The following is a 230,686-nucleotide window of genomic DNA, read 5'->3' as shown; positions in this document are numbered from 1 at the left end:
CTGGTACCCGGACTTCGGCTATCTGGTGCTGATCAGCTGGCGGCTGCTGCGGGCCGATCCCTGGCCGCCCTGGTGGGCCGCGCCGCTGGGCCTCATCAATGACCTATTCACCGGATATCCCATAGGTTTCTCAGTCGCTTTGTGGAGCGCGACAATGCTGGTGCTCGATCTCATCGATCGCCGTACCATGTGGCGTGACTATTGGGTTGAGTGGGTCCTGGCTGCGGTGCTGCTTTCGATAGATCAATGGATGCAATGGCGTTTGGCGGCGCTCAACGGCGCACGCCTGCCCTATTCCAGCATGGTGCCGCCGATCGTCATTTCCATCTGCATATTCCCCGTCAGCGCCTGGATCGTGTCCCGCATCGACGCCTGGAGACTCAGGCGATGAAGCACGTCCGGTTCACCAACGCGCACCAATCGATCACCTTCTCGCGGCGCATGATGCTGCTCGGCGGGGCGCAGGCAGCCGTAGGCGCCATGCTGATCGGGCGGATGGGCTGGCTGTCGGTCGCGCAAAATGAGAAATATCAGCTGCTGTCCGAGAGCAACCGGGTCCAGCTGATCCCCGTCCCGCCTCGGCGCGGCTGGATCATCGACCGTATCGGCAAGCCGCTCGCGATCAACCGCTCGAGCTTCCGCGTCGACATCATTCCGCAGCAGCTCGAGAAAAACCGCGACGTCGTTCCCGAGGTGGCGAAGCTGCTCTCGCTCAACGAGGACGATGTCGAGAGGATCAGGCGCGAGCTGGCGGAATCGCGCGGCTTCCGGCCCGTGTCGGTGGCCGACAGCGTTTCCTACGAGCAATATGCTTCAGTTACCGTTCGTTTGCCCGACCTGCCAGGCGTTCAGGCGACACGCGGCTTCTCGCGATACTATCCCGATGGGCCGGCCGTAGCCCACCTGCTCGGCTATGTCGGCACTGCGAACGCGAAGGAATATGAGGCCGAGGACAAGAACCCGCTGCTGATCATCCCGGGCTTCAAGATCGGTAAGCAGGGTCTCGAAAAAGTGCTTGAACCGCACCTTCGCGGCGTCCCCGGCGGCCAGCGCGTTGAGGTCACCGCGCGCGGAAAGCTCGTCAAGGAGCTCGACCCGAAACCCGATCGTAGCGGCCAGACGGTCCAGCTGACCATCGACCAGGGCCTGCAGCAATATGCAGCGCGACGCATGGGCGACCAGTCGGGCGCGCTCGTCGCGATCGACGTCGCATCAGGCGACATGCTCGCGTTCGTTTCGATGCCCGCGTTCGATCCGAACAGCTTCAGCGAAGGCATCGGCCGGACGGAGTGGAAGGCGCTTTCCGCGAACGATCACATCCCGCTGCTGAACAAGGTTTCCCAGGGGCTCTATCCATCTGGATCGACGATCAAACCGGCCATGGCCTTGGCGTTCCTGAAGCAGGGCGTCGACCCGAAGCGGCGGGTTGTCTGCAATGGCGGCTATCAAATCGGGAACCGCTACTTCCGATGCGATGCGGTCCACGGATCGATGGACATGCGCTCGGCGATCGAGCGCAGCTGCAACACCTATTTCTGGGCGACCGGGCTCATCACCGATCCTGAGCAGACGACCGACATGGTCAACTATCTCGGCTACGGGCAGGAATTCGACCTGCCGATACCGACGCAGCGCTTCGGAACGATGCCGAACCCGAAGTGGCTCATGAAGAAATATCATCGTGAGTGGCAGGGATATGACTCAGCCAACACGTCGATCGGCCAGGGTTATGTGCTGATCAATCCGATGCAGCTGGCAGTGATGCCGGCGCGAATTGGGGCCGGGAAGCTGCTTCAGCCGCGACTGCTCATGGCCGGCCAACGCAAGCCCGCTCCCAATCTCGACGTCGACCCAGCCCATCTGGCGATTGTTCGCGATGCCATGGCAGCCGTCGTCAACGAGCGCGGCACTGCAGTCGCCTCGAAGCTTCCGCTCGACGGCATCCTGATGGCCGGCAAGACCGGAACCGCCCAGGTATTCCGGCTAGGCGAGCGTGGTCACCAGGGAGCCTGGGCGCTTCGCGACCACGCCTTGTTCATCGCCTTCGCACCCGCCGACAAGCCGCGCTACGCGATCGGCTGCATCATTGAGCACGGCGGCTTCGGCGCTTCGGCGGCGGCTCCGATCGTCCGCGACACGATGACGTATTTGTTCGATCAGCAGAAGGCATACCAGGCGCTCGAGCCTCTGGAGAAGCAGTGGGGTGGAACGCTGGCCGAACGCAATGCCCGCGAGCTGGCGGCGTTCAAGGCAGCCTCCCAGGCTGCGAATCCGGCATGATCACCTCCGCGATCATTCCACGCCCACTCGCGAAGCTGCCCTGGCGCCTGATCTTCCTCATCGCGGGAATTGCTACCTTCGGGCTGATCGTCCTTTACTCTGCAGCTGGAGGCTCGGCACAGCCCTGGGCACTGAAGCAGGGCATCGTGGTCCTGTTCTTCCTCGGCGTCGCGGTCCTGATGTCGTGGATGAGCGAGGCAACGATCAAGTCGCTCGCCTTCCCCATTTATGCGGTCACGCTGGTGATGCTGATCGGCGTCGAGGTTCTTGGGTTCGTGGGCAAAGGAGCCCAGCGGTGGCTTGATCTGGGGCCGATCCGACTGCAGCCGTCCGAGTTCATGAAGCCTGCGATCGTGCTCACGCTCGCTCGCTTCTACGAACTCGTGCCCGCCGGAGAGATCCGCAAATGGCGCGCAATTTGGCCGGCAGCGCTGCTGCTCGGCGTGCCTGCCTTCCTGATCCTGGTGCAGCCGGATCTCGGCACCTGCATCATGGTGATGCTGTGCGGCGTCACCGTCATGTTCCTGGCCGGCCTGCCCTGGTGGCTCTTCGCTGCGCCGGTCGCGGCGGTCGCCGTGGCCGCGCCGATCGTCTACTCGATGATGCACGGCTATCAGCGCAAGCGGATCGACGTCTTCCTCAATCCGGAAAGCGACCCGCTCGGCGCGGGCTACCACATCGCGCAGTCCAAGATCGCGATCGGTTCAGGCGGAATCTGGGGCAAAGGCTTCCTGCACGGCAGCCAGAGCCACCTCGATTACTTGCCGGAAGGCCACACTGACTTCGTCTTCGCGACCATGGCGGAGGAATGGGGCTTGGTCGGCGGCGTGCTCCTGATCTGCGCCTTCGGTGCAGTCATCCGCTGGGGGATGAAGGTGAGCCAGAATTCCCGCACACGCTTCGGGCAGCTTGCGGCGGCGGGCCTGTCAGCGACGATCTTCTTCTACGTCTCGATCAACCTGATGATGGTGATGGGCCTGGCGCCCGTGGTTGGCGTCCCCCTCCCCCTCGTCAGCTTCGGCGGTTCTGCCGTCATGACGGTGATGCTGTGCCTCGGTCTGCTGATGGCGCTGGAGCGCCAGCAAAGGACGGTCTCGCGCCTCGCATAGCGAGTTGAAACGCAGCGGTTGCACACGATCTAACGCCATGCTACCGGCGCCGCCGCTCCAGTGCGCTTCGACGCAGGGAGCTTCCGCCTCACGGCAGTGGACGCATAGCTCAGTTGGTAGAGCAGCTGACTCTTAATCAGCGGGTCCTAGGTTCGAGCCCTAGTGCGTCCACCATTTTTCTTAGATTTGACAGCGACTTACGCTCACCTTGCTCGTGCAAGCTAATCTTGCTTGGCCCATCAAGGTAACCACCTAGGTATCGCCGCAATTTGAATCTTTGGCGTGCGGGCCAAGATGACGCCCGATTCTCCCGAGCTCGTTGGGGCGGCTATGACAGGTCTTGGCCGGGAGCGGACCATCTCCTTTTGGTCCGCTTTCGATCGAAAGCGGACGTTCGCGACTGCATTTATCACCAGTGTCGCGTCTAATGTCGCAGTCCTCGGTAAGGCCTAAAGGCCGTATCGATTAGGCGTCCACGTTCTTGGTAGTGCGCTCTCAAGGTTGCGCGACTTGTGGTATGTGACGGATGAAGCCGGACGAATGGGCACGTATCTGCCGATTACACGCGGAGATGACGACCGACCCCCAGACCAAGGCGTTCCTCAATGAGCTTGCCGAAGAATATGATAAGATCGTCGGCGCTCCACCGAAGACTGATCGCGCTACCACGCCAGCTACGCCAGATGATGCAGGTTCTCATCGGGCCTTGTAGTGGCTGACGTCGTGTCTGCGCTTTTGGGTCCGTCGCTCTTCATTTCGACCGTCTTCGCCATGGAGGCGGTCGCTTACGTCGCGCATCGCTGGATCATGCATGGGCCCGGCTGGTTCCTTCACGAAAGCCATCACCGCGAGCGCGAAGGACTCTTCGAACTGAACGATCTCTACGCGCTGATCTTCGCGATCCCCTCGATCGTCTTACTGTTCGGTGGCGTTCAGCTGCATTGGGGGAGCTGGGCAGTTTGGATCGGTGCGGGCATCGCCGCTTACGGTGCGATTTACTTCGGCTTCCACGATGTGATCGTCCATCGCAGGCTGAGCCACCATTATGCCGCGCGCTCGAACTACATGAAGCGCATCATCCAGGCGCACCGTCTCCATCACGCGGTGTCTGGCAGGCAAGGCGCAGTGAGTTTCGGCTTTCTTTGGGCGGCGCGGCCGGAGAAGCTCAAGCGACAGCTTGCCAGCAGCGCGAAGGCGACCATCCGGGCGCCCCGACCTTGACCGAGGCTCAGGCAGCCGTAGCTTCGATCTTGGCAGTCACGTTAATCGTCGCCGCCCGTTATCTCTTGGTCAGCGGTGCTTTCGCGTGGGTTACGAACCGACGCCTGCCCGATACATTTCTGGGCCGATCGGATCAGGTTCGACGGGAGATTGCGTCGTCACTGGGCAGCGCCATCATCTACGGCGTGCCGGCCGGCCTTCTTGCGTGGGGTTGGCAGGCACATGGATGGACTCGGATCTACTCAGATGTCGGGGAGAAGCCGATTTGGTGGCTGCCTCTTTCGATCCTGATCTATTTGTTCGCTCACGATAGCTGGTTCTATTGGACGCATCGGTTGATGCATCGTCCCGCTATTTTCAATCGCATGCACGCGATCCATCACGCCAGCCGGAATCCCACGGCCTGGGCGGCCATGAGCTTCCATCCTTGGGAATCCCTGACGGGAGCCATCGTGATTCCTGCTCTGGTGATGGTCGTCCCGATACATTTCGGAGCGCTTCTCGTCGTCCTGACGGTGATGACCTTGATGGGCGTCACCAATCACATGGGCTGGGAGATATTTCCGGCTCGACTGGTCCGGGGAAGTGCGGGCAGATGGCTCATCACCGCAAGCCATCACCAGCGGCACCATGAGAAGTATTTGTGTAACTTCGGTCTCTACTTCCGCTTCTGGGACCGCCTGTGCGGTACGGACGGAGGCCTCGGCGACTTCAAGAGCGTCCCATCGCAAGCGCCTCGACGAAGCTAGGAGCGACGAACATCAATTTGCGGAGCCTTCCGACTGACACTCGCTGATCCCAAGCAGCGCTTCCAAGTTGGCCCACCTTGCGGCCGATCGCACCATAGATGCGCAGCGCGGAAAGGACAGCCAGCCGCGAACGAAACGGGAGCTTGGTTACGCCACGGCGGGCACTGTCCTCATAGATCTTCACATTGTCGAGCAGCCGCTGCACCAGCTGCGTGAGCGCCGATGCATTCGAGCGATCGAACAGTGATGTCCGCTCGACCCGGAATTCCGCAAGCCATTCTGCCGGCAGATAACATCGACCGCTTGCAAGATCCTCCCGGACGTCGCGCGCAATGTTGGATAGTTGAAAAGCGATGCCGAGATCGGCTGCCCTCTCCAACGTTTCCTCGTCGTCTGCTGGCACGCCCATAAGGATTGCCATCATGCAGCCCACCGCGCCTGCCACATAATAGCAGTAGAGGATGAGGTCCTCCTCGGTCGCCGGTTGCCAGCCGATCTCGTCGAGCGCGAAGCCGCGGAGGTGATCCTCAAGGAACTGATCGGGTATTTCACACTCCGATAAGAGCAGCGTCAGCGCTTTGAATGGTAACTCATCGAGGTCGGCGCCGGCCGCCGCGGAGCGCGTCTTCCCCCTGAGTACCGAAACATTTCCACGTATCCCGGGGGCCATGCCGTAGGTTTGACCGTCACAAACGTCATCGCAGTGCCTGCACCAGCAATAAAGCAGCCAGGCACGCTCGCGCGTCGTCCGGTCGAATAGCCTGCTCGCGGCGCGGAACGACTTGGAGCCTAACTGGATCGCGTCATGAGCGCCGGAAACGATCTCTTCTCGGGTCATGCTACAAGATCCTCAAGCATGAGGCTCGCAGTTGCCTTCGCGCTTGCGACGACGCCCGGAATCCCCGCCCCGGGATGAGTGCCCGCACCGACAAAGTAGAGGTTGGGCACGGACGCATCCCGATTGTGGACACGGAAGTAGGCGCTCTGCGTCAACAGCGGTTCAAGGCTGAATGCCGAGCCTAAATGTGAGTTGAGCTGCTGATCGAACTCGACCGGGCCGAAATGGAAGACCGGACCAAGCCTATCCTTCAGCCCCGGCATCATGCGTTGTTCGAGAATATCGAGAATCCGTTGGGCGTAAGCATCGCCTTCACGGTTCCAATCAATGCCGCCATGTCCGAGATGTGGGACCGGCGCCAAGGCGTAGAACGTGGAACGACCATCCGGCGCCACCGATGGATCTGTGGCGCTTGGATGGTGAAGATAGATTGACGGATCGTCTGGGAGCCGCCCGGCGCGATAGATGTCGCGCAGCAAGCCGCGATAGCGAGGTCCGAAAAGTATGTTGTGGTGTGGAAGATCCGCCCAAGTCCCTGAAGTGCTGAAATGCACGACGAAGAGCGAAGGCGAGAAGCGCTTCCGTCTGAGCTTGGTCGAAGAAGCCGCCGCAGCGGGGTGCTTAAGGATATCGTAGGTCCGCACGATGTCGCCATTCGAAGCGACGGCGTCGAACTCTCCGTTCCACCCACTCTTGCATCGAACACCAGTTACGCGACCGCTTCTGGTCGAGATTTCCGCCACCTGCTCGCCAAGCCGGAGCTTCCCGCCCAAGCGTTCGAAGTGGCGGACCATGCCCGCCACCAATCGATTGGTGCCACCTCTGGCGAACCAGACGCCGCCGTCTCGCTCCAACTTATGGATGAGGGCATAGATCGCGCTGGTCGACATCGGATTCCCGCCCACGAGCAGTGAGTGGAAGGAGAGCGCCTGCCTCAACTTCTCGTTGCGGACGAACCGTGAGACAGTCGAGTAGACGGATCGCCAGGCTTGGTATCGGGCCAGCTTCGGCGCCGCTTGCAGCATCGATTTGAAATCGAGGAAGGGCACTGCGCCCAATTCCTCGTAGCCGGCTTCGTATACCCCTTCCGAATAGCGTAGGAAGCGCTGGTATCCGGCGACGTCGCGGGGCTCTAACGCCTCAATTTGGCGTGCCAGGTCCTTATCATCGTTGACGTAATCGAACGTGCTGCCGTCCGGCCAGGACAAGCGATAGAAAGGCGAGACCGGCACGAGCTCGACGTCGCGAGCTATATCCTCGCCGGCCAGTTCCCATAGTTCCCGAAGGCAGGCCGGGTCGGTGATTACCGTCGGTCCAGCGTCGAAAACGTGCCCATCGACCTCCCAGAAATAAGCGCGGCCACCCGGCTTGTTGCGGGCTTCTATGACCGTCGTGTCGATGCCTGCCGACTGAAGGCGAATGGCCAGGGCGAGGCCGCCGAAGCCGGACCCTATGATGGCAACCTTGCGCATTATGCGGCCTTTGACCGGAGGGCGCTTAGTGCACGTCCGATTGGAACCGGGGGACGCCCGCTCAAGATTCGGAGCTTGTCCAGGCTCCCGATCTCCGCAGCATAGAAGCGCGCTACGACCGGATCCGGCAGCCGATAGAAGTGCTCAAGGACGCGATACGCTTGGCCCGGCTCGGCCGCATGGAACAGCATCCGATTGAGGAGCTGAAAGAATGACCGCTCCTGCCAAAGCTCGGTCGAGCGGCTGCGAAAGAGGTCGTAGAGCCCTGCGGGACTGAAATCGGTTTGTTGGGCGAGGATGACGGCGTTTCGGACGGCGTCCGGCAGCGAATAGCCGGTTGTCGGATGGAAGAACCCTCCGCGGAGGCCGAGCTGGGGGATCGGCTCACCGCGCCAGAGGCTGCCCACGTTACCGCCGAGCACCACCGGCAGTACGCCGTGCTCCTCCGATTGGATCTCCCGCTCAGGTCCGACGCCTGAGGCTATTTCATGGAGCCGGGCATCAAGCGCCTGCCGGTCCAGCTCCGGTGAGATGGAATAATAAGTATCTTCGATGAGGAGGTCGGTTGCGCTGAGGGGGAGCCGGTAGACGAACCGGTAGCCGTCGAGCTGCTTCACGGTCGCGTCCATGATGACCGGTCTCTCGACGCCGTGCGGAGCTTGAAAGCGGTAAACCCGACCGACAAATTTCTGCCAGCCGAGTTCGAGGCCCGGGAAGGACCTCGGGCCGCGTGCGTCGATGACCGCATCCCCTTCGATCTGCTCGCCATCGGCGAGGGTGATCGAGGTCGGAGAGATCGAATGAACTTTCCTGCCTAGCCGCCACTGTTCTGGACGCAGCACGGCGCGAACGTGCTCATCCAAGCAGCTTGAACGGAGGCTGTTGTAACCCAGACCAAGTGTCCGGCGGCGTCCCGGGAAGCGGATGTCGTGCTTTGCCCAATGCGACAGCTCGCAATGCTGGAGTACCCAACGATCCTCGTCGGAAACATCGGTGTCGAAAAACGACCAGATGTGATTGCCGCCGAAAGCATCGCCCTGCTCGATCAACAGCAGGTCCACGTCGGGCCGTCGCTTGGCGAGGGCCACTGCTGAAAGGGATCCCGCGAGCCCGCCGCCGACGATAATTAGGCGGGTCATCGCACGCCCGCCTGCCACGCGTTGCCGAATAGCGACAATGGCCCGTATAGCTTGCCGGAATGATCGCCGCCCTGTTGTTTGCCGCAGCTCAACTGGCAGTCCACCAGCCTTCCGTTTCGCTGAGCGTCACGGTCACAGCCTTGCGCAATCAACGCGGCATCATCCGCGCCTGCATCACTCGTGATGCTCAACATTTCCCAAAGTGCGAGCGCGATCCGGCGGCCCGAACCATATCCGTCCCCGCAACGGCGCGGACGATCGAATTCCATGGCCTCCCCGCAGGACGATATGCCTTGGCCATTTTTCATGATGAGAATGCCGACGGGAAGCTGGACACCGTGTTCGGCATCCCCCGGGAGGGCTTCGGCTTTTCGCGAGACCCAGCCATTAAATTTGGGCCGCCACGCTTCGACAAGGTCAGCATCGAACTCTCGCCGGGCTTGGCCCGCACGAGCGTGCGCATGCAATATCTCCTTTAGTCCATATAGATTCGAGCAGCACCGCCACTTAGTCTTCGAACTCTGGGGGGTGTGCTGTGGGAATTCCATGCTCGAACTGCATGCCAATGCCAGCGATCCGGAGCGCCGAACGCTAACGGCTTCTTCGCCCAAGCCTGAACTCAGGGTGCTCCTTGCTGCTCCTCGCGGCTTTTGCGCAGGCGTCCGCCGGGCCATCGACGCGGTTCGAGACGCGCTCTGCAAACATGGTGCGCCGGTCTACGTGCGCCGCGCGATCGTCCACAATCTTGAAGTCGTCCGGACGCTCGAAGCGCAGGGGGCCATCTTCGTCGAAGAACTCGACGAAGTTCCTCCCGGCGCCGTCGTCATCTTTTCCGCACACGGCATCGCGCCGACGATTAAGTCCGACGCACGTCGCCGACGGCTGACTGCCTATGACGCTGTCTGCCCGCTGGTCGCCAAGGTTCACCGCGAGGTAGAAAGACATCAGGAGAATGGCCGCCAGATCGTCCTGATCGGCCACGCGGGCCATCCCGAGATCGAGGGCACGTTGAGCCATGTCACAACGGTTCAGGCTCGCGTGGTTCGAACCGTCGAAGAGGTGGACGAATTGCCATTTGGCCGGAGCGAACCCGTAGCGTATGCGATCCAGACGACCTACTCGGTCGACGAAGCGCAGGAGATTGTCGAAGCGCTGCGTGAGCGCTTTTCCGACCTCGCCGCCCCGCCATCGAGCGATATCTGCTACGCCACCACCAATCGCCAAGCCGCCGTGCGCGAGATGGCGGTTCAGTCGGATTCCGTCATCGTCGTGGGGGAGCATTTCTCGTCCAATGCGTGCCGCCTTGCCGAAGTCGCTCGAGGGTTGTGCAATCGTGTACAACTTGCGGCCGACGCGAGTCAGATCGATTGGACCGAGTTGCCGCAATCGGGGGTCGTCGGCATCACCGCGGCGGCTTCTACGCCAGAGACCAGCGTGCAAGGCGTACTGGCGGCACTACGGAAGCGCTACAGTCTCAAGCTTGACGAAGTTGTCGCCACGATCGAGCCGACCGAGTTCAAGCGCGTCGCGATCGTATGAGCAGCGTCTCTCTCGCCACAGGGCTGCAGCTGCTCGACAGGCCACTCACGCAAGTGGCGTGCGAGATCGATGCCTGCTTCCATCGTCTTCTGACACCTCCGGCCGATGCGAGCGCGCGGCTTATCGAAGGCATGCGGCACGCCGCCATCGGGGGAGGCAAGCGCCTGCGTCCTCTTCTTACGTGCGCGACGGCAGACTTATTCGACGTTCCCCGAGAACGGTCGATCCGCGTCGGGCTCGCCGTCGAATGCGTGCACGTGCATTCGCTTATCCATGACGACCTGCCCTGCATGGACGATGATGACATGCGCCGCGGCAAGCCGACGGTTCATGTCGCCTTCGATGAAGCAACGGCCGTGTTGGCCGGCGACTCGCTGCTTGCCCTGGCATTCGAGATACTATGCGATCCGGCGACGCACCCGCGCGGCAGCATCCGTTCAGAATTGGCAAGGGACCTTGCTCGAGCGGCCGGCGCTTACGGCATGGCGGGTGGTCAAATGCTCGATCTGCTTCCGATGCAGCAGCCTGTCGATCTCGAGGGCGTGGCACGTCTGCAGCGGCTTAAGACAGGCGCTATCATAGCTTGGGCAGTCGAAGCCGGCGCGGTCATAGGTGCCGCTTCAAACGAAGATAGACTAAGCCTTCGAGGATACGCGCAAAACCTCGGCCTGGCGTTTCAAATCGCGGACGACCTCCTCGATGTTTCTGGTGATCCTGCGACCGTGGGTAAAAGGCTGCGGAAAGATGAGGCTCAGGGAAAGGAGACCTTCGTCACGCTCTTGGGCGAAAATCGGGCTCGGCATCAGGCCAAGATCCTCGCCGAGCAGGCGGTCGACCATTTGCATGCGTTCGGCGAACGAGCGGAAATTTTGTCAGCGATCGCCCATTTTGCCGTCAATCGTGACCGGTAGTTCCAGGCCGGCTTCGATCGCTATCCGGATGGCATCGGCGGAGCTTTTAACGCCGAGGGCGTGGAGCAGCCGCGCCCGATGCATTTTGACGGTCTTTTCCTCAATGCCGAGCACGCCGCCAATCTGCTTGTTGCGATAGCCGCTGGCCATCAGTTCGAGCGTCTGCCGAAGCCGAGGCGACAGCGTTTCAACCAATTCCCTCGCTCGTGTGCTCCGAAGAATGCTTTGTGATCCGCCTGGCCCGGCGTCCATCTGTGAACCGATGAAGAGCGCAACATCCCCTTCCTGATCCAGGATGGGCGCGAACATCACGGCGTTACGGAAGGGAGTTCCGTCCTTCCGGTAGTTGGTCAGCTCGGCCAAAGCCGGCCGGCCCTCCGCAACCGCCGTCCGCAGTTCTTCGCGGCATTCAAGCTCAGTCCCTGGCCCAGCCAGAAACCGGCAGTTGCGCCCAATGACTTCCTCGCGGCTGTACCCGGTTAGGCTAAGAAACGCGTCGTTCACCTCTACGATCGGATTGTCATCCAGGCGGTTGTCGGTGACCAGCGTAGCGATCGGCGACAGGTGAATAGATGCTCGAAGCGCGTCGAAACTGTCCTCGCTACCGCCATCTGCCATGACTTCAACAAAGGCGAACGACGGCTCGGTTGCAAGCCTAAGGTCTGGAGCGGTCGGTCATGCATATGGACCAAAGGCCTACTCCCGGCTCCTCGTTACGGCTGTTATCCATGCGCACGATCGGAGTGCGAATGAACGGACGAGCCGGCGAGCCGAGTTCCGAACAGTGGGCTGCCGTAGTCGCGCGTGCCGATGAGATCGAGGCCATCTACGCTACCGCCCCTGTGGGACTTGCCTGGTTCGATGCGGATCTCAATTTCGTTCGCATCAACGACCGTCTCGCGCAGTTCAACGGAATCCCTGCCGCCGATCACCTTGGTCGGAACGTCAGAGACATTGTTCCGGACTTCGCTGCGCAGGCCGAAGAGATTCGTGACGGCTTTCTCGATGGCAACAGCAATTCCGCGACCAGGCTCTTCTCTGGAACGACTGTGGCCGAACCGGGTGTAACTCGTCACTGGATTGAACATTGGGCAGCCGCACGGGACGCCAGTGATCGGCTCGTGGGATTGAACGTGGCCGTGGAAGAAATCACGGCTCAAAAGAGGGAAGAGGACCTCGCCCGGCTCGTATCGTTGGAACTTCGCCACCGGCTTAGGAACACTCTGGCCATCGTTCAGTCCATCGCGCGAAATACGTTCAAGGATCTCGAGAACGCGGATCCGGCCTTGGCGCAGTTTCAAAGTCGGCTGGACACATTGTCGCGCGCTCACGATACCTTGGCAGTCGCCACTGATCAGCGCGCCCAAGTTCGCGCGTTGGTTGAAAGCGCCCTCTCTTCCATCTCCGAGCACCGTGTGGATCTCGAAGGAGACGACAGCTACGTCGATGCCGACAATGCCACCAACCTCGCATTGGCCCTGCACGAACTCGTCACGAACGCCGTTAAATACGGATCTCTATCCAACGACGCTGGCCGGGTATCGATCCGGTGGTCGCAGTTCAGGGATCGCATACGTTTCGAATGGGAAGAGCGCGGAGGTCCGAAGGTCTCCCCACCGATCAGGCATGGCTTTGGCTCCTCGATGCTGAAACGCGTTCTGGACGCGAAAAGCGAAATGATCTTCGCGCCCGAGGGATTGCGTTGCACATTCTTCGCGGCGTTGAGCTGACTTGTGCAATTCGCCGATTGCGGGATGGCACTCGGCAACGATCCGTCCGCTTCGACACGTGACCGACCTACAACCATGCGTATGTGCCTGAGCAGACTTCTCACGTTTAACTGGCAATCAGCTTCTGCCACTCGTCGAAATTTCTGGCCGTCGGCAGCAACCACGGTGGCGCTTGTCCGATTTAGTTGAGAGTTGATTATCGGAGAGGTCCCCGGAGCTTCGATCGATGAACAGCCGTCTCTTGCGCATCACCTACGCCCAGTTTGCTCACCGCGACGCCGGCCGCTCAACGCCCAAGCTCCTAGCTCTTTTGTTGCTCCTCGCTGGAACCAGCGCTGCCGCCGCGGACGTAGGCGGTTTGCCACGAGTAGGATTCCTCGGCACGCAACTCGCACCGGGCGCTGACGGGCGTCCTACTGTTCGTGCAGTGATTCCCGGATCGACGGGTGCCGCCTTGCACCTAGCCGAGGGCGACGTGATCATGGGCATCAACGGTAGCCCGATGGCCAACGTGCCCGCCGTGGTGGCTGCGGCTAGCAGGCTTAGAGCCGGATCTCCCGTGACGATCGAGGTGAGCAGAGATGCGAAGATTGTTCGCTTAAGCGGTCGGGCGATTGGACGACCACTTGAGCAGTATCCGAACACTACCGTCGCATATGGATCTTTCCCCTTCAGGGGCGGTAAGATCAGGGACATCCTGGTGGTGCCGAAATCGTCACCGCAGGCTCCGGTAGTTTTTCTGCTGCCAGGCTTTAGCTGCGTTTCCATCGAGCCAGCGGCGCCCACAGCCGCCTACCGGGAGCTCGGTGCCCGGCTGACAGCGGCGGGGATCGGTTATTACCGAGCCGAGAAGCCGGGGCTTGGGGACAGCGTCGGGGGACCGCAATGCGCGGACATTACCTTCGACACGGAGCTTGACGCCTTCAGGACCGCGTACCGGCATCTCACTGATGACCTGCACATTCCGCGCGAGCGGATCATCATGCTTGGTCATTCTCTGGGAGCGCTTGAGGCCCCGCTGCTGGCCGATGAGAAAGCTCCTCGCGGCATCATCGTATACGGCGCGGTGCTGCGGAATTGGGGTGACTACCACCAGCAAGTGGGTAGCTTTCAAAAATATCTGATCGATGGCTCCGATCCGGGGAAGGTCTATGCGGATGGCGAGCACGTCAGACCGATCTTCCACGCTTTCTATTTCGAGAAGAAGAGTCCTGGCGAAATCGTGCGTGAGCGCCCGGAACTCGCTGCATCCGTGACTGAAGTTCTCGATTGGGACGGAAAAGATCGAGCAGTAGGTCGCAACTGGCGCTTTATGCAGGCGCTCGCTGGGCTTAATCTTCCCGCTGCCTGGCGCGATTCCAAGACCAACGTACTTTCCCTCTATGGCGGCGCTGACATAGTTGCACTGTTCGACACCGATCAGATGATGATCGCCGACATCGCCGAGCATGCAAGGCCCGGTACAGGAACGTACATCGAAGTTCCCAGCGCGGACCACGGGATGATGAACGTTGGATCCAGACAACAAGCCCGTGAGAATGCGGCCGCCGGACGGCAAGGCAGTGCAGCCTTCGATGAAGGCGTTGCAACTGCGATGATAAGCTGGATTCGCTCGATCATGGCCCAACCACCGGTGAGCTGAACGGAGACGTCAACATCCCGGTTTGATGCGCGCTCTGCCCGCGGCTCTAACGTCTGCTTACGACCCAAGTGGGACATTCGGAAGGCGACGGTTGAAGGCCAAGTGGCGCAAGGTGGCAGCTGGTCTAGGTGCGCTGACGAATGTGCGAGCGGTCGCACCTCTGTTGTGTGCTCTCGCGCCTAACATAAAGAAGCTGCTATAATCGTGGCTTAAGGGGCCATCATGGCGGTATCCAGTGGCGAGGAGCCGAATGACCTAGCGAGGCGGCTGCCGCCCGGCAGCTATGTTGTGCGCGAGCCGGTTGAGCGATCCGGTTTGATTTTTGCTCGCGTTCAGCACCGCACAGATCGGCGGCCTTTCGAAGGCGGTATCACACCCGCAGCGGACATCCTGTCCCTTCATCGAACGACGTTTGAAGGGCGGGCCTGGCGGAACGGCCGACTGATCCACGACGGTCCGATCCAGGCCAACAGCCTCAGTCTGGTAAAGTCGGGCGATAAATCCAACGTGGAACTCACCGGCTCCCTGGACATCGTGCAAGTGTTCCTCCCGCTGAAGACCGTGAGTTCTCTGGCCGCTGAGATTTGGGGCGCGCCCGTGAACCTAGCGATAGACGGTTGGAAAACTGATCAAGTTGCGGAGGATCTTGTAGGGAAGACCATGGTCGCTCTCGAGCGACCAGGAACGCGCGTTGAAGCCGACATTTTGGCTCTGAAGCTCGGTGAGCATCTAGTGCGACATCACGGGCGCCTCGAAAGTGGGGTTGCGCGTCAATTGCATTTTGGCGGGCTAAGTCCGTCCCAACTGCGTCGCGTTCTGGAATACATGGATGCTAATCTGCACTTAGACGTAATGCTCGATGATATGGCGGCTCAGATCAAACTGACTCCATATCATTTCCTCCGCTCATTTCACTTGCAGACCGGCCTCACACCGCACCAGTGGCTCATCCGACGGCGCATCGCCCGAGCCAAGTCGCTCCTGAGCGGTACAACTTTCTCAATCGCGGAGATTGCGCTCGCGGTGGGCTATGCCTCGCAGAGCGCCATGACAGCAATGTTTTCACGACACGTCGGGACTTCCCCGAAGCAATGGCGAACCAAGAGGGACTGATCGAAGAAGGTCGCGTGTCGACCGATTTCAGCAATTTTGCGAAATACTTCCTTCCCCACGCGGCTTTACAACCTGAAACGGCGTGTTCGTTCGTATGAGTGGGGCCAATGAAGGCTGAACTGACGCGAGTATTTCAGCGCTTTTCTAGCAATCGCCCAACACGTTCCTACGACCGTTCGGCCGGCCCTTGGGGACGCGATGAACCCTCAGCCCCTCCCCCCGTCGCGTCCCCATCAGGGTGCCAAATCAGCACACCGCCACCACCCGATGGGCGACGTGAGCCCGCCCGAAATGCGTGCAGCCAATACCAGCAATCGACGCAATATGCAGATCACAAACCCCGAAGCGCTGATCGGGTAGCGTACCGATATACGGTTTGGGTAAGCAGCCATAGTCGCCGCGAGGATTCACAATGGAGTTCTCTGGTGAGCGGCCCGCCTTCTAATTCAAAGCATGGATCAGACGGCGCGAGCGTGGACACCCGCGGAAGGCGACGAGGCGCCGCACCGGCCCCTATCAGCGCTCCAGTGGCAGTTCATCTGGGTTTCGCCACTGCCGCCAGCCGTCAGCATGGCGTCATCGACAGAAATCTGGCCTAAATGCCGGCTGCGACCCCACAAGGACGAACCGCGAGGGACCTTAGAGGTCCAACTCCTCTCGTCCCCATCAAGAACGAGCCTGCACCACGCCTAATCGTGGATCCACCGCTGCCTGAGCCCCTCTCCGAAGGTCGCGTTTTCATCCAGTATGCGACGGAGAACCTGCGTGTCCTGCCCGTTTTTGGAGCCGGCGCCTTGCAGGTTTCGCCCCGCCTCGGGCACTTACATGTCACCGTTGACGATCTTCCCTGGCATTTCGTCGACGCGAGCGGCGAGACGATCATCCTCGTGGGGTTGGAGCCGGGACCACACAAGGTTCTGTTGGAACTGGCCGATCCAACCCACAGCGTCGTTACGCATGAAGTCGTGAGCTTCATCGTGCCTGCGCGATGAAGAGTCGTTGTCGTGATCGAATTGAGTGTCGGCTGCGATGTACTCGGTCGGCCTCCGCTCAGTGTTGGCCGCCTAGATGGAAGGAGACTTGATTATGCCAATGCATACGACAGCCGACGGGACGCAGATTTTTTATAAGGACTGGGGCGGCAGGGATGCTCAGCCGATCGTCTTTCATCATGGTTGGCCGCTGAGTTCCGACGACTGGGATAATCAGATGATGTTCTTCCTCGGAGAAGGATATCGTGTGATCGCGCATGACCGTCGCGGTCATGGTAGATCCAGCCAAACCGACGGCGGCAATGAGATGGACACCTATGCCGCGGACGTTACTGATTTGGTCGAGGCTCTGGACCTCAGGGACGCGATCCATATCGGCCATTCGACAGGCGGAGGAGAGGTCACCCGGTACGTTGCGGGCGCGAGGCCGGGACGGGTAGCAAAAGCAGTCCTGATCAGCGCGATCCCGCCAGTGATGGTGAAGAAGGCGACAAACCCTAATGGATTGCCGATCGAGGTATTCGACGGCTTCCGTAAGGCATTGGCGGACAACCGGTCGAAATTTTATCTCGAAGTGGCTTCCGGGCCATTCTACAACTTTGACCGACCTGGGGTGCAGCCAGTTGAAGCCTTGATCCGCAATTGGTGGCGGCAGGGCATGATGGGAAGCGTCAAAGCAGGCTACGAGTGCATCAAGGCCTTCTCAGAAACGGACTTCACTGAGGACCTAAAAAAGATCGAGGTTCCGGTGCTCGTGATGCACAGCGAAGACGACCAGATCGTGCCCTATGTTGCGGCGGGGCCGCTCGCCGCGAAGCTGCTGAAGAACAGCACGTTCAAAAGCTACAAGGGCCTCCCGCACGGCATGATGACGACCCACCCGGACGTGATCAACAAGGAGATCATGGAGTTTATCCGTGGAGAGTCCGTCTCTCAAGCGAAGGTCGAACAGGGCATGCAGCTCGCCTGACGAAATTGAGGCGAAGAGGGCCGGACGATTTAAGTCCGGCCCTTCGCCGATGTTTGTGGAGAACTCGATGGTGCGTTTTTGGCTAGCAGCGCTTGCGGCAACCTCCCTGCTCATTGGGACGGCAAATGCGCAGATCACCGCAACATCTTCCAAGCCCACGATTGTTCTGGTCCATGGAGCTTTCGCAGAATCTGCGAGTTGGAACGGGGTTATCAGCCGACTTGCGGCCAAAGGGTATCCTATCATCGCAGCTGCAGTCCCGTTGCGAAGTCTCAAGGGCGACGCAGCCTACGTTGGTAGCTTAGTGGCGGCCGTGAAGGGCCCTGTCATTTTGGTCGGCCATTCCTACGGAGGCGAGGTCATCTCAGTTGCGGCTGCAGACCGCCCAAATGTGAAGGGGTTGGTCTTCGTTTCCGGCGTAGCACCGGATGTCGGCGAGAGCGCCGCTTCTTTAGGTGCGAAGTTTCCCACGAGCACACTTGGGGAAACCTTAGCACCGCCTGTTGCGCTCGCTGATGGAACGGCGGACGTCTACATATCTCAGGCCAAATACTGGAAACAATTTGCCGCGGACGTCCCCGAGGCGGAAGCGCTCACGATGGCGATCACACAGCGCCCAATCGAAAAGAACGCGCTGTCGGAGCCGGCTGCTGCACAGTCCTGGAAGCGCTTACCGACGCGATTTGTGTGGGGATCGCTGGACCGTAACATACCCGCCGCTCTGCACGCTTTCATGGCCAAGCGAGCGCATGCGCTCGAGGCGGTTGAGGTTCCCGGGTCCTCTCACGTCGTGATGATCTCTCATCCCGATGTTGTCGCCGACATGATCGACCGAGCAGCAAAGCAATAGTTGTCTGTGGGAGCACCACCATTATGGCCAGGGCACTTGAAGCAAAGATCGCTGTCGTCACCGGCGGAAGCACAGGAATCGGTCTCGCGATCGCTAAGCGTTTTACCGCCGAAGGCGCGAAAGTCGTAATCACAGGGCGGCGCGAAGCGGAGCTCAACGCAGCGATAGCTGAGATCGGCCCGGCCGCGTCCGGAATTGGCGCCGACGCTTCCAAGCTATCCGACCTGGATCACCTGATGGAAGAAGTGCGAGCCTCGCACGGTCGCATCGACGTGCTTGTTGCCAACGCCGGAGGCGGCGCGATGGCGCCGCTGGGGCATATCACCGAGGGCGACTTCGACAGGACCTTCGCAACCAACGTGAAGGGGGTCTTGTTCACGGTGCAGAAGGCTCTGCCGCTTCTGAGCGCTTCGGCCTCTGTTATCCTGACCGGGTCAACGACTTCCGTCGTCGGTAATCCAGCTTTCAGCGTCTACAGTGCGAGCAAGGCGGCGGTCCGCAACCTCGTCCGCAGCTGGATACTGGACCTGAAAGGCACTGGCATACGCGTGAACGTCTTGAGCCCGGGTCCAACGCGCACGCCGGGATTGCTCGGTCTGGTGGCGCCAGAAGAGCAGGAAGCGTTCCTCGCGACAATGGCTGAGAAGGTGCCCCTCGGACGGGTCGCTGATCCAGATGAAATCGGGAAGGCGGCGGTCTTCCTCGCTTCCGATGCCTCAAGTTTTGTGAACGGAGTAGAGTTGTTCGTTGATGGCGGAGAAGCGCAAGTTTGATTGAGGGGCTCTGTCCGCAGCGCAATTCATCGACGGCTCCCGTTTCCGCCGCGATGCAGTCACGATCAAGGAGAGCCCTCATGGAAGAGTTTGACTCTACTCGGACCCGTCAGCCTTGGGTTCATCTGCTTTGTTGCACCGCAATGACGTTGACCGCTGTTGCAAAGGCCGCGCCAACCGTGGCTGCAGGTACCCCATACGACGTAATCAACCGGGCAGCGGCCAGCTCTCCTATTACAGTTCACCGGTTGCGCGGCGGCGTCAGCATGCTTGAGGGGTCCGGCGGCAACATAGGAGTGCTGGTCGGCTCTGGCGGAAAACTGATGGTCGATTGCGGCATTTCAGTTTCGCAGCAGAAGATTCGCAAGGTTCTGAATGACTTGGGTCCCGGGCGCATCCGTTACGCAATCAACACCCATTGGCACTGGGACCACACCGACGGAAATGCTTGGGTTCGGCGCATGGGCGCCAATCTCATCGCTGATCAACACACAGGTCACCACTTGCAGCAGACACTGCGAATTGATGAATGGGGTCATACGTTTGCACCGGTCTCGCCGATCGCTCGCCCGAACGTTCTACTGAGAGGGGCCAAGTCGATTAATTTTGCGCGCGAAAGAGTTCGCATCCGACCCTACCATCCTGGACACACAGACGGCGACCTCTCCGTGAAGTTCGAGAAGGCAAATGTGCTGCAAACCGGAGATACCTTCTGGAACGGCATGTACCCGTTCATCGACTACGTCGCTGGTGGTAGCATCAACGGGGCAATCGCCGAGGCCCGAGCTAATTTGGAGATGAGTGACGCTGGCACTTTGGTGATACCGGGCCATGGCCCAGTAGGCGACCGCGCCGCCCTCGTTGAGTTTCGGGACATGCTAGTGGCAATCCGTGACAGGGTCGCAGATCTGAAACGCAAAGGATTGTCTCTACGCGCAGTACAGGCTGCTCGGCCCACTGCCCCGTACGACGACCGGTGGGGCAAGTCATTGATCGACGGGCAACTTTTTACGGCATTGGTCTACCGTGGAGTTTGAACGCGCACTGCGACCGGGGGTACGCGCACTGCGAGGCGCTGCTTCGGTTTGGTTGCGAGCCTCGCGGCTACAGCGGCGAACGCTCAGAACAGCGGATGTCCGTTAGGTGCAGGCCGATTCCGCGACTTTCGCGGCTTTGCTTGGAGCCGTGATTGGTGGAACGCTCTCGGTGCTTGCTTCTTGGCTTGCCCAGAGAGTTCAGGCGCGATCACAATGGCTGGTTCAGGAGATTAAGCAGCGAGAGAGTCTGTATAGCGAATTCATTGAAGCCGCGTCTTGCTGCTTCGCGGATGCGCTTCAAGCAACTGAGCCCGAAACCGCGCCGCTTGCAAAGCTCTACGCCCAATTAGGTCGAATGAGGCTGTTGTCTTCGGAATCCGTTGTTACCGAGGCAACTACGATCGTCCGCAAGATTCTTGACACTTATGCTGGTGCCAATCGTACCCAGAGGGAAGTGCGGGACCTTCTTTCGCATGAAACGATGAACCTTTTCTCCGCGTTCGCGACTGCCTCACGGCGAGAGCTGATCGAGCTTGAACCGCAGCGGCGCTCTATGCGGTAACGTGGGCAGGTGGGTACCGCCCGGTCTTCATCGTTGAGGCGTGGGGGCGCCCAGACGACCAAATGCTCAGTCTGTGCACGCTGCAGTTCAAATCCTGAGCAATCGCATGCGTCCGCCGCTGCGGTAGCCAGCCTTCGCTAAAGTCCGCTTTTGACCGCAGGGAGACGTTCATGCACTATCGACACCGAATTCCGTTCCGGGCCTCGCAGTTGATCCTGGCGTCTCTTCTGCTTGCGGAGCCTCACAGTGTTGCAGCGGCGCCAAGTGACGACTTCGCGGAGGCCATGCGATCGGCAAGCACGCGCATGCATCACGAAATGAATGTCACGTCCTCAACTGACCCAGACCGCGACTTTGCTACGAAAATGATCGCGCATCATCGCGGTGCCGTCGAGATGGCGCGGATTCAGCTGAAGTATGGGAGGGACGAGCAGCTTCGACGACTCGCGCAAGCGATCATCGTCGAGCAGATGCAGGAGATCGGGGCGATGCAGACAGTGCTTTCGAGGCTTGCATCACCACCGCAGCATCAAGGGTCCTCGGCAACTCACGAGCATTCGGAGGTCGCCCGTGCGAACCGCTAAGGCCTTATTAGTCGCGTTCGGCCTCACAGGAGCGGCCCACGCGCAGCAAGTGCCGAACGGGCAAGCCAATATTCCGGTAAGCAGCCGTGATCGGTTTTACACCGGAGACCAATTTTCGAACACCGTTTCCGTCATCGACCCGTCCACGAACAGCTTGGTAGGGCTCATTCGGCTCGGTGATCTCACGCCCGCCAACCTCAGCCCGCTCTATCGTGGCCAGCTGCTGGTCCATGGCATGGGTTTCTCGCCCGATCGAAAGACACTTGCAGCGGTGTCAATCGGATCGAACTCGGTCACTTTCATCGACACGGCGACTAACGCGGTGAAAGCCACCACCTACGTGGGCCGATCGCCACATGAGGCTTTCTTCCGGCCGGATGGTAAGGAGGTGTGGGTCAGCGTCCGTGGCGAGGACTATGTGGCCGTGCTGGACGGCCGCAGCTACCGCGAGATTGGGCGTATCAGGGTTCCAAATGGCCCGGGCATGACGATTTTCTCGCCGGATGGTCGCTACGGCTACGTTTGCTCAAGCTTCACGCCCGAGACAGTGGTGATCTCGACGAGCAGCAAGCGGATCGTCGGGCGAGTGAAGCAGGAAAGCCCCTTCTGCCCGAACATCGCCGCGACCCCCGATGGCCGGCAGGTGTGGCTGACCCTGAAAGACATTGGCCATGTCATGGTGTTCGACGGACGGCCCCCGTTTGAGGTTCTGAAGACGATCAACACCGGCCCCGTCACCAACCACGTAAACATCGTCAACAATGCAAATGGTCAGTTCGCCTATGTGACAGTCGCGACGGAAAATGTTGTGAAAATCTTCCGCACCAGCGACTTCACCCAGGTCGGAACGATCCCAGTCGGATCGGTTCCGCATGGCCTGTGGCCTTCTGGTGATGGCACTCGACTATATGTCGGGCTCGAGAATGGCGACGGCGTCGCTGCGATCGACACGCTGCAAAACAAGGTCATTGCTACCATCCCTATTGGCCAAGGACCGCAGGGTGTCGCCTATGTGGCCGGCGCAGTGCCGCGCGGTCCCGGAACAGCGAACCTGGTGCCGAGGGACGAGGCGGTCGGCAGCGTGCGGTTGATGCTGAAAGGAACCGGCAGCACACAGGTTACGCTTTTCAACCAAGGCCCGCTGCAGATGCTCCAAGCAGTGCCGAGCGGGCTGCAGCCGGGCGGCAAATATGTGATCGCACTCTCAAACCGCCCGGATGGGAGCGGACCGATAGAACCGCTGGCCGCGTTCTCGGCTAACCCGGCTGGCGCAGCCGTCGTCAATGCCGTTGGCCCGATTAGGCAGTTGGTGCAAGGCGGAGGGCCGGTATCCCGCCGCTACCTCGTCGTCGCATCAGGAACGGCGGCCGCGCCGGGGACCGTGGTGCAGGTGCAGCAGTCGGACTGATTGCGTCAGCGCCCTGCGGTTGCGCACGCCCTGGCCGACTTCGGGCGACTTGCCAGTGATTTTGCGGCGGCTGAACGGCACACGGGAACCTAGGTCGCGCAAATGTCCGCTGTGGGCGCTTAGCCGACCTCCCCTGCCCTATGTCCACTTCTGGCCGTCAGCGGACGGTCCGCTTACGTCTGCTTTCGACCCAAAGCGGACATTCAGTCTAAGAATTTTCCAGCGCGCACAACCTCGCGCTGATTTGCCGTATCTCCGTCCGGAGAAGTCTCTCACGGCGATCAATCGCTGCACGCAGCTTTTCGCGGGCCCTCGCCGCCGCCATCGCCTTCTCCAAATAGGGCAGGATAAATCGGACGGCGTCCAGGTCTTCCCCAGCGTACAGCGTGCCGTCTGGGCGTGATCCGATGAGGAGCCACGCGCCCGCTGAAGGGTCGTTGCCGATCGGCAGGCGGATCGGGAAAAGCGGATCGCAGGGGTCACGGCGCGGACGGTCGTTCCGTCCAATAAGCCATTCATGTGCCCAACGGCGCACTTTTCGAAGGTCAACCCCCGAAGCGCCCACGACCCTTCCATCGAGCAAGACCGCCGATCGCTTAGCATGGATTGCAAGATTGACGTCCGGCAGGACGGCTCTGCATAGGCTTTGGGGCGTGCTGGATCCCTGGCGTAAGAGAAGCTCCGGCATCGTCCGCTTAAGTTTCGCGAGGTCGGGCTGAAACCGATGTTCGGCCCATTCGCTGATGCGGCCGTGCAGGGGATTTAGCAGTACGGCCGCGACTGCTGCGGCCATTGCTCCGGAAATGCTGCCTATGCCCATTCCGAGGTATGACTGGCCGATATTTTCGATCACGGCCTCCGTCCCGCCAAATGTCGCCACCAATGCAATGGTGAGCGTTGCATAGGCCGCGGAGCGGCTGATGATGCTTTCGGCATCGAACAGCCGATAGCGGAGGAGGGAGATCATGAAGCCGAGGGCGACGATGACTACGCCCAGCTGAAACATCCCCTCCCAAAGCGCGGGCATCGCCGGAAGACGCGTCAGTCCTGCAGCTGCACCGCCGCGCGCGCATAGGATCAGGCCGATACCCGCGATGAGCCCGAAGGCCACCCACTTCAGCTGCTGTTTCAGCTCATAGTCCGCCGATCTGCGAAACCGAACGATGAGCGATCCAATGGCGCTTAGGACGCAGAGGATCGCGAAAGGAAGAAAGACGTGGGTAGGCAGCACGTGCAAAACTTCGCCGAAGCCAACAAGGAACACGGCGACACTGACTGCGGCAACCCATCGGGTCCAAGCGGGCAGCCATCGACCATCGGGAAACAGAAGCAAGGCGATGGCGAATAGGAGGAACCGGAACCGATCGAGCAACAACGCGAGCTCAGTGTTGGTGCCGAAGTCGAAACTGCTGGTGATCGTCCACGTCAGGAAAGCCAGAGCCAACAGGGCGGCCACCGGGTCGCGCTGCCGACGATAGAAGAGAATGGCCGCAACGCCGATGAGGGCAGCGGCCTTCACCATTCGCAATGCGAGGATGGCGGAGTGCGGCCCGCTATGAAACGGAGCCAAGGCGGAAACCAAAACCGCGCCGACGGCAAGGCCGCACCATGCCAGTCTGTATAACCAAAGAAGCCTCCCGCTGAGTTGCGGAAGGCTCCCTGGGCCGGACTGCTCCGACGCTTTCGTCATTGCATTCCGGCAGCGGTCGCCAAGCGATCCAGGTGAACCTCGGCATTGGAGAAGCTGCCGTCGACGCACCTTTGGCTACGGCTGCTGCGATTGACGTAATTCAGGACGGTGACGAGATCCCGGCGTGCAATCGGACGCGAAAGATCGAGGCAACGTGAAATCGTCTTCATGGCTGTTTCCTTGCTGCAGAGGCGATCGAAGAGGCGACTTCGCTCGCCATCTTGATCTGGGCGTCGCGGTCACTGAGCTGGTACCGGGCCGCTACGAAGTGGAAGTCCGTCCAGCTGATCCAGACAGACCCGTCATCATCCTGAGTGACGAGCATGCGCACTGGCCAGTCGAGACCGGCAACGGGGTTTGACTGAAGGAATTGAACGCCGAGCGGCGGATTGCCGAACAGCAGCAGGGTCGAGCGATTGATCGGCAGCTTGGCGCTCTCCCCGAGCTTCGTCTGGTCGATTTCGTCGAAGAAGCGGATGCCTTTCGCTGCGATACCCGCCTTGATCCGCGTGATGGTCTCTTCGAACCCGTAGTCGCTGCGCTGCCTGATCACTCCTTCGGCTGGAGCGGAAGCGACCGGAACGGCCGAGTGCGCGGGAGCCAGGATTGGAGAGAGGATGGTCGCCGGGCCAGCAAGCAACAACACGGCCAGGAACTTGGAATCTAGTTTCTTCGATCTGCGGCGCATTGCCAGCCTCCTTTCGAGTACCAGCGGATTGTCACCTTTCGCGGGGCTCAGCGGAAATCGTGATTGGGCATGATCTTCATGCGCCAGACGTATGGTCAGTAAGGCGTTCCATCGGTTCGCGCCTCGGCAAGCGCCCCGACGTACCAAAGGAACTCATCGAGAAAGCGGTTCATTGATCGCATCGTGATCTCGGCCGCCGCACCGTCTTCGCCGATCGTTTCCGCAATGCGAGGGATTGGCAGCACACTGGGGATGCTCGGCATCCCAAGCTCGGCGAGCGTCATCCGCAACTGCATCGCCGCCCGGACGCCGCCGAAGCCGCCGGCGGAGTAGCAGACGATTCCTGACGGCCGCCAAAAATACTCCTCGAGGAAATGGTCGAGCAGGTTCTTGAGCGCCGGCGGGATGCCATGATTGTATTCCGCGCTGACGACGAGAAAGCCGTCGACGCTTCTGTAAAGTTGGGCAAGCCGCTCGAGGTTGTCGGGCGCCTCTCCCTCTGCATGCTCCTTATACATGCGGTCCAGCAGAGGAAGTTGAAGTTCCAGTGGATCGACGACATGCACGTCGTGGCCGCGGTCTTTCAGCTCACGAACGACCATCTGGGCGGCCCGTGTACCCATGCGATCGCGCCGCACGGATCCGAGCAGCACGGCGATCGACCGCTTCGAGTTAGTGCGCTGCAGCATAAGGAAGCCTTTCAGTGAGCCGCGGGCGTCTCGACCATGCGGCCGCCGCTTGCCTCGTGGAGAATGAAGCCTTCGATCTCATCGACCGGCTGACGCCAAGGCGCCTTCTCCAGCGTCTTCATCGTATCGGCGTAGCCGGCCTCGCGACGGTGGCGGATGCCGCTGGCGCTGAAGTCGATATCCTTGCTGTGGTCCTCATAGTCGAGCGCGGGAGCGAGCAAGCGCACGACATGCATCCGTGTTAGGCAACCGTAGGAAGCCATCTCGCCGAACAGGTTGTCGCGCCGCTTTTCTTCCGGAACCATCTTGCTGAGCTCGGCGATCACGTGTCGCATCCGGTGCAGCTGACGCTGCCGCTTGATGTGTGCGGCCGCGCGGCTCGAATATTGCACGTCCTTCTGGCGGTTCATCACTTCCCACATGGTTTCGGGTTCGGGCCCGTGCGGGTTCCAGATATGAACCGCGAATACGACACCGCTGCGCCGCGGATTGTCGTCGAACACGACCTCGACTGGCGTGTTGGAGAGTATTCCGCCGTCCCAATAAAGCTCGCCGTCGATCCGCACTGGCGGGAAGCCCGGCGGAAGGGCCCCGGACGCCATGATGTGGTCGACCGACAGAGGCATGTCGCGGGAGTCGAAATATTTCATCTCCGCTGTACGCACGCAGGACGCGCCAACCGTGATGCGTGTGTCCCCGCTGTTGAGTTGGCCAACGTCGATCAGGTGTTCGAGCGTCCGTCGCAGCGGCGAAACGGAGTAATATCCCGCGGATTCAGCTCCAATGTTGTAATGCGGGCTCGCAAACGCGAGCGGGTTGGGGCTGAAGAACGACGGCACGCCACTTGTGATCGCAAGCATGTTGCGAGTGGCGGTGGCCAGCCAGGCCGGAAGACCGCCGGGAACGAACATGTCGTTCGTGACGCGCGACCAGAATTCGCGAAGCTTCTCGAGCCTGTCTTCGGGTTTGCTGCCGACGATGAGCGCCGCATTGATTGCGCCGATCGAGGTGCCGATCACCCATTGTGGAGCAATGCCAGCTTCATGCAGGGCTTCGTAGACGCCCACCTGATATGCCCCGAGTGCACCCCCTCCCTGCAGGACGAGCACGATCTGACCGAGTTGGGCAACCTCGCTGGCCAACGATTTCGTAGCCATCTCAATGCGCCGTCCAGCCGCCGTCGACGGGCAATGCCGCGCCGGTAATCGACCGGCCGCCCGGGCCGCATAGGAACACCGCCAGCGCGCCGAGCTCATCGACTTCCGCGAAGCGTTTGTTCGGCTGCGCAGCCAGCAGCACGTCGCGAATGACCTGCTCTCGCGTGATCCCGCGCGCCTTAGCGGTATCGCCGATCTGGTTCTCGACGAGCGGCGTCCAGACGTAGCCAGGGCAAATCGCGTTGCAGGTGACGTTATGCTCGGCGCCTTCGAGGGCTACAGTCTTGGTGAGCCCGATCACACCATGTTTTGCCGCCACGTAGGCGCTCTTGAACGGCGAAGCGACGAGCCCGTGGGCCGACGCGACGTTGACGATGCGTCCAAACCCATTCTCCTTCATCGACACGAAGGCCGCGCGCGTGGTGTACCAAGCGGCTGACAGGTTCAGCGCGATGATCGCCTCATATTTGTCAGGCGGGAAGCTCTCGATCGGGCTGACATGCTGGATGCCCGCATTGTTGACGAGGATGTCGACGTGCCCAAAGCCGACAATCGTCTGCTCAACCAAGCCAGCGGCATCGCTGCCGACCATCAGGTTCGCGTCGTTGTAAATCACGCGGCTGTGCGGATGAGCCTGTTCCAGCTCGGCGAGAACGCGATCGATCTCGTCGGGCTTGCCCAGACCATTGATCACGACGTCCGCACCCGCGTGTGCGAGCGCTCGCGCAATTCCGAGGCCGATGCCACTCGTCGATCCGGTGACGATGGCGACCTTACCGTCAAGCGATAGCGAGGTCTGCGATTGTTCCTGGACCTGCATGTCCATCACGGCACTCCTTGTTGAATGTGCCCTTAGGATGCTGACCGGCGCCATTTTGCGGAAATGCGTTTCGTGCATGGACTCCATGCTGCCTTGCGATTTTCGCTGAGGCGCCAGCTCCTCCATTTTGATGGTGCGTCGGGAAGGCCGGCTCCTCAGCCGATGACGCACGGGAATACAGAGGAAATCCCTCGCATCCTGCAGCCCGGCCTTCCTCGGCGGTCCAATTCAGACTGTTCAAGGAGACGGCAATGTTCAATCTCAAGATCAAGCTCGCAACGGTCGCTATTGCCGTTTCGGCGGTGGCGGGCTTCGCCGTCCCAGCGAACGCCAGCCAGTGCCCGAAGGCCGGAAGTAGCGAACTCGCCAACGCACCGACGATGCCGAAGGGCGTCACGGATACCGTGATCTCCTCCGTCGACCTCGGTCCGGAAATCGGGGTGGATGGACGCCAGCTCCGCACCCGTCGCCTCGTCGTTCAGCCAGGCGGCGTCGTCCCGCTGCATAGCCACAAGGATCGGCCGGCGCTGATCTACACGCTGAGCGGATCGATCACCGAATATAGCACGGCCTGCGCGGCTCCGATCGAGCACAAGGCCGGCGACATTAGCCGGGAAGCCGACGGCCTCAGCCACTATTGGGTCAATCACGGCAAGGTGCCGACGGTCCTGCTGTCGTCGGACGTCTATCACGGCAAGTAAATAACCCCGGCCGGCGCCCCGCTCCCCTCCGCCGGCCATTCCTGGCGTCCCGCCTCGCCCCGGGCGGGACGCCAATTCAAGAGAAAATCAAATGCTAGACATCGCTCCCCGCATAGACGTCGCCCAAGCACCGGGATTGTCATTGCGGCAATCGTTCCTGATCGCGGTCATCGGTTTCCTGACGCTCGTCGATCTGTTCGCGACGCAGGCAATCCTACCAAGCCTTGCGCACGTTTACGGTGTTGCTCCGTCGAAAATCGGCCTGGCCGCCAATGCGAGCACCTTGGGCATGGCGGTATCCGGTCTCCTGATGGGCGTCATCAGCGGGGCACTGGAGCGAAAGCGCGCCATCGCGTTGAGCCTCATGTTCCTGTCAGTGCCGACAGCTCTCCTCGCTTTCGCACCCAACTTGACGGTGTTCGCAATCCTGCGTGTGACTCAGGGCCTCTTCATGGCTGCAGCATTTACGCTGACGCTGGCGCATTTGGCCGAGCGCTGCGCCGTACGCACAGCGAATGCTCTCGCGGCATACGTTACCGGTGTGGTCGCGAGCAATCTTATCGGCCGCCTGACCGCCGCATTTGTGGCCAGCTTGGTTGGAGCGGAACAGAGTTTCCTGTTCTTCGCGCTACTAAACCTGGCCGGTGCGGCTTTGGTAAGCCTGGCGCTTCACCAAAATGCACCCCAGCCAATGGCGCGTGTCGGGCGTTTCTGGGCTCCCTGGTTCGAACAGCTTGCAGATCCGGCTCTCCGCAGGACCTTTGCGATAGGCTTCCTGATCTTGTTCGGGTTCATCGGCGTCTTCACCTACGTCGGCTTTGTCCTGATGCGGCCCCCGCACGCGCTTTCGATGACAGCGCTTGGCCTAGTTTTCCTGGTGTTCTTGCCGTCCATGATCACAACGCCTCTCGCAGGCGCGGTGGTTCGCGCCACCGGACCTGGCACGGCCTCAGCCGCCAGCCTCGTAGTCGCGCTCCTCGGGCTCGCCCTGATGCTCGTGCCGAGCCTCGTCTCGATCATTCTAGGCATGACTTTCGTAGGGATAGGCACGTTCTTTGCCCAAGCCGTCGCAACGGGTCATGTCGGGCGCATCGCGCGAAATCATAAGGCGGCCGCCAGTGGCCTCTACCTCTCGGCTTACTATTGCGGAGGCCTCGCGGGGGCGGCCGTCATCGGGATCCTCTTTGACGGCTACGGTTGGTCCGCAGCCATCGGAGGTGTCTTCATTGCTTTAGCGGGTGCAGCGATTCTGGGGGTCGGGCTGCGTCAAAGGAGTTCCAATGAGTGATCGTTACCGCCGCGGCATCGACATCGCCGAGCGGCTCGCCGCGGACAAGCTCGCCCATTTCGTGAAGAGCGGCGTCGCAGAAGTCGCGCCGGACTTTGCTCGCATGGTCATCGAATTTGCGTTCGGCGACATTTATGCGCGCGACGGCCTCGACCTGCGAACCCGCGAGTTGATCGCGATAGCTGCACTTGCAGCCAGTGGGACGGCTGGCCCCCAATTACGGGTACACGTGGAGTCGGCCGGAAGCGCAGGCATCAGCAAGCCCGAAATTGTCGAGGTCTTGATGCAGATCGCACTGTACGCCGGCTTCCCCGCGGCGCTGAATGCCCTAGCCGAATGCCACGACCTTCTCACCGACGACGATTGTGTCGCCGGTGGAGCTTGCCGGTAGCCTGCTGTCCGGCCAGGGGAACCGGCGCGCTTCCTGAACGAATGCGCCGACGGCCGGCGAATGCGGCCTTCCACGGACGGTTGCCAGATAGACGGTGCGATAGAAGCTAGGATCGACCAACGGGCGAACGGCAAGGTCCGGGTAAGTGACGCTGAACTCGGGGAAGAAGCCGAGTCCAAGCCCGGCTTTGATCATCCCCTGGACCCAGTCGTCGCGAGGCGAGCTGAACACCTGGCGCAAGAAGACGCCGCGGCCGTTCAGCTCCTTGCGGACCGGTTCGAACACCTCGCAATTGGACCGGCTGACGTACGGCTCCTTGTCCAGCTCGGCCGCGGGGATTTCGTCGAACATCAGGAGCCGGTGGTCTGGCGGTAACACGATCACGAACCGTTCTTCGAAAATCGGAAGCTGATGGAGGGATCCTGGCAGTTCGTCCGGCACACCGACAACGGCGACTTCCAGCTCACCTTTCTCGAGCATCTCGATCATCTCGGGCGCGCCCGCGTCTACGACCTGCACCTCTACATCTGGGTGAGCCGCCTGAAACCGGACCAGGAGGTCGGACATCAGGGAAGGTCCGATCGTGCACATCGTTCCGATGGTCAGCGTAACGCGCTCAAGGCGCTTGGCCGCACGTGCCTGATCGCGGGCTGCGCGAGCGCTTTCCTCCACCGTCTCCAGATAGGGAAGCATCATCCGTCCAAGCTCGGACAGGTGGGTGTTGCCGCGCTCGCGGTGGAACAGCGGTCCTCCGAGCTCATGTTCAAGCTGTTGGATCGCCCGCGTCAATGCTGGCTGACTGACGTTGCACTGCTCCGCCGCGCGCGTGAAGTTGAGCGTCCCCGCAAGCGCCACAAAATACCGGACTTGCTGCATTTCCATAGGCAGTTCCCGAGCGGCCGACGGCGGCACATGCCTTACACCGCCGAAACGAACTAGACCACAAGCTCATGCGCACCGCGCATCGAACCGATGCGCTCTCGGTCTGCGACGCATGAGCCGTCATCCACGAGAATAGCCGCGGACCTGAGGCGATTCTTTTCGTCGAGGCCCAGAGAAGGAGACGAAATCCAATGAAGATTGGCACAATTGCTATCGCGAGCGCCGCCGCGGCGCTCGTTTCAACCGTAGCCGTCGCAAGCCCCGTCAAGCCGCAGCCGGGCAAGGACAAATGCTACGGCATCTCGCTTGCCGGCAAAAACGACTGCGCGGCCGGTGCGGGCACGACCTGCGCCGGTACCTCCAAGAAGAACTACGCCGGGAACGCCTGGAAATATGTCGCCAAGGGTACTTGCGCGAGCATCAAGACGCCCAAGGGCAACGGCTCCCTGACTCCGATCGGACGGTGACGCCATGACCCCCACCGCCGGAATCGGCTTCAAGCCCCAGCATTTTCACGAGGCCCTCGCCTCTCCGGCGGTGGGGCTTTGGTTCGAGGTACATGCCGAAAACTACATGGTCGCCGGCGGTCCTCGCCTGGCGATCCTCGAAGCAATCCGAAGGGTGCGTCCAGTGTCGCTGCATGGCGTCGGAATGTCCCTCGCGGGTGCCGATGATCCTGATCCCGAACATCTGGCGTCTCTGAAACAACTGGTCGACCGGTTCGAGCCAGCGCTCGTGTCGGAGCACCTCGCCTGGTCGCGTCTCGACGGCCGGTGCTTTCCCGATCTGCTTCCGGTCCCGCGCACGAATGAGGTTTTGGCGCGGTGCGCAGCCAACATCGGTCGCGTACAGGATGCGCTCCAGCGCCAGATCCTGATCGAAAATCCCACTCATTATCTCGCGCTTCGCGACCACAGCTGGAGTGAGACGAGCTTCCTTGCCGAGCTCGCTCGCCGCAGCGGCTGCGGACTGCTCATCGACGTGAACAACGTCGTGGTCGGCGCGCATAATACGGGCTTCAAAGCCTCGGAATGGCTCGACGCGATTCCCGCCAATCGTGTCGGCGAAATCCATCTCGCGGGCCATTCACTCGATGCGGAAGGCACGTTGCTCATCGACAGTCACGACGAGCCCGTGAGCGAGCCCGTCTGGACTCTCTACGAAGAGTTCGTTGAGCGCATCGGTCCGCGCCCGACACTGATCGAACGGGACGGCAATGTCCCAGCCTTTGCCGAGCTCATGAATGAGCGCCGGCGCGCGCAGGGCCTGCTCGTCGAAGACATCTCCCTTGCCGCCTGATCTCGCATCCTTTCAGCGGCAATTCGTCATTGCGCTCGATAGGCCCGCGCACGGCGCGATGGCGGTCTATCGAAACACGGTGATCCACGGCGCGGTCGAGGCCCTCCGCTCAAACTACCCCGTCGTCGAGCAGATCGTCGGCCCGGAAATGTTCGATCATATTGCCGTCGATTTCGTGTCGACCTGTCCGCCACGGTCGCCCATCCTCGCGCTTTATGGCGCCGAGTTCGCGGATTGGTTGCGCCACCAGAACTGGATTGCCGATCTTCCGTACCTCGCCGATGTCGCAAGAGTAGAGCGCCTGCACCTGACATGCCTGTTCGCTCCGGATGCGGGCGAACATCCCGTTGGTGGAGATTTCGCCCTTCGCTTGCATCCCGCCGTCCGCTTCGCCTGGCTGTCGACACCCGCAATGAGCATCTGGCTCGCGCATCAGCAGCCAAACGTTCCGGAGATTGCGCCGGAATGGAAAGGTGAAGGTACGCTCTTCACTCGGCCGGAGCCTTTCACGACTCACGCGGTCATCACGGGAAAAGCTGCGCATCGGCTCCTTGCGGGACTGCGTCTAGGCGAAAGTCTCGGCGCCAGCATCGCGGCTGCGGCCGCGCTCTTCCCGCGAGAAGATTGCACCGCCGTCTTTGCATCACTCGTCAAACTGGGCGTGTTCGCCGCCCCTCCCAAAGAAAGGTACTGAACATGGCTACTCGCAGCGAAGCGCCACTCTGGCGCGCTCCCTACGACCTATTCGCTTCGTCCGCCGCGAAGTTACTGCCGCCCTCGCTGCTTCTGCTCGTTCAGCGCCTCGGAACAGCGGCGGTGTTCTTCATGTCGGGACGAACGAAAGTGGATGGCTTTCTGACCGTCAACGATACGGCGTTTGAGCTCTTTCGAACGGATTACGCCCTGCCATTCGTAAAGCCCGAAATCGCGGCTTATGCAGCCACGTACAGCGAGCACTTCTTCCCATTACTGCTCGTAATCGGCCTGTTTACCCGCGTGGCCGCTACCGCATTGTTGGTCATGACGCTGGTTATCGAGATCTTCGTATATCCCGACGCCTGGCCGACGCACTTGAGCTGGGCGGGAGTGATGCTCCCCTTGATCGCGCTGGGCGGCGGAAATCTCTCGCTGGACAGGGCCTTGAGGATACCTTGAGGCGTCGTGGTGCTAATGTCTGCTTTCGACCCATTGCGGACATTATTGAAACGGGCGGAAGACCTGCGCTTTATGGCGGGAAAGTTCAAAACGCGTCAGGAATGAACAAGAGGGAGCCAGCACTGGCTCTGTAATTCGGGACCCTCACGAGAGGAGCCCGTAATGTCTCTCAAATTTGTGAAGCGAAGCATCCCTGTTCTGTTTGGATGTGCAGCTGTGACAGCTTTCGCCGAACCGCCCAAAGAAACGCCGCTGAGCATGGTGAACGCACTTCACACGGCCTTTGGTGAACATCACGCGCGAGCCGTCCATACCAAGGGTGTCATCTTAGAAGGGACATTCACGCCTGCGATCGAAGCCCGTTCGATTGTAAAGGCACCCGTATTTGCCGGAGGCCCCCTTCCGGTCGTTGCGAGGTTCTCACTCTTTGCAGGGGTGCCAGATCTGCCGGACAACGACGATGGTGCCTCTCCAGCTGGGTTCGCTATCAAGATCAAGGCACCCGATGGCGACGACTTCGACATCGAAGCCAACCAGCATAGGGACTTCATCGTTGCGACGTTCGACGAGTTTGCGGTTTTCCTGCGGTCATTAGCAGCGAGCCGAGCGTCCACCACGCATCCGAATCCGACTGAGCAGTTTCTCGCTACACACCCCCATGCGAAGGAGTTCCTCGAGACCCGTACGTACCCGGCGTCATACGCAACTGCCACCTACTTCGGGATCAACTCCGAGAAGTTCACAAATGCGAAGGGCCAATCGAAATTCATACGGTACCGCTTCGTGCCGCACGAGGCCGAGAAGTATCTCAGTCCGCCAGAGCGCAAATCGATGAGCGCAAACTATCTGCAAGATGAGATCACGCAGCGTGTGCGTCAAAAGGCCATCGCCTTTGACCTAATCGCTCAACTCTCGGGACCGGGCGACAAGATTGAAGACCCTTCGGTTGCCTGGCCCGACAGTCGCCCCACAGTGAAGCTCGGCACCGTTACCCTGACGAAGCTGCCCGCGGATCCAGACAAGGCGCAACGTGAGTTGCTCTTCTTGCCAGGCCAATCACATCCCGGAGTGGAGCCTGCTGACCCAATGCTGGTCATGCGCAATACGGCGTATCCAATCTCGCTAGGACAGCGCCAGTAGGGCAAAAAGCCGTATTGGCGGACTCCGGCGTGTCATAGTACCGGTGTATCCCTCACCCAATGCGGGGCGAGTGGATGCAAGACGAGCTATTTTACCCGGAAGCGGCCACTGGCAAGGCTTATGGGACGGATTTTGCGCAGCGGTTCTGGCTGGACTCCCAAAAGGCTTATGTGTCTCGGAGTCTTACTGCCGGCGTTCTTGCAGTTACGCAGATCCGAAGCCCGTTCCCCACGCCTCAGCCGAGCGCATCGATACCATATGACGAGGCTCATCTCGTCACGTTGATGGTGGAGAACTGCGCGGATCACGAGCTTTGGCAGGACGGGCGCGCCGTTGATACGCCCGGATTCCGCGGCGGATCGACGGTGCTATTCGACCTCCGAAGGGACCCCGTGAACTTCACCAGGAACGCGCATCATTCGCTTCACTTCTATATTCCGAACTCCGTCTTCACCGATCTGGCCGAACGGACTGGCACGACATTCGACGGTGAGCTCAAGTTTCGTTTCGCAAACCCCTATGATGATCCCGTTGTGCGCCACCTCGGCCGCGCGGCGCTCGCGATGCTCGACCAGGATGGCAGCCCATTTGCGCTTGACTGTCTGATGCAATCGCTGGCCGCACATACGCTACACCAATACGGTCACGGCAAGCCTGCGCTACCGCCCACGGCTCGTGGACTGCCACGTAAGCTGTTGCGCTTGGCACAGGAGGCAATGGAGGAGCGCCTTGCGGGCAATCTGACGGTGACCGAGTTGGCAGACTTATGTGGTCTGTCTCCCTCTCACTTCTCACGCGCTTTCAAGCAAGCGACTGGGTTCAGTCCTCATCGGTGGATGCAGACACGTAGGATTGAACGGGCCAAGGCTCTTTTGCTCGAGAAAACGGCCAGTCTGGCGGAGATTGCCCTAGCCTGCGGTTTTGCCGACCAAAGCCACTTCACAAGATCATTCTCTCGCGAGGTTGGCGACCCACCCATGCGGTGGCTCAACAACCTTTAGCTAAGGTCCGCTTTCGACCCATTGCGGACATTGGTTCCGAGACCTCGGCATGAACATCCGACTCATCAACAGGAACTAACTGGATTGGGCCCCGGCGCGGCGGGGCTTGTCGCGCCCAAGCTCAGTGATGAGTAGGAGCGCGTGAAATGGCCACTTTCAACGGCACGAGCTCTTCGGACCTGATTAAAGGCACCTCGCTCGCAGACACGATCTTCGGCAATGCCGGAAATGACTCCCTCTACGGTCTGGGCGGAAACGACATCATCTTTGGCGGGACGGGAAACGACTATTTGTCGGGCGGCGACGGTGACGACACGTTGACGCCCGGGAGCGGAGTCAACGACCTGCGTGGAGGGGCGGGTAACGACACATTCGTGATGAGCGCCCGAATGACAACGAGCGGTTTCAGCGACGACCTCGTCTACGACATGATGAACGGCGACAAGGTCGACGTCTCCGCCTGGGGTATCAGCGACTTCAGCCAGATCCGCGCCGTATTGGGGGTCGACTATTATGGCGCCGCCATCAATGCCTACTACAACGGGCAGGATCACTTGCTCAGTTTCTTGAATGTCGCACCATCGCAGTTCGAGGCGACCGACTTCATCTATTCCAATGCAGCAGGCGGAACGCAGAACGGGACGGCCAACGGCGACATGCTGTTTGGTTCCCGCGGAGACGACGTCCTCAACGGTGGGTTCGGGAACGACACCCTGCTTGGCGGGATCGGCAACGACACGATCAACGGCGGCGCGAACTGCGATTGCATCGTGGGCGGTGCCGGAAGGGACGTATTGGCGGGCGGCAGTGGATACGATTCCTTCGACTTTCAGGCGGAATCCGATTCCGCCTTCGGCGCCTCGCATGACGTCATCGCCGACTTCCAGCCGGGCATCGACCTGATCAATCTATGCAGCGTCGACGCCAACACGCTCATCTCCGGAAATCAGGCATTCAGCTGGAGGGGGACCAGCGCCTTCAGCGCGGCTGGCCAGCTTCGGTACGTCCAGTCAAACGGCGTGACGACGATCTACGGGAACACCGATGCAGATTCGACGCCCGAGTTCCAGATTGAGCTGACAGGAACGCTCACGCTGCATTCTTCGGACCTTGTTCTCTAAGAACGCACGGCGGTTGATGTCTTCTTTCGACCCATTGCGGACGTTACGAAACGTCGTCAGTCTAGACATGTGGAGCAGGCCAGCGAACAGAGCAAAGTGGAAGGCATAGGCTGTGCTTGGACGGTGCTGGCTGTAAACGCCGTCGTGATGGGCCTCACCGCCGCTAGTTTCGTGCGGGGTCCATATTCGAGCAGCGAACAGGAACTCTGGTATCGATACGGCTCCTTAGCCTTTCTGTTGGGTGGAGCGGCCCTACCGGCAGTCGCTTTATTAAAGGCGCGCCGCTCAAGCTGGGTCGTCATTTTCGTCACAGTGTGGATGCTCTCGCTCCTTCTTGCCTTCGCGTGGTTCGTCATGAGATCGGGCGGCGGCGTTTGACGAGACCGAGCCAACGTCCGCTTTCCACCCATTGCGACATTAAGCCGCCGGCTAAGCTGCGCAGATGATAATCGGAACTCTTGCTTCGATTAGCGCTGCATTGGTGGCGAGCTCGCCGCAGAGATTTGAGCCACCGCCACCGGTTCTCATCAACCCGACAGGTGAGTTTCCCCCGGCCTACGATCCAGAGTTTCGAAAGATGTATGAGGTCCTTTGCCGAGATGGTGACCAAAGCTACTGTTACTTTTTAGCGGGGTATCTCAGGTTTGGGATCGGCGGACCTAAGGACCCCCAACGTGCGGAAACGCTCTTCGAAGGAGCATGCCGTGCGGGCTACGCCAAGGCATACAAAGAGGTGAAGCGCTAACGGCTTTCCACCTATTGCAGAATCACGAACTCCTAGCTGAAACGGTGAAACTCGTAGTCTGCGAGTTCATGGGGACGCCACCTCTCATGATAAGCGCGCAGCTCTTGCCTGACCGCTTGGCCGCTCGCTCCAGGCAACTCAGGCAGCTTGCCGGTAAGTTCGTCCTCGTCAGCCCAGCCCCAAACCGCCATACGCTTCACATAGATTTGAGCGCCTGTCGTTCGATCGGCTTCGCTCAGGATCTGCCGTAAGCAAATGCCAGACACAAATAACAAGCCTTCGGGCTCTCGAAGTGCCTCAGTGACTTGGGAGATGCGCACGGCGCCAACGTACTGTCTTCGATCATGAGTGAGGGCCGCGTCGAGGTCGTACGACTTGCCGTGAACCAATTCCGCGAGAGTTGCTCCCAGCGTAGTCTTGCCCACGCCAGTCCAACCATCGATCCCTATGATCGCTGGCTCTTTGAAACGCTCGGCGAGCGTTTGGGCTAGGGCCTCGGGGTCTGTGAAAATGATCGCCACAGACCAACATGCGCGAAGCGCCCTAATGTCCGCAATGGGTGGAAAGCGGACAGCGTTGGCTTATAGGCTACCGCTATCCCGTGCTCGTGATTTCGAGCCGCTATTAAGTGTACAAATCTATGTCCGAAGTCTCTGCCGACATGGTCGTTCTGATTAACGTATTCACGGTTGAACCAGCCGACCAGCAGAAACTTATCGAACTTCTGACTCGTGCCACCGAAGGATCGGTCAATCGGGCACCAGGCTTCATTTCGTCGACGCTCCATCGAAGCCTCGATGGAAAGAAGGTCGTCATGTACGCGCGGTGGCGCAGCATCGAGGCGTACAATGCGATGCGCTCGGCCCAAGGCCCACGGACGTTCCTGCAAGAGGCCTTGGCTATCGCCACGTTCGAGCCCGGCATCTACGAAATCGTACGGGCGTTCGGACCCCTTCACGAAGAGATTTAGCCGCCGCTTTCGCGAGCAAGATCCGACTCTCATTCCTGTCGGGTATGTCCGCATCGACCAATACTTTCGACATCCAATACGATCCGGAAGTCTCACCGCAACAATGCAGCTAAGGTCTGCTTTGGGTGGAAAGCGGACGTTAGCCTCGACCGAGCCGTATCATGCGAATGCCAAGCACGATTGTCCAAATCGGGTAAACGACACGACCGAATAGTGTCCCAACACCCATGAAGATGTGCGCTATGAGATTGGGCGTTGTCAGGGATTGCGCGTCGATCTCGGCGTTTGTGAGGGGCCGTGTGAACACCTCAGGAGCAACGAACAAGCCGTAGATGACGAAACCAATGCCTACGAGGAGTAACCCCAGTCCCGCGACCCTGCCCGTCCAGACGATTGCGCGGGGAAATCGCTCGTCATCCTTTTTGTTGATGAGCAACAACCAGACGCCGACGAGGCCGATTGGAGCCATATACAACATGTCGGCAACGCTACCCGTCAAAAGCAGTCCAGCCGCGAGCGCGAGCGTGATTTGAGCAACGAGGCCGGTCCACAGCGCGAGGCGCTCGCCAGTGGCTGCTCCCCGATGCAAGCCAATGACGACGGGCACCATCACCAATGCCTGCAAAACTACAGCCACGTTCTGCCAAGCAAAGAGGCTCGTTTCCCGACGCATTGTGTCTGAAGCGGGCGTCGGAGCCGCAAGGGCGGCGATAAGTAAACCGACCGCTAGAACGCCGATAACGCCCGCGAGAAGCGCCAATGCGCCAGTTCGACCAGTAGCCGCTTTGTCCATGATGCCCCCCCCCGGCGCGAGGGAGCTTAGGGCTGGCTCGTTATGTCCGCAATGGGTCGAAAGCGGACATTACGGCCTCGCTGAACAGACAGCCGCTTTCGGGGCGACTGACCGAGCCACCGAACGACCGCTAAGGGCGCATTTCAGACATAGGGCTGCGCCTCGAAAGGTCCCCGCCCCTCACTGATTGGAAATCAGTGGCTCAACCAACATCTTCCATCGTTGATCTCCGGAATTATCCGAGGAAGGTACCGAACAAGGTATCACCGGCTGCGGACGCTGCCTCAACTCGGTCAGCTTGCCCGAACATCCGACTGCTAATCGGACGCCCGCCAGTTCGAATCAGACCCTGGGAGCCATCTTTTCAACGACTGAGCGACGATCCAGAACGGCCCAATTCGGGCCTGGGTAACGCTCTGGGTAACACTAAATTTTTCTGCTCCGCGCCTTTGGCAATTTGCTTGCGCGTCGCGGAAGTGGCCCGTTATTCAAAGCGAGCCGGTTGAGGCGTTCGCCTGACGGAGCAACCCGTCAGTCCACCGCTTCCGTCTCAACCGGCTAGCCAGCGTCACAGCGATTGTCGCGCCGCGCCGACCACCGTCGAAAAGTGGTAAGCCCATTTTCATCGGGCGGAATCGCCCAAACAAGAGACTGATGACGACTTATCCACCGATTATCGTTTAAGCCTTTGAATCGGTTAGACGTTTTTTCATCAAGATTATGAGGTCAGTCAAACGGGCGGCAGGACGACAATCCGGGCCTGTTTTATCCCGCATCGGAGACACGGAAAGCGGCGCGACAAGCCCCGTAAATCGACGAGGCCTAGGCCCTTTAAAGCCGCGCCAGCGCTCAAGGTTCGCGTCGATCCACAATGCGTGCGTTCGACCTGGGCACAATTGAAGCGGATCAAATCTCCGGTTGTGCGAACATGCTTGGTCAACATTCCAGCCCGATATACTTAGCGGAACAATTGGGGAACATTCTTTCCCGCCTAAACTCTTACTTGCCTCACTTCCTGATCGGGGTTGTTATCACTTCGCGCTTCGTGGCTATGCGTCCGATAAGGAGGCGCGCGCGCGGTCGCGGAACGGTTCCATCCGAGGGGTCGGCCCAAAGTTTCGTGCCGCTATCATCAATTGTTTCGCGAACCGGGGTGATCACGGTAGCGTCCGCGATCACGCCGGCGGGCCGGGTTTTGTCGCTGCCCGCCCGCCAAATGAATACCCTGTCGCCGGGTGCAATCTCATTGAAGTAGCGGCTAACCAGCCACTCCGTTTCGACCGGCTTGCCCGCTAGATACGCGTCAATGTCGAACCGCGTCGGGTTCGCCTGAAAAATCCAAGTCGACGGCAACGTTTCCCCCTAAATTGCTTCCGCCGCTAATTACTGATGAGACTGGTTCAGAAGGTTGGCTTTTTGGGTTTCGAACTCCTGTTGAGTCAGGACGCCCCGGTCCCTCAGGGCCGCAAGTTTCTCTAGTTCATCAGCTACCGAAACAGTTGAGGACGTCGCGATCGCTGAGTCATTGGCTTGCGGGTTGGCGGCGGGAAGCATTTTAGCTGCCTTAGCGCATCCCATCGCCGTAAAATCATACTCTTTGCCGTCGCCAATCTCGACATAGATCGGAACGGCCTCGTCGTTCAAAACGACGACGAAGGATGACGAGCCAGCATAACCGCCCATGCGATTGCGAGCGTTGACAAGGCCGCACGTCCAAATGCCCGTTATGCGCTTTTGAAGAACTGGCTTCCAATAGCCATTCAGGAAGCCAAATGGCCATTCGAACTGGGCGGAATCCGGATCGACTAAACGACGCCGAACCGCTGTTTCCGCCGCTTTACGAAACTGTCGTTCTTTGTCGGCTGCCGCCTTTGCGAAATCTATCGTCGCTGGGACGCCCACGTTAAGCGCGAAAGGCTTCTTAAGTTCGGCGGCCGCTTTGGCCCGAAGCTCCTGACATGCCGAGTTACAGGACGGATCGGCAGCCGTTTCCTGAGCCTGCGCAGGCGACCAAATTGCGATCCCAAAAGCGAATGACCATACGCTCGGTAAACGCATGCCGTGACACTCCCCCATCCGAGCCGCAACAGGAGAGTTATCCGGTCGTCGTGTGTCAAGTCCGTCGCTAAGTTCCGAGGTCCGTGATCGCCGCCGCGTAAGTTCCTTTCCTGAAGCGAGGCCGCATTTCACCGCAAGTCGACGCGGAGGCGGAAGGATATTCCTGCTGATTACATCCGCGCGAGAAACCGCGTCGGACGGTCCTCCAGGAGCCCCGAAAACGGCGCTACAAGGCCGCGCAGCGACAAAAACGCCCTGATCAGCCAACTACGCAGTGGCGCCTTACAGGCGGCGCAGAACGGGCTAGCGGGCACGAGCTTCCGCCGGACCTGCCTGAAATTGCATGACGAAGGAAAAAATCTGTGCGTGGCAGCGGTGTCGGTACATTGCAGGCGAGCCAGCAGACTTTTGGCTACCCCCCGTCTGAACAGAAGGAGAAACGCCTCAACGGTACCTTTTCATGCGGTCAATGTTCAGGTCGCACTCGTAGGCTAACAGAGCATCCCCGAATAGCCGCGGTGTCTCAGGCACATCAATCCAAGGCAGAATCAATCTGCAGCCCGAGTGCTGTCTACTTCGGCGTCCGACGGTTGGTCGCAAGGACGGGCAACCCAGTTTCCGGAGCGCGTTGCTGAACGAGCGGGGAGTGCCTGGCTTCACTCCTCGCGATTTCGCTGCGTCAGTCCAGTGATTCCACAATCCGCCTGCTCGTGCTGATGCACCGTCCCCGAACTCGAGGTGCTCTGCCGCCCAATACGCGAACTCAAGTGGATCAGGCTTTTCTCTCTTCAAATTCCTTGATTCCTTCCGAGATTTCAGAGTGGAACGGAGAGTTACGGCGGATTTTGACGCAACATGGCCGGCGTCCACGCGCGTGCGCCTCCGCGCCGTGCGGACCCGCGTCACATGCAGGCGCGCACACGCGAGAGAGCCAACAGAATTGGCGCTGAATCCGCCGTAACCCTCCGTTGAGCCTTCATCATTCCCGCTCCCGAGCGCCGATACGCGCATCGATCCAGTCGCTGATCTCATGCTCGACCCAGGCGACCGCCCGGAGTCCAATTTTGACTGACTTCGGAAAGCTCTCGTCGGCATAGATTGCAGACCGCGAGAGCCCGGTGCGCGCCTTCACGGTCTCTAACCGCAACAACTTCGTCATAGGTCGCCTCCAACAAATCAAGACGACACCGGAAATTAAGCAGCCTTTTTGGACGGTCGAGTAGATTAACTTTCAGGGGTTTTTCTTCGGGTCCCGTGGTGAGCCGTCTGCTAGCTTTCGACGGAGTTCACGGCGTGCCTTTTTGACCCCATTAAAAGCAATGCCTTTCGCCTCGCCCGTCTGACGTAGTTCTTCGAGTGCGCTTTCTATTGCGGCCTCTTCATTTTGACCGCGACGGATCTCGATCTCGGCATGTCGCGCTGCCCTTCGATAGAGCATTGCCTTGCGTGCATCTGTGCGCGGGCGACCTCCGCGGCGTTTGCGAGGTCCAACGGTTAGCTGAATGGCGGTCTCACCATCTTCGGCCAACGTTTGATCGAGCGTCGTGAGAACGAGGAACAATTCGAAAACCGCGTCGCCGGACTCACCCGGCCAATTCCAACTTAGGTCGTGCAAAGTTGAGGCGGCGGCCTCCAGATATTCGCGCAGGTCGTTGGCGTCCCCGTTCTCGCCGATTTCAAGCCACCTCCGAACCTGAGGACCTTGGCGCTCGCTAGCCCTTGCCATTGGGCCTCTTCGCAGTGCCCAAGATCCGGGAGATTTCCGTCGCCCACTTGCTCAAAGCATCCCGCTTTTCATCCGTGAAGTGGTGCCTCTGATACACGCCTACGATCCCTGCGCGACTCCCGCTGACGTGGTTCAAAACGGCTTCAGTAACTTCCAGCCGCACACCGAGACGCTGCATTCCAGTCGCGCCAGTTCTGCGAAGATCGTGCATCGTAAAGCGTTCAACAGGTCGCCCCAGTTCATTATGAACAAATTCTCGTACTCGCGCCCACGACTTGGAAAATCCGCTGGGTCCGTGCTCCGCGCGACCACGGGCCGGAAACAGCTTCCCATCCTTTCGCTTGCCGATGAGCGATTTGACCGCTGCGAGTGCCGCTGGCGATAGTGGAACGATGTGGGTTACGCCGTTCTTCGCCCGGTTGCCTGGAATAGCCCAAGTCGCGTTGTCGGGATCGAATTCAGTGACATCGGCGCTGAAGACTTCGTCTCGTCGTTGCAACGTGAGCATGAGCAACTTGATTCCGGAAGCGAATGGTTCGGGTTCCTGGGCCGCCGCATTCCACACCGCTATGATCTCATCGTCGGAGAGCACCCGATCGCGGGCGGGCGGCTTCGGCGGTTTCCACGCGTCACGGCACGGATTTGAGTCGAGGCGGTCGAGCCTTGGCATGGCCCACGAGTAGAATGCGCTGAGTTGCGCCCCAACTGCTCGTGCCATCGTGGGCGCCGAAATACCGTCGATTAGTCGCGTGATATCGGCTCTCGTGACGCTGTCCGCCAGTCGACCGCCGATCTCAGGAATTACGTATTTCTCAAAAATGCGCTTTACTTCACCGAGGCTGCGAAGGTTCGACTTGGCCCTCTTGTAGTCCTCGAACAGGGTTTTGATGGTGCCGGCTGTTTGCGCCCTCTTCTGTCCGCTTCCTCGCGCGTGGGGCTCCGCACCCGCTTCAATATCGCTAATCAACGCCCGGGCCTTTTTTCGGGCATCGGACAGCGTAAATCGCCTCTCGTGATAGCGGTCCAAGGTGAGGTTGCGTGCTCGGCCCCCCACCCTCTTTCGAAGAATGAAGGTCTTGGTACCACTTGAGCCTACACGCAGCCTCAGGCCCGGCACCAGCGCATCTGCATACTCAACTTGACCAGACTGAGGCGGCTTCAAGCCCTTTATTTTGGCATCGGTTAGGCCAGCAACTGCGACCACCTTAGACTCTTTCAGCGGGTTCTAGCCGCGTTACCTTAGGTAACGCCTGGGGCTGGATACCCCCGGACCTCGCGGGATCACATGACCATCAAAAACGGCTGATTCGCAAGCTTTTTCGGTCCAGTAAAATCCGAAGAAATTCGCCGAATAATTTCTCTTAATCAGCGGGTCCTAGGTTCGAGCCCTAGTGCGTCCACCACTTCCGTAGGCATGCGGCGTCCGTGAACAGCCGTCGGAACCGCAGCCCGCGTCACCGATTTCTCATAGAATGCCTACTGGCAAAATAGGTGTGCTCACCTTCCATCGGTCGATCAACTATGGCTCATACTGGCAAGCCCGGTGCCTGATCGAGGGCCTGACTACACGCGGATACGACGTCGAGTTGCTCGACCATGATTGCGCCCAGGTCCGTACGGCTGAATGGCGGTGCGCGCTGCAGCCTGAACTCCCGCGGCGGACACCGCGTCAATTCATCAAGAGCTATGCCGTCAAGGCGCGAAAGTTCGAGGGGGCGGTCAGCTCACTGCCGCTCTCTCGCCACTTCTCCCTGCACGAGCCCAGGCAATCGAGCGAATATGACGCAATCGTCGTCGGTAGCGACGAGGTCTGGAACTTCCGCCATCCCTGGTTCGGCAGCCAGGCGATCTTCTTCGGCGACGGACTGCAGGCTGGGCGGCTAGTCTCCTACGCGGCGAGCTTCGGCAGCCATGGCGCTACAGACGGTATCCACCCTGATTGGGCCCGGAAGTTGGATCGCTTTTCGACCATCGCGGTCCGCGATGAGAATAGCCGACACCTCATACGCAATGGCGTCGGCCGTGAGCCAGCACTCGTGCTCGACCCGTGCCTGCAGTTTCCTCGAGCTGCGAAAGACGAGCAGCACGAGGGATCTCCCTACGCCGTCGTTTACGGCCACAGCTTCCCGAGCTGGCTCAGGCGCCGGATTCGCCGCTGGGCGGACGATGATGGCCTGCGCCTGGTCAGCGTCGGCTATCTCAACGATTGGGCTGACGACCAGCAGGTTACCGCCGGCCCGCTGGAATTTGCGACGATGATGGCCAGCGCTCGAGCGGTCATCACGAATTTCTTCCACGGATGCGTATTTGCGATTCTCAACGGCAAGCCGTGGGTCAGCAGTCCGAGTGCATACCGCTCGATCAAGATTCCCGACCTCGCTTCCCTTCTCGGCGTTCAATCGCGGCTGATCGACGAAGGCACACCGCAAGGCGCGGTTGACGAACTCCTTCGAAGCCCGATGCAGCCGCAAGTCGGGAGGAGGATCGACGAACTGCGGGCACAATCGAACGCGTATCTCGATGCAGCGCTTCCCTGATCCGCGAGGCGAGGCGGCTCAGCCGCTGTACAGCCCGGCGCAGATCGTTCGCTCGGGTCTCTGCGTTGGTTGCGGATCTTGCGCGGCGGCGCATCGATCCGCCCGAATGATGTGGGACCGCGATGGTTTTCTCAAGCCGATGGGCCCTCGCGATTGGTACGAGGCGCCGTCAGAATATCTGACCCATCACTGCCCGATGTCGCCAGGCTCCATTGATGAGGACCGGATTGGCGAGGAGCGCCTTCCCCTCTCTGTGGCTCAGGATCCTTCGATTGGCAGGTTTGAAGCCGCTTATGTCGGCCACGCGGAAGACGGCAGCTTCCGATCGCGCGGCAGCTCTGGCGGTCTTACAGGCTGGGTCGCCGCGGAGCTTCTTCGGACAGGCGCCGTAGACGGCGTTGCACATGTGGTTCCATCGGATCCGCAGGTCAGCGGACGGTTCTTCGAATATCGCGTCTCGCGGTCGCTGGATGAAATCGGTGAAGGGGCGAAGTCGCGCTATTATCCCGTCGAGCTTTCGAGCGTGCTGCGCGAAATGCGGGCGACGCCAGGCCGATACGCCATCGTCGGCGTGCCCTGCTTTATCAAGGCGATCCAGCTTCTGCGCCGCGCGGACCCGCTGATCCGCGACCGCATCACCCACACGCTTGGCCTATTCTGCGGCCATCAGAAGAGCGCCGCGATGGTCGAAAGCTTCGCTTGGCAGCTGAAGCGCGAGATCGCCGAAGTTCGCGCACTCGACTATCGGATCAAGGACGAAACTCGCCCGGCCAATTGGTACCGCGCCCATCTCGACCTGACCGACGACAGTAGCGAGGAGCGGGATTGGTGGCACCTCGCCGACGGCGACTGGGGTGCCGGGTTCTTTCAAAATCCAGCATGCGACTGGTGTGACGATGTGGTCGGGGAAACAGCTGACATTTCGTTCGGCGATGCTTGGGTCGAACCCTATTCATCCGATGGGCGAGGCACCAACGTGGTCATCGCTCGCACACTAGAAATGAAACATCTCCTTGAGAGCGCTATTCCTGAAGGGCGCTTGGCACTCGAACTCGTCGACGCCGACTTCGTTGCGAAGACACAGGCTGCCGGGCTCCGGCACAGGAGGGAGGGCCTCGCATACCGGCTGTCGTGGCGCCGGTGGGGGATCCTTCCGTTCAAGCGTGTCGCGCCCTCGCGAGACCTGCCGGCCCGTCGGAAGATCATCTACCTCCTGCGCTACAACATCGCACAGTGGAGCATCCCCATGTTGCGCCTCGCAAGGCGCATGAAGGCTCCGATCATCTATCTTGTTTGGGCGCGTACCATCTTAGGCATTTACCAGGCCTTTGCTTGGTCGCGCGGCACACTCGGCAAGGTCGTCGATCGCCTGATCCCGCAGCCCTGATTCGTAGAGCGTGTCGATCACGCGGGCAGTTTCCCGCAGCCCGCTTGTGCTACCGCTGAACCGCTCTCCCCGGGCAAGCTTGTGGAGCCAATCCACTGCGGCCCTGCCGGCCCAGTCATCCGGCGGCGACGCAATTTGAGTGCGGGTCGTGCCTCTCATCTGAAAGGCTGAGAAGTCGAAGAATGATCCGCCCTGGTTGATCATGTTCAAGCCACTCGAGGTGCCGAAAATCTCCGCTCCGATCACTGCCTCTTGCCCTGCATTGAGGTTCCACGAGCAGGCCAGACGCACGGTCACGCCGTTCGCGAGTATCAAGTCCGCGGCCGCATAGTCTTCAACCTCGTGCGTTCGGGCGGCCCGCCCCTCACGAAGGAGGGTGGCGCGAGCGTCGAGAACCTCCGGAAAATCGAACAGCCAGAGTGCAAGGTCGATGAGGTGAACGCCGAGATCGATGAGGCAGCCACCGCCGGAAAGTTTCCGGTCCCAGAACCAGCCGGCACCTGGGCCGTACGCATTGTGGAACGTCAAATCTGCGGCGAAGGGACGCCCGAGCGCATCGAGCCGATCGCGGATCGCCTGCATGGCCGAGGTGTGGCGGTAGGAAAGATCGACCCCAAGCAGCCGCTCCGCGCGCTGAGCCGCAGCTAGGACCGCCTCGACTTCCGCCGCTGTCCGCCCCAGCGGCTTTTGGCAAAAGACCGACGCCCCCGCTTCGAAGGCAACAATGCACTGCTCGGCATGCATGGCGCTCGGCGTGGCGATCACCACCCCATCGGGTTCGCGTGCTAGCAGGTCCTCGAACGAGCCGACGATTTGAGCGTCCGGCGCAAGCTCCAGCGCTCCCGCAGCCATTTCCGGATTGGGATCACAGATCGCAATTGCCTTCGCCTCCCCGGTCCCAAGCATCGCTTCCATGCGATTGCGGCCGATCCATCCGGTCCCGAGAAAGCCAAGCGTGACCATCAGGCTGGGACGACGACGGCCTTGACGAACTTGCCAGGGCGATCCCGCGTGGCGTTCAGCGCCTCGTCGAGGCGGTCGAGTGGGTAGCGATGGGTGATCAGCAACTTTGGATCGATCAGGCCGGTCTCGATCGCCGCGACTGCTTCCCGCATTCCCTGGAGCGACACGGCCGGATCGCGCTCGTGCGCATTGACGACGTCGAAGCCGCGCCAGTTCCACAGCTGCATGTTGACCTGCCGCGGGCCGTCCTGGTGATAGCCCGCGATGACGAGCCGGCCGCCTTCCCGCGTAAGCTCGGCAGCGAGATCGAGCGGCCATTGCTTGCCGACGCATTCGATGACGCGATCGCAAAACACTCCGTCGGTCAGCTCCCGCACTCGCTCGATGATCCGCCAGTGATCGTCCATCGGAATGGCGTGGATCGGGCCAATCAGGCGCGCGAGGTCGAGCGATTCCTGCCGCCGTGAGATGGCGATCACCCGCGCGCCGGCGTTGAAGGCAAGACTGACGAGGATAGATCCGAGGAACCCAACGCCGATAATTCCGACGGTTTGGCCTGGTTGGATGTCGCTGCGGCGGAAGATGTTCATCGCGCAGCCGAAGGGCTCGAGCGGGAGATCGAGCAGTCGCATGCTCTCCGGTAGCTTCACGACGTTTACGGCGTCGGCGATGTCGTATTCCGCATAGGCCTTGCCGCTCAGCGCGCCGACCCGGTCGCCGACCTGAACGGCAGTTACTCCCGGGCCGACCGCGTCGACGACCCCCCAGCCTTCATGGCCGAGCGCACCGGGCTCCGTCGGAAACTGCATCCATTCAGGGCCTTCCCAAGGCGTAAGGTTGGACGCGCATACGCCCGAACCTTCCAGCCGGATGCGGACTTGGCCCGGCCCAGGCTCTGGCAGGGGCACATCCTCAATCTTCATCTTGCCTGCGCCCGTCAGGACTGCGGCGCGCATCGTTACTTCGGTCATCTATTCTGCCGCGGCGATAAGGTCGGCCTGAGCTGGCACCGCCGCCGCTTCCTCCATGTAATTCTCGAGCTCTGCAGCCCGGTGGCTGGAAGTGTGCTTCGCAAGCACGTTCGAACGCGCCGCACGTCCGATGGCGGACGCATCTGCAGCCGAAGACAATCGCGCAATCACCTCGTCCGGGCGGTTGGCTAGAATGATTTCGCGTTCCGGCCAGAACATTTGATCGATCCCAGGCCACACATCCGAGATTACCGGCGTTGCGCACGCCGCAGCCTCGAACAGGCGCACCGATGGCGACCAGCCCGCGGCAATCATGTCAGCACGCGTGACGTTCAGGGTGAAGCGAGACGCGTTGTAGAATTCGGAATGAGCCGCTGGTGGGAGATGGTCGATGCGTTGGACATTGGCCGGCCAATCGATGCTGTCGGGATATTGCGGACCGGCGACACAGAATCGGAGCTGCGGTAGTCGGCGCGCAGGCTCGATAAGAAGTTTCTCGACCGTCGGTTGCCGGTCGTCGCTGTAGGTGCCGAGATAGGTGAGATCCCACTCCTTCGGGACGTCGACGGGCTGGTAAGTCTCAGCGTCGACCGAACAATAAAGTGCGCGCGCCTGCGGCGAGCCATATTGACCTTCGATCCTCTCCAGCGTCGGTCCGCCGGTAAAGGACAGGTACAGGTCGTAACCCGGGATCACATCGGGCGAGAGATATTCGAAGTCCTGTCGTTCGAGCTTCGCCAGCGTAACCGGCGTGTCGATATCGTAGAATGCCGTGACCCCGCGCGCGACGCGCTGGACATAGCGGCCGACCTCGACACCATCCGGAACATAGGAACCGACGATGACCGCGTCCGCCCGGCGGATTTCGCCGCGCCAATGCTCGAGCTCGTCGACCGTCCGATAGAATTTTAGGCGGCAATAATCCGGATCGGCGATGTCACGATTGTCGCGATACCAGGGAACATCTCGCTCCAGGAACAGAATGTCGTGCCCACGTGCTGCGAACGACTTGAGCAGTGCCCGGAAAGTCGTCGCGTGGCCGTTGCCCCACGATGAGGAAAGACTGAGTCCAAGAACGACGAGCTTCACGCCGCCACCTCTTCCATTCGGCTCGCCATTTGCTGGCGAAGCAGCGCGTCGACCTGCGCGCCTCGGTGCGCATATGTGTGCTCGGCAAGCACGCGCCTCAGCGCTGCTTCGCCGATCGCGCGGGCTCGATCAGGGGTGAGATTGCGCACGTGCTCGATCACATCCTGGCCATCGCGGGCAACGAGCACCTCCTGGTCGGGTTCGAGGAATTGCTCGATCCCCTCCCACGCGTCGGTGATCAGGCAGGCCGCGGCACCGGCTGCTTCGAACACGCGCGTTGCCGGCGAGAAGCCGATATTCGCCATGCTGTCCCTGGCGATGTTGAGCACCGCGAGCGGCGTACAATTGAATGCATTGTGCTCGTGCGTGAACACGTGGCCGAGATGCCGAACATTCTTCGGAAGCGCCTTTGTTTCCCAGCCATTGCCGCCGATCAGGAATTGCCGGTTGGGCAGCGCGGCCGCGGGCTCGAGGAAGAAATGCTCGACCCGCGCTTCGCGGTCGGGGAGCCTGTTGCCCAGGAACGACAGGTCGGCCGTGAAGCGCGGATCGCGTTCGACGGGATGATGAGTTTCCGGGTCGAGCGCATTGTACACGGGCACGCATTCGGCAGCGCCGAATTCCAGATAGCGGTCCACCACTGGCGGGCCGCCGCCATAAGTCAGGACGAGATCAAGCAACGGGAGCGCGCGGCGCACGGGATGATCCGAAGACAGGCGCATCTCGTCCAACGTCGCTGCAGCATCGACATCCCAGAAGATTTTCAGCGCATGCGGCGAAGCATGCTCGATGATCCCCTCGATCAGTTCGTCGTCAAAGACCCCTACTCCGCTGGCTTTCACGACGATGTCCGCTTCCCGCGCTTTCGCAAGCACGGACCGCAATCCTTCCTGCGTGGCAGGGTAAACAACCGAGCGCGCCCAAGGCGGCGGCTCCATGTCGCGATGCTGTTGTCGCTCGTAGGCGTCGGGCTCGTAGAAGGTGATGTCGTAGCCGCGGCTCGCGAGATCCCGGAGCAGTCCGCGATAGTAAGTCGCAGCGCCGTTCCACCAGGACGACAGCAGGCTGGATCCGTAAAATGCGATATTCACGCCGCAGTCTCCAGGGCGGGCGCGCGCAGATGTTCGACGATGTTCAGCAGTTCCTCCACGCGGTGAGCACAGGTGTGGCGGTTGGCGATGGTCTCCCGACCGTTCCGGACGAGTTCGGCGCGCATGTCCGGGTCGTTGGACAGGTCCCGCAGCGCGCGACACATTTCCGCGGCGCTGTGAACCATCAGGAAATCGTCGCCGATGTGGAATAGATTCTCCGAATCCTGCCATGGCGCCGAGACCAGTGGGATGCCGCACGCCAGTGCTTCGAAGACGCGAATCGTCGGAATTCCGGGCAGCGTCTCGGTATAGAAGCGGCGTGGCACGTGGACCGTCGCCAAGTGCTTCGCGAAGACGTCCGGCGCCGAAGCATTGGCTAGCCAGCCGCGATAGGCCGCTCCATATCGCTGCAGCGTTCGTTGCGCTTCCGCGGGATAGCGCACGCCGTATATGCTGAGCGGCAACTCGGTGTCTTGCGCAGGCTTCAGCAGGTACTCGACCAGCTCCTCGCTGCGCTCGCCGTCACCCCAATTGCCAATCCAGACGAGGCCTTCGCGCTCCTGCTCCACCTGCGGTGGATGGAAGCGACGCGTGTCCGCGGCTTCGTGCCAGATGAAAACGCGATCCCCCCATCCCCATCGCTCGTACACGCGCGCCAGTGTCGCGCCGAACGCGAGTACGCCGTCGTACGCATCGAGGTCGTAAGCGCGCATTTCATGCTGGTTGGAAACCGCGCGGTGGTGCGTGTCATGGAACAACAAAGTGAAACGCCCACCGCGCTTACGCACACGACCCACCGCCGCAACCAACTCCGGATCATTCCATTCGTGAACGATGACGAGGTCCGCGCCTGCTGCATGAGCAGCACCTTCTTCCGCCCGCGAATAGCTGCGCGAGCTGAGTTCCGGATAGTTCGCATGATAGGGGGCGAGCCCAGCGTCGCCATGGTCCTTCAGCAGGTTGGATAGGCTCCAGGCGCCTTCCGGCTCGAACACACGGACGTCATGGCCGAGTGCGACCAGCTCGCTCAGGACCCCTCGCAGGAAATGAGCATTGCCGTGGTTCCAGCAAGACCGCAGCGAGTGCGTGAAATAGACGATCTTCATGCGGCACCCGCCAGTGCCGGGCGTGCAAGCTGCGGCCTCCCAACACGCGCATACATCTCGGCCATGCCGCGCGCCATGCGTTCGGGCGTGTAGAATTGCGCACGTGCTCGGGCGAGTTGGCCGAGCTGCTGCCGCTCGTCCGGATCCTCGAGAAGATCCTGGATCGCAGCAGCGAACGCCGCATCGTCTCGCGCGGCGACGAAAATGGCCGCTCCGCTCCACATTTCGCGATGGGTGGCAATGTCGGACAACACGAGCGCACACCCGGCGTGCGCTGCCTCCAGAACGGAAAGTCCGAATGGTTCGTACAGGGCCGCAGATGCGAAAATCGGCCGCGTGCCGAGCAGCCCCGCGAGGCGCGTCGCACTGACTTCGCCCAGACTGCGCATGTGGCACAGCTCGATGCTTGAGCCGTTCGGACCAAATTGTGCTCCTGCCGCCTGGAACGGGACCTTCAGTCGCGCAGCCGCGGCATCGAGCGTGGCAACATTCTTGCCCTCGTCCCACAAACGGCTTGCGGTGAGCACGAAGTCGCCTTGGGGCATTGCCGCCGCGAAGGTCGGGCGGCGTCCGTTATGTACCGCCGTCACGGGCGCATCCACGTCGTAGAGGCGTGCCGTCTCGGCCGCGAAAGCGATGCTCGGTGCGACAATCGCGGAGGCTCGATCGAGGCCGCGTTCGACGAGATCACGCCGCCAGACGAATTCGGTCGGCAAGGATCCGCCCTTCACCGCCGCCCACCAGCTCGCCACGCAACTATGCTGCACGGCGACGCACGGCTGACTGAAATCGGCCTCGGCAAGGAGTGCAGCGCTGCAGGTCTGCACGATGTCGATGGCCTCGCGGTCAGCGACGGCTGACAGCGCAATGCCTGCAGCCTTGATCTGGGCTGGGTCTGCTTCGATCCATTCCAGCGGAAGGCCGGTGTCGATCAACTTGAAGTCACTTGCCGCCTCGCGCTGTTGTTCGCTGGGGGAAGGACCCATCACGGCAAGCACTGTCTCGATCCCGAGTGGCCGGAGCGCGCCCGCCAGCTCCAGGCTGTAGACCCACACGCCTCCGACAGCATCGGTGATGAGCAGCAACCTCATTGCGCAGCACTCGCAAGACGCGGTTCGGAGTCGAGCACTAGGCCACGGTCGGCCGCGAGCCACTCGGCCAAGCGGGCAACGCCATCGCGCCACGACCGAGGCCGCGGCAGGCCGAGTGCGCTCTGCGCCGCGTTGGTATCGGAGACGAACCAGCGCTGATCGCCCTGCCGCCACTCTTCGAAGCGAAGCTCAACTTCGTGGCCTGTGACGTCGCGCATCTCATCGGTAAGTTCGAGCAGGCTGACGGCGTTCGAAGGACCTCCGCCCAGGTTGAAGGCCCGCCCCGCCACGCTGTCGATGTTTCGGAGCGCCGCGACGTAGGCGTTCACGGCGTCGTGCACGTCGAGGATGTCGCGGACCTGTCGGCCGTCGCCGTAGATGGTAATCGGCTCACCATCGAGCGCGCGAATAAGGAAGTGAGCGACCCAGCCCTGATCCTCGGTACCCATCTGCCTCTGGCCGTAGATGCAGCTCATGCGGAACACGGCGGTCGGGACATCGAAGCTGCGCGCGTAGTCGAGCACATATTGGTCGGCCGCGCCTTTCGAGCAGCCGTACGGGGTGTGGAAGTCGAGGCTGCGGCTTTCACTGATGCCACGTCGGGCAAGCAGCCCTTCGGGTTCGTAACGCTCGTCCGTCGCGACAAACGGAAGATCGCCGAGATCGCCGTAGACCTTGTTGGTGGATGCGAAGATCACCGGCACCGGCTCACGACGCGTTCGCACAGCGTCGAGCAGGTTGACGGTTCCGCGAACGTTGATGTCAAAATCCTCGCGAGGATCGCCAAGGCTGGTCGTGACCGCCACCTGCGCAGCGAAGTGGAACGCCGCCTTCACGTCCGCCGCGGCGCGGACCACCTCATCCTCGTCGCGGATATCGCCGATGATCGATGTGATCCGCTGGCCATGCCGTTCCCGCAACCAGGCCAAGTTGCGCTCAACCCCAGGCCGGGAGAGCGCATCGTAGACGATGATTTCATTGCCCTCGCCCGCCAGCCGGTCGGCGAGGTTGCTGCCGATGAATCCCGCGCCACCCGTGATCAGAATCGGGCGATCGTCCGTCCGCCGCCTCATGCCACGAGACCCTTGGCTTCGAGCTCCGCCCGCGCTTCATCGACACGGTCGGTTGCCGTCTGACCCGCGACCCATTCAGCAAGCTCGGCAAGACCCTCGTCGAAATCCTTATAGGCGCGGAAGCCGAGTCTATCTGCCGCCTTGCTGCCGTCGCAAAAGCAGTGCCGAATGTCGCCGATCCGCGCCTTCTCGACGATTTCCGGCTCGATGTCATTCCGGTTGAGCGCCCTCGCGATCGACCGTGCGACGTCGGTTACGCTGCGATCGACGCCGGATCCGATGTTGAAGACTTCGCCTGTTGCGTCGGGATGTACGAGCGCTTCGCAAAAGGCGCGAGCCACATCGCTCACATGAACGAAGTCGCGGCGCTGCTCGCCATCTTCGAAAATGAGTGGGCGCTGCCCGTTCGATAGCCGCGAAGAGAAGATGGCGAGAACGCCGGTGTACGGATTCGAAAGGGCCTGGCCCGGTCCGTAGACGTTGAACAGTCGCAGGCAGGCGCCTTCCATGCCATAGGCCTGCGTCATGATCAGCGTCTGCCGCTCCTGCACATATTTGCCGAGCGCGTAGATCGAGGCGAGGCTCGGCTGCTTCCATTCCGGCGTCGCCATGGGGACCAAGGGACGTTCGCGATCATCCACCGGATCCCAGCTTTCTGAGTCTGAAGTGCGCGGCTTCCGTTCGGCATTCTGCACGACGTTGCCATCCGCATCTTCGTAGAGCCCCTCTCCGTAGATGCTCATGGACGAAGCAGTGACGACACGGCGCACCGGATGATCGATCAACGCTTCAAAGAGGACTGCGGAGCCGGTCTCGTTAACGGACGTGTAGCGCTCCACCGCATACATCGACTGGCCGACACCGACTTCGGCAGCGAGATGGATAACGCTGTCGACGCCCTTCAAAGCGTGGGTGACAATGTCCTTGTTGCGGATGTCGCCGACAATCAGGTCGGCGTCGTCAGCCAAGTCGTCCGGCCGCTCGCGATCGCCGTGAACCTGCTCGATCAAGCTGTCGAGGACCCGGACGCGGTTGCCGCGCCGAAGAAGTTCCTTGGTCACTGCGCGCCCGATGAAGCCGGCGCCGCCTGTTACTAAGACTGTCTCCCCCAACTTCTTACCCTTTCCATGGCTGATGAGACGCTGCCGAGGACGACAACGGGTGTTGTTCGGTGACGGAGCTGAAGATCAATTGATCCTGTTTTACGAAATAACTGTTGTATTTACTTCAAACTGATCCATGTTAGTTAAGTATTGTCGATGCTTCTTCTTCATCAACCAAAGTAAAGCAGCTTTGTTCCCGACCCGGTTCGTTACATATATCAATCAACCGAGGATTCCTGCCGAGTAGAACAGCAGTAATCATTGTTCAGCAGGGGGAGTAATGCTGTTTTGTACCGAAGCACGCGACTTTCATTTGCAGCGAGCTTGGCCTCGCCAAGGCGAAAGCAGCAGTAAGCGATGCGATAGAAGTCGAGCAGTTCACGATCGATCTGGCGGCCGGCGGCATGCTCGGTTGCTTCGGCCAGCCGCTCGGTTTCCAGTGTCGTCAGCTCGAACTCGACGACGGCACCCGAGACGTCCCAAGCGATGTCCTGGCAACCGATCAGGTCGTGAGCGCAATGGTGATCGAGCGCGTCGCTCTTCAGCAACGGGCCATCGGGCAGGCGAAGCCATTCCTGGCGGTCCAGACGATTGTCGGTGCGAACGCGAACAATGCGGCGTGAGAGTGCATCAAGCTTGGGTTTCCAGGCGTCGAGCGCGGCTGATGCCTCCTCACCAAAAGCCAGCGACAGGTTACGCGCGCACATCTCTAGCAACAGGCGAAGGTCGGCCCCATCGCGAGCGCTTGCAGGAAACAACCGCGCGCGGGCGCCAAGATACGTCGATATTTCATCCATCGGCTTTGCGTCCGGCGCGAGCCCGCGCGCATCATTGCACCAGCGCTCAACGAGAAAGCCGTGAACCAGGTCGACCGGCTCGGAGACGAAGCCGGCACTGTGAAGCGCGCGCGCCATCGCAAGCTTGCGCTCGCCGATGGCTCCAAGTCCGGCGAATTCGATCAGAACGGGTTCGCCTTCGATCTTACCAAGGAATTTCGGGCGTTCGCCTGGAGATCCGGTCGAAAATTCCTCAAGTGGACTGAAGCGCTTGCGCAAGAAGCTCGCGTCGAGCTGTGCAGCAAGTCGCTGCGCCCGCCCCCAACGGCGACGATGCGCTGCGCTCGCCTTGGGGCCGAGATCGCCATCGTGGCTGGGGAGAAATGCAATCCGATCGAGCGGTACTCCCCGGGCCTCCAGCGCATCGGCCACCGCTCCGAACGAGCTTCCCGAGAGTCCCGGACCCTCGTCCACAATCACGTAATGAGCACCTGATTCGACCGCCTGAGGCAGTTCCACTTTCCGGTCGAAAGGGTCTCCGAAGGGACGAACCGTCAGTGGTAAGGGCGCATCCAACGCGGCGGCTACGATCGCTCCAAGCGTCGTTCCGATACTCCGGATTCCGATCACGCGCGGTGGACCGGACAAATGAAGCTTGCGAGCCGCTTCGATGTAGGCCTCCGGATAGACCGCGTAGAATGCGAAGCCTTCGGGCTCGCGGATGTTCACCTCACCAGGAAAGCTGTCCGAGGGCACCAGAGGCAGACTGCCGATCTCGGCATAATCGCTTTCCCATGAGCGCAGGACGGCCTCGGCGAGCGCATAAAGGAAGCCGCTCATCGCACCCGCTGGTACACCCGCATCAGCGACGCCCTGCAGCAATTGGCCGCCCTCGATGAGCGCACCGACGAGCTTTGCATGGCGAACAAGACCGGCTTGCATCGCAGCAACGCGCACCAGCTGTTCGCTTAGAGCGGCCAGCCGTTTCCCTGGATCTACCGTCTCAACACGGTCGCCATAGACGAGCACGCTCAGCCGTTCTCAAGATGGCGGTAAGCGACGCAGCCGAACGCGTGATAGTCCGGTGCCGCAACGCCACGCGCCGCCAGCCAGGCGGCCCAGCCCTCATATTGCGACCGGCTCGGCGACACAGCTTCTCTCGCATCCTTCGCTCGAAGCAATGCATCGAGCGGATCCCATCCCTGGTCAACCATCGCGCACAGCGCCAAAAGAGGTGAGCGCCCGATCCCGTGCTGGCAATGGATCAGCACCTTCTCGCCTCGGCGAACGCGCTCCGAAACAAATGCCACTCCCTCGTCGAGCATCGCCGCGCTCGCCGGCTCGAGATCGGGAGTCGGGAGGTGAAGCATCTCAATGCCGGCTTCACGCAAAGCGCGCTCTTCGTCGCGATCCTCTTCGCGAAGGTCGACGACGGCAGCAATTCCATGCTGCTGCGCCAGAGACGCGGCCTGCTCCATCGGGAAGCAGGCTCCCACGGCAATATGCTCGGTGATCCAATGAAAGTCCGGAACATCGTGGATTTCGTCGACGCTCACAGCATCTTCTTCTTCATCAACGCTATCATATGTTAGTATTACGCTCGGTTTTACTGTTGTTTTGCCGAATATTACTGTTGTTTGGGTCCTAGTTTATGGAACAACAAAGCTTCACAACTGTTCCGCGCATCATATGATCTTTCATTCCCAGCCCGAACCGATCGGCAGATGAGCGCAGCAGAAGCAAAGCTGCGGGCGGTGCCCCGTGACGACCTAGAGGGCCGCATCGCAGCGCTCGGACCGTGGTTCCACAACATCGATCTGGATGGCGTCTGGACCGCGCCGGATCATTTCCTCGGGGATTATCCTGGCGCGAAGTTCCGGCGTTTCGCACCGCACCTGCCTGCGGATCTTTCGGGCAAGAGCGTGCTCGATATCGGCTGCAACGCCGGCTTCTATTCAATCGAGATGAAGCGCCGCGGAGCCGAGCGCGTCCTCGGGATCGACAGCGACGACCGCTATCTCGCTCAGGCGCAGCTCGCGAGCGAGACCTTGGGCTTTGAGGACATCGAATTTGCGAAGCTGGACGTCTACGACGTGGGTGCGATCGGCGAGCGTTTCGACCTCGTGATCTTCATGGGGGTGCTCTACCACCTGCGTCATCCTCTCCTCGCGCTCGACCTCATTCGCGAACATGTTGCGGGCGACATGCTGCTGTTCCAATCGATGCAGCGAGGCTCGAAAAACGTCCTTCCGCTGGAGCATGATTATGAATTCAAGGAGAGCGATCTGTTCTTCGAGAGCGGCTATCCCAAGCTGCACTTTGTCGAGAATTGCTATTCAGGCGACTGGACCAACTGGTGGGTGCCGAACCGCGCCTGCACCGAGGCCATGCTTCGTTCGGCCGGCTTCGCCATCGACCAGCAGATCGAAGAGGAAGTCTACCTTTGCAGCATAGCTGATCGGCCATTTGCAAAGCACGGACCGGCGGTCGTCTATCCGGCCAGGGAGCCGCGCTCATGATCGAAGCGGCGATGATCTGGAACGAGCCCAACAACAAGTCGCACTGGGATCCGGAGATCGACCCTGAATGGTCAATGTTCGCCGACATGGCGATCCAGGCATCCGACGCCATTCATGCCGCCAATCCCGATGTGAAGCGCGTGCTTGGCGGCATGTCGCCGATCGACCCCTTTTGGGTAGAGCGGATGAAGAACAACGGCGTCATCGATGCCGTCGATGTCGTCGCGCTGCACGGCTTTCCGCTCGACTGGAACCTTTGGCCTATCAGCGAATGGCCCCAGCGCATCGCGGATATCGAAGCGGTGATCCCCGGCAAGGAGCTGTGGGTGACCGAGGTCGGCGTCGGCAGCTTCGGCGCCGAGGAAGTGCAGCAGCTCGGTGTCAACCGGACCGCTGAGTTGCTGCTCGGCCGAGTGCCGCGCGTGTTCTGGTATTCGTTGTTCGACCTGCCGCGCACGTGGGAAGCGACGACGCGGCACAAGGAGGCCGAAGGCTCTTCCTACTACCGCCACTTCTACATGGGCCTGATTAAGGAGGACGGCACGCCCAAACTCGGGCTCGAAGAATTCCGCAAATACACGCCCGAGATGGGCATCATGCAGTGGTTCCACTGGCATGATCACCGGCTCGACGACGCAGTGCGCTGGCTGAAGGACCTCGGGGTCACGCACCTGCGCACCGGCCTGTCTTGGTGGGACAGCTATCGCGAAGGCTGGGAGGATTGGTTCGACCAGCAGATGGAAGCGCTTGAGCCGTTCAATACCACCGTCACTTTCTGCTTCACGCCTGACCACCTCGGCATCCAGCCGCACCACACCAGCCCGCCGCGAGATCCGGCGATGTTCGCCGATTTCTGCGGGCGCATGATCGAGCGTTACGCGCCCCGGTCCTCACTGAGAGTCGCCGCCGAATGAGCCTTCACGATCCCAAGCGCACAGACATCAACGTTGCCATAGTCGGCGTCGGCAATTGCGCGAGTTCGCTGGTTCAGGGGATCGCACATTATTCCAACGGCGGCGCGAACGAGCAGATCGGTCTCTCGCACTGGAACCTGGGCGGGTATCGTCCCAAGGACCTCAAGATCGTTGCTGCCTGGGACATCGACCGACGCAAGGTCGGCCGTGACGTTTCGGAGGCGATCTTCGCGAAGCCGAACTGCACCGCGGTCTTCTGCGATCATGTTCAGGACACTGGCACGAAGGTGCGCATGGGCGCGGTGCTGGACGGCATCGCCGCGCATATGGTCGATTTCGACGATGATCGGACATTCCTGCTTGCGGACGGCGAGACCGAGCCGACTAAGGACGAGGTCGTCCAGGTTCTGCGCGACACGAACACCGACGTGATGGTGAACTACCTTCCCGTTGGCTCGCAGGAAGCTACGGAATTCTACGCCGAATGCGCGCTCGAAGCGCGGGTGGCGTTCGTCAATTGCATGCCCGTCTTCATCGGCAGCGACGAAACATGGGCCAGGCGGTTCGAGGAAGCAGGCGTGCCGATCATTGGCGACGACATCAAGGCCCAGCTCGGGGCGACCATCGTCCACCGGGTACTCACCGACCTTTTCAAGAAGCGCGGCGTGAAGCTCGACCGTACGTATCAGCTGAACACCGGCGGAAACACCGACTTCCTAAACATGCTCGAGCGCTCGCGACTGGCGTCGAAGAAGATCAGCAAGACCGAAGCCGTTCAATCCGTCGCCGAGCACCGGCTCGATCCCGAGAACATCCACGTCGGACCGAGCGACTATGTGGCCTGGCAGAACGACAACAAGATCTGCTTCCTGCGTATGGAGGGCCAGCTGTTCGGCGGCGTGCCGATGAACATCGAGCTGCGTCTGTCGGTGGAGGACTCGCCTAATAGCGCGGGCGTCGCGATCGACCTCATCCGCTGTGCACGGGTCGCCAAGGATCGCGGCCTAGCCGGCCCGATCCACGCCGCTGCGTCGGCGTTCTGCAAGCACCCCCCCCGACAAATGCCGGACGATCAGGCGTGGGCGCATCTGGAACGCTTCATTGATGGCGTCGCCTAGGCTCATTTTCAGGGACAGTTCCCCAAGCGGAAATCCCAACATCAGGGCTAATCCGGACGATAGGCCATGGCATAATCGTTGAAGACGTGCTGCAAATGCTCCCGAAATAGAGTTGCGAGCTATGCAGGAGGCGCACGTGGGGGGAAAGTTCAATCGGCGTGATTTTGGGAAGGCGCTGGGAAGCGCTGGTGCGATCGCCGCGGTTGCGCGGTCGAGTGCGGCCGCTGCCGTCGAGCGGAAGAACCTAGCTTTCCCGCAAGGCTTCCTGTGGGGCTGCGCGACCGCCGCATATCAGATCGAAGGCGCGGTCAAGGAAGACGGCCGCGGTCCCACGAACTGGGACGTTTTTTCACACACGCCGGGAAAGACGTTCAATGGCGATACCGGCGACGTCGCGGACGACAGCTATCACCGCTATGCCGAAGACACGCAGCTGCTGAAGAACCTTGGCGTGCGCACTTATCGGATGTCGCTCGCCTGGTCGCGGATATTTCCCGAAGGGCGCGGAAAGCCGAACCCCAAGGGTGTCGACCATTACAATCGCGTCGTCGACAACCTGCTCGAGAACGGCATCCAGCCCTACATCACGATGTTCCACTGGGACCTGCCGACCGCGCTTCCTGGGGGTTGGCAGAACCGCGATACGTCATACGCTTTCGCCGAGTACGCCGGCTACATGGCGGGGCAGCTGTCCGACCGCGTGAAGAACATCATGACGGTCAACGAGCTGCGCTGCTTCACCGATCTCGGCCACCAGGTCGGAATCCATGCGCCGGGCCTGAAGCTGCCGCCCGCGGAGGTGAACCAAGTTCGACACCACGGCACGCTCGCGCATGGCCTCGCTGTTCAGGCGATCCGCGCTCACGCGAAGCCGGGCACCAAAGTGGGTATCGCCGACAATACCACCTTCTATGTGCCGGTGATCGAAACGCCAGAGCATATCGCGGCTGCGAAGAAAGCGACGCGGGAGATGAACGCGATGTTCCTCACCGCGATCATGGAAGGCCGCTACATCGACGAATATCTGACGCAGGAAGGCGCCAACGCACCTAAGGTGAAGGCCGGCGACATGGCGGCGATCGGCAGTCCGCTCGATTTTGTGGCTCTCAATATCTACACGCCCGAGTGGGTCCGCGCCGACAATTCGCCGAAGGGCTATGCGACGATCCCTCACATCGGGTCTTCGCCGCGCATGGCCTCGCCATGGCTCATCGTCGGGCCGGAAGTCGCTTACTGGGGCATCCGGCAAGTCAGCGAATTGTGGAAGCCGAGCGTGCTCTACATCTCGGAAAATGGCGCGTCCGCCGACGACCCAGTCCAAAACGGGCGGATCGATGACGCAGATCGCGTCATGTACTTGCGGAACTACATCACGCAGCTGCAGCGCGCGACGGCGGAAGGCTATCCGCTCAAAGGCTATTTCCTCTGGAGCCTCATGGACAATTTCGAATGGGCCGACGGCTACAGCAAGCGCTTCGGCATCCACTACGTGGATTTCAAAACGCAGAAGCGCATTCCTAAGCTGAGTGCCGCTTGGTACAAAGAGGTCATCGCCAGGAACGCGGTCGTCTGACGCGAGATCGACGGCAGTACGTTACTCTGGCGTGACGACTTCCTCGACAACCCCGATTTTGCACTTGCACACAAGCTGAGAACACAGCAGTTTTGTTGCACCGCAACAAAGAATCGGGGTGCCGCTGATGACGAGCCCGGCCCGGCAGGGTCTCTACGATCCACGTCACGAACGTGACAGCTGCGGCATGGGCTTCGTCGCCCACGTTAAGGGCGCTCGGTCCAACGACATCATCGCCAAGGGCCTGCAAATCCTTTCAAACCTCGATCACCGAGGGGGAGTCGGGGCGGATCCGACGGTCGGCGATGGCGCCGGATGCCTGATCCAGATTCCAGATGCGCTAATCCGTAGCTGGGCCGACGAGCAGAGGATCACTTTACCGGCGCCTGGTAACTACGCGGTCGCAATGTGCTTCCTGCCGCGAGATGCAGAGAGCCGCGCAGCTGCCCAGGACCGGCTCGAACATTTCGTGCGCATTGAGGGACAGCAGTTCATCGGCTGGCGCGACGTTCCAGTGGACGTTTCCGGTCTCGGCGCCGCAGTCGTCGATTCAGCGCCCGTCGTCCGCCAGGCCATCGTCGGGCGCGCTCCGAATGTCCGCGATCAGGATGCGTTCGAGCGCAAGCTTCTCACCATCCGCAAGCAGACTCAAAACCCGCTCGAAAAGCTGGCGGAGAAAAAACAGCTTCCCGGCCTCACCGCCTTCTACATTCCGTCGTTTTCGAGCCGCACGCTCGTCTACAAAGGCATGCTCCTGCCGCATCAGCTGGGCAGCTTCTATTCGGATCTAACCAATCCATTGACCACTTCGGCGTTGGCGATGGTTCACCAGCGCTTTTCGACCAACACCTTCCCGAGCTGGCGGCTAGCGCACCCGTACCGATTCATCGCACATAACGGCGAGATCAACACGGTTCGCGGCAATGTGAATTGGCTGAACGCTCGCCGCCGCACGCTGGAATCGCCGCTGATCGGTGCGGATCTCGACAAGATGTGGCCGATCATTCCTTACGGTCAGTCGGACACGGCATGCCTCGACAATGCGCTCGAGCTGCTCATTGCCGGCGGGTATCCGCTGGCGCACGCGATGATGTTGCTGATCCCAGAAGCTTGGGCCGGCAACGTCGAGATGGATGCGGCGCGGCGTGCTTTCTACGAATATCACGCTGCACTGATGGAGCCTTGGGACGGGCCGGCCGCGATCGCGTTCACCGATGGACGGCAAATTGGTGCGACGCTCGATCGTAATGGGCTCAGACCAGCGCGCTACTGCATTACCGACGACGATCTTGTCGTGATGGCGTCTGAGTCAGGCGTCCTTCCCATTCCCGAAGAGAAGATCGTCAAGAAGTGGCGTCTCCAACCGGGCAAGATGCTGCTTATCGATCTAGAGCTCGGCCGCATCGTCGATGACGAGGAGGTGAAGGGTGAGCTCGCGAATGCGGAGCCATATGCCGATTGGCTTCGCGAGACGCAGTTTAATCTCAGGAACCTGCCGGCGGGCTCAGCAGATCCGCAACGTCTCGAGCCTGATGAGCTGCCGAAGCTCCAGCAAGCCTTTGGCTACACCGAAGAAGACCTGAAATTCTTCCTCTCACCGATGGCGAGCGACGGCGACGATCCGATCGGATCGATGGGAATGGACACGCCGATCGCGGTTCTCTCCGAGCGTCCGCGGCTGCTGTACGACTACTTCAAGCAGAACTTCGCGCAGGTCACGAACCCGCCGATCGATCCGATCCGCGAGAGCCTTGTGATGAGCCTTGTGTCGATGATCGGTCCAAGGCCGAATCTGCTCGATCGTCACGCGGGCACCCACAAGCGGCTGGAGGCGTCGCAGCCGATCCTCACCAACGAGGACGTCGAGAAGATCCGGTCGATCAGCGACCTGCTGGACGGAGCGTTCAAGACCGTCACGCTCGATGCCACGTGGCCGAGCGGCGGCGATGCGCAATCGCTCGAGGCTGCACTACAGCGGCTGTGCTGGGAAGCGACGGAGGCGGTGCTTGCCGACGTCAACGTCCTGATCCTGTCCGACCGAGCCGTTTCGAACGGGCGCATCCCCATTCCGGCTGCGCTTGCTGTCGGCGCGGTTCATCACCAGCTGATACGCCAAGGCCTTCGGATGCAGACCGGCCTGGTCGTGGAAACCGGTGAAGCGCGCGAGGTGCACCACATGTGCGTGCTCGCTGGTTTCGGGGCTGAGGCGATCAATCCGTGGCTCGCGTTTGACACGATCGAAGCGCTTGCTCCCGACCTTCCGGATTCGAGGACGAATTACGTAAAGGCGCTCACCAAGGGGCTGCTGAAGGTGATGTCCAAGATGGGCATCTCCACCTTCCAATCATATTGCGGGGCGCAGATCTTCGACTCGATCGGACTGTCCTCCTCTCTGGTCGACCGCTACTTCTTCGGCACGTCCAGCAGCATCGAAGGCATCGGACTCTCTGAACTGGCGGAGGAGTGCGCGAAGCGTCACCGCCTGGCCTATTCCACCGCTTCGGACCAGCTGAATGTCGGCGGTCAATGGGCGTATCGCACGGGCGGCGAATCCCACGCCTGGTCGCCCGAAAGCATTGCCAACTTGCAGCACAGCGTTCGCGGCAATCTGCCGCAAAAGTATCGGGCCTTCGCCGAGGAGATCAATTCGCGAGACCGGTTGCTGACGATCCGCGGATTGCTCGATCTGCGTGTCGCCGAGGCGCCTGTGCCGCTGGAGGACGTAGAGCCTGCGGCAGAGATCGTGCGCCGCTTCGCGACGGGCGCCATGAGCTTCGGTTCGATCAGCCGAGAAGCACACACGACCTTGGCTGCAGCGATGAACCAGATCGGAGGGCGATCGAACACTGGCGAAGGCGGCGAGGAACCCGACCGTTTTCAGCCGGGGCGCGACGGGATTTCGCTGCGCTCGGCAATCAAGCAAATCGCTTCCGGCCGTTTCGGCGTGACGACGGAATATCTCGTCAATGCGGACGAATTGCAGATCAAGATCGCGCAGGGTGCGAAGCCTGGCGAGGGTGGTCAGCTTCCTGGGCACAAGGTCGATACGGAAATCGCCGCCGTTCGTCACTCGACGCCGGGTGTCGGCCTGATCTCTCCGCCGCCGCACCACGACATCTATTCGATCGAGGACCTCGCGCAGCTCATCCACGACTTGCGGCACGTGAATCCGACTGCGCGCGTGTCGGTGAAGCTGGTGTCCGAAGTAGGCGTCGGAACCGTGGCCGCGGGGGTCGCCAAATGTACGGCCGACCACATCACGATTTCCGGCTTCGAGGGAGGCACAGGCGCCTCACCGCTGACCTCGCTCGCCCACGCCGGACTGCCATGGGAAATCGGCCTCGCAGAAACGCAGCAAACGCTCCTCCTGAACGGCCTCAGGGGCCGCGTGACCCTGCAGGCAGATGGCGGACTCAGGACAGGCCGAGACGTCGCCATTGCCGCTCTGTTGGGCGCTGACGAATTCGGTTTCGCCACAGCGCCTCTAATCGCGGCCGGATGCATCATGATGCGCAAGTGCCACCTGAACACCTGCCCAGTCGGGATTGCGACGCAGGATCCGGTGCTTCGTGCGCGCTTTACCGGTCAGCCTGAGCATGTGATCAACTACTTCTTCTATGTCGCCGAGGAATTGCGCGAGATCATGGCGCAGATCGGTGTTCGCCGCGTCGAGGAGATGATCGGCCGCGTCGACCTGCTCCGACCACGAGACGCGGCAGAACATTGGAAGACGGAGGGCGTCGACCTAGCGCGACTTCTGTATCAGCCGGAGGTCGCCGGCCCGCGCCGCGCAACCGAGCCCTGCAATAGACCTATCAGCGCCGGGGTGGACGAAGCGCTCATCGCTCAGCTCGAAAGGGGCGACGGGATCGTCGAGCAGGAAGTTACCAACGTCGACCGTTCCATAGGGACCCTCGTGTCTGGAGAGATCGCGCGCCGGTTCGGGCATGCGGGACTGCCAAACAGCAGCTTTCGCGCGCGCCTGACGGGAACGGCCGGGCAGAGCTTCGGCGCATTTCTAGCGAGGGGCGTGATGCTCGAGCTGGTCGGCGATGCCAACGACTACGTCGGCAAGGGTCTTTCCGGCGGCCGCTTGATCGTGCGCCCTCCTGAGCACGCTTTGCGCGAAGCAGCCGAGAACATCATCGCCGGCAATACGTGCCTGTACGGAGCGATCGAGGGCGAAGCCTTTTTCGGGGGTGTTGCCGGCGAACGTTTCGCAGTCAGGAACTCCGGCGCAGTTGCGGTCGTGGAAGGCGTCGGAGACCACGGCTGTGAATATATGACCGGGGGCATTGTCGTCGTTCTGGGCAGCGTCGGGCGCAATTTCGCGGCAGGCATGTCCGGCGGCATCGCTTACGTCTGGAATCCCGACGCGCTGCTGCCGAAGCAGTGCAACCTAGCGAGCGTTGCGATCGAGCAGGTGGAAGATCGAGAGCGGCTGCTCGAGCTTGTCCGGCGACATTTGGAGCTCACCAACAGCAAGCGCGCCGCGGCGCTCCTGGAAGATTGGCCGCGCGCCCTCTCGCAATTCGTTCAAGTCATGCCTCACGAATATCGGCGCGCTCTCGCCGAACTCGAGCGGGCCGAAACAAAGGCGGCCTGAACATGGTCAATCCAACGGGGTTCCTAACCATCGACCGCCGTGATCGTGGCTATCGCGACGTCTCGCAGCGAGTTCGCGATTGGCTCGATGTCGTCGAACCGCTCGGGGAAGGGGATGTCCGGATCCAGGCCGAACGGTGCATGGATTGCGGGGTGCCGTTCTGTCACTCCGGCTGTCCGGTCAACAACCTCATCCCGGACTGGAACGACCTTGCTGCGCGGGGAGAATGGAGCGCAGCGCTCGACCGTCTCCATGCCACGAACAACTTCCCTGAGTTCACCGGACGCGTCTGTCCCGCGCCATGCGAGGCTGCGTGTACCCTCAACATCGACGATGCGCCCGTCACGATCAAAACGATCGAATGCGAGATTGTTGATCGTGGTTTCCGCGAAGGCTGGGTTACGTCGCAGGTGGCGCCTCGCGGGACCGGAAAGAGGATCGCCATCGTCGGCTCGGGCCCGGCGGGCCTAGCCTGTGCGCAGCAACTGGCGCGCGCGGGCCACTCGCCGACCGTCTTCGAAAAGGCGGACAAGATCGGCGGCCTGCTCCGCTACGGCATCCCCGACTTCAAGCTCGACAAGGCACTTGTGGACCGCCGCATCGCGCAGATGGAAGCGGAAGGCGTAATCTTCCGGACCGGGATGGAGGTTGGCGTCTCGGTGCCGGTCGAGCGGCTTCTCGACGATTATCATCTGCTCGTGCTCGCAGGCGGAGCAGAGCAAGCGCGCGACCTCGATGTTCCAGGACGGGATCTTAGCGGAATTCATTTTGCAATGGATTTTCTCACCCAGGCGAACCGACGGATCGCGGGACTTCCCCAACAAGACGAGCCAATACTCGCGACAGGAAAGCACGTCATCGTGATCGGCGGAGGCGATACGGGCTCCGACTGCATTGGAACGGCCCACCGCCAGGGCGCGTCGTCCGTCACCCAGCTCGAGATCCTCCCGCAACCGCCGGTCAAGGAAGACAAGGGCTTGAGTTGGCCGCATTGGCCAATGAAGCTGCGCACTTCGTCATCGCAGGAAGAAGGCGGAGCGCGAGAATTTTCTGTCCTGACCACGGGTTTCCTAGGCGAAAATGGCCAGGTCACCGCGCTTCAGTGCCGCCGGGAGGATGCGATCCTCGAGCTCCAGGCGGATCTCGTCCTGCTCGCGATGGGCTTCACTGGCGCAGCGACGGGGGGCATCGCCGAACGAACCGGCGTCGAGCTCTCGGAACGCGGCACGGTCGAAACAGTCGAGCCGTATCGAACTTCCGATCCCCGCATCTTCACCTGCGGCGACATGCGCCGCGGGCAGTCGTTGGTAGTCTGGGCAATCCGCGAGGGTCGCGAATGCGCGAGTGCGGTAAATTTCAGCCTGAGAACCGCAGGCTGACAGAAAGGGACGGGGCCCGCTAATCGAAACGATAGCCCACATACGCCTCCCGCAGCGACTTTTTCGAGATCTTGCCCGTCGCGGTGTGGGGCAATTCGTCGACGAACTCGATCGCGTCCGGTTGCCACCACCGCGGGACGCGGGTTGCCAGATGGTCGCGGATCGACTGCTCGCAGGCGTTTGACCCGTTTGAGCGCACGATCAGCAACAGCGGCCGCTCGTCCCACTTCGGGTGCGGGATGCCGATAGCGGCTGCTTCTGCCACCCCTTCGCAGCCGACTGCTACGTTCTCCAGCTCGATCGAGCTGATCCACTCGCCGCCGGACTTGATCACATCCTTGGAGCGGTCGGTGATCTGAAGCGATCCGTCCGGATGGATGACGGCGATGTCTCCGGTGTCGAACCAGCCCTCGGCGCCAATGCAGTCTTCTTCCTGCTTGAAATAACGGCGAACTACCGAAAGGCCTCGCGTCTGCAGACGACCTGAGCTCTTGCCGTCTCGCGGAAGCTCCCTCCCCTCGTCGTCGACGATCCGAAGTTCGACGCCGAACAGCGCCCGCCCGGACCTGCAAGTGTAGGCGATCTGATCGTCATCACTCATGGAATCCCACTCTGGCGGGCGGACGCCGACCGTCCCCACTGGCGACAGCTCGGTCATGCCCCACAGATGATTGACCCGAACGCCACGATCGCGGAGCCATCGGATCGTCGCAGGCGGAGCGGCAGCGCCGCCGATGACCACCATCTCCAGGTGGCCGAGCGAAGCGCCGGTTCGTTCCACATGATCGATCATTCCGAGCCAAATAGTCGGCACGCCGGCCGAGTGCGTGACGCCCTCTTCGTTGAAGAGCCGGCAAAGGCGCTGAGGCTGGTTGTCCGCGCACAGCACCAGCTTGAACCCGGCGATTGCAGCCGCGTACGGAATGCACCAGCTGTTCGCGTGGAACATCGGGACCACCGGCAACATGACCGATCGAGCGGACGCATTGAACACGTCCGGAGCGATGACGGTCATCGCGTGAAGCACCGTTGAGCGATGCTCGTAGAGAACGCCTTTGGGGTCTCCGGTCGTGCCGCTGGTGTAGCAGAGCCCGCAGGGATCGCGCTCATCGCCTTCGGCCCAAGTGAAGTTGCCGTCCTCGCGTGAGAGCCAGACGTCGAACTCGCTGTCGAAGCAGACGTAAAGCTCGATCGTTTTCCAGGCCGGCTTCATGCGCTCGACGAGCGGCGCGAAGGCGGCGTCGTAAATCAAGACGCGGTCTTCCGCGTGGTTGACGATGTATTCCAGCTGGTCGTCGAAAAGTCGCGGATTGAGCGTATGCAGCACGGCTCCCGCGCCGACGACGCCGAACCAGGATACGAGGTGTCGATCATGGTTCATTGCCAAGGTCGCAACGCGATCGCCTGGACGAATGCCAAACCGCTGCAGCGCCTGCGCCAAGCGCCGCGCGTCATGCCCGACCTGCTTCCAGTTCGTCCGAACAGTCGTGCCATCGGCTCGGGCCGACACAATCTCACGCGTCGAATGCTCGCGCTCGGCATGATCCAGCAGCCGCGTCACACGAAGCGGCCAGTTCTGCATTGCGCCGAAGCTCATCCCCGTTCCCTCCTCAAACCCAATGTGCGCCGATCGCGACCAGTGCGATAGAAGCAACGAAGACTGTCTCGAAAACCATCAGGATGACCGGCCGCCAGCCCACCTCCGCGATGTCCCGGAGGCGTGTCTTTACTCCAAGTGCCGCGATCGCCGCGACAAGGCAGAAGCGCGAAGCCTCACTGCCTCCGTCGCGGATCAGCGCGGGAACTGGGATCAGGCTGTTGATCACGGCGAAGGCGGCGAAGAGCGCGGCGAACCAGGGCACGAGCGGCGGCCGCTCGGCGCCTTCAACCTTCGCATTGCGGGTCACCAGGCCCACCGAAAGTATGACCGGGAGCAGCATCAGAACCCGGGCTAGCTTGACGATCGTGGCTACCTGACCCGTCTCCGGAGAAACTGCGAAGCCGGCACCGACAACCTGGGCCACATCGTGAATGGTGGCGCCGAAGAAAATGCCGGCGTGAACGTGATCAAAGCCGAAGATCCGCGTGATAGCGGGGTAAGCGAGCATCGCGACGGTCGACAGGATCGAAACCCCCATCACCGTGAAGAGTGTCGCCTGCTCCTTCTTCGGATGATTGGGAAGCGCCGCGGACAGGGCCATGGCCGCGGAGGCGCCGCAGATCGCGGTTGCTCCGCCGGATAGCAATCCGAACTTCGGATCGAAGCCCATCCATTTGGCTGCTACGATCGACACGAGGATCGTAAGGCTAATCGCTGCAAGCACCAATAAGAGGGGCGGCCAACCGAGCGAGGCGATTTCGCCAAGCGTGATCTTGAGCCCCAGCAGGGCCACGCCGAGCCGAAGGACAAAGCTGCTGGTGAAGCGTATGCCCGGCTTGCAGCGGTCATTCTTGCCAATGAAGTTCAGTGCTAAGCCGAAGACCAGCGCGAACAACATGATGGGGCCGCTTGTAATCGTCGCCACCAGACCCGCGGCCGCCGCGATCAGGACGGACACAAGGGCCCCGGGGCCGACGTTTCCGAACGCCGCCCAGTTGCGCAACGTCAGGGCTTTCATGCTGCTTTGGCCGCCTCAAATTGCGTGTGCGTGCGATGCGCACCGAAGAGGAACACGGCTGCGGCGGCCATGCTTGCGAATGGGAGCCACTGCAGTGCTTCAAGGAGGCCGATTTGGTCAGCGAGCCACCCGGTCACGATCGGGCCTGGCGCGAGGCCGAGTGCATTGTTGGCTAGCGTGAGGACAGCGAATGCAGTGCCATGCAGAGCAGCGGGTGTCAGGCCTGCGACGATCGATCCGGCAGCACCGGCGGAGCTGGCGGCGAGGAACATGCCAACGCCAAGGAGCACAAGTTGGGTCGGCCCAGCACCGACACCGAAAGCGGTCGTGATTGCGAGTGCGCAGCCGAGGCAAAAGGATGCACTGAGCAAAGAGCGATGCGGCGCAGTCTTCACAAGCCGGTCGCTTAGAAAGCCGCAAATGATCATGCCCGCGCCGCCGAGGGCGAAGAACAAAGCAGCAAGGGACGTCGCCCGCTGCAGCGGCAGTTCATAATAACGAACGAAATAGGTCGGCAGCCAAGCAGGCAGGGCGCCGGCGACGAACAGCTGCAGGCCGCTTGCGACATAAGCGCATTTGAGCGTGCGCCCGGCAAACAGTGCTCCCAGGCTGGCGAAGGTTACCCTCTTTCGAGCCTCCGGAGGCTCCTCGGACAGTCTCGATTCGCGCACGATCAGCGGATAGGCCACGGCAAGAAGCAGTCCTGCGGCGCCGATCACGAGGAAGGCCATGCGCCAGCCTTGGGCCGCCGCCACTGCTCCGCCGATCGCAACGCCGAGCACCTGTCCGACGAGGCCGCCGGCCATGAACGCGCCGGTCAAGGTCGCGCGCATGCGCTCAGGGAAGACGCTGATGATGACGGCGATTCCGACGCTGCCATAAGCGGCCTCGCCGAGACCGACGAGGAGGCGTGCCGCGACCATCTGATCGTAGGTGCGGGCAAGGCCGCAGAGCACCGTCGCCAGGCTCCACAGCACCGCCATGATCGCGATGCTGCGGACTCGGCCCAAGCGATCCGCCAGGAGTGAGATTGGCACGGTGAGGACGCCGACCATCAGCGGCACCACACCGGATAGGAAGCCGAGCTGAGCGTCCGACAGCTGCCATTCCAACTTGAGCAGCGGAAAGACGGCGCTGAGCACCTGTCTCGCCATATAATCCGAGATCAGCAAGCCGAACGTGAGCGCGAACACCACCCAGGCGTAAGCGGTCACGTTCGGCCTAATGGCCGAGACCTTGTTCACGCGGCTTCACGCCTCGCGACGGCGGCAGGCTTGCGGTTAGGGAGCCAGCCGTTCTTCTCGAGCGTCTCATCGATGCTCGAGTAGAATGTGCCGATCTTGTAGATCTCGCGCGCCTGCTCAGCAGTCGCGACCGGACGCCATAGCTCGCTTGAGATCTTTACCATCTTCTCGATCTGCTGGACCGAAGTCGCACGCTCGCCCCGGCGGCCATACAGATTGTCTTCCTGGCCCACGCGCACATGGAGGCCCATGGCGATTCCCATAGTGCACAGCGGATAGACGTGGCGCATCAGGCCTTCGACCGTGAGCACGGCGTTCTGCGGAACGCGGTTGATGAACTCCATCAGGTTGCGCGGGTTGGGGCCGTCATGGCCGCCGCCGATGGAGACCCAGTTGAGGACGTAGGGACCCATATATTGACCTTGACGGACGATCCGCTCGACCGTCTCAAGATCCTTGATCGACCCGATCATGAAGTGCGGCTGGATGCCCGCAGCGACGAGACGCTTGAGGTGCTCCTTCACGAAGCCCGGGCCGCTCTCGTAATACATCTCCGTGTAGGCGTGCTTGTAATCAGGCTCGCCCATCGAGGTCCCGGCGGCATCCTCGTCGGTGATGAGTTCCATCACGTTCATCTGGTTGGTGTTGATCGCGATCGTCACCTGATCCGGCTTCGGATTGAGCTCGGCCAGCATGTGGCGCGTGTCATCGCTGAGCCACTTTGCCGCCTCACCTTCGTCCTTTGGAGCGAAGCTGATCGAGCCGCCAACCTGCAGGATCATCTTGGGCACCGCAGTGCGAAGCCGATCGAGCATCTCGTTGAACATCTCGAGGCGCTTCGAGCCCTTGCCGGTGTCCGGCTCGCGCACGTGGACATGTAGCAGGGTGGCGCCCGCGTTATAGCAATCGACGGCCTTTTGGACCTGCTCCGCCATCGTCAGCGGAATGTCGTCGGAATCTCTTGGAAAGAAGCTCGGCGCGTAAGGCGCAACCTGGATCACCAGTGGATCCTGGTTTTCGGGCAGCAGGCTATCGTCCATGAATTGCATGGCTCTTCTCCGTCAGTAAGGCTTGTCGCCGATGATGCCCGCGCGCTCCATTTTCCGGACGGCGGGCCAGTAATCCATCACCGCGTAATGCTGGGTGCAGCGGTTATCCCAGATCGCGATGCTATTCGGGCGCCAGCGCCAGCGGACCTGATATTCAGGGATGGTCGCGCGAGCGATCAGCGCATTGAGCAGCTGCGAGGCGCCAGGCGAATAATCCTCCCCGTAACGCACATTCTCGGAGGTGTGAAAGTTGGTGAAGTGGGTCGTGAAGCTGTTGACGAACAACACCTTCTCACCCGTCTCCGGGTGGGTCCTGACGACCGGGTGCTCGGCGTCGGGAAACTGGTCCTTCAGGCCGTGACGCTTCTCAACCGGCATCCGCGCGCCGAAGGTCGCTTCGATCGAATGGCGCGCATAAAGTCCGTCGACCTTCTGCTTCGTGTTCTCAGGCAGCTCTTCGTACGCCTTCACCATGTCGACCCACACGGTGTCCCCACCGACCGGCGGGCACTCAAGGCAGCGCAGAACCGCCCCCATCGGCGGCTTTTCCCGCCAGGTCGCATCGCAATGCCAGGCGTTCTCGTAATAATCCGGCGGTGAATTGAGGTCCTTGTAGATGCGGACCAGCCCCGGATGGTCGGGATCGCTTCCTGCGACCGGGTGATCCTCGAGCTGACCGAAGCGCTCCGCGAACGCTACATGGTCGGCCTTGCTGATGAGCTGATCACGCAGGAACAGCACCTTGTGCTTCAGCAGCGCGTCCTTCATCGCACCGAATAGATCATCGTTCGAAGTCGCCTCGGCGAGATCGATGCCGACCAGCTCGGCGCCGATGTTCGTTGTGAGCTTTTCGACGCGCATCAGATGACGAAGATCGAAGAGCCGGTTGTCTTGCCGGCCTCGATGTCCCTGTGCGCTTGGACGGCGTCATCCAACTCGTAGCGCTGATTGATCTCGATCTTAATCCGCCCGTCCGCGACATGCGCGAACAAGGCGTTAGCTAGCTCGGCGCGCTCGGCTGGATCGGCGATGTAGTCGGCCAGCGCCGGGCGAGTGAAATAGACCGATCCCTGAATCGCAAGCTGCAGCGCATCGATCGGCGGAAACGGTCCTGACGCCGTTCCGCATCCGACCAGCACACCCCTCCGCTTCAGCGATTTAAGCGATGCTTCGAATGTGTCCTTGCCGACCGTATCGAAGACGGTCGTGACGCCTTCGCCATCAGTCAGCTCGCGAACGCGCGTCACCACATCCTCATTGCGGTAGAGGATGACCTCATCACAGCCATGCGCCTTCGCGACCGCGGCCTTTTGTTCAGTGGAAACGGTGCCGATGACGCGCAGTCCCAGGAGCTTCGCCCACTGGACCGCGATCAATCCAACACCGCCAGCAGCTGCGTGGAGCAGGATGGTGTCGCCCGCCTTCATCCACGGGTTGGTCTTGAGCAGCCAGTAAGCCGCGCTCAGGCCCCGCATCGTCATCGCTGCTGCAGTTTGATGATCAATGTCGACCGGCAGCTTGATGAGCGAATTCGCCGGCATCAAACGTTCAGTCGAATAGGCGCCCAATGGGCTGCCGGTATAGGTGACGCGGTCTCCGACGGCCCAGCCGTTGACGTTCGGACCCACGGCTTCGATTACACCGGACGCCTCGACACCCATGCCGTTGGGAAGCGGAACCGGGTAGTAGCCTTGACGGAAGTAAGTGTCGGCAAAGTTAATGCCCACGGCGGCATGCCGAACGCGCACCTGGCCTTCGCCGGGATCCCCCACCCCGATTTGCTCGACGCGAAGGACCTCAGGTCCACCCGCCTCATAAAAACGAACGACTTTTGCCACGGACATTCCCGATTGAAATTCGGGCTGCGCACTATCATTCGGGAACCACCACGATTATCGAGATCGCGACAATCGCTGGTCGCTTGACGACATTACGGGGACGCGATGGAGCTTGTTCGAGCCGCTGCGCTGACCGGCTATTTCGAGGTCGCCGCCGAGTTGCGCCTCGACGTCGTTCCGCTGCTCAGAAAAGCCGGTCTCACGCGCTCGATGATGAGCAATGCCGAACAGATGCTTCCCGCAGTGCCCGTTTTCACCTTGCTCGAAGACAGCGCGCAAGCATCGGGTTGCTCGACGTTCGGCCTGATGATGGCGGACCGCAGAAGGCTTTCCGACATCGGATTGATGAGCCTGCTGATCGTCCACCAGCCGACGCTTCGGGACGCGGTGGGAATTGTCGCGGAATACCGCAATCGCATCAATTCGAACCTGACGCTCCAGCTCGAGGAGCATGAGCAGGTCGTCTTCCTGCGGGAGCACATAGCGCTGAACACGCCGATGATTTGTCGCCAGGTCAGCGATCTCGCGCTTGGCGTTCTCTACAAGATGTGCCGATCGATCATGCCGGAGCGCTGGCGGCCCCAATCCGTCTGTTTCAGCTACGAGAGGCCGCCGCCTTCGGACCGCGCGATTTTTGATCGATTGTTCGACTGCCCAATGCAGTTTGGATCGGACTTCGACGGCATAGTAATCGAGCGTGAAGACTTGGAGCGCCCCCTGCCCCGCGCCGATGAAGCATTAGCGTCACATGCGCGCGAGCTAATCAGCGCCGTGATAGATCCTGGCCACCGCACCATCACTGAGGAAGTGGAGCAGTCGATCCGGCTGCTTATGCCGAGTGGTCGGGCGACCGTGGGCGAAGTTGCGCATTCGCTCGGCTCGAACGTGCGCACATTGCAACGACGGCTGGAGGAGGAAGGTGCAAGCTTCAGCGATCTTCTGGATCGCATGCGAATGCAGCAGGTCGCGCAGCATTTCGGGAACCGACAGCTAAGGCTGACCGACGTCGCCCACCTCTTGGGCTATTCGGAATTGGCGTCCTTCAGCGCCTGGTATCGCTCGCGTTTCAACGAGACGCCGAGCCAGGGTCGCCGCAATTTGCGGGAAACCAAAGTTCCCTGAAAGACGAGAGCCCCGGCGCAACAGGGACCTACGTTACGCCGGGGCTCTCTACCTTCGTTACTGCCCCTAGTAACGGAAGGTTAGTGATGCTCCGACGGTACGTGGATCGCCGCGCTGACGCCGGACGGCGGTGCTGCCCGGGAAGATGCCGTTCCTGAGAAGCAGGGACGAATCCAGCGGCTGGTACAGGTTCGCGACACCGAACTGCTTATTGAGCAGGTTGTTGCCGAAGAGGGACGCCGTCCACCGGTTGTTCGGGCTGCTGACGGACAGTCGAGCACCAAGAAGCGCATATGCCGGCTCGATCGTCTGCGGGTTGGCATCCGTGATGATGCCCTCATATTGCTTCGTGAAGAAGCTTAGGTTGGAGGTCGCGTCCCAGGTCCAGCCGGTCGAGGCCAGATTGCCTTCCCAATCGAAGCCGACGCGCCCGCTCCAGCGGGGCGAGTTCGCAGCGGGCTGGCCACTCAAGTCCTGCGTTGCGCCCAGTCCAACGGCGTCGCAGACAGCCGGTATCGCACCGGCAGCATTCGGTGCACATCCGGGAAGCCCGGGCGCGTGCGGATAGTTGAGGAACTTCGAGTCCAGATAAGCGACGCTTGCGAAGACCGACAAGCCGCGCAGCGGCCGGACGACGCTGTCGAATTCAAAACCCTGCTGGCGAAGCTTTCCGGCATTGAGCACCGTGAAGCTGACGCCGTCGAAGGCCCGGTCCTGATAGCCGCTAATGTCCATCAAGTAGAAGTTCAGGTTCAAGGTTAGCTTGTGGTCAAGCCAACTCGTCTTCCAGCCAAACTCCCAGTCTTTCACGGTCTCGGGTTCGAAGACGCGCTTGGTCGAGACCAGATTGCCGGTTGCATCGAAGGTCGACAGGGGTTTGGCGCTGCCGCCGCTGTTATAACCACCAGACTTATAACCGGTGGAATAGCTTCCATAGATCAGCACGTCCTTCGTCGCTTGGTAGTTCAGGCCCAACCGGTACGTGAACTGACTCTGATCTAGGCGGGGAAATGTCAGCGCTTCCGGAGCGCGGAAAATGTTCGCGCCGATGAAAAAATTGGCTGCCTGCGAGTAAGTGCCTTGCTTCTTATCCTTGGTGTAGCGGCCGCCCAGCGTCGCGAAAAACTTGTCGTTCAGGTAGATGTTGCCCTGTGCATAACCGGCGTAGCTGTCGACCTTCTGGTAGACGTTCTGGTCGGTCGCATTCTTCAGCTGCCCCCCATTGGCGGTTAGCATTACGTTGCAGCCGTTACGAAGCGCAATGTATTGCGCCGTCAGCGGTGGGAACGCGACGTTGCAATATTGCGCGTTCATGTCGAAATTTTCGCCGAGATTATACTTCTCGCTGAAGTAATAGAGACCCGCGACCATATCGAAGTGGCCGTCGAACCAACTCCTGGTGGGCGAGATGAACTGGAGTTCGTGATTCTGGCTCTTCGAGGCGAAGTTGCCATGCCGTGATAGGACCTGCTGCGGCGAGAAGATCACGTCGCCGTCGAGCTGCGTGTTCTTCCAGTCCCGATAGGAATCGATCAGGCGAACGGTCGAACCGCCGCCGACGTCCCAAGACAGAGTACTGTTCAGGCCCCACTGCTTGTCGTGAAGGTTGGCAGTAACATACTGGTTGAAATTGCGGCCACCAAAGTTGAGTTCAGGACCGCCTGCAAGGATTCCCTGCATTCTTGTGAGCTGCGCTGCAGAGACTGAGTCCTCGTCAAACCCAAGCTTGGGAATTCCGTCTCCGGAAATCTTCGAATAATCTGCACGGAAGATCCAGTCGACCGGCCCAACTTTGGCGCGGAAGCTGCCGCGCAGGACCGTGTCGTCGGTACCGCCATAGGTCTTTCCGTCGAGTTTGTTGTGCCAGAAGCCCTGGAACGACTGATGCAGGCCGGCGAAGCGGAATGCGGCATTGTCACCGACCGGCACGTTGACGAAGCCGTCGACCTTGAAACGATTGTAATTACCAACCTCACCCGTGACGCGCGCGGCAGTGTCGTTGAGACGCGGAGCGACCGAATGGAGAGACAGTGCGCCAACGCTGGCGTTCCGTCCGAAAAGCGTACCCTGCGGGCCGCGCAAAACTTCGACGCTTTCAATATCGAGCAGCGAGCTCACGACCGCGCCCGCGCGCGGGACGTAAGCGCCGTCAACGAAGATGGCGACGCTCGGCTCGATCGTCGTATTGCCGATCGCGCCGATGCCGCGGATGTTCACACGCATGAACGAGGATTGGACGCTCTTCGTCGCCTGGTAGTTCGAAGCCAGCTTTCCGAGCTGCGCGATGTCCGTGACGTTCGACTTGGTCAACGTCGAACCGGAGAAGGCTGCAACTGAGATCGGTACCTTCTGGACATTCTCGGAGCGCTTCTGGGCGGTGATGACGATCGCAGTGTCGTTGCCGCTATTCGCCGCTGGTGCGCCTTCCTTCGATGGCGCGATGGCGGCCTTCTCGCTTTTCGCCGACGTCGACGGAGCGGCCTGCTGAGCCACCGCCGGAGCAGAAAGCAGGCACAAGGCCACGGACGCGGAACTTACGCACGCAAAATAGAGCTGACGATGAATCACCCTGAATTCCCTCCCCGGAAGCAGGGGGTGGACACTTAGGGATATTCACGTCGACATCTTGTCAGGGGGCGTCAGGAATTGTTGCATTAGCGTCAACGTTAGGAATTCTGCGATTACTCCGCGCGGGCAGTATCGGCCGCAGAGAGCTTGCACTTGCAGTCGCAGGAGCGCGCCGCACCGAACAAAGTTGCACAGGCGTCTACCGAGCCTGAACGGCTCCGGGCCAGAGCGAGCGATGCGCCCGAGCGCCGCTCGCGAACCAAGGCGACTAATCCGCTTACATGGGCAACCGAGTAGGATGTCCCGTTGACTAGGTACCATCGTCCTCCCGGCTGCGTCGTCGGGATGTCTCGCCCCGGTGCACCGTAAACGTTGGCGGGAAGGTTCGGCAAAGACTGGTCAGCGACCGCAATGACCCCGGGCATCGATGCAGGGAAGCCTCCCTTGGGCAGGGTGGGATCGAAGGCGGCGACGACCGTCGCTTTCCGGGCCAAAGCAATCGAGATCAACTTCGTCAGCAAGGGTCCCGGTGGACCGCTCAAGCTGAGGTTGATGACGCTGGCATTGTGGTCGATCGCATATTGCAGAGCTCGCGCGATGCTGAGGCTCTCGCACAAAGTCGGCGCAGTCGTCGCCGAATTGCCTTTGACCTGCCAGCAAGCGCGCAAAGCCATCAGCTGAGCGCCCGGAGCGATCCCTACGATACCGACGCCGTTATTAGGGCTCGCGCCGATAATTCCTGCCACTGCGGTGCCGTGCTGCTCAGCGCGCGCCGGAGCCGGGCTCAGGAAATTCTTGTCCGCGCTGAAGTGACCCGAAAGGTCCGGATGGTTCACCTCGACCTTGCTATCGATGATCGCAACGCTGACGCCCTTGCCGGTTGCGTAACGGTGCAAGTCCGCTAGCCGCCAGCGCACCGCTGCCGGCTCAATTGGGAATAAAGGGTCAGGGGAGCGGGCACCTCCGCCGCCCTGCGCCTGATAGACTTGCATGGGCTCCGACCAGGCAACCCGATTGTCTTTCGAGGCCCGCTGAACCGCATCATTGATCGACACACCGTCAGGCAATTGCATGACATAGCAATCGACACCGAGCAGCGGCATCGGCCAGCCATCCACCACGGTCAGGCCGTTGTTCTTCGCGACACTCTCCGCCGTCCGCCGTCGAGCCGCCAGGGACGCCGTGTCGCCGTATCGGCCACCGTAAGCTGCGCCTGGACGAAAGTGCTGTGGCGGCACTTTGAGCATGACGAGTATCTGCCGCGATGGCAGCGCTGAGGTGGACTGGTTTGCGATTACAGGCTCGAGCGCCAATGGGGCCGCGGTAACTGCCGCGGCCAACAAGTAGCGCAAGACGCGCCACGGCATCATGGGTGTGCAGCTCCGTCGATCGGCTCGGCGAGTGCGATCACCTCGTTGTCGCGCAGTTGCTTGAGCGCAAGCTCCCGCTTGGCCTGATCGACGCGGACGAGATAGGCGCCGGTGTCCGTCGGACCGTCAACAAGGCGAGCATTCACGTTCGCCAGCGCAACTTGCATCTCTTGCACTTGGGCTTTCGGCTCGAACTGCACAACGATGTTGGCTGTCTGGGCCATCCCTGCGGCACCAAGCGCGCGGTATTGCGGCTGAATTTGCTGAGTTGGATTCACGCCCACGAGAAGGAGAGCCACAGCGGCGGCCGCTGCGAATGGACTGGCGATTGCCCAGCCTACCGGCACCCTCTTTCGCCAAAGGCTCGAAGCCGGCCGAACTTGAGCAACGTCATCGCGCTCGATCCGGCGCTCCATCGCAGCCCAGCCGATGTCGGCGTTGAAAGGGAGGTTCGTTACCTCGCTTGCCAGCTGCCGCTCGGCTTCCAGTTCCACGCGGCATTCGGCGCATTCCGATAGGTGCGCCTCAACGCGCTGGACTTCGTCCGCCGCAAGGGTCCCGTTGACGAGCCAAGGCAACAGCTCCTGCACTTCATCGTGCGGACTGCCGTGCAGTCTAATGATCTCTGCCATCGAATTCTTGTCCTTAAATCCAATCCGCCAAGACACCGCCCAATTTCTTTCGGAGGTGCCGGCGCGCGTGAAACATGCGAGTCTTCACCGTGTCGACCGGACAATCGAGGATGACAGCAATCTCGCGGTATCCGAGCTCGTGGAAATACGTGAGATCCACGACTGCTCTGTGAGCCGGTGAGATCTCCGCCATCGCGTCCAGTAGCAGCCGGTGCACTCGTGCTTGCCTGGACGTCTCATCTGGACCCGCCTCCGGGCTTTCGCGCCGCTCTGCGTCCTTATCCTCGATCGCTTCGTCCTGCTTTCTCAGGCCCTTCATGGCTTTCCGGTAAGCAATCGAGAAGATCCAGGTCGAAAGCTTGCTTGCGCCATGAAAGCTGTCGGGCCTGGTCCAGACGACCATCATCGTGTCGTTCAATACTTCTTCGACAAGTGTCGGGCGCCTGATCAGTGTCTGCAGGAACCGGGTCAGGCGCGGGTGGTAAGAGCGATAGAGCTGCTCGAACGCGTCGCGATCGCCTACGCGCACCTTTGCTAGAAGCTGCACGTCGCTCTCAGCAGCAATCTTTTCGGGCTCCCTGCGGATGGGGCCCGAAGCTCTTTCTCTCAACACCTCTTGGCGCCTGCTAATCCGACACGCCCATAAGTATCGCCCTCTCCGGAGTCGGTTCAAGGACGCAACTGTTCATGCTTCTTGATGCGCTCAGGGATAGCGCTAACATCACCTCGCAACATCACGGGGGTGTGTGATCGTATGAAGTGGTGGATCGCAGCGGCGTGTGGCGCGCTCCTTTGTTCCCCTGCCCTCGCGGGCAGTTATCGCATCGTTCTGGAAAAGCCGAAGGACGGGAAGATGCTTGTCGGCCACGCCGGTGTGCAGGCCGTTGACGAACGAACGGACAAGTCTCTCGTCCGAGTCATCTCGCCCGGTGCAGCGGTGGACCAGCGGGGGACAATCCGTATCCTCGTTATGAACCTGGGCTCGACGCCTTTCGAGTTCGGACCTGATCAGGTGAAGCTCACACTCGGCGACGGTACGGTTCTCCAGCCTGCATCCGTCGATAAGTTCGAGAAAGGCCGCGTCCTGATCGAGAAAGAGAACCGGATGGCGACGGCAAACGACACGCGAGTTCGGAACAACCTCTCCGCGCTGGAATCTCAGGCTGCTGCTGGCGTTCGGCCTGCCACGCCGGCGCCCATAACCGGTACCTCTACTTCGTCAACCGCGACTCAAGATCGATCGACCGATGAAAAGCTGATCGCCGGGGGCGAGGCGCTGAACGCGATCTATCAGATCCTGGTCGTCCAGCCCGTGCTGCCAAACCAGGCATGGGGCGGCTATTACGTCTTCGACATGCCGAAGACGGCATTCGCTAGGCGTGCCAATCAGCCGATGTCCATTTGGGTGAAGACGGGGGCGGAGCAGCACCGCTTCAACGCGACATTGAAATGGAAGTGAGAGCTGCCTGCTTCGGACCTGTCGTCGCACTCGACATCGGTCCGAAATTGCCCTCCTTACGGAATCAGGACCTTCTTGATCGGCTCGATCCAGCGCTGGTTCTTCATGTCCCAAACGATGAAGTCGCCTTCGAACTGCCAATAGGCCCAGCCGAAGCCGTTGCTCTCAGCCTCTTTACGTACGGCGCCGATGTAGGCGGCGCGCAGATCGAGGGGCGTTCCGCTCTTGTCATAGGCGCCAAATTCGCCAAGCAGGATTGGACGCTGGTTCGCAGCCGCCCACGCTGAGACTTTGTCGAAATCCGCCTTCATTGCAGCTCGCTCGGCTTCAGTGCCCCACGTGATTCCATGAAGCTTCTTGACCTCCTCCCCAGCCCAAGTTGCGCCTTGGTGGGTGAAGTGAAACGGCTCGTAATAATGGAATGTCACGAGCAAGTTGGGATCGGTCGGAAGCTTGAGGAGCGGCAGGTCGTTGAGGCTGTTCCAGTGCGTCGGACCAACAACGACGATACGCGTCGGGTTCGACGCTCGCACCGTCCCGAGAAGCTGCACGAGCATCCCGTTCCAGACCTCGCCATTCAGCTTGTCGTGCGGTTCGTTGAGAAGTTCGAACGCAACGTTGCGAGGAGCTTTCGCGAAGCGCGGGGCTACCTGCTGCCAGAATGCCGTAAGCCGCGCGCGGCAGGCGTCGACATCTTCTGAGCAAACGTCGAAATCATGCTCGTCGAGGATGACTCCAAGATCCGACTTCTGCGCTTCACGGACGACGTCGTCGAGCTTCGCCAACCACTGCGGGCTTAGCTTGTTCTGGGCATCCATATGCTTGAACGCCTGAAGGTTCACACGAACAAAATCGAAGCCTGCCTTACGAATCGCGGCGAAGTGCCGCCATTCCAAGCGCCGCTCACCACTCTCCGTCCAATAAGGATCGTAGCCGAGGACGTTTACGCCGCGTTTGAAGGGCTGATCGCCAGGCTTGAGTGCCACCGTTTCAGGAGCGGCCGCCATTGAAGCGGTTGGTAGGACGCTGCTTCCGAACGTGGCGAAAACGAGCGCACAAACAATCTTCAGAAGCCGCATCTGCATTCCCCTCTACGCTGGCATGCTTGCGGGATGATAGCGTTATCATCTAGCCTCTCGTCAAGCGCGTCTTGCGAGTTACAGGGGAGAGGAATGGCAGGTTTTCGTACGGCGGCTATGCTCGCGGCCGCGCTTTTGACGACGACTGCAACGGCAGCGTCCGATCCTTCCGCTCCCGTGCATTGGCCGAATGTGCGCAGCCGGGTCGCACCCGATCCCAAGCTGGAAGCGCGGATCAACCAGATCCTCAGCCGAATGACTCTTGAGGAGAAGGTCGGCCAAGTCGTGCAGGCTGACATCTCCGCGGTCACTCCTGCCGACGTCGCGAAGTACAAACTCGGGTCGATCCTCGCCGGGGGTAACAGCTCACCGGGTGGAAATGAAAAAGCTCCCGCAGCGGAGTGGATTAAACAGGCCGATGCGTTTTGGAACGCCAACCAGTCGGCGAAATGGGCGGGCGCGAAGATCCCGTTGATCTACGGCATCGATGCGGTGCACGGACATGCCAACATCGTGGGCGCGACCATATTTCCACAAAACATCAATCTCGGCGCGGCGCGGGATCCGGATCTGGTACGACGGATCGGCGAAGTCACGGCCAAAGAGATGGTGGCAACCGGCTTCGACTGGGACTTCTCCCCTACCCTTGCCGTGGTTCGGGATGACCGTTGGGGACGTAGCTATGAAGGCTTCTCCGAAGATCCGTCCATCACCAAATTGTATGCCGGCAAGATCGTTGAAGGTCTCCAGGGCGTGCCGGGCACGAAGTCATTCCTCGGCCCGGGCCACGTCATCGCGACAGCCAAGCATTTCGTAGGCGATGGCGGCACTGCCGGCGGCAAGGACCAGGGTGACAACCAGTCGTCGCCCGCGCAGCTGCGCGACATCCACGGGGCGGGGTATCCGCCTGCAATCGAGGCTGGAGTGCAGGCGGTGATGGCCTCCTTCTCGCTCGTTCGCGGACAGAAGGTCCATGGCGACAAGGAACTGCTTACGGACGCGCTCAAGCGGGACATGCATTTCGACGGGCTGGTCGTCGGCGACTGGAACGCGCACGGCCAGGTGCCGGGCTGCACCAACACCAGCTGTCCCGCCTCAATCAATGCCGGGCTCGACATGTTCATGGCGCCCGACAGCTGGAAAGGGCTCTACGATAGCACGCTGGCGCAGGCGAAGTCGGGCGAGATTCCGATGGCGCGTCTTGACGATGCGGTGCGACGCATCCTGCGAGTGAAGCTGCGCGCTCACATGTTCGAGAAGGGCGCTCCGTCAACGCGCCCTTATGGCGGACAATTTGAATTGCTCGGTTCGCCGGAACATCGCGCCGTTGCGCGCGAGGCAGTGCGCAAATCGCTCGTGCTTCTCAAAAATTCGAACCAGCTGCTGCCGCTTTCCCCGAAAGCGAATGTGCTCGTGGCGGGTGACGGCGCCGACAATATCGGCAAGCAGTCGGGCGGCTGGACAATTACCTGGCAGGGAACGGGACTCAGCAACGCAGACTTCCCCCACGCGCAGTCGATCTGGAGCGGGATCAATCAGGCCGTGGGAGCGGCTGGCGGCAAGTCAACGCTGAGCGTCGATGGCAGCTACTCAGCCAAGCCGGACGTCGCGATCGTCGTGTTCGGCGAAGATCCTTATGCCGAATTCGTCGGTGACCGTCCGCAGTCGCTCGAGTTCAGCCCCGCGGACAAGAAGGATCTGGAACTGCTTCGCAAGCTCCGCGCAGCAGGCATCCCTACAGTTTCGGTCTTCCTTTCAGGCCGCCCGATGTGGGTGAACCCCGAGCTCAACGAGTCAGACGCTTTCGTTGCCGCCTTCCTGCCCGGGGGAGAAGGAGGCGGTGTCGCGGACGTCCTTTTCCGCAAGCCAGATGGAAGCATCGCATACGATTTCCACGGCAAGCTCAGCTACAGCTGGCCGAAGCGCGCCGACCAGACACCGCTGAATTTCGGCGATTCTAATTACGACCCACTCTTCGCGTTCGGTTTCGGCCTTCGCTACGGCCAGAAGGGCGAACTTGCGAAGCTGTCAGAGGACCGGCCGAAGGGTAGCGGAATGCCCGAAGGTGTCCTCTTCGGTCGCGGCACCGTGCCGCAAGGCTACAGCTTCGGCTTTGAGCCCTCTTCGGCCGGTCAAACCAAAGGCGTGGACCGGAAAGCCCAGGAAGATTCTCGCCAGTTCATCTGGCGTGGCGGCGCCCCTGCCACGGTGGCGCTTCGGACTTCTAACCCGCTCGACCTTTCGCGCGAGGCGACCGGGCAGCTCAGCCTTGTGATCGACTATCGTCTCGATAATCCGCCCTCGGCGCCGGTGACGCTCGCGACAGGAAGTGCATCGGTACCGATCACGGGCTTCTTGCGTTCCGCGCAGGTGGGACAATGGAGCACGATTACGGTTCCGCTAGGTTGCTTCGGGAAGGCTGGCGTGGACATGACGAAGCTGACCACGCCCGTCGCGATTACGACCGCGGGTGCATTGACGATGAGCATCTCGGACATCCGGATCCTGAGCGCGACCGTCCCGCAGGATCGCTGCGGCGCGCAGTGACATGATCCGCGTCGGCATCGTCGGATACGGCCTCGCCGGCGGCACGTTTCACGCACCGCTGATCCGCGCCTGCGCTCGGATGGAGCTCAGTGCAGTTCTCACCAGCAGGGACGTGCCGCATAAGGTGGGCTCACTGGATGAGTTGCTTGGCCGCAGCGACCTAATCATCATCGCTTCGCCAAACCAGACTCACTTCCCGATCGCTAAAGAGGCGCTCGAAGCCGGCAAGCATGTGGTGGTCGACAAGCCCTTTACGGTGACAGTCGATGAGGCCGACGAGTTGATCGCCGCTGCAGCAACGTCAGACCGAGTCCTAACGGTGTTCCACAACCGCCGCTGGGACAGCGACTTTCTGACGGTTCACAAGATCATGCCCGAGCTGGGCGAGATCTCGCTCTTCGAAGCTTGCTGGGACCGCTTTCGTCCTGAGATCAAGCAGGGCTGGCGCGAAGTCCCCGCTCCCGCCTCCGGGGTCCTGGCGGACCTAGGATCACACATGATCGATCAAGCCCTGCAGCTTTTCGGCTGGCCTTCCGAGATCTCCGCCGATCTCGTGGCCCAGCGCCACGATGCGCAAGTGGACGATTATTTCGACGTAGCTTTGCATTATGGCGCGCGACGAGTGTGCCTGCGCTGCTCGACGCTGATGGCCGAACCACGACCGCGGTTCGCAGTGCATGGCGCTGGCGGTTCTTTCATCAAGCACGGCCTTGATACGCAAGAGGCATCGTTGAAGGCCGGCGCAGACCCGCTCGATGCGAACTTTGGCGTGGATGTCCATGACGGAACGCTGAGCCTGCCGGACGGCAGCAAGACGCAAGTGCCGACCGAGCGCGGTCGGTATTTGTCATTCTACGAAGGGGTCGCGTCGGCAATCCTCGATGGCGCGGACGTCCCGGTCGATCCACGGGACGCCCGCGACGGATTGCTCCTTATCGACCTCGCCCGGCAGAGTTCGGAGCAGCGGCGGACGCTGCCGGTGTCGGCCGCCAGTTCGAAGGCAACGTCGAACCGCTGAGTGTGACCGTCGCAGTCGAGCGGATGTTGCTCGACGATTCGCCGACGAGCAGCCGGTAGGTGCCAGGCGCAATTCGCCACTGCTGTGACGCTCCGTCGAATGTCGCCAATAGCCGCGGGTCGACGTTGACGCTGACCGTCCGGCTCGCACCGGGCGCGAGGTCGACCTTCTGATATGCTGCGAGCCGCTTCGGCGCTTCCCAACCGCCATTAGCCGATGACGCATAGACTTGCGCGACATCCTTGCCGCGCCGCTGACCAGCATTGCGAACAGTGAACTGGACGTTCACCGAGCCGTCCGGGTTCGACTTCGCCGACGCAGGACCGTATTCAAACCGCGTGTACGAAAGACCGTGCCCGAACGGGAAAAGAGGCTGCAGCTTCTTGGCGTCGAACCATTTGTAACCAACCGCGGCGCCCTCCGAATAATCGATCGAGAACATCTGCTTGTCGGCAAGGCCGGTGCCCGGCCGAACCGGTCGCGGTAGCTGGCTCTCGCTCGCCGGGAAGGTGACCGGCAAATGACCCGACGGGTTCACCCGGCCAAACAGCACATTGGCGATGGCCTTCCCACCGCTCGTCCCCGGGTACCACGCCTCGACGACTGCCGCCACGCGCGACGCCCAGGGCATCAGCACCGGACCGCCGCTTTCGATCACCACGGCGGTGCGTCGGTTCGCGGCTGCGACCGCCTCGATCAGCGCGTCCTGGTTTCCGGTCAGAGCAAGCGGAGCGTCGATCGATTCTCCCGTCCATTGCGTGGCGAATACGATCGCGACATCTGCGGCACGCGCAGCCGCAGCTGCCGCAGCTGGATCTACGCCGTCGACAAACGACACTTTCGCATGTGGCGCTAACGCGCGGATCGCCTCCAGCGGTGAAGAGGGATGATACATGACGGGCCCAGGCCATTCGGTCGGCTTGACCCCCGGAACCGCGTTCCCGCCCTTCGGATAGACCAGGGACGAACCGCTGCCCGCCAACACGCCCTTGTCGGCGTGGGAGCCGATTACAACGATGCTGCGGACGTTTGAGCCAAGTGGCAGCAGATTGCCCTCGTTCTTGAGCAGTACGATTGCCTCTTCGGCATCAGCCTGCGTGACCGCCGCGTGCTTCGCGAAGTCAATCGGAGCGTTAGCGGTGACGGGGTCATCGACCAGCCCGTGAGCAAACATCGGCCTAAGGATGCGGGTTGCCATTTCGTTAAGCCGCGCTTCCGGCACTCGGCCCGCGGCGACGGCGTCACGCAGCGGCTCACGGAAGTATGGTTTTTCGTCGAATGGCCAGCCGGACTCCTGATCCAGACCCGCAAGCGCTGCCTTCTCGGTGCTGTGCGTCGCGCCCCAGTCGGACATCACGAAACCGCGGAAGCCGAATGCATCCCGCAGCACATCCGTGAGCAGCCATTTGCTCTCGCAGGCGTAGTTGCCGTTTACACGATTGTAGGCGCACATCACCGAACCCGGATCGCCACGTTCGATGGCGAACTGGAACGCCAGCAGATCTGACATGCGCGCTGCTGCAGGATCGATCCTTGCGTCATGATAATCGCGGCCCGTTTCGAGGTCGTTCAGCGCATAATGCTTGTTGGTCGAGATGATGCGGTTCGACTGGATACCAGCAATCTGAGCGCCGACCATTGTCCCAGCGAGCAATGGGTCTTCGCCGCCATATTCGAAATTGCGTCCGTTGCGCGGGTCGCGAAGCAAATTGACGCCCCCCGCAAGCATGACGTTGAAGCCAGAAGCGCGCGCTTCGGCTCCGATCATCTGGCCCCCCTTGAAGGCAAGTTCCGGGTTCCAGGTTGCGGCTGTCGCGAGACCGGAAGGGAGCGATGTGCGCTTACGCTTCTCCGGTGCGGCACCCTGCGTCGCCACGCCGATGCCGGCGTCCGTCTGCCATTGTGGAGGAATGCCGAGCCTTGGGATACCGGGAATGTAACCGGCCGATCCGTAACGGGCCTCTGGCGGGGCCTTATAGTTGTTCTTGTAGTCGGCGTTGGTCGCAAAAAGTCCGAAGACCAGCTGCAGCTTCTCGTCGCGGGTCATCTGAGCGACCGCCAGCTCCGCTCGCTTGTCGGGGCTTAGCGAACGGTCGAGCCAAGTTTTGGTGTTATTTTGCGCCTCAGCGCCCGCTGCCAATGCGACTGCCATCGCAGCGCCCAAACTCCACGCAAGCACACCCTTAGCCATATTCTCGTCTCTCCCCTGGTCGCCCGATTCCGGGCGTCGCACCCTTGACACTAACCGCGCCAAACGCCGATTGGTAGCGCTACCACAATGCCGAGTCCGAGGTATCCTTTAGCCAATGAACTTCACCGCAGACATGCTTCCCGACGACGTTGCAAATGCGACGCTCGCAGGACGCCTACTGTTGGACGAAGGCCCTACCCCGGTTGTGATCAGGAACGGCATCGTCGAGGATGTTTCGCGGTCGGCGCCAACTGTCGCTGATCTCATGGACCGACCGATTTCGAACGTGGAAGGTCGTTCACTCTTCAGCGTTGAGGAGTTGCCCGGCGAACGACTCCTCGCTCCCGTCGATCTGCAAGCGATCAAGGCTGCCGGGGTCACGTTCGCCGTATCCGCAATCGAGCGAGTGATCGAGGAGCGCGCACGCGGGGACTATCGCGCTGCCGCAAGCATTCGCGAGAAGCTGGAGGACCGCATCGGTGGAGGAATTCGTAATGTCGTTCCGGGGAGCGACGCTGCGGCGCGCCTGAAGGATGCGCTGATAGAAGAAGGTTTGTGGTCACAGTATCTCGAAGTCGCGATCGGACCTGACGCGGAGATTTTCACCAAGACCGCCCCACTCGCCAGCGTAGGGTGGGGCGCCGAGATTGGCGTTCGTTCGGACTCCAGCTGGAACAACCCGGAGCCGGAGGTGGTGCTGATCGTGAACAGCCGCGGAGAGATCCGAGGAGCGACGCTCGGCAATGACGTGAACCTGCGCGATTTCGAGGGCCGCAGTGCGCTGCTCCTGAGTAAGGCGAAGGACAATAATGCCTCATGCGCGATCGGGCCTTTCATCCGCTTGTTCGATGAGCAGTTCACGCTCGACGACGTCGCATCAGCTGATGTCGAGCTCGAGATCAACGGCGCCGACGGTTTTCGCCTTCAAGGCCAGAGCCGGATGAGCGAGATCAGCCGTGATCCGCGCGAGCTCGTTCGCCAGGCGATGAGCGAACATCATTACCCCGACGGTTTCGCCCTGTTCCTCGGCACACTGTTCGCGCCTACCGAAGACCGCGACGATCCTGGCCGAGGCTTCACGCACAAGCTCGGCGACGAAGTACGCATCGCCAGCCCGAAACTGGGCACATTGGTCAATCGTGTCACCACTTCGAAAGACGCGCCGGCGTGGACGTTCGGGACGCGTGCGCTCATGCAAAATCTATCTTCGCGAGGACTTCTCTAGTGTCTGAAACCCTGTCGCACCTGATCAACGGCGAGGCCGTAACCGGCGAGCCTTCGGGTGAAAGCATCAACCCGTCGAACCTGGACGATGTCGTTGCGCGCTATCCGAAAGGCGGAACTGCGGAAGTCGATGCTGCGGTGAAAGCTGCGCGGGCAGCCTTCCCGGCGTGGTCGGAGGCGTCTCCGGAGGTCCGCTCGGACGTTCTCGATCGCGCAGGCTCGCTCATCATGTCGCGCGCCAAGGAGCTCGGCACTTTGCTCTCTCGCGAAGAGGGTAAGACGCTCCCCGAAGGCACCGGCGAAGTCATGCGCGCGGCGCGCATCCTAAAATATTTCGCGGGTGAAGCGCTGCGGCGCCATGGACAGACGTTGGACTCGACGCGACCTTCGATCGACGTAGAGACGCACCGCGAAGCAGTGGGCGTCTTCGGGCTAATCACGCCCTGGAACTTCCCGATCGCCATCCCTGCCTGGAAGTCGGCCCCTGCCCTCGCCTTCGGCAACACGGTTGTCCTGAAGCCGGCAACGCCGACGCCGGCCATTGCTCGCGCTTTCGGGGAGATCCTCGTCGAAGCGGGCGCTCCGGCGGGCGTGTTCAATCTCGTCATCGGCGAGGGCGACGTGGGACGGGCGATCGTCAATCACGTCGACATCGACGGCATCTCTTTCACCGGCTCGCAGGCCGTGGGCGGTAGTGTTGGCGAGGCTGCAATCAAACGTCAGGCCCGTGTCCAACTGGAAATGGGTGGCAAGAACCCGCTTGTCGTGCTCGACGACGCTGATCTCGAGCGCGCAGTCACATGCGCAATCGACGGTGCCTTCTTCGGTACGGGCCAGCGTTGCACCGCCTCATCGCGGATCATCGTAACCGAAGGCATCCACGAGCGCTTCGTCACTGCACTTGCCGAGCGAGCCAAGTCGCTCCGCGTCGGTGACGCGCTCGATCCGGAGAGTCAGATCGGCCCTGCCGTCAACGAGACGCAGCTTGAGCAGAATCTGCGCTACGTCGGTATTGCTCGTGACGAAGGCGGCAAGGTTCTTACGGGCGGCGAGCCGCTGCAGCTTTCGACGCGCGGCTACTACATGGCGCCAACGGTGATCGCCGACACGGCGCCCGATCAGCGCATCAATTGCGAGGAAGTGTTCGGACCCGTCGCGAGCACCGTCAAAGTTCGCGACTATGAAGAAGCGCTCGAGATCGCCAATCGCGGCCAGTTCGGGCTTTCAGCCGGGATCGTCACCAACTCCCTGAAGCATTCCCGTCATTTCCGGCGGCACATTCGCGCGGGCATGGTCATGGTCAATCTGCCGACCGCCGGGGTCGATTATCACGTGCCGTTTGGCGGGACTCGTAAGTCCAGCTACGGCGCGCGCGAGCAGGGGTTTGCAGCGGTCGAATTCTATACGCAGACGAAGACCGTCTACATCGGGGGGTGAGCGTTTTGGCCGATAGCGAAGATTTGCGGGCGGTATATCCGAGCCTGCGCGGCAAGAGGGTGTTGATTACGGGTGGCGGCTCCGGAATTGGTGCCGGAATCGTCGAGGCATTTGCGCGACAAGGCTCCGACGTCACCTTCCTTGATATCCTGAACGGGGAATCGTCGCAGCTGGCGGAGCATTGGGGGGTTCGTTTCGAGCGCGTCGATCTGACTGACGTTCCGGCTACGACGAAATCCATCGCCGATTTGGTCGAACAGGGCGGTGCCTTCGACGTGCTGGTCAACAATGCCGCCAATGACGATCGTCACACGCTTGACGAAGTGACCGAGGAATATTGGGACAACCGTCTAAACGTGAACCTCAAGCACCAATTCTTTTGCGCTCAAGCTGTTGTGCCGGGCATGCGTGCGAAGGGCGGCGGCGCGATCGTCAACCTGGGTTCAATCAGCTGGCATCTCGGCCTGCCTGACCTGCCGCTCTATCAGACCTGCAAGGCGGCAATCGAAGGCCTGACGCGATCGCTCGCGCGCGATCTCGGCAAGGACAATATCCGTGTGACCTGCGTCGTTCCCGGCAATGTGAAGACGCCCCGCCAGGAGCAGTGGTACACGCCCGAAGCCGAAGCCGAATTGGTTGGCGCCCAGTGCATCAAGCAGCGTATCCTTCCGCAGGACGTTGCTGCGCTCGTGACATTCCTGGCTTCTGACGATGCCAGGCTCATTACCGGTCACGAGCATTTCGTGGATGCAGGGTGGAGATAATGAGCACCGAACCGAGAGTCGCTTGGGCATTGGCAGCGGAACTCGGTGAAGGACCGGTCTGGGATCAACGTGATCGAGCGCTCTGGTTCGTCGACATCAAGAAGCACCAGATCCACCGCTACGATCCGGCTGACGGAAGCAAGAAGAGCTGGGACTCTCCCGAGCAAGTCGGGTTCGTCCTGCCATCTGACGACGGCGGCTTCGTCGCTGGACTGCAGTCTGGTCTTTATCGCTTCGATCCGCAGAAAGGTGCGTTCCGGCTGATCGTAGAGGTTGAGCCTGACAAACCTAACAACCGACTGAACGACGGAGTCACCGATCCAGAGGGTCGCATCTGGTTCGGCACGATGGACAATGGCGAGAAGGACAAGAGCGGCGCCTTCTATTGTTTCGCTCACGGCAAATTGGTGCGCACCGCCATCGACAACATCACGATTACCAACGGCCCGACCGTCTCGCCGGATGGGCGGATTCTCTATTTCGTCGATACCCTCAAGGGCACGATCGAAGCTGCCGACATCATTGGTGACGGAGAGCTCAGTGGACGCCGGCCGTTTGTTAGAATCGATCCAAAGGACGGTCATCCCGATGGGCCGAACATCGACAGTGAAGGATGCGTCTGGATCAGCCTGTACGGCGGCTGGCAATCACGGCGCTATTCGCCGAAGGGCGAGCTCCTGGAAACTGTGCGCTTCCCCGTCGCAAACATCACGAAGATGGCGCTCGGCGGCCCCGACCTCCGCACCGCCTTCGCGACGACGGCCCGGCAGATGCTGAGCCCGGAGGTTATCGCCAAGCAGCCGCAGATCGGCGACCTGTTCGAGTTCCATGTCGATGTTTCAGGAGTGCCATGTCCGCTCGTTCGACTTTGATCCTTCTAGGGCTGCTCGCGTCAGGCGCATCGGCCGCTCCCACAATCGATCCGCAATTCGGCGATCATGCGGTGATTCAACGCGGCAAGCCGGTGCATCTAAGCGGTTCAGCCTCGGCGGGTGAGCGGCTGACCATCAGCTTTGCGGGACAGACTCGAACGGTCGCTGCGGATGCGGCGGGACGCTGGCAAGCCACCTTCCCTGCCCTCACCGCGAGCGGTGGATCTCATACGATTACAGTGAATGGCGCGACAGCCGCGACGGACATCGCCATCGGCGACGTCTGGCTCTGCTCGGGCCAGTCGAACATGGAATATCCGCTTCGCCGAGCGCTCAACGGCGATGGGGAAGTGCAATCGGCGGCAGACGACGACCTTCGCCTGATGAAGGTCGAGAAGCAGCTGTCAAACTCACCCGATACGGTCTTTGGCAAAGCACCAGCGTGGCAGCGTTCGACACCGGACACGGCGCGCGAATTCTCGGCTGCCTGCTACTTCATGGTGCGAGACCTGCGAAAGACGCAGAAGGTGCCGATCGGTGCGATCGACGACACTTGGGGCGGCACCCCCATCCGTGCCTGGATGAGTGAAGCTGCTGCTCGCAACAGCGGTAATGCTGCGGCGGCGGACCAGCTCGACCTGTACCGGCGCAACGAAGCCGAAGCGCTACGTCAGTTCGGGCGCCAGTGGGAAGATTGGTGGCGCGCTCGCACCGGCGACAAGGCCGGCCATGAGCCGTGGCACGCACCCGACGGCATCACATGGAAGCAAGTGCCGCGGATCGGAAATTGGAGCGATTGGGGCGGCGACTGGCCGTCCTATGACGGGTCCGTCTGGGCGCGTCGGACGGTCTCCCTGACTGCCGCGGAGGCGGCGCAGTTCGCGACGCTTTCGCTAGGCGTGATCGACGACATGGATGAGAGCTTTGTCAACGGCGTGCCCGTGGGCGGGAGCAGCGACCCGGTGTCCCCCCGCAATTACAAGTTGCCTCCGGGCGTGCTCCGCTCGGGCCCCAACGAGATCGTCGTATACGTGCGTGATCTTTGGGGGCCCGGCGGCCTGATGGGACCTGCGGATGCGCTGCAGCTCACCTTCGCCGACGGGCACAGCAAGCCGCTGAGCACCGGCTGGCAATATGCTCGCATTGCCGACGCTGTCGGCATGCCGCCCGTCCCGCCATGGGGGAACTCCTCGGGCGTCTCCACAATCTACAACGCCATGGTCGCACCCCTCGGCGCTCTCGGCCTTAAGGGCGTGGCCTGGTATCAAGGGGAGGCTGATGTCGATCACCCCGGCTACGACAAGCGCCTGGCCGCCTGGATGGCCAACTGGCGGAGCCAATTCGGCGACCCCAAACTTCCATTCCTGATCGTCGGACTTGCCGGTTGGGGATCCACATCCTCGAAGCCCACCGAGAGCAGTTGGGCCGCGCTGATCAACGAACAAAGGCTTGCGGTCGAGCGCGATCCACGCACGGCGCTCGCAAGCGCCATCGACCTCGGTGAGCCAGCCGACATTCACCCGGCGAACAAACAGGAAGTCGGCCGACGACTCGCACTGGCGGCGCGCTTGCTTGTCTACGGCGATACTAGCGGAAAAGTCGGAGCGTCTCCCATCGCGGCGACACGCAATCCAAACACCATCGTGCTTCGCTTCACCAAGCCCCTGCAAATATTGAGCGGCGCAACGGTGAATGCCATCGAACTATGCGGGTCGACGCCGGGAAGCTGCCGCTATGCGTCGGCGCACGTGCGGGGTGATTCCGTGGAAATCGCCAATGACAATCTGCCCATCCAACGTATTCGCTATGCCTGGGCCGATTATCCGATCGTGAACCTCTACGACGCCGACTTGCTACCGGTTCCGGTGTTCGAAATTCCGGTTCAGTGATTGTGCCGCGGCACCTTCGCCGAGGTGCCGCGATACTTGACCGCAAATTCTAGGACCGCTCCCGTCGACAGCTGTCCAGTTTTCTCGCGGTAGAGTTCTTCCCACGGGGTGTTGCTTGTTGGGATCGGCGGCGGCGCTTCAGTCTTCCGCCGTGCAATCTCGTCCTCGCCCACCAAGGCATCGCACCTGCCCGTGTTGAGATCGATGCGGATCATGTCGCCCGTGCGAAGCCATGAAAGGCCTCCACCCACCGCGCTCTCCGGTGATGCATTGAGGATCGAGGGACTGTCGGAGGTGCCGGACTGCCGGCCATCGCCAAGCGTCGGCAGGCTCTGAATCCCGCGCTGAAGCAAAGCATCGGGCGGCTGCATGTTCACGACCTCCGCTGAGCCCGGCCAGCCGATAGGCCCGCTGCCGCGGATCACGAGGATGCAATTCTCATCGATGTTGAGCGACGGATCGTTGATGCGGTGGTGATAGTCGTCCGAGCCATCGAACACGATTGCGCGGGCTTCGAACACCCCTTCATTCCCCGGCCGCGAGAGATAGCGTTGACGGAACTCGTCCGAGATGACGCTCGTCTTCATGATCGCGAAGTCGAACAGATTGCCGCGCAGCACGAGGAAGCCGGCAGTCTCCTTAAGCGGCGCATCGAACGGGAACACCACTTCCCGGTCCGTCGTTTCGCGATCTTCGAGATTCTCTGCCTGTGTGCGTCCCGTGCAGGTCAGCGCATTTCCATCGAGCCTGCCTGCCTGAAGCAACTCCCACATCACGGCAGGAACGCCGCCTGCGCGATGGAAGCGTTCGCTGAGGTACTTCCCTGCAGGCTGCATGTTCACGAGCAGCGGCAGGTCATAGCCTTGCTCAATCCAGTCCTGCGGCGTGATCTCAACGCCTGCGTGCCGGGCCATCGCCACGATGTGCGGCTGGGCGTTGGTTGAGCCCCCGATAGCAGCATTGACTCGGATCGCGTTGAGGAAGGCTTCGCGGGTCAGGATGTTTGACGGGCGCAAGTCTTCGTAGGCCATGTCGACGATCCGCTGGCCGGTCCGATAGGCCATCTGTCCACGCTCGCGATACGGGGCTGGTATCGCCGCATTTCCCGGCAGCGACATGCCGAGGGCCTCTGAGATGGCGTTCATCGTCGAGGCCGTACCCATCGTATTGCAATGGCCCGGCGACGGCGCCGAATCGGTCGCGCGACGCATGAATTCTTCTTCGTCGATCTCGCCCGCACCAAGCAGCCTTCGCGAACGCCAGATTACAGTCCCCGACCCGACCAGCTCGCCTTCATGCCAGCCGTCGAGCATGGGTCCGCCGTTCAGTGTGATTGCGGGGATATCGACCGTCGCCGCTGCCATGATCGAGGATGGCGTCGTCTTGTCGCAACCCGTTGTTAGGACGACCGCATCGATCGGATAGCCGTTGAGGATCTCGACTAAGCCGAGGTACGCAAGATTACGGTCGAGCGCCGCCGTCGGACGTCGGCAATTTTCGAAGATCGGATGGAGCGGGAACTCCATCGGAATCCCGCCTGCATCGCGAATGCCTTCCTTGATCCGGTGGACCAGCTCCAGGTGGATGCGGTTACACGGAGCGATGTCCGAACCCGACTGGGCGATGCCGATGATGGGCTTGCCGGAACGCAGCTCCTCGCGCGTCAGGCCGTAGTTCATGAAGCGCTCGATATAGAGCGCGGCCATGTCGCTACGGCCTGGAGCGGCGAACCACTCGCGCGATCGGAACGGACGGGCGGGAATGCGTTCGCCCACGCGTCTTAGCCTTCCATCTGCTCCAGTTCCTTGCCGCGCGTTTCGTGCACCAGCTTCTGCACCAGGAAGAAGCTGATCACCGCGCACACGGCGTAGAAGGTGTAGCTGATCGTCAGCCCCAGCTTTGCGGCCATGACCGGGAAGCTGAACGAGATCAGGAAGTTCGCGAACCACTGGACGAAGCCGGACACGGCGAGTGCCGATCCGCGGATCTGGTTCGGGAACATCTCGCCCAGCATGACCCACATCACGGGGCCCCAGCTGAAATTGAAGAAGATGACGTAGAGGTTCGCTGCAACCACCGCGATCAGACCGAGTTCACGCGACAAGACGAGGTTACCCGACGCGTCGAGCGATCCATGGCTGAAGGCGTAGACCATCGCGAACAGGGTGACGGCCATGCCTGCAGAGCCAATCAACAGCAGCGGCTTGCGGCCGATCTTATCGATGACCGCGATGGTCGCGAAACAGGCCGCGATTGAGACCGCGCCCGAGACGATGTTGATCAGCAGCGACTGGTCTTCCGTGAACCCGGCAAGCTGCCACAGGGTCGCGCCATAATAAAAGATAACGTTGATGCCGACGAACTGCTGGAACGACGCCAGCATGATTCCGGTCCAGACGATCGGACGGATTCCAAGGAGGCCGTTGCCTTTGATGTCGCTGAGCCGCGGCCGGTGATCCTCGCTGAACGTGGCGCGAATCTCGTCAAGCTTCGAGCGGGCCACGTCCGCACCGAAAAGGCTGGTCAGCACACCCGTCGCGCGATCGGTTCGCCCCTTTGAGACGAGGTAGCGGGGGCTTTCAGGAATGAGGAACAGCGCGACCAGGAAGATCGCGGCCGGGATGGCCTGCATCAGGTACATCCAGCGCCATGCTTCGATGCCGCCCCAGAAGGTCGCCGTAGAGACGCCGGCGCTGCGAGCCAGGAAGTAGTTCACGACGAACGCGGCCGTGAGACCGGTGATGATCATGATCTGCTGAACAGTCGTAAGACGTCCACGGATTTCAGCTGGAGCCACTTCCGAAATGTAGGCTGGGGAGAGCACGCTCGCCGCACCAACGGCCATACCGCCACAGATACGTGCAATGAGGAAGATCAAGTGCGACGACGCCGCACCTTGGACTAGCGCCCCGACGAGGAAGAGTGCCGCGGCGAGCATCATGGTATTCCGGCGGCCCATCAGGTCAGCGAGCCGGCCCGCGAAAAAGGCGCCGATAAAGCAGCCGATCAGCAGTGACGCGACGGTGAATCCGAGGCCATTGCTGGGTGACCAACTACCTTTGACCAGGCCGAAAGCCTGTGTCAGTCCGTCCTGCGTTCCGTTGACCGCGCCACTGTCATAACCGAACAGGAAACCGCCTATGGTGGCGACGGCAACAATGGCGCCGATGAAGCCCATGTTCGCGCGCTGCGAACTCGTGTCTAGCATTTACCTCTCCCCATGCGCCGGACTCGGCACCTGTTAGCGGTAACACGTCAAAATCACGCCGCGCAACGCCTCAAGTTGCTGCAGACTTATCAGCTGGCGGTCCCGACGATTCCCGAATGATCAAAGCGTGGCTCAGCACCCGCTCGGCGGCCTTCCGTGGACCTCCCGCCCGCCGGCGGCGAAGGTCAGCGATTAACAGCTCGAGCGCGGCTTCCGCCATTGCTGAAATGGGCTGCTTCACGGTCGTTAGTTCGGGCCAGACGCTGGTCGCCAAAGCCGTGTCGTCGAAACCAACGATGCTCAGATCATCCGGAACGTCGAGGCCGCGCCGATGCGCAACGCTGACCGTGGCAGCGGCCATGTCGTCATTACTGGCGAAAATCGCGGTCGGCGGCTTATCCAAAGACAGGATGCGATCGCCGGCAAGCAGTCCGGACCGGTAACTGAAATAACCCTGCTCCACGGCAGCCTTGGCGGGATCCAGGCCAGCCTCAGTTAGCGCGTCGCAGAAGCCACGAAACCGGTCGTGGCTCGCAACATGGTTGGGATGGCCCTTGATGAAGCCGAACTCGCGATGACCGAGCTCCAGCAGGTATCGCGTCATCTCCATCGCCGCGGCATGATCGTCGATCCGGACGTTGAGGCTCTCGTCGTTGGGGGCGCCCATAGCCACGGTGACGACGGGGATCTGCATCGCGCTCAATTCAGCGAGGATCGGCTGAGACTCGGATAGCGGCGGAGGTAGCACGACGCCCTCTACATCGCTGGTCGCGAAGCGGCGCGTGACGTCCGCTTGCTCGTCTGCATCTTCGGACTCGCAGGATTCGATCACCAAGTGCACGCCCGCGCTCCTCGCGGCGTGCAGCGCACCAATAAGGAACTGCGAGAGATAGCCAGCGCTCGGGTTGGCGTAGAGCAAGCCAATATGCGCGGCCTCACCCGCCGCCAAACTGCGAGCCGCTGTGTTGGGCGAATAGTTCAGCTTCTCGATTGCCTCGAGCACCGCCTCGCGCGTGGAATCGCGGACGTTCCGGCCGTGGTTGATCACGCGTGACACGGTCATAGCAGAGACGCCGGCAGCGCGCGCGACGTCCTCGATCGTGATTGCTCCCCGTCCTCGACGGCTCGGTCTTGCCATGCACACCCCTTGCCCGCTGGCTACGAGACGAGCGGCATCAATGCAAATGAAGTGCGTTGACCGCGGCAAAGACACGGCTACGTTAGCGCTACCATCGCATGAGGGGAGAAGGTGTGACGGTAATTCGCTGGCCGGTCGCGGCTGCAATCATCCTGGGCATCACGTCGGCGGCATATGCACAGCCGCAACAGCAGCCGGTTTACAAAGACTCACTTCAGCCGGTGAACCGGCGCGTCGAGGACCTTCTTTCGCGCATGACCCTCGATGAGAAGGTCGCGCAGCTGCTGACGATCTGGGAGCAGAAGAGCAAGGTTCAGACGGCCGCCGGACAATTCTCCCCCGAGAAAGCGTCGCAGGCGTTTCCAAGCGGCATCGGCGGCTTTGCTCGCCCCTCAGACAAACGTGGAGTTGCAGCTTCGAATAATGCCGCGGGTGCATCGGCAGGCGAAAATCGCGATGCGCGCGACACTGCAGAATATGTGAATGCTGCGCAGCATTGGGCGGTCGAGCGGACGCGGCTTGGCATCCCGATCCTGATGCATGAAGAAGCGCTGCACGGCTATGTGGCGCGAGGAGCAACGAGCTTTCCGCAAGCGATCGGTCTGGCCAGCACATGGGATCCGGAGCTTGTCACGCGCGTGTTCTCCGTTGCGTCCCGGGAGATGCGTGCGCGCGGAGCGTTCCTGGCGCTCGCGCCTGTTGTCGACGTAGCGCGCGACCCGCGCTGGGGCCGCATCGAGGAGACTTACGGCGAAGATCCATATCTGGTCAGCCAGATCGGGCTCGCTGCTATCCGCGGCTTCCAGGGAACCACCCTGCCCCTCGGGCAGGAGCGAGTGCTCGTAACGCTCAAGCATTTCACCGGACATGGGCAGCCGGAGAATGGGACCAACGTCGGACCGGCGGATCTGGGTGAGCGCCTGCTGCGAACCGATTTCTTCCCGCCGTTCGAACGCGCCATCGAGGCGTTCCCGATCCAGTCGGTGATGGCGTCCTACAACGAGATCGACGGCATCCCGTCGCATGCCAACTCGTGGCTGCTTAACGACGTTCTGCGCGGCGAATGGAAATATCAGGGCGCGGTCGTCAGCGATTACTACGGCATCCGTGAGCTGATGACGCGGCACAAGATGTTCGGGAATGCCACGGACGCAGCCGAACGCGCGATCAAGTCTGGTGTGGACGTCGAGACTCCAGATCCGGAGGGTTACGTCCATCTACCGGAGTTGGTTCGGTCCGGCCGTGTGCCGCAGGCGTTGGTAGACGAGGCGGTGCGTCGAGTGCTCCGGCTTAAGTTCGAGAGCGGACTGTTCGACAATCCCTATCCGGACCCGGCGACCGCCGAAGCGAAAACGGCCACTCCGGACGCGGTCTCGCTCGCACGCGAGGCCGCTGGCAAAGCCATCGTCCTGTTGAAGAACGAGAAACAGCTTCTTCCACTGAACGCTTCGAACATCCGGCGGATGGCGGTGATCGGGACGCATGCGCGTGACACACCGATCGGCGGCTATAGTGATGTTCCGAAGCATGTCGTCAGCGTGCTTGAAGGCATGCAGGAGACAGGAAAAGGCCGCTTCGCCGTGGACTATGCGGAGGGAGTGCGGATCACCGAAGCGCGCTGCTGGTCCTGCGACGAGGTCAAGCTCGTTCCGACGTCCGTGAATCGCAAGCTCATCGCCGAAGCCGTCCAGACCGCTCGCAAAGCCGACGTGATCGTCATGGTGCTCGGCGACAACGAGCAGACCAGTCGCGAAGCCTGGGCGGATAATCACCTTGGCGACCGTTCCTCGCTCGATTTGATTGGGCAGCAGGAAGATCTCGCCCGCGCCATTCTCGCGCTGAACAAGCCGACGATCGTGATGCTGCTGAACGGGCGGCCGCTGTCGGTGAACTATCTCGCCGCGAAATCGCCCGCCCTACTCGAGGGCTGGTACCTCGGCCAGGAGACCGGGCACGGAGTTGCCGACGTTCTGTTCGGCAAGGTCAATCCTGGCGGCAAGCTGCCGGTCACCATCCCGCGCTCGGTCGGGCAGCTGCCGGTCTATTACAACCGCAAGCCGTCGGCTCGGCGGGGCTACCTCTTCGACACCACCGCACCGCTTTATCCATTCGGCTACGGGCTCAGTTACACGAGCTTCAACGTATCCGCGCCGCGTATCGTCACGCCGAATATTGCAGCCGGTCAGCCGGCGCAAGTCGACGTGGACGTCGCCAACACCGGCGCTCGCGCGGGCGACGAGGTGGTTCAGCTCTATGTCCGCGACGACGAATCTTCAGTCACCCGGCCACTGCTAGAGCTGAAGGGATTCCGCCGCGTCACGCTCGCTCCAGGGGAGAAGCGAACGGTTCGGTTCGAGCTGAAGCCCGACGATCTTGCGCTTTGGAATGCTCAGAAAAAGCGCGTCGTCGAGCCGGGTACATTTACGATCTCAGCGGGCTCGAACTCGGTCGACCTCAAGAGCGCAACGCTGACCGTCCGCTAGATGCGGATTAGCCAGTTTTTGCGCCACAGGTAGAACATGCACGCCCAGATGAAGGCGATGCTCATGCCGACGGGAATGAAGGCAGCGAGCTCCGATCCGACCACCGGCCGGACCGCATTGTAGGGCTGGAGGAAAAGATCCCAGCCCATCATGCTCCCGCTCACCTCGTGCAGCACGTAAGCGGCGATCGCGTTTACGCCGAATGGCAGGACTAGAAGGCCAACGGCATAGCGCCAGCTGGTCAGCGGCTTGCCGTTGAACAGGAAGCTGAGGCCGACGAGCGCGAGCGTAGCGATGCCGGATGTCGCGAGCACAAATGTGCTGGACCAGATGTCCTTGATGATTGGGAACACGAGGCCCCAGGCGACACCGGCGACGAGCATCGCCGCGCCAACCAGCGCTAATCTCTTCAGCCGAGCCCGGTCGCTACCGCGCAACAGATACTCCCCGATCGCAATGCCGATGAGCCCCTGAGCAATCGCGGGGAGTGTGCCGAGCAAACCTTCGGGATCGTAACCGTCGGGCCCCTTCACATAATTGTGCCCTCCGGCGCCCAGCAGCACACGATCGACCGATCCGACGAAGTTGTGCCCCCTCAGCCAGATGTCGTTCGGCAGTCCGTCGAGCGCGGGAATTAGGGTGAGCGGCCAATAGAGCAGCAGGATCGCCGCAGCGACAATCAGACGGGTTCGCGGCTTCAGCCACAGGAACATCAGCGCGCAGGCGCAATAGACCAGGCCGATCCGCTGCAGCACCCCGAACAGCCGCCAACTCCCCGAGCTGAACTTCATGAACCACCACATGTTCGACAGCAGCCAGCCGAGCAGCAACAGCCGCGCCGTTCGCCAGAAAATGCGTCGATATTCCTCCGGCGTGGCCTCGGCGTTCCGCATCGAAAACGGGATCGAGATGCCTACCATCAAGAGAAATGAAGGAAAGACCAAGTCGGCAAGGTGCAGCCCGTCCCAGCGTTCGTGCAGCAAGGTCGGATAGACAGGGCCCTTGTATTCGATCCCCGCCATCAGATTGACGAGGATCATCCCGATCACGGTGAGACCGCGAAGAAGGTCCAGAGAAACCAGTCGATGCGTTGCCGTGGTCTCGGTCTCGGCCGCCTTACCGTGCATATTTGCGCCCCTCTGCAAGTGCCTCACGAACGCTGCGGATGGCGCGCTGGTGAGGCAGGTCCTCGTCGATCTCCCAGACCATCACGCCCGCTCCCCAAGCGCCGGCAAGGCGAGCCTTTCGTTCGAGGGTCGGCAGGCCGTTGAACGTGATGTAATCGCAGCCGGCACATCGCTGGCCGACGACGTCGGACTTCACGACATGATCGCCATGTTCCGCGGCAATTTCATGCAAGGACCAGCCGGGCCGAAATTGCCCGAAGCCGCGTCCGTAGAATGGTAGGCCGAGGGCCAAGCGCTGAGCGGGCACGCCTTTTCCCAGCCAGAAGGCCAAGTCCTTCTCCGCTTGCTCATAGCTGGCATGCTCGTCGCCCGCCTTGCCCCATGTCGGACCGATCGCGTCGTAGGACATGATGCCGATAAGATCAAAATAGGGGAGCGAAGCGTCTGGCACCCTTCCCCCTTCATATGAGCCCGTCGCGCAGGTCAGCAGCTTCGACCGTGCACGCAGCGCCTCGCTGAGCTCGCGCACGAAGGGCATATAGTTTCCTTCGCGATCCATGCGCGTCATGAGCTCGCCTTCGAGGTCCACGTCGATGCCGTCGAGACCGTAGCGGTCAACGAGCTCGATCAATCCGCTGACCAACTTCGTCCGGGTCTCCGGTTTCGCCAGCACAGCCCAATCGCCGGAACATGGCGGGATTGTTCCGCCGCCAACCGAAACCAGAACTTTGGCGTTCGCACGATGAGCCTTGGCGACCAACGCGCGAAGATCGTCGCCGGATACCATCAGGCCACCTCCAGCTGGAGAGCAAGCCAAAGCGTCTCCGTTGACGAAGTCGCCCGTTGGATCAGGGTTTGCAAAGGCCAGATCGACGTGCGTGTAATGCCGCAGGTCTGCACGTTGCAGGACATCCGCAAAGCCCTTGAAGGCGGGCAGATAGCCGATCGCAACCGGTTCAGCGCGAGCTGGTGACACGGTCAGAAGTGCAGCGGTGGCCAACATGTGCAGAGCGCGCATTGCTGCAGCCTAGCCGACCCTTTCAACGGCGCAATATGGGCACGTTGACCGGTACGTCTCTGCATGACACGAACGGTGGTTCGAGGGGGGATTTACGATGTTGTCGAGAGTGGTTGTTGCGTTGCTCGTTGCGTCTGCTGCCGTCTCACCCGCCACGGCGACAACGCAGCGTCAGCTCGACTCATTTGCAAACGGTATGGGCGTGCGGCTGAACATCGTCGACAATCGGCCGGCGACGTGTCCCAAGCAGGCGAATGGATGCTTTCTGTCGCAACTCGACCTGCGCATGCCTGACGCCTTGGCGAATGAACTCGCGGCAGGCGACTTCAAGCTTTATTTCGGGTCAGTCAGCCCGGTCATCGACATCGATAGCGATCAGTTTACCGTCCGCCTGATCAACGGCGATCTTCATGTGCTCGAGCCTCGTCCCGGTGTGCGCCTGCAGCCGGGAAAGACCTACACCATCAAGCTGTGGTCGCAGGGGCATTTCTTCTCTGCTTATTATCCGATGCCGAACATGTTTCTGGTGTCCGGCAATCTCGCGCCGCGTGTGATCGCTGCGACCAGGCCAGTGATCGATCGCGACAGCGGACTCGAGATTCTGCCATTTGTTGCTCCGATGACCGATGAAGCACGGCTCGCCACGGCGACACCCGGCGACGAGACGCGCTGGCTTACTCCCGAACGCGCGTTCGACCTCTACTCGTCGCGAGCAGCCTCAGGCGCGGCTTCGGGAGTTGCGATCATCCCGACGCCCGTTGAAGTTAAGAAGCTGCAAGGTGCATCGATCGATCTGAGCAAAGGCGCTCAACTGCAGCTGAGCGGGATTGACCGTTCCACCCTCGCCGCGCCGCTTCGCGACCTGGCCGCCAGCGGTCTGCGCGAAAGCGCCGGCGGCAATAAGATTCGCCTCAACCTCTCCTCTTCAATGCTGGCCGAGTCATACCGTCTGACCGCACAGAATGACTCGATCGAGATCACGGCCGCTGACGTCTCGGGAGCGCGCTACGCTCTACAATCGCTCGCGCAGCTGTCCGCTCAACAAGGCGGGCATTTGAAGCCGGTCATTATCGGGGACCAACCGCGCTTTGCTTTCCGAGGTTTGCACGTCGACCTGGCGCGCAACTTTCACAGCAAGGCGGAAGTGCTGAAGCTCATCGATCAGATGGGTCGCTACAAGCTCAACAAATTGCACCTTCACCTTGGCGACGATGAAGGCTGGCGGCTGCAGATCAAGCGCTTGCCGGAACTCACTGAGGTCGGTGCCTACCGCTGCTACGATCCGTCAGAGACGCAATGTCTTCTGCCGCAGCTTGGAGCCGGTCCCGACCGAAACGCGGCCGTGAACGGCTATCTCAGTCAGGCCGACTATCTAGAGATCCTCAACGCAGCGAAGGATCGCGGGATCGAAGTCATCCCCTCCTTCGACATGCCCGGACATTCGCGCGCCGCAATTCGTTCGATGGAAGCGCGATACCGTAAGCTGACGGCCGCGGGTCGACGGGCGGACGCCGAAGAGTTCCGCCTCGTCGAACCCGCCGACAAGACGGAATATCGAAGCATCCAGAACTATAACGACAACACGCTGAACGTCTGTCTCGACAGCACCTATCGCTTCATCGATGTGGTGATCGATGAGCTTAAAGCGTTGCACGCCGCCGCTGGGACGCCGCTCAAGACCTATCACATCGGCGCGGACGAAACGGCTGGTGCGTGGACCGCCTCACCGGCCTGCAAGGCGCTGATGACCAAGACTGGACGTACTGCCGCACAGCTTGGCCCCATGTTCATCGAGCGTGTATCGAAGGACCTGGCGAGCAAGGGCATCGAAGTTGCGGGCTGGAGCGACGGGATCAGCCATGTCGATCCCAAGGAGATGCCGGCGCAGGTTCAGTCGAACATTTGGAGCGACCTGTTCACTGCCGCTTCCGCGGAAGCCCACCGCCACGCAAACCGGGGCTGGCGCACAGTGCTCGGCGTCCCGAACGTCCTCTACCTCGATATCCCGTATACCCCCGACCCGCTCGAGCGCGGCTACGATTGGCCGTCGCGTGGCACCGACACCTTCAAGGTTTTCAGCTTCCTGCCGGAGAACCTTCCAGCGAATGCATCGGTGATGAAGGATATCCAGAACAAGCCGACGAAGATTGCGGACTCGGAACCGCTGAAGCCGGACGTGAGAATAGCCGGGGCCCAGGCGCAGCTGTGGAGCGAGACCGTGCGAAGCGACGATCTCGCCAACTACATGCTCTTCCCTCGCCTCCTCGCCTTTGCCGAGCGGTCTTGGCATCGCGCGGACTTCGAACCGGCATATCGCCCCGGCGCGAGCTACGCCTACGGCGACGGCCAGGTTGATCCGAAGAAACTGACCGCCAGCTGGAACGACTTCGCTGCGAAGCTGCCTCAGCACCTGCGACAACTCGATGCGGCCGGCGTCTTCTATCGCATCGCTCCTCCCGGAGCGCGCGTGGTCAACGGCAAGCTCGAAGCGAACAGCGAATTACCCGACCAGCAGATCGAGTTCCGCTCAGCTGGCGGGGCCTGGCAAACATATCGCGAACCGGTGCGTGTCAGTGGGAAAGTTGAGCTGCGGACACGATCCTATGATGGGCGTCGGTCCAGTCGCGTCGTTCAAGTTGCCGCGCCTTAAGCCCCCGCGAATGCTGAGGCGACGTAAGTTGCGGTCGGCTCATCCAGCAACAGGTGCACACGTCCACCCTCGGAGGTCGTCACCGCGCGCGCGCCGAGCTTCTTGAGCGCCGCCTCGTCGACATCGCCGCCGTCGCGCAGACGCATTACGAGCCGCGTGGAGCGCTGCTGCAGGTCCTCGATGTTCGTGCGACCGCCCAGTGCGTCGATCCAATCTCGACCGACTGCAGGTACTACCTCGCCGTGCAGGCTGGCGCGAATCTCGCCGGCGACCTGATCCGCTACCGGGCCAAGTACCACCTGAACTGAATCGCCGCCCGGCCGAACGATCCCCTTAGCTCCCAGCTGTTTGAGCCGCGCTTCGTCGATCTTGCTCGGATCGGCCAGCGTCAGCCGCAGCCGCGTCATGCAGGCGTCCACAGTACGGAGGTTGTCCCCTCCACCGAGGGCCAGGACGAAATCTCCTCCTCGACTGCCGGTTTCGATCGGTTTGACCGTCGCGGTTTGTTCGACAGCCTCGCGACCGGGTGTCTTGAGGTCGAAGCGCTCGATGCACCAGCGAAAGGCGAAGTAATAGACGGCAAAATAGACGAGGCCGACGGGGATCAGCAGCAGCGGCTTGGTCGATATCCCGTAGCCGAGCACATAGTCGAACAGGCCGGCGGAGAAGCCGAAGCCTAGCTTCACGCCCAGCAGGTTCATGACGACCATGCTGACGCCGGTCAGGACGGCGTGGACGACGTACAGGGCCGGCGCCAGAAACATGAAGCTGAACTCGATCGGTTCCGTCACGCCCGTCAGGAACGACGTGAGCGCCAGCGACGAAAGCATGCCGCCGACTGCCTTGCGCCGTTCCGGCAACGCCGAGCGATACATGGCGAGGCATGCCGCGGGCAGTCCGAACATCATGATCGGGAAGAAGCCGGCCATGAAGGCTCCGGCTGTCTTGTCGCCCGCGAAGAAACGCTTCAGGTCGCCCGTGACGCCGTTGTAGTCGCCGATGATGAACCAGGCGATGTTGTTGAGGATGTGGTGGAGCCCGGTGACGATCAGCAACCGGTTCAGCACGCCGTAGATGAAGAGGCCGAACGGCCCTGCAGCCACCACCCAGCGGCTAAGCTGGTCAATCGCACCTTCGAGGACAGGGAAGCCGAGACCGAATAGGACCGCGCCGATGAGGCCGGCGCCGCCAGCGGCAATCGGGACGAAACGCCTGCCACCGAAAAATGCGAGATATTCCGGTAGCTTGATGTCGCTGAAACGGTTGTAGAGGAAGCCGGCTGTGACACCCGACAAGATGCCGGCAGGAACGCTGAGCTTGTCGAGCTGCTTCGTCTTCCACGCCGCAACGGCGAGATCGCGAGCAGCCTGATCCGTGAAGGCTGCTGTTACATCGGGCGTGACGACCAGCAATGCTTTCGCGCCTTCGGTCAGCACGAAAAAGCAGACCGCCCCTGCAAGTCCGGCAGCACCGTGGTTCTCACGCGCCAGGCCGACTGCAACGCCGATCGCGAACAACAAGCCGAGGTGCGAGAAGATCGCGTCGCCCGCCGCCGCAATGAACGCGACGTTGAGCAGGTCTGGCTGACCCAAGCGAAGCAGCATGCCAGCAATCGGAAGCACCGCGATGGGCAGCATGAGCGCCCGGCCCAGCGGTTGCAGGCTCTCTACTTTGAGGCGACTCATTCACCTGCTCCCTGATCTCGGCCGTCCAGCATTTCAGCCACGAGCGCCCGAACCTGCGCGCCCGTTTCGAGCTGCACCGCTTGCTCGGCGAGTTGGCGACATTCTTCGGACGAGACTTGCGCGATCGCATGTCGGACTAACCGAAACGCGGCAGGCACAGCCGACAGTTCGAAGATACCGAAGCCGATCAGCAGCAACGCACCTGCAGGATCGGACGCGAGGTTTCCGCAAACGCTCACGGGTACGCCCGCTCGTTTACCTGCCTCGGCGGTCATCGCGATCAGTCGCAAGACCGCGGGGTGCAGTGCGTCGATCGACGGCGCCAGCAGCGCATTCGTCCGATCCATCGCGAGCGTATATTGAGCGAGATCGTTGGTGCCGATTGAGAGGAAGTCCGCCTCTTTCGCCAAGCCGTCTGCGATCACCGCCGCCGCCGGCGTTTCGACCATAGCGCCGAGCTTGATCGGCTTTGGCAAGCGCCCGCGAACGGACCGAAGCTCCTCGACCGATGAGACCATCGGGATCATGACCTTCAGCGCGTCACTTCGAACCCGTGCGATGGCTTCTAACTGATCGTCGAGCAGTTCGGGGCGGATCAGGTTTGTCCGAACGCCGCGGGCGCCGAGCGCCGGATTTTCCTCATGTCCAAAGTCGATGAACGGCACCGGCTTGTCCCCGCCAATGTCCAGCGTTCGGATCGTGAGAGGGCGCCCGCCAAGCGCGTCGGCAATCGACTGGTATGTTGCGGCCTGCTCTTCGCTGGACGGAGCTTCGGAGCGGTCAAGGAATAGAAACTCCGTCCGCAGCAAACCGCAGCCCTGAGCACCGGCGGCGATGGCGCCGTCGACCTCGTTTAGACCTCCGAGGTTCGCTAGTAATGTGACAGCCTGCCCATCCCGCGTGCGGCAATCGCCGGTTGCGACCTGAGCCGAGCGGAACCTGGCTATCGCGCGCTCCGCCACGTCTTCCGCTGGATCAATCACAAGCTTGCCGGCACCTGCGTCGAGCAGGAGCCGGGTGCCATTTTCGATGCGTGACAATCCCGCACCAACCGCAACCAATGTTGGTACGCCTAGCGATCCCGCGATGATCGCCATGTGCGACGTCGCGCCACCCCGTTCGACCGCAATGCCCGCGAGCCGATCACGATCGAGTGCGAGGATCTCCGACGGCAAGAGATCTTCGGCAAGAAGGATTGCGTCTTCCGGCAATCGAAGTGCCGCCGCTGCGTCGCCCCCGGTCAGCGCACGAAGCACCTGCGCGCCGACGTCTTGCAGGTCTGCAATGCGTTCCTGCATCCGTGGATTACCGGTTTTGCGCAGGCTCTCCGCCGCACTCGACGTTGCCGCAGACCAAGCGAAGCCCGCGCTCTTTCCAACATCGATTTCTGCCGAGGCTGCGCGCCGTAGATCTTCGTCGTCGAGCAGCGCGATATGGGCATTGGCTATTTCCCCTCCAGCTCCATCGATGTTCGCGGCAGTCGCTTTGAGCTCGGCTTGCACCTGAGCGATGGCATCGCTGAGAAGAGCGCTCTCCGTCTCGATGCCTTTCCCCTGCTCCGGGATCTGGTTTGTCTGGCGGGTCCAGCGAACGGCCTGTCCGACCGCCACGCCCGGAACCGCGCAAACGCCCGCGATCTCGTTATCGGCCAGCACCTTCGTTGTTATGGCAGCAGGAGCGCCCGTGAGTTGGTCGACCGGCTCGCCGGCCGCGAGAAGGTCCGCAATCTCTTGAAGCGCGGTTTCGCTGTCAGGCCCTGTCGCTGTCAGAGTCACGCGGTCGCCATGCTGCACATTCAAAGCCATCATCGCGACCGGGGATCGTGCACTGGCGGTTTTTCGGTTGGCGCTGATCGTGATCTCGCTCGAGTGACGCTTCGCCACGTCCGCAATTCGTGCCGCCGGCCTGGCGTGGAGGCCGTGCGCGAATGCAACCTCACTCTCGACGCTCCGCGCTTCGCCGCTGGTAACGTGCTCATGCGTCGCGCCGTTGAGATGCTCGATCGTTGCGATGGCCTCTCCCTCATCGATCATCCGATCAACGCTTGCGAAGGACAGCCGGAAATCACTCGCGTTCGTAAGAATGATCGGCGTTGCGAGGCTCTTGGCTTCCAGCGCGACAGCATCGAGATCGAAGGCGATCAGCAAGTCGCCCGCCGCGACCCGGTCGCCCTCGCGAACCTCTGCCCGAAATCCACGCCCGCCAAGCGCCACCGTCTCGAGCCCCACATGGATCAACAGTTCCGCCCCGCTATCAGTGCGCAACGTCACCGAGTGGTTCGTCGGTGCGACGAGCAGCACTTCGGCGGCGCAAGGCGAGGACACTCGTCCTTCGATCGGATCGATGGCGAAACCGATGCCCATCATCTCTTCGGAAAAGACTGGATCGGGAACCTCGCGAACGCTCATCAGCCACCCCGCCATCGGGGCGGCGAGTGTGACTTCATTCATCGACCGCCACTCGTCGCATGCGCGCGTGCAAACTTTGCCATTGTGCGACCATCCCACATCGTTAGCGTGCGTCAATAGTGACGCCGGTGGATCAATCGACGAACATGTTCCGCGAGGCGTCGGAGGCGCCCGATGCGGTTGCTCGGCAAGAGCAATCCGACGCCATTCTGAAGCGCATTGGAGCAGAGTTACGGAGGCGGTCGCCGCCCGTAGTCATCACCTGTGCGCGAGGTAGCTCCGACCACGCAGCGACTTATGCGAAGTATGCGATCGAAACTCGCATCGGCGTGCCGGTTGCATCGGCCGCACCCTCGGTCGCATCGGTCTACTCATCGTCGCTGCGGGCAGACGGGGCCGTCTGCATTGCCATCTCACAGTCCGGCAAAAGCCCGGACCTGCTTTCGACCGTCGCAAGCCTGCAAGAAGCGGGTGCCTGGGTGCTCGCGTTGGTCAACGACATTTCGTCGCCGCTCTGCGACATAGCCGATGAGGTTTACGGTCTGTCTGCCGGTCAGGAACGAAGCGTCGCAGCAACCAAGTCGTTCATCACCTCGCTGTCAGCAATCGCTCGGATCGTCGCCGAATGGAGTGAGGATCGTCAGTTGGCGTCGGAGCTCAATGACCTGCCCGGACATTTGCGCCGGGCCTGGTCGCTCGATTGGTCCCCTCTCGTCAAGGCGCTCACGGATGCGTCGGACCTATACGTGCTCGGCCGTGGCCTAGGCCTGGGCGTCGCACAGGAAGCGGCCCTGAAACTCAAGGAGACTTCGCAGCTTCATGCGGAGGCGTTCAGCACGGCGGAAGTGCAGCACGGCCCGATGGCGCTCGTTCGGCACGGCTTCCCCGCGCTCGTATTCAATCAGGCCGATCGCACTGCCGCTACGGTGAGCGAATCTGCTTCGGCTCTGGTCGAGCGTGGTGCTCGCGTCTTCCTCGCAGGCGGACAGGCCGCCGGAGCGACTTCGCTACCTGTCGCTGAGGGCTCGCCACTGCTCGAGCCGATCCTCCAAATCCAGAGCTTCTACCGTGCGGCCAATGCGCTGGCGTTGGCACGTGGACTGAACCCGGACAGCCCGCCCCACCTTCAGAAGGTAACGGAGACTCTGTGATGGCCGACGCGCTGGTCAATGGATGCGTGCTCATCGACAGCGAATTCGCCACCGGTCGTGCCGTCTTGATCGAGGATGGCCAGATCGCGGCGCTCGTGCCTGACGAGGACATCCCCTCCCACGCGCAGCGAATCGACCTTGGTGGGCGAAGCCTCGTTCCGGGGTTCATCGATACGCAGGTTAACGGAGGCGGCGACCGGCTCTTCAACGACGACCCGAGCGTCCAGACGATCGCCGCCATCGGCGCGGCTCACCGACGGTTCGGCACGACTGGCTTTCTCCCGACGCTGATCAGCGACGATGCCGGCAAAATCGAAGCCGCGATAAACGCAGTTCGGGAAGCGATTGAACGACGCGTGCCGGGCGTTCTTGGCGTGCATATCGAAGGCCCGTTCCTCAACGTCGAGCGCAAAGGCATTCACGACGCAGCAAAAATCCGCACGATCACCGACGCGGAAATCGCGCTCCTCAGCCGGCCGATCGACGGAAAAACAGTCGTCACCCTCGCGCCAGAGAAAGCTCCAGAGATAGCGATCCGGGAGCTGACCGAAGCGGGCGTGCTGGTCTCGGCAGGGCACACCAACGCGACGGCGAGCCAGATCGAAGAAGCGCTGCGAAACGGCCTTCGTGGCTTCACGCACCTTTTCAATGCCATGTCGCAGATCACGCCCCGAGAACCGGGAGTCGTGGGCGCCGCGCTCGGCAGCGACAGCTGGTGCGGGATTATCGTCGACGGCCATCACGTCGATCCACGTGTCCTGAAGCTCGCCATGCACGCCGCGACCTTGCAACGTTTCATGCTGGTCACCGATGCGATGCCGAGCGTCGGAGGACGCAAGAGCTTCATGCTCAACAATCAGCCGATCTCGGTCGTCGACGGCAAATGTACCAACGCCGACGGTACGATCGCGGGCTCGGACCTCGACATGGCGAGCGCCGTCCGAAATTCCGTCGATCTCCTGGGTCTCTCGCTGGCCGATGCAGTAGCGATGGCAAGCACCAATCCGGCGGCGTTCCTCGGTCTAGATCATGAACTCGGCAGGATCGCGCCCGGCTATCGTGCAAACCTCGTGCTGCTGAACGACGGAATCGAAGTTGAGGAAAGCTGGATCGACGGCATTCCTACCGGTTCGATCTAGGTGCAGATCGCGTTCAGCTCGGTCGAATAATCGGAGGGCGGTGGCAGTTTCGCCCCCTTCTGTTTTGCAAGTTCCCAAGGCGATGGCGGCGCGGGAAGCTTCAGGTCTGTATAGGCGCGGTACACCGGATGACGCTCAGCGTCGGCCAGCGAGACGAAGCGGAAGCCTGCATCGCGATATATTTGAAGCACCTGAGGCATCATGTGTGCGCTCATCGCACTGACGTGCATCAGAAGCACGTAAGGGATGTCGCGACCATAGAGCAGCTTGGCAGTTTGGCGATCGTCCGCGATGCTGCGCTTCACTGCCGCAACGTACAGCTGCTCAAGCTTGGCGACGCCGGCCGCATCATGCTTGGTCGTGCAACGCGCGTAAGCCGGGGTCCAGGCCCAGTCGGAAAAGCCCGTTGTTACCGCGGCGACACGATAGCCGTGAGCCAACAGCACCTTACGCGCTGCGGCCCGCTGTTCGGTATCCTTGCCCTCGTCGAGGAAGGGATACCGGAACCAGCGCCAATCGCTGCCCGTGCCGCGTTTCACCAATGCCGCCTCGTTCCTCACCAACTCCTGTTCGAATTCGGCAATGCTCATTTCGCTGAGGTGCCGATGCGCCCAACCGTGATTGCCGAGCACCGCTCCGGCGGAGTGCCAGCGGTCGAGCACGACTTCGCTTCCGGGCTCTTCCTCGACCCTAACGGCGTTCACGAACCCGGTCACCGGCACGTGAGCGGCCTTGAGTGCGGCAACCATCTGATCGCCGATCTGCTGCGGCGTTACTCCGGGCGGGTAAGGCGCATGGACTGGCAAGTCGTCGATCGTGAGGGCGATTTCCAGCGGCGGTTGGGCGTTAGCCGAAGTCCCGGATAGAAGCGCCGCGACAGCCCAGGCCCAGCGCTTCACTCGGTAGCCTCGATCGACGCCGAAGCCTTCCAGATATCGATGCCGGCATCCGTTGCGCAGCGGTCGATCCGGTCGAGCTCTTCGGGATTGAATGACAGGTTCTGAACCGCCGCCAGCGAATCCTCGAGCTGCTTCACGTTGCGCGCACCGATCAGTGCCGAAGTTACGCGTTCATCGCGGAGCACCCAGGCGATCGCCATCTGCGCCAGGGTTTGTCCCCTCTCCTTCGCAAGGTCGTCGAGCGCCCGGACGTGCGCCAAATTCTGCTCGTTCAGGAAATCGCGCGAGAACGAACCCGCGCGCGCCGCCCTCGCATCCTCAGGTACGCCGTTAAGATATTTGTTGGTGAGCAGGCCCTGAGCGAGTGGGGAAAAAGCAATGCAACCGACGCCCAATTCGCCGAGTGTGTCGAGAAGCGACTCCTCGATCCAGCGATTGACCAGCGAGTATGACGGCTGATGGATGAGCAATGGCACGCCCTCGGCCCTGAGAATGTCGTGTGCGCGTTGGGTGAGCTCTGCCGAATAAGACGAAATGCCGACGTAGAGCGCCTTCCCCTGCCGGTGCGCATGCGCGAGCGCGCCCATCGTCTCCTCTAGCGGGGTCGAGGGATCGACCCGGTGCGAGTAGAAGATATCGACGTAATCGAGGCCCATCCGCTTGAGGCTTTGATCAAGGCTGGCAAGCAGATACTTGCGCGATCCACCGTCGCCGTAGGGCCCCGGCCACATGTCGTAACCGGCCTTGGTCGAGATGATCAGCTCATCACGGTACTGCCGGAAATCCGCTGCGAAGACGCGGCCGAAATTTTCCTCCGCCGATCCGTATGGTGGGCCATAATTGTTCGCTAAATCGAAGTGGGTAACACCGAGATCGAACGCCCGGCGCAGCACGGCGCGGCCGGTCTCGAACACGTCGATACCTCCGAAATTGTGCCACATCCCGAGCGAGATCGCCGGCAGATCGAGGCCACTGTGCCCGCATCGCCGGTAGGGCATGCGGCCGTCATAACGCTGGGGATCAGGGAGATATTGTTCGGGGATCATTGGGCGTCTTTTCCCCCGTGCGCATACAGGCCGAACACCGATCCGACGAATCCGCCAGCTTTCGGAGGGCTCAACATCGTTCCGTCCGCTCCTTTCACCAGCGTCTGCCAATGGCGGCCGTCGGTGCTCCACAAGAAATCGTAAGCTCCACCGCGCGCATTGATGCGGAGTTGGGTGCTGGAAGCGATAGGCAAGGCAGCCTCGGCCATGATCGCTCCATCAACCGCATCATTGTTGCGCCGGCGCAGACGGACGACCGCCTTTCCGTCCTTCCGCCCAACGGCGAGGAAGTACCAATGTTCATCGTTCTGGTAAGAAACGATGCCCGCCTCCGCGGCGTCGTTGAACGGCGCGAAACGCACGACCGTAGTTGCCGTCGCATTCAGATGCTGCTGCCGGCGCGCCAAAAATGAGGGATTGCCGAGGTCGCCGAGTCCGACGCTGCGTGGTTCAAGCTGCAACGATCCCCTGTCAATCTTCCACCATTGCCCTGCCCGATTGCGGAGCATCATCCAATAAGGCGCGAGCTTGGGGGCGTTGAATTCCTCCCGCAGGGTGAAATCACCGGTTGTCGGCACGTTGGGCTTCGCTGTTTGTGCGAGCTTCGGCGCCGGCACGGTCCATGGCACGACTTCGCCCGGCTCGGTGATGCGCGGCCGGCCGTCGCTCCAATGAACCGGCATCATGAATGTCTCGCGCCCCGTGTTGAAATTACCTGCCGCATCATAAGGGCGGACACCAAGGAACACCGCCCACCACTCTCCCGTCGGCGTTTCGACGAACTTGGCATGGCCGGTCGAGGTGATCGGGCGCGGTCGGTCCTTCGGCAGATCGCGCTGCGTGAGGATCGGATGGCTGGTGAGCGGTGCATAGGGGCCAGTCACCTTGTCGCTGCGGAACACGACTTCGGAGTGGCCCTGCTCCGTGCCGCCTTCGGCGGCGATGAGGTAGTAATGGCCATCCTTCTTGAAGATGTGAGGCCCTTCGATCCAGATGGGCTTCTGCTCGGGATGAACGCCTCCGTCGACAAGCACCCGGGGCTTGCCAAAGGTCGCTAGGTTCTTGGCATCGAACTGCTCCAGCCAGATGGCCGTGTGCCCCTCATAGCGAGGTTTCCCTGCGGGCGGCCCGTTGTGAACCAGCCAGGAAGTACCATCGTCGTCGAAGTAGAGCGACGCATCGATGCCATCGACCTTCGGTAGAAAGACCGGCTTCGACCAGGGACCTTCCGGTCGCTTCGCGGTGATGACGAAATTGCCGCCGCAGCCGACGCATGTGTTGACGATGTAGAAGGTGCCGTCGTGAAAGCTGATGTCGGGCGCATAGAGCCCCTGCCACATCGTCATCTTGTCGAAGTTGAGCTGATCCGTCCGGTCGATCGCATTGCCGATTTGAGTCCAGTTTACGAGATCCCGGCTATGGAAGATCGGCATCCCGGGGAACCAGGCGAACGTCGAATTGACGAGGTAATAGTCCTCGCGGACGCGAACAATGCTCGGGTCCGGGTAGAAACCCTGCAGAATCGGGTTCGCATATTCGCCCGCCGCGGGTTTCCGCAGTCCGTCATCGCCGCGATATTCGAACCAGTCGAAATATGCAGGGGCCTGCCTGGCCTCCGCAGAAGCAGTCGCCGCAAACATCGCGAGCGCAGCGATCCACTTACGCATGACGGCTCCGCGCTTCGGAGAAGGCTTGAGCCATGGACTGGCGCAGCGGCTTCGGCTTGAAGCCAGCATCATATGGCGTTCCGCGCTTGGGCTGCTTGTCCGCTCTCGGATCAAAACCTTCGAGCCAACTGTATCGGTCGACCATTCCCCACGCCAGGATGTCGCCGAGTTGCGGGTAGCTCAGCATCACGTCGAAATAAGCTTTGCCGTAATCGGCAACCATCCGGTCGCGCGGTCCGATCGCGGTCGGTGCCATCCGATCGTTCACGTCGAACTCGGTGATCAGCAACTGGTACCCCATGCCGACCACCTCATCCATGAAGCGCCGCCACGGACCTTCCGACTCCCGAACCGTCTCGGCGACAGGCTGGTCTTTCAGCAAACGAATATGCGATTGAATGCCGAGCGCATCAACGGGCGTGCCGCGTTTGCGGAACCCTTCGAGCAGCTTAAGCACGCCGCGGATGTGCGTTTCGTCTTCCCCGTTCCGCTCCCAGCTCATGTAATCGTTGTAGACAAGCTGCGCTTGCGGAGCCTCGGTCCGGGCCGTGTGGAACATCAAATCGAGAAACGCTTCTTTACCGATCGCACGCGTGACGTTCGTATCGCGGATCTCGCCGGTCTCCGGCCGCACCGCCTCGTTCACGACGTCGTATGAATAGATCCGCTTACCGTAGCGCTGGCAGACGGTCTGCACATGCTTGGTTAGCAGCGCTTCGGCTGAAGCGCGTGGCTGCGGTCCGAAATCATAGTTCGCGAGCCACTTTGGATACCATTTCTCGGGCGTCCAAAAGAGCGTGTGACCGCGCAATCTGAAGTCGTGGCGTTCAGCATAGTCCGCGATCGCATCGAACTCGCGGAAGTTGAACTGGTCCGGCCCCGGCCGAGTCCACTGCCACTTGAGCTCGTTTTCCGGGACGAGCAGCTCGCATTCCCGCTGCAGGATCGCCGCGTAGAGCGGGTTGGCGTAGCTTCCGCGATCGGCGCCTGGCGGTCCCCACGCCACTGCGGAGCCGAACCGGCGATTGCTCCGGCGAGCCAAGGCGTCGAGCGAATTTGAGCGATCGGATGGCGCGGCAGCAACCTGCGTAGCGCCCGCTCCCACGGTTGCGGCAAGACCGCCAAGCGCCTGTCGACGCGAAAGCTCCATAACCCCTCCTATGGTAGCGCTACCAATGCTAGGCTGCGGCACGGCTTGTCAACGAGGACCGCGTGCACAGCAGTTCGATCCGTCTCATTCGCGCTCTGGTCGCTGCGCTCGTTCTGTTTGGAACGGCAGCACATGCCGAGGACGGATACAATTTATGGCTTCGGTACAAGCCAATCGAGCAGCCGTGGCGCGCCCGCTACGCACCGCACGCCACTGCGATTGTCGTCCAGGGATCGAGCGACACCTTACGCATCGCCGCAGATGAACTCGAACGAGGACTGCGAGGGATGCTCGGTCATCCCGTTCCGATACGTGGGTCAAGAGATGGCGCGATCATTCTAACCGTCGATCCGCAAATCAGCAGCGAAGATGCCTACAGGATTAGATCGGTCGGCCGAACGACCGTGATTTCCGGCAGAACCGATGTTGGTGCGCTTTATGGCGCTTTCGCGTTCCTTCGGTTGCTGCAGACACGCCGAGACATCTCGCATCTCGACATTGCCGACGCCCCGACGGTGCGACTTCGCATGCTCGAACATTGGGACAATCTCGATGGCACCGTCGAGCGCGGCTACGCGGGTTCATCGCTCTGGAATTGGAGCGAACTGCCGCGCGTCGATCAGCGCATGATCGACTACGCACGCGCCAACGCATCGATCGGTATCAACGCCGTTGTCTTGAACAACGTCAATGCAGACGCGCGCATCCTGACTGAAGCATATTTGATCAAAGTCGCGACACTCGCGAACGCGTGGAGGCCGTACGGCATTCGCGTCTTCCTGACGGCTCGCTTCTCAGCACCAATCGAAATCGGCGGCCTGAAGACCGCGGATCCGCTCGACCCAGGCGTCAGCGACTGGTGGCGCGCGAAGGCCGATGAAATCTACCGGATCATCCCAAACTTCGGCGGCTTCCTGGTGAAAGCGAATTCGGAAGGCCAGCCCGGGCCGCAAACGTATAGGAGGACGCACGCGGACGGCGCGAACACGCTTGCCGCTGCCCTCGCGCCGCACGGAGGCACAGCGATTTGGCGGGCGTTCGTCTATTCCGGGGAGAATAGCGCGGACCGCGCGCGCCAGGCCTATGACGAATTCGCTCCGCTCGATGGGAAGTTCGCGTCCAACGTCATCATTCAGGTGAAGAACGGTCCGGTCGACTTCCAGCCTCGTGAACCATTCCATCCCTTGTTCGGACGAATGGACCGGACACGTGTCGCCATGGAAGTACAGCTAACCAAGGAATATCTCGGCGAGAGTACGCACCTCGCCTTCCTCGCGCCGATGTGGTCGGAGGTGCTGCGGAGCCGAACCGGTCGCCCTGATCCGAACTCGGAAGTACACGACACGATCACCGCTATGGCCGGCGTCTCCAATGCTGGGAGCAGCCGCAACTGGGCTGGCTCGGACTTCGACCAGGCAAACTGGTTCGCCTTCGGCAGGCTTGCATGGGACCCGACGGCAGACCCCCGCAAGATTGCGGAAGATTGGACGCGCATGACCTTCAGCAATGACGCGCGTGCGGTCACCCCCATCGTGCAGATGATGATGAACTCACGCGAGGCCGTCGTGAACTATATGACCCCGCTCGGCCTCGCTCATCTGATGGCCAGTGACCATCATTATGGACCCGGTCCCTGGGTGCACGACCAGCCTGCGCCGCTCTGGAATCCCACTTACTATCATCGTGCCGACGCAAACGGCATCGGCTTCGACCGGACCGCGAGTGGCAGCAATGCCGTCGCCCAATATGCGCCATCAGTGGGAGCCTGTTTCGGAGACCTTCGCTGCGTTCCCGAAGAGTATCTTTTGTGGTTCCATCATGTGCCGTGGACTTACCGTCTTCGCACCGGCCACACCCTCTGGGCGGAGCTGATCGACCGATACGACGAGGGTGTCGGAGAAGTCAGGCGAGCGAAGCGCACTTGGAACGCAATGCGTCCTTTTATCGATCCCGAACGCCACCGGGCGGTCACCGCAAAGCTCACCCAGCAAGTCGTCGAGGCGCAATGGTGGCGAAATGCGTCCATTGCTTACTGGCAGAGCTTGTCGAAGCTTCCGCTGCCGAAGGGCCACGCCCCTCCTCCCCACCCACTTTCGTGGTATGAGGCGATTCACTTCGACACGGTTCCGGGATTTCTCACGCCACGGATCGATGCACGCTCTCGTTGCGTTCCGGCCAAAGGAGAAGCGCCATGCGTCCACTGATGCTTATCGCCATTTTGGGTGTGGCGGGCTGCACGCAGCCGTCCGAACCGCCGGGGGCCGCCTTTTCGCGCCAGCTTGCAGGAAAAGTGGCCGGACCTCCTCAGCTTTGCGTGACGTCATATTCCGCGGAGAACCTCCGCATTATCGACCGAAGCACGATCGCTTACGGTACCGGACCGACGACTTACGTGAACCGCCTCGCTTCGCCCTGTCCGGGCTTAAGCCAGTTCAATACGGTCATCGTCGATGCGGCGGACGGCAAGCAATATTGTCGCGGCAACCGCGTGCGTGGCCTGGCGCCCGGAGGCAATATCCCTGGGCCGTGGTGTACGCTCGGCGACTGGATCCCCTACAACACGCCGTAGGTGGGACTTCCCAAGCGCAGGCATGAACGCCTAGCGTGCGCCCATGAATGAAGCCTCACCGATCCGCCGGATCGTCGTCGTTGGCGGAGGCACCGCAGGCTGGATGGCGGCCGCGGCGCTTGCGAAATTCGTGGCACCAAGCGGCAAACGCGTTGTCGTCGTGGAATCGGAGGCAATCGGAACTGTAGGGGTCGGCGAAGGGACGATCCCGCCCATCCTGGAATTCAACGCGCAGCTCGGGATCGACGAAGCGGAATTCCTTCGAGAGACCTACGCTTCCTATAAGCTCGGGATCGAGTTCGTCGGGTGGACTGAGGAGGGTCAGAGCTACTTCCACCAATTCGGGCAGATCGGCCGTCCACTCAATGGAGTGCCGTTCTACCAGCTCTGGCTGAAGCATCGCGACGATCGGTCGGTCGGCGATCTCGCGCGTTATTCAATGTCCGCGGCCGCCGCCTCCCAGAACCGCTTCGGCCATCCATCCGCCGATCCGAACGACGCAATTGCGCAGCTCGCCTATGCCTTCCACTTCGACGCGGCCGCCTACGGCCGCTTCCTGCGCAGATATGCGGAAGCACATGGCGCCGAGCGGATTGAGGGGCGGATCGTCGAAGTCGATCAGGACGGCGAAACCGGGTTCGTGACCGGCCTGCGCCTCGATGACGACCGGCGTGTTCGAGGCGACTTGTTCGTCGACTGCTCCGGGTTCCGAAGCCTGCTTCTTGGGCAAACTTTGCACGTGCCGTTCGAGGACTGGAGCCACTGGCTGCCGTGCGACCGCGCCATCGCGGTACCCTCGGAACGAACCGATCCGCTGCTTCCCTTCACGCGCTCGACGGCGCATCCAGCGGGTTGGCAGTGGCGCATTCCGCTGCAACACCGCACCGGCAACGGCCACGTATACAGCAGTGCCCACATGAGCGACGACGAGGCCGAGCACATCCTCATCGACACGCTCGATGCCAAGCCGATCGCCGAACCTAATCGCCTCCGGTTCACCGCTGGGCGCCGCAGCAAGTCGTGGGAAGCCAACGTCGTAGCCATCGGGCTCTCCTCAGGCTTCCTAGAGCCGCTGGAGTCGACCAGCATCCACCTCATTCAGCATGGTATCCAGAAGCTGCTCAGCCTGTTTCCCAGCAGCGGCATCAACCCGGTTGAGCGGGATGAATACAACCGCCACTTGGTCAACGGCTACGAGCCGGTTCGCGACTTCATCATCCTCCACTATCACGCCACTCGGCGCACTGGCCCCTTCTGGGATCATGTGCGGCAGATGGAGGTGCCCGACACGCTGAAGCATAAGATCGAGCTGTTCCGTCAGAACGGCCGGGTGTTCCGCTACAATGACGAACTGTTCGATATCCCCAGTTGGGTCGCCGTCATGCTCGGTCAGGGCGTGATTCCCGCGAGCCACGATCCGCTAGTCGATGCCATGCCCGATCGGGAAGTGCTTCGCGCCATGGCGGAACTGTCGCAGGCTTACGAGCAGGCGGCACGCCGCCTCCCGCTCGCAAGCGAATTCATCGACCGGAAGCTGGCCGCCGCTTAGTGAATCGTAGCGACTGCCGGCTCGTCCCGCAGCTGTACCGGCGTACGCGACGCTGACAGCGCGAACAGGCACAGCACCGCGTAACAGATTGCCGGAATCAGCAGCGCTGCATGATAGCTGGTCAGTTCTGAGAACTTTCCGACGAGCAGGGGGACGAGGGCGCCGCCGACGATAGCCGTGCAAAGCAGACCGGACGTCGCCTCCCCACTGGCCGAGGAACGCTCGAGGGTGATGGTGAAGATCACCGGGAACATGATGGAATTGAACAGGCCGATGCAAAGCGCAACGAAGCCCGCGGTCACTCCACCGACGAGAGCGACATAGAGGCACATCGCACAAGCGATCGCGGTGAAGGTGGCAAGCAGCTTGGGCGCGGAGAAGCGGGCGAGCAGCCCTGAGCCGATGGCGCGGCCGACCATCGCTCCGCCCCAGTAAAAGGCCACGGCCTTACCCGCTTCTTCGACCGAGACGCCGTGGATGCCGTCACTGCCCATCGTTGCGCCGAGAAGTGGAACTCTGAAGGGAGCGTCGGACATCCCCCAAATAGCATTATCGTTTAGGAACGCGGTCATCTGCGTGCCGATCGACACTTCAGCGCCGACGTAGAGGAAGATCGCGAGCCCACCGAACAGGGCCCAGCCCGAGCTAACGGCGTCGCTAATTAGTCCGCCAATCGTCTGTCGTGTCCTGGGGGTATCTTGCTCACCAAGCGCCGCATTTACGGTCCCGCGCGAAAACCACATGAACAGCGTGAGCACCGCGATCATGCCGAACAGCCAGAAATAGGCCGTGTCGATGCCGCTCAACGCATGTGCCCGGACCTCCGGCGTGATGACCGTCCCTTCCTTAACCTCAACACCCTTGAGGAAGAGGTGCGCCCCAAGGATGGGCGCGATGAAGGTGCCGAGCGAATTGAAGGTTTGGCTAAACGTCAGCCGGAAGTGGCTAAGCTTCGGATCACCGAGCGCAGCGACGAGCGGATTGGCCGCAACCTGGAGGATCGTAATGCCGCTTGCCAGGACGAACAGGCCGACGAGCACCAGCGGAAAAATGGCGAGGTTTGCCGCTGCCAGGATCAGCCCGCATCCCACGATCATTGTCACGAGCGCCATGACGATTGAGGGCATGGCCCGGGTACGCGACAGCAGCGCCGCCGCGGGGAAGGAGATCAGACCGTAAGCGACGAAGAAGGCGAAAGCGATAAACTGCGCCTCGAACCGGCTCAGCGTGAAGATGCCCTTCACGGCTGCGACAAGGGGATCATTTAGCGCAGTGATGAAGCCCCACGCGAAGAACAGGCAAGTGACGATGACGAAGGCGCCGGTGACGCCCGCCGCTTGGCGTTGCTGCACGCTTGAATCCCCTCAATAGATTTGGCCGCAAACTGGCAGCGAAAAATGCGTCGCACAAGGCGAAGGGTTAGCGCTAACGTCGGCCGGACCTCAGAAGGAGCGCCGCTTGTCGAAATTGTTCTTCGTTGGATCGTTAGTGCTTGCCCTCTTCTCCTGCGCACCTGCGAAAGCTCAAGTGGTCCGCGTCGACGGCGGTGCAGTGACCGGCAAGGCGTGGAACCGCGGATATCTATTTCGAGGCATTCCGTTCGCGGCGCCGCCCCTTGATGAATTGCGGTGGAAACCACCGCAGCCGGTACGGCCTTGGAGCGGCACCCGCGCCAGTGTCGAGCAGCCCGCTTCTTGTCTGCAGAACGACTATGGCTGGAACCACGGCGACTTCCTGATCGGCAATGAAGACTGCCTCACGCTTGATGTCCGCACGCCGTCGTTGACCGGAAAGCTGCCCGTGCTCGTGTGGATCCATGGCGGCAGCAATCGCGCGGGGGGTCCGAACGACATCGTGCTTTCCGATGTCGGCAAGCAGGTCGTGATCGTGGGCGTCCGGTATCGGCTCGGGATTTTCGGCTTCCTGTCGCATCCCAAGCTCACGGCGGAACAGGGCGCTTCCGGCAATTACGGCCTGATGGACCAGATCGCCGCCTTGCGGTGGGTCCAGCGCAACATTGCGAAATTCGGCGGCGACCCCGCGAACGTAACGATCGCCGGCGAATCCGCAGGATCGCAAGACGTAAGCCTGCTGCTCACCGCTCCGGCTGCCCGGCCGCTCTTCCACAAGGCGATCATGGAAAGCGGCACGCCGGGCTTCGGCTTGCCTTTCCGTCCGCTCACTGAGGCGGAGCAAATTGGAGCTCAGGCCGACGGCTTGCTCGGTTCAGGCGGTCAGCTCGAGAAGATGAGGCACGCCTCTCCCGCGGCCCTGCTTCAGGTCGACAAGCATCTTCACGACGACGCGTTGGAAGCTGACGATTATTTGTGGCTCAGGACCACGGTCGACGGCTCAGTGTTGCCGAAGTCTCCCGCTGAGCTGTTGAAGGAGGCGCCGGCCAAGCCTGTGATCGTGGGTTCAAACCGGTTGGAGCTAAATCTCCCCGGCGACCGTCCACACCGCGACGCGTTCGTCGCTAAGGCATTCGGTGCGAACGCCGCGAAAGCCCGAGCATATTACCGCCTAGACGAACTCGATCCTCCAGAAGACACGCGGCTCGGAACGCGAGACCAGCAGATCGCCACCGATGTGACGTTCCGCTGCCCGGCATCACGCTTCGCCTCAATCATGGCTGCGAAAGGTGCGCCTGTGTGGAATTACGAGTTCGACGCCGCTCCGAACGGCGGGAAGACCTCGCACGCGCTGGAAATCCAATATGCCTTCGGTGAGGCGACTTTCGCGCCCGGGCTGTCGCTCAACCCCTATTGGATCAACTTCATTCGCTCGGGCGGCCCAAACGGAACCGGCCTGCCGCCGTGGCCCAAGTTCCAAACCGATGCTCCAACGCACGTGCTGTTCGACGCGCGCGGCGTGACTGCGTTGCCGCCCGATCGCGCTGAAATCTGCTCATTAATGGAGAGACTGTGACGAAGCTCAGCCGCCGCACCCTGATCCAGACGAGCCTCGCCGCGCCGCTCGTCTTCGCTGCTGCGCCGGCTGCAGCCGAGACGTTCGAAGAGCAGTGTAAGCGCGAGTTGATGCCGACGTTTGATTTCCCGAACTTCGCGAAATATCGCGCGGACAACGAGAAACTGATCGCGTCGAAAGAGCGCATCGACGCGGTCTTCCTCGGGGATTCCATCACCGAGGGCTGGAAGGACAAAAGGCCCTCCTTCTTCTCCGCGGGGAGAATCGATCGAGGGATTAGCGGTCAGACCACTCCACAGATGGTCCTCCGGATGATGGCCGATGTCGTGCGTCTGAAGCCCAAGGCAGTGCATATAATGGCCGGAACCAACGATATTGCAGGCAATACGGGACCGATGACCCCCGCGATGACTCACGACAATTTCCGCGTGATGAGCGACATCGCACGCAGTCATGGCATCAAGCTGCTAGTCGCCTCCATTCCGCCGGCAGCCTCGTTCCCGTGGCGGCCCGGACTAGAAACGAAGAAGCCGATTGCCGACATGAATCGCTGGCTGAACCGATTCGCCCAAAGCAGCGGCGCAACCTGGGTGAACTACGACGCGGTTCTCGATGACGGAACCGGAGCCATGCGGCCGGGCCTGGCGTATGACGGCGTTCATCCGACGGAAGCTGGCTACGACGCGATGGCGACGGTGGTCGAACCCATCCTGAAGCGCGTATTGAGCGCCACATGAAGCTCGAACGCCGTTACGTCGAAAAGCCCTGGGGCCGAACTCAGCTCCCTCCCATGTTCGATCCGCCGGCCGGTGAGCGCATCGGGGAAGTTTGGTTCACCAACGGAACCGACCTGCCTCTGCTGGCGAAATATATCTTCACAAGCGAGCGGCTCTCGATCCAGGTGCATCCGAACGACGAGCAGGCGCGTGAGCGGGGACTCGTCAGCGGCAAAAGCGAATGCTGGTACATTCTCGACTCGGAGCCTGGCGCGACGCTGGGCCTCGGGGTCAAGCGCGAGCTGTCAGCGGAGGAACTTCGGACCGCCGCCCTCGACGGCTCAATCGAAGAGCTAATGGACTGGCGCCCGGTGAGTGCGGGTGAGTTTGTCTTCGTGCCTTCCGGAACTATCCACGCGATTGGTGCAGGCATTTCCTTGCTCGAATTCCAGCAGAATTCGGACGTGACCTACCGCCTTTACGATTATGGTCGTCCGCGTGAGCTGCACTTGGACGATGGCGTGACAGTTTCGAACGCGGGACCATTTCCTGAGAGACTAATTCAACACTTGGCGGGCACCGATGAGCGAACGCTGGTCGATGGTCCGCATTTCACTCTCGTCCTAACGAGGGATGATGCGCTGGAGGACCGGCTACGGTGGGTACTTCCGATCGACGGCGAAGTGCGGTCGCGCGACATCACCGGCGGACCCGGCGATTGCCTGCTGCTCCAACCAAATGACAAGCTCCAAAGTTCGGGTGGCCGAATACTGATTGGAGCTACTTCGCAGCACTCATAGCGAGAGCGATCGCGCCGAGAGGACCGGCGTCGCTGCCGAGCATCGGCGGTCGAATATAAGCCTCACCCGCAGGCAGCTGCATGTAACCGTTCAGGCTATCGACCAGCATGCGCTCTATCCGACCTAGCAAGTGAGGCTGCTTCTCCATCACGCCGCCGCCAAGAGCGATTGCGCGCGGCGCTGCAGCGCAGACGATGGCGTGGCACATCTGCGCAACCGCCCAGGCGACGGACTCCCAGACGGGATCGCCCTCTCCGAGCTTGGCCAAGCGGCCGCCGACACGCGCAGTAAGCGATGGACCGGCCGCCAGCCCTTCCACGCAATCTCCGTGATAGGGGCATGACCCCGCGAAATTGTCGCCGTTCAACCGCGCCACACGAATATGGCCCAACTCACAGTGGGCGAAGCCGCGGGTCGGCTGGCCATTGACGATCAAGCCAACGCCTACTCCAGTGCCTACCGTGATATAGGCGAAGTCAGCCAAACCCTGGCCAACCCCCCATCGCATCTCCCCAAGGGCAGCGCCGTTGACGTCGGTGTCGAAGGCCGCCGAAACCTGTCGGACCTCGCGCAATCGTCGCAAGACAGGCGCATCTCGCCAGCCTGGCTTCGGCGTGCTCGTGATATTGCCATATCCCGACGAAGTCGGATCGAGATCCACCGGTCCAAAGCTCGCCACGCCAAGAGCTGCGTAGTCCCAGCTGGACAGGATTTGCTCAATTGCGCCGAGCGTCTCGTCGGGCGTGGTTGTGGGCAGCGTCTCGCGGGCCAAGATCTCATCCGGACCGCCTGCAAGGATGACGACGCACTTGGTGCCGCCGAGCTCGACTCCCGCAAATGGGACGGTTGAGCTCAAGCGGCGTTGCTGGCCGGCGCCGCAGCACAGCAGCGCGCAATGAACTCGCCGTGTGGCGGCAACTGATTGAGGCGCTGCTTGATCGCGGAGCGAATGCGCGCGAGCGTCAGTTCTAGATCATCCTCGGACATGGTGTCGGCAACCGGATGATAACCATGCGGCACGATCCCCTGGCCGTAGAGAATGGCGAACCAGCTCACCTCGCTGAACAGGTCTGAAAGCTTGGGCTTCACCTCACCGCGGGTACCGAACATCTCGATCTTCTCTGCAAGCGAGTCCGGGATGCTCATGTTGCGGCAATATTGCCAGAAGGGCGTGTCGTCCCGTTCGGTCACCTTGTAGTGGGCGATGATGAAGTCTCGGATGGTCTCATACTGGAACTGCATCTCGTCGTTGAAGCGATCGATCAGAACCGGATCGAAATTGCGGTCCGGGAAATAGTCGAGGACCTTTACGATCGCCGCCTGGATCAGGTGGATGCTCGTAGACTCAAGCGGCTCCAAGAACCCACTTGATAGACCTAGGGCGACGCAGTTCTTCTCCCACGACTTCTTGCGGCGCCCGGCTTTGAAGCGAAGCACTTTGGGATCTGCGAGTGCAGTCCCTTCAAGCGATTCCACCAGTTGCGTGGATGCCTGATCCTCGGACAAATATTCGCTGCAGAAGACGTAGCCATTGCCGGTGCGATGCTGCAACGGAATGCGCCATTGCCAACCTGCTTCGCGAGCCCGCGCTAGCGTGAAGGGCGTTGGCTCGGCCATGCGCTGCGCAGGAACGGCAGCAGCTCGATCATTTGGAAGCCACTGGCTCCAGTCTTCGTATCCGGTGCGATGAACGCCCTCGATCAAGAGGCCCCGAAAGCCAGTGCAGTCGATGAAAAAGTCCCCGGCGACGGACGAACCGTCGGCGAGGTCAACGGCTTCGATGAAGCCGCTTTCGGCGTTTTGTCGCACATTAACGACCTTGCCTTCCTTGCGGACCACGCCGCGACGCTCGGAATAGCGCCGGAGGTAGGCGGCGTAAGTCGCGGCGTCGAACTGGAAGGCGTAATTGACGTTCGGTTGCGGACCTGCCTGTGAGGGCTCGGCGCGTCCGAACCGACCAAGTCGCGCGGCCTCCGCTTCGACACTGAACTTCAGCTGGTCGGGATCGCCACCCGATTTCAGCCAGCGCAGCCAATACTGATTGAAGCTGATCCCGGTCTTAAGGTCGGCGCCAAGCAGCCCGAAATTATGGAAGTAGCTGTGGCCGAGCCGCCGCCAGTCGACGAATTCAATGCCCAGCTTGAACGTGGCATTTGTCTCCCTGACGAATTCATCCTCATCGATTCCGAGCAACTTATTGAAGGTTTGGATCGGCGGTATAGTGGATTCGCCGACGCCGACCGTTCCGATCTCCTCGGACTCGATCAGGGTGATGCGCCGCTGCGGCGTTCCGAGACTTTTCACAAAGGCAGCCGCGGCCATCCAGCCCGCGGTCCCGCCACCCACCACCACGATATGCTCGACCTGCTCCGCGCTCATAAATCTACCTTTGCCGGCGCAATACGGTGAAGCAGTTCGTCCACTCTTGGCATCTGCTGCGCCAACTGCGCTACGTCACGCAAACGTTGCTGCACCTTCTGGATATGCTGAACTTCGGGGACAGCGTCGATACGCGGATCGTAGCCCTTCGGGATCGCCCCACAACCGAGCATCAAGGAAGCCCAGCCGCTTTCCTGGAACGATTCCTCATCGTTTAGGGTTACCAGCGCCCGGGCATCGAACGTTTCCATCCGGCGCTCAAAGCTCGCCGGCATCACGGCGTCTCGCGCAGCATCCCAAAAAGGCTCGTCGAACCTTCGATTGAGCTTGTAGTGAGCCGCCTGAAAGTCTCGCAAATTCTCACCGAATAGGCGCACCGCAGGGTTGAATGCCTCCGCCTCCGGGAACTCCTCGGCTCTCGCGGGAAAGAGGCTGATGAGATGCGAGATGCAACCATGGGTGACATGCAGGTCGAGCGCATCGATGGGATCGCAGGCGATCGCTGCTTCACCGACGGAGACGCAGTTCCCAATCCATGGCCGAGCCTGCATACCGGGTCTCAACTGCCCGACGACGGCGTGGCCGGAAACTGGCATGCGTGAGATCACGCCGATCTGATCGGCGACAACCTCGTCCGTCGCGGCTGAGGAGTTGTAAGCCGCGACAACGGCGGTTCGGCGGCGAAGCGGGAAGAGACCTACCCAGCCTCCCCGAAATGCCGAAATCTGGCCGAATGCGGGAATGTCCGACAGCGGCGGACCGCTCGCCGCCAACAGGCGATTGCACGGAAGCCATGCACTCCACGACTCGAATTTCGAACCGTCGAGACGGTTGATCAATATTCGCTCAGGACCGGAGGCATCGATGTACAAATCGGCCGTAAGACGAGCGCCGTCTGAAAAGTCGAGCCCGGCGATGCGGTCACCTTCCACAGAAATCTTGGTCAACGGGCTGGCTACTGCTTCAACCCCGATACGCAGCGCAAACTGCTTCGCGAGCTCCGCATAAGCCAGGGCGTCGAGGTGGTAGCCGTAGCTAGCCGAGTAAGGAGCGCCGGGCACATCGGGAACAGGGACCCGTCCCAACCGCGCGCACACACTTCCGAGTGAGAAATCTTCGAAGCCCACGCGAAGGCCCTCAGCCGCTCCCTTCACCCAATACTGAACGAACGGCAGATCCCCACCGGGCGGGGGCTGGTCATCGTAGGCAACGTAATAAGGGACACCTCCCCTCGCCCAATTCGAGAAGCGCTGCCCGGCCATCGGAGTGCCCTGACAAGCGCCGAGCACGATACGCTCTTCAAGGCCAAGCAACTGGTGCAGTGAGCCGAGAGACGGCACGGCTGCATAAACGTCGACGGGCGCCCTGAGCGTCGCAAGCTCCACAACGTGGACACGCAAGCCGGTGCGTCCGAAGGAGCGCCTAAGCGCGGCTGCTGCAAGCCAAGCCGTCGCATCGCGGCCGACAACGACAACCGATTTGATGCCGGCGCTCACAGCCGCTCTTCCGCCTCGTGCAAGACCGATTGCTTAGCCTCTTGCGAATTGGCGTATTTGGCGATGAAGGACGAATGCTTCGGCATTTCGTCAACGCGTTCGCGGATCTCCAGTCTCAGCTCCTCGAGATCGCTTAACATTCGCTCAAGCGGCAGAGCGTCGGCCAGGGGATGATAGTTTTCCGGGATCATCCCCTGCCCAACCAGGACGCTAAGCCAGCTTGCTGGGGTGAATAGGCCGTCCTTGTAGGATTCAATGATTCCCGATCGACGGAACAGCTCCATCTTGCGGCGCAAGCTGTCCGGCACGTCCATCGCGCGGCAATAACGCCAGATCTCCGCGTCATCGCGATCCATCAAACGGTAATGCAGGATCAGGAAGTCGCGGATGCGCTCATATTCAATCTCCATCCTGTGATTGAATTCCTTGGGCAACCGCGGATCGCGCCCGCTCGTCGGGAACAGTGGAAGCAGGTGCATGATCGCGATCTGCACCAGATAGATGCTCGTCGATTCGAGTGGTTCGAGGAAACCGCTTGAAAGACCGAGGGCCAGGCAGTTGCGGTGCCACGACATCTTGCGTCGGCCCGCTTGGAACCGCAGCAATCGCGGATCCGCGAGAACGGGTTCGTCCAGGCTTTGCAGCAGCTCATCAACCGCTTTGTCTTCATCAACGAACTGGCTCGAAAAAACGTAACCGTTGCCCGTGCGATGCTGCAGCGGGATGCGCCAGCGCCATCCTGCCTTCATCGCCGTAGAGCGCGTGTAGGGCGTAAGCTCGCCTACGCGCTCAGTCGGTACGGGGATGGCGCGGTCGCAGGGAAGCCACTTCGACCAGTCTTCCCATTCGACGCCGAGCTTGTCGCCGAGCAACAGCGAGCGGAAGCCAGAGCAGTCGATGAAGAAGTCCCCCGCAATGCGCTCGCCTGACTCAAGAACGAGCGCGCTAATTTCGCCGCTTTCAGGGTCCTGTTCGACATTGCGGACCTTGCCTTCGATGCGCTCAAGGCCTCGCGCCTCGCATACGATACGCATGTATTGGGCGTAGAGGCTCGCGTCGAAATGATAGGCGTAGCTGAAGGTCGAATTGACCGTCGGCTTGTCCTTCGCAGGGAAATCGAACCGATTTGCCTGGGCGGCCATCACCGCGAACGAAAATTCCTGCACATCCCAATCGCGCCCCGCCTTCACGGCGCGAAGCCATTGGTGATGGAACGAGTGCCCCGAATTTGGGCCGCCGTGGGCCCCGAATGGGTGAATGTAGCGAGAACCCTTGAAGCCCCAATCGACGAACTGGATGCCCAGCTTGAACGTCGCATTGGTGGCCCGCATCATCTCGGCTTCATCGACGCCGATTGAATCGTTGAAATCCTTGATGTGCGGCAGGGTTGCTTCGCCGACGCCAACAATCCCGATCTCATCGGATTCGACGAGCCTGACGTTGCAGCGGCTTCGCGGCAGGAGGGAAATCAATGCTGCGGCAGCCATCCAGCCGGCAGTGCCCCCGCCGAGGATCACTACTTCAACAGGCCGATTCACGCTTCTTCCGTCTCCTTGCTCTTGTTGATGAAGAGCTAGTCGATGCGCGCGACCAGGTCACGCAAGAGTATCAAAGAAAAGGGGCGCTGCTCGTTGAAGCAGCGCCCCCTCTCGCTTTGACGACGACTCGTTCGCCGTCGCTGGGATCAGAGACCGCGCTCGGGCGCCGCTGGCGGCGGCGGAGGCGGCGGAGCTGGGCAAGTAGCCGTCGCCTCGATCACCGTTCCATCCGCACAAGTCTGCGTTGCGGGCGCAGGTGGCGGCGGCGGTGGTGCGGGCGGCAATGGCGCCGACGGCTTTGCCCCCGACTCGAGCTTCCAACGGGCCCCGAAGATGAAGCGGCGATCGTTCTGGAACCAGCCATTCGGAGCGAGATTGATGCCCTCGGGGCTCTCGCTATCCGTGACCTGCTGATAGAGGACCGTCTTGGTGTTGAGCAGGTTGCTTGCTTCAATACTGAGCTCAACCGTGTTCGTGGGACGATAGCGGATGGACGCGTCGAGATAACCCGCGCCCTTCTGCCAGACTGGCAGATAGACGCAGCAATCAACCACCGTAACGAGATACTTCGAGCGATAGTTATAAGCGAGGCGCGCCGAGATCTTCTTCTTCTCGTACATCGCGACAAGGTTGTAGGTCCACTTCGACAAACCCTCGAGCGCACCCGGATTCAAGGCGGTGCCATTCGTGCCCGTATTCGTCTGTTGCCCGCCGGTACTGCCGACTGGCGTCAAGCCCGAGTTCGGAACACCGCTATCGTGCACGTACGTCGCGTTGGCCTGAACGCCAATGCCGTCCCACGGAGCTGGCAAGAAGTCAAAGAAGCGCTGATATGCGGCTTCAAAGCCCCAGAGCTTTGCGCCCTTCCCGTTTGCCGGGCCGCGGACCTGGACTGTACGTGTCGCCCCATTGTTCGTGACGTCGAGGTCGAAAATGCCGTACTGGATGTAGTCCTGGAACGTCTTGTAGAAGCCGGCGAGACTGAACTGCCCAACGTTGGCGAAATAATTCTCCAGCGAAAGATCGAACTGCCAAGCCGAGGTGGGCCTCAGATACGGGTTGTAAGCCTGTGCGCTATAGGTCGGATTGACGCCAATCGGCTGCCCTGTTGCCGGGTCGATTATCCACCTGGAGTCACCCTGAAGGTCAGCTTGCGCCGTGTTGGGCAAGGTCATCCCGATCTGAGTGAAATTCTTCAGCAAGCCGAAGTCCGGCCTGGATATCGCCTTCGACGCCGCGAAGCGGATGAGCCAAGTTGGCGTCAAGTCTAAGCGCAGGTTGAAGCTGGGCAAGAAGTGATGGAACTTGTTCTTGGCAGACACCAGCGTACCGCCACCGGAAGCAAACGCTTGGTCCTCAGGCGACAGATAGCAATATGCTGGATAATAAGCCGCGCCGTTTGATGGTGGTGTGAAGCCCGGGTCACCTGGGGCTAGCGCGTTTCCTACAATCCCGCCTGGTACTGCTGGAATGTGTGGACACAGCAGTGGGTTGAGGCCCGGGATCGTCGGATACTGAACCGATCCGCTACTATCATCCTTCGTCCCGATATAGCGAAGACCGATATTTCCGGAGAGCGGTAACTGTCCACCTAACAACGCATTGGGGCCACCAAATTTGAGCATGGCGTAGAGGGCAGTTGTCTTTTCCCCCACATCGGCAATTTCATTTTGGGTGAAGCAGCTGTCGGGAAGTTCGACAGGTGTGACCCCTGGAATCTGACCGTTGCGCTGACAGATCGGAATGAATTGCCCGACGCCGGTCAGCTCGCGGCTAAATTCGTCGGCACGATGCTGGTCGAGGAAATTGAACGGCACGAAGGGGAAGCTTCCGACATTGCCGCCGAAGAACCCTGCCCCGAACGGCTCGACCGAATAAAACCCGCTAGGATAGCCGTTGAAGACTTCTCCCGTGCCTGTGCAGACAGCCGAGCTCGGCTGACTGTCCAGGTTCCAGTATGGATGCCCGTTTCCACAATTCGTCCAGGTGTTGGCGACATTCTGCCAGTTGTAGGTGCTCCAACGAACGGTTTGCTGACGATCGGCGTAACGCGCGCCGAACTTCAAGCTGTTCAGCCAGTCAGAATGGAAATCGTACTCGCCGTCGCCACGAAGTGCGAGCTCATGACCGTGGCTGTCCTCCAGGTGATCCATGACCGAACGGAGGTACCAGTTGTTGGGGTTCGACAAACCGCCGGCAGACTGATTGATGTTCGATGGGTCGAACAAGGTAAGCCGGGGATACGTCCCCGAAGCATCCAGCCCCACGTTTGCGAACGAATGCATTTCGATCGACAGGTCATAGTTGTCGATCTGGGAGTCGATATACTGCCCATCGAGATTGAACCGGAGGTCGTTCGTCGCTTCCCATTTCAGGTTTAGCGCTCCCACCTGCGTCATGTTGCGGTTCTGGTTGATACGGCTTCCGGTACCGGTCTCTGACCCGTATGGCGCCGATCCATCCGCGCCGTACTCGCATCCCGGAGAGTTCGTCGCTGCCGCCCAACCGTAGCACTGGTTGAACATCTCCTGCCCCTGGTCATTCAGACCGAAGCCGCGTTGGGTACCCTCCGCACCCCACCAGCCGGCAGCGCTGAATGGACGGACGATCACACCGGTCTGGAAGTTGCCATCGGAGTCGAAGGTGAAATCCGGCGTGCCAGGGGCCGGGATCGGGATGCGTCCACCAAGATTTCCGCCGCCGACAACTCGCGTACGCGCGTCTTGCTGCCACAAGTCGGGTCCTAGACCAAATACTCCGAACGACCTCTCTTGCCAGTTGTTCTTGTACAACGAGCGGTCGTATTGAGCGGTGAAGAGCCACTTGTGGTCGTTGCTGCGCCACTGTGCCGACGCGGAAACACCGGTACGCTTGCGGTCGTATTCGTTATCCAGGAAGTTGAGCGAGTACGGGATGTAAACCGTCGCAGGCCAGTTCGGCGCGCCATTATCGATAACGGCGGTACGTCCGTATTGGATTCCCTGCGACCTGGTTTTGACCTGCGAGTAAGCAAGCGTGCCCATGATGCCGATCTCGCCGATGCCCGTCTGCCAGCGATTGCTGTAGAAGGCGCCGACGTCTGGCGTCCATTTCTTGTCGAGGTCGCCATAGTTGGCGCGGGCGCCAACCTGAATCAGCTGACCGCTGGCATCGAACGGCAAGCGGGTGCGAAGGTTGATCAAGCCGGCGATGCCGCCCTCGATCATGTCCGCCGTCTGGTTCTTGTACGTGTCGACGCCGGCGAGGACTTCCGGCGTGATGTCGGACCAGCTGAGACCGCGGCTGCTGTTCGCGCTGAAGGTGTCGCGACCGTTCCATTCAGAACGGACCTGCGGAAGACCGCGAATGATGACGCCTGAGGGTTCGGCCGAGAAGTGCGCGGTATCGCTGGTCGCCGCGAAGCGGTTCACCGTAACACCCGGGACGCGTTGAAGGGCTTCCGCGACGGACTTGTCCGGGAATGCGCCGATGTCGGTAGCCGTGATCGAGTCTACGACCGTGTCAGCGTTCCGCTTGATCTGCTGCGAAGTGCGCAACGCGCGCTTCGTACCCGTGATGATGATCGCGCCCTTGCCGTTGTTGCCGGGCTCATTCTGCGACGCGTTGGGATTGGTCGACTGACTGATCGCCTCGCCCGCGGGAGTTTGCGGTCCGTTGTCGGGGGTCGACTGAGTGGTCGGCTGGGCCGGATCCGGCTGGTTTTGTGCGTACGCGAGCGAAGGCTGCAAAAACACCGCGCCAAGAACCAGTGTCGAAGCGCCACACTTCAATGCGCGCGACGACGAAAACCGAGCTTTCCGAACCATGCAAGTCTCCCCTCAAAGACCCAGTTGCATCAAAAGACGCGACGCAACGGCACTCCCGATTCGGTGGGTTGTGATAGCGCTACCAAACCAGTCTCAGAACTCTTCAGGCCGTTGAGATTCTTATGTTCTCGGCCTCGGTTCGAGCGGGCTTGGTTTTAAATCTCCCCCCACCCACAAACGTGAGCGACTGTCATTGGTATGTAAGAAACTGATTCAGTCAATCGCCCGATTTAACATCGCTGCAAGCAGGAACGTTTCTGTTGCTCGCGGAACACATGAAACCGGTTACACGGTCCGTTAGCGGTAACACACGAGCTTGTGACCCGTCGGACCCATCGATACGCAACGGCAAAATTGCTGCGGAATCGGGGGCTCTAAATGTTGACGCGTCGCGATGTGATGATTGCAGTTCCGGCGGTGCTCGGCGGATGCACAACCGCTGCTGCGGCACCCAGGCCAACATATGTCAAGACTTCGGGAAGGCGCTTCGACTTCGGTGGCCAGCCGAACCGGATTGCCGGCACCAATATGTGGTACGCCGCATATCTTGGTGCCGATGCACCGATCGGAAATCGTAACCGGCTCAAGCGCGAGTTCGACAAGCTCAGCTCGCTCGGGATCAACAACGTGCGAATCCTAGGAAGCTCGGAATTGTCGCCGCTAAAGAATTCGGCGCGACCCACGTTTCGAGACCAGAGTTCGAACTATAATGAAGCGCTCCTGCGCGGCCTCGATCATGCGCTCGCGGAGATGGGGAAGCGCGGACTGACTGCCGTCATCTACCTAACCAACTTCTGGGAATGGTCAGGCGGCATGATGACCTATCTCTACTGGACCAACGGCGGCCACTACATCGACATGAACGACCCGGCACATCCGTGGCCGGAGTTCGCCGATCGTTCGTCGGAGTTCTATGCCTCAGCGCCCGCGGTCGCGATGTATCACGATTACATTCGTGCAGTCGTCTCGCGCCGTAACACCATCACCGGCAAGCTCTATCGGGACGATCCGGCGATCATGGCGTGGCAGTTGGCCAACGAGCCCCGGCCCGGCGGAAGCAAGGAAGTCGGCAACAAGCACATGGCCGCTTATCTCCGCTGGATCGATGCTACGGCTCGGCTGATCAAATCGCTCGACCCGAACCACATGGTTTCAACGGGTAGCGAGGGCACCCAAGGCTGCATCGAAAGCGATCAATGCGTCGTCGACGCGCACAGCTCCCCTTCGATCGATTATGTGACCGCACATATCTGGCCGCAGAACTGGAGCTGGGCGGATCCCAAGGATCTTGCCGGAACCTGGCCAACAGTCGAGAAGAATACCCGCGACTATATTGCGAAGCAGGTCGCGGTGGCGAAGCGTCTCAACAAGCCGTTGGTGATCGAAGAGTTCGGATTCCCCCGTGAGGGTGGGAGCTTCGACGCAGGCACATCAACGACGTTCAAGGACCGCTTTTACAGCCTGATCTACGCCGCCGTCTTGGACAGTGTCCGTTCTGGCGGACCGATCCAGGGGTGCAACTTCTGGGGTTGGGGCGGCGAAGGCCGGGCGGAGCACGCCGATCATCACTTCGTACGCGGTGATACGAGCTACGTCGGCGATCCGCCGCACGAGCCGCAGGGCTGGTACAGCGTCTTCGAAACCGATGCGTCAACGCAGGCGGTGATCAAATCGTACGCGAGTGCACTGAAGACTGCCGCCTAGGGCTGCAGCCTGAGCATCACAACGCCGTGCGGCTCGACGTCCGCTTCGAAGGCACCTGACCAACTCGGCAGATCACGATGAGCCCAAAGATCGCGCACCTTGGGACGGACCGAGGCCGGCAAATCCAATTGTTCCGAGGTCGCGCGGATGCGCTCAGGCTGATCCCCGCGATTGAACAGGACGAGCGCTCGCGCTCCACCGGTCAGCGACTTCACCCACACCTCGCGATCCCCGTCCTTCCACACGCGCCTGCCCTGCCGGCCCAGCGCATCCTGGTCGACGGCGATGACTTCCTTATTCAGCAGGATCGATCGCGTGCTCTCATCCATGTTCGCAATGTCGTTGCCCGCCATCAGCGGTGCGGCCATGATGGCCCAAAGCGAGAAGTGCGAACGATACTCGGCTGGCGTCATGCCGCCATTGCCGACCTCCAACATATCAGGATCGTTCCAGTGTCCCGGACCAGCGAAAGGCCAAAGCGGCTCATTGAGATCGACGATCTGCAGCAGTGTCAGAGCCCAATCGCGCTTCGGATCCTTCTTGTTGAAGCTGTCGAAGATGTCACCCGTCGTACGCCACAGATTGCCGGTGTTCTTCGCCCACAGCCAGGGCTTGGCAGTACCCCATTCACAGATTGAGAAGACGATGTTGCGACCGCTGGTGCGCAACGCATCGGCCATCACCGCATAGCCTTCCTGCGCGTTGCGGTCGCCCGTGCTGCACCAGTCGTACTTCAAATAGTCGACGCCCCAACGCGCGTACGTCAGCGCGTCCTGATATTCATGTCCCTGGCTCCCAGGACGGCCGCCGCAGGTCAGCCGGCCCGCATCCGAATAGATGCCGAACTTGAGCCCGCGAGAATGAACGTAGTCGGAGAGCGCCTTGATGCCTGAAGGGAAGCGTTGCGTGTCGGCGGTGATGAAACCATTCGCGTCACGCGGACCCTGCCAACAATCGTCGATCACGACATATTGATAGCCCGCGTCGCGCATGCCGGAGCTCACCATCGCGTCGGCAGTCGCGCGCACGATCTTTTCGTTCACGTCGCACGCGAACTTGTTCCAGCTATTCCAACCCATCGGCGGCGTCAGCGCGAGACCGTTCGGCGCCTTGTTGACCACTTCCTGCGTGGTCTCGGCCAAAGCGGATGCAGTACACAGGTTGGCCGCAAGAGCGAACCAAAGAACCCGTTTCACAATGCGCGACATACCCCTCCCCTGTGCCGGTGCGCCTCTTGCGTTAGCGCTACCAAACGGCAATGCAAACGGCCAAGGGGAGAATCATGCGAAGTTTGCGCAACCTGCTGATCGGCGCATTGCTGACGGTCAGTCCCGTTACGCTAAGTGCACAAACTCAATCCCTGCCGCATGTGGCTACTTCCGGCAGCAAGCATGCTCTCATTGTCGACGGTCAGCCTTACCTCATCCTCGGCGCACAGGCGCATAACAGCAGCAACTATCCAGCTGCCCTGCCGAAAGTGTGGCAGGTCATCCGTCAAATCAACGCGAACACTCTGGAGATCCCCGTCGCTTGGGAACAGATCGAGCCGCGCGAGGGCCGCTTCGATTTCTCGTACGTCGACACGCTCATTTCTGAGGCCCGGCAGAACAATGTCAGGCTCGTCCTGCTCTGGTTCGGCACGTGGAAGAACACGGGTCCTAGCTACACGCCCGAATGGGTGAAGGCGGACACGAAGCGCTTTCCGCGAATGATGACCAAGGAAGGCAAGACACATTATGTCCTCTCGCCGCACTCACGATCGACACTGGATGCCGACAAGCGCGCGTTTGTCGCGCTGATGCACCACATTCGCGACGTCGATCCGCAGCACACCGTCATCATGATGCAGGTCGAGAACGAGACGGGCAGCTATCAATCTCCGCGCGACTTCTCGCCTGCGGCTCAGCGCCTCTTCGACGGAGTGATCCCCGCCGAACTCGCGCGCAAGATCGGCAAGAGCGGTACCTGGACGCAAACATTCGGCGCACGCGCCGACCAGGCATTCAACGCCTGGTACACCGCACGCTATGTCGATGAGATCGCGGCGGCGGGCCAGGCCGAGCTCAACCTTCCGATGTATGTCAACGCAGCGCTCAGCAACCCTTTCAAGGAATCGGACGCGCAATATGGCGCAAGCGGCGGTCCCAACTGGACGGTCATCGACGTATGGAAAGCCGCAGCGCCGAACATCTCTTTGCTTGCTCCCGATATCTACGACCGAGACGACAAGGTCTATCTCAAGCAGCTTGAGAATTACGCCCGTACCGACAATCCGCTGTTCGTCCCGGAAACCGGAAACGCCCTAGAATATTCGCGCTTCTTCTGGGCCGCGCTCGGCAAAGGCGCGATCGGCTGGGCTCCATTCGGGATGGATGCGACCGGCTATTCCAATTACCCGCTCGGCGCAAAGGCGCTGGATGCCGAGACCATCAAAGCATTTGCATCGAAGTACGCACTCCTCGCGCCAATCGCGCGCGACTGGGCTCGGCTGTCCTTCGAGCATCCGACCTGGGGCGCAGTTCGCGTTGCCGACGGATCGGATCGAAGCGGCGTACTCGGCCGCTGGCGCATCACTACACAATATGGCCAGTGGCAGTTCGGCGAGAAGGACGCGACCTGGATCAAGACCGATCCCAACCCGAACAACGATCGTCCGGTCGGCGGTGCCGCCTTGATCCAGCTCGGCCCCGACGAATTTCTGATTGCCGGCTCGGACGTGCGCGTCCGCCTTTCACTCGCGAACGCCGCGGTGGGCGAGAACGTGCAGTTCCTCGACGTCCAGGAAGGGACATTTGAGAACGGACAGTGGCGCATGTCGCGCCGCTGGAACGGTGACCAAATTGACTACGGACTCAATCTGACAAGCCCGACCCTGCTCAAGGTTCGGATGGGGACCTATCGATGAGACTTAGCGCGATTGCGTATACGTTGGCGGGGATCAGCTCGGCCGCTTTTTCTCAAAGCTATCAGCGCACCGAAACCGGCATTATCGTCAGCCCGGCGCAAGGACCCGAAGCCGCCATTCGCCTGCAAGTTTACGGCGACGAGATCATCCGCGTCAGTTCGGGTCCCACCAAGGATGTGAACCTGCCGACTAGCCTGATGGTCGTCGCCAAACCGCGCAACGGCGGCTTCTCCGTCACCCAAAGGCCGGGCAGCGTCACGCTGAAGACAGCCAAGGTTTCAGCAGACGTCGACCTCGCTACCGGCAACGTCAGTTTCCGCAATGCGGCCGGGCAGCCTGTCCTCGCCGAAAGCGGCCCGCCCGTCTTCACACCGACGAGTGCCGACGGCAAACCGTTCCTCTCGGTCACCCAGCAATTCAATCGTGGCACGGATGAAGGCCTCTACGGCCTTGGCCAGCACCAGTACGGCCAGATGAATTACAACGGCGAGGACGTCGAGCTCGCCCAGCACAATATGGACGTGACGATTCCAGTCGTCGTCTCGACGCGCGGTTATGGCCTCTTGTGGGACAACAATTCGATCAGCCGCTTCGGCAACCCACGCCCCTACCCGCTTGCGGGAGCGCCGAACGACGGGCTCAAGGTTTCCGGCACGAATGGAGCAAGCGGCTGGACCGCGACCTACAGCGCGAACGGCAAGGTCATTGCTACTCGGCAGGAGCCGGTCATCGACCTGCAGTTTCTCGAGAACCGCAAGGACTGGCCAGCCGGCACACGCACCGCAAACGGCGGCGACAACATCCCCGGCCTGAGGGTCACGTGGACCGGCAAGGTCACGCCTTCTTCAGGCGGCCTGCACCGCTTCCGCCTCTACTCGTCCGGCTATGCGAAGGTGTTCGTCGACGGCCGCGAAGTGCTCGACCGCTGGCGGCAGAATTGGAACCCCTGGTACCACAATTTTGATATCGAGCTGGCCGCTGGCAGGGCGCATGACGTCCGCATCGAATGGGAGCCGCAGGGCGGCTACATCGGCCTGCTGCATAGCGATCCGCAACCGGACGCCGACCGCCACTCACTGACGCTAACTTCGGACGTGGGCCGCGGCCTCGATTATTACTTCGTCGGCGGCGGCAGTATGGACCAGGTGATCGGCGGCTATCGGACGCTCACCGGCAAGGCGCCGATCATGCCGAAATGGGCATACGGCTTTTGGCAAAGCCGCCAGCGCTACGAAACGCAGGATCAACTGCTCGGCGTGCTTCGCGAGTATCGCAAGCGTGGTCTCCCACTGGATAATATCGTGCAGGATTGGAACTACTGGCCTGAAGACCAGTGGGGCTGCCAGTGCTTCGACGCGGCACGCTTTCCGAACCCGAAAGCGATGGTGGACGAGATCCACAACAGCGGCGCGCACGTGATGATTTCAGTGTGGGCCAAATACTATCCGAACACCGCCAACTACAAAGAGCTGGATGCCGTTGGCGGCATCTACCGCAACATGGTGACACCGCGGCCAGGCGAGCCGACCGACCCCGACTATATCCACGCCATGTACCGCGACTGGATCGCGGCAGGATATCCGAACGCCTTCTACGATCCGTACAATGAGCGCGCGAAGGACATTTACGCACGCCAGGTCATCGATGGCATCGGCACCAAGGGCTTCGATGCGTGGTGGCTGGATTCCGACGAGCCGGACTTCCATTCCAACCTGTCGATCCCAGAGCGCACGCGCCGCATGGGCCCGACTGCAGCCGGCCCCGCAGCGTCGGTCTTCAACTCATTCCCGCTCGAGCATGTCGAAGGCGTTTACGATCATATGATCGCCTTCAAGCCGGACGTGCGCCCGTTCATCCTGACGCGCTCAGGCTTCGGAGGAATCCAGCGCGCTGGCGCGGCGATCTGGTCGGGCGACGTCACGTCGCGCTGGGACAATTTCCGCGAGCAGATCTCGGCGGGCGTTAATGCCGGCCTGTCGGGTTTGCCGAACTGGAGCCACGACATTGGCGGCTACACAATGGAGCCGCGGTTCCTGAAACCTACCGCGGCGGATCTCGCTGAATGGCGAGAGCTCAACACGCGCTGGTTCCAGTTCGGAGCCTTCTCGCCGATCTTCCGCAGCCACGGCGAGAACATCAAGCGCGAGATCTACGAGATGTCGCCGACCGGCTCGCCGACCTATAACTCGATGGTTTGGTACGATCGGCTTCGCTATCGTTTGATGCCCTACATCTACTCCAACGGTGCCGACACCTACTTCAAGGACGGAACCGTGATGCGCGGCCTTGTCATGGACTTCGCGGGTGACAAAAAGACCTGGGATATCGGCGACGAATATATGTTTGGTCCCGCGATCCTCGTCGCACCGGTAACCGAGTACAAGGCGCGCAGCCGCAAGGTCTATTTGCCCGCCGGCGCGACCTGGTACGATTTCTATACCGGGCGCAGCATCGCCGGCGGAGAAACCATCACGGCTGACGCATCATACGAGCGCATGCCACTGTTCGTCCGCGCTGGCTCGATCATCCCGACAGGACCCGCGATCCAGTTCACGGGTAACAACTCGCGCGCGCCGCTTACGCTCAATGTGTACACCGGCGCGGACGGGAGCTTCTCGGTCTATGAAGACGATGGCGTCAGCCGACAGTACTTGCATGGCAAGTATTCGCGCATCCCCGTCGCGTGGAGCGAGGCGACGAAAACCTTGACCATCGGTCCGCGCGAAGGCTCCTACGCTGGAATGGCAGGCAGCCGCGACATCGATGTGCGTTGGATGAAAGCGGGTCAGTCTCGCCCGCTCAACCTCGACGCGAAGCCCGACGCGACGGTTACCTATGACGGCCGCGCGCAAACCTTGAAGATGCGTTAGACGAGACCTCGTCCCGAAATCCGAAGCACCGGGACGAACACCCCGCCTTCGGCCGGCGGAAGTCGGACGCGAAGCGCCTGATCGTCACGATCGAATTGGAGGCTCGGACCCCCCAGGAGTTCCACTCGCTCGATGACCGCGTCGGGAATGGCGCTGCGGCCTAGCGCCCCAATCGCACTGCCGCGCTCCGGCCAGTCGAGGACGATGGCGTAGACGGCATCGCCTTTTCGCGTGAACCGGACGTCCTCGGCAGTGAACGGCTTAGCCTGCTCCTCATTGAGCATACCTACAGGCGGCTTCGTCGGTCCCTCCCCATAGACTCGCCACGGACGCGTTCCGAAGATCGCGTCACCGTTCCTCTGCGTCCAAGTCGCGATCCGGTCGACGATCGCCTCTTCCTTATCGTCGATCGTGCCGTTCCCGCGCACCGGAATGTTGAGCAGCAAATTGCCATTCTTCGACACGACGTCCGCCAGCCGCTGGATCACCTGCTTAGCGCTCTTGTAGCCGTTGTTCTCATAGACCCGGCGGTCGTAGTGCCAATTGCCGATGCAAGTATCCGTCTGCCACGGCACCTCGCGGATCTCGTCGAGCCAGCCGCGCTCCACGTCCTCTACGATCGCCCACCGTTGGATACCCTCTAGCTTCTTGCCGAAGATGACAACTTCGCGCTGCTTCTGAGCGGCCTGGCTGTAGTAGTAAGCAGCAGCGTCGAGCCCAGCCTGCCCCAGCGGCAATCCCGTATCGTCGAAGTACATGAGATCGGGCTGATAATCGTCGACGATCTGGTTCTGCCGAAGCAGCCAACTCTTCGTGAATTTAGGATTGAACGGCGGAGCCGCCTCGATCCACTCCCCATCCCGCGCCGCATGCCACGCGTCCATCGCTTTAGCTGAGCTGATCCCCGTGGGCGGCACGTAATACGGCCCTGTGTAAAGCTCCTGGGGATCAAGGCCATCCCAGAACTTACCCCGCCCATCCTTCTGGCGAAGCCAATAAGCGTCGTAGCGGCGCCCACGCATTGGCCCCTGCGCGTCGTAGCCGTATGCGGTCTGCCACCAATGCCACGCATGGCTCGAGTGGTTGGAAACGCCGAACTTCAGCCCCGCATCACGGACCAACGGCGCCCAGGTGCCGACGATATCGCGCTTCGGACCGACGCGAACGCTGTTCCACGCGTGATGCTTGCTCCCGAACAGGTCGAGATTGTCGTGATGGCAGCCCATCGCCATGAAGTAGCGAGCGCCGGCCTTGCGATAGCGGCTCAGCAGATATTGCGGCTGCCAGGCCTCGGCCTTCCACTGGCCGATGATATCGATGAACCCCGTCCGGCTCGGGTGCCCATAGTGCTTCAGGTGATGCTCGTAAGGGCTCTCGCCCTTCATCCACTCAGGTTTGGCCTGCATGTACATCAGGCGCCCGTACCAGTCGCCGAACTCAGGCTGGCACTGCGGACCCCAATGCGCCCAGATCCCGAACTTCGCATCCCGAAACCAATCGGGCACCCGATAGTGAGCGGCGAGCGAGGCCCAGTCCGGGCGAACCGGTCCACCACCCTGCACGACCAATGGCGGAACGACTGCTGAAGCTGCCGCCGAACCCAGGAATGATCGACGGTCGAGTTCGGTCATTCAGAGGCTCTGCAAAGCCCGCATGAGGAACTGCTTGATCATCCTCCGAAGCTCGGGTGTCGAGCGCCCGAGGAGACCGCGAGCCGATGGAGGAATATGTTCGGCCGGATTGCCGTTCAGCTGGAACACGTAATGGTCGAACAGGACCCGCCAAGCCTTCCGCTTGTCTTCGGACAAATGGCTGATCGTAAGGATGCCGTGTCCCAGCGCATGCATCGGCGAGCCGGCGTCTGCCGGTCCCGGGTTCCACCAGTAATTGACCAATATATTCAGATTGCCGGTAGCCTGCACGGCATGCCACCAAAGGGCCGGGATGTAGATCGCGTCTCCTGGCTCGAGATCCGCGACGATGGCGTGCTTCAGTGCCTCCCGAAACTTGGGAAAGCGCTCGAAATCCGGATTGTCGATGTCCACCATGCTGATCGGCTGCCCGGCGACCGTCCGGTCCAGCGGCCCGACGTAAAGGTTCGCGACCTGCTCAGGCGGGAACAGGATGAAGCGCCGGGGGCCAGAGACGACGCAAGCGATGTTGTCGGACTCGTCGTAATGCGGTGCGACGCGACTGGCATTGCCGATCCAGATCCGCGGTTCGCCGCCACGATCCGTCGCGATCCTGAGCGGATTGTCGTTCGCAAAGGCTGGCAGCATCCGTGATGTCGGAGTCGAGCCCATGTAGATCGAGCGATGGGCTTCCTTCGGATCGCCTAGCGTGGTCAGAAGCGTGGAAAGCGTCGTCTCCGCCGGAGTGAAATTGAAGCTCTCGACGTCCGGCTGATAGAAATAGCGGCCGTCTATTCCCTCATGTCCGAGGAATGCATGCACTCGCGATCCGTTGTCGCGTTCCTTCAGGTACTCTGAGATTTCCTGCGAAGAACGGCGAGCCGCCTGGACCGCCGGCCAATCGGAGACCAGCCCGTGAAGCACCGCGGGTTCATAGGCGCTCTCGACTTCCTGCTTGAAGCGCACTGCGTCGAGATTTTCGAAACTGCGCACCCGCCGCGCGCTGGCGAAATTGTCGCCCGACGGCTCAATGTTGACTGAAGCGATGTCAGGCCTGCTCAATTCGAGCTGCTGTGCGCCTTGCCAACCAACTCGTTGAAGCGGGCAGCGGTAATGCCAAGCAGCAGGCCCTGATCGTCCTTGCCGAACGCATTAGCCGGCACTCTGATCTTCGTCTGGCCTGTATTGACGATCACGCCTTCCGCATCGACGCTGTCGATCGTCCCGATGCTCACGCCATCCTTGTCGCGAAGGGCAGCGCCAGCCTTGATGTCGGCCGCGCTTGCAGGAGTGGCCGCGCCGTGGGACGTCTTCTTCCTGGCTGGCTGATCGTCAGCAACCGTGGACTTCACGCCGCTGCCTACAACGTGATTGTAGGAAGAGTTATTCTCCCGGTTCGAGTTCGTCATCTGGGCAGCATTGCCACCGCCGGGCGCCGCCGCACCCGTGGCTTGAGCATGAGCGGCGCCAGCTGCGAATGCTGCCATCGCAGAGGCAAGGAGAATACGATCGGAAATCCGCATTATCTGGTCACCTTCTTTTGTCGACTGATACCGCTACCATAGAGCCAAGCCGAAAAGGAACAGGAATTCAGGACGATCCGTGTCACTAGCGCGTCGAGCCTGACTCTCAGCTGAAGTTGCGACGCGGAATGGCGCTTTGACAGAGCGCTGGCGACGAGTATCGCTCCCCCACGCGATGATCAGCACCAGCACTCTTTCCGACCGACGCGGGCTATGGGCCTTCGCTCTAGGGGTGATCGCTGTAACAGCAGGCGTCCTGCTCCACATGCCCATGTTCGTCATGGGTCGAATGACTCACTATCGGCTCTACGGAATGCCGATGGAAAGCAGCATGTACGTCGGCATGGCTACGATCATCCTTGGCGTTGCGATCGCTGCTTACGGACTGCTCCCAAAGGACGTCTCGAAGCAGCTTTCGGCGAGCAACGACATCGTCGTCACGCCGCCTGAGGACGCCCCCCTGTCGCTTGCCCACTGGACGCTGATGCTGGTGCTCATCGTGGCTCTCGCGATCGATATCATGAAGCCGGCGAGCCTCGGTTTCACCATTCCTGGAATGGTGGACGAGTATCACCAGTCCAAGGCCATCGTCTCGCTGGTCCCCTTCTTCGCCCTGATCGGCACAGTCGTCGGGTCAATCGTCTGGGGCACCCTCGCCGACATCTACGGCCGCAAGGCGACGATCCTGCTTTCCGCAGTCATGTTCGTTGGAACCTCGATCTGCGGCACGATGCCGTCGCTCTATTGGAATGTGGGCATGTGCTTCATGATGGGCGCAGCCGCCGGGGGGATGCTACCCGTCACCTACGCGCTGCTCGCGGAGATGATGCCGAGCAAGCACCGCGGCTGGAGCCTTGTGCTGGTCGGTGGCCTCGGCGCGACCGTGGGCTATTTCGCCGCAAGCGGGTTCTCCGCCTTGCTCCAGCCGATCTTCAGCTGGCGCGTTTTGTGGCTGCTGAACCTGCCCACGGGTCTGTCGCTGGTTCTTCTCGGCGCATTGATTCCAGAATCGGCCAAATTCCTGCTCGCTCGCGGACGGCGCGAAGAGGCGCAGCGCGTCATGGAGCGCTTCGGCTCACGTGCCCGTCACACCAGCCACGCCGAGCAAACCGCGTTGCAACGTGGCCCAGCCGTGGCCCTGACGGGCCGAGCTTTCTTCGGCAAATTGTTCGCGCTCAGCCTGGCGGCCATCTGCTTCGGCCTGATCAACTTCGGGCTGCTGCTTTGGCTTCCAGCCGATCTGGTTGCCAAGGGCTACAGCGTGGCTGTGTCGAGCAAGTTACTCGCGGAATCGGCCTTGATTGCTTTTCCGACCGTCTTCGTGGTCGCCTTCGCTTATGCAGCCTGGAGCAGCAAATGGTCCCTGGTCGGCTCGATCGCCGTGACGATCGCCGGTCTTCTGGGTGTCCTCCAGCTGGAATTCATCGGCAGCGGCAGCCCGGTGCTTCCAGTTGCGCTGCTCATCGTCGGTACGAACGCGCTGATCGCGATGCTTCTCCCCTATGCGGCCGAAAGCTTCCCTCTGCGCATAAGGGGACGCACGACTGGAACTGTGGCGGCTTGCAGCAAGGCTGGCGGTGTTTTCGCGCAATTCCTGGCGATCCTCGCGCTGGTGCCTCCACTCGCCATCGTTTCAGTTGTCATCATCATCCCAACCGCGGCTGCGTTGATCCTTGTCGCATGGTTTGGAAAAGAAACCCGGGGCCGCGACCTTCGTGACCTCGACCTCGACGGTCACACATTCGCAGCGACAGGAATCTGAATTCTGATGGCAGACAAGGCGTCCACCCTCTTGTTGTTTGGCGCGACCGGGGACCTGGCGCGGCGCATGTTGTTGCCCTCGCTTTACGGGCTGGATGCCGACGGTCTCCTCCCCTACGATCTCAGGATCATCGGCACCGCGCGGACGGAACTCGATGACGCAGCGTTCCGCGAGAAAGCCGTTGAAGCACTTCGGGAGCACCTTCCTAAAGGCTTCTTTCAGGCGGGGATCGCTGAGCGGTTCGTCGCCCGCCTTCACTATGTGCCACTCGACATCAAGGATCCCGCCGGATTCCAGCGCCTGGCGGAAAAAGTCGGCGATCCGTGCGACGGCGTCGCCATTTTCCTGTCGACAGCTCCGTCCTTGTTCAAACCGACCATCGATGGATTGGAAGCGGCAGGTCTCGCCTGCCCCACGGTCCGCATGGCCTTGGAGAAGCCGCTCGGGAGCGACCTCGAGTCCAGCCGCGAGATCAATGACGCAGTCGCCGCTGCCTTCCCAGAGGACCGCACCTTCCGGATCGACCATTATCTGGGCAAGGAGACGGTCCAGAACCTGCTCGCGCTCAGGTTCGCAAATTCAATGTTCGAGCCGCTGTGGAACAGCGCGCACATCGACCACGTCCAGATCACAGTCGCTGAGACCGTCGGCCTGGAGGGACGGGGTGACTATTACGACCAATCGGGCGCGCTCCGGGACATGGTTCAGAACCACATGCTCCAGCTGCTGGCGCTTGTGGCGATGGAGCCGCCGACCAATTTCGACGCGACTGCCGTCCGTGATGAAAAGGTGAAAGTGCTTCGTGCGCTGCGGCCGATCACGGGTTCGGACGCGGAAGCGCTAACGGTAACGGGGCAGTACACGCGCGGCGCGATCAACGGCGAACCGGTGCCCGGCTATGTCGAGGAACTGGGCCGGGAGAGTTCGACGGAGACATTCGTCGCCATCAAGGCGCATGTCGATAATTGGCGGTGGAAGGGCGTGCCCTTCTACCTGCGTACGGGCAAGCGCATGCCGCAGCGCGACACCGAGATCTTCATTCAATTCAGGGACGTCCCTTATTCGATCTTCGCTTCGCGCGGAGCGACGACCCGGCCGAACAAGCTCGTCATCGGCCTTCAACCCGAGGAGACGATCAGCCTCTACGTGATGGCGAAGACGCCAGGATTGGACAGGCAAGGCGTGCGGCTGCGCGAGATCCCACTCGACATCGGCCTCGCTAACGCCTTCAGCGAGTTTCGGCGTCGCATCGCCTACGAGCGGCTCCTGCTCGACCTGATCGAGGGCGACCCGACCCTCTTCGTGCGCCGCGACGAGGTCGAGGCGCAGTGGACGTGGATAGATCGGATCCGAAAGGCATGGGCGGAAAAGGGCATCACTCCTCGGCCCTATGCTGCCGGCACGTGGGGCCCCTCAGCAGCGATCGCGCTAACCGAGCGCGACGGCATTAGCTGGCACGAGTAAAGGCGAAGACCCAGATAGCAATCATGACTCTCAACTCCACCCTCGCCTCCGTCACCCACCGGATCATCGAACGGTCGAAGCCGACCCGCCGCCGCTACCTCGACCTCATGGCCGCGGAGAAAGAGCGCGGGATCAACCGCCCTCGCCTCAGCTGCGGCAATTTCGCGCATGGCTTCGCGGCGTCGGGCGAAGACAAGCCAGCCATCAGCACGATGCGCGGTCCTAACATCGGCATTGTAACCGCTTACAACGACATGCTCTCGGCCCATCAGCCGTACGGCCGCTACCCCGAACAGATGAAGATCTTCGCTCGCGAGGTCGGTGCGACCGCCCAGGTTGCGGGCGGCGTGCCAGCGATGTGCGACGGCGTGACGCAGGGTCAGCCAGGCATGGATCTGTCCTTGTTCAGCCGCGATGTGATCGCGATGAGCACGGCCGTCGCGCTTAGCCACGGCATGTTCGACGGCGCCGCCCTCCTCGGTATCTGCGACAAGATCGTTCCCGGTCTGCTGATTGGTGCCCTCCGGTTCGGTCACTTGCCGATGCTGCTGGTGCCCGGCGGACCGATGCCATCGGGACTGCCGAACAAAGAGAAGCAGCGGATCCGCCAGCTTTATGCCGAGGGCAAGGTCGGCAAGGACGAGCTGCTTAAAGCAGAGAGCCGCTCTTACCACGCGCCCGGCACCTGCACCTTTTACGGGACCGCCAACTCCAACCAAATGATGATGGAGCTCATGGGACTTCACGTACCCAATGCAGCCTTCATCAATCCAGGCACGCCGCTGCGGCAGGCGCTGACCAGGGCCGCGGTTCACCGCATCGCCGAACTCGCTACGAGCGGCGAACGTCCCCTCGGCCACGTCGTTGACGAGAAGGCGATCGTGAACGCGATGGTCGGTCTACTCGCGACCGGCGGGTCGACCAACCACACGATCCACCTCCCGGCGATCGCCCGGGCCGCGGGCATCATCATCGACTGGCAGGATTTCGAAGAGCTTTCGGGCGCCGTGCCGCTGCTGGCCCGGGTCTATCCCAACGGCGCCAAGGACGTGAACGATTTCCAGGACGCCGGCGGCATGGCCTTCGTAACCTACACCCTAGGCCGCGAGGGCCTGATCCACATGGACACGGTCACCGCAGGGGCTGACTCGATGGACGCGTGGATCGGCAATCCAGAGCTTCACGGCGACGAGCTGATCTGGAAATCCGCGGAGGAAAGCGCGGACATCGATATGCTTCGGCCAGCGACTGATCCGTTCCAGGCGGACGGCGGCATGCGTCTGGTCAAAGGCAACCTCGGCCGCGCCGTGTTCAAGACCAGTGCCGTCGATAGCGAGCGCTGGACCGTCGAAGCGCCCGCGCGCTGCTTCTCCGATCAGGACGAGGTGCTCGCCGCATTCAAGGCTGGTGAACTCGACCGCGATGTCACCGTGATCGTCCGCTTCCAGGGACCGCGCGCGAACGGGATGCCGGAGCTTCACAAGCTGACGCCAACGCTCGGCGTGTTGCAGGATCGCGGTCATCGAGTCTCGCTCGTCACAGACGGGCGCATGTCGGGTGCCAGCGGCAAGGTGCCGGCCGCAATCCACGTCTCGCCGGAAGCGCTTCCGGACGGCCCACTCGCCCGCGTGCGTGACGGCGACATCATCCGGCTCGACGCCAACACGGGCCAGCTTGAAGCCGTGGGTGTCGACCTCGCTACACGGCCGCCGGCGAACTCACCGCCCCCGCCAGTCGGTACAGGACGCGAGCTTTTCGCGCTGATGCGCACGCACGCAAATCAAGCAGAGCTTGGAGCCTCGGCCATGCTCGCAGCCATGGAGACCGAGCAGGCATGAGGCAGATTGCAGTTGCGGATGTTGGGGGAACCCACGCGCGTTTTGCCTTGGCTGAAATTGAAGGAAAGCGCGTCGTGTCACTCGGCGAGCCGATCAAGCTTCAGACCTCGGCGCACACGAGCTTCCAACTCGCGTGGCAGGAGTTCGGGCGGCGCAAGGGCATCGACCTGCCGCATGAGCTGGCGCTGTCGTTCGCCGGCCCCGTCGGCGGCGACGTTTTAAAGCTGACGAATAATCCCTGGGTAATCCGCCCGGCTCTGATGAAGGAGCGGCTCGGCGTCGACCGCTTCACCATCGTCAACGACTTCGGGGCGGTCGGTTATGCGGTGGCGACGCTTCCTGAGGAGAACTTCCGGCACATCTGCGGGCCGGAGCGGCCGCTGCCTGACCAAGGCGTCAGCTCCATCGTCGGACCGGGCACGGGCCTGGGTGTCGCTGCGCTACTCCGGAAACCGGACCATTACGAGGTGATCGAGACCGAGGGCGGGCACATCGACTTCGCACCGCTGGATAATCTCGAGGACCAAATCCTGGTTCACCTCCGCCGCAATTTCCGCCGCGTGTCGGTCGAACGGCTCGTCAGCGGCCGCGGGCTTTGGAACATCTACGACGCGCTCGCCGCGATCGAGGGCCGCGACACGATGTTCCATGACGAGAAGGAACTGTGGAGCGCAGCGCTCGAAAGTCGCGACAGCCTCGCCAACGCTGCTCTCGACCGCTTTTGCCTGACACTGGGAGCTGTAGCGGGCGATATGGCGCTCGCTCAGGGTTCGAATTCCGTGGTCATCGCCGGCGGGCTTGGACTCCGCCTCGCCGATTATTTGCCAAAGTCGGGCTTCGCCGACAGATTCATCGCCAAGGGCCGGTTCGAGCGGCGCATGGACGAAATGCCGGTGAAGCTGATCACCTATCCGGAGCCGGGCCTCTACGGCGCGGCCGCCGCCTTCGCGAGGGAACACGGATGAACATCGAAGAGATCATGCGCGCCGCTCCGGTCATCCCAGTGCTGGTCCTCGACGGCGAAGCGGACTGGGAGAAGCTGGCTTATACGTTCGTGTGCTCCGGGCTCCGCGTCCTTGAGATCACCTTGCGCACGCCGGTCGCGCTCGATGCCATCCGAGCGATGGCCCGCGTCCCCGGCGCTATCGTCGGTGCGGGCACCGTTCTGAACGAACGCCAGCTCGGCGACGCCGTGGATGCCGGAAGTCAGTTCATCGTCTCTCCCGGACTCACCGAACCGCTCGCCAAAGCCGTGGCGAAGTCGGGCGCGGCCTACCTTCCCGGCGTCGCAACGTCGGGCGACATCATGCGCGGTCTCGACTTGGGTTTGGACCGGTTCAAGTTCTTCCCGGCTGAAGCGTCCGGCGGCATTCCAGCGCTCAAGGCTCTCTCCGCCCCCTTCTTCAACGCCCGCTTTTGTCCGACGGGCGGGGTGAAGCCCGACACAGCCAAGGATTGGCTGTCTCTGCGTTCGGTCCTCTGCGTCGGAGGGACCTGGCTCTACACCGGAGCTGGCGACGATCTCGAAACTGTTGCCGAGCGTGCACGTGCGGCTGCTGCCCTGCGTCAATAAAACCGTTTCTGAAACGATACCTACCTTGGTCGGGCGACAGCGGCCGTTTGTCGAAGCAACCACGATCCCTTCAAAGAGTTAACCTAGCCGCCCGCTGACGTTCATGTTCGGCCCGCCAGTACCCCCCCATCTTGCAATCCGTCGTCTCTGGAGAAAAAGCGCGCCATCGTGACATCCATTAGTTCGGATTGGCTGGCCCGCGCCGGCATGACCGCGCTGGCAGCAGCCACGTTGGCGCTCGCTTCCTGTTCCTCCGGTTCGCAAACAGAAGGTGGGCAAGGCGGCCGCGGCGGTGGAGGTCCGAAGGGGCCGGTCACTGTCGGGTACGTCGTGATTCAGCAGGGCAGCGCCCCCATCGTCCAGGATTTGCCCGGGCGTGTCGCCGCCTATCAAGTTTCCGACGTCCGCCCACAGGTCTCCGGCGTCATCCTCAGGCGGTTGTTCCAGGAAGGTTCGGTCGTTCGTCAGGGCCAGACGCTCTACCAAATCGATCCGAGCGTGTATCAGGCTCAGGCCGCGCAGGCGCAGGCGAACCTGCAGAGCGCTCGCGCCAATGCCGAAGCTGCCCGCACCCTCGCCGCACGCTACAAGCCGCTGGTCCAGCAGGAGGCTATCTCCAAGCAGGATTACACCAACGCCGTCGCGCAGGCCCGACAAGCCGACGCGGCCGTTGCTCAGAACAGCGCGGCCGTGCGCAGCGCCCAGATCAATCTGCGTTTCACGCGTGTGCCTGCGCCGATCACGGGCCGCATTGGATTGTCCAACGCGACGGTTGGCGCGCTCGTCACGGCGAACCAGACAGATCCGCTGACCACGATCACTCGGCTCGACCCGGTCTTCGTCGACATTCAGGAATCCGCGGCCGACCTACTTGCCCTCCGGCAGGCGCTCGCGAAGGGCGGAGCGTCTCCCACCACTGCGCAGGTGCGGCTAAAGCTTCCAGACGGCTCCTATTATGGAGCGACCGGCACCGTCGAATTCAGCCAGGTTCTGGTCGATCAGACCACCGGTACAGTCACAATCCGCGCTCGCTTCCCGAACCCGAGCTCGATCCTGCTTCCCGGCATGTTCGTGAACGCCGAGTTCGCCCAGGCGATCAACACGGCGGCATTCCTTGTCCCGCAGTCCGCCGTTATGCGCGACCCGAAGGGCAATGCGACCCTATGGGTAGTGGGCCCCGGTAACCGCGCCGTACAGCGGACGATCGTCGCCGATCGTACTCAAGACCAATATTGGATCGTGACGCAGGGCCTCGCGCCGGGTGAGAAGGTCATCACGCAGGGTACAGCCAACTTGCGCGACGGTGCGGAGATCAAACCGGTCCCGGCCAGCTCGCCGCAGCGGGTCAAGGCGCCGCCGCCCGGTGCGAAGCTTCCTTCGGCAGGTTCGCGCAGGTCCAGCTAGCGCATGTCGAAGATCTTCATTGATCGCCCGATTTTCGCATGGGTGATCGCCATCATCATCATGCTGATGGGGATCGGCGCGATCGTGAACCTGCCGGTCGCACAATATCCCGACGTCGCCCCCACTCAGATCAACATCCGCGCGACTTACCCCGGCGCTTCGGCCGCAACGCTCGAAAGCAGCGTCACGCAGGTGCTCGAGCAGCAGCTCACGGGCATCGACGGGATGCTCTACTTCCAGTCCTCATCGAGCTCGCGCGGTCAGGTATCGATCAGCGTCATCCTGCAGAAGGGCATCGATCCCGACATTGCTCAGGTCCAGGTCCAGAACGCGATCCAGGCCGCGATCTCGCGACTGCCGCAGCAGGTGCAACAGCAGGGCGTTCGCGTCACCAAGGGCGCGCCCGATCTCCTGCTGATCGTCGGCATCTATGACGAGACCGACCGCAGCACGAACTACGACGTGTCCGACTGGCTGACCACGAACATGCAGGACGAATTGTCCCGCATCCCCGGCGTCGGCGACGTTAACGTGTTCGGCTCATCCTACGCGATGCGCATCTGGCTCGACCCGCACAAGCTGCAGAGCCTGCAGCTGATGCCGAGCGACGTGATCACGGCGATCACCAACCAGAATACCGAGGTCGCGGCCGGTGAAGTGGGCGGAATGCCCCAACCGGAAGGTCAACTGCTCAACGCCACGGTCACAGCCCAGTCGCGGCTTCAGACGCCCGAGCAGTTCCGCCAGATCATCGTAAAGGCCGACCCCAGTGGAGCGCGTGTCCTCCTGGGCGATGTGGCGCGCGTTGAGCTTGGCGCCGACAATTATTCCGCGATCATACGCGCCAACGGACATCCAGGCGCCGGTATCGGCATCTCGCTCGAGCCCGGAGCCAATGCGCTCCGGACGGCCAACCTCGTCAAGGCCAAGGTGGCCGAGATCGCCCCTCGCATGCCGCAAGGGTTCGCCTATGCTTACGCGAACGACACGACGAACTTCATCAAGCTCTCGATCTGGGAAGTCGTGAAGACACTGTTCGAGGCGATCCTGCTGGTCGTCCTCGTGATGTTCGTCTTCCTGCAGAGCTGGCGCGCTACAATGATCCCGTTCATCGCGGTGCCGGTCGTGCTGCTGGGCACCTTCGCTATCCTCTACGCGCTCGGATTCTCGATCAACACGATGACCCTGTTCGGGCTGGTGCTCGCCACCGGCCTGCTCGTCGACGATGCCATCGTGGTGGTGGAGAACGTCGAGCGATTGATGGAAGAAAATCCGGAGATGAGTCCGCGCGAAGCGACGATCGTCTCCATGGGCCAGATCCAGATGGCGCTTGTCGCAATCGCGCTCGTCCTTTCGGCCGTGTTCCTGCCGATGGTCTTTTTCGGCGGATCGACCGGCGTCATCTACCGACAGTTCTCCGCCACGATCGTCTCCGCGATGGCACTATCCGTGTTCATCGCCCTGACGCTGAGCCCGGCAATCGCGGCGAACCTGCTCAAGCGCACTCACGCGACTGTAGAGGAAACTTGGGTCGGCAAGCGCTCTCCAAAAATCGGACATGCGCTCGAGCGTGGCCGCGTCAAGTTCAACGAGGGCTTCGACAAGCTCGTCCACTGGTATGTCGGAACAGTCCACCGCGTAGTCGACCGCAAATGGTTGTTCCTTGGGATCTATGCAGGCGTGCTGGTGATCCTGGCAGTGCTGTTCATTCGCCTGCCCACCGGCTTCTTGCCGACCGAAGACCAGGGCGCGGCTCTAGTTCAGTTCCGTCTGCCGGCCGGTGCGACGATGACTCGCACCACGCAGGTCCAGCGCTCGGTTGAAAACTACTTCCTCAAGGGGCCCGAGAGGAAGAACGTCAAAACGTACTTCACGGTCGCTGGCGGCGGCCAGGGAGCGGCGGGACAGAATACGGGCCAAGCGTTCATCAACCTCGCTGACTATGATGACCGGGTCGGCAAGCAGAATTCGGCGGATGCGATCGTTGCGCGCGCATCGGCGGCGTTCCGCGGTCTTCGCGACGCGCAGGTCTTCGCGCTCGTCCCAGGTGCGATCCGGGGTCTCGGCCAGTCGACCGGCTTCACGATGGAGATGCAGAACACGGGCGGAATGAGCGAACAGGAATTCGCCGCTGCACGCGACAAGCTTCTCGGCCTCGCGACCGCCGACGACCGGCTCACCTCTGTGCGCCTGACCGAACTTCCTGACGTGGCCAGCCTCAAGGTTGACATCAACCAGCCTCGGCTCGCCGCGCTCGGCCTCAGTGCGGGGGACGTCAACAGCACCATCTCGGCGGCCTGGGGCGGCCGTTACGTCAACGACTTCATCGACCGCGGCCGCGTGAAGCGCGTCTACGTCCAGGGCGATGCACCCTATCGGTCGGAGCCGAGCGACATCGGCCAGTGGTACGTCCGCAATAATCAGGGCGGAATGGTGCCCTTCAGCTCATTCGCGCAAACGTCGTGGATGACGGCGCCGACCAGCCTGTCGCGCTTCCTCGGATACCGCTCCTTCGAGCTCTCGGGTCAGGGCGCCCCCGGCGTCAGTTCCGGCGACGCGATGAACATCATGACGGAACTCGCATCGCAGATCCCCGGCGTCAACGTCGCCTGGGCGGGGCAATCTTATCAGGAGCGCATTTCCTCGGGACAGGCGCCGATCCTCTACGGCGTCGCGTTGATCGTAGTGTTCCTCTGCCTCGCGGCGCTCTACGAGAGCTGGTCGATCCCGGTCGCCGTGCTTCTGGTCATTCCGCTCGGTCTGGTGGGCTCGATCTTCGCCGTGACCCTGCGGGGGATGGAGAACGACGTCTACCTGCAGGTCGGTCTCATCACGACGATGGGCCTGTCGGCGAAGAACGCCATCCTGATGGTCGAATTCGCGGAACGTGCGGAGCGCGAAGGCAAGCGCGTGATTGAAGCCGCAATCGAAGCCGCCCGTATCCGTCTGCGTCCGATCCTGATGACCAGCTTCGCCTTCATCTTCGGCGTGCTTCCGCTCGCGCTGGCGACCGGAGCCGGCGCGAACAGCCGCGCTGCGATCGGCACCGCCGTGGTCGGCGGTATGCTGACCGCCACCGTCCTCGCGGTCTTCTACATTCCACTATTCTTCGTGCTCGTTCGCCGCAGCGTCCGCGACGGCATTGCCAATATCCGTGAACGGATGCGGCGCCGGAAGGAGGCCGAAGCGTGAAGCGGCTGACAGCATTTGTAGCCTTACTTGCGACCAGCTGCGCGACGATGGAGCCTAAGCTCGGGCAGGTGGATCCGGCAATCCCAGCTTCATGGCCAGCAGGATCTCCCGCGCTCAAGCAGTCCGAGGCGGCGCTTCCTACCCTCACCTACCGGGATGTCTTCCGTGATCCACGACTACAGACCCTGATTGCACAGGCGCTGGTCAACAATCGCGACCTGATGGTCGCGGCGGCCAATATCGATGCGGCACGCGAACAATATCGCATCCAGCGCGCGCAGCAGGTCCCTCAAGTCGACGCGGCTGCTGGCGTGACGGCCACCGGCCGACGGAGCAACAGCGGGTTGGGCTCTGGCTCGGAATCCGGAAGCTCAGGGTCGAGCATTGCAGCGAATTACAATGCGGGCGTGACTGTTCCGAACTTCGAGATCGACTTGTTTGGACGCCTGCGCTCTCTGACCCATGCGCAGTTCCAGCAATATCTTGCGACGGAAGCCGGTGCGCGCTCCACCCGACTTTCGCTTGTCGCAGATATTGCCGACGCCTGGCTGACTTACGCGACGGACGCGAGCCTGCTCGTCATTGCGCAACAGACCATGACCAGCGCGCAGAAGAGCGTTCGCCTCACTCGCCTGAGGCTCGAAGGCGGCATCGCGCCTCGAACGGATCTCGACCAAGCGGAGCTGATCGTCGCGCAAGCCCAGGTCGATTTCCAGCAGCAGAAGACGCTCCTCGCGCAGGACATCAACGCGCTTCAACTTCTGGTCGGCGCTCCGATCCGGCAGGATCTCCTGCCCAAGTCCATCGACGACGCCGTGCCGACGATTTCGGACCTTCCGGCGGGCCTCGATTCCTACGTCCTGCTTCGCCGCCCAGACGTGCTCCAGGCCGAGTATCAGCTGCGCTCGGCGAACGCGAACATCGGCGCCGCCCGCGCCGCATTGTTCCCCAGGATCACGCTCACTGGCTTGCTTGGCTTCGCAAGCTCAGCACTGGGCAGTCTGTTCACCGGCGGATCGTTTGGCTGGAGCGCGGGTGCCGATGCGAGCTACACGATCTTCCAGGCAGGCGCCGGCCACGCTAACGTTCGCCTGACAGAAGCGCAGCGGAACGCCGCTCTAGCGAGCTACCAGCGGACGGTTCAGAACGCCTTCCGGGAGGTCTCCGACGCCTTGGCGCGGCGCTCGACCATCGATCAGCAGCTGGCTGCCGCGCAACGGCAGCAGGCGGCTGGCGGCGACGCTTTCCTCCTGACAGAAGCCCGCTTCCGCGCCGGCATCGACCCGTTCCTCGACGTCCTGATCGCTCAGCGCGCCTATTACACCGCACAAACGGCCTATGTGCAGACGAAGGCAATTGCCGGCCACAACCGCGTCGACCTTTACCAGTCGCTTGGCGGAGACCCGCTGATCGCCAACTCGCCGGTGTGTCCGGTCGAATATGTCAGCAACGCCGGCAATGCGACGCTCGCCACTCATTGCCCGTGAGGCCTTTCCGCCCCTAAGGGTTGGTTATGGCTGTTCTCGTAACCGGAGCCGCGGGCTTCATCGGCGCCGCCACCTCGCGGGCCCTGCTCGATTGCGGCGAGGTCGTGGTCGGCATCGACAACCTCAACGATTATTACGACCCAAGGTTGAAGAAGGCGCGACTGCAACGGCTGGAGCAACAATTCGATAATCGCTTCCAGTTCGAGCATATCGACTTCTCGGACGCAGACGCACTCAAGCGCGTTGCTGACGGCGTTCGGATCGACGGCATCGTCCATCTCGGGGCACAGGCCGGCGTTCGCTACAGCATCGAGAATCCCGGCGCTTACGTGCAGTCCAACCTCGTCGGCCACTGCAACATCCTGGAGCTCGCGCGCGCAATTCGCCCGAAGCATATGGTCTATGCGTCCTCGTCGTCAGTCTACGGTGGCAACAAAACACTGCCGTTCCGGGTCGAGGATCGTGTCGATCATCCGCTATCGCTCTATGCCGCTACGAAGAAGGCGGACGAGCTGCTGAGCGAATCCTACGCGAGCCTGTATCGACTGCCGTTGACGGGTCTGCGCTTCTTCACCGTCTATGGTCCATGGGGACGGCCTGACATGGCGATGTGGATCTTCACCAAGGCCATGTTCGCCGGTGAACCGCTGCCGCTCTACAACAAAGGCGAGATGAGGCGCGATTTCACTTACGTCGACGACATCGTGAGCGGCGTGGTCGCCTGCCTCGACTCTCCTCCGCTCGACGACGGATCGGTGAAGGCCGGAGGTAGCAGCGCGCCGCACGCGCTCTACAACATCGGCAACAGCCGCAGCGAAGATCTGATGCGCGTCGTTTCGCTGCTCGAAGAAGCGACCGGCAAGAGAGCGCTACTCGATCCGCAACCGATGCAGGTCGGTGATGTGCGGGAGACCTTCGCCGACATCAGCGCCATCGAGCGGGACCTGGGCTTCGCACCGACAACAAGCATCGATGAGGGCGTACCGCGCTTCGTGGACTGGTATCGCGAGTACCACGGCCTGTGAGTCTCCCTCCGATCCTCGAGGGACTGCGCATCCCCGTGATTGCCTCGCCGATGTTCATCGTCTCCACCCCGAAGCTCGTCATCGCCCAGTGCACGGCCGGGATCGTCGGGAGCTTCCCGGCGCTCAACGCACGGCCTGCAACGAAGCTTGATGAGTGGATTCACGAGATCACCGAGGCACTCGCCGCGTGGGATCGCGACCACCCCGATCATCCGGCAGCTCCGTTCGCCGTGAACCAAATCGTGCATCGCTCAAACGACCGGTTCGAGCATGACATGAACGTCTGTGCGAAGTGGAAGGTGCCGATCGTCATCACCTCACTAGGCGCGCGCGTGGAGCTCAACGAAGCCGTTCACTCATGGGGCGGCATCACCCTTCACGACGTCATCGACGACCGCTTCGCGCGCAAGGCGGTCGAGAAAGGCGCGGACGGAATTATTGCCGTGGCTGCCGGCGCCGGCGGTCATGCAGGGCGCTGGTCACCCTTCGCTTTGATCCAGGAGATTCGACAGTGGTTCAACGGCCCGCTGATCCTGTCGGGAGCAATCGCGACCGGTAGGGCGGTCCTCGCTGCCCAGGCTGCAGGCGCGGACCTCGCCTATGTCGGATCACCCTTCATCGCGACCGAAGAAGCGAACGCTTCGGACGGCTACAAACAAGCGATCGTCGAAAGCGGTGCCGCCGACATCATCTATTCCGATCTCTTCACCGGCGTCCACGGCAACTATCTGCGCTCGTCGATCGTGAATGCGGGTCTCGACCCGGACAGTTTGTCCGCAGGAAATCTCGACACGATGAAATTCGGCTCGGATGGGTCGAGCAAGTCCAAAGCCTGGCGCGACATCTGGGGCTCGGGACAGGGGATCGGCATCATCGATCGGGTTCGCCCGACAGCCGAGTACGTCGACCAGCTCGCGGCGGACTATGCGGCCGCCAAGGAGCGCATCTGCGCTAGCTGAGCGCTTCCAGAGCCGATCGCCAATCGGTTGGAATATCGACCGGCCTCCGGCTGCTACGATCGACCACGACATGGACGAACTCGCCTTGTGCGGCCGCCTGCTCATCGCCCTCAGCGAAGATGCCGATGCGGTAGCGGATGCTCGATCGCCCCAGCGCCGCAATTGCCAGTCCGACCTCGACCTGCTGCGGAAAGGCGAGCGGCGCGAAGTACGTGCATCGCGTTTCCACAACGAGCCCAATCGGATCTCCGTGCGCAATGTCGAGCATTCCCTGCTCGACCATCCAGGCGTTCACGGCGCTGTCGAACCACTCGTAATAGACGGTGTTGTTGACGTGCCCGTAAGCGTCGTTGTCCGACCAACGCGTGGTCAGCTTTCGCCACACCCTGAACTCCGACCGTTGGGCCGGCCCTTCTCGGCTCACCAGGCCGCCTCGTAGAGGCGCTGCGCATCCGCTTCGGTGATCTCGCACGGATTGTTCACGAGCAGCCGCGTCTGCTTCATCGCTTCCCGAGCCAGCGTCGGCGCTTCGTCGAAAGCCACACCGTGATCGCGCAAGCGCAACGAAAGTCCGCTGCTCTGCGCTAGTCCGTCGAGGCGTTCGATCAGCAGCGCAGCGCGCGCCTGACTCCCTTGCCCCGCGCAACCCGGTTCGATGATCTCCGCTAGCTCCGCATAATGTTCGCGGGCCGCCTCGAGATTGTGGCCAAGGACGTGACGAAGCATCAGTGCATTGGTGAGGCCATGCGGCAGATGGTGAAGCCCTCCCAACGGATAAGCCAGCGCATGCACGCCTGCGACCGGTGCATTTGAAAAAGCTAGGCCTGCGAGGTGAGCGCCAAGCAACATCGCGGATCTTGCGTCGAGATCCTGAGGCTGCTTGATGACGGTAAGCAGGTTTGCGCTGAGCAACCGAAGAGCCTCGCTGGCGAGCGCATCTGACAGGGGATTCTTAAGCCGCGCCGAGGTGTAGGCCTCAACGGCGTGAACGATCGCATCGATTCCGGTCGCGGCAGTCACGTGCGCGGGGAGGCCGAGCGTTAGCGTCGCATCCAGTACCGCCCAATCAGCGATCAATGGCGCGGAATTCACCGCAAGCTTCACTCCGCCCTCGCAGGTAATCACGGATATCGGGGTCGCTTCCGATCCGGTTCCGGCAGTCGTCGGCACAAGCGCCAGGGGGAGGCGCGGCCCGATCGCCAGGCCAACGCCCCAAATCTCATCAAGCTTGTCGCCCGACCCCAGCAGGTATGCGGCAAGCTTGGCGACATCCATGGGACTTCCGCCGCCAACAGCCACGACGGAAGACGATTTGGCGGACCGGCCCGCGTCAACTGCGGCCAGCAACGTCTCCTTCGATGGATCGGCTTCGACCGAGTCGAACACCGTCACCTCGTGAGCCGCGCCAATCGTCTCGAGATACGACTCGGTCAGCCCAAGCCGATTTACCTCTGCATCGGTAACAAAGAGGCACGGACCTTCCGGAAGCTTCTCGGCAAGCGCGGTTGCTTGATCAGGCCCTGCGAGGAGCCGCGGTCCGGGATTGAAGGTGAACGGCCGCATGGCCGTCTTGTTAGATGCTTTGGCCGCCGAGTCCACGCTCGAGCCGCCCCATCAGGGCCCGAGCCGGGCTTTGGGCAGCTTCGACTTCGAAGCTGCCTTCGTCGATGCGCTTGATGCGCGCGTACAGGTCCGCGCTGGAGTTGATCAGCCGTTGCGCAGCCGGCGGAAGCTGGCTGACGACTGCAGGATCGCTCTCCTGGGCATTGCCGAGACGCCGTTCGGGGCGACGGTCGCCGAGGTTCGCGATCTCGCCCGATTCGATCGCGCGCTGGGTCAGCAACCACGCAACGATGTGCATGATGCGTGTCGTCACCTTTAGCGACTCACAGGCGAAGCCGACTCGTGCAAATGGCTCAAGCGTCTGCCGCTCGTCCCGCCCCGCGTCGTCGAAATAGGAGCGCGCCTCGTCGGCGAGCAGCATCGCCTCCGTGTAAAGCGAGTCGATAAGCCGCGACGTGATACGCACTTGCGGCGGGAGCGATTCCGATTCTTCCATCATCGCCAGACTGCCAAAGTTGAGTGCGGGTGAAAACGCCCGTCTGGATGCCACAACGCTCAGGAAGGTCGTTCTGTCTCCGAAAGAGACGTCAGATGGTTCGATTATGTCCCACCGCGGGACCTTTCAGGCGATGATGTCAGGCGTAATCGAATCAAGGATGATCTGGATCTGATCCTTCAGAACCAGCTTGCGGCGCTTCAGCCGGGCAAGCTCAAGCTGGTCGCCAGTAGGCTCCGACGAGAGCCGCTGAATCTCCTCGTCAAGCTCGCGATGTTCCGCACGCAATGCCTCGAGATCAGGAGCGGGTTGGTCATCATTCATTGGCGTCGACTCTAGCGCACGAGAGTATCGAGAGAAAACGGAAAGCGGTCATCGACGACCTGCGCCTGAGAGCGGCTGAGCGGTGAGATGGGCCGCGACAAAGGGGCCGATTCGTGGTTTATTACGACGCGGTGACATTAGCTTCGAAAGGAACGGCACCAATGGACAAGGCAATGGTCGAGGAATTGGAGTCTAAGCACGCTGCTCTCCACTCGCTCATCGAAGAGGAAGAGCATCGGACCCATCCCGACGAAGACCTTCTCCACCGACTCAAGAAAGAGAAGCTTAGACTGAAGGACGAACTGGCCGGCCACCTCACTCACTGAGGCGGCCTTTTTTGTGCGCGGCGTCGTCGACGCCGCGCCACAATTCCCTCAATCCTTAGTCGTCGCGCGAAACGCGTTCGATCCGTTCATGGCGCTCCTGCGCCTCGAGCGTCATCGTGGCGACCGGCCTTGCTTCAAGCCGCGCCAGCGAGATTGGCTCGCCGGTGACTTCGCAATAGCCGTATTCGCCCTCGTATAGCCGGCGGATCGCGCTATCGATCTTCGAGATCAATTTACGCTGCCGGTCTCTGGTGCGAAGCTCGATGGACCAATCGGTCTCGCTCGACGCGCGGTCCGCAATATCCGGCTCGCGCAGTGAGTCGACCTGAAGCTGCGCCATCGTCTGGCGCGATTCATCGACGATCGCTTCCTTCCACGCCTTCAGCTTCCACAGGAAGTAAGCGCGGTGCTGTACGCACATGAATTCCTCATCGTCCGAAGGGCGGTACCCCTCAGGAAGAATGATCCGGTCGAATTGTTCGAAATTGTTGCCGCCGTAGAGGTCGACAAGTGCCGTCGCCATAAAGCCCTCCCCGCACATGGACGCCGCAACCCCCGCGGACATCCTAAGAACGCCGCCGCCTGCTGCGGCCGGGCCATCCGGTGCAGCCGGAGGCGATTAAGACTGACTTTCCCGGGACTTAACTACCGGTCAGTCGGTCATCCCCAAGACGGGCCTATAGATATGGTCACGAGTGTTAACAAGCGCTGACGAGAAGCCAGTGAAGAAATCGCCAAGCTGTTGCGAATATGGCGCATTTTTTCTGCGGTTGCGGGGTTTGGGATGGTCCCGCATAGCGCGTGAATGCGAATTCTCCTCACCAACGACGACGGAATCAATGCGCGCGGCCTGCGCCTGCTCGAGACGGTAGCGCGCAAGCTGAGCGACGATATTTGGATCGTCGCGCCGGCCGAAGAGCAGTCGGGCGCCGGTCACTCGTTAACGCTAACGACTCCAGTCCGGCTCCGCCGTCATGACGACCGGCGCTTCTCGGTGACCGGAACGCCGACAGACGCCGTGATGCTGGCGCTTGCTCACATCATGAAGGATTCGCCGCCGGACGTGATCATGTCCGGCATCAACCGCGGCGCGAACCTCGCCGAGGACGTCACTTATTCGGGGACGGTATCAGCGGCGATGGAGGGCGCGCTTGCGGGCGTGCGATCGATCGCCCTCAGCCAGGCCTACTCGCGCGAGGGCATGGGCGACACGGTACCGTTCGCGGCCGCCGAGGCTTGGGCTGAGCGCGTGCTCGCTCCCCTGCTCGACTTCGAGACCGGACCGGGCACGCTCGTCAACGTGAACTTCCCTGCCCTTCCGCCGGAGGATGTGAAGGGCGTACGCGTCTGCCGGCAGGGTATTCGGGATTATGGCCGTCTTCGCATCGTCGAGCGGACGGACCCCAGAGGCTATGACTACTATTGGTTCGGTCTTGGGCCGATGGTGGAAACGCCCGGCCATTGGACGGACCTGGAAGCGATCGCGGACGGCTATGTCTCCGTTTCGCCGTTGCATCTGGACCTGACGCACGATCCCTCGCTCGCTGCGCTCGGCGAGCGATTCAGCAACAAAAACTAAGTCGGCTTATCGGCCGCGTTCGCCCGCCGAAGCTGGCGGCGGCGTATTCGTAGCCTGGGCCAGCCAGGTCGAAGTCGCATTGCAGGAGCTCGTGATGGTCACAGGCGTTCCCGCCTGAAATGGCGCAGCGTGCGGCCAACATTCGTTGGCGCCCGCTTTGCTGAGGCACAGCTGACTACTATTAGCGCTCCACGTTGCCGGCACCGTATTTCCGCCCGGCGTGAGGATGCGCGCGCTGCCTCCAGCATCCAGATAGACCGTGTTGGTCACACCATTGGTAGTGATCTGGATCGGCTGCCCAATGACCTCTGAAGCGTTTTGGGCCAGCGCGGTCCCACACATCGCAGAAACACTAATCAACGCTGCGGCGCCGCGCAGGACGAAGCGGATCTTCATGACACAAATCCCTTCAGGTCAAAACGCCCGCGCGCGCGATCAGGTTGGGCTGATCGGGTGCGCGTGATTGTTGTTATTGTCCTTCACGAGGAAGAAGAGCCCAACGCCAACGGCAACTGCCACTAGAGCGGCAAGAAGCGGACTAACGCCGTAGCCGGCCTGCTGCACTGGGACAGGCGGTGGAGCTTCCGCTGTCGGCGGTGGCGGCGGAGCATCAGCAACTGGAAGGACGCAACCGGACGTAGCGGGCTGTGCCGCAGCAACAGCAGCGCCGCCGCACACAGCGGCCGCAGGTGCGCCCCCACTGAGCACAGTCAAGGCTGCCCAAGGCGTGATGGACTGAGGCGCTGAATTACTGGGCGCCGCACCGGCGACCGTCGAACTGAGGAACAGAGCACTACCGGCTGCTGCTCCGATGAACCCCTTCAACCGCATGGCCATGTTCGGCTCCCCTGGCCACAACGGGTGCAATTCCCCGTTGTTTGAACAACATCTAATCCAGTTTAAAGTTTCATTCCACGGCAATGAAGCAAATTGTTATAACAGCCGTTAACGCTCGGTTCGGCTAGGCAGCCGCAGCGCTCGCGAACTGCTGATTCCTGAGCCACGCCTGAAACATCAGGATGGACCACAGCGCCGCGGTTGCTTCCCGCCTGCCGCTCAAGTGATCACGCCAGCGCGCCGACACAATATCGGCATCGAACCACCCCTCCAGCCGCATCGCACGAGGATCGAGCAGATCTTCCGCCCAGTCACGAAGCGGGCCCTTCATCCACTCGCCGACAGGTACTGCGAAGCCGGCCTTAGGCCGATCGACAAGCTGCCGCGGAACGTAACGGTCGAGCAGTTTGCGCAGGATGACCTTCCCCCTGCCTTCGCGGATTTTCATCTCAAGAGGGATGCGAGCCGCCACTTCGGCCACGCGATGGTCGAGGAACGGTACGCGCGTCTCCAGGCTTACCGCCATCGAGGCGCGATCCACTTTGCACAAGATGTCGTCCGGGAGGTACGTGACCGCATCGCAGTACATCATACGGACGGCATCGGGTGCGTTCTCGACCGCCAAATCATAGGGCCATGAGCCAAGCCCCGCATCGAGCACGGGCGAAGATGCGAAGCTCCATTCGTCGCGGAAGCTTCGGTAGACATCGTCCAGGCTGGACGCGGACGCTGCGACGTTGAACGCCTTCTGCACGCGCTCACCGAAATGGGCGTGACGACGACCAGGCAGCAACCCGGCAGCGTTGGTCCAGAACTGTGAAGGTATGCGGCTAACAGGGGATCCCATGGCCCGCAGCGACCCCGGCACTTTCCGCACGTTGCTCCAAAAGCGAGGCCCCAGGACGTGGCGGTTGTACCCTCCGAAGAGCTCGTCGCCCCCGTCGCCGGTCAAAGCGACCGTGACCAGATCCCGCGCAAACCTGCTCACGAGATAGGTCGGGATCTGCGACGAATCCGCGAATGGCTCATCGTACATCTCCGGGAGAAGCGGGATGACGTCCCTCGCCTCGGCCGAAGTAACGTAATGCTCGTGATGGATGGTACCGAGGTGATCGGCGATTGCCTTGGCATCCTCGGCCTCGTTGAAGGCTTTCTCCTCGAACCCGATCGAGAAGGTCCGCACTGGGATCGCCGAGTGCTTCTGGTAGATCGCCGTGATGGTCGAGCTGTCGATGCCTCCTGACAGGAAAGTCCCGACGGCCACATCGGCAAAAGATTGCCCGCAGATCGACGCGGCAAGCGCGGCTTCCAGCTGGTCCAGCGCCTCAGCTTCATCCTTGATCGGATCGTCAAGGCCTTGGTGGACCACCTCCTTGTACGACCAGTAGCGACGCAGCCGAACGTCTCCCGATGCGTCTTCTTCAGCCGGCTTGGCGAGAGGGCTCCGTGCACCTTTCAACGTGACTTCGACCACACATCCGGCAGGAAGCTTGAACACTCCCTCATAGATCGACAGCGGAGCGGGCACGTGCGTCCGCGATGCAAACAGTGCCAGCGCCCGGCGGTCGATTGCATTGTCGAACCGGGGGTGAGCGCGAAGCGCCTTCAACTCCGATCCGAACACGAAGTCTCTGCCGACCCAGCCATAATAGAGCGGCTTCTCGCCGAAGCGATCGCGCCCAAGTGTGAGAAGCCGCTCCTTTTGATCCCACAAAGCGAAAGCGAACATGCCAGCGGCTTTCGAGAGGGCCGCGTCTAAGCCCCAAACTGCAATCGCCTGAAGGAAGACCTCAGTGTCAGAGTGGCCACGCCAGCCTCCAGCCGGCACTTCTCCCTTGCCCTCGAGCGCATCACGAAGCTCGACGAAGTTGTAGATCTCGCCATTGAAGATGATGACGAAGCGGCCGTCGGAGGACTCCATCGGCTGATGCCCGGCTGGCGAGAGATCGATCACGGCGAGGCGGCGATGGCCGAACGCTATGCCAGCCTCCGCGTCGAGCCAGATTCCAGCGTCGTCCGGACCGCGATGAGCCAAGGCGTCTGCCATCGACCGGACGACCCGATCGTCTCTGGCATGGTCCCCCAAAACACCCGCTATGCCGCACATGCCGTCGTCTTACTCATGGTCCGGCGACAAGTCGAAGAACCGCTTCCCGACCGACGGATGGTTTTGAAGGTCCGTGGATCGGAGACGGCTGTTAAAGTCCGAAAGGAGTGCTGCGCTAATCGCAAAAGGCGCCCGCACCAGTTCCGAGAGTATCTCCAACAATGCCGAGGCGGGAGCCTTCGAAAGCTTCGAAAGTCCGCGCATCGCCCGCCAACGAGATATCTCGCGATCGATGGCGTTCCGTTCGCCTGCTGCAGCATCACGCCGCAATATCTCGAACATACGAATGTAGGAGCGCAGCATGCGGCTTTTGTCCGCTGACATGCTGTCCGGACGTTGCCGATAGCCGACGAGATAGGCGCGAGTGCAGGCCACTTGGAAGCGCTTGGCAAGTTGGAGTTGCAGCAGCCAATCCTCGCTTCCGCCCTCATCGACCCGGCCGAGTTCAGTGCTGTAACGTAACTTCCCGAGAGCGCGGCGATTGATCAATGGCGAACTGCCCGTTCCGAAGTTCAGCCTTAGGTGCTCCTCGAAGACTGAGCCTTCGACTACCGGATTCCACGGCCTTTCAAGGACGAGACCGTGGGCGTCGATCATTCGATACCAGCAATAGGAGAAACCAGCTCGATCAGGGTCCCGGGCAAAGCTCTGCAGCTGGCGTTCGATCTTCTCCGGATGCCACAGGTCATCCGCATCAAGGGGCGCGATCCAAGCGCCGCTCGCCTCGTCGATCCCGCGGTTTCGGGCAGACGCGAGCCCACCCCGTTCCTTCTGGATCAAGCGAAATCGAGGATCATCAGCACAGAATTGCCGCGCCATCTCCGCCGTGCGGTCGGTCGAACCATCGTCGACCACTAGGATTTCCAGGTCGTGGTAAGTCTGCGCGGCCGCCGAGCGGAGGGTCTCTGCTAGTGTGTGCTCCGCATTCCATGCCGGAACGATCACCGAGACGAGCGACTGACGCGCCTCACTCAAGCCGGCGACTTCCTCAGCACACCGGCGCCTTGTAGTACGGATCCTAAACGCCGCCCGATGCCGGACTTCGCTCTCGATCCGAACTGGGCTCCGTAGGCGACCTGCCTGCGCCAACGTGACGGATAGGCCATGGCATCGAAAGCTCGGATTAAGTCGGGATGGCGATCGTATTGATGGACGACAGCGATCACCGATCCATCGACATTGATCAACTCGCCGAGGTCGTTTGCGGACATGACCTTCTCCGTCCCGACGGTCGCGATCAGGCCCTGGAAATTATAGAGCCGCGTCACTGGATCGAGCTCACCGCCGTGGAGCATCAGATTATGCGCCGCTTGGTCTGCGCATTCATAAGCATCCCGCATGCGGCCGATATAATTGAGCATCCCGCATAGATAGCGCCGTATCGCCTCAACCGGTCCAAGCACCGTGCCTGCGCAACTTAGCTCTTTATCCTCCACGCGTTTAAGCGCCGCTTGGCCGTAACCTGCTACGATCCAGTCGGCTGTGTACGCGCAACGCCCGATCGGAATGTCGGTCGTCTCCATCGCGACGTAGAGCCCGTCATCGATCTCGGAAGCGAACGGGTCACGTTGAAATACGACGTCCTTCACGTCGGTAAGCAGGACGTTTCGGTACCGGTGCCCGAATTTCAGCAGATAGTCATAGTAGACGAAGTGCCGGTAATTGAAGATGTAGATCGGGTCCGGAAGCGACTTCGGCGTTTCGGGATGCGGATCCGGAATGAACGGGAATCTGCTCCGGTAGGGGATGACTTCCGCACCAAGCTTCCTGAGCTTGCGCTGCGTTCCGACGCTGATCCCGGGTCCGGCGAATACGCAGAGATGCCCGCTGAAGTCGGTCTGCTGCAGGGTGAGAACGAACCGCGCGATCTGATGCCAGTCATAGCCTTCGACGATCCCAAGTATGAGATCGCGCCGCCTCTGCCAGTCCTGCGGAAGCGAGTTCAAATCAGGACCCCGTGTCCGACATAGGCTTGCGGGCAATGGGTGCGCGCTCGTTGAAAATAGCTGCGGGCAACTTCCGGGCCCGTCATCTTCATCAGCAAGTGCTTGCCAGGATCATAGACGTAGAGCCTATCGCCAAACGGGTAGAAGGCCCGCTCGCCGTAAATGGATGTTGCGAGACCGCCTCGCTGGATCGACATGCGTGCACTCACGGCATCTCCATCGATCGGGCGCCCCGCTGATAGCGTCAGCGCGCCTGAAACATCCCAGGGGCCTTCGAAAACGACGGCGGGGCCGTGATATGCACAGACATTGTCCAGCATCACGTACGATTGCGCCGGCACCTCCCGCAGGTCTGAGCGAGCAGCTGTCATGACCTGCTGCTGGAGACGCGGCGCCTCAGCCCAGTAATTGGCGATCTGCAGGATTCGTAGCGTGCCGAACATCATGATCGCCGCGACGATCGATGCGAAGACGACAGAGCTTCGCTGCGGACGAGCCAAGCCGGCAAGGTATGACGCGCCCGCAGCGAAGATCATCGCAACACCGAGGGCAGCCGCAACCAACGCTCGGTTCGAAATGCCCGTCGGTGAGAAGAAAAGGGCCGGTGCGATTAGGAACACAGCGTGTCCGAGGACGAAGGTGGCGAAACCAAACACGATCAAGCGGCGAGCGCCTTTTGGCGATGGGCGCGATGATCGCAGCAACATGAAGGAAATAAGCGCGACCACAAAAGCGGTTGCCGCATCGGCCAAACCGATCCGCCCTTCAAGCGCAGTTCCGATCTGCCGAAACCACCCCAGGACAGGCCACCAGAAATGCACCTCCGGCGCTGCAAAGATATTGAGAGCATAGTCGGTCCGCCAATCGTAATCGGGCCGAAGCAACTGAATCAGGCCCTTTAGATAGAGCACCGCATCCGGCGGCCTAACGCGCCCGCTCAGGGCAACTTTCGCAGCAGCACAGGCTGCAAGCAGGATGACCCCAATAGCCAGCCAGCGAGCGCGATCTCGCGGACGCGCTGACCATTTGGTCAGCACCAGCGCGGCTGCAAACGCCACAATCAGCGGTGTGAAAATCTCATACAGGGCAACGCTGGCCATAGCCGCGACAGCAGCAGCCACTGCCCAAATTCCCTTCTTTGTCCGGGCGAAACTCAGCTGGAAGTGCATTGAAGCCAGCGCCGCGACCATGCTCAGCGGGATCTGGAACGCCGAGTACCAGACCCGAACCGTCGAAAGCTGCGGCAAGATGATGAGGATCATCGCTGCAGCCAGCGCCTGCGCCCGATCGACCCTCAGTCGAAGCAGCAACCAGTAGAAGAGCGGCATAGCCGCAGCGAGCACCGCTGTATTGACGGCATGATAGAAAAAGGGGTGAAACCCGAAGAGCTTGTACAGGAAAGCAAGATACAGGCCCTGCAGCGGCCGCGCTTCGAAGCCAGTGAGCGCCGATCCCAAACCAAATCGGTGTTGGAGCGCATCGCCGTGAAAAGTCGCGAGGATCAGCCAGTCGTCACTATAAAAGCCCAGCCTGGATACATAGGGCGCCGCGGTCAGGATGGTGATCAGGAAGAGGCATGCCGAGTCTCGCTGAATCCCGAGTTTTGCGCGTTGGAATTCCGCAATGACTGACCGAGACCGCTCTGAAGGCGGATCAGATGCAAGCAGCGATCGCCCGGCCCGCGTATCGGTCATCATCATTTTCTATAATGCTGCTGAATATCTGGAAGAGGCAATCCGCAGCGTTCTCGCTCAGGACATGCGGGATTTCGAGCTCCTGCTCGTCGATGACGGATCGACCGACACGAGCGCAACTATCGCTCGCACTCACGCAAGGGAGAATGCGGATCGAGTTCGATATCTTCATCACGCGGAGCACTCGAACCGGGGAATGAGCGCGTCTCGCAACCTCGGCGTTCAATCGGCGCGTGGCGAGTTCATTGCATTCGTCGACGCTGACGACCGGTGGAGGAGCAACAAGCTACGCGATCAGGTAGAGGTTCTGGACCGCTATCCCGAGGTGGCGGCTGTTTTTGGCGCGGTGAATTATTGGGGAAGCTGGGAAGGTAGCCCGGACCGGGTGGTCCCCACCGGCCATGTCCAGAATCGTCCTATCGCGCCGCCCGAGGCCTCCTTGGCGCTGTACCCCCTTGGGTCCGCCGCGGCGCCCTGCCCCTCCGATGTGATGGTTCGCCGCACAGTCGTGATCAAGCTGGGCGGATTCGAAGAGACCTTCACCGGACCTCTGCAGATGTACGAGGATCAGGCCTTTTTCGCGAAGCTTTACCTACACTCCGTAGTTTACTTCGATGAACGGAACTGGATCGACTACCGGCGGCACGACGCTTCATGCGTCGCGTCCGTCTCTCGTGCGGGCCGTTACGAAGCTGTTCGGCGCCACTTCCTCCTATGGTTCGACGACTATCTCGAAAGGCGCCACCCGGTCGATGCACGAGTGAAATCCGCCCTAGATCGCGCCCTGTTCCGTTCGCGCTACCCGTTGGTTGGAAAGCCGCTGCGCCTCGCCGACAAGCTGCTCCGGAGGGCAGCCAAAGCATGATCGCAGGCTTGCGGTCGCGAGTTCCCCCACGTTGGAAGGCCTCCGCCCGCCGCGTTCTCAGCTCGAGACGCGGGCGGCGTCCGGTGATTTTGATGTATCACCGGATCGCGCACGAGGCCTTCGATCCTTGGGGACTCGCGGTTGAGCGCCGCCGGTTTGAGGAGCAGCTGGCCTGGTTGGCAAAAAATCGAACGTTCATGTCTTTGGACGATTTCGCCGCCAGCCACCGTCGAGGAGACCTGCCGCCGAGTGCGATTGCGGTGACCTTTGATGACGGCTACGCATGCGCAATCCGAGTGGCGGCGCCGCTTTTGGAATCACTGAGCCTACCCGCGACCTTCTTTCTCCCAGCCGAGCTAATCGAGCGCAAAGAGGAGTTCTGGTGGGACGAACTCGCTCTGATGGTGCTGGAGTTCGGTGGCAACCGGCTAGAGGTAGATGGTCTGAAGCACGTCGTTCCGCCCAAACACTCCGGCGATCAGCGCTGGCTCCCAGACAAGGCTCCATCCACACCCCGCCAGATGTTATTCCAGGCAATATGGGCACAGCTCCACGGCAAGAACGACGATGATCGAGCACGACTGTTGGACGGCATTCGCGGGCAGAGCTGTCTGCACAAACGAATTCGCGACTCCCACCGGCCGCTCACCTTGGAGGAAATCAGGGCCGCCGGCTCCACCGGCATCAGATGGGGCTCTCACGCGCTCAGTCACCCATCTCTTCCCGCACTCTCTCGTGAGGAGAAGGCCCGCGAGATCCGCGATAGCCGGTCTCGCCTCGAAGAACTGACCGGATCATCGCCATCCACGTTCGCATATCCCCATGGTGACCTGGATGCGGAGAGCCGGCAGCTCGTGGCGGAAGCCGGCTACTCCTGCGCGTGCGCGACGGGCGACACATTCGTCACGCGACAAAGCGATACGTTTGCGCTTCCAAGGATTCGCGTAGGGAACTGGGAAGCCCCTCACTTGCGAGATATGCTCGGCGGATGACCGTCAAAGCGGCTCTAAAGGCACTTCGCACACCGTTCCGTCGCGCCCACGGCCGACACGCCATGTCCCGCGGTCGTGTCGCAAGCGCGACGCCGCTTTGCCGTGAATTCGGCTACAGCCGCGGAACGCCTATCGACCGCTACTACATCGAAGGCTTCCTCGAAAAACATGTCGCGGACATCCGCGGTCGTGTGCTGGAGGTCGGGGACGACATGTATTCGCGTCGGTTCGGCGGATCGCAAGTCACGCAGCAGGACGTACTCCATATCGATCCAGCTCATCTGAAGGCGACTATCGTAGGCGATCTAGCCGATGCCGCAACACTTCCACCCCAAGTCTTTGACTGCATCATCATCACCCAGACCCTGCACCTGATTTACGACTTGAGAGCGGCGATCGCCTCGCTTCACCAAGCTTTGCGACCCGGCGGCGTGTTGTTGATCACAGTTCCAGGCATCTCACCGGTTGATGTGGGCCCCTGGAAAGACAGCTGGTACTGGTCGCTTACGGATCCCTCACTGGGGCGACTCCTGAGCGAACCGTTCGAGAGAGATAGGGTCGAGCTGCAAACGCGGGGCAATTTGTTCGCGGCTACCGCATTCCTTCACGGTGCAGCGGTCGAGGAAATCGAGAAAGCGAAGTTGGACCTGTTCGATCCTGCCTACCCCGTCACTGTGGCGGCCCGGGCGCAAGCGTGACCAAAACAGGCAAGTCGCTCAGTGTCGTGATGCCGGTGTACAACGCCGGCCCATTTCTCGATCAGGCCGTCCAGAGCATCCTCAACCAAACCCATAGCGACTTCGAATTTGTCATCTACGACGACGCCTCGACCGACGGTTCGACTGAGCGCCTTCGCGGTTGGGCGGGCAAGGACAAACGGATCCGCCTCGTAGAAGGCGCGCACAACCTCGGGCCGGTCGGGAGCTCTGCCCTTGTAGTAGAGCACTCCGCAGCGCCGTTAGTTGCACGCATGGACGCCGACGACGTCTGCTCTCCCAACCGCCTGGAACGACAGCTGAAATTGCTGCGAGACAATCCAGCCGTCGGCTTGGTGGGAACGTTATTCGACATCATCGATGAAAGAGGCGGACTGATCCGCGGACCCGATTATTGGCGGCTAAGGCGCAAGTCGCCCTTCGTCCCCTTCGCCGCGCATGGATCGATCATGTTCCGCCGCGAGGTCTTTGAGGCAGTGGGCGGTTATCGCCGAGAATGCGAGTATTGGGAGGATCAAGACCTCGTCGTGCGCGTGGCCGCCGCCGCCGACGTTCTGGTCATTGCTGAACCGCTGTACCAGGTGAGGCAGTGGGTCAGCAACGCGCGCTCGACCTCAGATCCGACGCGCATCGAAAACGCTGTGGACCTCATGTACCGGTGCGTCGCCCGACTTCAACACGGCGAGAGCTACGACGATCTGCTCAAAGATGCAGCGAGTGCGAAGGTGGACCCCCGCGTGTTCATCTCGTCCGGCTCTCGCATCCTGTGGACTGGACGCAGGCCGAAGGTGTTCGCGAGGCTGCTCAAGCGAGGTCGGCTCAAATTCGACAGCAGGAGCGCGAGCGCTTTGATCTGGGCGGCCTGGGCTCAAGCCAGTCCGTCGACGTTGCGCGGATTCATGAGACTGCTTTTGAAGAGCAAGAATTGGATGGCCGCCGACCTGGCGCAGTCCGCGCCGCTCCGATGGTCTCCTCCGGCTTACCCTGACCAAGGCTCACCCCCGAAAGATTGCGAACCGGAGGACAGGCGTTATCCTTCAACGGGATCTGCCGAGGGTTCGCTTATTCAATGAAGGAGAACCGACAGGTGGCAGACAGTCCGATCGGACTGTGGAATTCGCTGCGCGAGCTATATGCTCGGATGTCGCCGCAGCGGCGACGTCAGTTCTATTTTGTGACGGCATTGATGATCGTCGGCGCCTTCGCTGAGCTCGCAACCATAGGTGCCGTGCTGCCCTTCCTGTCGCTTCTAGCGGAATCAAATCGGATTGACCGGCTTCCCGCGCTGGCGGCAGCTTTCGATCAGGTCGGGGCGACCACACCACATGGGCGGCTGATCGCATCGACAGGTTTGTTCGTCTTGCTAGCCTTGTTCGCGGCGGCGATCCGGCTTCAGCTAAGCTGGAGTAGCCAAAATTTCATCTTCCGAATGGGGCACGACATCGCCGTCGACATTCAGCGGCGCATCCTCTTCCAACCATACACATTCCATATCGCTCAGAACACGAGCAGCCTGATCGCTGCGCTCGATAAGGTCGGCATTCTTGTTTATTCCGTGCTTCTTCAGTTGATGCAGGCGGCAATTGCGATCGTCCTGTCGGTCTTCATCGTAGCGGCTCTCGTTTACGTAGACCCTTTCACGGCTGTCGCAGCGGCCGCTGCCTTCTCGCTGATTTACCTACTCGTGTCCGTGGTCACTCGTCAGCGTCTCAACCGCAATTCCAATATCATTGGATCGTCGTGGGACGAGCGGGTCCAGATTGTCCAGGAGAGCCTCGGGGGTATCCGCGATGTTCTGCTCGATCATTCGCAGGCCGTCTATCTGGAGGCTTTTCGCAAGGTCGACGACCGCTTCTCCGATGCGAAGGCGAACACCGCCTTCATTGCGGCAGCGCCGCGTTTCATCATCGAGTCACTGGGCATGGCGTTCATCGCGGTGCTCGCTTTCTACATGGCGACGCGCGGAGGTGGGCTTGCAGAAGCGTTGCCAATCTTGGGCGCGCTTGCCCTAGGCGCGCAGCGGCTCTTGCCACTCCTCCAGCAGGTTTACCTCAGCTGGTCTGTTGCAGTCGGACACAACTCAGTCATCGGCCAGGTGCTCGACCTGCTTAGGCTGCCAGTTGATGACGATCTCGTCCATGACCAGGTTCAACCGCTTCCGCTCCAGCACGAAATCAGCCTCGACCAAGTTTATTTCTCCTACCCCAACCGCCGCGCCGCCGCGCTTCAAAACATCAGCTTCGACATCCGGCGAGGCGAGCGCGTCGCCCTGATTGGGAAGACCGGTAGCGGCAAGAGCACCCTCGCGGACCTGATCATGGGTCTGCTCGAGCCCAGAGAGGGCCAGATCTGCATCGACGGTGTGCCGCTGACCCGCGCCAACAGACGCAATTGGCAGCGCAGCATTGCCCACGTGCCGCAAGCCATCTTCCTCGCGGACACCAGCATATCCCGAAACATTGCGCTCGGGGCCCCGGCCGATGAAGTCGATCTCGACCGCGTCATCGAAGCCTCGATTAGAGCGCAGCTGCACGAGTTCGTCGCGAGCTTGCCCGAGGGTTACGGGACGTTCGTAGGCGAGCGCGGTATCCGCCTCTCAGGTGGCCAGCGGCAGCGGCTGGGTATCGCTCGGGCAATCTATAAGCAGGCGCCCGTATTCGTTCTCGACGAAGCTACGAGCGCTCTGGACGACGAGACGGAAACTGCCGTCATGCAGGCCCTGGATCGCCTAGGCGAGGAAGGTCGGACCATCATCATGATTGCTCACCGCCTGTCGACCATCTCACGCGCCGATCGCGTCATCCGCTTGGACAACGGCCGTCTCGTCGAACTCGGAAGTTACGCCGAGGTTGTCGGCGGCACTCCCCAAAGCCGTTATTCCTGATTAGGGCCGTCACCATGGATGCGTTCAAGTCCATTTTGGTCACTGGCGGCACTGGCTCGTTCGGTCAGGCGTTCGTCCGCACGCTGCTCGAGCGGTACCCGGGGGTAGAGCGAATCGTTGTCTACTCGCGGGACGAGCTGAAGCAGTATGAAATGGCCCGGCGGCTGGGCGAGCACGATGCGCTGCGCTACTTCATCGGCGATATCCGCGATGAGCCGCGGCTTCGGCGAGCGCTCGAAGGCATCGATGTTGTCGTCCATGCTGCGGCGCTGAAGCAGGTGCCCGCTGCCGAATATAATCCGTTCGAGTGCATCAAGACGAACGTCTTGGGCGCGCAGAACCTCGTCGAAGCCGTGCTCGACAGCAACGTCCACACCGTCATCGCGCTGTCGACCGACAAGGCCGCGGCGCCAATCAATCTGTACGGCGCTACCAAGCTCTGTTCGGACAAGTTGATCACTGCGGCGAACAATATTCGTGGGCACCGGAATGTTAAGTTCGCAGTTGTCCGATACGGCAACGTCATGGGCAGCCGGGGCTCCGTTATCCCCTTCTTTCTCGACAGCCGCCAGACCGGGGTGCTTCCGATCACCGATCCCGAGATGACGCGCTTCAACATCACGCTTCAAGAAGGCGTCGACATGGTCCTGTGGGCCATCGAGAACAGCCTGGGTGGGGAGATCTTCGTTCCTCGCATCCCAAGCTATCGGATCCTCGATCTCGCCGAAGCCATCGGTCCAGATTGCGAGCATCGCATCGTGGGTATCCGCCCGGGCGAGAAGGTCCATGAGGAGATGATCACGGCGAGCGACAGCTATAATACCATCGACCTCGGCGAATATTTCGCGATCCTCTCGACCTCGGGCGAGCATTCAGCCAACGCTTACCTCGCCGAACGCCCCGGTACGAAGGTCCCCGCCGGCTTTTCCTATAGCAGCGGCACCAACGGCTCATTCCTCTCGGTGGCAGAGTTGCGCGGGCTGATTGAGGCTCATCTGGGCGCGAAGTTGCCCGTCCAAGCAACGTCGTGATCCCCTACGGCCGCCAGTCGATCGACGCGGCCGATATTGACGCCGTCGTCGAGGTCCTGAAATCCGACTTCCTTACGCAAGGGCCCGCCGTCCCGAAGTTCGAGCAAGCACTCGCGGACTATTGCGGCGCAGCGGAAGGCGTAGCGGTCTGCAACGCGACAGCCGCATTGCACATCGCATGCCTGTCCCTCGGTCTTGGGTCCGGCGATCTGCTCTGGACAAGTCCGATCAGCTTCGTTGCAAGCGCAAATTGCGGGCTGTTCTGCGGCGCAGAAGTCGACTTCGTCGACATCGATCCCAAGACCTGCAACATTTCCGTCCAGGCGCTCGCAGAGAAGCTCGAAGGGGCGGAGAAGCAAGACCGCCTTCCCAAAATCGTCATCCCTGTTCACCTCTGCGGGCAGAGCGCGGAAATGCGCGAAATCGCCGAACTAGCGAAACGTTACGGTTTCCGCATCATCGAAGACGCTTCTCATGCGGTCGGCGGACGCTACGAGGACGCAGCCGTGGGCAATTGCGGCCACAGCGACATCACCGTCTTCAGCTTCCACCCTGTGAAGATCATCACAACGGGCGAAGGCGGCATGGCGATGACGAACAATACGGAGCTTGCTGCACGGATGCGGCTACTCCGGAATCACGGTCAGACCCGCGATCCCGCCCAGATGCGAGGGACACCCGACGGCGCGTGGTATTATGAGCAGGTCGCCCTCGGCTATAATTACCGCATGACCGACATCCAGGCGGCACTCGGCTTTAGCCAATTGCAGCGCCTCGATTCATTGATGGAACGGCGGCGGTCCCTCGTTGCGCGCTATAATGAGGCATTTGCGGACCTCCCGGTGATACTGCCCTGGCAGCACCCCGATACACGTTCGAGTTGGCATCTGTATGTGGTTCGTGTCGACGCCGCGGAGCATGCAGCGGTTTTCGACAAGCTCCGGAATGCAGGCGTCGGTGTGAACCTTCACTACATCCCAATTCCGAGGCAGCCCTATTATCGCGACCTGGGCTTTGACGCGGCCGAGTGGCCGCAGGCAGAGCGTTACTACTCGGAAGCCATCAGCCTTCCTCTCTACCCTGCCATGAGCGACGCCGAGCACGGGCAGGTAATCTCGTCAGTCCGGGACGCAGTCGGGTGCGCGTAAGCATCCGTGTTGATGCCGGACCGCTGATCGGCGGCGGACACGCGATGCGATGCCTGACATTGGCTAATGAACTGGCGGAGCGTGGTGGCGAGGCGACCTTCGTCGTTGCGGCTATGCCGGAAGCCTTGGCTGAACGCATTATCGCGTCTGGTCACAACCTGGTGCGCATCCCTGCCTTGCCGGGCTTGGATAGGCAGGGATCAGATTGGCACGAGAGCGCCTTGAGCGATGCTGAGCAAATAGCTGACGCCCAAGCCACCGGCAGCGCGGGGCCGGCCGATTGGCTGATCGTGGATCATTACCTGCTGGACTCGACGTGGCATTCGGCGAGCCACAATTTAGCCGGCCAGATCCTCGTCATCGATGACCTCGCCAACCGCGAATACGATTGCGATCTCCTGGTCGACCAAACCTTTGGCCGCTCGGTATCTGACTATGATGATCTAGTCGCGGCAGACACGCGGGTGCTCGCGGGCGCGACCTATGCCCTGCTTCGTCCTGAGTTCGCCCGCGAGCGCCCCGCGGCACTGAAGCGTCGCCGGCGCAGCGATCCTGCACGTCGAATCCTGATCTCCTTGGGAACGACCGATCCTGGCGGGATGACTGCGGAGATCCTCGACCAAGTAGTCGGTGCTGCGCCTGAGTGCGCCGTTGACGTGGTGCTCGGTCAGCAAGCTGAAAGCGCCGCTCGCGTGAACGAGCTCGGGTCTCGGCATGGGCGCGTGACGGTACACCAGAGTAGCACCCGCATGGCCGAGTTGATGCGGGACGCTGATCTCGCGGTTGGCGCGGCGGGAGTGACCAGTTGGGAGCGTTGCTGCCTGGGACTGCCGACTGTTCTCCTTGTTCTGGCGGAAAACCAGCGGCTTGGGGCAACGGCGTTGGCCGGTGCTGGCGCAGCTTCCCTGGTTCACAGTTCGTCAGAGATCGGTGCGGCAGTTCGCGAACTCCTGACTGACCCCAAGCGTCTCTCGATGATGAGCGCCGCCGCGTTCGCGATTGCCGATGGACTAGGAGCGCAACGCGTCGTCCGGTCGATGTCGAACCAACCTGATGATGCCCGGGGCGTTCCAATGAGGCCCGCCACCGAGGAAGACTCCGAAGTGATCTGGCTGCTTCGCAACGATCCGATCAGCCGGTCACAATCTCGGAATGTCGACCCGATCCCTTGGGAAGATCACATCCGCTGGTTCGAGAAGGCCTTGCCCGATCCCGACCGGCGTCTGATGATTGCCGAACGGAATGGGAGGAGCGCAGGCATCCTTCGACTGGATCGAATCGATGGTAGGAAAGGCTTTGAAGTGAGCGTGTCGGTTACGCCTGATCAGCGTGGGTGCGGCGTTGGCCGTGCGATGCTCGAAGCTGCCTGCAACGAGAGCGCAGGCGACTTGCACGCCGCGGTGCGCAGGGACAACCAGGCGTCTCGCCGGCTGTTCGAGTCTGTTGGCTTCGAACCCACCGGTGAAAAAGAGCCTGGATTCATCCAGTACGTTCGGACCGCCCCCGCCCGCAGGAAACAAGCTTGAACCCGTCGATCACCATCGCCGGACGGAAGATCGGGCGCGACTACGAGCCCTATGTGATCTGCGAGCTTTCGGGAAACCACAACGGAAGCCTGAACCGCGCACTACAGCTACTCGAGGCGGCAGCTGCAACGTGCGCGGACGCAATCAAGATCCAGAGCTACACCCCTGACACGATCACCATTGATCATGACGGCCCCGGCTTCCGGATCGAAGGCGGACTGTGGGACGGACGCACGCTCTACGACCTCTACGGCGAGGCGCAGACACCGTTCGAATGGCACGAGGCCCTGTTCCAGCATGCGCGGAAGCTCGGCGTTACTCTGTTCTCAACGCCGTTCGACGAGAGCGCCGTCGACTTGCTCGAACAGCTGGGCGCTGCGGCCTACAAGATTGCTTCATTCGAGGCCATCGACCTCCCGTTGATCGCCCGCGTCGCCCACACCGGTAAACCGATGATCATCTCGACGGGAATGGCGAACCTCGATGAAATTGGCGAAGCCGTGCGCACCGCGCGCGAAAACGGGTGTGAGCAGATTGCCCTCCTGCATTGCGTTAGCTCCTATCCGGCACCGGACGAGCAATCGAACGTCCGAACCGTGCCGGATCTCGCCGATCGCTTTGGAGTGATCTCGGGTCTCTCCGATCATACGTTCGGCTCGGCCGTGGCTGTGGCCTCGATCGCGTTGGGCGGCTGCATCGTGGAAAAGCATTTCACTCTGGCGCGCTCCGACGGCGGACCGGACGCCGCGTTCAGCCTGGAGCCGGAGGAGTTCGCCGGACTAGTCCAAGATTGCAAGCGGGCTTGGAAGGCGTTGGGCGAACCGACCTACGACCTCCAGGGCTGCGAGCGCGGCTCGCTCGCGTTCCGGCGCTCGATCTACGTGGTTCGTGACGTTGCCGCTGGTGAGCCGCTCACTGCCGAGAATGTCCGTTCGATCCGCCCCGGACACGGGCTCCCTCCCAAGCACCTCCCGGAGGTTCTGGGCCGGTTGGCATCGCGCGATCTCAAGCGCGGCGAGCCCCTGGACTGGGCGTCCTTGGCCTAAAGCGTGGCTGCTATCGCGATCGTAACCGCCCGTGGCGGAAGCAAGCGCATCCCGCGCAAGAACGTCCGCGACTTCGCGGGTAAGCCGATAATCGCATGGCCGATTGAGACGGCCTTAAGCTCTGGACTGTTCGAGCGAGTAATGGTCTCGACCGACGATCCGGAGATCGCTGAAGTTGCTGCTGAAGCAGGAGCTGAGGTCCCGTTCATCCGCCCGGCCGAACTTGCCGACGACCATTCCGGTACGCTCGAGGTCGTGAGCCACGCCGTGAATTGGGCCGTCGATGAAGGCTGGGAGTTCGACAGTGCCTGCTGTCTATACGGGACGGCGGCCTTCACGTTGCCAGAGGACCTTAATGCGGCAAGCCAGGCCGCAGGCAAATGGGACTATATCTTCACCGCTGGTCGGTTCATCCGACCGGCGCAGCGTGCCTTTACGAAGAGCAGTGCTGGCTCGATGAACCTGATGCTCCCAAGTCATGCGCTCACGCGCTCGCAGGACCTGCAGCCCACTTACTATGACGCCGGCCAATTCTACTGGGGCTCGGCTGACGCCTGGAAAGAGCGCCGTCCGATCTACGGCGAGCGCACGACCTTCATCGAATTGCCGCCAGAACGCGCCGTCGACATTGACACACCCGAAGACTGGGCCATGGCGGAACGGCAATTTCGCGAATGGAAGCAACGGCGTGGCGAGTAGCGGCAAAGAGTATGGAACGCCGCAGGAGCAATTCTGGGCAGGCGAGTTTGGGACCGAATATATCGGCCGCAATCGGAGTGACGCGCTCCTTGCGTCGAACCTCGCATTCTTCTCCAAGGCGCTGGGAAGCGCCGGTGCGATAACGTCCTGCGCGGAAATCGGCGCGAATGTCGGGATGAACCTGCGCGCGCTCCGCCTGCTCTATCCGGAAATTGCTTGCTCGGCCGTGGAGATCAATCTGGACGCAGCAGAGGAGCTTGCGCAGCTAATCGGCGACGAGAACGTCTTCAACGGCTCGATCGCCGACTGGCAGCCTCGACAGTCCGACTTGGCCCTGAGCAAGGGCGTGCTGATCCATCTTAATCCGGACCTGCTGCCGACTGCGTACGACCGTCTCTACGAAGCTTCGAAACGCCTGGTCCTCATTGCGGAATATTACAGCCCCTCTCCTGTCGCGATCGCATACCGCGGCCATGAGAACCGCCTCTTCAAACGCGACTTCGCTGGCGAGATGCTCGACAGGTTCACGGACCTGAAACTGCTCGACTACGGTTTCTGCTATCGGCGCGATTCCGCTTTCCCACAGGACGACATCAACTGGTTCCTGCTCGAAAAGGGCAGCCGCTGATGCTTCGCTACTGCGCTCGCTGCGTCATGCCCGATACCAAGCCTGATCTGCAATTCGACGAAGAAGGTGTCTGCAGCGCCTGCCGGGCTTACGAACGTCGAGCGGAAGTAGATTGGGACGAACGTGCCACTGAGCTTGAAGAGATTCTGGCGCGATATCGCGCCGGCGGAAGGAACTGGGACTGCATCGTCCCAGTCTCCGGGGGCAAGGACAGCACCTATCAGGTCGTTCGCATGCTACAGATGGGGCTCAATCCCCTCTGCGTCACCGCGACGACCTGCGACCTGTCTGCCATCGGCCGTAAGAACATTGAGAACATCAAACACCTCGGTGTCGACTATGTCGAGTTCTCGCCAGACCCGTTGATCCGGGCGAAGCTGAACCGCATCGGCCTGACGGAGGTCGGGGACATCAGCTGGCCGGAGCACGTCGGCATCTTCACCATCCCGGTGAGGGCCGCCGTCCAATTCAATGTTCCGCTGATCGTCTGGGGAGAGAACAGCCAAAACGAATATGGCGGCCCTGCCGCCGCGCAGGATTCGAACGTGCTCACGCGCCGTTGGCTGGAAGAGTTCGGCGGCCTTTTGGGCCTTCGGGTCTCAGACCTGACTGAAGCTTACGGCATTCCCGCTCACAAGCTGCTGCCGTATCAATATCCGACTGATGAGGAGCTCAGCCGCGTCGGTGTGACCGGTCTCTTCTTGGGCCATTACATTCCATGGGACGGGCTTTCGAACGCTCTGATTTCAAGTGCACATGGCTTCACCACGCTCGACCACGCGGTTGAGGGATCGATGGTCACCTACGAGAACCTCGATAATCATCAGACGGGCATCCACGACTATTTCAAGTTCCTGAAGTTCGGCTTTGGCCGAGCGACTGACATTGCCTGCCTGCATATTCGCCGCGGACGCATCTCACGCGAAGACGGCTTGGCTATCGTTCGTGAGCGCGACGGCAAGTTTCCCTGGACCTATCTTGATAAGCCAATCGACCAGATCCTCGCGCCGCTCGACATGGGCGTCGACGAATTCGTGAAGGTCTGCGACAGCTACACGAACGCCGCGATCTTTGAGAAGGACGCAAACGGGAACCTCAAGAAGGACCGCCACGGCAATCTGACGAAGCTCAACTACGACAACGCATGAAGGTCGCCATCGTCAATTACGGCATGGGCAATTTGGCCTCAGTGGAGAAGGCCGTCGATACATTGGGGTATCGTCCCTTCATCGCCGCTGCCCCTGCAGATCTTGATGACGCCGAACGGGTTATCCTGCCCGGCGTCGGCGCATTCGCAGAGGGTATGGAGCGACTTGAGCAACGGGGTTGGTCCGATCGGATTCGCACGACAGTCCGTAGCGGAACGCCGCTGCTAGGCATCTGTCTCGGAATGCAATTCCTTGCGGACAGGGGAAGCGAGGGCGGCGAGCGACGTGGCCTTGGACTCATTCCTGGCCAGATCACGTCCCTGAGATCGCTAGGCTGCACCGAGCGAGTGCCGCACGTAGGTTGGAACGAGACCCGTGCCACCCGCCCGGATCCGCTTTTCGACCGATTACCTCGAGCTGCCGATTACTATTACGTCCACAGCTTCGCGTTCCAGCCGGCCGATCCCGAGAATGTCCTGGCCACCGTCGATTATGGCTGCGAGGTCACAGCGGTAGTTCGCAAGGATCACGTCTGGGGCACGCAGTTCCATCCCGAGAAGAGCAGCAAGGCCGGCCTTCGATTGCTCCGCAATTTCATCGAGCTCGGAGAATGCTGAAGGTTCGGGTGATCCCGACACTGCTTTGGAAGAACCCCGGCTTGGTCAAAGGGGTTCGCTTCGACAGCTGGCGCAGAGTTGGCACCGTCCTTCCCGCTGTGAAAGTCTACAATGCCCGAGACGTCGACGAACTGATTGTGGTCGACATCAGCGCCAACCAGGAGGGCCGTTCCGCTGACGATCAATGGGTTCGCGGCTTCGCGCCTTATTGTTTCGTGCCGCTGACCGTCGGCGGCGGAGTCCGGCAGCCAGAGCAGATCGCGGACTTGCTGCGCGCTGGCGCTGACAAGGTCAGCATCGGCACGGCCGCCTACGATGATCCAGATTTGATCAAGGAAGCCGCGAGGCGTTTCGGATCGCAGTGCGTCGTCGTCAGTATCGACGCTTCCCGCCAGAAAGGCGATCTCCTGTGCGTCTCTCGATCGGGCAAGCAGATGACCTCTCGCCAGCCCGCCGAGTGGGCGCGCGAAGCAGTCTCTATCGGCGCAGGTGAGATCCTCCTGACCTCCGTGGACCGGGACGGCACAATGGAAGGCTATGACCTCGACCTCATTGCGGAGGTGGCGAGGGCTGTTGATGTGCCCGTGATCGCGTCAGGCGGTGCGGGCAATTACCAGCACATGGTCGAAGCGGTAGAGGCCGGCGCTTCCGCCGTTGCGGCGGCAAGCATGTTCCACTTCACCGAGCAGACGCCGGCCGAAGCTAAGAAGGCGCTTGCTGCTTCAGGCATCCCAGTCCGCCACAATGTCGGCCTCGCTGAAGTTTGAGCTGTGCCTGAGCGCATCCTTATCGCCTCTGCCAATCCGTGGTCGTTTTGCATGGCGGTCGAACGCGATTTCGCCCGCACTTACGGAGACGCACAGGTCGATGCGCTGAACCTGTTCACATTGTGCAGCCGCACGTCGCCCCACTGGCGCCAACGCGACAAGTTCACTGAAACCCTCAATCGCAAGATCGAGCGGTTTGTGATTCCGGTCATCAACGGCCGAAACATGACCGGCGGGCTCGGCCTCGAAGGCGGCAACATTCCGCCGTTGCCGAGCGAGTACGACGCGTTGCGAAGTTACGAATTCGACGGTGCAAAGGTCGGTCTCGCCGTCCTAAGCTCCGTCTCCAGCCTCACAACGATCCAGTACCCGTCCGGTCTCGAAGAATATGGCTCTGTGCTGGAGCCCGCCTGGCGGACCGCTCACCTATCACTGCAGATCGGACAGGCGGTTCGTGAACTGCGTTACGACAAGATCGTGATCTTCAACGGCCGCCACTGCTACTCGCGACCCCTCTGCGACATCCTCGAGCAGGAGTCTGAGGTGATCCGCTACGAGCAGGGCTCAGCCGGCAACCGCTATATTTCGGCAGTTGGATCGGTGCATCACCCTGATGCTTTGAAGCGCATCATCGAAGCTCATCACTTTGACGCTGAGGCAGGCGAAACCTTCTTCCGAGCTCGCCTGAAGAAAGATGCCAACACCGAAGTTGGCCTGATGACCGCAAAACAACGAGCCGGGTCGCTACCGGCGGATATGCGACAAGGCCAGGCGGTTGCCTTCTTCACATCGGCTTCGGACGAGATGTTCGCGGTCACGGACGATGCTTTGTACGGAAGCTTCCCGACGCAATATGAGATCGCGCTGGCTCTCTGCCATATCTGCAAGGCGCTAGGTCTTCAGCCACTCATCCGGCTTCACCCGCACCTGCGCTTCAAGCATCCGGCATGGAAGCGCGAATGGGATTTCGCCGAGCTGAAGCGCCGGGGCGCTCTAGTCCTCGATCCTCAAGACCCGGCGGATAGCTACGCCATCGTTCGCGCAGCGCATTCGGTCGTGACTACGGGGTCGACTATCGGTCTGGAGGCATCCTATCTCGGCGTCCCGAACGCCGTCGTCGGCACATGGCTTGGCGGCTCTCTCGGCGCATCGGTGATGGCGAACACGGCCGAGGAGCTACAGCGCTTCATCGCTGACCCCGGCCTGCCCCCCCACGCACGTAAGCGCGCCCTACTTTTCGGCTCTTTCTACCGCACCGGCGGCAAACTCCTGCCGGAGCTCGACGTCGGTATTCACCCGAACATGGCGCGAATCGACGGGCGCATCGTCGATCCGATCCGCTACACCGTTCAGAAAGCGCGGTTCATGCTCCGGCCCCCGCCAAGCGACCCAACGGCGCTTGACGTCAAATCGGGGATGCAGGCTGGCCGAGTGCTCCTTCCGCCGGGGACGGATTACTTCTCGGCTTACGGAAAGGCCGCGACGTCCGGGGTCACGAAGCCGCGCCGCGCCGCCACTGAGAACAGCCGGTCGCGCGAATAGAAGCGTAACGGCCAGTCCCGCCGCCCCATGGGCGACAACAACAACTCGTTCACCAACTCATGCAGGGGCTCGTTCGTGTCGGCTTCCGCCAGGAAGAGCCGAACGCCATGCAGGAAGGCGCGCGTGATCGTGTCGTGATAGCCTTCGCGATCGCTGTTCACGCCGCCGACGCTCTCGTTAAAGCCGCGGATGATATCCGGAAGCTCTGCGTCGAGATCGATATCCGGCCGCTTGAGCAGCAGATAAGTCGTCGCGGCGAGGTGCGCCTCGTGCGTCCATTCCTTCCTTCGCAACGTGCGCGCGAGAAGGCCTTCGCCGAGGCGCTCGATCTCCGCGTCGGAAGTGAAAAGTCTTGGGCGAAATTCAGTCATTGATCGGGTCCTTGTGAGGGCCCGACCAGTGATCGGGCCTATGCAGCTGTCGGTTGAGTCTGAGCTTGTGTTTGCGCTTGTTGCTTCGGTGCAGCTTGTCGCACGCCCTCGTCCACCTGATCCGCAAATTGAGCGAAGTTCTCGACGAACAGGTCGACGAGCTTGGCCGCCGTGCGGTCATAGTCCGCTGGGTTCGACCAGGTGTTGCGGGGGTCGAGGATCGAAGTGTCGACCCCGGGAACAGACACCGGGACCTCGAAGCCGAAGTTCGGGTCCTTGCGGAACTCGACGTTGTTGAGGCTGCCATCGAGCGCGGCGTTCAACAGAGCGCGCGTTTCCTTGATCGGCATTCGCTTGCCGACGCCATATTTGCCGCCGGTCCAGCCGGTATTCACCAGCCAGCATTCCGCGCCTCCCTCGGCGATCCGCTTCTTGAGCAGGTTGCCGTAAACCGATGGCGGGCGGGGCATGAATGCCGCACCGAAGCAGGTGCTGAAGGTCGCAGTGGGCTCCGTTACGCCAATCTCGGTGCCCGCGACCTTGGCCGTGTAACCGGACAGGAAGTGGTACATTGCCTGGTCGGGCGTCAGCCGGGAGATCGGCGGCAACACCCCAAAAGCATCAGCGGTCAGGAAGATGATGGTCGACGGCGGCGGACCGAGGTTCTCCTTGCTCGCGTTCGGAATGAACTCGATCGGATAGGCTCCGCGGGTGTTCTCGGTCTTGCTGTCGTCGGTGAAGTCGAGTTCGCGCGTTACCTCGTCCATCGTTACGTTCTCGAGGATCGTGCCGAACATCTTGGTCGTCGCGTAGATCTCCGGCTCGCCTTCGGCCGAGAGATTGATCATCTTGGCATAGCAGCCGCCTTCGAAATTGAAGACGGCCGTATCCGACCAGCCATGCTCGTCGTCGCCGATCAGCGTGCGGCTTGCATCCGCCGATAGCGTGGTCTTGCCCGTGCCCGATAGGCCGAAGAAGATGGCGCTCTTGCCGTCCGCACCGATGTTGGCAGAACAGTGCATCGGCATCACGCCTTCCGCCGGGAGCAGGAAGTTGAGCAGGCCGAACACGCCCTTCTTCATCTCGCCCGAATATTCGGTGTTGCCGATCAGGATCATCTTCTCGGTCAGATTGACGGCGATGACGGTGTCGCTGCGGCTACCGTGACGCGCCGGATCGGCCTTGAAGCTGGGCAGGTTGACGATCGTGTACTCGGGCGTGAACTGGGCGAGTTCTTCAACCTCTGGTCGCACCAGCAGGGTGCGAACGAAGAGATTGTGCCACGCCAGCTGTGTGATCACGCGCACGTTCACGCGATATTCCGGCTGGCTGCCGCCAAACAGGTCCGCGACGTAGAGCTGGTTCTGCTCCTTCAGCGCGGCCATGAAATCGGCTTTCAGATTGGCCCAGTGCTCAACCGTCATCGGCTGATTGATCGAGCCCCAGTTGATCGTGTCCTCGGTCGTGGCGTCGCGAACCACGAATTTGTCCTTCACGCTGCGACCAGTGAACTTCCCGGTGTCGACCAGCAGCGCGCCGTCCTTCGTCAGCTGGCCCTCGCCGCGGCGAACCGCATGCTCGACGAGCGGCGCGGTCGTGAGATTCCAGAAAATCTCTGCGCCAGTTGCGATGCCCTGCGAGTCAAGGCCGCTCAGTGGAACCCGGTCGGTCACTAGATACCCCTATACCAAATTGCCGAACGGCGGCGGCCTTTTGGCCTGCCGCCGCATACGTATGCAGCGCCTATAACCCCGAAAAAGTTGCGCGGTCAAAACGGGATAGCGCTCGAACCGCCCGTAGCGGCACATGATAGCGATAACATTGTCCCGCATCCACACAGAGGCACGCCTTGTGCGTAGATGGGGCTGTGGCTAATCCCCACTCACGGTCGGCCGAACAGCTGGAAAGGGCGCATGAGCCAAGTGATCGCGCTGGTCGACGACGACCGAAATATCCTGACTTCGGTGTCGATCGCGCTTCAGCAGGAAGGGTTCGTCACCCGCGTTTATTCCGATCCGGCGGTCGCCCTCAAGGCGATCAGCGACAACCCGCCTGATCTCGGCGTGTTCGACATCAAGATGCCAGGCCTGGACGGCATGGAGCTGCTTCGCCGTGTCCGTGAGTTCAGCACGATCCCCGTTATCTTCCTGACATCGAAGGACGATGAGCTGGACGAGGCGCTCGGGCTTGCGATGGGCGCCGACGATTACATCTCGAAACCCTTCTCCCAGCGGCTGCTGATCGCGCGAATCCGCGCATTGCTGCGCCGCCAACAACTGGCGCGCGGGGAGGCAGCCGCCGAGAACGACGAACCCGAGCCGCCGCTGATTGAGCGTGGCCGCCTCACGATGGACCCCGCGCGTCACAAGGTCCGATGGGACGGCAAGGACGTCAGCCTGACAGTCACCGAGTTCCTCATCCTAGAAGCGCTCGCTCAGCGCCCCGGTGTCGTGAAAACTCGCAATCAGCTGCTCGATGTGGCCTATAACGACGACGTTTATGTCGACGACCGCACCATCGACAGCCACATCAAGCGAATCCGGCGCAAGTTCCGGTCAGCAGACCCCCAGTTCGATGCAGTCGATACCCTCTATGGCGTCGGATACCGTTTCGACGAGCAGTGACGAAGCCGACCTGGCGCTAAGCTGGTCGGGGCGCTGGACGCTAGCGCACCGGATTCTCGCGCTCAATCTGCTGACGGTCGTGCTCGTTGCACTAAGCACGCTCTATCTCGACGTCTTTCGAAATCGGCTGAGCAAGGAACGCACGCAGCAGACGCGAATCGAAACAGCGACAGCCGCGGCTGCCCTCTCGCACACCCCACGTGATGAATGGCCGGCGATGCTAGCGACCATTTCGAAGACGAATACCGATCGGCTGCGGCTCTACGGAAAAGATGGAAGCCTGCTCATCGATAGCTGGAAGTTGACTGGACCAACATACGAGCTGGCAGATCCCTCGACGCAGAAATGGACGAAGGACGTCGCCCGCGCTCTTGATCGTGGTTTCAATTTCATCGTCGGCGCGCGGCAGCTGCCTGACTACGAAGAACCGGCTGTGGACAAGCTCCAGGCCTGGCCCGAAGCTGTGAAGGCTTTGTCGAAAGGCGGCTCGGCAACGAAGGTTCGCAACGCCCCAGATCTAACCCCTGTGATTAGCGCCGCCGTCCCTGTGGATGGGGGTGTGCTGCTCGCCACCAATAACGATCGTAGCTTCACCCATGCGGTCCGGCGGCAGCGCGCCGGGATCATCGCAGCCATGGTGTCTGTGATCCTGCTGTCGGTGTTTCTGTCGATGTTCATGGCTCGGACGATCGTCAGGCCGCTTCGAAGGCTCGCCTTGGCGGCCCACCGTGTGCGCCTCGGCCGCTCGAGGGAAGTGCGGGTCCCTCGTCTGCCCTCTCGCCAGGATGAGATTGGGCTCCTCGCACGTGCAGTATCGGACATGAGCCAGTCGCTGCGGCAGCGCATCGACAATATGGAAGCATTCGCCGCGGACGTGACGCACGAACTCAAGAACCCCCTCGCGTCGCTGCGCTCGGCCGTCGACGGCTTGGACCGTGTTGAGGATGAGGATCTCAGGCGCCGCCTGATGGGCATCGCTCGCGACGACGTCGGTCGGCTGGACCGGCTGATCAACGACATCAGCGAGGCTGCCCGCACGGATGCGGAGCTTGCGCGGGCCACCTTCGACCGCGTCGACCTTGGCCCGCTGATCGAGGAGCTTGTTCACAGTTGGGAGACCAGGCGAGAGACTGGCGACGCGCGAATCGCTTTTGCCCGGCCGCGCAAGGATACGGCCGCCGTGATGGGCAAGCCGGATCGGCTGGCGCGCGCCATCAACAACATCATTGACAATGCGATCAGCTTCTCCCCGCCAGGAGGCCTGGTGGAGATTGCGGCGGCCCGTGTCGGCGACGAGGTGCGCATCAGGATCGACGATGAAGGCCCCGGCGTTCCGCCCGAAGCTCGGGAAGCCATTTTTAACCGCTTCCATTCAGTACGCCCCGAAGGAGAAGAATTCGGACGGCATTCGGGTCTGGGCCTTGCGATAGCCCGCGCGATTGTCGAAGGACATGACGGAGAAATTGACGTGCACGACCGCGACGACGCCCCCTCGGGCGCCCGCTTCACTATTCGCCTTCCAGCAGCTGACCGCGCATGAATCAGCCGGCACAGCGGCTTTCCGCAGAGACCATTCACGCCAGCACGGTCGCCGTCGACGGGCGTGCAGTCCTGATCTCGGGGCCTTCCGGCGCAGGCAAGTCCGACCTCGCGCTGCGGCTGCTAGACCGCGGCTTCACGCTGGTCAGCGACGATCGCACTCTGATCCGGCGCGATGGAGAACGGCTGATTGCGTCCGCGCCGCCAAATATCGCCGGTAAGCTCGAAATCCGCGGCATCGGCATCGTCGACATGGAAACGGTCAACAACATGCCCGTGGCGCTGTTCGTGGAGCTCACTAGCGAGATTCAGCGTTTGCCCGACGAGAATCGCGAACGGCCGGTGCTCGGTGTGCGAATCCCGCTGATCAGCATCGACGCGATGAGCGCCTCGGCGCCGTCCAAGGTCGCGCTCGCCCTCGATCGAATGGGTCTCAAGTTTTGAGCGACCGGGCGCGGCGCCTGCCGCGCCTGCTGCTCGTCACCGGCATGTCCGGTGCGGGCAAGTCGACGGTGCTCGACGCACTGGAGGACATGGGGTGGGACGTCGTCGACAACCTGCCGACAGACCTGCTCGAAGGCTTCGTCCACGGCGGCAGCGAATGCCGTACCGTCCCAGCCGCGATCGGCATGGACGTCCGGAGCCGCGGCTTCGACGCCGAAAAGCTGATCGAACTGATCCACTCTATCAGCGGCGTTTCGGCTGAGTTGCTCTATCTCGACTGCAACGGCGCAGAGCTGATCAAGCGGTACGACGAGACGCGCCGACGGCATCCCCTGGCGCCTGATCGTCCCGCCGAAGACGGCATCGCCCGTGAGCGTGGCCAGACCTTTCCGCTCAAGGCAGCAGCCGATGCGGTGATCGATACGACCGACCTTAGCCCCGCCGAGCTCAGGGACGAGCTGCGCCTGCGTTACGGCGGCGACAGCGATCAACCTGTCCTGACCGTCTCCTCCTTCTCCTTCGCCCGCGGAATCTCCCGGACTGCCGATCTCGTGTTCGACATGCGCTTCGTCCCCAACCCCCATTGGGTCGACGAATTGCGGCCGCTGACCGGCGAAGATGTCCCGGTCAGGGATTATCTCAGGGAGCAGCCCGAGTGGAACGAGGCGCTCGACCGTATCGAATCCCTTCTCAAGGATTGGATTCCCCGCTACTGGGCAGCTGGAAAAAGTTACGTGACCGTTGCGTTCGGATGCACAGGAGGACGCCACCGCTCGGTCGCTGCGGCTGTCGAAATGGCGGAACGGTTGCGACTGGCGGGATTTGCTCCCAACGTGCGACACCGCGATCTTGCCTCGCCGCTAAGCGACACGATCGAGCGACATCCGGGACGTGCCGCGGAAAGCGAGAGCGAAGGCAGTTGAGTAAATGATCGGATTGGTGCTGGTGACCCACGGCCGCCTCGCGGCCGAATTCGTCACCGCAATGGAACATGTGGTCGGCCCGCAGGAAGCCATCGAGCCGATCTGCATTGGTCCTGACGACGACATGGAAGAGCGGCGTCGCGATATCGCTGACGCCATCGGCCGCGTCGAGCAGGGTCAGGGCGTCATCATCCTCACCGACCTGTTCGGCGGCACGCCGTCCAACCTCGCCATCAGCCTGATGAAGAGCGAGAATATCGAGGTCATCGCTGGCGTGAACCTGCCGATGCTCATTCGCCTCGAGGGCGCCCGTAAGGTTATGCCCGTGCACGCCGCGGTCGCCGCAGCTCGCGAGGCTGGCCGCAAGTACATCTCCGTCGCTTCGGAAATCCTCGGGGAAGCCGCCGCTTGAGCGCGGTCAGCCGGGAAGTCCGGATCACCAACCAACGCGGACTTCATGCGCGAGCCAGCGCCAAGTTCGTCAATCTCGCCAGCGGCATCGACGCCAAGATCGAGGTCGAAAAGGACGGCAATCGCGTCTGTGGCACCTCGATCATGGGCCTGATGATGCTCGGCGCGGCGCTGGGCGATTCGATCATCATCCACGTCGAGGGCGATGGCTCGGACCAGGCGCTGATCCAGCTCGTGGAGCTCGTCGAGGATCGCTTCGGCGAGGAATAGCCGATGCCTCGTCAGATCACGGCATTTTCAAATCCGACGGTGAAGCGGCTTCGGTCGCTGCGAGAGAAGAAGGCGCGGCGCGAGGAAGCGCTCTTCCTTGCCGAGGGACTGCGGATCCTTACCGAAGCGCGGGACAGCGGACGCCTGCCGGAGATCGTCGCCTTTTCCGCTGAGGGTGCACGGCACCCGTTGGCTGCCGAGATCATCGAGGCCACCGAAGCGGCAGGCGGCGATGCGATCGAGACGGATCCCGACATCCTCTCGAAGATGTCGGGCAAGGACAATCCGCAGATGCTGCTCGGTGCCTATCGGCAGCCATCCACGGCGTTAGACCGGATCGACCGGTCCAAGTCTCCACTTTGGATCGTGGCCCAGGCGCTGCGAGATCCTGGGAACATCGGCACAATCCTACGCACCGGCGACGCCGTTGGCGCGGGCGGCCTGATCCTGATCGACGATTGCGCCGATCCTTTCTCGGTCGAGGCGGTGCGAGCTTCCATGGGCGCCATCTTCACCCAGGAAGTCGCAACCGCTCGCTGGCCTGAGTTCATCGAGTGGTTGCGCGCTGGCGAGGGTCAATTGGTGGGCACTAGCCTCAAAGCTACGCACGACTATCTGGATGCGGAATATACCCAGCCCTGCTTCCTGCTGATCGGCAACGAGCAGCAGGGCTTGCCCGCCGATTACGAAGCCGAGTGCGACCTGCTCGTGAAAATCCCCATGGCCGGTCGCGCGGACAGCCTCAACGCAGCCGTGGCCACTGCCGTTATGGCCTTCGCGATCAAGGCGAGTTGGCGCTAAGGATGGCCCCATGAAGGTTGCAATTGCCATTCCGCTTATCGTGCTGGCCAGCGCCTGCGCACCGCTGCCGCCCCCTCCCCCGCCGCCCTACCATGCGGTTGGGACGGAGCCGTTCTGGAACCTGCTCATCGACGAGCATCACCTGACCTTCACCCAGCCGGATGCGCAGCCGATCCAGCAGCCGACGCCACAGGTCATCCACGGCGTTGCGGGCGAAATCTATCGGTCGCAGCGGATCAACGTGAACATCGTCCATGGCGTGTGCAGCGATGGCATGAGCGACCGGACGTATCCGGACCGGGTGCAGGTCATCGTCGACGGACGCCAGTTCAACGGGTGCGGCGGGCTATAGCGTCACTAACGTCACGAACAGCGGCGCTTTTGCCGTGACTATTCGGCCGCGATTTGCGGCGGGTCTTCCTCGTCGGAACCGTGGAACGGGAAGACCTCAGCGCCCTCGCCTTCTGCATAGCGCGGCAGCGCTTCCACCGGCTGGAGAACTTCGATCTCCCGCCGGGTCGGCTCGATGTTGAGGTCGCGGAACTTGCGCGCAGTAACCAGCGAGCGGCCTTCAAAGCTGGCGACGAAGCTATTGTAATTGTTGACCGCCGTCGAAAGGCCACTGCCGACCTTGCGCATGTCGTCGGCTGCCTTTGCCAGGCGCTCGTAGAGTTCCTTGCCCAATTCGCCGATCTGCCGCGCTTCCTTGGCCAGCTTCTCCTGCCGCCACACAGCCGCGACTGTGCGCGCGATCGCAATTAGATTGGTCGGCGTGGCAAGGAGCACCTTCTTCTCGAAGGCATAGTCCCAAAGCGTCGAGTCCTGCTCGAGTGCCGCCGTCAGGAAGTGCTCGCCCGGGATGAACATTACGACATAGTCCGGCGCGTCCGGAAATTGCGCCCAATAAGCTTTGGCTCCGAGCGTATTCACATGCGTGCGGATCGCGCTTGCATGAGTCGCGAGATGCGCAGCCCGTTCCGTCTCATCCACCGAGCCGAAGGCATCCTGATAGGCGTTGAGCGAGACCTTGGCGTCGATCACCAGCGATTGGCCACCGGGCACCCGAACCACCACGTCCGGCCGTAGCCTTCCCTCCTCGCCAGCAATGCTGACTTCCGTCTCGAAGTCGCAATGTTCGGAGAGCCCGCAGGTCTCCAGCACGTTGCGAAGCTGCTGCTCGCCCCACCGCCCACGCGCCTTAGGTGCATTCCTGAGCGCATTCACCAATTTCGCGGCTTCGGCGGAGACGCGCTCCGTACCGCTGCGCATCGCCTCGATCTGGCCAGTGAGAAGCCCGAACTCCTTGCGGCGGTCCTCCTCGACCTTGGTAACCGTCTCCTCATAGCGCTGCAGGCGGTCATGGACCGGTTGGAGCAGAGCCTTGAGGTTGGTCCCGGCGCTTTCTTCCGACTGACGAAATCGCTGGTCTGCGCGCTCGAGGAACTGCTTCTGCGCCCCCTCGAGCAGCTTGCCGCCCACCTCGGCGAATTGAGCCGTCAGCGCCTCGCGCGCGGCGGTCAGCTCTGCAATTCGCTCTTCGAAAGCACGGTCACGCTCAGCCTGGGTTGCCCGCACGGCCGCCAGATCCTGGGCAGCACCCCGATTGGCGTCGCGCTCCTTTGCGACCTCGTTAAGCTGCATCCGAAGGTTTTCGACAGTCTGCTTCGCGCCCGCGCCTCCGCGACTGCCGAGCAGCCAGCCGATCACCGCCCCCACAGCCAAAGCACCAATGACGAACAACAAGACGGTCGCATTCATGACCGTTACCCCTCGGAACAAAGTGGGAACACTAACTCAGTTGAGGAGCAGTCTCAACCGCTTTCGAACTCGGCGAAAGCGCGACGGAGGTTTCAATCCACAGAAAAAGGAACGAAGGGGTAAGTTAGTTCGCTACGCTGGCACCGACGAGGAGGCCCAATGTCCATTCGCAAGATGATTGCCCTGCACCCCGACGTGCAGGGTCACGTGAACCAGCCGCTCGCCGATGCGGCGCACCACCTGATGTACTGCGCGCGCATGTGCCTTAGCTGCGCCGACGCCTGCGCAGCCGAAAAGATGGACATGCGCGAGTGTATTCGAACGTGCCTGGATTGCTCCGACGTCTGTGAGGCGACGGGCAAGCTGGCCGTCCGCCGCACGGGATCCAACGAACAGGTCCTCCGCGAAATGCTCGAACTTTGCGCCCGGGTCTGTGACGCGTGCGCGGCGGAATGTGAGAAGCACGATCACGAGCATTGCAAGCTCTGTGCGCAGATGTGTCGCGAATGCGCGGCCGATTGCCGTGTCGCCGCGGAGTCGATCGGCGGCTAGAAGTCCGTCCTTCCGAAGCGGGGAATTCCCTTGTTCTGGCCGGGCGGGTCCAGGGTCTTAACGTCCAGCTTAAGAGGTTCGCCGATCCAGTGAGCCAGGTTCGTGTGGTCGGCGAGATCGTCGTCGGTGAGCGGGTGAACTAGCGCCCGAAGGCCTGAGGCCTCTATGGCGGCAACAACCGCCGAGCGTGCCTCTTCGCGGAAATGCACTTCGAACTGGGGGATCGGATGCGGGCCTACGTCGCGATCGGTCATTCGCCCAACGAACAGGACCGCCGGGCGTCCGTCTGCAAAATTCGCATGCAGGGCTTGGGCGGCGGGCCGCTCGTCGTCGGAATAATAGATGTGGGCGTGGAAGGGAGCGCCGACGTCGCCCATGGGCAACTCAGGCCGCCGCTTTTTGCTGTTCTTTCCGCTGCTTGTTCAGCTTCTTGAGGATCATGTCTCGCTTCAGGCGCGACAGATGATCGATGAACAGCACGCCGTTCAGATGGTCCATCTCATGCTGCAGGCAGGTCGCCAGAAGGCCGGTGACCACTTCCTCGTGAGGCTTGCCGTCGAGGTCCAGCCAGCGGGCCTTGATGCGGTCGGGGCGATCCACTTCCGCATATTGGTCCGGCACCGACAGGCAGCCCTCGGTATAGGGAACGTCCTGGTCGGAGGTTTCGAGGATCTCGGGATTGATGAAGACGCGCGGGTCCTTGACCGGCTCTCCGCCCTCTTCCGTCGGCTCCTGCAGGTCGATCACGAGGATCCGCTGCGGGACGCCGACCTGGATCGCCGCCAGGCCGATACCCGGCGCGTCATACATCGTCTCGAACATGTCGGCGACGAGCGTGCGCACGCTCTCATCCACCGCCTCTACGGGCTTGGAGATCTCGCGCAGGCGCGGGTCGGGAACTTCAACGATCGGTCGAATGGCCATAGCTGCCAATATGGCAAATATGCCCTCGGTTTCAATCCGCTGGGGGTTCCCACAGCTCTATCGGGTTTCCCTCCGGATCGTGGATCCGGGCGAAGCGTCCGGTTGCGGGGTCGTCCCACTCGGGCTTGGTCGTTACGTCGAGGCCCGAACCGCGAAGCTTTTCCAGCAGTTCATCGAGGCCATCGACGCGGAGGTTCAGCATCCATTGGTGGTCGGCGCCGAAGTAATCGGTATCAGCCTTGAAGGGGGAGAAGACAGTCGTTCCTGCCTGCTGGTCCCACATACCCCAGTCGTTGCAGCCAATGCCGAGGTGCTCGCAGTACCATTTCTTGAGCGCATCCGGATCGCGCGCCCTGAAGAACAATCCGCCGATACCGGTGACCCGCATGATCCGCTCCTTCAAGCAATGGGACGGCGTGCGCGAAGCGCCTGCGCCAATGTTCCTTCGTCGAGATAGTCGAGCTCACCACCGACCGGAAGTCCGTGCGCCAACTGGCTGAGGCGGATAGGAAATCCTTCAAGGCGTTCGGCGACGTAGTGGGCAGTGGTCTGGCCCTCCAGGGTCGCATTCATGGCGAGAACGACCTCGTCGATGCCGCCCTTCGAAACGCGTCCCACGAGCTGGTCGATGGTGAGATCCTCGGGTCGAACGCCGTCGAGCGCAGACAAGCGACCTCCGAGCACGTGATACCGGCCGGGAAAGAGCCGTGAACGGTCGAGCGCCCAGAGATCAGCGACCTCCTCCACCACGCAAAGCGACTTATCGTCGCGGCGCGGGTCCGAGCAGATCGAACAGGGATCCGACGTGTCGACGTTGCCGCAGACTGAGCAGGTAGAGAGATTGTCGGCTACGTTCTGAAGAGCGCTGAGCAAAGGCTGCAACGCCGTCTCGCGCTTTTTCATCAGGTGCAGCACGGCACGGCGCGCCGACCGCGGGCCCAGCCCCGGTAGGCGCGCGAGCGCTTGGCTTAGTGCTTCGATTTCCTGACTGGCCACTCTGCTGTTGAGGTAGGCAATTCCGGCGGCTTTCGCCATAGGCGGCGCATGCGCATCGTCTTCATGGGATCGCCGGACTTCGCGGTGCCTAGCCTCAACGCTTTGATAGAGGCCGGGCACGAGGTGATCGCGGTCTATTCGCAGCCGCCGCGGCCGGCGGGGCGCGGAAAGGGCGATCGCAAGACTGCGGTGCACGAACGGGCGGAGAAGCTGGGTATCGAAGTAAGGACGCCGCGGACATTGCGGAACGAGGAGGAGCAAGCACGTTTCCGCGCGCTCGAGGCTGATCTGGCTGTAGTCGCTTCCTATGGCTTGATCCTGCCGAAGCCGATCCTGGAAGCGCCGAAGGACGGATCCGTGAACGTCCATGCGTCGCTGCTTCCGCGCTGGCGGGGGGCGGCACCGATCCAGCGCGCGATCCTGGCGGGCGATGAGACGACAGGCGTCACGATCATGCAGATGGATGAGGGGCTGGATACCGGCCCGATGCTGCTGATGCGCGAGCTCGACATTCGCGGCAAGAATGCTGGGCAAGTTACGGAAGAACTTGCCGAACTGGGCGCGGAAGCGCTGATTGAGTGGCTTAAAGATCCGACGCCTCCGAAGCCGCAGCCCGAGGAGGGCGTCACTTACGCTTCAAAGGTCGACAAGGCTGAGACACGGATCGACTGGACCCAATCCGCAGAGCAAGTTGAGCGCCAGGTCCGCGCCTTTGCACCATCACCAGGTGCCTGGTTTGAAGTCGCCGGTGAACGCATTCGTCTGCTTGAGGCGAAGGCCGAACAAGGGGGTTCGGGCAATGCCGGCGAGGTTCTGGACGATGCTTTGACCATTGCCGGTACCTCAGGGGTCATCCGACCAGTGAAAGTACAGCGCGCCGGACGTGGAGTGATGCGCACGGCCGAGCTTCTGCGCGGCTTCGCAATTCCCAAGGGCACCGTCCTCGCGTGACCCGCTGGCGGCTGACGATCGAATATGATGGCGGGCCCTTCATGGGCTGGCAGCGCCAGGACCACGGCCCTTCCGTCCAGCAGACGCTTGAGGAAGCGCTGGAGCGGATGACAGGCGAAAAGGCGGTCTTCACGGCGGCTGGGCGCACCGATGCGGGCGTCCACGCCCTGGCCATGCCCACTCACGTGGATGTGGCGAAGTCGCTAACACCGCATCGCCTGCGCGAAGGGCTGAATGCCTTGGTGCGCCCTCACCCGATCTCCGCTCTCGAGGTGGCTGAGGTGCCGGATGACTGGCATGCGCGCTTTTCATGTGTGGGCCGGAGCTACCGCTATCGCATCCTGAATCGGCGCGCGCCGCCGGCCCTCGATGTTGGCCGGGTGTGGCATATCGCCGTGGCGCTGGATGTCGACGCGATGCAGGAAGCCGCGGCAATGCTCGTTGGCCGCCACGACTTCACGACCTTCCGATCGGTCCATTGTCAGTCGGACAGCCCGGTGAAGACACTCGATCGGCTGGACGTCCAGCGCGTGGGGGAAGAGATCCATATCGAGGCCGCGGCGCGCAGCTTTCTCCACCATCAGGTGCGCTCGATGGTCGGTTGCCTCGCACTTGTTGGTCGAGGCCAATGGCAGCCGGAGGACATTCGCAAAGCGCTAGAAGCGCGAGATCGTGCTGCTCTCGGCCTCAATGCCCCGTCACACGGTCTCTATTTCGTTGACGCCGTCTATCCCTAGACCATGATCTCGCGAGCTGGCGGACGGCTTTCCCAGCCCTGAGGGCTCGCCGAGAGCGCGTAGGCGCCCGCGCAGAAGATGGCGATCAGATCGCCCGGCACCGCATGCGGAAGCATGACCTCGTCGCCGAAGACGTCATGCGGCGTTGCAAGGCAGCCGGTGACGGTGACCTGCTCCTCCGGCGGTACGCCGAAGCGGTTGGCCACGGCGATGGGGAAGTTCGCGTGGCCTCGCTCGAGGAGGCAACCGGTCGCTCCCAGCAGATGATGGCCGCCGCCGTCGGTGGTGAGGAAGGTCTCGCCGCAGCTGTCGGTATGGTCGATGACCCGCATCACGTAGACGCCAGCCTCAGCGACGAGCCAGCGGCCCAGCTCAAGCGACAGCCTCGTCGTAGCAAGCAGTTCAGGGCCGTTGCACACCGTCTCATGCAGTGCAGTCGCCATCCGGTAGACATCGATCGGCTGCTCGCCCGGGAAGCAGGGCACGTCGAAGCCGCCACCGAGGTTCAGTTCGGGGAGCGGCCGGTCGATGACCCGCGAGATGTCTCCTGCGCAGGCGATGATGGCCTTGTGGGCCTCGATCAGGGCGGAATCGTCCAGGCATTGGGCTGCCGCGAAGATGTGAAGGCCCCGCCAGTCGACACCGGCCTCGATCAAGCCTTCGACCAGCGCCGGCACTCGCTCCGCATCCACGCCGAAGGGGCTGGGCCGCGCACCGATGGTGAGACGACCATGCTCGAGCGAGAAAGGCGGGTTCACGCGCACCGCGAGCCTTGGCTGAATGCCCAGGCGCTCGCCCACGCGAATGGCGCGGGCGGCCTCGCCCTCGCTTTCGACGCTGATCGTGGCGCCCGCTTCGATCCCCGCTTCCAGCTCATCGTCCGTCTTGCCTGGTCCTGCGAACGTCATGCCGATGCCTGCAAGACCTGCGCGCTTCAAATGCTCCAGCTCGCCCCGTGAAACGACGCGGAAGCCGTCGACATACCGCCCAAGGAAGTTGAGCAGTGGCTCGTAAGGGTTTGCAGTGACGGAATAATATATGGCGAGCCCATCCGGCATCGCTGCTCGGAGCGCCGCAATCTGCCCGCCGATGATATTGTTGTCGTAGACGAATAGCGGCGTGCCGCCGGCTTCCTCGATGATCTCGGCGACGCTGAGGGCGCCGATCACGAGTTGGCTGTCTTCGTTGGCGTAAAAATGTGGCGGGATCGGACCCGTCGGCTTCATTCAGCGCCCCCCAGCTGAGTCACTCCGCGGCTATTGCCTCATATTCCATGGCGGCCAGATATTTTTCCGCGTCCAGCGCGGCCATGCAACCCGTCCCGGCCGCGGTGACCGCCTGGCGGTAGATCTTGTCCATCACGTCGCCGCAGGCGAACACGCCAGGGATGCTGGTGCGCGTCGTGCCCGGTTCGACCTTAATGTAGCCGTCCTCGTCCAGGTCGAGCTTGCCGACGAACAGCTCAGTCGCGGGCTTGTGGCCGATCGCGACGAAAGCGCCCTCTACGGGCAATCGCGTGATCTCCCCAGTGATGCGGTTGCGAATGTCGAGGCCGACCAAAGCCTCGGGATCGCCGCCACCGACGAACTCGGCGACTTCCGAATCCCAGATGATCTTGATGTTCTCGTGCGCGAACAACCGGTCCTGCAGAATCTTCTCCGCCCGAAGCGAATCGCGGCGATGGATCAAGGTGACGTCGTGGCTGTGGTTGGTGAGGTATAGCGCTTCTTCGACCGCGGTATTGCCGCCGCCGATCACTGCCACTCGCTTGCCCCGATAGAAGAAGCCGTCGCAGGTCGCGCACGCCGAGGCGCCCCTGCCCTTCATATGCTCTTCCGAAGGCAGGTTTAGCCACTTCGCCTGGGCGCCGGTGGCGATTACCAAGGCGTCAGCGAAATATTGTGTACCGCCGTCGCCGACGAGCCGGAATGGCCGCCGCGAAAGATCGACTTCGGTGATGTGATCCCAGATGATCTTCGTGCCGACATGCTCGGCCTGGGCCTGCATCTCCTCCATCAGCCAGGGACCCTGAATGACGTCGCGGAAGCCGGGATAATTTTCGACGTCCGTGGTGGTCGTGAGCTGGCCGCCCGGCTGAATGCCCTGGATCACGATGGGCATCATGCCTGCACGCGCCGCATAGATGGCGGCGGTATAACCAGCCGGTCCGGAGCCGAGCACGGCCACGCGCGTAGAAATGCTGTTGGTCATGCCACAGCATCTAGGCGGCGTGACGCCGCGCCGCAATGTCAGCGTGTTACCAGAAGTTTAAACCGTGCGACGGCCTGCGATGAAGTTCCAAATCAGCACGATGATGCCGATCACAAGCAGCAGGTGAATCAGGCCGCCCGCGACATGGAACGCGAAGAAGCCGAGCGCCCACAGAATGAGCAGGATGATAGCGATCGTCAGAAGCATGGGTGTTTCCTCCAGGGATACGCCCGCGTAACGGACCTGCAGGAACACTGTTCCAAGGACTAAATTAAATCAGACCAGCCTGCTCTGCTTGACCGCAGCCTCGATGAAGCTGGCGAAGAGCGGATGCGGCTCGAAGGGCCGGCTCTTCAGCTCCGGATGGAACTGCACGCCGACGAACCAGGGGTGGTCGGGACGCTCGACGATCTCGGGCAATTCGCCATCCGGTGACATGCCCGAGAAGAGCAGACCGGTTCTCTCGAGCTTGTCCTTGTAGTGGATGTTCACCTCGTAGCGATGGCGGTGCCGTTCGCTGATGTTGTCCGTCCCGTAGATCGAATGGACGACGCTGTTGCCGGTCAGCTTGGCCGGATAAGCACCGAGGCGCATCGTGCCGCCAAGGTCGCCGCCAGCGGCCCGGGTCTGCAAGCCCTCCTCGCTCATCCATTCGGTGATGAGGCCGACGACCGGCTCTGGCGTCTCGCCGAACTCGGTCGTTGAAGCTTCGGCGATACCAGCTTGGTTACGGGCTGCTTCTATGCAGGCCATTTGCATGCCGAGACAGATGCCGAAGAAGGGGATTTCGCGCTCGCGGGCGAACTTCACGCTGGCGATCTTGCCCTCGCTGCCCCGCTCGCCGAACCCCCCGGGGACGAGGATGCCATGAAGCGGCTCGAGCTCAGCCATGACTTCCGAGCCGTCATGCTCGAACAGCTCAGCGTCGATCCACTGGATGTGGACCTTGGCGTGGTTCGAGATGCCGCCGTGAATCAGCGCCTCGCGAAGGCTCTTATACGCGTCGGGAAGGCCCACGTATTTGCCGACCACGCCGATCGTAACTTCGCTGTCGTAATGGTCGATGCGGTCCATCACTTCGTTCCAGCGGCTCATGTCCGGCTTGGGCGCGTCCTCGATCCCGAAGGCGTAGAGCACTTCGTCGTCGAGCCCTGCTTCGTGATACTGGAGCGGCACGTCGTAGATGTTGCGCGCGTCGAGCGCGGGGATGACGGCCGATTTCCGGACGTTGCAGAAGAGCGCAATCTTCTCGCGCTCCGATTCCGGCAACGGCCGGTCGCAGCGGCAGAGCAGCACTTCGGGCTGAACGCCGAGGCTCGATAGTTCGCGCACCGACTGCTGGGTCGGTTTGGTCTTCAGCTCGCCCGCGGCATTGATCCACGGAACAAGCGTGGTGTGTACGCTCACCGAGTTGCCGCGGCCGAGGTCGTTCCTCAGCTGCCGGATCGATTCGATGAAGGGCAAGCTCTCGATATCGCCGACGGTTCCGCCGATCTCACAGATCACGAAGTCGCAGCCGTCGACGTCTGCGATCGCGAATTCCTTGATGGCGTTGGTCACGTGCGGAATGACCTGGACAGTCGCGCCGAGATAATCGCCGCGCCGTTCGCGCGCGATGATGTCGCGGTAAATACGACCCGTGGTGATGTTGTCGGACTGCTTCGACGAAACGCCAGTGAAACGTTCGTAGTGACCGAGGTCGAGATCGGTCTCCGCGCCGTCGTCGGTCACATAGACTTCGCCGTGCTGGTAAGGCGACATCGTGCCCGGATCTACGTTGAGATACGGGTCAAATTTACGAATGCGGACCTTGTAGCCACGCGCCTGGAGAAGCGCCCCCAAAGAGGCGGAGAGAAGACCTTTTCCGAGCGATGAGACCACGCCGCCGGTGACAAAAACGAACCGCGCCATGGGAGTTGAGGCTTAGGGATGTTGTGCGCGGGTGCGCAACCCGCGCGGCAAAAAAAGTTTGTGCGCCGCCGAATTATTGGGCGAGCGGAACAGCCGGCGCCTGTTGGTTGGCAGGAGCCTGCGCGGGCTGGCCAGGAGCCGTCGTCGGTTGCACAGGCTGCGACTGCTCGACCGGCATTGCCTTGTTCACGCGCGACGTATCGATCTTCACCGGCTCGCGCGTCGCTCCGGCAATCGCCGCCATCACGATCGACAGGATGATGAACGTTCCGCCCAGGATCGAGGTCGAGCGCGTCAGGAAGTCCGCTGCGCCGCGGGCAGTCATGAAGCCCGAAGAGCTTCCGCCGACGCCGAGGCCGCCGCCTTCGGAACGCTGCATCAGGATGACGCTGATGAGCGCGATAGCGACGAGGGTTTGGACGATCAGCAGAAATTCAAACATCGGATTCTTTCGGGAAAAAAGGTGCGCGGCGCCCTTACCGGGCACCGCGCGCCTGTTCAACCAGCTTACTTCTTCGGCTTGGCCGGAGTAGTCGCGCTATCGGCCGGCTTGGCCGGAAGCTGCGAAGCGTGAATGCCCGCCGTGACCGTGCCGTCCGTGTTGCCACGAACACCCGTCTTGCCGACCTGGATCTTCTGACCCGACGGAAGGGCAATCACCACCCCGGCGTCGGTGACCGAATCGATCTTGCCGATTTCGACACCGTCCATGTCCTTGACCTTCGCGCCGGCAGCAATCGCGGCGTTGGTCGCGGCCTGGTTCTTTTCGATCTCGGCATTCAGCTCCGCCTGGGTCATGCCAAGCACCAGCTTGCCCGCGTTGGGCGCAAAGCTTGCCTTCGGGATGAGCGTTTCGTGCTTGTCGGTCTTGATCAGCAGATTATCGCCCTGAACGGCCGACACCGTGCCAACTACAGCGCCAGTCTTTGAATCGACCACCTGCATGCCTGGAGCAATCGCCTGCGCGAAGGCCGGGGCCGAAAGCGCCAGAACGGAAGAAGCAACAATGACAGAAATCAACCGCATCTTTTTCCTCTTTTCCTAACCGAATCAGATAGTAGCACGCGCCGCGCAAGCGTGCCTGAACAAAGGTTCAGCTCCGTGCCGCAGCTGCCGCGACGATGGGGATGAAGTCCTTGGCGGTGAGGCTTGCTCCCCCAACGAGCGCGCCGTCGACGTCGGCTATAGCGAAGATCTCGTCGGCGTTCGATGCCTTCACCGAGCCACCGTAGAGGACGCGAATCTGTGCGCCGCGGTCGGCAAAACGGTTCTGCAGTTTGTCGCGGATCGCTGCGTGCATTTCCGCAATCTCTTCGATAGTCGGGATCTTGCCCGTTCCGATCGCCCAGATCGGTTCGTAAGCGATAGCGAGATCGGCTTCATCAGACAGACTGTCCGGGAGCGAACCGTCGAGCTGACCCAGCACGGTCTCAACCGCCTTGCCGGCTTCCCGTATCTCGATGCTCTCACCGACACATAGAATGACGTCGAGGCCCACCGATAATGCGGCCTCGGCCTTTGCCTTCACGTCTGCGTCGCTTTCGCGCTGGGCATCGCGCCGTTCGGAGTGGCCGACGATCGTAAGGGTCGCTCCTGCGTCCCGGAGCATGAATGCCGACGTACAACCCGTGTGCGCACCCTTTTCGGCAAAGTGGACGTCCTGCCCGCCGATGGGGAACCCCGGAACGGAACGGGCCGCCCGCTCGATCAGGATTGACGGCACGCAAAGCGCAACATCGACTTGCGGATATTGCCGCGACTCTTCCGCAATTGCCTCGACTTCGACAAGGTCGGACGAAAGCCCATGCATCTTCCAATTGCCCGCAACGAACTTCTTCAGCGCCATCCGCACTCCCCTGCTACCGACGGGCACGTAGCCGCCGCGCCTTGATGCTCGCAAGGCTGCCCCCTAAAGCTGCCCGCCAACTTCTTCCCATCCTGACGGAATCTCGATGCTCTCTTTCTTTCGCCGCGTCTCCAAATCGAAGGTCGGTACCTGGATCATGGCGGCGGTCCTCATCGCCATCCTCGCCGGTTTCGCGATTGCGGACATTTCGAATTTCGGCTCCGGAAACATCGGCTTCGGCGGGATGGGCAGCACGACTCTCGCGAAGGCCGGGAACCAGACGATCGGCGAGCGTGAAATGAGCGAGCAGATGCAGCGCCGGCTGCAGGACGCTCGGGCTCAAAATCCCAACGCGGATTATTCGAGCATCGCGGGCGACTTCGAAGCGCTACTGAACTCCTTGATCGATGAGCGTGCATTGATCGCCTTTGCTGACAAGGTGGGTTTCCGTTTTTCGAAGGCGATGATCGATGCTGAGATCGCTCAGCTTCCGCAGGCGAAGGGCCTTAATGGCCAGGTTACGACAGAGAGCTATCAGCAGTTCCTCGCCCGACAGCGGCTGACCGATGCGCAAGTCCGCGAGATCATCTCCGCGGGCATGCTTCAGCGTCTGCTGATAACGCCCGTGGCGGCAGAGGGCCGTGTACCTGTGGGAATGGCGACGCCTTACGCCAATATGATGCTGGAGGCCCGCGAGGGTGAAGCCATCGCCGTGCCCGTCGACCCGTTCAAGGTCGGCCTCAAACCGACGGATGCCCAGCTCCAGCAATTCTACACACAGAACCGCAACCGCTACATGATCCCGGAGCAGCGCGTTCTCCGCATGGCGACAATTGGCCCCGAGCAGGTCGCTGGTGCCGACGCGACTCCGCAGGAGATCGAAGCCTATTACAACAAGAACCAAGCGACCTATGGCGCCAAGGAGACACGGAACCTGAGCCAGGTCACCGTTCCGGACCAGGCGACTGCGAACGCCATCGCGGGCCGCACAAAGAGCGGACAGTCGCTGGCTGCAGCCGCGGCTCCTGCCGGCAGCAATGCTGCGGTTACTACGCTCAATGCGCAGACCAAGCAGGCCTATGCCTCGGTTGCCGGTGACAAGACTGCCGCGGCAGTGTTCGGCGCCGCTTCAGGAGCAGTCGTCGGTCCCATCCAATCGGATTTCGGCTGGGTCGTGGTGAAGGTGGAGTCGGTAAAGGCCGAAGGCGGCAAGACTCTCGCCCAGGCCACCCCGGAAATCGCGACCAAGCTCAACGCAGACAAGCACAAGGCAGCGATCGAGGACATTGTCGACAAGCTTCAGAATGCGGTCGACGACGGTCACAATTTCGCCGAAGCGGCAGCAGGCTCGAACCTGCCCGTCACGACAACGCCGCTGATCAAGGCCGATGGCACCTCGCGGACTGACGCCAATTTCAAGCTTCCGGCCAATCTTGCTCCGGCCGTGAAGACCGGCTTCGAGATTGCACCGAACGATCCGCCCGAGCTCGTCGCGATGCCTGACAATGCCGGCTACATCTTCGTGTCGCCGGCCCAGGTCGTCGCCGCGGCCCCCGCGCCGCTTGCGAGCATTCGCGAGCAGGTGACGACGGACTGGATCAACGACCAGGCACTCGAGCGCGCTCGCAAGACCGCTGACGCCATCTCGGCGAAGGCATCTCAAGGAATGTCGCTCGCGGATGCGGCAAAGCAGGCGGGCGTTTCCCTGCCACCAGTGATGCCGGTCGCGGCGCGGCGCATCCAGATCGTGCAGGCGGGCGGCCAAGTGCCGGCGCCACTCCGGGTTCTCTTCTCGCTCGCTCAGGGCAAGAGCCGTGTCGGTGGCGATCCTCAGGCCCGCGGGTTCTTCGTCGTGAAGGTGAATAAGATCACGCCAGGCAATGCGATGCTTCAGCCCGCGCTGATCGCGCGCATGCAGACCGAGCTTCAGCAGGCAACGTCGGAAGATTATGCGCGCCAGTTCCTGGCGGCGATCCGCGCCGACGTGAAGGTGAAGCGCAACGACAGCGCGATTAACGCTTTGAAGACGCGGCTGGTGACCGGCAGCAACTAATCGTTCGCTGCTTGACGGCGATTCGTTTGTTGCCTACACGTTCTCCGTTCGTTCTTACGGGGGAGTGACCGCCGATGCTCACCGCCAAGCAGCGTGAATTGCTGCTCTTCATCGACAGTCGTCTGAAGGAGAGCGGAATTTCGCCCAGCTTCGACGAGATGCGCGAAGCATTGGACCTCAAGTCTAAATCCGGCGTGCACCGCCTGATCTCCGCACTGGAAGAGCGCGGGTTCATTCGCCGCCTGCCCAACCGCGCTCGGGCGCTGGAGGTGGTGAAGCTGCCGGAGACCACGCCAAGCGCTACAGTCACGCCGATCCGGCCCGTCACCGCGGCGCCCGCAAACGACACCATGGAGATCCCGCTGCATGGCCGGATTGCAGCCGGCACGCCGATCGAGGCTTTGCAGGGCACGGAGAGCTTTGCGGTCCCAGCAGCGCTTCTCGGTCCCGGCGAGCATTACGCTCTCGAAGTGTCGGGAGATTCAATGGTCGAGGAAGGCATTCTCGACGGTGATTTCGCCCTGATCCGGAAGGTCGATACGGCACGTGATGGCGAGATCGTCGTGGCGCTGATCGACAATGAAGAAGCGACCCTGAAGACGTACCGCCGCGAAGGTCGCATGATCCGGCTCGACCCGGCCAACAGCCGCTACGACCCGCAGCGCTATGAAGAAGGCCGTGTGCAGATCCAGGGCCGCCTGGCTGGCCTAATCCGGCGTTACTGACATGGCTGACGCTCGGATCGATTATGTCGAGCTGCCCAGCGCGACGGCGCACGAACTCACGCGGGCTTTTTACTCCAAGGCGTTCGGCTGGACGTTTACGGATTACGGACCGACTTACTCGGCGACTACCAACGGGACGACGGACGTTGGTTTGCAGGGCGATCCGGAGGAAGCGTTATCATCACTCCTACCGGTCATTCGGGTCGAGGACCTCGACGCTGCGTTCGACGCCGTCAGCAAGGCTGGCGGGGTGATCGCAAAGCCGATTTTCAGCTTTCCTGGTGGGCGCCGCTTCCACTTCATCGACCCCTCGGGAAGCGAACTCGCGGTCTGGAGCGAGCGCTAGCGTCGGCTTTCAGCCCACGGATGGGCGCCGACGCGCTCGGCGACGCTATCCACGCGCGGCTCCTTGCCTAGGTAGACTGCTAGACCCCCGGTCCGCGAGAGCATTCCGCGGTCCAGCTTGAGCCATCTTGGCGTACACCCACGCGGGAGGCGGCGATCAGAGACGGCAACGTCTGCCGCTGAGCAGGCGGTGGTCAGCGCCTGCCAGTCAATCTGATAGGCCGAGCGAGTAGCAAGCAGGCGCCATTCGGTGGGCGGCTTCCTGATCGAGGCGACACAGGCATCTTTCGAGCAATGGCTGAAGGACCGTGAACCAAGGTCATCGACGTCCCCGTCGAACCCTGATGCCTCGGCCAGCAGGTCGCGGATGTAATCGCCCGCTCGATCGCGCAGGATAAGCGGCGTACCGTCCACGCTGACGACCGCCAGATGCCGCCCGTCACCCGTGAGCAGAATGTCGGGCGCAGGGGCCAGCGCGGCGCCGATTGCCCCGATCACAAACGGCGCAATGCCGAACAATCTCAGCCGCGTATTCCAGAGACAGAGCCAGATTCCGCCCGCGATCATCAGGCCGAATGCCCAGACGGGCATGGATGGAAGCGTGGCAACGGCGCCCTTCGCGGACGACACCATGTGCGCGAGGCGAAGCAATGCACCGACCGCGATGTCGGTAAGGAACCAGAGCGGCCTCCCCAACCCCACAACATCGAGCAACAGCGCTCCCGCTTCGAGCGGCATGATCACGAAGGTGGTGAGCGGAATTGCGACGATATTGGCCCCGACGCCGTACAGGCCGGAGCGGTGGAAATGGAACAAGGCCATCGGGATCAGCGCCAGCTCGACAGCTATGCCGGTCGCGACGGTCGCAAGCGTTGCGCGAGTGAGGCCTGCAAGGATGCCCTCCTCCCGCCGCTCGAACAATTTTCGAGACCATGAGATGGAGTGGAGCGCCACGATTGCAGTAACGGCCGCGAAGCTCATCTGAAAGCTGGGACCCGCAAGTGCTTCGGGGCGGAACGTCAGGACGACCAACGCACCTGCGGCAATCAGCCTGATGCTGATCGCCTCCCGCCCGAGGGCGATGCCCAAGAGGATCAGCAGCGCCGCCACGCAGCTTCGTACCGTAGGCACCTGCGCGCCGGTGAGAAGCGTGTATCCGATGCCCGCCGCAGCGGCCACGCCCGCGGAGACCAGCACGAGGTTGAACCGCAGTGCCAACCGCTCGCTCAAGGCAAGCAGCTTGAGACTCAGGAACATGGCAAAGGCGACGGCGGCAGCGATGTGGAGGCCGCTCACGGAGAGAAGATGGGTGAGGCCGCTCCGCCGCATTGCCTCGGCATCGTCCTGGTCCACCGCATTCTGGTCGCCCGTAGCAAGCGCGATGGCGATCCCGGACGCATTCGACGGGAGCCGTTCAAAGATATGTTCTCGAAGGCTCGTACGGACCTTGTCGAGCCCTCGCGGCTCGGCCGGCCTATCTACCTGGATCTCGCCGAGTGTTTTCCCGACGGCTCCGATACCCTTGAACCACGCGTCGCGGGCGAAGTCGTAGGTCCCGGGCAATGCCATGGGCGGCGGCGGCGCTAGCCGCGCTCGGGCTCGGATCTGAGCGCCGGGGGCAACGCCCGGCGGCAGCTTGTCATCGTCAACGGAGACGCGAATCAGCGGCGGCAACCCGGGATCGTTCGTCTTCAGCAGCAGGCGCGTACTTTGCTTCGCAGCCAGATGGTCGACGGACTGCACCTTTCCGCTTACTTCCGCGACGACCGGCCTACCGAGCCGCGGCTGCTCGACCCAGAGGGCGCGCGCCCAAACAAGCGTGCATCCGATCGTCGCCGCGAGTGCGAACCAGCCCAGCGCCCTGCCCGCTCGACCTTCCTTGAACAGAAATCCCGCGATCGAGACCGCTGCGCCCAGGCACAGAAACGCGAGCCAGCCATTCTGGCCATCGATCGTGAACCAGGCCGCAATGCCGGTGCCGAAGCCTACGACCACCCAAGGCGGAAGCTGGGCGCGCTCCGCCTCGAGCAGCCCTTCGAGCTCCCCGTTCCACTCGGCAAAACGCGCCTTCCAAAGCTTCCGAGCACGCTGTGGCAGAGGCGCACCCGCTATGTTAGGGGCGCTCGTCCGTTGCATTGCAGCATAGAGAGAAGAGGAAAGCGCGCTTGAGCGCAAGCAGTTCGTCGAGACCCGTCGTCACAAGGTTCGCGCCGTCGCCAACCGGGTTCCTGCATATCGGTGGCGCGCGGACAGCGCTCTTCAACTGGCTCTTCGCCCGCCACCACGGGGGCAAGTTCCTGCTGCGCATCGAGGATACGGACAAGGTCCGCTCCACCAAGGAAGCGATCGACGCGATCATCGACGGCATGAAGTGGCTCGGCCTCGATTGGGACGGGCACGAATATTATCAGTCGCAGTTCTGGGCCCGGCACGCCGAAATCGCACATCGGCTGCTCGAGCGTGGCCACGCCTACCGCTGCTACATGACGCAGGAGGAGCTTGCCGCACAGCGCGAAGAGGCTCAGCGCGAGCGCCGTCCCTTCCGGATCAACAGCCCATGGCGCGACGTCGGCGAAGAGCAGGGAGACAAGCCCTTCGTGATCCGCCTGAAGGCACCGCGCGAAGGGGAAACGGTCATCGACGATCGCGTTCAGGGCCGCGTGACCGTCCAGAATGCCGAACTCGACGATTTCATCCTGCTTCGTTCGGACGGAACGCCGACCTACATGCTTGCGGTGGTCGTCGACGATCACGACATGGGCGTCACTCACGTGATCCGCGGCGACGACCATCTCAACAATGCCTTCCGCCAGCTGGCGATCATCCGTGCCATGGGGTGGCCGGAGCCTGTCTATGCCCATGTTCCGCTGATCCATGGCCAGGACGGTGCGAAGCTGTCGAAGCGGCACGGCGCCTTGGGCGTCGATTCCTATCGTGACGAGCTCGGCTATCTTCCCGAAGCCGTGGACAATTATCTGCTGCGGCTCGGCTGGGGCCATGGCGACGACGAAATCATCAGCCGTGAGCAGGCGATCGAGTGGTTCGATCTCGACCATGTCGGCAAGTCACCGTCGCGCTTCGACTTCAAGAAGCTCGAAAATCTCAATGGGCATTACATCCGCGAGGCCGACGACGCCCGTCTTGCCGATCTGGTGGCGCCGAGAATTGGCCTTTCAGATGAGCAAAAGCCTTTGCTTATCAAGGCAATGCCTGAGCTGAAGCCTCGCGCCAATACCCTCGATCAGCTGGCCGATGGAGCGCGTTTCCTGTTCGCCACCAGACCGCTGGACTTCGACGAAGCGGCTTCTGCGCTCCTGACCGCCGAAGCTCGCGGAATCCTTCGTCAGGCGCATGATGCGCTCGGCGCTCTTGCCGAGTGGGATGCTGCATCGTTAGAGGCGGCCATCCGTGAAGTTGCGGAGAGCAACGGAGTTAAGCTCGGCAAGCTTGCCCAGCCGCTCCGGGCCGCTCTTACAGGGCGCACGACCTCACCGGGAATATTCGACGTACTTGCGCTGCTGGGTCGGGACGAAAGCCTCGCCCGGATTGCCGATCAGATGGAGCCTAAGGAATGACCGACACCGCCGTGACCCTTGAAGTGGACGGATCCAACTTCAGCTTGCCGGTGCTCGAAGGGACCGTCGGGCCCGAGGTGATCGATATTCGCAAGCTCTACGCCCAGACCGGCAAGTTCACCTACGATCCCGGCTTCACTTCAACGGCGAGCTGCGAAAGCGCGATCACCTATATCGACGGCGAGCAGGGCATCCTGCTCCACCGCGGCTATCCGATCGATCAACTCGCCGAGCAGTCGAGCTTCATGGAGGTGGCATACCTCCTCGTGAACGGCGAGCTCCCGAAGCGGGAAGAGTTCGACAAGTTCGTCTACACGATCAGCCGCCACACGATGGTGCATGAGCAGCTGGCAACCTTCTATCGCGGCTTCCGGCGCGATGCTCATCCCATGGCGATCATGTGCGGTGTGGTCGGGGCACTCTCGTCTTTCTACCACGACAGCACGGACATCACCGATCCGGCCCAGCGGATGATCGCCTCGCACCGCCTGATCGCGAAAATGCCCACGCTCGTGGCGATGGCTTACAAATATTCGATGGGGCAGCCGTTCCTCTATCCGGACAATAGCCTCAGCTACACTGGCAATTTCCTGCGGATGACGTTCGGCGTTCCGGCCGAGCCCTATGAAGTAAACCCGATCATCGAGCGCGCCATGGAGCGCATCTTCATCCTCCACGCCGACCATGAGCAGAATGCGTCGACGTCGACGGTACGCCTCGCGGGCTCGTCGGGCGCGAACCCGTTCGCCTGCATCGCGGCGGGCATCGCTTGTCTGTGGGGTCCCGCGCACGGCGGCGCCAACGAAGCGGCGCTGAACATGCTGCGCGAGATCGGGGACGTGAAGCGGATTCCCGAATATATCGCCCGCGCGAAGGACAAGAACGATCCGTTCCGCCTGATGGGCTTCGGCCACCGCGTCTACAAGAACTTCGATCCGCGGGCCAAAGTGATGAAAGCGACAGCGGACGAGGTGCTGAAGGAACTCGGCAAGTCCGACCCGGTGCTCGACGTGGCTAAGGAGCTGGAGCAGATCGCGCTTCACGACGAATATTTCATCGAGAAGAAGCTCTATCCGAACGTCGATTTCTATTCAGGCGTGATCCTGAATGCGATCGGCTTCCCAACCGATATGTTCACGGCACTTTTTGCCCTCGCCCGCACCGTCGGTTGGGTCGCTCAGTGGAACGAGATGATTGCGGATCCGGAGCAGAAGATCGGCCGTCCGCGCCAGCTTTATGTCGGTGCAACGCAGCGGAACTACGTCCCTTGCGATCAGCGCTAGGGGCTCGGTAGGGTCAGCGTGAATCGGGCGCCCTCGCCGGGCGCGCTTTCGAGCGTGACGTCGCCGCCCATGGACCGAGCGAGGCGTCGCGATATGGCGAGGCCTAGGCCAGTCCCCTCGCGCTTCGGTTCGACGCGCTCGAACCGCTCGAAAATCCGTTGCTGGTCGGCGGAATCGATGCCGGGGCCCTGGTCGGAGACGGTCACCGATGCGGTGCCGGACGTCTGATCGAACGCCAGATGCACCGTCCCGCCGTCAGGCGAATGGCGAACCGCGTTGCCGATCAGGTTTACAAGGATCTGGATGACGGCTGGCTCTTGGCCGTTCGCCGGGAGCGCCCCGAGCGTTTGCGCCTCGATCACCACGTTGCGCTCTTCGGCCAAGGATTCCAGGAGGACCACTGCTTCGGCGGCCAGGGCAGCAAGATCAATCGGGCGTTGGCCGTGCGCCGGCTCCTCGCTCATTGATCGAACGACCGACAGCAGATGGCGCGCCGCAGAGGCGATATCGTTGCCATAGCTGGCGTAATCGCTGCGCAGCGGTCCGTCCGCGCGCTCGACGATGCGTTCGGCACTCTCGATGATTCGGTCGATCGGCGAGCGGAGCACTTCCTCCAGCGCCTGGTCGAAGTCGGCTGGCTTGCCTGAACTGCCTGCCTGCTCAGCTGGTCTTTCCAGCAACGCGGTGCCTCGAAAGCCGGCGAAACTGCCATCGGCTGCGGTCACGACTTCGCCGGTCAGCGTCAGGCGACGCGTCTCGTCATGACGGCTGCATGCGCTCTGTCCCGTGAATGCACGGCGACCTGCAAGCGCGCTGATCAGCGGCATCTCACCACTGTCGTTCTCGATTAGGCGGAGCGCACGGGTGAGCGGCTGGCCCGCCACTTCGGCAACGTCGACGCCAAGATGCTCGGCGAGTTCAGGCGAAAGCGAGATCAGGCGAAGCTCTTCGTCAGCAACCCACTCGTTGTGGCCTTCTGCCGAGTCCGCTTCGGTCGACCCGCCCAACAGCGAGGCAAGACGCGGAGCCACCGGCGGCCGCTCGGTCCACCCTAGAAGCGAAAGCGCAATCTCGTCGCCGTCCGGCTTGGCTTCGACCCACATCTCGATGTCGTGATCGGCGGAGGCGGCGACTGCCGGGCGAGTCACCTCGATGCCAAGCTTGCGCGCGAGTTGCGCCACCGCGGCGACCTGCGGCAGCGCCAGCTTCTGTCCCAGGCTCGCACCGGCCTGACGCTGGAGGGCCTCCAGCTGAGGGTCAGCGGCGATCAGGCGGCCCGACTTGTCGATCCGGCCGAGGACCGGCGGACGGTCAGACGGAACGCTGGCCATCATGTCCCCCCAAAACCGAGACGGCGCGCTGATACAGCGGGTCTGCAGCCACCCAGTTGAGCGCATTGGCGACATCCGCGTCGCTCAGGTGGTCGAATTCCGCTATCGCGCGTCCGGGATCGCAGATCCCAAGCAAATCACCGATGCTCGCGAGGAGCGCGGCAGCAGTCTCGCGCGGCAGGCGCGCCATTCGCAGAAGCCGCATGATCCGGCCGGGATCGCCGGAAAGCAATTCGTCGAGAGCCACCTCGCCCGAAATTCCCGCGCGGACCGCAAGTGCCTGCGCCACGAAATTCATCTCACCTTCGATCGCCGCCCCAGCGATCAGATCTTCACTGAGCTCGCCTTCTTCGTTCAGGAGGCGGACCACCGTCGCATTGAGGTTCTCGATGCTGCTTCCAGTGTCGTGGCGGGCCAGCACCTGAGCGATGGCGCCGGATAGCAGACGATCAGCTTCCGCCGCACCGCTGCCACCGAGGAGTTCCTGCCTTAGGGCCGCAGCTAGCGAACAAACGAGCGCACGCGCTTCGTCCAAAGACAGATCGTCGAAATGCAACAGGCACTGACCGAAACGGTCCCGGCGGCGGCCGCGGGCAATGATAAGTGCCATTGCGGCGGCAGCGATGGCTCCGTCACGATGGCTGACTAGGCCTTGGATGACACGTGCCTCGCGGCGTCCAGCGCGTGCTTTGGCGCCGGTCGCGATCCGCTCCTCATCTGCCCGACGCAGCAGCAGACGGACCAAACCGGCGCGGTTGAGCAATCCCGCGTGCGACAGCTGGTCGATGAGAGCGAGATTGCCTTCGTCGTTGGCTGGCGTCGCGAGGCTCGGCAGACCGACCCGAATTTCATCGGCAAGATCGCTCACGAGGCAATGGAGCATCGCCGTCATCAGAGCGCGTTCCTGCTCGCTCAATCGCTCAGAAGGATCGAGGAAGAAATCGACGCGGACGGTGCTCAGCCGATCGCGTCCCGCGCGGCGCGCAGGCGCGTTCTGTCCGGCTGCCGAAGCAGCGATCGGCCATTCTTCCGGCATCATCTCGTGATGCTTATCGGATTAGCGTTAACTTTGCGTCAACTCAGTCGTTGAATGCCGCACGTGCTGGATGATGAAAAATGAGACAGCTGCGTAGAGCAGGAGTCCGATCAAATAGGGCGTCCACACGCCCAAAATCGCGAACGGGATCGCGGCGACGATCGCACTTCTGCGCGAGAAGAGCCACAAATCGTCGTCGGCGGAGAAGCCGGTCTTCTCCACCCTACCCGCTTCGGCGAAGGCGATGGTGCAAATCGCCGCGAGCATCGCGCCCCAGCCATGATCGGTCCGCCATTCCCACCAGCCCAGGGCGAGAAGTGCAGCGCCGGCAGCCGGTGCGAGCAACCGCCGGCTCAGCATCCGTGGCGAGAGCGGTCGCATGCGCAGCGTGCCCAAACGGTTCGCGACGAGATCGAGGGGCATTGAAAGCAGAAGCAGACCAAGGCCTGCGCCGAGCCATCCACGAAGGAAGCAGATCCCACCTCCGATGGTGAGAGCAAGCGCCATCCAAATCAGCCAGCTCGGCCTGACGCGAGTCTCCATCATCTGCTCGGTGCAGAACTCCTCGAGGGGCGGAAGCAGGAAGCGGCTGACCCAATCGGTTCGCGATCCACGCGAGGCGTCGAGGAGCTTGCGTTGGAAATTGTCGAGGTCTTCCGAGCGTTCGACCAGGATCGGTTCGGCGCCGGCCTGCTCCGCAGGCAATCGCACCGCGCCTTCCTGAATGGCTCGGCGAAGCAAGGTAGACTGAAGGTCCCAATCACCCAGCATGGCAGCCGTCGAACCGAGAAGATGGGCATCGACCACGGCGAGCCCGCCCCACCGCGATTCGCCGTCAATGCGCTCGTATCGCTCATGCACTTCGTCATCTGCGACGGTGAGAACGACCGCTTCGGGCTCCTCCGCCAGCTTGGCGACCAGATCGGCGGTCGGTGCGATGCCGTCGCCGATCAGCATGATCGAGGCCCCTGCCTCGAACCGACTCACGGCCTCGTGCACGTCGCTCACTGGAAAAACACCAATGCCGTCAAGGCGTAGCGCTTCGAAAGCATCCTGAAGCGCCTGAGGAACGCGCTCTACAACAACCACGATCGGCGCGGTTCCGGCGGCTGCAGCGCAACGCACCTGATAGTCGATAAGGGTTCGACCGGAGAGCGGAAGCAAGGCCCTCAGGCCGCCGGAATCATCTTCCTGATAGGCTCCGATCAGAGCGCCAACGGCCAATGAATTCTCTCCCTCCCCCATGCGCCCCGGAAGACATCTGTAGCCGCTTTCGCGCTTCGTCAAAGATGGTAAACTGCTTTGCCATGAACCCATTCGCAAAGCGCGCCGGAGAGCCTTCGGTACCCGACGAGAGCCCTCTCGACCTGAATAAAGAGCTTATGGGCATCGAGCCCAAGTTCGATCAGGATCGATGGACAGAAAGTCAGTCGGAAGAGCGCGGCGCCGGTGGGCGCAAGGTTCTTGGCACCTTGCTCACAGTTCTGGCGGCCGCGTGGCTCGCGTTCAGCGCATGGTCGGCGGGGCGTTCTCTTGCTGGACAGTCGCTGGGTTCGCCCGCCTTTGCTCAATGGATTGCGATCACCGCAGCGCCGCTGGCCTTGCTGGCACTCGCCTGGATGGTGTTCGGCCGCACGCGTCGCAAGGAAGCCGAGCGCTTCACGCGCTCGGTAGTGACGATGCGGCATGAGGCTCGTTCCCTCGAGGCTTTGCTCGAAGTTCTGTCACAGCGGATCCAGGACAGCCGGAGCGAACTGACGATGATGTCCCAGCATCTGATGACGCTGGGCGACGAAGCGACCGGCAAGTTGGGCGGGATCACGCGCGAGTTCGATACGAGCAGCGAGCGGCTGCGGCGTCACGGCGAGGCGCTCGATCGCGCAGCGGAGTCGGCGCGCAACGACATTGCGGTTCTTCTGGAGGATCTGCCGCGCGCCGAGCAGTCTGCTCGAGCGGTAGGTGAGCAATTGCGCTCGGTTGGCGGAGAGTCCGCCAGCAAGGCGTCGCAGCTGGAGCAGCAGGTTGCCGCCCTGGCGGAGCGCACGCGAGAGGCCGACCAGATTGTCACCGACGCCACAGATCGGCTGGCGGTACGACTGGCGGAAATCGACACTGCGGGGAGCAGCGCGGCGGCCAAGGTCCGTGAGGCTGAAACGGCATTTTCGGGGTCCCTCGACCTGCTGCTGGATCGCACGTCCACCGGCCTCGACGAAATTCGTTCAGGCATCGACGCTCAGGCCGCTGCCGTGTCGGCGCTCGTCCAGCAGGCGTCAGCGGGCCTCGGAAAGGCCGGCATGCACGCGTCCGAATCGCTCGCGTCAAACATCGATCGCGCCAACAGCTCGATCGAAGGCCTCTCGACCCGCATTGCCGAACAAGATCGCGCCTCGCAGCGAATGCTGGCCGAGATTGATCGCGGTCTGGCACTGATCGACACGCGCTTCGCGGAGCTGGCTGCGAACGGCGATGCGAGGGCCAACCATTTCCTTGAGGCGCTGTCGCGTGCCCGGGCGGAGCTCGACACGCTGGCCGCGCACTCCGGATCGCAAGATACGGCGATCGAATCCTTGGCCGAACGCACGGAAGGGCTGCGCGAGAGCATCAATCGCCTCGCCACTGAGATCCGTGACGGAGTAGGCACCATGCTCGGCGAAGCACAGGGCGGCGCCGACCGACTAGCCGCAAGCGCCGGCGCAATTAGGCCGGAAATGGCCTGGATCCGCGACGCTGCTGTCGAGGCGAGCGACCGCATCTCGACCACGGGCAGCCAGATCACGGAGCAGCAGGATCGGTTCGCGGCCCTGCTGGCGACGGTCGACGACGGCGTCGGCAACGCCCAGTCGAAGCTTAGCGAGCTCGCGTCCGTGATGGCGCAAGTCGAGCGGGAGGCGAACAGCCTAAGTGCCGAAACCGGACCTGCGCTCGTCTCTGCCCTTCTCCAGGTCAAGGAAGCAGCGGGACATGCGGCTGAGCGCGCGCGCGAGGCCATTCAGAACGTCATTCCGGAAAGCGCAGGCAAGCTCTCGGACGAGACTCGCGACGCACTCGAGCGCGCCATCCGCGAGAGCGTCGAAGAACGCCTCCGCGATGTCGAGCGGGTTGCAGCTCGCGCGGTCGAATCCGCGCGCACGGCGTCGGATCGCCTGACGCAGCAGATGCTCACGCTCGGCCAAGCGGCTTCGGCACTGGAGCAGCACATCGAGGACACGAGCAAGGAGCAGCGTGAGAAGGACAGCGAGGCCTTCGCTCGCCGGGTGTCGCTGCTCATCGATTCGATGAACTCCGCTGCAATCGACGTCGGCAAGATCCTGTCGGACGAAGTCGATGACAAGGCATGGGACAGCTATATCAAGGGCAATCGGGGTGTCTTCACCCGCCGCGCGGTTCGCCTGGTCGGTGGAAGCGAAGCGCGCGCAATCAAGGCGCATTACGATTCCGAGCCCGAATTCCAGCAGTCGGTGAACCGGTACATCGCCGACTTCGAAGCCATGCTCCGCCGCGTCATGGCCGAGCGCGACGGCGGCATGATCGCCGTGACACTGATGTCCTCGGACATGGGCAAGCTTTACGCCGCCCTGGCGCAGATCGATCGCCGCCGCTGACTAGCGGCTGTGATAGAAATCGAGGTCGTCGGGCGTAATCCAGCCGTACGTCCAGTTCGCATAGTAGATAGCGAACAAGACTAGCCCGAGCAGCGCCGCCTTCAGCAGGTGGCGCTTGAGATCGAACCTGTAGGGCGCGCTCTCCGCGGAGCCCGGAATGCGGCTGTTTCCGACCTCTTCGTCCGTCCGCACGCCGAAGGGCAGGAGCAGGAATGCGCTGAAGGCGAAGAACAGGAAGTAGATCGCCAGGATCGACGTAAATGCCATGGTAAAACCTTACAGCGCGACCTGGAGCAGCATGACCTCGACAACCGGCTTCTTGCCGGTCCAGAGCGTTGCGCAGCGGCGAACCGCGAGGCGCACCGCTTCGCGAACGCTGTCATCGCCGGGCGGCGAAAAGGCCTTGGTTGCGGCGTCCGTCGCATCGGCGATGAAGTCGTCTCGGTCCTCCTCGACCGGAACGCCAAAGGGCCGGATCAAAGGCTTGCCTACGAGCCGACCGTCCTCTGAGACCGGCACGGCCACGGTGATGAGCCCGCCGTAACCGATCTTCCGCCGTTCGTTCACGGTCGCGCCATCCGCGGGTAGGATCACGTCGCCGTCGAGGACGAGCTGGCCGACACGAACTTCATCGATCTTCTTAGGCCCATCGGGCGCCAGACGGATCACATCGCCATTCTTCTGGACGATCGAATGCGGCACGCCGCTGGCGAGCGCCAGTCGAGCCTGCTCAGCCATATGCCGCTGCTCGCCGTGGACCGGCACGACGATCTGCGGCCGCACCCAATCATACATCTGGACAAGCTCGGGCCGTCCGGGGTGGCCGGAAACGTGCACATGCGCTTGCCGCTCCGTCACGATCTTCACGCCGAGTTCCGAGAGCTGGTTCATGATCCGGCCGATGGCGACCTCGTTGCCGGGGATAATCCGGGAGGAGAAGATGACCGTGTCACCCTCCCCCAGCTTCAGCTCGTGCGTGCCTGATGCGATCCGGCCAAGCGCCGCACGGGGCTCGCCCTGCCCGCCAGTTGCGATGATCAGCACGTCGCCCTTCGGCAGGCGCATGGCCTCATCAAAGCTGATCGGCGGCGGGAAGTCTCTGAGATAGCCGGTCGTCTGGGCAACGCGCAGGATGCGGTCGAGCGAACGGCCGGCGATGCACACCTGACGGTCGGTCTCTCGGGCCACGCGGCCGATCGTCTGCAGTCGCGCGGCGTTGGACGCGAAGGTGGTGACGAGCACCCTGCCCTTCGCTTCCGCCACTTTAGCGAGCAGACCTTCGTGCACGCTCTCTTCGGAGCCCGATGGCGCGTCCTGGAAGACGTTGGTGGAGTCGCAGACCAAAGCGAGGACGCCTTCGTCTCCAATCGCTTTGAGGATGTCGGGGCTCGGCGGCTCCCCGATAACCGGCGTCTCGTCGATCTTCCAGTCCCCGGTATGGAAGACGTTGCCGAACGGCGTTTCGATGAGCAGGCCGTTTCCTTCGGGGATGGAGTGCGACAGCGCGACGAAGCTCACGCGGAAGGGGCCAAGCTCGATGCTTCCACCCCGTTCGATCACGTTGAGCTTCACCTGACCGGTGAGTCCCTCTTCTTCGAGCTTGCCGGCGATTAGCCCCGCGGTGAACGGCGTCGCGAAGAGCGGCGCCTTCAGTTCCTCTGCGAGGTACGGCAGCGCGCCGATGTGATCCTCGTGGCCGTGGGTAAGCACGATCCCGGCGAGCCGCTCCTGCTGGCTCTCGATGAACTCGAGATCCGGCAGGATCAGCTCGACGCCTGGATAGGTCGGGTCCGCGAAAGTCAGCCCAAGGTCGCACATGATCCACTGGCCGCGACAACCGTAGAGATTGACGTTCATGCCAATTTCGCCCGAGCCGCCGAGCGCACAAAAGATCAGTTCTTCGCCGGGAATCATTTCGAAGCTTTGGTGGCCATATCGTAGAGAAGGTTCAAACCCTGGATCGTCAGATCGGGTTCAATGGCATCAAACGCATTAGTGTGTTTGTCGAAAAGCGTCGCCAACCCGCCAGTCGCCACCACTGTCACTGGTCCACCGATCTCAGTCTTCAAGCGCTCGGTCAGCCCCTCGATCATCGCGACATAGCCCCAGTAGATGCCGATCAGCATCTGGCTTTGCGTAGTGCGGCCGACGACGCTGTTCGTCGGCGGCGCCTCGATCGCAACGCGCGGGAGCTTGGCGGCGGCGTTCACCAGGGCGTCCAGCGACAGGTTGATGCCCGGCGCGATGATGCCCCCGGTATAGGCACCGGTCTCGCTGACCACGTCGAAGGTCGTCGCCGTGCCGAAGTCGATGACGATCAGCTTGCCTTGATGCTTGGCGTGGGCAGCGATCGCGTTGAGCGCGCGGTCGGCACCGACGTTTTGCGGCTCGTCGACATCGAGCTGAAGCGGCCATTCCGCCGCACCTTGTCCGGCGATCAACGGTTCGACGCTGAAATATTTGCGCGCAAGCACCTGAAGATTGTGGAGGGCCCGTGGCACCACCGTGCCGATGATCACCGCACTCACGTCGGCACGGCTGTAGCCTTCGAGCTCGAGCAACTGATGCAGCCACACCGCATATTCGTCGGCCGTGCGTCGCGGGTCCGTCGCGATGCGCCACCGCGTCCGGATCTCACCGTCTTTCACCAGTGCGAAGACGAGGTTCGTATTGCCGGCATCGACCGCAAGCAGCATGGCCGCGGCCTTAGGGGAAAGAACGGCCGTCGCAAAGCGTCAGACGGTAACGGGCACCTGCTGAACCATGACCTCCGGCGCAGCCTCGCGCTGCCGTGCCAGATAGGCGTGGATCGACGCGACCACCTGCGCGCCATCGCCGACCGATGCAGCCACCCGCTTCACGGATGTGGAGCGTACGTCGCCGACTGCAAAGATGCCGCTGCGGCTCGTCTCCAGCGGAAGGCGCTCCTGTCCGGTCTCCGCGCCCGTCAGGACGAACCCGCGAGCGTCCAGCTTCAGGCCGGACGCCGCTAGCCAGTCGGTGTTGGGTTCGGCGCCGATGAAGGAGAAGAGATAGCGCTCCGGCCGCTCTGTCACGGTGCCCGTCGAGCGGTCGCGCCAGCTGACCCCCTCGAGGACGCCATCCGAGCCTTCGAGATTGGTGATCTCACAGCCGACAACGACGTCCACGTTCGGCTGAGCCTCGATCCGTTCGACCAGATATTGCGACATGGTTTCGCGCAATGGACGGCGCGCGATCAATGTCACCCGCCTGGCTCGGGTTGAGAGGAAGACCGTCGCCTGCCCCGCGGAGTTCCCGCCGCCGATCAACGCGACTTCCTGGTTGGCGCAAAGGTCTGCTTCGAGCGGTGAGGCCCAGTAGTGGACCGAGGAGCCCTCGAAATCCTCGAGCCGCTCAACGCCCAGTCGGCGGTAGCGAGCCCCCGTCGCGATCACGACCGCCCGGGCCTGGATGCGCTCGCCGGTATTTAGTTCGATATGGCAAGGATCGTTGCCGCAGACGAGCCGCACCGCCTCGTCCGGGATCGCCATTTCGACGCCGAATTTCTGCGCCTGGCTGAACGCCCGGCCCATCAGCGCCATGCCGGAAATGCCGGTCGGGAAGCCGAGGTAATTCTCGATGCGAGCCGATGCACCCGCTTGCCCACCGAAAGAGCGGCAGTCGATCGTGAGCACCGACAAGCCTTCCGAGGCCGCATAGACGGATGTCGCGAGTCCCGCTGGGCCGGCACCGATAACGACCACATCGTAGAGCTTGTCGGCGTCGATGGCCCCGACCAAGCCGACGCAGCGCCCAAGCTGGTCCTCGCTCGGATTGTGCAGCAGCTTGCCGGACGGGCATAGGACGATGGGCAGCTGCTCGGCCACAACGTGGAAGCGCTCGACCAAGGTTTGGGCGCAACTGTCGTTTGCTGGATCCAGCTGGCGGTAAGGATGGCCGTTGCGGCGTAGGAAATTCACGAGCCGCAGGACGTCCCCGTCGGCTTCGTCGCCGATAATGATCGGTCCCGCGCCGGCCTCGATCAGTCCCACGCGCCGCAGGATCAGCGCACGCATGATCCTTTCGCCCAGATCGGCCTCCGCAATCAGCAAGGCTCGCAAGCGATCGGGCGAAATTGCCAGCGCTTCAACATCGGTGATTGCCCGCTCGTCCACCAAATAGGGCCGGCCCGAAAGCTGGGCGAGCTCACCCATGAAGTTACCGCGCTCGTGCGTAACGATGTGCTTGGGCTTACCGTGTTCGCTCTGAGTGGCATTCACCTGGCCCGACAGGATCAGCATCAGGCCGGGGCCCTTCTCGCCCACACGGACGATGAAGTTTCCGGCCTGATAACTGAGCGGCTCTCCGAACTTGGAGAGCCGCGCGATCTCATCGTCCGACAGGCGCGGGAACATCTGCGCCCCGCGCGTATCGTACACCGTCTGTCGGTCGTCGGTCATGCGACCGGGATCGCCTCAGCGATGATCGACGGAGATTCGGCAGCCTTCACGCCAACCTCTTCGCCGCGGATGAACCCCAGGATATCCGCGTTGATCAGGTCGGGGTGCGTCGCATGGCAGCCGTGCGGCAGGTCCTTATAGGTCTTCAGCCTGCCGTCCTTCAGGAGCTGCACGGTGAGGGGCCCAGAATCCGCATAAGGAACGATCTGGTCATCCTCGCTGTGAATCACGAGCACCGGAACATCGATCGACTTCAGATCTTCGGTGAAATCGGTCTCGGAGAAGGCCTTGATGCATTCGTAGCCGGCCTTGACGCTGCCCATCATGCCTTGGCGCCACCAATTGCGGATCAAACCTTCAATCGGAGTCACACCGGTGCGGTTGAAATTGTAAAAGGGTCCGGTCGGGACATCGAGATAGAACTGCGCCCGGTTGTTCGCCAAGGCAGCGCGGAAGCCATCAAATACCTCGATCGGCGTGCCACCCGGGTTTGAATCCTTCTTCACCATCACCGGCGGGACTGCGTCGAGCAGCACGGCCTTGGCGACCCGGCCAGGCGTAGCGCGCGCAACGTACCGAGCAACTTCGCCGCCGCCGGTCGAATGGCCGACGTGGATTGCACCCTTGAGGTCCAGCTGGTCGGTAAGCTCGATCAGGTCCGAGACATAGGTGTCCATGTCATTGCCCTGGTCGGTCTGGCTGGACCGGCCATGGCCACGGCGATCGTGGGCGATCACCCGGAACCCCTGGCCCAGGAAGAACATCATCTGGTTGTCCCAGTCGTCGCTGCTGAGCGGCCAACCGTGGCTGAAGACGATGGCCTGCGCGCTCTTGGGGCCCCAATCCTTGTAGAAGATATGGGCGCCGTCGCGAGTGGTGATGAATGACATGGGGAGTGCCTCCAATGCTCTCGTATCCGGCCGTCGGGGCCGGTGCCGAAGTCGGGATGGAACCGCATTGGCGGGCACATACTCGGCCGTCGAAACGCGCGGACTCGCTCGCGACGATGCGGCCCCGTAACAGGAATTCGACGGCGGCGAAATTACGCCGGAAAGGGATTCAGCTTAGAAAAATGTCGGCTGCACGAATGAGCTCGATCGAGCCGTCGTCTTGCATCAGCCGCAGCGCCCCATCCGGGTCCAGTCCGCCGAATCGGCCCGTCAGGGTCTCGTCCTTGCTGACGTGGACGGTGAGCTTCGTTCCGACGTGGTGGGCACGGTGCTCCCAAGCCTTAACAAGCGCGACGCTTTCGCTCTTGCGCCAGAGGCTGAGAAGTCGGGCGAAACTGCCCGCTAGCAGGGGTGCAAAGGCTTGCGGCTTGATCTCTGAAAGGAGCGCCGCCGCTTCGCGGTCCTCGAGCTGGGGAGCACTGGCAAGATTGACGCCGAAGCCGACGGCGATGCGATCCCCGCTCCGCTCGAGCAGGATACCGGCCAGCTTCTTCGTGCCGAGCATCAAATCGTTGGGCCATTTCAGCAGCAAGGCATGACCGGGGGCAGCGACGTCCACCGCCTCAATCAGGGCCAAGCCAGCGGCCAGCGACAGAGTCTGAGCTGGCGGATCGTCGGGGCGGATCTGGACGAGCGTGCTTCCGTAGAAATTTCCCGGTGCCGAGACCCACTCGCGCCCCTGCCGGCCCCTTCCTGCGTCCTGCTCCAACGCAACGAGCCATTCTCCCTCAACCGCGCCCTCTGACGCCAACAGATCGGTGTTGGTCGAGCCGGTGCGCTCGACGATCCGGATGCGGCTCAGAAGAGCGTTCCCGCAGCCCGGTCCGTGATCGAGCTGAGCGGGCCGATCAGCAGATAGCCGAGCGGCGAAATGGCAATGGCCGAGATGAGGATCAGGAAGCCCTGGATGGGCTGGTGCGGCCGCGCAAAGGGTTCGGCGGGCTCATCCATGAACATCACTTTGATGATCTTCATGTAATAATAAGCGCCGATCACCGTGCCGAGGATGCCTGCCACGGCGAGCGCGATATAGCCGCTCGCAACCGCCGCATTGAACACCATCAGCTTGGGCCAGAAGCCGAAGAAGGGCGGAATGCCGGCGAGGCTCCACATGAACGCGCTGAGCGCCCATGCGTGACCCGGCCGCGTCTGCGCCAGGCCGGACAGGCTTGCGATGCTTTCGACGGGACGCCCCTGCTCATCACGCATCCACAGCACGCAAAGGAAGGCGCCGAGGGTCATCACGACGTAGACGGCCATGTAGAAGAGCACGGACGAAGCGCCGCGCGGGCCGCCAGCGGCAAGGCCGATGAGTGCGAAGCCGACATTGTTGATCGACGAATAGGCGAGCAGGCGCTTGATGTTCGTCTGACCGAACGCGCCGATAGCTCCGACGAAGATCGACGCGAGGGCGGCGAAGATGACGATCTGTCGCCATGCATCGGTGGCCGGACCGAGTGCTTCGATGCACACGCGGGTAGCGAGGAGGACGGCGGCGACCTTCGGCGCCGTTCCGAAGAACATCGTCACCGGCGTGGGTGCGCCTTCGTAGACATCAGGCGTCCACATGTGGAACGGCACCGCGCTGATCTTGAACGCCAGCCCCGCCAGCAGGAACACAAGACCGAACAGCAGTCCGAGCGACGGGGCTCCGCGAGCGAACGCGGCGGCCATGCCGGTGAAGTTGGTCGTGCCGGTGAAGCCGTAGAGCAGCGAGATTCCATAAAGCAGGATGCCGCTCGCAAGCGCGCCGAGCACGAAATACTTGAGGCCAGCCTCTGCCGAACGCTCGTCCGACCTCCGGTAAGAGGCGAGCACGTAAGCGGCAAGGCTCTGCAGCTCCAGGCCGACGTAGAGCGAGATGAGGCTGGTCGCAGAGACCATGACGCTCATTCCGACGGCACTGAACAGGATCAGCACCGCATATTCGCTGCTGTGCTCCGCGCCGCGGTCAAACCACCCATGCGCCGCGATGATCGCAACCGCGGCGGCCGGGAACATGATGGCCTTGCCAAAGCTTGCGAACAGATCCTCGGTCATGAGGCCGTCGAAGATCGGCCCAGCATGCGACGGATAGCCAATGAGCGACGCAGTCGCGGCCAACAGGAGCGCGATCGCCAGCCAGTTGACCAGGCCGGAGGCGCGACGGCCCCCGAAGGCAGCGACCATCATCAGGACGATGGCGCCGACCGACAGGATCAGCTCGGGCAGGAATGCTTCCAACCGGGCCATTAGTGCATCGCTCCATGTTCGTGCGCAGCCGCGCCCTTACCGAGCGTCAGGTGCGAATCCCCAGCCGGCGCGACACGATCCAGGCGCGTGATGATCCGGCCCACGTCATTGCGGATCGGGCGCAGGAAGCTTTCCGGATAAATACCCATCCAGAAGACAGCGATGACGATCGGTGCCAGCAGCCACCATTCGCGAGCCGACAGGTCGGCCATCTCGGCCGCCTCCGGGGTGCGCGCCTTGCCGAAGCATATCCGCCAATAAAGGTAGAGCATGTACGCGGCCGCGAGGATCGTGCTGAAGCAGGCCGCGATGGCCGCCCAGCTCGACGCCCGGAACGTGCCGACCATGCTGAGGAATTCGCCCGGGAAGTTGCTCGTACCCGGAAGGCCGATGCTCGCCATGGTGAAGACCATGAAAAGCAGCGCATAGCCCGGCATGTTGTCCGAGAGCCCGCCGTAGGCGGCGATCTCGCGCGTGTGCAGCCGGTCGTAGACGACGCCGACGCAGAGGAAGAGAGCGCCCGACACGAAGCCGTGACCAAGCATCACCAGCATCGCGCCCTCGATGCCCTGACGATTCATGGCGAAAAGGCCGAATGTCACGAAGGCCATGTGTGCGACCGACGAATAAGCGATCAGCTTCTTCATGTCGGTCTGAACCAGCGCGACCAGGCTGGTGTAGATCGCGGCGACGGCCGACAGAGCGAACATCAAAGGAATGAATTGCGCCGACCCGTCCGGGAACATCGGCAGCGAGAAGCGAATGAAACCGTAACCGCCGAGCTTCAGGAGGACGCCGGCGAGGATGACCGAGCCTGCCGTCGGCGCCTGCACGTGCGCGTCGGGCAACCAGGTGTGGACCGGCCACATCGGCAGCTTCACCGCGAAGCTCGCGAGGAAGGCAAGGAAGAGGAAGGTCTGCGCTTCCTTCGAGAAGTCGTAGGCCATCAGCGTCGGGATGTCCGACGTGCCTGCCACTGCCCGCATGTAGAGCATGGCGATCAGCATCAGGACCGAGCCGAAGAGCGTATAGAGGAAGAACTTGTAGCTCGCCTTGATCCGCTCGGCGCCGCCCCAGATGCCGATGATGAAGTACATCGGGATCAGGCCGCCTTCGAAGAAGACGTAGAAGAGGAATAGGTCCTGCGCCGCGAAGGAGCCCATGATGAGCGCCTCGATCAGCAGGAAGTAGGCCATGTACTCAGGCACGCGCTTGTCGATCGCGCGCCAGCTAGCCCCGATACAGATGGGCATGAGGAAGGCGGTCAGCGCAATGAGGGTCATCGCGATGCCATCAATGCCCAGCGCCCAGTTGATCCCGCCGCCGAGCGACACGCGCTCAACGAACTGCCACTGCGGTCCGTTAGGGTCGTACGCCTGCCAGAGGTAAATACCCAAGGCGAAGTCGAGCAGGGTCGCAATCAACGCCACCCAGCGCGCGCCGTTCGCATTGAGGAACAGCGCGATCGCAGCCGCGAAGACCGGAATAGCGATCAGCAGGGTCAGCACAGGCAATCCGCTCACTTGGACCACCAGATCGCCCAAGTGGCTGCGCCGATCAGGCCGAGCAGCATCACGAGCGCATAAGAGTAGAGATAACCATTCTGGACCCGCGCCGTGAGCTTGTTGCCGGCCGCGACCGCGACTGCGGCGCCATGCGGGCCGAAGCGGTCGATCGTCCCCTCGTCACCCCGCTTCCACAGTACGCGGCCGAGCCAAAGCGCAGGGCGGACGAACAGGAAGTCGTAGAGCTCGTCGAAATACCATTTGTTCGAGACGAACCGGTAGATCGACGGGAAGGTCTGCACGAAGCGCAGCGGCGCCTCGCGGGTGCGGATGTAATTGTTGTACGCGATGGCGAGGCCGATCAGCATGACGATTGTCGGCGTCAGCTTCACCCACTCAGGCGATTCATGCGCTGCATGCGCGAGGTGCTCGCTGAATGCGATGATCCCGCGCCAATAGGCAGGCGCCGTCTCGGCACCGACGAAGATCGGATGGAACACCTGTCCCGCCGCCAGTGCACCAATCGCCAGCAGGCAGATCG

General features: G+C 61.8%; 205 protein-coding genes and 1 tRNA gene (2 of these 206 cut by a window edge). 107 read left to right on the top strand and 99 right to left on the bottom strand.

Features of this window, described 5'->3' with window-relative positions; translation table 11 throughout:
- The 7 genes from AC4GYV_RS04765 to AC4GYV_RS04735 form a co-directional block, all read left to right on the top strand.
- Positions 1–391, top strand: the 3' portion of a protein-coding gene (locus tag AC4GYV_RS04765; protein ID WP_491099515.1) for a rod shape-determining protein MreD. Its footprint begins 131 nt before the window's first position; only the last 391 of its 522 coding nucleotides appear in the window; the start codon falls outside the window, past its left edge; it ends in the stop codon at positions 389–391.
- Entirely contained in the window at positions 388–2,280 is a 1,893-nt protein-coding gene (mrdA, locus tag AC4GYV_RS04760) for a penicillin-binding protein 2 (protein ID WP_491099514.1), read from the top strand. Before AC4GYV_RS04765 ends, mrdA begins: the two co-directional genes overlap by 4 nt.
- Complete coding sequence (gene rodA / locus AC4GYV_RS04755) at positions 2,277–3,389, top strand: rod shape-determining protein RodA (RefSeq protein ID WP_491099513.1); 1,113 nt, start codon at positions 2,277–2,279, stop codon at positions 3,387–3,389. Before mrdA ends, rodA begins: the two co-directional genes overlap by 4 nt.
- A gap of 98 nt (positions 3,390–3,487) precedes the next feature.
- Positions 3,488–3,563 (top strand) — tRNA-Lys (locus AC4GYV_RS04750).
- 352 nt (positions 3,564–3,915) lie between these two features.
- Positions 3,916–4,101, top strand: coding sequence for a hypothetical protein (locus AC4GYV_RS04745; RefSeq protein ID WP_491099512.1), 186 nt, complete (start codon positions 3,916–3,918; stop codon positions 4,099–4,101).
- A 59-nt stretch (positions 4,102–4,160) separates the two neighbouring features.
- Positions 4,161–4,610, top strand: a complete 450-nt coding sequence (locus AC4GYV_RS04740; RefSeq protein ID WP_491100387.1) for a sterol desaturase family protein — start codon at positions 4,161–4,163, stop codon at positions 4,608–4,610.
- A 29-nt stretch (positions 4,611–4,639) separates the two neighbouring features.
- Positions 4,640–5,359 (top strand): sterol desaturase family protein, encoded by a 720-nt coding sequence (locus AC4GYV_RS04735; protein ID WP_491099511.1) that lies wholly within the window; start codon positions 4,640–4,642, stop codon positions 5,357–5,359.
- Here AC4GYV_RS04735 and AC4GYV_RS04730 read toward each other — a convergent pair.
- From AC4GYV_RS04730 to crtY, 3 genes are read right to left on the bottom strand one after another with little or no spacing between them, the layout of a single operon-like run.
- Positions 5,322–6,197: a phytoene/squalene synthase family protein gene (locus AC4GYV_RS04730; RefSeq protein WP_491099510.1), complete on the bottom strand. Its 876-nt coding sequence runs from the start codon at positions 6,195–6,197 to the stop codon at positions 5,322–5,324. The two genes, AC4GYV_RS04735 and AC4GYV_RS04730, sit on opposite strands and share 38 nt — an antisense overlap.
- On the bottom strand, positions 6,194–7,672 hold the full coding sequence (locus AC4GYV_RS04725; protein ID WP_491100386.1) for a phytoene desaturase: 1,479 nt from the start codon (positions 7,670–7,672) through the stop codon (positions 6,194–6,196). The genes AC4GYV_RS04730 and AC4GYV_RS04725 overlap by 4 nt, the downstream gene beginning before the upstream one ends.
- The gene (gene crtY, locus AC4GYV_RS04720; protein ID WP_491099508.1) at positions 7,669–8,808 is read right to left on the bottom strand and encodes a lycopene beta-cyclase CrtY; all 1,140 of its coding nucleotides are present in this window, start codon (positions 8,806–8,808) and stop codon (positions 7,669–7,671) included. The genes AC4GYV_RS04725 and crtY overlap by 4 nt, the downstream gene beginning before the upstream one ends.
- A 59-nt stretch (positions 8,809–8,867) precedes the next feature.
- Here crtY and AC4GYV_RS04715 point away from each other — a divergent pair, with 59 nt between their 5' ends.
- The 3 genes from AC4GYV_RS04715 (at position 8,868) to AC4GYV_RS04705 (ending at position 11,258) form a co-directional block, all read left to right on the top strand.
- Positions 8,868–9,287 (top strand): DUF2141 domain-containing protein, encoded by a 420-nt coding sequence (locus tag AC4GYV_RS04715; RefSeq protein WP_491099507.1) that lies wholly within the window; start codon positions 8,868–8,870, stop codon positions 9,285–9,287.
- 67 nt (positions 9,288–9,354) lie between these two features.
- Positions 9,355–10,347 (top strand): 4-hydroxy-3-methylbut-2-enyl diphosphate reductase, encoded by a 993-nt coding sequence (gene ispH / locus AC4GYV_RS04710; protein ID WP_491099506.1) that lies wholly within the window; start codon positions 9,355–9,357, stop codon positions 10,345–10,347.
- The gene (locus tag AC4GYV_RS04705) at positions 10,344–11,258 is read left to right on the top strand and encodes a polyprenyl synthetase family protein (RefSeq protein ID WP_491099505.1); all 915 of its coding nucleotides are present in this window, start codon (positions 10,344–10,346) and stop codon (positions 11,256–11,258) included. The genes ispH and AC4GYV_RS04705 overlap by 4 nt, the downstream gene beginning before the upstream one ends.
- Here AC4GYV_RS04705 and AC4GYV_RS04700 read toward each other — a convergent pair.
- The gene (locus tag AC4GYV_RS04700; RefSeq protein WP_491099504.1) at positions 11,220–11,876 is read right to left on the bottom strand and encodes a PAS domain-containing protein; all 657 of its coding nucleotides are present in this window, start codon (positions 11,874–11,876) and stop codon (positions 11,220–11,222) included. The genes AC4GYV_RS04705 and AC4GYV_RS04700 overlap by 39 nt on opposite strands.
- Positions 11,877–11,986: 110 nt before the next feature.
- On the opposite strand from AC4GYV_RS04700, the gene AC4GYV_RS04695 reads away from it, so the two are divergent.
- The 11 genes from AC4GYV_RS04695 to AC4GYV_RS04645 all read left to right on the top strand — a co-directional run bounded on the left by AC4GYV_RS04695 (position 11,987) and on the right by AC4GYV_RS04645 (position 22,919).
- Positions 11,987–12,988: a sensor histidine kinase gene (locus AC4GYV_RS04695; protein WP_491099503.1), complete on the top strand. Its 1,002-nt coding sequence runs from the start codon at positions 11,987–11,989 to the stop codon at positions 12,986–12,988.
- 226 nt (positions 12,989–13,214) lie between these two features.
- Positions 13,215–14,630 carry an alpha/beta fold hydrolase gene (locus tag AC4GYV_RS04690; RefSeq protein WP_491099502.1) on the top strand — a complete coding sequence of 472 codons (1,416 nt, stop codon included), beginning with the start codon at positions 13,215–13,217 and terminating at the stop codon, positions 14,628–14,630.
- Positions 14,631–14,852: 222 nt separating this feature from the next.
- Positions 14,853–15,743: a helix-turn-helix domain-containing protein gene (locus AC4GYV_RS04685; RefSeq protein ID WP_491099501.1), complete on the top strand. Its 891-nt coding sequence runs from the start codon at positions 14,853–14,855 to the stop codon at positions 15,741–15,743.
- Positions 15,744–16,342: 599 nt separating this feature from the next.
- A complete protein-coding gene (locus tag AC4GYV_RS04680) occupies positions 16,343–16,735 on the top strand; it encodes a DUF6130 family protein (protein WP_491099500.1) in 393 nt (130 codons plus the stop codon).
- Between the two features lie 94 nt (positions 16,736–16,829).
- Positions 16,830–17,705: an alpha/beta fold hydrolase gene (locus tag AC4GYV_RS04675; protein WP_491099499.1), complete on the top strand. Its 876-nt coding sequence runs from the start codon at positions 16,830–16,832 to the stop codon at positions 17,703–17,705.
- 49 nt (positions 17,706–17,754) lie between these two features.
- The gene (locus AC4GYV_RS04670) at positions 17,755–18,555 is read left to right on the top strand and encodes an alpha/beta fold hydrolase (RefSeq protein ID WP_491099498.1); all 801 of its coding nucleotides are present in this window, start codon (positions 17,755–17,757) and stop codon (positions 18,553–18,555) included.
- 23 nt (positions 18,556–18,578) lie between these two features.
- The gene (locus AC4GYV_RS04665; RefSeq protein WP_491099497.1) at positions 18,579–19,328 is read left to right on the top strand and encodes an SDR family NAD(P)-dependent oxidoreductase; all 750 of its coding nucleotides are present in this window, start codon (positions 18,579–18,581) and stop codon (positions 19,326–19,328) included.
- Between the two features lie 80 nt (positions 19,329–19,408).
- On the top strand, positions 19,409–20,365 hold the full coding sequence (locus tag AC4GYV_RS04660) for an MBL fold metallo-hydrolase (protein WP_491099496.1): 957 nt from the start codon (positions 19,409–19,411) through the stop codon (positions 20,363–20,365).
- Positions 20,366–20,513: 148 nt separating this feature from the next.
- Positions 20,514–20,927 (top strand): hypothetical protein, encoded by a 414-nt coding sequence (locus AC4GYV_RS04655; RefSeq protein WP_491099495.1) that lies wholly within the window; start codon positions 20,514–20,516, stop codon positions 20,925–20,927.
- A gap of 284 nt (positions 20,928–21,211) precedes the next feature.
- Positions 21,212–21,511, top strand: coding sequence for a CopM family metallochaperone (gene copM / locus AC4GYV_RS04650; RefSeq protein ID WP_491099494.1), 300 nt, complete (start codon positions 21,212–21,214; stop codon positions 21,509–21,511).
- A complete protein-coding gene (locus AC4GYV_RS04645; RefSeq protein WP_491099493.1) occupies positions 21,498–22,919 on the top strand; it encodes a YncE family protein in 1,422 nt (473 codons plus the stop codon). The genes copM and AC4GYV_RS04645 overlap by 14 nt, the downstream gene beginning before the upstream one ends.
- Positions 22,920–23,127: 208 nt before the next feature.
- Here the strand turns inward: AC4GYV_RS04645 and AC4GYV_RS04640 are convergent, their stop codons facing one another.
- The 6 genes from AC4GYV_RS04640 to AC4GYV_RS04615 all read right to left on the bottom strand — a co-directional run bounded on the left by AC4GYV_RS04640 (position 23,128) and on the right by AC4GYV_RS04615 (position 27,969).
- Positions 23,128–24,489 (bottom strand): hypothetical protein, encoded by a 1,362-nt coding sequence (locus AC4GYV_RS04640; protein WP_491099492.1) that lies wholly within the window; start codon positions 24,487–24,489, stop codon positions 23,128–23,130.
- A 116-nt stretch (positions 24,490–24,605) separates the two neighbouring features.
- Entirely contained in the window at positions 24,606–24,779 is a 174-nt protein-coding gene (locus AC4GYV_RS04635; protein WP_491099491.1) for a hypothetical protein, read from the bottom strand.
- The gene (locus AC4GYV_RS04630) at positions 24,776–25,297 is read right to left on the bottom strand and encodes a DUF302 domain-containing protein (protein WP_491099490.1); all 522 of its coding nucleotides are present in this window, start codon (positions 25,295–25,297) and stop codon (positions 24,776–24,778) included. Before AC4GYV_RS04630 ends, AC4GYV_RS04635 begins: the two co-directional genes overlap by 4 nt.
- A 95-nt stretch (positions 25,298–25,392) precedes the next feature.
- Positions 25,393–25,986, bottom strand: coding sequence for an NADPH-dependent FMN reductase (locus AC4GYV_RS04625; RefSeq protein WP_491099489.1), 594 nt, complete (start codon positions 25,984–25,986; stop codon positions 25,393–25,395).
- A gap of 11 nt (positions 25,987–25,997) precedes the next feature.
- Positions 25,998–27,143 (bottom strand): patatin-like phospholipase family protein, encoded by a 1,146-nt coding sequence (locus AC4GYV_RS04620; RefSeq protein ID WP_491099488.1) that lies wholly within the window; start codon positions 27,141–27,143, stop codon positions 25,998–26,000.
- 1 nt (position 27,144) lies between these two features.
- On the bottom strand, positions 27,145–27,969 hold the full coding sequence (locus tag AC4GYV_RS04615; RefSeq protein ID WP_491099487.1) for a 3-hydroxybutyrate dehydrogenase: 825 nt from the start codon (positions 27,967–27,969) through the stop codon (positions 27,145–27,147).
- Positions 27,970–28,214: 245 nt separating this feature from the next.
- Here AC4GYV_RS04615 and AC4GYV_RS04610 point away from each other — a divergent pair, with 245 nt between their 5' ends.
- The 3 genes from AC4GYV_RS04610 (at position 28,215) to AC4GYV_RS04600 (ending at position 30,343) form a co-directional block, all read left to right on the top strand.
- Positions 28,215–28,664, top strand: coding sequence for a cupin domain-containing protein (locus tag AC4GYV_RS04610; protein ID WP_491099486.1), 450 nt, complete (start codon positions 28,215–28,217; stop codon positions 28,662–28,664).
- A gap of 91 nt (positions 28,665–28,755) precedes the next feature.
- On the top strand, positions 28,756–29,952 hold the full coding sequence (locus AC4GYV_RS04605) for an MFS transporter (protein ID WP_491099485.1): 1,197 nt from the start codon (positions 28,756–28,758) through the stop codon (positions 29,950–29,952).
- The gene (locus AC4GYV_RS04600) at positions 29,945–30,343 is read left to right on the top strand and encodes a carboxymuconolactone decarboxylase family protein (protein ID WP_491099484.1); all 399 of its coding nucleotides are present in this window, start codon (positions 29,945–29,947) and stop codon (positions 30,341–30,343) included. The genes AC4GYV_RS04605 and AC4GYV_RS04600 overlap by 8 nt, the downstream gene beginning before the upstream one ends.
- On the opposite strand, the gene AC4GYV_RS04595 is transcribed toward AC4GYV_RS04600, so the two are convergent.
- On the bottom strand, positions 30,281–31,219 hold the full coding sequence (locus AC4GYV_RS04595) for a LysR family transcriptional regulator (protein ID WP_491099483.1): 939 nt from the start codon (positions 31,217–31,219) through the stop codon (positions 30,281–30,283). The genes AC4GYV_RS04600 and AC4GYV_RS04595 overlap by 63 nt on opposite strands.
- A gap of 197 nt (positions 31,220–31,416) precedes the next feature.
- Between AC4GYV_RS04595 and AC4GYV_RS04590 the strand changes: the two genes are divergently transcribed.
- From AC4GYV_RS04590 to AC4GYV_RS04555, 8 genes are all read left to right on the top strand, one after another.
- On the top strand, positions 31,417–31,692 hold the full coding sequence (locus tag AC4GYV_RS04590) for a BufA1 family periplasmic bufferin-type metallophore (protein WP_491099482.1): 276 nt from the start codon (positions 31,417–31,419) through the stop codon (positions 31,690–31,692).
- 4 nt (positions 31,693–31,696) lie between these two features.
- Positions 31,697–32,524, top strand: a complete 828-nt coding sequence (gene bufB / locus AC4GYV_RS04585; RefSeq protein WP_491099481.1) for an MNIO family bufferin maturase — start codon at positions 31,697–31,699, stop codon at positions 32,522–32,524.
- On the top strand, positions 32,469–33,218 hold the full coding sequence (locus tag AC4GYV_RS04580) for an HvfC/BufC family peptide modification chaperone (protein WP_491099480.1): 750 nt from the start codon (positions 32,469–32,471) through the stop codon (positions 33,216–33,218). Before bufB ends, AC4GYV_RS04580 begins: the two co-directional genes overlap by 56 nt.
- 2 nt (positions 33,219–33,220) lie before the next feature.
- Positions 33,221–33,679 (top strand): DoxX family protein, encoded by a 459-nt coding sequence (locus tag AC4GYV_RS04575; protein WP_491099479.1) that lies wholly within the window; start codon positions 33,221–33,223, stop codon positions 33,677–33,679.
- Positions 33,680–33,841: 162 nt separating this feature from the next.
- The gene (locus tag AC4GYV_RS04570; protein WP_491099478.1) at positions 33,842–34,819 is read left to right on the top strand and encodes a catalase family peroxidase; all 978 of its coding nucleotides are present in this window, start codon (positions 33,842–33,844) and stop codon (positions 34,817–34,819) included.
- Positions 34,820–34,893: 74 nt separating this feature from the next.
- Complete coding sequence (locus AC4GYV_RS04565; protein WP_491099477.1) at positions 34,894–35,820, top strand: helix-turn-helix domain-containing protein; 927 nt, start codon at positions 34,894–34,896, stop codon at positions 35,818–35,820.
- Positions 35,821–35,966: 146 nt separating this feature from the next.
- Complete coding sequence (locus AC4GYV_RS04560; protein ID WP_491099476.1) at positions 35,967–36,941, top strand: calcium-binding protein; 975 nt, start codon at positions 35,967–35,969, stop codon at positions 36,939–36,941.
- A 69-nt stretch (positions 36,942–37,010) separates the two neighbouring features.
- Positions 37,011–37,319 carry a hypothetical protein gene (locus AC4GYV_RS04555; RefSeq protein WP_491099475.1) on the top strand — a complete coding sequence of 103 codons (309 nt, stop codon included), beginning with the start codon at positions 37,011–37,013 and terminating at the stop codon, positions 37,317–37,319.
- A gap of 399 nt (positions 37,320–37,718) precedes the next feature.
- Here AC4GYV_RS04555 and AC4GYV_RS04550 read toward each other — a convergent pair whose 3' ends face one another.
- Positions 37,719–38,207, bottom strand: coding sequence for a hypothetical protein (locus AC4GYV_RS04550; RefSeq protein WP_491099474.1), 489 nt, complete (start codon positions 38,205–38,207; stop codon positions 37,719–37,721).
- Positions 38,208–38,326: 119 nt separating this feature from the next.
- Here AC4GYV_RS04550 and AC4GYV_RS04545 point away from each other — a divergent pair, with 119 nt between their 5' ends.
- Complete coding sequence (locus AC4GYV_RS04545) at positions 38,327–38,656, top strand: antibiotic biosynthesis monooxygenase family protein (RefSeq protein ID WP_491099473.1); 330 nt, start codon at positions 38,327–38,329, stop codon at positions 38,654–38,656.
- Between the two features lie 139 nt (positions 38,657–38,795).
- On the opposite strand, the gene AC4GYV_RS04540 is transcribed toward AC4GYV_RS04545, so the two are convergent.
- The 6 genes from AC4GYV_RS04540 to AC4GYV_RS04515 form a co-directional block, all read right to left on the bottom strand.
- Positions 38,796–39,449: a hypothetical protein gene (locus AC4GYV_RS04540; RefSeq protein WP_491099472.1), complete on the bottom strand. Its 654-nt coding sequence runs from the start codon at positions 39,447–39,449 to the stop codon at positions 38,796–38,798.
- Between the two features lie 1,008 nt (positions 39,450–40,457).
- Complete coding sequence (locus AC4GYV_RS04535) at positions 40,458–40,802, bottom strand: EVE domain-containing protein (RefSeq protein ID WP_491099471.1); 345 nt, start codon at positions 40,800–40,802, stop codon at positions 40,458–40,460.
- 30 nt (positions 40,803–40,832) lie between these two features.
- The gene (locus AC4GYV_RS04530) at positions 40,833–41,507 is read right to left on the bottom strand and encodes an SHOCT domain-containing protein (protein WP_491099470.1); all 675 of its coding nucleotides are present in this window, start codon (positions 41,505–41,507) and stop codon (positions 40,833–40,835) included.
- Positions 41,508–42,486: 979 nt separating this feature from the next.
- Positions 42,487–42,666 (bottom strand): helix-turn-helix transcriptional regulator, encoded by a 180-nt coding sequence (locus tag AC4GYV_RS04525; protein WP_491099469.1) that lies wholly within the window; start codon positions 42,664–42,666, stop codon positions 42,487–42,489.
- A gap of 72 nt (positions 42,667–42,738) precedes the next feature.
- Entirely contained in the window at positions 42,739–43,233 is a 495-nt protein-coding gene (locus tag AC4GYV_RS04520; protein ID WP_491099468.1) for a hypothetical protein, read from the bottom strand.
- A complete protein-coding gene (locus AC4GYV_RS04515) occupies positions 43,220–44,437 on the bottom strand; it encodes a tyrosine-type recombinase/integrase (protein WP_491099467.1) in 1,218 nt (405 codons plus the stop codon). Before AC4GYV_RS04515 ends, AC4GYV_RS04520 begins: the two co-directional genes overlap by 14 nt.
- A gap of 268 nt (positions 44,438–44,705) precedes the next feature.
- Between AC4GYV_RS04515 and AC4GYV_RS04510 the strand changes: the two genes are divergently transcribed.
- Together AC4GYV_RS04510 and AC4GYV_RS04505 are read left to right on the top strand one after the other, a co-directional pair.
- Positions 44,706–45,770, top strand: a complete 1,065-nt coding sequence (locus AC4GYV_RS04510) for a polysaccharide pyruvyl transferase family protein (RefSeq protein ID WP_491099466.1) — start codon at positions 44,706–44,708, stop codon at positions 45,768–45,770.
- 106 nt (positions 45,771–45,876) lie between these two features.
- Positions 45,877–47,157: a Coenzyme F420 hydrogenase/dehydrogenase, beta subunit C-terminal domain gene (locus tag AC4GYV_RS04505; protein ID WP_491099465.1), complete on the top strand. Its 1,281-nt coding sequence runs from the start codon at positions 45,877–45,879 to the stop codon at positions 47,155–47,157.
- Here AC4GYV_RS04505 and AC4GYV_RS04500 read toward each other — a convergent pair.
- The 10 genes from AC4GYV_RS04500 to AC4GYV_RS04455 all read right to left on the bottom strand — a co-directional run bounded on the left by AC4GYV_RS04500 (position 47,080) and on the right by AC4GYV_RS04455 (position 57,976).
- Positions 47,080–48,120, bottom strand: a complete 1,041-nt coding sequence (locus AC4GYV_RS04500; protein ID WP_491099464.1) for a Gfo/Idh/MocA family protein — start codon at positions 48,118–48,120, stop codon at positions 47,080–47,082. The two genes, AC4GYV_RS04505 and AC4GYV_RS04500, sit on opposite strands and share 78 nt — an antisense overlap.
- Complete coding sequence (locus AC4GYV_RS04495) at positions 48,120–49,091, bottom strand: MDR/zinc-dependent alcohol dehydrogenase-like family protein (RefSeq protein ID WP_491099463.1); 972 nt, start codon at positions 49,089–49,091, stop codon at positions 48,120–48,122. The genes AC4GYV_RS04500 and AC4GYV_RS04495 overlap by 1 nt, the downstream gene beginning before the upstream one ends.
- A complete protein-coding gene (locus AC4GYV_RS04490; RefSeq protein WP_491099462.1) occupies positions 49,092–50,180 on the bottom strand; it encodes a CgeB family protein in 1,089 nt (362 codons plus the stop codon). It lies immediately after the preceding gene.
- Complete coding sequence (locus AC4GYV_RS04485; RefSeq protein WP_491099461.1) at positions 50,177–51,271, bottom strand: CgeB family protein; 1,095 nt, start codon at positions 51,269–51,271, stop codon at positions 50,177–50,179. Before AC4GYV_RS04485 ends, AC4GYV_RS04490 begins: the two co-directional genes overlap by 4 nt.
- Positions 51,268–52,377: a CgeB family protein gene (locus AC4GYV_RS04480; protein ID WP_491099460.1), complete on the bottom strand. Its 1,110-nt coding sequence runs from the start codon at positions 52,375–52,377 to the stop codon at positions 51,268–51,270. Before AC4GYV_RS04480 ends, AC4GYV_RS04485 begins: the two co-directional genes overlap by 4 nt.
- Positions 52,374–53,468 carry a glycosyltransferase family 4 protein gene (locus AC4GYV_RS04475; RefSeq protein WP_491099459.1) on the bottom strand — a complete coding sequence of 365 codons (1,095 nt, stop codon included), beginning with the start codon at positions 53,466–53,468 and terminating at the stop codon, positions 52,374–52,376. Before AC4GYV_RS04475 ends, AC4GYV_RS04480 begins: the two co-directional genes overlap by 4 nt.
- Positions 53,465–54,541 carry an SDR family NAD(P)-dependent oxidoreductase gene (locus AC4GYV_RS04470; protein ID WP_491099458.1) on the bottom strand — a complete coding sequence of 359 codons (1,077 nt, stop codon included), beginning with the start codon at positions 54,539–54,541 and terminating at the stop codon, positions 53,465–53,467. The genes AC4GYV_RS04475 and AC4GYV_RS04470 overlap by 4 nt, the downstream gene beginning before the upstream one ends.
- The gene (locus tag AC4GYV_RS04465) at positions 54,538–55,653 is read right to left on the bottom strand and encodes an NAD-dependent epimerase/dehydratase family protein (protein WP_491099457.1); all 1,116 of its coding nucleotides are present in this window, start codon (positions 55,651–55,653) and stop codon (positions 54,538–54,540) included. Before AC4GYV_RS04465 ends, AC4GYV_RS04470 begins: the two co-directional genes overlap by 4 nt.
- 209 nt (positions 55,654–55,862) lie before the next feature.
- Entirely contained in the window at positions 55,863–57,449 is a 1,587-nt protein-coding gene (locus tag AC4GYV_RS04460; RefSeq protein ID WP_491099456.1) for a hypothetical protein, read from the bottom strand.
- Positions 57,450–57,451: 2 nt separating this feature from the next.
- Positions 57,452–57,976, bottom strand: coding sequence for a protein-tyrosine phosphatase family protein (locus tag AC4GYV_RS04455; protein ID WP_491099455.1), 525 nt, complete (start codon positions 57,974–57,976; stop codon positions 57,452–57,454).
- Between the two features lie 168 nt (positions 57,977–58,144).
- Between AC4GYV_RS04455 and AC4GYV_RS04450 the strand changes: the two genes are divergently transcribed.
- The 6 genes from AC4GYV_RS04450 (at position 58,145) to AC4GYV_RS04425 (ending at position 68,529) form a co-directional block, all read left to right on the top strand.
- Positions 58,145–58,939, top strand: coding sequence for a TIGR04290 family methyltransferase (locus AC4GYV_RS04450; protein ID WP_491099454.1), 795 nt, complete (start codon positions 58,145–58,147; stop codon positions 58,937–58,939).
- A complete protein-coding gene (locus tag AC4GYV_RS04445; protein WP_491099453.1) occupies positions 58,936–59,853 on the top strand; it encodes a beta-xylosidase in 918 nt (305 codons plus the stop codon). The genes AC4GYV_RS04450 and AC4GYV_RS04445 overlap by 4 nt, the downstream gene beginning before the upstream one ends.
- Positions 59,850–60,971: an inositol-3-phosphate synthase gene (locus tag AC4GYV_RS04440; protein WP_491099452.1), complete on the top strand. Its 1,122-nt coding sequence runs from the start codon at positions 59,850–59,852 to the stop codon at positions 60,969–60,971. Before AC4GYV_RS04445 ends, AC4GYV_RS04440 begins: the two co-directional genes overlap by 4 nt.
- Positions 60,972–61,092: 121 nt before the next feature.
- The gene (locus tag AC4GYV_RS04435) at positions 61,093–62,544 is read left to right on the top strand and encodes a GH1 family beta-glucosidase (RefSeq protein ID WP_491099451.1); all 1,452 of its coding nucleotides are present in this window, start codon (positions 61,093–61,095) and stop codon (positions 62,542–62,544) included.
- Positions 62,545–62,671: 127 nt separating this feature from the next.
- A complete protein-coding gene (gene gltB / locus AC4GYV_RS04430) occupies positions 62,672–67,150 on the top strand; it encodes a glutamate synthase large subunit (RefSeq protein ID WP_491099450.1) in 4,479 nt (1,492 codons plus the stop codon).
- A 2-nt stretch (positions 67,151–67,152) separates the two neighbouring features.
- Positions 67,153–68,529: a glutamate synthase subunit beta gene (locus AC4GYV_RS04425; protein ID WP_491099449.1), complete on the top strand. Its 1,377-nt coding sequence runs from the start codon at positions 67,153–67,155 to the stop codon at positions 68,527–68,529.
- 19 nt (positions 68,530–68,548) lie between these two features.
- Here AC4GYV_RS04425 and AC4GYV_RS04420 read toward each other — a convergent pair whose 3' ends face one another.
- The 6 genes from AC4GYV_RS04420 to AC4GYV_RS04395 are packed head-to-tail and all read right to left on the bottom strand — an operon-like array spanning position 68,549 to position 75,278.
- Positions 68,549–70,126 carry a long-chain fatty acid--CoA ligase gene (locus tag AC4GYV_RS04420; RefSeq protein ID WP_491099448.1) on the bottom strand — a complete coding sequence of 526 codons (1,578 nt, stop codon included), beginning with the start codon at positions 70,124–70,126 and terminating at the stop codon, positions 68,549–68,551.
- A gap of 13 nt (positions 70,127–70,139) precedes the next feature.
- On the bottom strand, positions 70,140–71,147 hold the full coding sequence (locus AC4GYV_RS04415) for a YeiH family protein (protein ID WP_491099447.1): 1,008 nt from the start codon (positions 71,145–71,147) through the stop codon (positions 70,140–70,142).
- Positions 71,144–72,391 carry an MFS transporter gene (locus tag AC4GYV_RS04410; RefSeq protein ID WP_491099446.1) on the bottom strand — a complete coding sequence of 416 codons (1,248 nt, stop codon included), beginning with the start codon at positions 72,389–72,391 and terminating at the stop codon, positions 71,144–71,146. The genes AC4GYV_RS04415 and AC4GYV_RS04410 overlap by 4 nt, the downstream gene beginning before the upstream one ends.
- Entirely contained in the window at positions 72,388–73,440 is a 1,053-nt protein-coding gene (locus AC4GYV_RS04405; protein ID WP_491099445.1) for a beta-keto acid cleavage family enzyme, read from the bottom strand. Before AC4GYV_RS04405 ends, AC4GYV_RS04410 begins: the two co-directional genes overlap by 4 nt.
- Positions 73,441–73,452: 12 nt before the next feature.
- Entirely contained in the window at positions 73,453–74,301 is an 849-nt protein-coding gene (locus tag AC4GYV_RS04400; RefSeq protein WP_491099444.1) for a TauD/TfdA dioxygenase family protein, read from the bottom strand.
- A complete protein-coding gene (locus AC4GYV_RS04395) occupies positions 74,301–75,278 on the bottom strand; it encodes a quinone oxidoreductase family protein (RefSeq protein ID WP_491099443.1) in 978 nt (325 codons plus the stop codon). The genes AC4GYV_RS04400 and AC4GYV_RS04395 overlap by 1 nt, the downstream gene beginning before the upstream one ends.
- A 105-nt stretch (positions 75,279–75,383) precedes the next feature.
- On the opposite strand from AC4GYV_RS04395, the gene AC4GYV_RS04390 reads away from it, so the two are divergent.
- Positions 75,384–76,400, top strand: coding sequence for an AraC family transcriptional regulator (locus tag AC4GYV_RS04390; RefSeq protein ID WP_491099442.1), 1,017 nt, complete (start codon positions 75,384–75,386; stop codon positions 76,398–76,400).
- 66 nt (positions 76,401–76,466) lie between these two features.
- On the opposite strand, the gene AC4GYV_RS04385 is transcribed toward AC4GYV_RS04390, so the two are convergent.
- The 4 genes from AC4GYV_RS04385 to AC4GYV_RS04370 form a co-directional block, all read right to left on the bottom strand.
- On the bottom strand, positions 76,467–78,968 hold the full coding sequence (locus AC4GYV_RS04385) for a TonB-dependent receptor (RefSeq protein ID WP_491099441.1): 2,502 nt from the start codon (positions 78,966–78,968) through the stop codon (positions 76,467–76,469).
- A gap of 113 nt (positions 78,969–79,081) precedes the next feature.
- Positions 79,082–80,338, bottom strand: a complete 1,257-nt coding sequence (locus tag AC4GYV_RS04380) for a S8 family peptidase (protein ID WP_491099440.1) — start codon at positions 80,336–80,338, stop codon at positions 79,082–79,084.
- The gene (locus tag AC4GYV_RS04375) at positions 80,335–80,970 is read right to left on the bottom strand and encodes a zf-HC2 domain-containing protein (RefSeq protein WP_491099439.1); all 636 of its coding nucleotides are present in this window, start codon (positions 80,968–80,970) and stop codon (positions 80,335–80,337) included. Before AC4GYV_RS04375 ends, AC4GYV_RS04380 begins: the two co-directional genes overlap by 4 nt.
- Positions 80,971–80,983: 13 nt before the next feature.
- Positions 80,984–81,517: an RNA polymerase sigma factor gene (locus tag AC4GYV_RS04370; RefSeq protein ID WP_491099438.1), complete on the bottom strand. Its 534-nt coding sequence runs from the start codon at positions 81,515–81,517 to the stop codon at positions 80,984–80,986.
- A gap of 207 nt (positions 81,518–81,724) precedes the next feature.
- On the opposite strand from AC4GYV_RS04370, the gene AC4GYV_RS04365 reads away from it, so the two are divergent.
- Entirely contained in the window at positions 81,725–82,429 is a 705-nt protein-coding gene (locus tag AC4GYV_RS04365) for a hypothetical protein (protein WP_491099437.1), read from the top strand.
- Between the two features lie 56 nt (positions 82,430–82,485).
- On the opposite strand, the gene AC4GYV_RS04360 is transcribed toward AC4GYV_RS04365, so the two are convergent.
- Entirely contained in the window at positions 82,486–83,508 is a 1,023-nt protein-coding gene (locus tag AC4GYV_RS04360) for a glycoside hydrolase family 5 protein (RefSeq protein ID WP_491099436.1), read from the bottom strand.
- A gap of 93 nt (positions 83,509–83,601) precedes the next feature.
- On the opposite strand from AC4GYV_RS04360, the gene AC4GYV_RS04355 reads away from it, so the two are divergent.
- Both AC4GYV_RS04355 and AC4GYV_RS04350 read left to right on the top strand, forming a co-directional pair.
- Entirely contained in the window at positions 83,602–86,055 is a 2,454-nt protein-coding gene (locus AC4GYV_RS04355) for a glycoside hydrolase family 3 protein (RefSeq protein WP_491099435.1), read from the top strand.
- Between the two features lies 1 nt (position 86,056).
- A complete protein-coding gene (locus tag AC4GYV_RS04350; protein ID WP_491099434.1) occupies positions 86,057–87,073 on the top strand; it encodes an oxidoreductase in 1,017 nt (338 codons plus the stop codon).
- Here the strand turns inward: AC4GYV_RS04350 and AC4GYV_RS04345 are convergent.
- Entirely contained in the window at positions 86,988–89,225 is a 2,238-nt protein-coding gene (locus AC4GYV_RS04345; protein WP_491099433.1) for a beta-glucosidase, read from the bottom strand. The genes AC4GYV_RS04350 and AC4GYV_RS04345 overlap by 86 nt on opposite strands.
- A 154-nt stretch (positions 89,226–89,379) precedes the next feature.
- Between AC4GYV_RS04345 and AC4GYV_RS04340 the strand changes: the two genes are divergently transcribed.
- Genes AC4GYV_RS04340 through AC4GYV_RS04320 form a run of 5 tightly spaced genes read left to right on the top strand, consistent with a single transcriptional unit; the run spans position 89,380 to position 95,450 of the window.
- Positions 89,380–90,489 carry a fumarylacetoacetate hydrolase family protein gene (locus AC4GYV_RS04340; protein ID WP_491099431.1) on the top strand — a complete coding sequence of 370 codons (1,110 nt, stop codon included), beginning with the start codon at positions 89,380–89,382 and terminating at the stop codon, positions 90,487–90,489.
- Positions 90,489–91,925, top strand: coding sequence for an aldehyde dehydrogenase family protein (locus AC4GYV_RS04335; protein WP_491099430.1), 1,437 nt, complete (start codon positions 90,489–90,491; stop codon positions 91,923–91,925). The genes AC4GYV_RS04340 and AC4GYV_RS04335 overlap by 1 nt, the downstream gene beginning before the upstream one ends.
- 5 nt (positions 91,926–91,930) lie before the next feature.
- Entirely contained in the window at positions 91,931–92,689 is a 759-nt protein-coding gene (xylB, locus tag AC4GYV_RS04330; protein ID WP_491099429.1) for a D-xylose 1-dehydrogenase, read from the top strand.
- Positions 92,689–93,561: an SMP-30/gluconolactonase/LRE family protein gene (locus AC4GYV_RS04325; RefSeq protein WP_491099428.1), complete on the top strand. Its 873-nt coding sequence runs from the start codon at positions 92,689–92,691 to the stop codon at positions 93,559–93,561. The genes xylB and AC4GYV_RS04325 overlap by 1 nt, the downstream gene beginning before the upstream one ends.
- A complete protein-coding gene (locus AC4GYV_RS04320) occupies positions 93,540–95,450 on the top strand; it encodes a sialate O-acetylesterase (protein WP_491099427.1) in 1,911 nt (636 codons plus the stop codon). The genes AC4GYV_RS04325 and AC4GYV_RS04320 overlap by 22 nt, the downstream gene beginning before the upstream one ends.
- Here AC4GYV_RS04320 and AC4GYV_RS04315 read toward each other — a convergent pair.
- From AC4GYV_RS04315 to AC4GYV_RS04305, 3 genes are all read right to left on the bottom strand, one after another.
- Positions 95,444–97,156: an IlvD/Edd family dehydratase gene (locus tag AC4GYV_RS04315; RefSeq protein WP_491099426.1), complete on the bottom strand. Its 1,713-nt coding sequence runs from the start codon at positions 97,154–97,156 to the stop codon at positions 95,444–95,446. The genes AC4GYV_RS04320 and AC4GYV_RS04315 overlap by 7 nt on opposite strands.
- A gap of 74 nt (positions 97,157–97,230) precedes the next feature.
- The gene (locus AC4GYV_RS04310) at positions 97,231–98,658 is read right to left on the bottom strand and encodes a sugar porter family MFS transporter (protein WP_491099425.1); all 1,428 of its coding nucleotides are present in this window, start codon (positions 98,656–98,658) and stop codon (positions 97,231–97,233) included.
- Positions 98,659–98,728: 70 nt separating this feature from the next.
- The gene (locus tag AC4GYV_RS04305; protein ID WP_491099424.1) at positions 98,729–99,796 is read right to left on the bottom strand and encodes a LacI family DNA-binding transcriptional regulator; all 1,068 of its coding nucleotides are present in this window, start codon (positions 99,794–99,796) and stop codon (positions 98,729–98,731) included.
- Between the two features lie 113 nt (positions 99,797–99,909).
- Here AC4GYV_RS04305 and AC4GYV_RS04300 point away from each other — a divergent pair, with 113 nt between their 5' ends.
- Positions 99,910–102,279, top strand: coding sequence for a glycoside hydrolase family 3 N-terminal domain-containing protein (locus AC4GYV_RS04300; protein WP_491099423.1), 2,370 nt, complete (start codon positions 99,910–99,912; stop codon positions 102,277–102,279).
- Here AC4GYV_RS04300 and AC4GYV_RS04295 read toward each other — a convergent pair.
- Together AC4GYV_RS04295 and AC4GYV_RS04290 are read right to left on the bottom strand one after the other, a co-directional pair.
- The gene (locus AC4GYV_RS04295) at positions 102,276–103,406 is read right to left on the bottom strand and encodes an acyltransferase family protein (RefSeq protein WP_491099422.1); all 1,131 of its coding nucleotides are present in this window, start codon (positions 103,404–103,406) and stop codon (positions 102,276–102,278) included. The two genes, AC4GYV_RS04300 and AC4GYV_RS04295, sit on opposite strands and share 4 nt — an antisense overlap.
- A complete protein-coding gene (locus tag AC4GYV_RS04290) occupies positions 103,396–104,424 on the bottom strand; it encodes a glycosyl hydrolase family 18 protein (RefSeq protein ID WP_491099421.1) in 1,029 nt (342 codons plus the stop codon). Before AC4GYV_RS04290 ends, AC4GYV_RS04295 begins: the two co-directional genes overlap by 11 nt.
- Before the next feature lie 97 nt (positions 104,425–104,521).
- Between AC4GYV_RS04290 and AC4GYV_RS04285 the strand changes: the two genes are divergently transcribed.
- The gene (locus AC4GYV_RS04285) at positions 104,522–107,074 is read left to right on the top strand and encodes a beta-N-acetylhexosaminidase (RefSeq protein WP_491099420.1); all 2,553 of its coding nucleotides are present in this window, start codon (positions 104,522–104,524) and stop codon (positions 107,072–107,074) included.
- Here the strand turns inward: AC4GYV_RS04285 and nagE are convergent.
- Positions 107,071–108,759, bottom strand: a complete 1,689-nt coding sequence (gene nagE / locus AC4GYV_RS04280; protein ID WP_491099419.1) for an N-acetylglucosamine-specific PTS transporter subunit IIBC — start codon at positions 108,757–108,759, stop codon at positions 107,071–107,073. The genes AC4GYV_RS04285 and nagE overlap by 4 nt on opposite strands.
- On the bottom strand, positions 108,756–111,209 hold the full coding sequence (gene ptsP / locus AC4GYV_RS04275) for a phosphoenolpyruvate--protein phosphotransferase (protein ID WP_491099418.1): 2,454 nt from the start codon (positions 111,207–111,209) through the stop codon (positions 108,756–108,758). The genes nagE and ptsP overlap by 4 nt, the downstream gene beginning before the upstream one ends.
- Positions 111,210–111,313: 104 nt before the next feature.
- Between ptsP and AC4GYV_RS04270 the strand changes: the two genes are divergently transcribed.
- Together AC4GYV_RS04270 and nagA are read left to right on the top strand one after the other, a co-directional pair.
- Complete coding sequence (locus AC4GYV_RS04270) at positions 111,314–112,318, top strand: SIS domain-containing protein (protein ID WP_491100385.1); 1,005 nt, start codon at positions 111,314–111,316, stop codon at positions 112,316–112,318.
- Positions 112,318–113,457 (top strand): N-acetylglucosamine-6-phosphate deacetylase, encoded by a 1,140-nt coding sequence (nagA, locus tag AC4GYV_RS04265; protein ID WP_491099417.1) that lies wholly within the window; start codon positions 112,318–112,320, stop codon positions 113,455–113,457. The genes AC4GYV_RS04270 and nagA overlap by 1 nt, the downstream gene beginning before the upstream one ends.
- On the opposite strand, the gene AC4GYV_RS04260 is transcribed toward nagA, so the two are convergent.
- Genes AC4GYV_RS04260 through AC4GYV_RS04245 form a run of 4 tightly spaced genes read right to left on the bottom strand, consistent with a single transcriptional unit; the run spans position 113,454 to position 118,219 of the window.
- Complete coding sequence (locus AC4GYV_RS04260; protein ID WP_491099416.1) at positions 113,454–114,356, bottom strand: polysaccharide deacetylase family protein; 903 nt, start codon at positions 114,354–114,356, stop codon at positions 113,454–113,456. The genes nagA and AC4GYV_RS04260 overlap by 4 nt on opposite strands.
- Positions 114,353–115,402, bottom strand: a complete 1,050-nt coding sequence (gene mgrA / locus AC4GYV_RS04255) for an L-glyceraldehyde 3-phosphate reductase (RefSeq protein WP_491099415.1) — start codon at positions 115,400–115,402, stop codon at positions 114,353–114,355. The genes AC4GYV_RS04260 and mgrA overlap by 4 nt, the downstream gene beginning before the upstream one ends.
- Positions 115,399–117,069 carry a glycoside hydrolase family 43 protein gene (locus AC4GYV_RS04250; protein ID WP_491099414.1) on the bottom strand — a complete coding sequence of 557 codons (1,671 nt, stop codon included), beginning with the start codon at positions 117,067–117,069 and terminating at the stop codon, positions 115,399–115,401. Before AC4GYV_RS04250 ends, mgrA begins: the two co-directional genes overlap by 4 nt.
- Entirely contained in the window at positions 117,062–118,219 is a 1,158-nt protein-coding gene (locus AC4GYV_RS04245) for an endo-1,4-beta-xylanase (RefSeq protein ID WP_491099413.1), read from the bottom strand. The genes AC4GYV_RS04250 and AC4GYV_RS04245 overlap by 8 nt, the downstream gene beginning before the upstream one ends.
- A 62-nt stretch (positions 118,220–118,281) precedes the next feature.
- Here AC4GYV_RS04245 and AC4GYV_RS04240 point away from each other — a divergent pair, with 62 nt between their 5' ends.
- From AC4GYV_RS04240 to AC4GYV_RS04230, 3 genes are read left to right on the top strand one after another with little or no spacing between them, the layout of a single operon-like run.
- Positions 118,282–120,423, top strand: a complete 2,142-nt coding sequence (locus AC4GYV_RS04240) for an alpha-glucuronidase family glycosyl hydrolase (RefSeq protein WP_491099412.1) — start codon at positions 118,282–118,284, stop codon at positions 120,421–120,423.
- A complete protein-coding gene (locus tag AC4GYV_RS04235; RefSeq protein ID WP_491099411.1) occupies positions 120,411–120,788 on the top strand; it encodes a hypothetical protein in 378 nt (125 codons plus the stop codon). The genes AC4GYV_RS04240 and AC4GYV_RS04235 overlap by 13 nt, the downstream gene beginning before the upstream one ends.
- A gap of 43 nt (positions 120,789–120,831) precedes the next feature.
- The gene (locus AC4GYV_RS04230; protein ID WP_491099410.1) at positions 120,832–122,337 is read left to right on the top strand and encodes a tryptophan halogenase family protein; all 1,506 of its coding nucleotides are present in this window, start codon (positions 120,832–120,834) and stop codon (positions 122,335–122,337) included.
- Here the strand turns inward: AC4GYV_RS04230 and AC4GYV_RS04225 are convergent.
- Positions 122,334–123,689 carry an MFS transporter gene (locus AC4GYV_RS04225; protein ID WP_491099409.1) on the bottom strand — a complete coding sequence of 452 codons (1,356 nt, stop codon included), beginning with the start codon at positions 123,687–123,689 and terminating at the stop codon, positions 122,334–122,336. The two genes, AC4GYV_RS04230 and AC4GYV_RS04225, sit on opposite strands and share 4 nt — an antisense overlap.
- Before the next feature lie 106 nt (positions 123,690–123,795).
- Between AC4GYV_RS04225 and AC4GYV_RS04220 the strand changes: the two genes are divergently transcribed.
- From AC4GYV_RS04220 to AC4GYV_RS04210, 3 genes are read left to right on the top strand one after another with little or no spacing between them, the layout of a single operon-like run.
- A complete protein-coding gene (locus AC4GYV_RS04220) occupies positions 123,796–125,265 on the top strand; it encodes a carboxylesterase/lipase family protein (RefSeq protein ID WP_491099408.1) in 1,470 nt (489 codons plus the stop codon).
- A complete protein-coding gene (locus AC4GYV_RS04215) occupies positions 125,262–126,002 on the top strand; it encodes a GDSL-type esterase/lipase family protein (RefSeq protein WP_491099407.1) in 741 nt (246 codons plus the stop codon). Before AC4GYV_RS04220 ends, AC4GYV_RS04215 begins: the two co-directional genes overlap by 4 nt.
- On the top strand, positions 125,999–126,781 hold the full coding sequence (locus AC4GYV_RS04210) for a class I mannose-6-phosphate isomerase (RefSeq protein ID WP_491099406.1): 783 nt from the start codon (positions 125,999–126,001) through the stop codon (positions 126,779–126,781). Before AC4GYV_RS04215 ends, AC4GYV_RS04210 begins: the two co-directional genes overlap by 4 nt.
- Here AC4GYV_RS04210 and AC4GYV_RS04205 read toward each other — a convergent pair.
- From AC4GYV_RS04205 to AC4GYV_RS04185, 5 genes are all read right to left on the bottom strand, one after another.
- A complete protein-coding gene (locus tag AC4GYV_RS04205) occupies positions 126,762–127,637 on the bottom strand; it encodes an ROK family protein (protein WP_491099405.1) in 876 nt (291 codons plus the stop codon). The two genes, AC4GYV_RS04210 and AC4GYV_RS04205, sit on opposite strands and share 20 nt — an antisense overlap.
- A complete protein-coding gene (locus tag AC4GYV_RS04200) occupies positions 127,634–129,160 on the bottom strand; it encodes a tryptophan halogenase family protein (protein WP_491099404.1) in 1,527 nt (508 codons plus the stop codon). The genes AC4GYV_RS04205 and AC4GYV_RS04200 overlap by 4 nt, the downstream gene beginning before the upstream one ends.
- Entirely contained in the window at positions 129,157–130,656 is a 1,500-nt protein-coding gene (locus AC4GYV_RS04195; RefSeq protein WP_491099403.1) for a tryptophan 7-halogenase, read from the bottom strand. The genes AC4GYV_RS04200 and AC4GYV_RS04195 overlap by 4 nt, the downstream gene beginning before the upstream one ends.
- On the bottom strand, positions 130,653–132,194 hold the full coding sequence (locus AC4GYV_RS04190; RefSeq protein ID WP_491099402.1) for a tryptophan halogenase family protein: 1,542 nt from the start codon (positions 132,192–132,194) through the stop codon (positions 130,653–130,655). The genes AC4GYV_RS04195 and AC4GYV_RS04190 overlap by 4 nt, the downstream gene beginning before the upstream one ends.
- A gap of 146 nt (positions 132,195–132,340) precedes the next feature.
- Positions 132,341–135,928: a TonB-dependent receptor gene (locus AC4GYV_RS04185; RefSeq protein ID WP_491099401.1), complete on the bottom strand. Its 3,588-nt coding sequence runs from the start codon at positions 135,926–135,928 to the stop codon at positions 132,341–132,343.
- A 450-nt stretch (positions 135,929–136,378) separates the two neighbouring features.
- Between AC4GYV_RS04185 and AC4GYV_RS04180 the strand changes: the two genes are divergently transcribed.
- A complete protein-coding gene (locus tag AC4GYV_RS04180) occupies positions 136,379–137,704 on the top strand; it encodes a glycoside hydrolase 5 family protein (protein ID WP_491099400.1) in 1,326 nt (441 codons plus the stop codon).
- Here AC4GYV_RS04180 and AC4GYV_RS04175 read toward each other — a convergent pair.
- The gene (locus AC4GYV_RS04175; protein ID WP_491099399.1) at positions 137,701–138,900 is read right to left on the bottom strand and encodes a glycoside hydrolase family 27 protein; all 1,200 of its coding nucleotides are present in this window, start codon (positions 138,898–138,900) and stop codon (positions 137,701–137,703) included. The genes AC4GYV_RS04180 and AC4GYV_RS04175 overlap by 4 nt on opposite strands.
- Positions 138,901–138,986: 86 nt before the next feature.
- Here AC4GYV_RS04175 and AC4GYV_RS04170 point away from each other — a divergent pair, with 86 nt between their 5' ends.
- Both AC4GYV_RS04170 and AC4GYV_RS04165 read left to right on the top strand, forming a co-directional pair.
- The gene (locus AC4GYV_RS04170; protein WP_491099398.1) at positions 138,987–140,609 is read left to right on the top strand and encodes a DUF5597 domain-containing protein; all 1,623 of its coding nucleotides are present in this window, start codon (positions 138,987–138,989) and stop codon (positions 140,607–140,609) included.
- A complete protein-coding gene (locus AC4GYV_RS04165; protein WP_491099397.1) occupies positions 140,606–143,479 on the top strand; it encodes a TIM-barrel domain-containing protein in 2,874 nt (957 codons plus the stop codon). Before AC4GYV_RS04170 ends, AC4GYV_RS04165 begins: the two co-directional genes overlap by 4 nt.
- On the opposite strand, the gene AC4GYV_RS04160 is transcribed toward AC4GYV_RS04165, so the two are convergent.
- From AC4GYV_RS04160 to AC4GYV_RS04150, 3 genes are all read right to left on the bottom strand, one after another.
- The gene (locus AC4GYV_RS04160) at positions 143,476–145,110 is read right to left on the bottom strand and encodes an alpha-L-fucosidase (RefSeq protein WP_491099396.1); all 1,635 of its coding nucleotides are present in this window, start codon (positions 145,108–145,110) and stop codon (positions 143,476–143,478) included. The genes AC4GYV_RS04165 and AC4GYV_RS04160 overlap by 4 nt on opposite strands.
- Complete coding sequence (locus AC4GYV_RS04155; protein WP_491099395.1) at positions 145,111–146,103, bottom strand: cupin-like domain-containing protein; 993 nt, start codon at positions 146,101–146,103, stop codon at positions 145,111–145,113.
- A 65-nt stretch (positions 146,104–146,168) separates the two neighbouring features.
- The gene (locus tag AC4GYV_RS04150; RefSeq protein WP_491099394.1) at positions 146,169–146,597 is read right to left on the bottom strand and encodes a hypothetical protein; all 429 of its coding nucleotides are present in this window, start codon (positions 146,595–146,597) and stop codon (positions 146,169–146,171) included.
- Positions 146,598–146,808: 211 nt separating this feature from the next.
- Here AC4GYV_RS04150 and AC4GYV_RS04145 point away from each other — a divergent pair, with 211 nt between their 5' ends.
- The 10 genes from AC4GYV_RS04145 to AC4GYV_RS04100 all read left to right on the top strand — a co-directional run bounded on the left by AC4GYV_RS04145 (position 146,809) and on the right by AC4GYV_RS04100 (position 161,337).
- On the top strand, positions 146,809–148,395 hold the full coding sequence (locus AC4GYV_RS04145) for an MFS transporter (protein WP_491099393.1): 1,587 nt from the start codon (positions 146,809–146,811) through the stop codon (positions 148,393–148,395).
- Between the two features lie 6 nt (positions 148,396–148,401).
- Complete coding sequence (gene zwf, locus AC4GYV_RS04140; RefSeq protein WP_491099392.1) at positions 148,402–149,859, top strand: glucose-6-phosphate dehydrogenase; 1,458 nt, start codon at positions 148,402–148,404, stop codon at positions 149,857–149,859.
- Between the two features lie 23 nt (positions 149,860–149,882).
- Positions 149,883–151,697, top strand: a complete 1,815-nt coding sequence (gene edd / locus AC4GYV_RS04135; protein ID WP_491099391.1) for a phosphogluconate dehydratase — start codon at positions 149,883–149,885, stop codon at positions 151,695–151,697.
- The gene (locus AC4GYV_RS04130) at positions 151,694–152,662 is read left to right on the top strand and encodes a glucokinase (protein WP_491099390.1); all 969 of its coding nucleotides are present in this window, start codon (positions 151,694–151,696) and stop codon (positions 152,660–152,662) included. The genes edd and AC4GYV_RS04130 overlap by 4 nt, the downstream gene beginning before the upstream one ends.
- Entirely contained in the window at positions 152,659–153,270 is a 612-nt protein-coding gene (gene eda, locus AC4GYV_RS04125; RefSeq protein ID WP_491099389.1) for a bifunctional 4-hydroxy-2-oxoglutarate aldolase/2-dehydro-3-deoxy-phosphogluconate aldolase, read from the top strand. The genes AC4GYV_RS04130 and eda overlap by 4 nt, the downstream gene beginning before the upstream one ends.
- A 207-nt stretch (positions 153,271–153,477) precedes the next feature.
- A complete protein-coding gene (locus AC4GYV_RS04120; protein WP_491100384.1) occupies positions 153,478–154,674 on the top strand; it encodes an efflux RND transporter periplasmic adaptor subunit in 1,197 nt (398 codons plus the stop codon).
- A gap of 3 nt (positions 154,675–154,677) precedes the next feature.
- Positions 154,678–157,866 carry an efflux RND transporter permease subunit gene (locus AC4GYV_RS04115; RefSeq protein WP_491099388.1) on the top strand — a complete coding sequence of 1,063 codons (3,189 nt, stop codon included), beginning with the start codon at positions 154,678–154,680 and terminating at the stop codon, positions 157,864–157,866.
- Positions 157,863–159,353, top strand: a complete 1,491-nt coding sequence (locus AC4GYV_RS04110; RefSeq protein ID WP_491099387.1) for an efflux transporter outer membrane subunit — start codon at positions 157,863–157,865, stop codon at positions 159,351–159,353. The genes AC4GYV_RS04115 and AC4GYV_RS04110 overlap by 4 nt, the downstream gene beginning before the upstream one ends.
- Before the next feature lie 26 nt (positions 159,354–159,379).
- Positions 159,380–160,378, top strand: coding sequence for a GDP-mannose 4,6-dehydratase (locus tag AC4GYV_RS04105; RefSeq protein WP_491099386.1), 999 nt, complete (start codon positions 159,380–159,382; stop codon positions 160,376–160,378).
- On the top strand, positions 160,375–161,337 hold the full coding sequence (locus AC4GYV_RS04100; RefSeq protein ID WP_491099385.1) for an NAD(P)H-dependent flavin oxidoreductase: 963 nt from the start codon (positions 160,375–160,377) through the stop codon (positions 161,335–161,337). The genes AC4GYV_RS04105 and AC4GYV_RS04100 overlap by 4 nt, the downstream gene beginning before the upstream one ends.
- On the opposite strand, the gene AC4GYV_RS04095 is transcribed toward AC4GYV_RS04100, so the two are convergent.
- From AC4GYV_RS04095 to AC4GYV_RS04080, 4 genes are all read right to left on the bottom strand, one after another.
- Positions 161,330–161,761 (bottom strand): acyl-CoA thioesterase, encoded by a 432-nt coding sequence (locus AC4GYV_RS04095; protein WP_491099384.1) that lies wholly within the window; start codon positions 161,759–161,761, stop codon positions 161,330–161,332. The genes AC4GYV_RS04100 and AC4GYV_RS04095 overlap by 8 nt on opposite strands.
- Positions 161,758–162,900, bottom strand: a complete 1,143-nt coding sequence (locus AC4GYV_RS04090) for an iron-containing alcohol dehydrogenase (RefSeq protein ID WP_491099383.1) — start codon at positions 162,898–162,900, stop codon at positions 161,758–161,760. The genes AC4GYV_RS04095 and AC4GYV_RS04090 overlap by 4 nt, the downstream gene beginning before the upstream one ends.
- Positions 162,901–162,910: 10 nt before the next feature.
- Positions 162,911–163,396 (bottom strand): DUF1465 family protein, encoded by a 486-nt coding sequence (locus AC4GYV_RS04085; RefSeq protein WP_491099382.1) that lies wholly within the window; start codon positions 163,394–163,396, stop codon positions 162,911–162,913.
- Positions 163,397–163,522: 126 nt separating this feature from the next.
- Positions 163,523–163,720 carry a YdcH family protein gene (locus tag AC4GYV_RS04080; RefSeq protein WP_491099381.1) on the bottom strand — a complete coding sequence of 66 codons (198 nt, stop codon included), beginning with the start codon at positions 163,718–163,720 and terminating at the stop codon, positions 163,523–163,525.
- A 161-nt stretch (positions 163,721–163,881) separates the two neighbouring features.
- Between AC4GYV_RS04080 and AC4GYV_RS04075 the strand changes: the two genes are divergently transcribed.
- The gene (locus tag AC4GYV_RS04075) at positions 163,882–164,046 is read left to right on the top strand and encodes a YdcH family protein (protein ID WP_491099380.1); all 165 of its coding nucleotides are present in this window, start codon (positions 163,882–163,884) and stop codon (positions 164,044–164,046) included.
- A 55-nt stretch (positions 164,047–164,101) separates the two neighbouring features.
- On the opposite strand, the gene dksA is transcribed toward AC4GYV_RS04075, so the two are convergent.
- Positions 164,102–164,569, bottom strand: coding sequence for an RNA polymerase-binding protein DksA (dksA, locus tag AC4GYV_RS04070; RefSeq protein WP_491099379.1), 468 nt, complete (start codon positions 164,567–164,569; stop codon positions 164,102–164,104).
- A gap of 282 nt (positions 164,570–164,851) precedes the next feature.
- Here dksA and surE point away from each other — a divergent pair, with 282 nt between their 5' ends.
- Complete coding sequence (gene surE / locus AC4GYV_RS04065) at positions 164,852–165,625, top strand: 5'/3'-nucleotidase SurE (protein ID WP_491099378.1); 774 nt, start codon at positions 164,852–164,854, stop codon at positions 165,623–165,625.
- A 6-nt stretch (positions 165,626–165,631) separates the two neighbouring features.
- Here the strand turns inward: surE and AC4GYV_RS04060 are convergent, their stop codons facing one another.
- The 6 genes from AC4GYV_RS04060 to AC4GYV_RS04035 all read right to left on the bottom strand — a co-directional run bounded on the left by AC4GYV_RS04060 (position 165,632) and on the right by AC4GYV_RS04035 (position 172,209).
- The gene (locus AC4GYV_RS04060) at positions 165,632–166,021 is read right to left on the bottom strand and encodes a hypothetical protein (RefSeq protein WP_491099377.1); all 390 of its coding nucleotides are present in this window, start codon (positions 166,019–166,021) and stop codon (positions 165,632–165,634) included.
- 39 nt (positions 166,022–166,060) lie between these two features.
- On the bottom strand, positions 166,061–166,456 hold the full coding sequence (locus AC4GYV_RS04055; RefSeq protein ID WP_491099376.1) for a hypothetical protein: 396 nt from the start codon (positions 166,454–166,456) through the stop codon (positions 166,061–166,063).
- A 130-nt stretch (positions 166,457–166,586) separates the two neighbouring features.
- The gene (gene asnB / locus AC4GYV_RS04050; RefSeq protein ID WP_491099375.1) at positions 166,587–168,569 is read right to left on the bottom strand and encodes an asparagine synthase (glutamine-hydrolyzing); all 1,983 of its coding nucleotides are present in this window, start codon (positions 168,567–168,569) and stop codon (positions 166,587–166,589) included.
- Positions 168,570–168,578: 9 nt separating this feature from the next.
- A complete protein-coding gene (locus AC4GYV_RS04045) occupies positions 168,579–169,544 on the bottom strand; it encodes a glycosyltransferase family 2 protein (protein WP_491099374.1) in 966 nt (321 codons plus the stop codon).
- A complete protein-coding gene (locus AC4GYV_RS04040) occupies positions 169,541–170,515 on the bottom strand; it encodes a hypothetical protein (RefSeq protein ID WP_491099373.1) in 975 nt (324 codons plus the stop codon). The genes AC4GYV_RS04045 and AC4GYV_RS04040 overlap by 4 nt, the downstream gene beginning before the upstream one ends.
- Positions 170,512–172,209, bottom strand: coding sequence for a hypothetical protein (locus AC4GYV_RS04035; RefSeq protein ID WP_491099372.1), 1,698 nt, complete (start codon positions 172,207–172,209; stop codon positions 170,512–170,514). Before AC4GYV_RS04035 ends, AC4GYV_RS04040 begins: the two co-directional genes overlap by 4 nt.
- Between AC4GYV_RS04035 and AC4GYV_RS04030 the strand changes: the two genes are divergently transcribed.
- The 15 genes from AC4GYV_RS04030 (at position 172,139) to AC4GYV_RS03960 (ending at position 187,818) form a co-directional block, all read left to right on the top strand.
- The gene (locus tag AC4GYV_RS04030; protein ID WP_491099371.1) at positions 172,139–173,074 is read left to right on the top strand and encodes a glycosyltransferase family 2 protein; all 936 of its coding nucleotides are present in this window, start codon (positions 172,139–172,141) and stop codon (positions 173,072–173,074) included. The genes AC4GYV_RS04035 and AC4GYV_RS04030 overlap by 71 nt on opposite strands.
- A 92-nt stretch (positions 173,075–173,166) precedes the next feature.
- Complete coding sequence (locus AC4GYV_RS04025) at positions 173,167–174,066, top strand: polysaccharide deacetylase family protein (RefSeq protein WP_491099370.1); 900 nt, start codon at positions 173,167–173,169, stop codon at positions 174,064–174,066.
- Positions 174,063–174,764 carry a class I SAM-dependent methyltransferase gene (locus tag AC4GYV_RS04020; protein WP_491099369.1) on the top strand — a complete coding sequence of 234 codons (702 nt, stop codon included), beginning with the start codon at positions 174,063–174,065 and terminating at the stop codon, positions 174,762–174,764. Before AC4GYV_RS04025 ends, AC4GYV_RS04020 begins: the two co-directional genes overlap by 4 nt.
- Positions 174,761–175,855 (top strand): glycosyltransferase family 2 protein, encoded by a 1,095-nt coding sequence (locus AC4GYV_RS04015; protein WP_491099368.1) that lies wholly within the window; start codon positions 174,761–174,763, stop codon positions 175,853–175,855. Before AC4GYV_RS04020 ends, AC4GYV_RS04015 begins: the two co-directional genes overlap by 4 nt.
- A gap of 14 nt (positions 175,856–175,869) precedes the next feature.
- Positions 175,870–177,666: an ABC transporter ATP-binding protein gene (locus AC4GYV_RS04010; RefSeq protein ID WP_491099367.1), complete on the top strand. Its 1,797-nt coding sequence runs from the start codon at positions 175,870–175,872 to the stop codon at positions 177,664–177,666.
- Between the two features lie 14 nt (positions 177,667–177,680).
- Complete coding sequence (pseB, locus tag AC4GYV_RS04005; RefSeq protein WP_491099366.1) at positions 177,681–178,697, top strand: UDP-N-acetylglucosamine 4,6-dehydratase (inverting); 1,017 nt, start codon at positions 177,681–177,683, stop codon at positions 178,695–178,697.
- Positions 178,694–179,845 (top strand): UDP-4-amino-4,6-dideoxy-N-acetyl-beta-L-altrosamine transaminase, encoded by a 1,152-nt coding sequence (gene pseC / locus AC4GYV_RS04000; protein WP_491099365.1) that lies wholly within the window; start codon positions 178,694–178,696, stop codon positions 179,843–179,845. Before pseB ends, pseC begins: the two co-directional genes overlap by 4 nt.
- Positions 179,836–181,371, top strand: coding sequence for a UDP-2,4-diacetamido-2,4,6-trideoxy-beta-L-altropyranose hydrolase (pseG, locus tag AC4GYV_RS03995; protein ID WP_491099364.1), 1,536 nt, complete (start codon positions 179,836–179,838; stop codon positions 181,369–181,371). The genes pseC and pseG overlap by 10 nt, the downstream gene beginning before the upstream one ends.
- Entirely contained in the window at positions 181,368–182,417 is a 1,050-nt protein-coding gene (pseI, locus tag AC4GYV_RS03990) for a pseudaminic acid synthase (protein ID WP_491099363.1), read from the top strand. The genes pseG and pseI overlap by 4 nt, the downstream gene beginning before the upstream one ends.
- Positions 182,418–182,420: 3 nt before the next feature.
- Positions 182,421–183,116, top strand: a complete 696-nt coding sequence (pseF, locus tag AC4GYV_RS03985) for a pseudaminic acid cytidylyltransferase (RefSeq protein ID WP_491099362.1) — start codon at positions 182,421–182,423, stop codon at positions 183,114–183,116.
- A complete protein-coding gene (locus AC4GYV_RS03980) occupies positions 183,106–183,744 on the top strand; it encodes a pseudaminic acid biosynthesis-associated methylase (protein WP_491099361.1) in 639 nt (212 codons plus the stop codon). The genes pseF and AC4GYV_RS03980 overlap by 11 nt, the downstream gene beginning before the upstream one ends.
- Complete coding sequence (locus AC4GYV_RS03975; protein WP_491099360.1) at positions 183,744–184,892, top strand: N-acetyl sugar amidotransferase; 1,149 nt, start codon at positions 183,744–183,746, stop codon at positions 184,890–184,892. Before AC4GYV_RS03980 ends, AC4GYV_RS03975 begins: the two co-directional genes overlap by 1 nt.
- A complete protein-coding gene (gene hisH / locus AC4GYV_RS03970) occupies positions 184,889–185,509 on the top strand; it encodes an imidazole glycerol phosphate synthase subunit HisH (protein ID WP_491099359.1) in 621 nt (206 codons plus the stop codon). Before AC4GYV_RS03975 ends, hisH begins: the two co-directional genes overlap by 4 nt.
- Positions 185,503–186,276, top strand: coding sequence for an imidazole glycerol phosphate synthase subunit HisF (gene hisF, locus AC4GYV_RS03965; RefSeq protein WP_491099358.1), 774 nt, complete (start codon positions 185,503–185,505; stop codon positions 186,274–186,276). Before hisH ends, hisF begins: the two co-directional genes overlap by 7 nt.
- 51 nt (positions 186,277–186,327) lie before the next feature.
- Positions 186,328–187,818, top strand: coding sequence for a hypothetical protein (locus AC4GYV_RS03960; RefSeq protein WP_491099357.1), 1,491 nt, complete (start codon positions 186,328–186,330; stop codon positions 187,816–187,818).
- On the opposite strand, the gene AC4GYV_RS03955 is transcribed toward AC4GYV_RS03960, so the two are convergent.
- Complete coding sequence (locus AC4GYV_RS03955) at positions 187,743–188,189, bottom strand: hypothetical protein (RefSeq protein ID WP_491099356.1); 447 nt, start codon at positions 188,187–188,189, stop codon at positions 187,743–187,745. The two genes, AC4GYV_RS03960 and AC4GYV_RS03955, sit on opposite strands and share 76 nt — an antisense overlap.
- 38 nt (positions 188,190–188,227) lie before the next feature.
- Complete coding sequence (locus AC4GYV_RS03950) at positions 188,228–189,862, bottom strand: phosphoenolpyruvate carboxykinase (protein WP_491099355.1); 1,635 nt, start codon at positions 189,860–189,862, stop codon at positions 188,228–188,230.
- Between the two features lie 240 nt (positions 189,863–190,102).
- On the opposite strand from AC4GYV_RS03950, the gene AC4GYV_RS03945 reads away from it, so the two are divergent.
- The 8 genes from AC4GYV_RS03945 to AC4GYV_RS03910 are packed head-to-tail and all read left to right on the top strand — an operon-like array spanning position 190,103 to position 195,553.
- Complete coding sequence (locus AC4GYV_RS03945; RefSeq protein ID WP_491099354.1) at positions 190,103–190,813, top strand: response regulator transcription factor; 711 nt, start codon at positions 190,103–190,105, stop codon at positions 190,811–190,813.
- The gene (locus tag AC4GYV_RS03940; RefSeq protein WP_491099353.1) at positions 190,782–192,353 is read left to right on the top strand and encodes a sensor histidine kinase; all 1,572 of its coding nucleotides are present in this window, start codon (positions 190,782–190,784) and stop codon (positions 192,351–192,353) included. The genes AC4GYV_RS03945 and AC4GYV_RS03940 overlap by 32 nt, the downstream gene beginning before the upstream one ends.
- Positions 192,350–192,796, top strand: coding sequence for an HPr kinase/phosphorylase (locus AC4GYV_RS03935; RefSeq protein ID WP_491099352.1), 447 nt, complete (start codon positions 192,350–192,352; stop codon positions 192,794–192,796). Before AC4GYV_RS03940 ends, AC4GYV_RS03935 begins: the two co-directional genes overlap by 4 nt.
- Entirely contained in the window at positions 192,793–193,719 is a 927-nt protein-coding gene (rapZ, locus tag AC4GYV_RS03930) for an RNase adapter RapZ (protein WP_491099351.1), read from the top strand. Before AC4GYV_RS03935 ends, rapZ begins: the two co-directional genes overlap by 4 nt.
- Before the next feature lie 4 nt (positions 193,720–193,723).
- Positions 193,724–194,131 carry a PTS sugar transporter subunit IIA gene (locus AC4GYV_RS03925; RefSeq protein WP_491099350.1) on the top strand — a complete coding sequence of 136 codons (408 nt, stop codon included), beginning with the start codon at positions 193,724–193,726 and terminating at the stop codon, positions 194,129–194,131.
- Positions 194,128–194,400 (top strand): HPr family phosphocarrier protein, encoded by a 273-nt coding sequence (locus tag AC4GYV_RS03920; protein WP_491099349.1) that lies wholly within the window; start codon positions 194,128–194,130, stop codon positions 194,398–194,400. The genes AC4GYV_RS03925 and AC4GYV_RS03920 overlap by 4 nt, the downstream gene beginning before the upstream one ends.
- A gap of 3 nt (positions 194,401–194,403) precedes the next feature.
- Entirely contained in the window at positions 194,404–195,201 is a 798-nt protein-coding gene (locus tag AC4GYV_RS03915; protein WP_491099348.1) for a TrmH family RNA methyltransferase, read from the top strand.
- 10 nt (positions 195,202–195,211) lie between these two features.
- A complete protein-coding gene (locus tag AC4GYV_RS03910; RefSeq protein WP_491099347.1) occupies positions 195,212–195,553 on the top strand; it encodes a COG3650 family protein in 342 nt (113 codons plus the stop codon).
- 38 nt (positions 195,554–195,591) lie between these two features.
- Here the strand turns inward: AC4GYV_RS03910 and AC4GYV_RS03905 are convergent, their stop codons facing one another.
- The gene (locus tag AC4GYV_RS03905; protein ID WP_491099346.1) at positions 195,592–196,959 is read right to left on the bottom strand and encodes a DNA recombination protein RmuC; all 1,368 of its coding nucleotides are present in this window, start codon (positions 196,957–196,959) and stop codon (positions 195,592–195,594) included.
- A 159-nt stretch (positions 196,960–197,118) separates the two neighbouring features.
- Between AC4GYV_RS03905 and AC4GYV_RS03900 the strand changes: the two genes are divergently transcribed.
- The gene (locus tag AC4GYV_RS03900; protein WP_491099345.1) at positions 197,119–197,511 is read left to right on the top strand and encodes a four-helix bundle copper-binding protein; all 393 of its coding nucleotides are present in this window, start codon (positions 197,119–197,121) and stop codon (positions 197,509–197,511) included.
- Here AC4GYV_RS03900 and AC4GYV_RS03895 read toward each other — a convergent pair.
- From AC4GYV_RS03895 to recR, 4 genes are read right to left on the bottom strand one after another with little or no spacing between them, the layout of a single operon-like run.
- Entirely contained in the window at positions 197,508–197,888 is a 381-nt protein-coding gene (locus AC4GYV_RS03895) for a DOPA 4,5-dioxygenase family protein (RefSeq protein ID WP_491099344.1), read from the bottom strand. The two genes, AC4GYV_RS03900 and AC4GYV_RS03895, sit on opposite strands and share 4 nt — an antisense overlap.
- Before the next feature lie 7 nt (positions 197,889–197,895).
- Positions 197,896–198,435, bottom strand: a complete 540-nt coding sequence (gene def, locus AC4GYV_RS03890; protein ID WP_491099343.1) for a peptide deformylase — start codon at positions 198,433–198,435, stop codon at positions 197,896–197,898.
- Between the two features lie 31 nt (positions 198,436–198,466).
- Positions 198,467–198,823 carry a VOC family protein gene (locus AC4GYV_RS03885; RefSeq protein ID WP_491099342.1) on the bottom strand — a complete coding sequence of 119 codons (357 nt, stop codon included), beginning with the start codon at positions 198,821–198,823 and terminating at the stop codon, positions 198,467–198,469.
- An 11-nt stretch (positions 198,824–198,834) separates the two neighbouring features.
- Positions 198,835–199,431, bottom strand: coding sequence for a recombination mediator RecR (gene recR, locus AC4GYV_RS03880; RefSeq protein ID WP_491100383.1), 597 nt, complete (start codon positions 199,429–199,431; stop codon positions 198,835–198,837).
- A 48-nt stretch (positions 199,432–199,479) separates the two neighbouring features.
- On the opposite strand from recR, the gene fmt reads away from it, so the two are divergent.
- Positions 199,480–200,382 (top strand): methionyl-tRNA formyltransferase, encoded by a 903-nt coding sequence (gene fmt, locus AC4GYV_RS03875; protein WP_491099341.1) that lies wholly within the window; start codon positions 199,480–199,482, stop codon positions 200,380–200,382.
- The gene (gene truA, locus AC4GYV_RS03870) at positions 200,379–201,119 is read left to right on the top strand and encodes a tRNA pseudouridine(38-40) synthase TruA (RefSeq protein WP_491099340.1); all 741 of its coding nucleotides are present in this window, start codon (positions 200,379–200,381) and stop codon (positions 201,117–201,119) included. The genes fmt and truA overlap by 4 nt, the downstream gene beginning before the upstream one ends.
- Here the strand turns inward: truA and AC4GYV_RS03865 are convergent.
- The 7 genes from AC4GYV_RS03865 to tpiA form a co-directional block, all read right to left on the bottom strand.
- On the bottom strand, positions 201,116–202,345 hold the full coding sequence (locus AC4GYV_RS03865) for a type III PLP-dependent enzyme domain-containing protein (protein WP_491099339.1): 1,230 nt from the start codon (positions 202,343–202,345) through the stop codon (positions 201,116–201,118). The two genes, truA and AC4GYV_RS03865, sit on opposite strands and share 4 nt — an antisense overlap.
- A 19-nt stretch (positions 202,346–202,364) precedes the next feature.
- The gene (gene trxB, locus AC4GYV_RS03860; protein ID WP_491099338.1) at positions 202,365–203,330 is read right to left on the bottom strand and encodes a thioredoxin-disulfide reductase; all 966 of its coding nucleotides are present in this window, start codon (positions 203,328–203,330) and stop codon (positions 202,365–202,367) included.
- A gap of 57 nt (positions 203,331–203,387) precedes the next feature.
- Positions 203,388–203,537 (bottom strand): lmo0937 family membrane protein, encoded by a 150-nt coding sequence (locus AC4GYV_RS03855; protein ID WP_491099337.1) that lies wholly within the window; start codon positions 203,535–203,537, stop codon positions 203,388–203,390.
- 69 nt (positions 203,538–203,606) lie between these two features.
- On the bottom strand, positions 203,607–205,241 hold the full coding sequence (pyrG, locus tag AC4GYV_RS03850; RefSeq protein WP_491099336.1) for a CTP synthase: 1,635 nt from the start codon (positions 205,239–205,241) through the stop codon (positions 203,607–203,609).
- Positions 205,242–205,314: 73 nt separating this feature from the next.
- Positions 205,315–205,683 (bottom strand): preprotein translocase subunit SecG, encoded by a 369-nt coding sequence (gene secG / locus AC4GYV_RS03845; protein WP_491099335.1) that lies wholly within the window; start codon positions 205,681–205,683, stop codon positions 205,315–205,317.
- Positions 205,684–205,748: 65 nt separating this feature from the next.
- Positions 205,749–206,267 carry a hypothetical protein gene (locus AC4GYV_RS03840; RefSeq protein WP_491099334.1) on the bottom strand — a complete coding sequence of 173 codons (519 nt, stop codon included), beginning with the start codon at positions 206,265–206,267 and terminating at the stop codon, positions 205,749–205,751.
- Between the two features lie 67 nt (positions 206,268–206,334).
- Entirely contained in the window at positions 206,335–207,087 is a 753-nt protein-coding gene (gene tpiA, locus AC4GYV_RS03835; protein WP_491099333.1) for a triose-phosphate isomerase, read from the bottom strand.
- A gap of 106 nt (positions 207,088–207,193) precedes the next feature.
- On the opposite strand from tpiA, the gene AC4GYV_RS03830 reads away from it, so the two are divergent.
- The 3 genes from AC4GYV_RS03830 (at position 207,194) to AC4GYV_RS03820 (ending at position 210,211) form a co-directional block, all read left to right on the top strand.
- The gene (locus AC4GYV_RS03830; protein WP_491099332.1) at positions 207,194–209,140 is read left to right on the top strand and encodes a peptidylprolyl isomerase; all 1,947 of its coding nucleotides are present in this window, start codon (positions 207,194–207,196) and stop codon (positions 209,138–209,140) included.
- A gap of 74 nt (positions 209,141–209,214) precedes the next feature.
- Positions 209,215–209,865, top strand: coding sequence for a transcriptional repressor LexA (lexA, locus tag AC4GYV_RS03825; protein ID WP_491099331.1), 651 nt, complete (start codon positions 209,215–209,217; stop codon positions 209,863–209,865).
- A 1-nt stretch (position 209,866) separates the two neighbouring features.
- Positions 209,867–210,211, top strand: a complete 345-nt coding sequence (locus tag AC4GYV_RS03820) for a VOC family protein (protein ID WP_491099330.1) — start codon at positions 209,867–209,869, stop codon at positions 210,209–210,211.
- On the opposite strand, the gene AC4GYV_RS03815 is transcribed toward AC4GYV_RS03820, so the two are convergent.
- Positions 210,208–212,346 carry a ComEC/Rec2 family competence protein gene (locus tag AC4GYV_RS03815; protein ID WP_491099329.1) on the bottom strand — a complete coding sequence of 713 codons (2,139 nt, stop codon included), beginning with the start codon at positions 212,344–212,346 and terminating at the stop codon, positions 210,208–210,210. The genes AC4GYV_RS03820 and AC4GYV_RS03815 overlap by 4 nt on opposite strands.
- A gap of 29 nt (positions 212,347–212,375) precedes the next feature.
- Between AC4GYV_RS03815 and gltX the strand changes: the two genes are divergently transcribed.
- Positions 212,376–213,785: a glutamate--tRNA ligase gene (gene gltX / locus AC4GYV_RS03810; protein WP_491099328.1), complete on the top strand. Its 1,410-nt coding sequence runs from the start codon at positions 212,376–212,378 to the stop codon at positions 213,783–213,785.
- A complete protein-coding gene (locus AC4GYV_RS03805) occupies positions 213,782–215,068 on the top strand; it encodes a citrate synthase (RefSeq protein WP_491099327.1) in 1,287 nt (428 codons plus the stop codon). Before gltX ends, AC4GYV_RS03805 begins: the two co-directional genes overlap by 4 nt.
- Here the strand turns inward: AC4GYV_RS03805 and AC4GYV_RS03800 are convergent.
- The 3 genes from AC4GYV_RS03800 to AC4GYV_RS03790 are packed head-to-tail and all read right to left on the bottom strand — an operon-like array spanning position 215,065 to position 218,659.
- On the bottom strand, positions 215,065–216,399 hold the full coding sequence (locus tag AC4GYV_RS03800) for a sensor histidine kinase (RefSeq protein WP_491099326.1): 1,335 nt from the start codon (positions 216,397–216,399) through the stop codon (positions 215,065–215,067). The genes AC4GYV_RS03805 and AC4GYV_RS03800 overlap by 4 nt on opposite strands.
- Positions 216,380–217,438 carry a DUF2336 domain-containing protein gene (locus AC4GYV_RS03795; protein ID WP_491099325.1) on the bottom strand — a complete coding sequence of 353 codons (1,059 nt, stop codon included), beginning with the start codon at positions 217,436–217,438 and terminating at the stop codon, positions 216,380–216,382. The genes AC4GYV_RS03800 and AC4GYV_RS03795 overlap by 20 nt, the downstream gene beginning before the upstream one ends.
- Positions 217,439–217,462: 24 nt before the next feature.
- The gene (locus AC4GYV_RS03790; RefSeq protein ID WP_491099324.1) at positions 217,463–218,659 is read right to left on the bottom strand and encodes an NTP transferase domain-containing protein; all 1,197 of its coding nucleotides are present in this window, start codon (positions 218,657–218,659) and stop codon (positions 217,463–217,465) included.
- An 83-nt stretch (positions 218,660–218,742) separates the two neighbouring features.
- Between AC4GYV_RS03790 and AC4GYV_RS03785 the strand changes: the two genes are divergently transcribed.
- On the top strand, positions 218,743–221,037 hold the full coding sequence (locus AC4GYV_RS03785) for a coiled-coil domain-containing protein (RefSeq protein ID WP_491099323.1): 2,295 nt from the start codon (positions 218,743–218,745) through the stop codon (positions 221,035–221,037).
- On the opposite strand, the gene AC4GYV_RS03780 is transcribed toward AC4GYV_RS03785, so the two are convergent.
- From AC4GYV_RS03780 to nuoL, 9 genes are all read right to left on the bottom strand, one after another.
- Entirely contained in the window at positions 221,038–221,304 is a 267-nt protein-coding gene (locus tag AC4GYV_RS03780; RefSeq protein ID WP_491099322.1) for a DUF1467 family protein, read from the bottom strand.
- 9 nt (positions 221,305–221,313) lie between these two features.
- Entirely contained in the window at positions 221,314–222,951 is a 1,638-nt protein-coding gene (locus tag AC4GYV_RS03775; RefSeq protein WP_491099321.1) for a ribonuclease J, read from the bottom strand.
- Positions 222,948–223,733, bottom strand: coding sequence for a type III pantothenate kinase (locus tag AC4GYV_RS03770; RefSeq protein WP_491099320.1), 786 nt, complete (start codon positions 223,731–223,733; stop codon positions 222,948–222,950). The genes AC4GYV_RS03775 and AC4GYV_RS03770 overlap by 4 nt, the downstream gene beginning before the upstream one ends.
- Before the next feature lie 39 nt (positions 223,734–223,772).
- On the bottom strand, positions 223,773–225,458 hold the full coding sequence (locus tag AC4GYV_RS03765; RefSeq protein WP_491099319.1) for an FAD-dependent oxidoreductase: 1,686 nt from the start codon (positions 225,456–225,458) through the stop codon (positions 223,773–223,775).
- The gene (locus AC4GYV_RS03760) at positions 225,455–226,348 is read right to left on the bottom strand and encodes an alpha/beta fold hydrolase (RefSeq protein ID WP_491099318.1); all 894 of its coding nucleotides are present in this window, start codon (positions 226,346–226,348) and stop codon (positions 225,455–225,457) included. Before AC4GYV_RS03760 ends, AC4GYV_RS03765 begins: the two co-directional genes overlap by 4 nt.
- A 169-nt stretch (positions 226,349–226,517) precedes the next feature.
- Positions 226,518–227,195: a biotin--[acetyl-CoA-carboxylase] ligase gene (locus AC4GYV_RS03755; protein WP_491100382.1), complete on the bottom strand. Its 678-nt coding sequence runs from the start codon at positions 227,193–227,195 to the stop codon at positions 226,518–226,520.
- A gap of 11 nt (positions 227,196–227,206) precedes the next feature.
- Positions 227,207–228,640: an NADH-quinone oxidoreductase subunit NuoN gene (nuoN, locus tag AC4GYV_RS03750; RefSeq protein ID WP_491099317.1), complete on the bottom strand. Its 1,434-nt coding sequence runs from the start codon at positions 228,638–228,640 to the stop codon at positions 227,207–227,209.
- Positions 228,640–230,163, bottom strand: coding sequence for an NADH-quinone oxidoreductase subunit M (locus AC4GYV_RS03745; RefSeq protein ID WP_491099316.1), 1,524 nt, complete (start codon positions 230,161–230,163; stop codon positions 228,640–228,642). Before AC4GYV_RS03745 ends, nuoN begins: the two co-directional genes overlap by 1 nt.
- On the bottom strand, positions 230,160–230,686 hold the 3' end of the coding sequence (gene nuoL, locus AC4GYV_RS03740) for an NADH-quinone oxidoreductase subunit L (RefSeq protein ID WP_491099315.1). It continues 1,516 nt past the right edge of the window; only the last 527 of its 2,043 coding nucleotides appear in the window; its start codon lies beyond the right edge, outside the window; it ends in the stop codon at positions 230,160–230,162. Before nuoL ends, AC4GYV_RS03745 begins: the two co-directional genes overlap by 4 nt.

It is taken from the genome of Sphingomonas sp. SP4 (genome assembly GCF_058313375.1).
The sequence above is the reverse complement of the archived record's forward strand: the minus strand, read 5'-3'. Positions and strand labels throughout refer to the sequence as shown.

Bases quoted from the DNA above. Each gene is read 5' to 3' on its own strand.
- mrdA (WP_491099514.1), top strand. From the start codon at position 388: ATGAAGCACGTCCGGTTCACCAACGCGCACCAATCGATCACCTTCTCG.
- rodA (WP_491099513.1), top strand. From the start codon at position 2,277: ATGATCACCTCCGCGATCATTCCACGCCCACTCGCGAAGCTGCCCTGG.
- AC4GYV_RS04745 (WP_491099512.1), top strand. From the start codon at position 3,916: ATGAAGCCGGACGAATGGGCACGTATCTGCCGATTACACGCGGAGATG.
- AC4GYV_RS04740 (WP_491100387.1), top strand. From the start codon at position 4,161: ATGGAGGCGGTCGCTTACGTCGCGCATCGCTGGATCATGCATGGGCCC.
- AC4GYV_RS04730 (WP_491099510.1), bottom strand. From the start codon at position 6,197: ATGACCCGAGAAGAGATCGTTTCCGGCGCTCATGACGCGATCCAGTTA.
- crtY (WP_491099508.1), bottom strand. From the start codon at position 8,808: ATGACCCGCCTAATTATCGTCGGCGGCGGGCTCGCGGGATCCCTTTCA.
- AC4GYV_RS04715 (WP_491099507.1), top strand. From the start codon at position 8,868: ATGATCGCCGCCCTGTTGTTTGCCGCAGCTCAACTGGCAGTCCACCAG.
- ispH (WP_491099506.1), top strand. From the start codon at position 9,355: ATGCTCGAACTGCATGCCAATGCCAGCGATCCGGAGCGCCGAACGCTA.
- AC4GYV_RS04705 (WP_491099505.1), top strand. From the start codon at position 10,344: ATGAGCAGCGTCTCTCTCGCCACAGGGCTGCAGCTGCTCGACAGGCCA.
- AC4GYV_RS04700 (WP_491099504.1), bottom strand. From the start codon at position 11,876: ATGGCAGATGGCGGTAGCGAGGACAGTTTCGACGCGCTTCGAGCATCT.
- AC4GYV_RS04695 (WP_491099503.1), top strand. From the start codon at position 11,987: ATGCGCACGATCGGAGTGCGAATGAACGGACGAGCCGGCGAGCCGAGT.
- AC4GYV_RS04690 (WP_491099502.1), top strand. From the start codon at position 13,215: ATGAACAGCCGTCTCTTGCGCATCACCTACGCCCAGTTTGCTCACCGC.
- AC4GYV_RS04685 (WP_491099501.1), top strand. From the start codon at position 14,853: ATGGCGGTATCCAGTGGCGAGGAGCCGAATGACCTAGCGAGGCGGCTG.
- AC4GYV_RS04680 (WP_491099500.1), top strand. From the start codon at position 16,343: ATGCCGGCTGCGACCCCACAAGGACGAACCGCGAGGGACCTTAGAGGT.
- AC4GYV_RS04675 (WP_491099499.1), top strand. From the start codon at position 16,830: ATGCCAATGCATACGACAGCCGACGGGACGCAGATTTTTTATAAGGAC.
- AC4GYV_RS04670 (WP_491099498.1), top strand. From the start codon at position 17,755: ATGTTTGTGGAGAACTCGATGGTGCGTTTTTGGCTAGCAGCGCTTGCG.
- AC4GYV_RS04665 (WP_491099497.1), top strand. From the start codon at position 18,579: ATGGCCAGGGCACTTGAAGCAAAGATCGCTGTCGTCACCGGCGGAAGC.
- AC4GYV_RS04660 (WP_491099496.1), top strand. From the start codon at position 19,409: ATGGAAGAGTTTGACTCTACTCGGACCCGTCAGCCTTGGGTTCATCTG.
- copM (WP_491099494.1), top strand. From the start codon at position 21,212: ATGCGATCGGCAAGCACGCGCATGCATCACGAAATGAATGTCACGTCC.
- AC4GYV_RS04635 (WP_491099491.1), bottom strand. From the start codon at position 24,779: ATGAAGACGATTTCACGTTGCCTCGATCTTTCGCGTCCGATTGCACGC.
- AC4GYV_RS04630 (WP_491099490.1), bottom strand. From the start codon at position 25,297: ATGCGCCGCAGATCGAAGAAACTAGATTCCAAGTTCCTGGCCGTGTTG.
- AC4GYV_RS04625 (WP_491099489.1), bottom strand. From the start codon at position 25,986: ATGCTGCAGCGCACTAACTCGAAGCGGTCGATCGCCGTGCTGCTCGGA.
- AC4GYV_RS04620 (WP_491099488.1), bottom strand. From the start codon at position 27,143: ATGGCTACGAAATCGTTGGCCAGCGAGGTTGCCCAACTCGGTCAGATC.
- AC4GYV_RS04615 (WP_491099487.1), bottom strand. From the start codon at position 27,969: ATGGACATGCAGGTCCAGGAACAATCGCAGACCTCGCTATCGCTTGAC.
- AC4GYV_RS04610 (WP_491099486.1), top strand. From the start codon at position 28,215: ATGTTCAATCTCAAGATCAAGCTCGCAACGGTCGCTATTGCCGTTTCG.
- AC4GYV_RS04605 (WP_491099485.1), top strand. From the start codon at position 28,756: ATGCTAGACATCGCTCCCCGCATAGACGTCGCCCAAGCACCGGGATTG.
- AC4GYV_RS04600 (WP_491099484.1), top strand. From the start codon at position 29,945: ATGAGTGATCGTTACCGCCGCGGCATCGACATCGCCGAGCGGCTCGCC.
- AC4GYV_RS04595 (WP_491099483.1), bottom strand. From the start codon at position 31,219: ATGCAGCAAGTCCGGTATTTTGTGGCGCTTGCGGGGACGCTCAACTTC.
- AC4GYV_RS04590 (WP_491099482.1), top strand. From the start codon at position 31,417: ATGAAGATTGGCACAATTGCTATCGCGAGCGCCGCCGCGGCGCTCGTT.
- bufB (WP_491099481.1), top strand. From the start codon at position 31,697: ATGACCCCCACCGCCGGAATCGGCTTCAAGCCCCAGCATTTTCACGAG.
- AC4GYV_RS04580 (WP_491099480.1), top strand. From the start codon at position 32,469: ATGAGCGCCGGCGCGCGCAGGGCCTGCTCGTCGAAGACATCTCCCTTG.
- AC4GYV_RS04575 (WP_491099479.1), top strand. From the start codon at position 33,221: ATGGCTACTCGCAGCGAAGCGCCACTCTGGCGCGCTCCCTACGACCTA.
- AC4GYV_RS04570 (WP_491099478.1), top strand. From the start codon at position 33,842: ATGTCTCTCAAATTTGTGAAGCGAAGCATCCCTGTTCTGTTTGGATGT.
- AC4GYV_RS04565 (WP_491099477.1), top strand. From the start codon at position 34,894: ATGCAAGACGAGCTATTTTACCCGGAAGCGGCCACTGGCAAGGCTTAT.
- AC4GYV_RS04560 (WP_491099476.1), top strand. From the start codon at position 35,967: ATGGCCACTTTCAACGGCACGAGCTCTTCGGACCTGATTAAAGGCACC.
- AC4GYV_RS04545 (WP_491099473.1), top strand. From the start codon at position 38,327: ATGTCCGAAGTCTCTGCCGACATGGTCGTTCTGATTAACGTATTCACG.
- AC4GYV_RS04540 (WP_491099472.1), bottom strand. From the start codon at position 39,449: ATGGACAAAGCGGCTACTGGTCGAACTGGCGCATTGGCGCTTCTCGCG.
- AC4GYV_RS04530 (WP_491099470.1), bottom strand. From the start codon at position 41,507: ATGCGTTTACCGAGCGTATGGTCATTCGCTTTTGGGATCGCAATTTGG.
- AC4GYV_RS04525 (WP_491099469.1), bottom strand. From the start codon at position 42,666: ATGACGAAGTTGTTGCGGTTAGAGACCGTGAAGGCGCGCACCGGGCTC.
- AC4GYV_RS04520 (WP_491099468.1), bottom strand. From the start codon at position 43,233: ATGGCAAGGGCTAGCGAGCGCCAAGGTCCTCAGGTTCGGAGGTGGCTT.
- AC4GYV_RS04510 (WP_491099466.1), top strand. From the start codon at position 44,706: ATGCCTACTGGCAAAATAGGTGTGCTCACCTTCCATCGGTCGATCAAC.
- AC4GYV_RS04505 (WP_491099465.1), top strand. From the start codon at position 45,877: ATGATGTGGGACCGCGATGGTTTTCTCAAGCCGATGGGCCCTCGCGAT.
- AC4GYV_RS04500 (WP_491099464.1), bottom strand. From the start codon at position 48,120: ATGGTCACGCTTGGCTTTCTCGGGACCGGATGGATCGGCCGCAATCGC.
- AC4GYV_RS04495 (WP_491099463.1), bottom strand. From the start codon at position 49,091: ATGACCGAAGTAACGATGCGCGCCGCAGTCCTGACGGGCGCAGGCAAG.
- AC4GYV_RS04480 (WP_491099460.1), bottom strand. From the start codon at position 52,377: ATGAAGATCGTCTATTTCACGCACTCGCTGCGGTCTTGCTGGAACCAC.
- AC4GYV_RS04475 (WP_491099459.1), bottom strand. From the start codon at position 53,468: ATGAGGTTGCTGCTCATCACCGATGCTGTCGGAGGCGTGTGGGTCTAC.
- AC4GYV_RS04470 (WP_491099458.1), bottom strand. From the start codon at position 54,541: ATGAGGCGGCGGACGGACGATCGCCCGATTCTGATCACGGGTGGCGCG.
- AC4GYV_RS04450 (WP_491099454.1), top strand. From the start codon at position 58,145: ATGAGCGCAGCAGAAGCAAAGCTGCGGGCGGTGCCCCGTGACGACCTA.
- AC4GYV_RS04445 (WP_491099453.1), top strand. From the start codon at position 58,936: ATGATCGAAGCGGCGATGATCTGGAACGAGCCCAACAACAAGTCGCAC.
- AC4GYV_RS04440 (WP_491099452.1), top strand. From the start codon at position 59,850: ATGAGCCTTCACGATCCCAAGCGCACAGACATCAACGTTGCCATAGTC.
- AC4GYV_RS04435 (WP_491099451.1), top strand. From the start codon at position 61,093: ATGCAGGAGGCGCACGTGGGGGGAAAGTTCAATCGGCGTGATTTTGGG.
- gltB (WP_491099450.1), top strand. From the start codon at position 62,672: ATGACGAGCCCGGCCCGGCAGGGTCTCTACGATCCACGTCACGAACGT.
- AC4GYV_RS04425 (WP_491099449.1), top strand. From the start codon at position 67,153: ATGGTCAATCCAACGGGGTTCCTAACCATCGACCGCCGTGATCGTGGC.
- AC4GYV_RS04420 (WP_491099448.1), bottom strand. From the start codon at position 70,126: ATGAGCTTCGGCGCAATGCAGAACTGGCCGCTTCGTGTGACGCGGCTG.
- AC4GYV_RS04415 (WP_491099447.1), bottom strand. From the start codon at position 71,147: ATGAAAGCCCTGACGTTGCGCAACTGGGCGGCGTTCGGAAACGTCGGC.
- AC4GYV_RS04405 (WP_491099445.1), bottom strand. From the start codon at position 73,440: ATGCAATTCATGGACGATAGCCTGCTGCCCGAAAACCAGGATCCACTG.
- AC4GYV_RS04400 (WP_491099444.1), bottom strand. From the start codon at position 74,301: ATGCGCGTCGAAAAGCTCACAACGAACATCGGCGCCGAGCTGGTCGGC.
- AC4GYV_RS04390 (WP_491099442.1), top strand. From the start codon at position 75,384: ATGGAGCTTGTTCGAGCCGCTGCGCTGACCGGCTATTTCGAGGTCGCC.
- AC4GYV_RS04380 (WP_491099440.1), bottom strand. From the start codon at position 80,338: ATGATGCCGTGGCGCGTCTTGCGCTACTTGTTGGCCGCGGCAGTTACC.
- AC4GYV_RS04375 (WP_491099439.1), bottom strand. From the start codon at position 80,970: ATGGCAGAGATCATTAGACTGCACGGCAGTCCGCACGATGAAGTGCAG.
- AC4GYV_RS04365 (WP_491099437.1), top strand. From the start codon at position 81,725: ATGAAGTGGTGGATCGCAGCGGCGTGTGGCGCGCTCCTTTGTTCCCCT.
- AC4GYV_RS04360 (WP_491099436.1), bottom strand. From the start codon at position 83,508: ATGCGGCTTCTGAAGATTGTTTGTGCGCTCGTTTTCGCCACGTTCGGA.
- AC4GYV_RS04355 (WP_491099435.1), top strand. From the start codon at position 83,602: ATGGCAGGTTTTCGTACGGCGGCTATGCTCGCGGCCGCGCTTTTGACG.
- AC4GYV_RS04350 (WP_491099434.1), top strand. From the start codon at position 86,057: ATGATCCGCGTCGGCATCGTCGGATACGGCCTCGCCGGCGGCACGTTT.
- AC4GYV_RS04345 (WP_491099433.1), bottom strand. From the start codon at position 89,225: ATGGCAGTCGCATTGGCAGCGGGCGCTGAGGCGCAAAATAACACCAAA.
- AC4GYV_RS04340 (WP_491099431.1), top strand. From the start codon at position 89,380: ATGAACTTCACCGCAGACATGCTTCCCGACGACGTTGCAAATGCGACG.
- AC4GYV_RS04325 (WP_491099428.1), top strand. From the start codon at position 92,689: ATGAGCACCGAACCGAGAGTCGCTTGGGCATTGGCAGCGGAACTCGGT.
- AC4GYV_RS04320 (WP_491099427.1), top strand. From the start codon at position 93,540: ATGTCCGCTCGTTCGACTTTGATCCTTCTAGGGCTGCTCGCGTCAGGC.
- AC4GYV_RS04315 (WP_491099426.1), bottom strand. From the start codon at position 97,156: ATGGCCGCGCTCTATATCGAGCGCTTCATGAACTACGGCCTGACGCGC.
- AC4GYV_RS04310 (WP_491099425.1), bottom strand. From the start codon at position 98,658: ATGCTAGACACGAGTTCGCAGCGCGCGAACATGGGCTTCATCGGCGCC.
- AC4GYV_RS04305 (WP_491099424.1), bottom strand. From the start codon at position 99,796: ATGGCAAGACCGAGCCGTCGAGGACGGGGAGCAATCACGATCGAGGAC.
- AC4GYV_RS04295 (WP_491099422.1), bottom strand. From the start codon at position 103,406: ATGCACGGTAAGGCGGCCGAGACCGAGACCACGGCAACGCATCGACTG.
- AC4GYV_RS04290 (WP_491099421.1), bottom strand. From the start codon at position 104,424: ATGCGCGCTCTGCACATGTTGGCCACCGCTGCACTTCTGACCGTGTCA.
- AC4GYV_RS04285 (WP_491099420.1), top strand. From the start codon at position 104,522: ATGTTGTCGAGAGTGGTTGTTGCGTTGCTCGTTGCGTCTGCTGCCGTC.
- nagE (WP_491099419.1), bottom strand. From the start codon at position 108,759: ATGAGTCGCCTCAAAGTAGAGAGCCTGCAACCGCTGGGCCGGGCGCTC.
- ptsP (WP_491099418.1), bottom strand. From the start codon at position 111,209: ATGAATGAAGTCACACTCGCCGCCCCGATGGCGGGGTGGCTGATGAGC.
- AC4GYV_RS04270 (WP_491100385.1), top strand. From the start codon at position 111,314: ATGTTCCGCGAGGCGTCGGAGGCGCCCGATGCGGTTGCTCGGCAAGAG.
- nagA (WP_491099417.1), top strand. From the start codon at position 112,318: ATGGCCGACGCGCTGGTCAATGGATGCGTGCTCATCGACAGCGAATTC.
- mgrA (WP_491099415.1), bottom strand. From the start codon at position 115,402: ATGATCCCCGAACAATATCTCCCTGATCCCCAGCGTTATGACGGCCGC.
- AC4GYV_RS04250 (WP_491099414.1), bottom strand. From the start codon at position 117,069: ATGCGTAAGTGGATCGCTGCGCTCGCGATGTTTGCGGCGACTGCTTCT.
- AC4GYV_RS04245 (WP_491099413.1), bottom strand. From the start codon at position 118,219: ATGGAGCTTTCGCGTCGACAGGCGCTTGGCGGTCTTGCCGCAACCGTG.
- AC4GYV_RS04235 (WP_491099411.1), top strand. From the start codon at position 120,411: ATGCGTCCACTGATGCTTATCGCCATTTTGGGTGTGGCGGGCTGCACG.
- AC4GYV_RS04230 (WP_491099410.1), top strand. From the start codon at position 120,832: ATGAATGAAGCCTCACCGATCCGCCGGATCGTCGTCGTTGGCGGAGGC.
- AC4GYV_RS04210 (WP_491099406.1), top strand. From the start codon at position 125,999: ATGAAGCTCGAACGCCGTTACGTCGAAAAGCCCTGGGGCCGAACTCAG.
- AC4GYV_RS04200 (WP_491099404.1), bottom strand. From the start codon at position 129,160: ATGAGCGCGGAGCAGGTCGAGCATATCGTGGTGGTGGGTGGCGGGACC.
- AC4GYV_RS04180 (WP_491099400.1), top strand. From the start codon at position 136,379: ATGTTGACGCGTCGCGATGTGATGATTGCAGTTCCGGCGGTGCTCGGC.
- AC4GYV_RS04170 (WP_491099398.1), top strand. From the start codon at position 138,987: ATGCGAAGTTTGCGCAACCTGCTGATCGGCGCATTGCTGACGGTCAGT.
- AC4GYV_RS04165 (WP_491099397.1), top strand. From the start codon at position 140,606: ATGAGACTTAGCGCGATTGCGTATACGTTGGCGGGGATCAGCTCGGCC.
- AC4GYV_RS04160 (WP_491099396.1), bottom strand. From the start codon at position 145,110: ATGACCGAACTCGACCGTCGATCATTCCTGGGTTCGGCGGCAGCTTCA.
- AC4GYV_RS04150 (WP_491099394.1), bottom strand. From the start codon at position 146,597: ATGGCAGCATTCGCAGCTGGCGCCGCTCATGCTCAAGCCACGGGTGCG.
- AC4GYV_RS04145 (WP_491099393.1), top strand. From the start codon at position 146,809: ATGATCAGCACCAGCACTCTTTCCGACCGACGCGGGCTATGGGCCTTC.
- zwf (WP_491099392.1), top strand. From the start codon at position 148,402: ATGGCAGACAAGGCGTCCACCCTCTTGTTGTTTGGCGCGACCGGGGAC.
- edd (WP_491099391.1), top strand. From the start codon at position 149,883: ATGACTCTCAACTCCACCCTCGCCTCCGTCACCCACCGGATCATCGAA.
- AC4GYV_RS04130 (WP_491099390.1), top strand. From the start codon at position 151,694: ATGAGGCAGATTGCAGTTGCGGATGTTGGGGGAACCCACGCGCGTTTT.
- eda (WP_491099389.1), top strand. From the start codon at position 152,659: ATGAACATCGAAGAGATCATGCGCGCCGCTCCGGTCATCCCAGTGCTG.
- AC4GYV_RS04120 (WP_491100384.1), top strand. From the start codon at position 153,478: ATGACCGCGCTGGCAGCAGCCACGTTGGCGCTCGCTTCCTGTTCCTCC.
- AC4GYV_RS04115 (WP_491099388.1), top strand. From the start codon at position 154,678: ATGTCGAAGATCTTCATTGATCGCCCGATTTTCGCATGGGTGATCGCC.
- AC4GYV_RS04105 (WP_491099386.1), top strand. From the start codon at position 159,380: ATGGCTGTTCTCGTAACCGGAGCCGCGGGCTTCATCGGCGCCGCCACC.
- AC4GYV_RS04090 (WP_491099383.1), bottom strand. From the start codon at position 162,900: ATGCGGCCGTTCACCTTCAATCCCGGACCGCGGCTCCTCGCAGGGCCT.
- AC4GYV_RS04085 (WP_491099382.1), bottom strand. From the start codon at position 163,396: ATGGAAGAATCGGAATCGCTCCCGCCGCAAGTGCGTATCACGTCGCGG.
- AC4GYV_RS04080 (WP_491099381.1), bottom strand. From the start codon at position 163,720: ATGAATGATGACCAACCCGCTCCTGATCTCGAGGCATTGCGTGCGGAA.
- AC4GYV_RS04075 (WP_491099380.1), top strand. From the start codon at position 163,882: ATGGACAAGGCAATGGTCGAGGAATTGGAGTCTAAGCACGCTGCTCTC.
- dksA (WP_491099379.1), bottom strand. From the start codon at position 164,569: ATGGCGACGGCACTTGTCGACCTCTACGGCGGCAACAATTTCGAACAA.
- surE (WP_491099378.1), top strand. From the start codon at position 164,852: ATGCGAATTCTCCTCACCAACGACGACGGAATCAATGCGCGCGGCCTG.
- AC4GYV_RS04060 (WP_491099377.1), bottom strand. From the start codon at position 166,021: ATGAAGATCCGCTTCGTCCTGCGCGGCGCCGCAGCGTTGATTAGTGTT.
- AC4GYV_RS04055 (WP_491099376.1), bottom strand. From the start codon at position 166,456: ATGCGGTTGAAGGGGTTCATCGGAGCAGCAGCCGGTAGTGCTCTGTTC.
- asnB (WP_491099375.1), bottom strand. From the start codon at position 168,569: ATGTGCGGCATAGCGGGTGTTTTGGGGGACCATGCCAGAGACGATCGG.
- AC4GYV_RS04030 (WP_491099371.1), top strand. From the start codon at position 172,139: ATGACTGACCGAGACCGCTCTGAAGGCGGATCAGATGCAAGCAGCGAT.
- AC4GYV_RS04035 (WP_491099372.1), bottom strand. From the start codon at position 172,209: ATGACCGATACGCGGGCCGGGCGATCGCTGCTTGCATCTGATCCGCCT.
- AC4GYV_RS04025 (WP_491099370.1), top strand. From the start codon at position 173,167: ATGTATCACCGGATCGCGCACGAGGCCTTCGATCCTTGGGGACTCGCG.
- AC4GYV_RS04020 (WP_491099369.1), top strand. From the start codon at position 174,063: ATGACCGTCAAAGCGGCTCTAAAGGCACTTCGCACACCGTTCCGTCGC.
- pseB (WP_491099366.1), top strand. From the start codon at position 177,681: ATGGATGCGTTCAAGTCCATTTTGGTCACTGGCGGCACTGGCTCGTTC.
- AC4GYV_RS03975 (WP_491099360.1), top strand. From the start codon at position 183,744: ATGCTTCGCTACTGCGCTCGCTGCGTCATGCCCGATACCAAGCCTGAT.
- hisH (WP_491099359.1), top strand. From the start codon at position 184,889: ATGAAGGTCGCCATCGTCAATTACGGCATGGGCAATTTGGCCTCAGTG.
- hisF (WP_491099358.1), top strand. From the start codon at position 185,503: ATGCTGAAGGTTCGGGTGATCCCGACACTGCTTTGGAAGAACCCCGGC.
- AC4GYV_RS03960 (WP_491099357.1), top strand. From the start codon at position 186,328: ATGGCGGTCGAACGCGATTTCGCCCGCACTTACGGAGACGCACAGGTC.
- AC4GYV_RS03955 (WP_491099356.1), bottom strand. From the start codon at position 188,189: ATGACTGAATTTCGCCCAAGACTTTTCACTTCCGACGCGGAGATCGAG.
- AC4GYV_RS03945 (WP_491099354.1), top strand. From the start codon at position 190,103: ATGAGCCAAGTGATCGCGCTGGTCGACGACGACCGAAATATCCTGACT.
- AC4GYV_RS03940 (WP_491099353.1), top strand. From the start codon at position 190,782: ATGGCGTCGGATACCGTTTCGACGAGCAGTGACGAAGCCGACCTGGCG.
- AC4GYV_RS03935 (WP_491099352.1), top strand. From the start codon at position 192,350: ATGAATCAGCCGGCACAGCGGCTTTCCGCAGAGACCATTCACGCCAGC.
- AC4GYV_RS03925 (WP_491099350.1), top strand. From the start codon at position 193,724: ATGATCGGATTGGTGCTGGTGACCCACGGCCGCCTCGCGGCCGAATTC.
- AC4GYV_RS03915 (WP_491099348.1), top strand. From the start codon at position 194,404: ATGCCTCGTCAGATCACGGCATTTTCAAATCCGACGGTGAAGCGGCTT.
- AC4GYV_RS03910 (WP_491099347.1), top strand. From the start codon at position 195,212: ATGAAGGTTGCAATTGCCATTCCGCTTATCGTGCTGGCCAGCGCCTGC.
- AC4GYV_RS03905 (WP_491099346.1), bottom strand. From the start codon at position 196,959: ATGAATGCGACCGTCTTGTTGTTCGTCATTGGTGCTTTGGCTGTGGGG.
- AC4GYV_RS03900 (WP_491099345.1), top strand. From the start codon at position 197,119: ATGTCCATTCGCAAGATGATTGCCCTGCACCCCGACGTGCAGGGTCAC.
- AC4GYV_RS03895 (WP_491099344.1), bottom strand. From the start codon at position 197,888: ATGGGCGACGTCGGCGCTCCCTTCCACGCCCACATCTATTATTCCGAC.
- def (WP_491099343.1), bottom strand. From the start codon at position 198,435: ATGGCCATTCGACCGATCGTTGAAGTTCCCGACCCGCGCCTGCGCGAG.
- AC4GYV_RS03885 (WP_491099342.1), bottom strand. From the start codon at position 198,823: ATGCGGGTCACCGGTATCGGCGGATTGTTCTTCAGGGCGCGCGATCCG.
- fmt (WP_491099341.1), top strand. From the start codon at position 199,480: ATGCGCATCGTCTTCATGGGATCGCCGGACTTCGCGGTGCCTAGCCTC.
- AC4GYV_RS03865 (WP_491099339.1), bottom strand. From the start codon at position 202,345: ATGAAGCCGACGGGTCCGATCCCGCCACATTTTTACGCCAACGAAGAC.
- trxB (WP_491099338.1), bottom strand. From the start codon at position 203,330: ATGACCAACAGCATTTCTACGCGCGTGGCCGTGCTCGGCTCCGGACCG.
- AC4GYV_RS03855 (WP_491099337.1), bottom strand. From the start codon at position 203,537: ATGCTTCTGACGATCGCTATCATCCTGCTCATTCTGTGGGCGCTCGGC.
- pyrG (WP_491099336.1), bottom strand. From the start codon at position 205,241: ATGGCGCGGTTCGTTTTTGTCACCGGCGGCGTGGTCTCATCGCTCGGA.
- secG (WP_491099335.1), bottom strand. From the start codon at position 205,683: ATGTTTGAATTTCTGCTGATCGTCCAAACCCTCGTCGCTATCGCGCTC.
- AC4GYV_RS03840 (WP_491099334.1), bottom strand. From the start codon at position 206,267: ATGCGGTTGATTTCTGTCATTGTTGCTTCTTCCGTTCTGGCGCTTTCG.
- tpiA (WP_491099333.1), bottom strand. From the start codon at position 207,087: ATGGCGCTGAAGAAGTTCGTTGCGGGCAATTGGAAGATGCATGGGCTT.
- AC4GYV_RS03830 (WP_491099332.1), top strand. From the start codon at position 207,194: ATGCTCTCTTTCTTTCGCCGCGTCTCCAAATCGAAGGTCGGTACCTGG.
- lexA (WP_491099331.1), top strand. From the start codon at position 209,215: ATGCTCACCGCCAAGCAGCGTGAATTGCTGCTCTTCATCGACAGTCGT.
- AC4GYV_RS03820 (WP_491099330.1), top strand. From the start codon at position 209,867: ATGGCTGACGCTCGGATCGATTATGTCGAGCTGCCCAGCGCGACGGCG.
- AC4GYV_RS03815 (WP_491099329.1), bottom strand. From the start codon at position 212,346: ATGCAACGGACGAGCGCCCCTAACATAGCGGGTGCGCCTCTGCCACAG.
- AC4GYV_RS03805 (WP_491099327.1), top strand. From the start codon at position 213,782: ATGACCGACACCGCCGTGACCCTTGAAGTGGACGGATCCAACTTCAGC.
- AC4GYV_RS03800 (WP_491099326.1), bottom strand. From the start codon at position 216,399: ATGGCCAGCGTTCCGTCTGACCGTCCGCCGGTCCTCGGCCGGATCGAC.
- AC4GYV_RS03795 (WP_491099325.1), bottom strand. From the start codon at position 217,438: ATGATGCCGGAAGAATGGCCGATCGCTGCTTCGGCAGCCGGACAGAAC.
- AC4GYV_RS03785 (WP_491099323.1), top strand. From the start codon at position 218,743: ATGAACCCATTCGCAAAGCGCGCCGGAGAGCCTTCGGTACCCGACGAG.
- AC4GYV_RS03780 (WP_491099322.1), bottom strand. From the start codon at position 221,304: ATGGCATTTACGTCGATCCTGGCGATCTACTTCCTGTTCTTCGCCTTC.
- AC4GYV_RS03775 (WP_491099321.1), bottom strand. From the start codon at position 222,951: ATGATTCCCGGCGAAGAACTGATCTTTTGTGCGCTCGGCGGCTCGGGC.
- AC4GYV_RS03770 (WP_491099320.1), bottom strand. From the start codon at position 223,733: ATGCTGCTTGCGGTCGATGCCGGCAATACGAACCTCGTCTTCGCACTG.
- AC4GYV_RS03765 (WP_491099319.1), bottom strand. From the start codon at position 225,458: ATGACCGACGACCGACAGACGGTGTACGATACGCGCGGGGCGCAGATG.
- AC4GYV_RS03760 (WP_491099318.1), bottom strand. From the start codon at position 226,348: ATGTCATTCATCACCACTCGCGACGGCGCCCATATCTTCTACAAGGAT.
- nuoN (WP_491099317.1), bottom strand. From the start codon at position 228,640: ATGGCCCGGTTGGAAGCATTCCTGCCCGAGCTGATCCTGTCGGTCGGC.